A 222,296-nucleotide genomic window follows, 5' to 3' on the forward strand; every position below is an offset into this window, starting at 1 on the left:
CGAACGATGGCAGTCAGCCACTCGCGGGTCGACTGGCGTTGCCGCCATATTGTCCAGATAAATGCTCAAATTTTGCCCGCCCGACATCAGTTGGCCGACACGCTACACGACGGGGATTCGGAGGTCACCAGCCTTTTGGCTCACCTTGGCGCAAATCATAAGATTGTTGCCCTGTGTGACCTTTTTCCCCGACTAAATCAGCGTTTCGCACGGTCGCCTGCGGCTGGAGATATTGGAAAATGCGAAATGCCGACTGGTCTGGCGACAAATCGATATTGTTGATGGAGCAATATCTCCGCGCTCCCAGTGCTGGCAAGAATCACCCCGAGGTTCACGCCATGTCGGCTTTGCTTCGGTCCGCAGCGATGGATCCAGGCGAGGTTGGGACCAGCTACAGGAACGCAGCCGGCGTCGCGAGACAGTTCGGCAATTTCGGACGAAAATATCCGTCAGCTCCGCCGGATCGAGGCATTCACCTGACGCCGGGCGGCGCGGTCTATGCCGCGATCCGGCGCAGCTGGCGTTATGCGCGTTCGGCGGTGACAGTTCCCGCCGACGGTATTGACCGGGCGGTCCGTATATCCGTCTGAGATGATGATCCCGGCATAGTCGAGGGCGAGCGGTCACGGGTAATGACGACGGACGTCCGGCTGGAGGAGCGCGGTGAGGGTAGCGGGGTCGGGCTCGCGGAGCGTTACGGGGGCAGCGTGGAGCTCGACGAAGCCGAGGCTGGAGGGCCTGTGATCACGGTGTCGCTTCCCACAGCGCATTTGATCGATCGGCATTGCTGAGGATATAGAGCGCGGCATTTGAGGAGCGTGCTCTGGCCTCGCAGGCTCGGCCAGGGGTCGCACTGATGCTGGGCCGCGCGGCACACTTGGCTCGCTATCCTTGCGGGGCGGCGGCTAGGCACTGGCGCGCATCGCACGCCGCCCCGCCGCGGGCTCGCCAAGAGTGCGTTTGTTCGGCCCTCCGGGCCAGCATCTGCGATGTGAGGGTGGGGAATGAAGTAAGCCCCGCCACATCTCTGCGGCGGGGCTTCCCTAGATTGCATCCGAAGATGCGATCAAATTCTGCCATTCTTTCGTCTGGACAGGTTAGTGAAACGTCCGCGATCGACGATTGGTTGCGCGCCTTTCGCCACCCCTCGAAATTTTTCTTCTCATAGACCGTGCCGATCGTCTCGCCGTCCCAGACATAGCAGAGATGCCGCTCCTGCCGGCAATGCGCGAGCAGGCGGGGCCGGAAGGCGGCGGCGCATTCGCCGCCTTGCTGGCGGACGCTCCGGTAGCGGATGCCATCGGACCCGGCTTCGCGCAGCCCGGCTGCGAGCCCCTGCGAGCTGGCGTAGCTGTCGGGATAGTAGAGATGGGGGTGGCTGTCCGCATGGCCGCGGAGGTCGTGGAGGTTTGCGGTAAGGTCGACCGCATAGACCCGCATGTCGATCTCCTGCGCGGGCTCGTCGGTTGCGGCCAGGAATTGGATGCGGTGATGTTTGGTCTCGGCGATCGCAGTGTCGATCGTGAGACCGGCGTAAAAGACGCCGAAGCTGCCGTCCGAAAAGCGGCTGCCATGTGGGTTAAGATGGGTGAACGCCGCCATGATCGGCGTCGTGCCGGGGCCGGAGACACGGTCCTCGGGCGGCACGAGGGCAAGGTCGCCCGCCTCGTCGCGGAGGCGGTCGTTGGTCATCGCCTCGATCAGGAACACGGCCTCGAGGTCGGCCGGATCGGCGACCTTGTCGAAAAGGCCGACGGGCGGGAAGCGGCTCGGGATGATGCGATAGCAGGGCGACCAGCGCGTCGCGGTAACGGGAATGTCCAAGGGATCAGCCGCGCTGGCCGTCGATATATTGCCGCACCACATAAAGATCGGCGACATTTCCAGACGCCATGCGGTCGATCGCGGGCTTGCCGCCGAAGAGCGGCGCCTTGTTCGGCTTGCGGATCCACGCGTCCGCCGTCTTCGGTACGAGGATCTGAAGCCCCTTGTAGATGCCCATCACATAGGAAATACGCTCGAGCGCATCCTTGGCGAGCGCCGCGACTTCGCCGCGCTTCCAGTTATGAAAGGTCGAGCGGCTGTCGAGGCCGAGCAGCTTCATCTGTTCGGTCTCGCTGAGATCCCACGCCTCGGCGATATTGAAAAATGTGCGGAGCGCAGGGCCGGTCAGCTCCTTGCGGTCCATCGCCTTGATTGTCGCGGTCGCCATATGGGCCTCCTTGGATGCCTATATGTTCCTTAAATGGATTAGTTACAAGTTTTGTTCCGAAAAGAAACTTTGAGAAGTGATGTGGCGTTGGGATGAGGCCGATGGTGTTGCTGACATATGGCTACCGATCCCCATATAGGCGGCATGTCCTTTTTGAAGATTGTGAATGGCGCCAGCATCCAGCCGCGCTCGGGCGGCGCCCCCAGGAAGATCGTCTTGCTCCTGCACGGTTTCGGATCGAGCGGGACGGACATGATTTCGCTCGCGCCGCAGTGGCAGGAAGCCCTTCCGGACACGCTGTTCCTCGCGCCGCACGCGCCGCAGCGCTGCAACATGATGGGAGCCGGCTATCAATGGTGGGGTCTCTCAGGCTTCGCCCCGTCGGCGCTCGCGGCCGGCACCGCCTCAGCCGCTCCGGCGATCGACGCCTTTATCGACCGCAAGCTCGATCAATATGGCCTGACCGAGGCGGATCTCGCGCTCGTCGGGTTCAGCCAGGGCACGATGATGGCGCTCCACATTGGACTCCGCCGTCAGCGGCCCGTGGCGGCGGTGGTCGGCTATTCGGGAATGCTCACCGGAACGCTCGGGCTCGGGCATGACAAGGGCGCGAACTCTCCGCCGGTGCTGCTGGTGCACGGGACCGCGGACCCCGTCGTCCCGATCGCGGCGCTCCACATGTCGGAGAGTGAGCTCAAGCGGCTCGGTGTCGACGTCACGACGCATATATCCTACGGGGTCGGTCACAGCGTCGATCCCGTCGGACTTCGGCTTGGCCGCGATTTCGTGGCGGAGGCGTTCGGCCGCGCTGCGTGACAGATCGCAGGTTTCGAGGGGGCGATTTCGGGATACGCTCGGCCGGGCGCGTTCAGTCTTCGGGACCGAACCAGGTCCTGCTGTTCTGCAGATAGTCGCGGACCGCGTCATGGCGCGGACCGACCACCGCCACCGCGATCAGTATCCGCGGCTGATGCACGCCGAATAGGCGCGACCAGGCGCGCATGGCCGCCGGATCGCTCCGGTTGATGATGCCATCGTCGGGCAGTCCAGCCGCGGGGAGAGGCAGCAATATGGCGCTGCGTTCGCGGACGTCGAACGCTGTTCCAGGGAAAGGCGCGGTCATCGCGGCGACCGCACGCGGATCGGCGTATAGTCGCAGGTGAAGACAAGCTCCTTGCGCGCCGCGCTCGGCACCAGATGGACATGGAGCTGAAGCCGCGCAACGCTCTCGCCGAGCGCGATCGCCTGCTCGGCTTCATACATGTCGTCGCGATGGGGCTCGCGCCACCCGGCGGCGCATTTCAGCGCGCGCGCCTTCGCTTTCGGCACGCTGTCGGCGACCACGAAGACATTCTTGTGCTTCTCAAGAAACTCGCCCTCGGCATAGCCGCCGAGGTTCACATAATAGAGGCGCTCGGTGCCTGTGAATGGCTCGGGCTTCAGCAGGACATCATAGCCGTCGACCTGGTCGATTTCGGCCCAGCAGTCGATATGGAGGCTCTTCGGAATGCCCCACCACTGGCGGCGCAGTTCGTCATAGGTCTCGGCAATCGACGGGGCGACGACAAAGCGCATGTCGTGCAGCTCGATATTGGCACCCTCGATCTCGCCCCCGATGTAGATCGCGAACAGCTTCATGCGGCAATCTCTCCTTCGTCCGAATGGCGGGCGGCCGACCTGTCGCTTGCGAGCGCGGCGGCAAGTTGCTCGGCGACCACCAGGCCCATCTCGTGCGAGCTGGTGATGCCCTGGATGAAGGGGTGGCGGCCCAGCAGAAACGGCAGACTGAGACAGAAGAGCTGGTCTTCGGGGATATCGTCCGATACCGGGTGGAACAGATCGTCGATCGCGATCCCGCGCGAGATGCCCGGCGCAGCGCCGGGCGCCGCGTCGCGCACGATGCCTTGCTGGAGAAGCGAGGGGAAGGGAAAGCTCTTTGCCTGCAGGGGACGCTGGCCGGTCGCCTCGATGAAGACCGGAAAGGCATGGCGCTCGCCTTGGGCCATGACGAGAGCGCCGCCTTCGGGACGGTGGCTGTCGATCCGGTAATCGTCGCCGATGGCGAGGACATCGAGCTTGCCGGCCCGGTGAAGCGCAATCATCCGTTCGATCGATTCATGCGGGACGGTCGCATAATCGTCGACGAACACAGGTTTGAAATGCTTGGCGAAGCGCCGATACTCTTCGGTGTCGAGGTGCGGGACGATCAGCGCCAGGACCTCGTGCATACGCAGGATCGCATAGCGCCATGGCACCGTATGCTCGGTCTCATAATTGTGTCTGGCTTCCGCGAGGTTCGCTTCGGCCCAGGCGAAGGGGTCGGCTTCGGCGCGATCGGCGAAGTAGGTCTCGCAGAAATCCTCCAGTTCGAGGCGTGCGATCCCGGTCCTCGCGGCATAATCGGGATCGGCAGCGATCAGCTCCTGTTTGAAAAGCGCGAAAGCGGGATCGAGCAGCAGACCATCGGCGGTGATCAGCGCCTCCATGGCCTCGGGCGTGCAGATCGAGAGCGGCTCATAGGGAAGCGGCGCGAAGAAATCGGCTTCGGGGAGCAGCCCTTTTCGCGACATCATCGTCATATGGAACGCCTCGGTGCCCGCGGCGGGCTCGTAGCGGAGACCGGCGCCGCCGTCGTCGACGAACGCGCCGTGCGAAACCGCGAGCGCGACGGCCGCGTCGATCGCGCTCAGCGAGGTGCCGCGGATGCCGATCCTGGTGGGGACGATGTCGGCGAGAGCCGAGGCGGGCCACGGGCTGAGATAATAGCCGGGCCGGACCTCGGGATTCTCGGGCCATTGATGGCCCGTCGCGAGGACGACATGGTCGAAGCGCGCTTCGCTGATCGTGCCCGACCGGGAGCGAACGCTGAGGACCATCGCGTCCGGCTCGCTTACCGCATCGACCACGCGGCACCGGGTCCGCACATCGACCGATATGCCGCGCGCCTTCGCGCGTTCGAGCAAGGCCTGGAACTGGTCGGTGAAGAAATCGCCGAGCGCGAGACGAGGGTAGAAGGTTCGCTCGCCGATCTCTTCGGGATCGATGCCAAGCGCGACGAGGCGGCTTGCCGGCTGCGCGCGCAGCCAGTCGATCAATGTCGTCTCGAGCGCCGGGATCTCGATGCTGGCGATGTTCGAGAGCATCGCCGGATCATTCCACCCGGGTCGATAGGGCGTGCCGCGCCCCGCCGTCGGCTGCTCCTCGAATATGGTAAGCGCGAAGGGCGGAGGGCTTTGATCGAGAAGGGCGTGAAGCGTGTAGATGGTGGTCGGGCCGGCGCCGACGAACGCGATCGATCTGGTCATCGTTCTACAATGCGCCGCGTGTGGAAAGGGTGCGAGAATAGCCGGGGATGTGGGAATATTTATCGCGCATTTTCATGGCTGCAATGCTTCGAGGCTCCTGTACCATTCGGCATAGGGCGTGTTCGTCGCCATGCGCCGGTTATAGTCCGGCGCGCCATCGTCCCACCATACCGGCCCGCGCTCGCCGAGCGCACGCTTCGTCTCGTCGACATCGGCGCGGGCCTTTCGCAGGGCAAGCTTGGCGTCGGCCAATTTGGCTGCACCGACGGCACGCCGCGCCGTCATCAGGCGGTCGACGAGATGGGTGCGTTCGGCTTCGCCGAGGCGCGGGTCCGACAGGCGCCAGAGCCGGCCCCTCACGACGAAATAGCGTCCGTCGGGCGTTCTGGGATAATCCTTGCTCGTGTCGGCGTCGGCCAAAGCGGTCCTTCCCCGTCTGTGTCGCACCCCTGACGGAGGCGGCAGCAGGAGAGGGAAGAACCTCGGTCGGTCGGTCCTGGTTCCGCAGGCTGGTCCGCCCTGCGTGCGGCCCGGGCCGTCGCTTCGCCTCGCAGGGCGAGGCAACGTCTCGCCTCGCAGGGCATTGTCAGTTGGACAGCGAAAGGAATTTCCCATGGCCGACACCGCAGACCTCGCCGCGTGCCGCATCCTCATCATGGCGACGGACGGCTTCGAGCAGTCCGAACTCGAAGTGCCGCTCGAGCGTTTGCAGGACGCCGGCGCCGAGGTCGAACTCGCGTCGCTCGAAGCGGGAGAGATCACTGGCTGGGACGAGGATGACTGGGGCGACGAGATCGAGGTCGACTTGTTGATCGGCGAGGTCAACGTCGACAATTATGATGCGCTCGTGCTGCCCGGCGGTCAGATCAATCCCGACCTGCTGCGTGTCGAGGAAAGCGCACTGTCGGTCATCCGCGACTTTGCCGCCGCTGGAAAGCCTGTCGCGGCGATCTGCCATGCGCCGTGGCTCCTGATCGAAGCCGGACTCGCGAAGGGGAAGCGGATGACCAGCTACAAGTCGATCCTTACCGATGTCGCGAACGCCGGCGCCGAGGTGGTCGATGAGGCGGTCGTCGTCGACGGCAATTTCATCACGAGCCGTTGCCCCGACGATCTCGAGGCCTTTTGCGACGCGATCATCGCAGCGCTTGCCGAAAGCAAGGCGCCTGCCTGACGCCGCGCGCCGCTCTCGAGAGCCACCGCATGTCGGATGATTTTCGTAAAGGCCAACGCGACGGCCTGCGGCTCGCGCTGGCAGTCCTCGCCGCGGAAGAAGCAAAGTGGGAAGCCTTGCTAGGCGAAAGCTGCTCGTGGCGGACAAACAATATCCGCGAGGTGCGGCACAAGACGCTGCAGGTTGCTCAGACGCGCGTTCAAACGCTTCTCAACCGGATGACGCCGAAGGACGAACCGAGAGACGCCGAACTGGTCGCGGCGCTCGAAAAGGCCGGCCTCTAGCATCATTCGCTAGCGACTGCCCCCGACCGGTGCGTCGGCACCTGTGTTCGGTCCGGTGTCCGTGGCGACGGGCTTGTGGCCGCCGCCGCCCTGCGGATCATCGTCATAGTCTTCGGGGATGCCGCCGCCGCCGGCGCCAGCGCCGCTGCCGCTGACGGGTCCGCTTCCATGCTTGTCCGCGCGCTTTCCACGATTGGCCGCCGCGACATCTCCGTCGTCGCGATCTTCCTTCGGATAGTCCTCGGGCCTCGCGGTGCCGACATTGTCGCGGTCCTCGACCTTTTCCTGCGGCAACGATCCGGGCGTGGGCTGGCCTTTCGCGGCGCCGTCGCGATCATCCTTATGCGCATCGGTCATGATCTGTCCTGGCTCTTCAATAGGTCGCGGGCGGGTCGCTCGCGGGAAAGGATTCATCGGCTGCCTGATCGACACTGTCCCAGCTGCGGCGCGCGTCGCTGCGCATGCCGTCGGGGCCGGCGGAGCGGGTCTGGTCGAAATTCTCAGGGTCCGTTTCACTGTCGGCGAACGCGGCGGAATGATTGTCGTGCTTGGGGAATTTGGGCCCCGTCCTGCGCGTGAACCAGTAGAGCGCGCCTAGGACGGCAACGCCTGTGATCTTGCCGATGCCCGAAGACCTTGTCTGATGTGTCGCTGCCGATGCCATTGCTGTCTCCTTTTCCATGAAGGAAACGAGGGCCCGTTAGCAAAGTTGCCGTGCGGCACTCGGTTCACCCCAAATCGGGCGCACTATCTGCCGGCAACTTGCGGCGGGCGGCAGCGTTGATTGGAGAGAAGCTTGAGGAAGCCGACATGACCGATGCTCAAACCAGTATGCGTCCGCTCGCCAGCGACCGGATCGATCTGCGCGACCCCGTAGCGATCGAAAGCTGGATGGCTCATCTCGCCGTGGGCGAGGATGAGCTTCGCGAGGCGGTCGATGCTGTCGGCACCTGCCCGGGCCATGTTCGCGACTATCTTGGGATCCGGATATGACCGAAGCGTTCGACCGCGCCGCTACCGCGCCAGTCGAGCGGGTTGCCCGCGTTCTCGCGGGCCATGCGCTCAGCCGAAACGGGGAAGGCGATATGGCGTCTGCAGTCGAGGCGGTCGACGCACTCTGGCCCGATTACAGCGCGGCTGCGCTCGCGGTGCTGCGGACCTTGCGCGAACCGAGCGGGCGAATGCTCGCAGTGGGCGATGCCGACATCTGGGATCGCATGATTCACGCGGCGATCGAGGACGAAACGATCTCCGAAACCTGATAAGCCCCGCGCGCAGACGATCTAGCGCGGCGTCCGTGCCGCGATCGTCACCGACACTGGACAATGATCCGAATGATGGGCCTCGCCCGGCGCATAAAGCGTTTCGGTGAAAGCGAGCAGGTCTTCGCCCGCGCGCTTGTCCAGAACGATATGGTCGATGAAACTGTCGTAGCGGGGATCGCACTTCGGCGCTGCGCCTTCGTCGGCAAGCCGCAGGTCGGCATTCTTAGGGTCGCCGTCATCGATCTCGCGCCAGACGCTGTCGCCGGGAAGGCTGAGGCGGCGGTTCCAGTCCCCGAGCACGGCGAACCGGTCAGGTCCGCGTGCGGCAGCATCGATCCACGCTTCGAGTGCCGGTATCTGTTCGAGCAGGACGGGACAGGCTTTGGCGTCGCTGCCTGCGAAGCAGCCTGACTTCAGGTGGACGCCGAGAAGGCGGATTGGCTTTTGCCCTCGCGGGCGGAGCGTGATGTCAACGCCCGAGCGCAGCTGCGCATTGCCGAGCATGAGCGAGGTCACATCGGCGTGACGATCGAACGGGATGCCCTTGCGGATCGCGAAGCCGACGGCCTGGCGGATGACCCGCTGCTGGGGGTATTTCCCGCCGCAAGTGCCGCCCGGTGCGCCCGGCCGCTCTTCCATCACGATCGTGAAGCGAGCGGGATCGAAGACGCGCGCCGCTGCAACAGGGCTCTCGGCCTCCTGAAACGCGATGACATCGGCATCGAGTCCGTCGGCGATGCGGCGCATCGCGGCATAATCTTCCGGCGCGCGCGGCGCACAGCCGTCGCCGTCCTTCTCGGCGAGAAACTCGAGGTTCCAGCTCGCGAGGCGGAGCGGAGGCTCGGGCGCGGGCGCGACGCTAGCGGGCGCCGACGCACAGGAGGCGAGGGCCAAGAGGAGCGCGGGCAGACTGAACATACGAAACATGCGGGGCTTCTGCTCTTCTCGCGTCATGACTTCAATCGCTTAGCGCAAGCTTCGGAAGGTGATCGACCAGCGCGGCACTTGCATGGGGGCGATGCTATGCTCCCAATCGTCGCGGGCTTCCCCCTGCATATGATAGATGGAGCGCGGCTCGAGATAGGCTGTGGCGCGCTCGAAGCCTGTGAGGGTCCGGCGCCGGAACCGCATGGTCGCCGGCGCGCCGAGCGACAGGCCGATGACATGTTCGAAGACGGGGCGATCTTTGTGCCAGCCGATGCCGGCACCGATCCCGTAGTGAATGATCAAGGCTTGCTCGAGGGCGTCGGGATCGAGGCCGGCGAAGGCGGCGGCGCGCGCGCGGGCGGGCTCGAGCCACAGCGGCATCGGGTCGCCGGGGGTGAAGCGGCCCGTCTGGAAGTCATAGGTCCAGCCGAAGGATCGCGTCAGCCTCTTGCCTTCCCACTGCTGGAACTGGAACGGCGTGAGATCGGCGGCTTCGATCCGGGCGATCTATTGCCGCTCGTCGATGGCGTCGATGACATCGTCGGCGGCGGTAAGACCGGGAAGGAGCGAGGGGCCGAAAAGGTCGGGCTGGGATGCGGCCCGCGGTGCGCTGGCGCCGGCGTTTGCGGTCACAGCGGCAGCGAGGCTTGCGCGCGGAGCGGCTCGACGAACAGCGTGTGGCGGGGCGGCTCCTCGAACAGCTCTTCGTTGGGCAGCGTGCCGTCGAGCCAGTGCATGACATTTCGGCGTTCGACGATGACGCCATGGCGCGACTGATAGGGGATGACGTCGGCTCCCGCGGGGATCGTGAGGATGCGGTAAGACAGCGGCCAGTCGGCGAGCGGCGGATCCCAGACCGCCGCGAGATAGAAGAAATTGCCGCTGTCGAGCGTCACCCGGTAACGATGGTCGCCGGTGCCCATCCGGAACTCGGAGGCAGGGATCAGGCAGCGGCGCTTCGGGAAAGCCCGGCCTTCGGACCGGACGAAACGGTAATTGATGCCGTCGGAAAAGCGCGGATCGCTTCCCCAGACCGCATCGACCATTTCGATCTCGCTTTCATCCTCGGGATTGCGTCTTATGAGCGCACGGCGACCATCGGGAGACTCGGGGTCGAAAGGTGTTGGCGTTGTGGCCATGCGTGGAACATAATGGGAACGAAGATGAGTCGCAAGGGCCAGGGGACCGCCGCGCATGTGCAATGATTATCGGCTCGAGGTCGACATCGCGTCGATCGCCGAGGATTTCGACGATCTGAAAATCAAGATCGACACGCCGGAAGGCATGCCGAACGTCCCGGCTCGCGAGGACATCAAGATCACCGATGTTGCGCCGATCGTGAAGGGCGCGGACGGTGCCGCCGACGGCGAACTCGTCAACCGGCGCTGGAGCTGGCCGGGGCAGGGCGGACGGCCCGTCTATAACGTCCGTTCGGAAAAAAGGTCGCTCGACGAGAACAGATGCCTGGTCCTGTGCGACGGTTTCTACGAGTTCACAGACCCGACCGACAAGACGCAGAAACGTCTCGATAAATGGCTTCTGACGATGAAGGATCATCGCTGGTTCTGCATGGCCGGCATCTGGCGCGACAGCCATGTCGGCGAGGCCTTCAGCCTGCTCACCATGGACGCGGGACCCGACGTCGCGCCCTATCATCATCGCCAGATCATCCCGCTCGCCCGCGACCAGTGGGCGGCGTGGCTCGACCCGCGCGTGCCCGCTGCGGACATCCTGCAATGGCTGCCGGCGGGCAGCCTCGAGGTTCGTCAGGTTTTCGGCAAACCCCCCGCGCAGGGAGCCTTGGCGCTATGAACGACCCCGGAGACCTTGAGCGCTTCGTCGAAGCGCAACAAGAGAGTTATGCGCGCGCGCTCGCCGAAATCGGCCGAGGCCAGAAGCGCTCGCACTGGATGTGGTACATCTTTCCGCAGCTCGCCGGGCTCGGGCGCAGCGCGATGGCACAGCGCTATGCGATCGCCGATCTGGATGAGGCCCGCGCCTACCTAGCGCATCCGGTGCTCGGACCGCGATATGTCGCATGCGTCTCCGCGCTTCAGGACCTGGTCGGAAGCGATCCGGTCGCCGTGTTCGGCGGAGTCGACGCGGTGAAGCTTCGCTCGTCGCTCACCCTGTTCGAAGCGGCGAGCGCGCGCCCACTGTTCGCAGCAGCGCTGAATCGGTGGTTCGGCGGCGAGCGCGACGCGAAGAGCCTCAAGCGATTGGGCGCGGGCGGGACCGACTGAGGGGCAAAAAAGAACCCGCCGAAGCGGGTTCCAGGTTCCCATGGGAGGGAGGCGTCTCTTACTTTTCGGTGCCGGGAGTGCCCGGCTTCGGCGGCTTGCCATCTTCGATGCGGCCTTCATTGCGGAGGTCGCGGCCTCCCTGTGCGCGGCGCTTGGCCTCGGAGGAATCGCCCTTTTCGTTGAGCTCTTCCTTCACATAACCGGCGGCTTCTTTCGCTTTGCCTTCGATGCTCATGATAATCTCCATCTGCTGTGACGGAGAAACTGGCGAGCAGCGACGAAGTTGCCCCTTCGAGCACGACTATATTTTCGAAGAGCGAGGAAACTTTGGAGGTTTTCCGGGGTTACGCGGGCCGGTTACGACCTGCGGTCTGAAGAGCCGGTTTTCGGTTCGAGGATCAGGGTACGGCCCTCGACACGCCAGCTATTCAGCTGCGAGAGGAAGTTCATCCCCAATATGTCGGTATCGCCGAGCGTCGGCGAGATGACGACCTTGAAGCGCGTTACCGTGATATTGCCGATATCCAGCCGGTCGACGGTGGCGGCCTTGGCGCGGACCGTGCCGTTCGCCGTCTTCATGAGCAGCGGCACAAGCGTGTCGTCCGCCTCGACGCCCGTCGCCGTCGCCGTGGCCTGCGACAGGGCCGTGACCGTTGCCCCGCTGTCGATAAGCATGCGTCTTTTGTCGCCGTTGATCCTGACCTCGGCCCAGAAATGGCCGTCGCGGCTCATGGGAATACGGACTTCGTCGCCCGCGACCTCCTGCCGGTCGAGTCCGAGGCTCGCGGTGATTCGCGAAAGGTTCGGATCGAAGGGGGCCTGCTGGAGAACGAGATAGATGCCGAAGGCGAGGAGGGCGAACGAGAAAAGCCCGCGAATGACGCGCCCGACATAAGGGATTTTGAACAGGATGATCAGGATCAGCGCCGCGCCGACCGCATAGACGACGAGCTGGTTGCTGGAAAAATGGGGGGCAAGATCTGTGGGGTCGGGCATCGGTTTATTCGCCCGATTACAGCGCCCAAGGTGTCGCGTCACTGAATGATCCACAGCCTCTCGTCGCAGGCGCCTTGACGGATGTTTCTCGCGGGTGGAACATATAGAGAACATTTGAGTCGATATCACCATGAGCGCCACGCCCATTCCCTTGCTCCGGCCCAGCGCCGAAGAGCTTGCCGCGCTTCGCGAAGCGGTCGCGCGCGTCGCCGCGTCGCGCGGCCCGGTGCTGCCGTTCGGCGTTGGACCGCTCGATCACCTGCTAGCCGGCGGCGGGCTCGATAGCGCGGGCCTCCACGAGGTCGCGGCTGCGTCGGCAAGCTGGAGCGACGATGCCGCGGCCACCCTGTTCGCTGCCGGGATCGCCGCGCGCTTCGCGGCGGCGCCCGGCGTATCTGCGATCTGGGCGCTGACGCGCTTCGATCTTTACGCGCCGGGACTCGAGCAGGCGGGTCTCGGCCCGGATCGCGTGCTTTATGCGCAAGGCCGGAATGACAAGGAACTGCTCGCTATGTGCGAGGACGCGCTGCGCGACGGGTCGCTCGCCTGCGTTGTCGCCGAGGTGAAGGCAGCCGATCAGACCGCGACGCGGCGGTTGCAGCTGGCGGCATCGGAGGGAAACACCCCGATGCTGCTTTACCGCCGCTACCGGCGGTACGGGCAATGCCCGCTCGCCGATCCATCGCTCGCGATGACTCGCTGGCGCATCGGAACGCTGCCGTCCGGGCGGCTTGCATCGCCGGGCGTCGGGCGCGGGCGCTGGTCGGTCGAGCTGGTCCGGCAGCGCGGCGGCCCGCCTTTCTCCCTCGAACTGGAGGCGTGCGATGACCAGGGTCGCCTCGCTCTTCCTGCCGCAGCTGGCGATCGAACGGCTTCGCCGGGACGCGCGGATGCGGCAGGCGGAGCGGTCAAGCACGCCGCCTGAATCGGCGCGGCAGAGGCCGCCGATACCCGAGTTCGTCGACGACAATCCTGGCACCTGTTCGGTGCCGCGGGGCGGCGGCTGGCGTCCGGGCGCACGCTGGGCACAGGACGCAGCGCCGCCTGCGCGGGCCGATCGGTCGGCGATTGATGCCTTGCCGGCGCACCAGCGGCCGACGATGCGCGAGCTTGGACGGCGCAGCGAGGCGGCCGCGCCGGTGTTCCGGACGCTGCGGTCCGATGACGGGACTTCGGGGAGCGTCGCCGCTCCGCTGCCGCCTCTCTGGGGTGTGCGACCCACGATCGTCGTCGCGCGAACGGGGCAGCGGGAGATCCTCACCGCCGTCTGCCCGGCGGCGCTCGATCTCGGTCTCGCGCCCGGCATGGCCGCGGCGCATGCGCGCGCGCTCGTATCCGACCTCGATATACTCGATGCCGACCCCGCCGCCGATCGCGGCTGGCTCGACCGGCTCGCGCTTCACGCGGCTCGGTACTGGACGCCGACGGCGGCGGTCTCGGGAAGCGATGGCCTCTGGCTCGACCTCTCGGGGACGACGCACCTCTTTGGCGGCGAAGAGCGTTTCGCGGCGCGGCTGCTCGGTTTCCTGAAGCGCTTCGGCTTCACCGCGCGTGTCGCGATCGCCGGGACACCCGGCTCCGCTTACGCGCTCGCGCGTTATGGCGGCCGGGCGTCACTGGTCTTGCCGGAAGGAAAGGAGGGGGAGGCGCTCGCGCCTTTGCCGCTTGCGGCGCTCCGGCTGGCGCCGGAGGCGCTCGCCGCGGCGGCGCGGTTCGGGATCGAGAGGATCGCCGATCTCTATCCGATGCCGCGCGGGCCGCTGGGCCGGCGGCTCGGCCGCGCCGCGGTCGAGCGGCTCGACCAGGCGCGCGGGTTCGTGCCCGAGCCGATCATCCCCGTCATACCGTTCGAGATGCCCGAGGCGCGGCGCTCGCTTGTCGAGCCGATCGGGACGGCGGAGGCAATTGAACAGGTCATCGCCGACCTGCTCGCCGATCTCTTACCCGGAATGCGCGAGCGCGGCCTTGGCGCGAGGACGCTCGTCCTTCGGTGCGCCCGGCTCGACATGGGCGAGCAGTTCATCACGGTCGGGACGGCGCGCGCGACGCGCGATGCGAAGCATCTGCTACGTCTATTCAAACTGCGTATCGACCGCATCGAGCCGGGCCTCGGGATCGAGGCGATGGCGCTCGCCGCGCCGCAGGTCGAGAAGCTGGGGGCCGAGGCGATCGGCGGCGCGGCCTTCGACAGCGGGCCGCGAGCGCCCGACCTCGCTCCGCTTGTCGATGCGCTTGCCGGCCGCGCGGGCGAGACGGCGCTGTTCCGGCTCGGATCGATCGAGAGCGACGTGCCAGAACGTGCGATCGGGCGCGCCAAGCCCCTGGCCAAGCCTGCCGGCTGGCCGTCGTGGCCCCGGCCCATCCGCATGCTCGCGCGGCCCGAGGCGCTGTCGCGGGTCGTCGCCCTGCTTCCGGACCATCCGCCGCGCCGCTTCGCGTGGCGCGGGCGGAGTTATGCGGTGGTCGCAGGCGATGGCCCCGAGCGCATCCATGGCGAATGGTGGCGCCGGCCCGGTGAGATGTGGGCCGTGCGCGATTATTTTCGCGTCGAGGCGGAGAGCGGCGAGCGTTTCTGGCTGTTCCGCCGCGGCGACGCCACCACCGGCAATACGGGCGACCTCAGCTGGTATATGCACGGCATCTTCGGATGACAGCGCCGGCGACAATCCCCGCGACGACCTATGTCGAGCTCCAGACGACGAGCCATTTTTCCTTTCTGCGGGGGGCCTCTTCGCCCGAAGAACTGTTTGCGGCCGCCGCGCTGCTCGGCCATTCGGCCCTCGGACTTTGCGATCGCGGGAGCGTCGCCGGGATGGTGCGCGGCCTCTCGGGCCAGGAGGCAACCGGCGTCCGGCTGATCGCCGGGACGCGCGTCGATCTTCGCGACGGACGCTCGATCCTGCTTTATGCGACCGACAGGCCTGCCTGGTCGCGGCTGACCCGGCTGCTGAGCCAAGGCAAGGCACGCGGCGGAAAGGGCAATTGCTGGCTCGACTGGCCGGATATCGCGGCCAGTTCGCAAGGCCTCGTCGCGATCCTCCTGCCCGATGCCGCCGACGAACGAACACGGCTGGATCTTGCCGAACTGCGCGGCGCCTTCGGCTCACGCGCCTTTCTGGCGCTGTCGCTGCGGCGCCGGCCCGGCGACTTCGCGCGCCTCAGCGCGCTCGACGCAATGGCGCGGGATCTGGGGGTGAGGAGTGTCGCCTGCGGCGACATCCTCTATCATGCGCCCGAGCGCCGACCTCTCCAGGACGTGCTGACCGCGATCCGCGAAAAGACGACGATCGATGCGCTCGGCTTCAAGCGCGAGCGCTTCATGGACCGGGCGATGAAGTCGCCTTCCGAAATGGAAAGGCGCTTTGCGCTCTTTCCCGATGCGATCGCGGCCACCGCCGATATCGCGGCGATGTGCCGCTTCGATCTCGGCGAGATCCGCTACCAATATCCCTATGAGCAGGTGATGGAGGGGCGCTCGGCGCAGGAAGCGCTGGCGGCGCTGACCGAGGAAGGCGCCGCGCGCATGTTTCCGAGCGGCATTCCGCCCGCCTACCGGCAGCAGATCGATCATGAGCTGCGACTGATCGGAGAATTGAATTACGCTCCCTATTTCTTGACGGTAAATTCGATCGTCGCCGAGAGCCGGCGTCGCGGGATATTGTGCCAGGGGCGGGGGAGTGCAGCGAACAGCTGCGTCTGCTTCCTGCTCGGCGTGACCTCGATCGACCCGATCAAGCACGAGCTGCTCTTCGAGCGCTTCGTGTCCGGCGAACGCAAGGAGCCGCCCGATATCGACGTCGACTTCGAGCATGAGCGGCGCGAGGAGATCATCCAGTGGATCTACGAGACCTACGGCCGTCATCGCTCCGCGCTGACCGCCGTGGTCACGCGTTACCGCACCCGCGGCGCCGTCGCCGAGGTCGGGAAGGCGCTCGGCCTGCCGCGCGATCTCACCAAGATGCTCACCGGCCTCGTCTGGGGCTGGTCGATGGACGGTATCCCGGAGGAGCGGATTGCCGAGCTCAACTTGAATGCCGACGATTACCGGCTTCGACTATGTCTCGACCTTGCCCGGCAACTGATTGGAACACCCCGACATCTGTCGCAGCACCCGGGCGGCTTCGTGCTCACCGAGGAACGGCTCGACGATCTCGTGCCGATCGAGCCCGCGCGCATGGAAGATCGGCAGATCATCGAATGGGACAAGGACGATATCGACGTCCTCAAATTCATGAAGGTCGATGTGCTGGGATTGGGCATGCTCGGCTGCATGAACCGCGCCTTCAACCTGCTCCGCGAGCATAAGGGCGTCGATGTCGGCATGGCCGACCTGCAGGATGACGACCCGGCGGTCTTCGGCATGATCCAGAAGGCCGATACGCTCGGCGTCTTCCAGCTCGAGAGCCGGGCGCAGATGTCGATGCTGCCGCGGATCAAGCCGAAATGCTTCTACGACCTCGTTATCGAGGTCGCGATCGTTCGGCCCGGCCCGATCCAGGGCGACATGGTGCATCCCTATCTCCGCCGCCGCGAGGGCAAGGAAAAGCCCGAATATCCGAAGCCCGAGCTGCGCGCGGTGCTCGAGAAGACCTTGGGCGTGCCGCTGTTCCAGGAACAGGCGATGAAGGTCGCGATCGTCGGTGCCGGCTTTAGCGCGCAAGAGGCCGACCAGCTTCGCCGCGCGATGGCGACCTTCAAGCTCACGGGCGGCGTATCGCATTTCTACGACAAGCTCGTCGGCGGCATGGTCGAGCGCGGTTATCCCAAGGATTTCGCCGAGCGGACCTTCAAGCAGATCGAGGGGTTCGGAAGCTATGGCTTCCCGGAGAGCCACGCCGCCTCCTTCGCGAAAATTGCCTATGCGTCCTGCTGGATGAAGCATCATCATCCCGACGTCTTCTGCGCCGCTTTGCTGAACGCGCAGCCGATGGGCTTCTACGCGGCCGCCCACATTGTGCGCGATGCCCGGAATCATGGCGTCGAGGTGCGTCCGGTGTCGATCAACGACAGCCATTGGGACTGCACTCTCGAGAAGACGGACGGGCGATATTTCGCGGTGCGCCTCGGCTTTCGCCAGGTGCGCAGCCTCGCCAACATCCATGGCGCTGCGATCGTCGGCGCACGAGGCAATCTGCCCTATGACTGCGTCGAGGATGTGTGGCGGCGCGCCGGCGTGCCGCGCGCCGCGATCGAGCGGATCGCCGAGGCGGACGGTTTTGCCTGCCTGTCCGAGGACAGGCGGCAGGGGCTCTGGAAGGTGCGGGGGCTGGGGGAGGCGCCGTTGCCGCTGTTCGCGGCGGCCGACGCCCGCGAGGCGAGCTTTTCGCCCGAAGGGCTCGAGCCCGTGACCGCGCTGCGCCCGATGACCGAAGGGCGGGAAGTGGTGGAGGATTACCGCACGCTGCAGCTGTCGCTGCGTGCGCATCCCTTGAGCTTCTTGCGGGACGAGCTCGAGCGACAAGGCATCGTCCGCTGCGCGGATCTCGTGAATATCCGCGATGGCCGCAATATCGAGGTCGCCGGCGTGATCCTCGTGCGGCAGCGGCCCGGCTCGGCGAAGGGCGTGCTGTTCGTCACGATCGAGGACGAGACAGGCATCGCCAACGGCATTCTCTGGCCCGACCGGTTTGACATCTACCGGCGGCCTGTCATGTCGGCCTCGATGATCGCGATGCGAGGACGGCTCCAGAAGGAAGGCGAGATCATCCACATCATCTGCGACCGGATTATCGATCATGATGCGCTGCTGCGGCAGGTCGGGCGCAGCGACCTTTCCATTGCGCCGGGACGCGGGGATGGGGCGCGGAATGGGGGAGGTCCCGATAGCCGCGAGCCCGCGCTGCGCGTCCGCAGTCACGACTTCCACTGATGCCCATGGGCCTCCTCGCTCGGGTCTCTCTCCCTCATTGGCCGCCTGATTGCGGGCCTCGGCTCGCCTAATGCCGTCAACCCCCGTCGGGGGTTCGCCCTCGCGTTCCGCTCGGTGACGGCGGCTCACGGGCCCTCCTTCTGGCGCCATCGGGAATAGGTCCCGAGCAACCAAGGAGACTTGAAATGGGCACCACCATCGGAACTCTTACCCTCAAGGACGACGGCAGCTTCGAGGGCACGCTTGCGACCCTCACCGTCACCGTGCCGATCGCGATCGTCCCGAACGGCCGCAAGGTGAAGGAAAGCGAACCCGACTACCGCGTGGTCAGTCGCCGCAACGGATACGAACTCGGCGGCGGCTGGACGAAGACCGCGCGCTCGACGGGTGCCGAATATATCTCGGTATCGCTGTCGGCCCCCGAACTCGGCGAGATCTTCTGCAATGTCGCCAACGCGCCGGGCGGCGATCCGTCGCAGAAGGTGCTGATCTGGAACGCCCCCGGCACCTGATCGGACAACAGGGCGGCCCCGTCTTCGGACGGGGCCGACTTGGCGTCTCAGTTTTCCGGAAGAATCTCGACGATCGTCCGGCCTTGGCCGGTGTTTGCGAGGATATGCTCGAGGGCGAGACGAAAATCGGCGAACGCGAAGCTTGTGGGGGGCGAGGGGGTTAGCCGGCCGTCCGCAACCCATTGCAGGAGCGTCGACACATGCCTCGCAGCAGCTTCCGGCTCGCGGAACATGAACTGCCGCACGTCAACACCCACCAGCGCCGCGCCCTTCAGCAGGCTCAGGTGGATCGGAAGCGAGGGGATCGGTCCGCCGACGAAACCCACGACCAAATGTCGCCCGCCCCAACCCAGCGAGCGAAATGCCGGCTCGAACAGAGGACCGCTGACGGGGTCGAAAATGACGTCCGGACCTTCGCCTCCACAGATTTCGCGCAGTCGCTCCCGCCAGCCATCCGGCGCCGTGTCGATGACATGATCGGCTCCGAGATCCCGCGCAAAGTCGCGCTTCTCGGACGTGGAGGCAGCCGCGATGACTTCGGCGCCAAGCAATTTCCCAAGCTGTACGGCAGCCGAGCCTACGCCGCCTGCCGCGCCGAAGATGAGGAGACGTTGTCGGGGCCTGAGAGCTCCGCGGTCCTCAAGGCCGTGTAGCGCGGTCAAGAAATTCTGGCGAAAACCGGCGGCCTGCCCAAAGCTCATATTGTCGGGAAGGCGACTGGCTTTGTCCGCCCGCAGGACAATATATTCGGCCAGGCCGCCACCGCCGACCAGCCCTGCCACAACCCGGTCGCCGACGCGCAATCGCGTGACATTTCGGCCGACGTCCACAATTGTACCGGCGATCTCGCCACCTGGAGTGTGCGGGAGGCTGGGTTTAACCTGATAGCGCCCGAGGGCCACCAGTCCGTCGACATATCCCAAGCCGCAGACCCCGACCCGGACCAGAATGTCGTCAACCCCCGGCGTAGGCGGGGGAACGTCGAGCATTTCGTAGCGATCGATCGCGTCCAGAGCGTTTCCCAATACGGCCTTCATCTTCGTTCCCCGCCAACAACTCCCCACCGCGCGAACCGCCCGATGGCCGACGCTTCAAGTCGCACAGCTCTAATTCCTCCGCAAGCAACTGGCCGAGCGAACCATCGGTCCTTCGTGGCAGCGCGGGACCATCCACCCGGAAGACCGCTAATCCCTGGGCGCGAAGTCAGGCCTCCATCAATCAACCCGCAAGGGGTCCGCTACGCTGCGCGTGCGGCCGCGGCCTTGCCGCGGTGATTGCGGCCTGACCCCGGCCGGCGGGGCGGCTGCCGAGCGGGATGGCCCGCTCCCGCAGGAGTTAAAACGATGCCGCTTTCCACAGCACAGTCGCTCGGATGGAATCTCGCCCGCACGATGATGACTATCATCGTCCTGATCGAGGCCGGTCAAGGCTTCGCCGTGATGCCGCTCGACGAATTCGACGGCGATCCCGCCTGTATCGTTTGCGAATATGACCCGTTCAACCGCTGATATATCGCGCGAAATCGCCCCATCGTGGATCCAGTTCCGGTTCCACCTTTGGGGCGATTTTGATATGTCGGTGAAGCAGAATGCGCTGTGGTGGTGGTGGAGAGCGCGTCCGACAGGAGGACGCTTGTGACCTTTATGATCATCCTCGGCGCCGCAGCGGGCGTCTATCAGCTCTGGCTGATGTTCCGGCTCGCGACTCTTGCCTTGCCGGTCTATGTCGCGATCGCTGCGGCATTCCTGCTCCGAGACGCAGACTATGGCTATGTCTCGGCGATCGCCGCGGGCCTTCTCGCGGGTGCAGCGATATGGTTCGTCGCGAATGCCTTCCTCGCGATCGCCCGGTCGCCCTTGCTTCGTCTCGCCATCGCGGCACTGTTCGCTGTCCCGGCAGGCTTCGCAGGCTACCAGCTCGCCTATAGCGTCGCCGAACTGGCGAGCGCCGATGGCGCCATGTTGCTGGGCGTCTCGCTTGCTGGTGCCGTGGCAACCGCTGCGGCTTCCTGGTCCAGCCTGTCGGGGCCGAACGCGAAATTGCCTCCGCAGTTGGCCGAGACCCGGCCGCTCTAGCCTCAGGCCGGGCCGAGCATTCCCTGTCGGTCGCAGGGCGGGCGTATCGACGGACATTCGCCACATCTTCAGTGCCGACCTGATCGGTTCCATCCTGCCGCTGGACCATCCCGGCCTCGGTTCGATGCGCTACTGGCGTCAAGACGCTTCGCTGGTCCGGCTCGCCGCAACGGCCGTCCGGCTATTTTCTTCCCCACGGCGTGCCGCCGCTCCTCGCGAAACAAGAAAATCCCCCTCCGGCCGTCCTCCGCTGCGCTCCGGCCCTGACGGGTGCGGCGCCGGCCCCTTGCCGCCCTCCGGTCCGCATCGAGGCCGCGATGGTGCGGCCGCGACAAGGAAAGGAATCGGACAATGAAAATCGGCACTTTCAAGAAAGTCGGCGGCGAATATCACGGCGCGATCTCCACGCTGACGATCCAGGCCGAGCAGGTCTGCATCAGCCCGGTCGCCGGTGCGAGCGGCAATGCTCCCAGTCACCATGTCTTCGTCGGAGGCGTCGAGGTCGGTGCTGCGTGGACCAAGACGACGCAGGACAACCGTCCCTATCTGTCGGTCAAACTCGACGATCCGGGCTTCACCGCACCGCTGTTCGCCCAGCTCTTCGACAGCTCCGACGAGGATTATGATCTGGTCTGGAGCCGGCCGCAGCGCCGCCGCGACAGCTGACGACCATCGCCCGGCTTCGGCCGGGCGATGTTACAACCAAATTGAGGGCTTTAGCGTGCGGGATTGAAACAGGTTTGCGCTAAGCTCATCCCTTGCGTGCCGGTAACCATGTCGCTGCTTTCGATCATGAACCGGCTGGAAATCCGCGGTTTATTCTCCTCAAACGGGTCGGAGGCGCGAATGGATCAGGCAGTCGAATGGCAGTCGCCATATTTTCCGAACATTTTTGAACTATATGATCGTGCGGACTTCGCGCAGGAATTCCTGCGGCGAAGCCCCGCCTATCGGTGTGGCTATGCCGCCGCTGCGAAGGCTTCGGGCGCCGACCGGACGCGGCTCTTTCGGCGGCTCGCCAGCCGCTGGGGGTTGGTTTTTCGCCTTCGATCCTGACCTCCCGGCGTCGACCGCGCCCGCCCTATGGCGGCCGCAGGCCTGTGCCTACGTAACGATCGCGCGGCCAGCGCCAAAGGGCTTTGCCGCGCTCCGCCTCGCCGAGGTGATCGATGGTTCCGAGATCGCGGCCGAGCTCCTGTCTTATCGGGATTGGCATATCGTCCTGCTCGCTGGCGGCCGCCGGTATCGGCTGCTGATCCGGCGCTGCCGCTCGAACGAGCGTTTGGCCTTCCTCACGCCCGCCGATGCGCAGGCGTCGCTTCGCGCATCGATGATCATGGCGCTCCACCGCGAGCTTCTGGACCTTGGCGGAGGCCGCCCGCCGCCCGACGGCGTTCCGGGGCCCACCGAGCGCTATCGCCTGGTCCAGTGGTTGCGGCTCCTCGATGCGGTCGCCGAAGGCGCGTCCGCACGCGAGATCGCAGCTGCGCTGCTCCTCGCCGACGCCCGCGAATATTCCGCGGCCGAGTGGGACGCATCGAGCGAGCGCCGCCGCATCGCGCGCTGGCAGCGCGCCGCGATCGCTATGCGCGACGGCGGCTTCAGCGTGCTGCTCCGCGCCGCCTGATCGGGACAATCCGCACGCACCCGGTTTGTCCGTTCCGAATCGTTTCGGCGAATTTCAAAAGTCTCCGTTCTGTTCCCGGAGCCGCCCCGAGCCTCCGGCCACTGGCAGGAGACACCCTTGTCCGACCGATCCACGTCCGACGCGCAGCGCTATCTTCGAGCGCCGGAGGCAGCCGCCCATCTCGGCCTGTCGTGGCAGACTCTTGCCAAGCATCGCTGCTACGGGACCGGCCCGCGATACCATAAGCTCGGCGGCCGCATCGTCTACGCGCTGGCCGACCTCGACGCCTGGGCGGCCGTCGGGCTGAAGACGTCGACGTCCGATCCGGGCGCGGGACGGCTATCGCCTGCGCTTCGTCCGGAGCGCCGATGATGAGCGCGGAAAGGGCAGCGTCGGCGCAGCGGCCGAGCAACGCGTGCGGCTGGCAGGCCGCACCCAAAATGTCCACGGCCAGCGGGCACACCGAGGTTGAGCTGACCTGGCTCGAGGGCCGGATCGAGCAGTGGATACGCTTCGGCCGCGTTGCCGCCGATCGCGTCGTCAATCGGCGAACGCGCATTGCAACTTTCCGTCCCGGCGCCGTTTTTGGCCTTGTCCGCTGGACCTCGAACGACTTCGGAACCGTCCATTCGAGCATCGCGGTGTTGGCCGCCGTCGACCCGGGCGCACCATATTCGACCCACCCCTTCGTTCGTCCCGGCGGCGACCTTCTGCTTCGGATCGACGGCTGGCCAAAGGTTCAGCGAGCTCTCGAGGCGATTGACGCGATAGAAGGGACCGGCATCGACCCGTGCGATGTGGCGCCCGATCATTGGCGGCATGTCGGAAGCCAGCTTGCCGCCGGCCTTCCGTTTCGGCCCTACGGGCCTGACCGTCATGCGGCGTGGCTGCGCCGCCGGGCCTTGGAATCATGAGCCGCCGCTGGCTTCGCGCGACGGTCCTTTCCGGCGCGCTCTTCTCATCGCTATTCGGCGCGTTGGCGGTACTGGCGCCGCAGCCACGGCTGCTCTGGAACGCAAGCGCGAGCGTCCCGATCGGGCTCTACCGGATTGAGGTCGGCGCGCGCCCCGCGCTCGGCGACTTCGTCGCCATCGACCCGCCGGAGCGCATTGCCGCACTTCTCGACGCGCGCGGATATCTGCCGCGCGGCGTTCCGCTGCTCAAGAAGGTCGCAGCGGCGGAAGGCATGCTCGTATGCCGCAGCGGCACGTTCGTGACGATCGACGGCGCTCCCGCCGCTCGCGCGCTGTCGCACGACCGCGCTGGGCGGATGTTGCCGCTCTGGCTCGGCTGCCGCCGTCTCCAGCGTGGCGAAATGTTCCTGCTCGGCACCCGGCCCGACAGTCTCGACGGTCGCTATTTCGGTCCTCTCCCGGCCTCCGGCCTGATCGGGACCGCGCACCCGGTTGCGACACGCGATCGACCCGGCGCGCCGCTTCGCTGGCGCATCGGCTGCTGCACCTCATCCCCCACCGAAGATGAAAAGGAACCAGCGCAATGATTATCGGGAACTTCCAGTCCGCAGGCGATGGCTATGCGGGACAGATCCGCACGCTCCTCCTCGATGCGATGATCGCCATCGTTCCGGCGCTGCCGTCCGACGCCGAGAACGCACCCGCATGGCGCGTCCTGCTCGTCGAGGCCGACAACGGCATCGAGATCGGGGCGGGCTGGGAACGGCGCGGCGAGCGCGCCGGTTCCTACATCGCCCTCCAGATCGACGATCCGGTCCTGGGTCTGCCGATCCGCGCGAACCTGCTGCGCTCGACGCAGAATGACGACGAATATCATCTGCTCTGGTCGCGGCCTGCGCCGCGCGACAAGGCCTGAGCGGTGATGCGTCCGGCTCGCTCGGCGCGCTTCCGCGCCATGCGCATCGCCGCCGCGCTGGCCTTCCTCGCGCCGCATGGCGGTGCCGCCGGGGGTGCTGCCGCGGCTCCGGCTTCGCCGGGCGCGCCGCATCCCTACGCTGCCCATGTGGCGGAAGCCTCGCTTCGCTTCGGCATCCCGCAAGAGTGGATATGGCGCGTGATGCATGTCGAAAGCCGCGGCAACGCCCGCGCCGTGTCGCCAGCGGGGGCGATGGGCGTGATGCAGATCATGCCCGCAACCTGGGCGATGCTGACTGCGCGCCACCGTCTCGGGAGCGATCCGTTCGACGTGCGCGCGAACATCCTCGCGGGTGCAGCCTATCTGCGTGCGATGTGGGATCGCTATGGCGATATCCGGCTGATGCTCGCGGCCTATAACGCGGGGCCCGGCCGCGCCGACGCTTATGCGGCGGGACGGCGCGGATTGCCCGCTGAAACCATCGCCTATGTTGCCGCGATCGCGCCCGCGATCGACGCATCGAGCGTCGCTCCGCTCGCTCCCGCGCCGACCGTAAGCGCGCCCGCCTGGCGGAGCGCGTCGCTTTTCGCCGGGCAGGGCGGCGGCACCGCGGCGGGCAGCTCCACCGCACCGCCGCTGCAGGATGAGCGCACGCCGGCGGCCGCTTCGCAGCCGGCCGCGCGGCCGCTTTCGCCGCTCTTCGTCCCGCTTTCCGGAAACGAGCGATGAGCGTCTCGCATTCCCCTGTCGCACTTCGACTGGACATCGACTTCTGGGGGCTATTGTGCGGCATAGGTAGGTGGAGAGGAGGGCAAGATAAAAGACCTGCCAGCTTGCTGGCGGTATGTGGTTGGTTTGTTGTCGCTTTTCCGTATGGCAGCGGGTCGGGGCAGCCATATGGTCAGCCTTCTTCTCGTTGGTTTCCAACGGCTTGCTGTCTGGCAATGGCCCTATGAGCGGCGACGAGCAGGATTTTCGCGTTCGGCCCGGAAGGGGAAGGGATGCGGGAGCAGGCGCGGGGCAGCGAGGCAAGCGCCTCGCCGCGCAGGTCAAGCGCGCCGCCGCCCGGTCGGGCTTCACCCGCTCGCGTCCGGGCAGCGCGGGGCACGGCGGCGGCACCGGGCGGCACGGTCGCGGCAGGCATGCGCTCGCGGCGATGCGCCGCGGTCCTTCGCAGCGCCGGGTGACGGTGATGGCCCGTATCGTCCGGCACAAGGGCGCGCAGTTTCGCGCCGCGCCGCTCGGTCGGCACATCGCCTATCTCGAACGTGACGGCGTCACGCGCGATGGCCGCGGTGCGGCGATGTTCGATGCGTCCGGCGACGGTGCCGACCGGAGCGCCTTTGCCGAACGGTGCTCGGACGACCGGCACCATTTCCGGCTCATCGTGAGCCCCGAGGATGCGGCTGAGCTTGGCGACCTCCGCGGCTTTACGCGCGACCTGATGCGGCAGATGGAGCGTGATCTTGAGACGCGGCTCGAATGGGTCGCTGTCGATCATTGGAACACCGATAATCCGCACATCCATGTCCTCGTGCGCGGGACCACCGACGACGGCTCCGACCTGGTGATTGATCGAGACTATGTCGCCGAAGGCATTCGCGGGCGCGCGTCCGAGATCGCCACGCTGGAGCTCGGGCCGCGCACCGAACGCGAGATCGACAAGGCGCAGGCGCGCGAGGTCGATGCCGACCGATGGACCGGCCTTGATGCCGAGCTGGTCAAGCGTGGGTTGAATACGGGTGTCGTCGACCTGAGGCTCGATCGCGCCGCCGCCGATCGCGACATCCATCTGCGCGGCCGCGCCGCGCGGCTTGAAGCGATGGGCCTGGCAACGAAGCTCGGGCCGGGCCTCTTCGTCATCGACCCGGACGCCGAGACCGCTTTGCGCCAGGTCGGCGAGCGGGGCGACATCATCAAGACGATGCACCGCGAAATGACGGCGCGGGATTTGCGGTTCGATGCCGGCGCGGTCGCGATCCACGAGGGGCAGGGCGATGGTCCGATCCTCGGGCGGCTTGTTGCGCGCGGTCTCGATGACGAACTTGCAGGGTCAGCCTTCGCGATCGTCGATGGTGTTGATGGCCGTACCCATCATCTTCGCTTTGCCGATCTTGAATGGACCGGCGACGCCGCATCCGGTGCGATCGTCGAGCTTCGCACTTGGGAAGGGCGCGATGGAACTAAGCGGTCGTCGCTTGCACTTCGTTCGGACCTTCCCCTTGCCGACCAGATATCGGCGCACGGCCCGACCTGGCTCGACCGGCAGTTGCTTGCGCAGGAGCCCGTTGCGGGCGCGGGGTTCGGCCTTGAGGTCCAGAACGCGATGAAGGAGCGTGCCGCGTTCCTCGAAACCGAGGGGCTTGCGCGGCGGCAAGGTGGCCGCCTCAGCCTGGAACCCGCACTGATCGAGACGTTGCGTCGCCGCGAGATCGAGGGTGCGAGTGACGCGATAGCCGCGCGCAGCGGGCTGGCGCATCGTCCTTCGGCTCCCGGCGAGCGGATGAGCGGGATCTACCGCGAGCGCGTCACGCTCGCCTCGGGACGCTTTGCGATGATCGACGATGGCCTCGGCTTCCAGCTCGTGCCCTGGCGCCCCGCGCTCGATCGCCATCTCGGCAAGCAGGTCATAGGCACCGCGAACGGGTCAGGCGGCATCGACTGGGTACTCGGCCGCGGTCGCGGACTCGGTATCTGAAAAGGAGCAGGCTATGAACGACCGCATACTCTGGGGGCAGATACTTGTCGTCCTGACGATCGTAACCGCGGCGGTCTGGACCGCGACGCAATGGACGGCGAGTGCACTCGGGTTCCAGCTCGCGCTTGGTGCGCCATGGTTCCGCGTCGATGGCTATCCCGTCTATCCGCCGCCGGCCTTTTTCTGGTGGTGGTTCGCCTACGACGCCTATGCGCCGCCGATCTTCTACCGCGGCGCCGCGATCGCCGCGTCCGGCGGCTTCCTCTCGATCATCGTCGCCATTGCGATGTCGGTCTGGCGTGCCCGCGAGCGGCGGCGCGCCGAGACCTACGGTTCGGCCCGCTGGGCGAATGAGCGCGAGATACGCGGGGCAGCGATGCTCGGCCCCGACGGAGTGATCCTCGGTCGCGTCGGTAAACAGTATCTCCGCCATGACGGCGCCGAGCATGTCCTTTGTTTCGCGCCGACGCGGTCGGGCAAGGGTGTGGGCCTCGTCGTGCCGACGCTGCTTAGCTGGCCGGGGAGCTGTATCGTCCACGACATCAAGGGCGAGAACTGGCAGCTGACCGCCGGCTTCCGGGCGCGCCACGGACGCGCGCTGCTGTTCGATCCCACCAACCCCAAATCCGCCGCCTATAATCCGCTGCTCGAAGTCCGGCGCGGCGAGTGGGAAGTGCGCGACGTACAGAATGTGGCCGACGTGCTGGTCGATCCCGAGGGGAGCCTCGAGAAACGAAACCACTGGGAAAAGACAAGCCATGCTCTGCTGGTGGGCGCCATCCTTCATGTTCTCTACGCCGAGGAGGAAAAGACGCTGTCGGGCGTCGCGGCCTTCCTGTCCGACCCGCGCCGACCGATCGAGGCGACGCTCTATCGCATGAAGCAGGCGAAGCATCTCGGCGACCGGGTACATCCCGTCGTCGCGGCGGCAGCACAGGAGCTGTTGAACAAGAGCGAGAATGAACGCTCGGGCGTCCTGTCGACCGCCATGTCCTTCCTCGGCCTCTACCGCGATCCCGTGATCGCCAAGGTGACCGGCAGCTCCGAGTGGCGGATCGCCGACCTGATGGAAGCTGACACGCCAGTGTCGCTTTACCTCGTCGTGCCGCCCGGCGACATCAGCCGCACCAAGCCGCTCATGCGGTTGATCCTGAACCAGATCGGCCGTCGCTTGACCGAGGAGCTTAATCCTGCGGCCCGTCCGCGGCGCCTGCTCCTGATGCTCGACGAGTTCCCGGCGCTCGGGCGCCTCGACTTCTTCGAGAGCGCGCTCGCTTTCATGGCGGGCTATGGGATCAAGGCTTTCCTGATCGCGCAGTCGTTGAACCAGATCGAGAAGGCCTATGGGCTGAATAACGCCATCCTCGACAACTGCCACGTCCGGGTGAGCTTCGCGACGAACGACGAGCGGACCGCCAAGCGCATTTCCGACGCGCTCGGTACAGCCACCGAGCAACGCGCCATGAAGAATTACGCGGGGCATCGGCTCTCGCCATGGCTCGGTCACCTGATGGTATCTCGCACCGAAACCGCCCGGGCATTGCTCACACCCGGGGAGGTTATGCAGCTTCCGCCGACCGACGAGATCGTCATGGCGTCGGGGCTGCCGCCGATCCGCGGACAGAAGGCACGCTACTATGCCGATCCACGTTTTGTGCGACGAATTCTGCCTCCCCCGGACGTTGACCTTAGGGGCGATCGGCGGCCCGACGATTGGACTGGTCTCAAGCCAGCAGAGGTTCCGTCTGCTGCTGTGGAGGCCGGCGATGTTGGCGACGATGCCGCGAACGGCGGCATTCGGCAGGAACCTGAACTTCCCCTGCACGAGGATATCGCACCGCCGTCGCCGCTGGCGAATGGCGAGTTCGACTTCAGCGACGAGGATAGTCAGGCCGACGCAGCGAGGCTCAGGGCTGCTGCAGACCGGCGTATGGCACGCAATGCGCGGACCGCCTCCCTCGATCCTGATGACGGAATCGACCTGTGAGACGCGGGCATGTCAAACAGACCTTCCGGCTCGATGCCGAACTCGTGCGGCTCGTTGCCGAGCGGGCCGCGCAGCGGCGGCTGACCCGTACCGAGATCGTCGAGGCTGCCTTGGCCTCGCTCCTGACCCCCGACCATGACGAACGGATCGAGGCGATGGTGACGCGGCGGCTTGATCGCATGTCGCGCCAGCTTGACCGGGTCGAATGGCAAGGCGAGCTGGTGAGCGAGACTTTGGCTCTGCTTGTGCGGCATTGGCTGACAAACAATCCCCCGCTGCCAGACACGGCGCTCGCGGCCGCGCAGGCTGTCGGGAAGGCGAGATGGGAGGCCTTCGTGTCCGCACTTGCGCGCAGGATGGAAGCGGGGCCGAAGCTTGCCAGCGAGTTGTCGCGAGATATGGGCGGCGATCATCATTCTGACCCAGCCTCGAAGTAGGCGCGAAGCCGGTGCGAGATTTCGGGTTCGAGTTTGATGATACTTCGCCGTCCGTCGAACGGGTCCGGCACGCGGCGCACGATACCGGCATCACAAAGTTTCTGGACCAGCCGCAGGGCGCTGCTCATGGGAATATTGGGTGCGACGCAGAGCGAACTGATCGAGAGATCCTTGCCCTTGCATTCATGGATGAAGAGATCGACGAGCATTTCCCAAGCGGGATCGCCAAAGAGCTCGGGTGCGCCGATCAACTGTTGGCGCAGGATACGCCGGTGATTGGCGATCTCGGCGTTGGCTAGAGCCGCTCGCGCGTCGGCGCGGCGGTCCCTCGGGGGCGGAGCGCAGAAGGTCACGAAGGACGATGCGGGCACTTTGCCGCACATCGCATCTTTGTTCATGATGTGGTGCACATAGGCTGATGTGACGATGATATGGTCTACGACCTCGACATCGAGCGACCGGCCAATGCGATCGAGTTGGCGAGTTGCCTCGACGTCTTGTGGACTGGGGGATGGATCGCCGCTGGGATGGTTGTGCACCAATATGATCCCCGCCGCATTCAGTTCGAGCGCGCGTCGGAAGATCGTCCGCGGATAGACTGCCAGGTGACTGAGCGTTCCGTGTTGGAGTTGCTCGTCCGAGATCAGCTGCCGTCCCTTATCAAGGAACAGCACCCGGAGCATTTCATCGCTGAGTGATCCCATCGATGCGATGAGATAGCGCCGCAGTGCTGGATCGAACGGGTCGATCCTCATACCGCGAAGTTCGCCTGCAATGGTTTCGATCGAAGCGTCGCGCGAACTGATTATGAGTGAGACGACTGGCGACTGATTCCCAAGAACACGTCTCAGCGCCTCCGGAGCGGCGGACCAGATCCGGCCGATGCTGCGAAATTCGTCGATCAGAAGCTTGGCTAGGGTTTCGCAGTCCCCCGGTTCCACGATGGCGATGAGCCGCGCCAGGATGGATCGCTGCCGAATTGCCTGATCCGTCGTTGATGACCCCAGGTCGCAACGATGAGGATCGGTCCGACCGGCCAGGACGAGGCTACCTGCATCGTCAGATAGGCAGCGGGATGCAGCATGATGTCGAAGTAGCGGCTGAGATGGGCAAGGAGCGGGAGGATGTGCAGCGCCGCCGCTATCATCGGCCAGAAGCGATAGGCTACCAAGGCCAGAAACATCGTCGCGCTCGCTCCGAAGAGATCTATCGCAAGATGTCCGATGTCGAGGCTCGCAAATTCCGGCGGCACGAGCAGATGCAGCGCCTGGTCCGATGCGATCATTGTTGCCGCGATTATCGCCATCGCCCGCTCCGGGCCGCCGCCCTTCCGCGCGGCATAGCCGATTGCCACGAGCATGAGGATGAGGAAGACCGCTATGCGCATCCTCTTCTTTTTTCATGCTCATGGCTCTCGGTCAAACGGGCTCAGGCCGCCGAGCTCAGCGGTACGACATTCGTACCGGCGGTCTTCGGACATTCGTGAAGATCATAGCCTGCGGTTTCCCGGCCGATCTCTACAAGGTCGCCGTGGACGCGGTGGATGTCGCCGCTGAGGTCGACGAGGGCGAGCTGTGCCGTCGCGAGCCTGCGAATGGTGGCATGCCCTTTGACGACGGGGACGCCCGATATGTCCCGCCGGGCAGCAACGACGCTGCTCATGAGCGTGGAAATGGTGATGAGCGTGTCGTCGACGCTGGTTTCGGCTGCAGTTACGTCCTGTTGGAGACGTGCGGCAGTAGGCTGGATTTCATTGGACATGACTTCTCCTGTTCCGGAGGCGGCATTCTCTCCGGCTATGCTCTGCGACAAAGGAAGGGGTCAGCGAGTGAGCAACTCGGTAAGCGTTTGCCCGATCGATAGTCCGCCAAGACTGATCAGGACGATGACACCAATGAGCGCCAACGTGATCCCGATCCGCCCCGCCGAATTATGATCCGGCCTCAACAAATCCCCGAACGGCGAGCGCTTGCTCGATAGCCTGCCCGGCAGTTCGGAACTGTCCTGCAATTCCATCAGATTGGGCGGGCTTCCGTCTGGGAACTCGGATCGCACCAAGGTGGGGGTCGGAGGAATACCCACCGCATCGTATGTCATTCGGTCGTATGTTTGCTTCAATCGCCGATAGGTCACGGCGGTCTCGTTTCGGTCGCTCGCACCAAGTGCGTCGCGCGCCGTCGTCAGCCTCTGATCGACGGTATGCTTGGAGATATCGAGAAGGCGGGCAATCTCTTTCGAGGTCTTATGTTCGATCAGCAGATCGAGGCAGGCGCGCTGCTTGTCCGTCAGCCGCTTCCAGCGTTCTTCATCTTCAAGAGGGTGCGACCCCGAATCATCCATAGTCCCACTCTTGTCACAAAGTGGTCGAGCGCAAGTATGATCGGGGTGAAATGCGATTCGGGAGCCTCAGTCTGATCTGACGAACTATTGCGATCTGTTCTGTTACGTTTCGATTTGTTGACGCGCGCAAATCCTTGTTGAACCCCGGCATTTCCTGCGTCTCTTACTCATCCCCGTCGAGCCGGGCGCTTTTGCCCGGGCCATCAAACGGGGTCTTCCATGGGCGCAGAACCGATCCGGATCGAACCGCAGGCCCGGGGTGCGCGGATGCTGCGGACCGCGCTAGGCGGGGCGATCGCCGAGTGGCTTGCCGACCCCGCTGTCATCGAAATCATGCTCAACCCCGACGGCCGCCTCTGGGTGGACCGGCTCGGCACCGGGATCACCGATAGCGGTATTCTGCTCGCTGCCGCCGACGGCGAGCGCATCATCCGCCTCGTCGCGCATCATGTCGGCGCCGAGGCTCATGGGGGGGCTCCCCGTGTATCTGCCGAACTGCCGGAAGGGGGCGAGCGGTTCGAAGGGCTGCTGCCGCCGGTCGTTGCCGCACCCACCTTTGCGATCCGCAAACCCGCTGTCGCGGTGTTCACCCTCGGAGATTATGTCGCGTCGGGCATCATGGCGATGGGCGCAGCCGAGACGCTGCGGCGCGGCGTCGCCGACCGGCTGAATATCCTCGTCGCCGGGGGCACCGGGACGGGAAAGACCACACTCACCAACGCGTTGCTTGCCGAGGTTGCCAAGACTTCGGATCGGGTCGTGCTCATCGAGGATACCCGCGAACTTCAATGCGCGGCCCCGAATCTCGTCGCGATGCGGACCAAGGATGGCGTCGCGTCGCTCTCCGACCTTGTCCGTTCCTCTCTGCGCCTGCGGCCCGACCGCATTCCGATCGGCGAGGTCCGCGGCGCCGAGGCGCTCGATCTCCTGAAGGCCTGGGGAACCGGTCATCCGGGCGGCATCGGCACCATCCACGCGGGCAGCGCGCTCGGCGCGCTCCGCCGGATGGAGCAGCTCATCCAGGAAGCGGTGATCACAGTGCCCCGAGCGCTGCTCGCCGAAACCATCGACATCGTCGCCGTGCTGGTCCGCGACGGCGCGGGGCGTCGTCTTGCCGAGCTCGCCCGTGTCGACGGGCTCGATCCCGACACCGGCGATTACCGCCTCAATTCGCTCATCACCCCTGAAGGAGACCATCCATGATCCATGCCTGCCGGCATGGCGCGCGTCGCGCCATGCTCTGTTCGACCGCGCTGTTCGTCGCGCTCGCCGTCGCTGCCCCGGCGCACGCCGGCGGCTCGTCGATGCCGTGGGAAGCGCCGCTGCAATCGATCCTCGAGAGCATCGAAGGCCCGGTTGCCAAGATCGTCGCGGTGATCATCATTATCGTGACCGGGCTCAGCCTCGCCTTCGGCGACACGTCGGGTGGATTCCGCCGGCTGGTCCAGATCGTATTCGGCCTGTCGATCGCCTTCGCCGCGTCGAGCTTCTTTCTGTCCTTCTTTTCCTTCGGCGGCGGGGCGCTGATCTGATGGAATCGCAAGGCGAGGTCTCCGGCTTCTTCGCGCCGGTCCACCGGGCGCTCGCCGAGCCGATCCTGCTCGGCGGCGCGCCGCGGTCGCTCGCGATCGTGAACGGCACGCTCGCCGGAGCGATCGGGCTTGGCCTGCGGCTCTGGATCGCGGGCCTCGCCATCTGGGCGATCGGTCACGCGCTTTCGGTCTGGGCCGCGCGCCGCGATCCCCAATTCGTCGACGTCGCCCGGCGTCACCTCAAATATCCTGTCTGGATGCGGCCATGATGAACCTCGGCGAATATCGCTCGAAATCCGCCTGCCTTGCCGATTTTCTCCCGTGGGTCGCGCTGGTGGGCGAGGGCGTGGTGCTGAACAAGGATGGGTCGCTGCAGCGCACCGCGCGCTTCCGCGGTCCCGACCTCGACAGCGCCACGCCCGCCGAACTGGTCGCGGTGACCTCGCGGCTCAACAACGCGTTGCGCCGATTGGGGTCGGGCTGGGCGGTGTTCGTCGAGGCGCAGCGCCTTCCGGCGAGCAATTATCCGCAATCGGACTTTCCCGATCCGGCGTCGGCGCTTGTCGACATGGAGCGGCAGGAGCAGTTCCGGGAGGAGGGAGCGCATTACGAGAGCCGCTACTTCCTGACGCTGCTGTGGATGCCGCCGGCCGAGGATGCTTCGCGGGCGGAGGGGCTCCTCTACGAGGGCATGGCGCGCTCGGGCGTCGATCCGCGCGAGCATGTCGCAATCTTCGTCGATCGCGGCAATCGCGTGCTGCATCTCGTCGAAGGCTTCATGCCCGAGGCCGAATGGCTCGATGATTGCGAGACGCTGACCTATCTGCATTCGACCGTATCGACGAAGCGCCAGCGCGTCCGCGTGCCCGAAACGCCGGTCTATCTCGACGCGCTTCTTACAGATCAGCCGCTCGTCGGCGGGCTCGAACCGCGGCTTGGCACGTCGCATCTTCGGACGTTGACGATCACCGGCTTCCCGACCGCGACCTGGCCGGGGCTGCTCGACGAGCTCAACCGGCTCGCCTTTTCCTATCGCTGGTCGACGCGCGCGATCATGCTCGACAAGACCGATGCGACCAAGCTGCTGACGAAAATCCGCCGGCAATGGTTCGCGAAGCGCAAGTCGATCGCCGCGATCCTGAAAGAGGTGATGACCAACGAGCAGTCGGTCCTGATGGACAGCGACGCCTCGAACAAGGCGGCGGACGCCGACATGGCCCTGCAAGAGCTCGGTGCCGATCATGCGGGCATCGCCTATGTGACCGCGACCGTAACGGTCTGGGATGCCGATCCCGCGCTCGCTGCCGAGAAACTCCGGCTGGTCGAGAAGGTCATCCAGGGCCGCGATTTCACATGCACGATCGAGGGCATGAACGCGATCGAGGCCTGGCTCGGCAGCCTTCCCGGCCATGTCTATGCGAATGTCCGCCAGCCCCCCATTTCCACGCTCAATCTCGCCCACCTGATTCCTCTCTCAGCTGTATGGGCGGGGGCGGAACGGGACGAGCATTTCGGTGATGCCCCCTTGCTTTACGGCAAGACCGAAGGCTCGACCCCGTTCCGCCTTTCCTTGCATGTCGGCGATGTCGGGCACTGCCTCGTCGTCGGCCCGACCGGTGCCGGCAAGTCGGTGCTGCTTGCGACCATGGCGATGCAGTTCCGGCGCTATGCCGGCGCGCAGATATTCGCCTTCGACTTCGGCGGCTCGGCCCGCGCCGCGGCGCTCGCGATGGGCGGCGACTGGCAGGATCTCGGCGGCGCGCTCCACGACGGCGAGGGCGGGGTGGCGTTGCAGCCGCTCGCGCGGATCGACGAGGCAGCCGAACGCAGCTGGGCGGCCGAATGGCTGGCTGCGCTCCTCGCAGGCGAAGGGGTCGAGATCGACCCGGCGGCGAAGGAGCATCTCTGGTCGGCGCTGACCTCGCTCGCGACCGCGCCTCTGGGTGAGCGCACGCTGACCGGGCTAGCCGTTCTCCTTCAGTCGATCGAGCTCAAGCAGGCGCTTGCGCCCTATCTTGTCGGTGGACCTTGGGGCCGGTTGCTCGATGCCGACGAGGAAAGGCTCGGCGAGGAGAGGGTACAGGTCTTCGAGACCGAGGGGCTCGTCGGCGCAGCCTCGGCGGGCGCGGTGCTATCCTATCTCTTCCACCGCATCGCCGGGCGGCTCGACGGGTCACCGACGCTCATCATCATCGACGAGGGCTGGCTCGTCCTCGACAGCCCCGCCTTCGCGGCGCAACTGCGAGAATGGTTGAAAACGCTCCGGAAGAAGAACGCGAGCGTCGTGTTCGCTACCCAGAGCCTCGCCGACATAGAGACGTCGAGCATCGCGCCGGCGATCATCGAGAGTTGCCCGACGCGCATCTTCCTGCCGAACGAACGTGCGCTCGAGCCTCAGATCGCGCGCATCTATGAACGCTTCGGGCTGAACGACCGGCAGGTCGAGATACTGAGCCGGGCGACGCCGAAGCGCGACTATTATTGCCAATCGCGGCGCGGCAATCGCCTCTTCGACCTCGGGCTGGGGGACATCGCGCTCGCCTTCACGGCAGCCTCCTCGAAGACCGACCAGACGCGCATCGGCGAGCTCCTCGCCGCGCATGGCCGCGGCGGCTTTGCCGCCGCCTGGCTCTCCCACCGTAAGCTCGAATGGGCGGCCGAGCTGCTCCCCACAACTGCCGCCCCCAACCAGGAGTCCCCCAAATGAAGAAATATGTTGCCCGTGCCGCTGCTGCCGCTTTGCTCGCCTCGGCTTCCGCAGGTCCGATGATCGCGTCGCCGGTGAGCGCGCAGCTCGGCGGTATCGTCCATGATCCGCGCAACTATTCGCAGAATATCCTGACTGCGGCGCGCACGCTCGAGCAGATCAACAACCAGATCAAGCAGCTCCAGAACCAGGCGACGTCGCTGCTCAACGAAGCGCGCAATCTCCAGAGCCTGCCGGTCTCGACGCTCGGCGAGCTGCAGGCGCAGGTCGACCAGACCCGCCAGCTGCTCGGCGAAGCACAGGGCATCGCCTATGATGTGACCGACATCCGCAAGGGGTTCGAGCAGCGCTACAAGGGCACCGCCTTCTCGGGCCCCGCCGCCGAGATGGTGGCCAATGCCGAGGCGCGCTGGAAGGACAGCGTCGGGGCCTTCGAGGACGCGATGAAGGTCCAGGCCGGAATCGTCTCGAACATGGGCGGGACGCGCACCTCGATCGGGGCGATCGTCGGTGCCAGCCAGACGGCGACCGGCGCGCTGCAGGCCGCGCAGGCGGGCAATCAGCTGCTCGCTATCCAGTCGCAGCAGATCTCGGACCTTGCCGCGGTGATGAGCGCACAGGGCCGCGCCGAGATGCTCGATGCCGCGCGCGCGGCGGCCGCCGAGGCCGAAGGCCGCGAACGCTTCCGTCGCTTCCGCAAGGGCAATTGAGATGGGCCGGGCGGGCGGGCTGGTAATGGGAGCTATCGTTCTGGGCCTTGCGCTGGCCCTTGCCCTTATCGCTGCGCTCGATCCGCCCGCGCCCGGTGCGTCCGCCTCCCAGATCTCCCGGGCGGACGCACCCCCTGACTATGGTGACACGCTGCGCCGCTGCCGAACCGTCACCGAGGCCGACCCCGCGTGCGAAGCTGCGTGGGAAGCCAAGCGGCGGCACTTCTTCCGTTCTGGAAAGTCCGAGCAATGAACGACACTGGCGTCATCGACAATTTCCTGTCGGTCTTCTCGACCTATATCGACAGCGGCTTCGGTCTGCTCGGCGGCGAGGTCGGCTTCCTCTCCTCGACGCTCATCGTGATCGACGTGACGATCGCGGCGCTCTTCTGGGCGTGGGGCACCGACGAGGATGTGCTGCAGCGCCTGGTGAAGAAGACGCTTTATATCGGTGTCTTCGCTTTCATCATCGGCAATTTCCAGGCGCTCAGCGTTATCCTGCTCGAGAGCTTTGCCGGCCTCGGCCTCAAGGCAAGCGGCGGCGCGATGGCGATCGGCGACTTCATGCGCCCCGGCATGATAGCCGCCACCGGGCTCGATGCCGCCGAGCCGCTGCTCGACGCGACGGCCGATCTCGTCGGCCCCGTCGGGCTCTTCACCAACTTCGTCCAGATCCTGATCCTCCTGATAGCTTGGGTGATCGTGGTGCTCGCCTTCTTCATCCTCGCGGTGCAGGTCTTCGTCACGATCCTCGAATTCAAGCTCGTCACGCTCGCAGGTTTCGTCCTGCTGCCGTTCGCGTTCTTCAATCGCACCGCCTTCATGGCCGAGCGCGTGCTCGGGCATGTTATTTCCTCGGGCATCAAGCTGCTCGTGCTCGCAGTGATCACCGGGATCGGCGTCACCCTTTTCGAGCGCTTCATGGAGGCCGGGCTCGGCACCGAGCCCGATATTCGTGAGGTGATGGCGATCGCACTCGGTGCGCTCACCTTGCTCGGCCTCGGCATCTTCGGTCCAAGCGTCGCCAACGGCATTGTCGCCGGTGGTCCGCAGCTCGGGGCCGGCGCCGCTGCGGGAACGACCTTGGCCGCCGGTGCGACGATCGCCGCCGGCGCGGCGGGAGCGACGCTCGCGACCGGCGCCGCGGCGTCGATGGCCGGAAAGGGAGCGGCGGGAGCTTCGCGAGCCGCGGGGTCGGCCTCGGCATCCTATGCCCGCGGGGCATCCGACAAGTCTGGCGTGCGGGCCTTTGGAGCCGGGATGGCAAATGTTGCGCGCGACGCCGCGAGCAGCGCCGGGTCGCCGCTCCGGCAGGCCGCAGCCAAACTCCGCCAGAACTTCGCCGAGGGGCAGGCCGGCAAGGCCGCGCCTGCCGCTTCCGGGTCGGAAGCTTCCGGTCAGCCCGCTTGGGCAGCCGCGATGAAGCGGCGGCAGGCGATCAGCTCCGGCGCGGCCATCGGCGCGCAGACCCTGAAGCAAGGCGACAGCCATGGCGCAGGCTCATCTCCCGACATCAGCCAGAAGGATTGAGATCATGTTCAGACGACCGCACCAACATTATGGCAAGTCGCCCGAGCCGGTGACCCCCTATCAGCGCGCAGCGCAGATCTGGGACGACCGCATCGGCTCGGCGCGGGTCCAGGCAAAGAACTGGCGCCTTGCCTTCTTCGGCTGCCTCGCGCTCTCGGGTGGGCTGGCCTCGGCGCTCGTCTGGCAGTCGCTGCGCGGCACGATCACGCCCTGGGTGGTCGAGGTGGACAAGCTCGGCGAGGCGAGGGCGGTCGCGCCGGCGGACGCGGACTATTCGCCGACGGACCCGCAGGTCGCGTTCCACCTCGCCCGCTTCATCGAGCATATCCGCTCGATCCCCGCCGATCCCGTCGTGCTGCGCGCGAACTGGCTCAGCGCTTACGACTTTGCCGCGACTTCGGGCGCGCAGGCGCTCAATGACTATGCGCGCAACAACGATCCCTTCGCAGAGGTCGGCAAGCAGCAGGTCGCGGTCGATGTTTCGAGCGTGATCCGGGCGTCGAAGGACAGCTTCCGCATTGCTTGGACCGAGCGCCGTTATCAGGACGGCGGCCTCATCGAGACCTCTCGGTGGTCGGCGATCGTGACGGTCACAATCCAGCCGCCGCGCACGCCCGACGCTCTCCGCAAAAACCCGCTCGGCCTGTTCGTGACGGCCATCAATCTTTCGAAGGAGCTTAGCCAATGACCTTCCGCGTCTTGCTTTTCGCTGCCGCCGCCTGTGCGGTGCTGCCGGTTCACGCCGCGCCCGCCGACCCGCGAATGCAGGTGGGCCGCGCCAATGACGCGGCCCGCGTCCAGCCCGAGCCGACGACCTTTCGCAATGCCATCCAGCAATATGCCTGGGCTGAGGGCGCGCTGTTCCAGGTCTATGCGGCACCGGGGCAAGTGACCGACATCGTCCTTCAAGAGGGCGAGGAACTGGTCGGGTCCGGCCCGGTGGCCGCCGGCGATACGGTGCGGTGGATCATTGGCGACACGCTGAGCGGGGAAGGTGATCAGCGGCGCGTGCATATCCTCGTGAAGCCCACGCGGCCCGACATCATGACGAACCTGATTATCAACACGACGCGGCGAACCTATCACATCGAGCTGCGCGCGACCCCTTCGACCTATATGGCCGCGGTCAGCTGGACCTATCCGGTCGATGAACTGATCGCGCTGCGCAAGGCGGAGGCAGAGCGTGTACGATCTGCACCTGTCGCGGCAGGGATCGACCTTCCGTCGCTGAACTTCGCGTACCGGATCAGCGGCGACAAGGTGGCGTGGCGACCGGTCAGGGCATTCGACGATGGCCGCCAGCTGTTCGTCGAGTTCGCACCGTCGGTGGCCTCCGGCGAGATGCCGCCGCTCTTTGCCGTCGGCCCGACGGGCGCTGCAGCGCTGCTGAACTACCGGGTCGACGGTCGCTACATGATCGTCGATCGCCTGTTCGAAAAGGGTGAGCTCCGGCTCGGTGCGGGGAAGGCTGCGAAGACCGTCCGCATCGCGCGCGATGTTCCTGCCGGGCGGGTGCGCCCGTGAGCCGGCGCGAGGATATCGGTGGGGAGCTTCCCGTCGACGTCGACGCGGCGGCAATGCCCGGCGACGTCGCTCCCGCAAGTCCCGATGGTTTCCGGCTCGAGGGCGAGATGCCCCGCGTCATGCGTCTGTCGCGCAAGACGCTTGCCGTCCTCGGCGGCGGGGCGGGGATTGCGATTGGCGGCGCATTGCTCTGGGCATTGAGGCCCGTCGATCCGAAAGCCGCGCGTGAGCTTTACGAGGTGTCGGCGCCGAGCCGGTCCGAAAATGTGACCGGCGCACCCGCCGACTATGGCGCGGTTCCGAAGCTCGGCCCGCCGTTGCCGGGCGATCTCGGGCGACCGATCGTATCGGCCCAGCGCGCAGGCGAGGCGGTCCCAGTACCGGCGATGGGTCCGCCGCCGCCCGATCCGCGTCAAACCGCCAGGGAACAGGCGCAGCAACGCGCCGTGCAGGAGCGAGAAGCAGCAGAAGGCAGCCGCCTTTTCCTTGGCGGAGGTACGGGCGGAGCGCCGGGCGCCGCGATCGTCGACGCGCTGGCGGCGCCGGCCGACAGCGGTAAGGAGACCGGCGGCGCCACGGGCGCACGGAAGGCGTTTCTCGCCGGAGGCAGACGCAGCGCGATCGAAAGCGCCGAACGGGTCGTGGCACCGGGTTCTGCGCACATCGTCCAGGCAGGGACGATCATCCCGGCAGCACTCATCACCGGCATCCGCTCGGACCTTCCGGGACAGATCACCGCGCAAGTGACTCAGAATGTCTACGACAGCCCCACGGGGCGCATTCTCCTGATCCCGCAGGGCGCCAGACTGATCGGCGAGTATGACAGCGAGGTCGCGGCAGGCCAGCGTCGGGTTCTGCTTGCCTGGGACCGGCTCATCCTTCCCGGTGGAAGATCGATCCTCCTCGATCGTCAGCCGGGCGCCGACGCCGCCGGCATGGCAGGGCTGGAGGACGGCGTGAACAATCATTGGGGACGGATGCTGCGCGCGGCGTTGATATCTTCGCTGCTGGGCGTCGGGACCGAGCTCGCCGCAGGTGGAGAAGATGATCTTGTCCGCGCGCTGCGTTCTGGTCTGCAGGACAGCACGAACGAGGCTGGTCGGCGCGTGGTCGAGCGCGAGCTTTCGGTCCCGCCGACGCTGACCATTCGCCCGGGCTTTGCGTTTCGCATCATCGTCACCCGCGACCTCATCCTCGAAGACCAGAGCCGGGGAGGGGCGATATGACGAAGCTTCGCCTTGGCCCGATTGCCGAAGAAAAGCCGGTCAAGCTGACGCTCGAGCTTCCGGGAGCCTTGATGCGCGAACTGCAGGATTATGGCCGGGTCCATGCAAAGCTGACCGGTCTGGAATCGGCTCTGCCCCCGGAGCGTCTCATTCCGCCGATGATCGAGCGGTTCATCGCGAGCGATCGCGAGTTTGGCAAACAACGTCGAAGAGGCTGACGGTGCTGGCGGCCGCCGATATCGAGGTGCCGGGGCCTGGTTCACCCGCACTCGAAGAGGCGTGTCTTCCGCAGCGCGTTCTCGACGTCGACCAGGCGGCGGCGCTGCTCGATGTTCATCCCAATACCATTCGGACGTACGCGAAGGCCGGGCTGATCCCGGCTGCGAAAATTGGTCGGTTCTGGAGGTTTCTCGAAAGCGATCTTGTCGCGTGGATTCGGGAGCACTATCCTGCGCACGCACGAATGCAGCCAGGTGCCTCAACCAAGGAGGTAAGCCTATGGCACTCTGGAAACGTGCAGAAACATACTATGTCGACATCACAAGCCCGGACGGAAGCCGAATTAGACAATCGACTGGCACAACCGACCGGACGAAAGCGAAGGAATACCACGACAAGCTGAAGGCTCAGCTGTGGGACTTGAGCAGACTGAAGCAGAAGCCGAAGCGGACATGGGACGAAGCGGCGCTGCGGTGGCTGAAGGAGAAGGAGCACAAAAAGTCCTTGCGGGGCGATGTGCAGCGGATCCGTTGGTTCACCGGTTATTTGCGGGGGAAGACCCTCGATCAGATCGACCGCAGTCTCGTCGACGGACTGATTACGAAACATATCCACGCCACGGATCGCACCAGGGATCTTTATGTTGCGATCATTCGCGGCATTTTCCGGATCGCGATGCGGGAGTGGGAATGGATCGATCAGATCCCGGCGTTCAAGACCTATGAGAAGAACAAGACGGTCAGGGTTCGATGGATTACCCACGAGCAGGCTAGAACGCTTCTCCTCGAACTGCCCGAGCATCAGCGCGACGTGGTCCTGTTTGCCCTGTCCACTGGTCTGCGCCAGGGGAATGTTCTCGGCATGACCTGGGACCGCATCTTCCTGGAGCGGCGCTCGGCGATTGTCGATCATGGCGATACGAAGAACGCGGACGCCCTGGGCGTGGCGCTCAACGATATCGCGGTGGCTGTCCTCGAACGGCAGCAGGGCAAGCACAAGACGGCCGTGTTCACCTATCGGGGCGAGCCGCTCCGTTCGGCGAACACACGGGCATGGCGAAAGGCGCTCGTGCGCGCGGGGATCAGGAATTTCCGCTGGCATGATCTTCGCCATACCTGGGCAAGCTGGCTGCGGCAGGCGGGTGTTGCCACCTGGGTGCTTCAGGAACTCGGCGGCTGGAAATCGGAGGCGATGGTGCGGCGCTATGCGCACATGTCGACCGAACATTTGCAGCCCTATGCCGACCAGCTGGGATTCGAGCCCGATCTCGATCGGGAGCGGGTCCGCCGCGCCGAGGGAGGTTACGACACAAAATCACCTACAAAGCTCAGCGAAAACGAGCTTCGTCTGGTGGCCTAAGCGGCGTAACTATCTGAATATAAAGGAAGAAAATGGTGGACGCACTAGGGCTCGAACCTAGGACCCGCTGATTAAGAGTCAGCTGCTCTACCAACTGAGCTATGCGTCCACGTGCCATTTCGGCAGTCTTGGCGAAGCGGGCAAAAGCGCCTGTCTCGCGAAGAGAGCGGGCCGCTATCATGGTGTTTCGGCCTTGGCAATGATCAAATGAAAATTTTTACGAATGAAAGCGCCGGCTGCCCGTTTTGCTGTCGTTTTCGATCGCCAATATGATGCCGACGCACGTCATGATCGTCAGCATCGACGACCCGCCATAGGAGAAGAGCGGCAGCGGAATGCCGACGACGGGCGCCATGCCCATCACCATCGACAGGTTGATCGCGATGTAGAAAAAGATCGTCATGGTGAGGCCGGCGGCGGTCAGCTGGCCGAAGCGCGTCCGCGCTCTGATCGCGACGCGGGTGGACCAGCGGAGCAGCAGGAAGAAGGCGAAGAGCAGGCCGAGCCCACCGATCAGGCCCCATTCCTCGGCCATCGTCGCAAAGATGAAGTCGGTGTGGCCTTCGGGAAGATAGTCGAGGTGGCTCTGCGACCCGTTGAGGAAGCCTTTGCCACCGATTCCGCCCGATCCGATCGCGATCTTCGACTGGCTGATATGATAGCCGGCGCCGAGCGGATCACTTTCGGGGTCGAGGAAGATCAGCACGCGCTTTTGCTGATAATCATGGAGCATCGAGAACAGGACGGGAAGCGCGGCCGCGCCGGCGGCGGCGGCGCTGCCGAACCACCAGAAGGGCAGGCCTGCGACGAACATCACGACCACGCCGCCGACGCAGATCGCCAGCGCCGTGCCGAGGTCGGGCTGAAGCATGACGAGCGCGGCGGGGGTGCCGATCGCCGCGAGCGCGGGCCACAGCGCGGTGAAGGTGCGTGTGTTGCCGGGCGGAAGCTGGGTGTAAAAGCGTGCGAGCGCGATCACGATCGCGACCTTCATCAGCTCCGACGGCTGAAGATTCATGAAACCGAGGTTGAGCCAGCGCTGGCTGCCGCCGCCGACAAAGCCGAGCAGTTCGACCGCGATCAGCAGGAACAGGACGCCAAGATAGCCAAGATAGGCGAAATCCTCGAAAATCCGGAGCGGGAAGCGCCCGACGACGAGCGCGGCGCCCAGAAAGACGAGGAAGCGCACGCCCTGTTGCCAAGCCCAGGGCGACCAGCTGCCGCCCGCCGCCGAGTAGAGCACGAGCAGGCCAAAGCCGCAGATCGCGCTCAGCAGCGCCATGAGCTTCCACGGGAAGCGCTGGATGGCGGGTGGAACCGGGATCATTGCGCGAGCCCCGGATCCGGGGCCGCAATACCGGCCTTCCAGGCGGCGTAGCTGCGGTCCATGCGTTCCTTGATCGTGCCGCCCCAGCCAGCCTCGAAGGTTTCGAGCGCCTCCATGCCTTTCTCGCGGTCATAGATGAAGGTGAAGATGTCCTTGGCGACCGGTGCCGCGGCGCGCGACCCCCCCAGGCCGTGCTCGATGATGATCGAGGCGGCATAGCGCGGATTGTCGACCGGCGCGAAGCAGACGAACAGCCCGTGGTCGCGAAACTTCCATGTCCCGCCCTTGCCGTTGCCGGTGTTGAGCCCGCGCACCTGCGCAGTGCCGGTCTTCCCCGCCATCGCGATACCGTCGAGCGGCAGGCGGCTGCGCCCGGCGGTCCCGCCCGGCCCGTTGACGACGAGGTTCATGCCCTGACGGGCGGTCGCGAGCGCCTCGGCGGAAAAGGGAAGGGGATCGTTCTTGAAATGACGGTTGACGAGGCGCGGGTAGAGATTGCGCCCCGACGCGATGCGCGAAGCCATGACGGCGAGCTGGAGCGGATTCACGCTGACATAGCCCTGGCCGATGACGGCGTTCAGCGAGTCCGACGCCGACCATGGCTGGTCATATTTGCGCATCTTCCACGCGCTGTCGGGAATGGTGCCGAACCGCTGGTTGCTTCCCGCGAGCTGGAATTCCTCGCCCAGTCCCAGCAGCTTCGCCGTCGGGGCGATCGCGTCATAGCCCAGCCGGTGCGCGACCCAATAGAAATAGCTGTTGCAGCTTTTCATGATCGCGGTCGGCATGTCGACGCTGCCGTGGGTGCCGAGGCAGCGGAAGAAGCGGTTGCCGAGGCGATAGCCGCCGATGCAGGTATGGCGTTCGCTGGGGTCGATGCCATGTTCGATCGCGGCGATCGCTGCCATCGGCTTCAGCGTCGAACCCGGCGGATACAGCCCGCGCGTTGCCTTGTTGATCAACGGCTGATGGTCGTCGGCGCGCAGCCAGCTATATTCCGAATTGCTGATCCCGTCGGAAAAGCTGTTCGGGTCGAAACTCGGCATCGACACGAAGGAGAGAATATCGCCGTTGAGCGTGTCAATGATGACCGCCGCGCCGGATTCGGGGCCCATGCGCCGCGCGACATATTCCTGCAGGTCGGCATCGATCGTCAGGTGGACGGTCTTGCCCTGCGTATCGGCCTGGGTGCTGAGCTCGCGCACGACCTTGCCGCGCGCGGTGACTTCGACACGCTTCGCGCCGGGTTTGCCGCGCAACATTTCCTGGAAATATTTCTCGAGCCCGTCCTTGCCCGTCTTGTACCCCGGCGTGATGTACAGCGGGTCCTTGACCTTCTCATACTCCTCTGCGGTCGGCGCGCCGACATAGCCGATCAGATGGCCGACTGCGGCGCCCGTCGGATAATTGCGCGCAAAACCCCGCTGCGGCGCGATGCCGGGTAGTTCGGGCAGGTGGACGAGGATCGAACTATATTCCTGCTCGGTCATATCTTCGGCGACCGCGACCGGCTGAAAGCCCGAGGCCGCGTTGAGGTCGCGCCGAATGCGCTCCATCGCGTCGTTGTCGAGGCGGAGCAGGGTCCGGAGCTGCCCGAGCACCATATCCTTGTTGTGCAGCCGGTCGGGAATGATGTCGACGCGCAGCGACACGCGGTTGTTGGCGAGCGCCTTGCCGTGGCGGTCGACGATCCAGCCGCGGCGCGGCGGTACGAGCGTCAGATTGACGCGATTGCTTTCTGATTCAAGCACATAGCGTTCATTGTCGACCACCGAAATATAGGCCATGCGCACGCCGAGCGCGACGCCGAGCGCGGCCTGGGCACCGCCGACGACGAGCGCACGGCGGGTGAAAGTGAAGCCGCGCCAGGCTTCGGTGATCGGGGGACTCTTTTTGCCAAACATGAAGGGGGTTTTATCGGCGTTTCAGGCGGAAATTGTCAAACTTCCCGGTGAGGCGAAGAAAGAGCGGGACGAGAAGAAGCGAGACGATAATTTGCGGCGCCACGAGCCCCAGAACGCGACCGGTCGCGGCGTGCGGATGCGTCAGCAGCGCGGCGGCCGCCTGGACGATGGCAACGAGCAGCCCGCCGATCGCCCAGTCGTGGAAGAAACCGCGCCAGTAAATGCGCTGCGAGATATAGGCGATCGCGATGCTTGCGGCGGTCCAGAGGAAGATCGCGGTGCCGATCGGCGCGCCACTGAACAGATCGTCCCACAGGCCCAGCGGCAGGCCGATCCACACCGGCCACATTTCGGTCCGCAGCAATTGCCAGCTGAGGAAAAAGAGCAGCCCGAGCGGCGGCAGTACCGGCGAACTCGCCACCAGCGGCAGCATCAGCGGCAGCGCCGATGCGAACATGACGGTGACGATTGGCACGAGGCGCATCCGCCACAGCGATGCCGGTTCGCCGAGGCGCGGCCCTTTCTGGTTCATGGCGCTTTGGGAACTTCCGGAACCGCGTCGGGCGGCGGCGCGAGCTGCGCTTCGGCATTTTCGGGTGTGTAGGGTCGCAGCACCGACACCGCATCGACCTTCGCCGGATCGGCAAGCGGGCGGGCGAGCGCGCCGTCGTCCTGGCGGCGGATGACGATCGCGACCGGGATATTCGGCGGATAAAGGCCGCCGGTGCCCGAAGTGACGAGGATGTCGCCGGGCTTGAAAGGGTTGTTCGCAATGTTGAGCGTGCGGATGTCGAGATCGCCGTTGCCGCGGCCATAGGCAAGCGCGGGGAGGCCATCGCGCGCGCGTCTGACGGGCACGATATTGTCGATGTCGGTGATCAACAGCACCTGCGACACCGAAGGACCCGACCCGAGGATGCGCCCGATCAGACCGTCGGCGCCGCGAACCGGCTGCCCCGACGCGACGCCGAGGTTGCGCCCGATGCTGAGCAGCGCGATGCGCTTGCTGCTCGTCGAGGTCGAGGTCAGGAGATAGCCGTTTGCAATCGCGGTCTTGTCGGTTTCCTGCAGCTTGAGCAGCGTCTTGAGCTGACGATTTTCTTCCTGCAGCGAGCTGGTCGCGACGAGCTGGCGCCGCGTTTCCGCAAGTTCCTTGCGCAGCCGGCGGTTCTGCGACCCTGCGCCGACATAGGCCGACACCGCATCGTCGATGCCCGAGATCGAGCCGATCGCCGAGCGACTGACGCGCGCGATCGGCGCCGTCACCTCATGGCTGGCGAGGCGCAGCTGGGCGAACCCCACGGGGTCGACGACCGAAAGCACCGCCAGTAACAAGCCTGCCACGGCCCCAGTCACCGCGATGACATAGGCTACGAACAGGCTGTACTGAGCCTTTCGGGATTGCCCCGGACGTCTATGTGCCGGGCGAACCATTGGTCAGCTTTGCCGATCAGGCTTGCTGCAGCACGCCGCGGAAGGCCGGATCCTCCATCGCGCGGCCGGTGCCGATCGCGACGCAGGTCAGCGGATCCTCGGCGACGGTGACGGGCAGGCCGGTCGCGTCGCGCAGCAATTCGTCGAGTTCGGCGATCAGCGCGCCGCCACCGGTGAGCACGATCCCCTGGTCGACGATGTCGGCCGCGAGTTCAGGGGCGGTGTTTTCGAGCGCGATGCGCACGCCCTCGACGATCGTGCCGATCGGTTCGGACAGGGCTTCGGCGATCTGCGCCTGGTTGATCGAGATTTCCTTGGGCACGCCGTTCACCAGGTCGCGGCCCTTGATGTGGATTGTCAGGCCGACGCCATCGGCGGGAACGCGCGCGATGCCGAAATCCTTCTTGATCCGCTCGGCGGTCGATTCGCCGATCAGCAGATTGTGGTGGCGGCGGACATAGGAGACGATCGCTTCGTCCATCTTGTCCCCGCCGGCGCGAACCGACGTGGTGTAGGCGAGGCCGCGCAAGCTCAGCACGGCGACTTCGGTGGTGCCGCCGCCGATATCGACGACCATCGAACCGATCGGCTCGGTAACGGGCATATCGGCGCCGATCGCCGCGGCCATCGGCTCCTCGATCAGCCACACTTCGCTCGCGCCGGCGTTCGATGCGGCGTCGCGGATCGCGCGGCGTTCGACGCTGGTCGAGCCCGATGGGACGCAGATCACGATTTCGGGGCTGCGGAACGCGTTGGGCTTGCCGCCGTGCACCTTGGTGATGAAGTGCTTGATCATCTGTTCGGCGACGTCGATGTCGGCGATGACGCCGTCGCGCAGCGGACGGATGGCTTCGATGCTGTCGGGGGTCTTGCCCATCATCAGCTTCGCGTCGTCGCCGACGGCCTTCACCCGCTTGATGCCGTTGATCGTCTCGACCGCGACGACCGAGGGTTCGTTCAGGACGATGCCCTTGCCGCGCACATAGACCACCGTGTTCGCGGTGCCGAGGTCGATTGCCATGTCTTGGGAATTGAATTTAAACCAGCGGGAAAAGAAGGACATCGATACTGCTTCCTGTCATCGACAGCGCGGCCTTCGAACGGGCCGCACCACCGTCGTCAAAATTGTTCGTTCCCGTGCCGACAACAGGACCAAATCTGGGGGAGATTCCGGCTCTGCCGAGGTCGGCTGGCTGGACAGGAAGATCAGGCTGTGCGGGTGGGTCGCGATTTGGGTTCGACTGCGCTAGGAGAGGCCCCATGTCAATACGTCGCCTGCCCGAAAAGCTAGTAAATCGGATCGCAGCCGGTGAAGTGGTCGAAAGACCCGCCGCAGCGCTCAAGGAACTGGTTGAAAACGCCATCGACGCCGGTGCGACTCGCATTTCGGTGCGAATCGCCGAGGGCGGAATTTCGCGGCTCGAAGTCGAGGATGACGGCTGCGGAATGACGGCGTCCGACATGGCGCTCGCGCTCGAACGCCATGCGACCTCGAAACTGCCCGACGATGCGATCGAAGATGTCACGACTCTGGGATTTCGGGGCGAAGCCTTGCCCTCGATCGCCAGCGTCGCGCGGTTGACGCTGGAAAGCCGGGTGGCGGGCGGCGACGGATGGAAGCGTGTCGTCGACAACGGCGCCGTCGTGGCGGAAGGGCCCGCGGCGCTGGCGAAAGGTACCCGCGTCGTGGTCGAAGATCTGTTCGCGCGGGTGCCGGCGCGGCGCAAATTTCTGCGCAGCGGACGCAGCGAATATGCCGCTTGCCTCGATGTCGTGAAGCGCCTCGCGATGGCGCGGCCCGACGTCGGCTTCACGGTCGAGCATGACGGCCGCCGCGTGCTCGACGTCCAGGGCGGGCAGGACCAGATCGCGCGCGTCGCGGCGCTGACCCAGCGCGAACTCGTCGCCAACAGCATCGGTGTCGATGTCGATCGCGGCGACGTGCATCTCGGCGGCGTGATCAGCCTGCCGACTTACAATCGCGGTATCGCCGACCATCAATATCTGTTCGTCAATGGCCGTCCGGTGAAGGATCGGCTGCTCGTCGGCGCGCTGCGCGGCGCCTACGCCGACCTGCTCGCGCGCGATCGCCATCCGGTCGTCGCCTTGTTCCTCGACGTGCCGACGAGCGAGGTCGATGTGAACGTCCACCCGGCAAAGACCGAAGTGCGGTTCCGCGATCCGCAGCTGGTGCGCGGCATGATCGTCGGCGGTCTCCGCCGGGCGCTCGACGAGCATGGCTTTCGCAGCGTCCAGCGCCCGGCCGAAGCCGCGCTCGCGGCGTGGCAGCAGGAGCCGGTCGCGCCCGAGCCCGCGACCGGATTTCTGTTCGGCCGCCGCACCGAGCCTGCGGTGCATCTGTTCGGCACCGACATTGCGCCAGCGGCCGATGATGTTGCGCGCGTCTATGACCGGCTCGTGCCCTTTGCGTCGGCGGCGCCGCTTGCAGGGCGGGCCGAGGTTGCCGAAGCACTGCCGCCACAGGCCGAGGAACATCCGCTGGGCATCGCGCGCGGCCAGATCGCGAAGACCTATATCGTGGCGGAGGCCGAGGACGGGCTGGTCATCGTCGATCAGCACGCCGCGCACGAACGACTGGTGCTCGAACAATTGCGCCGCGGCATGGGCGGCCAGCGCGTGCCCTCACAAGGCCTGCTGCTTCCCGAGGTTGTCGAGCTCGACGAGCCAGCATGCGACCGGCTCGAAGCCGCGGCGGCACAGCTCGCAGCGCTGGGTGTCGAACTCGAACGCTTCGGCCCCGCCGCAGTGATGGTGCGCGCGACTCCTGCGATGCTCGGCGCGATCGACTGCCGCAAGCTCGTCACCGACATCGCCGACGATCTGGCAGGCTATGATGCGGCGCTCGGCCTGAACGAAAAGCTGGAGCTTGTCGCAGCGACGATGGCTTGCCATGGTTCGGTGCGTGCGGGGCGGACGTTGAGCGTTCCGGAAATGAACGCGCTGCTCCGCCAGATGGAAGTGACGCCGCATTCGGGGCAGTGCAACCATGGCCGCCCGACCTGGGTGAAGCTTGCGATGGACGATGTCGAGAAATTGTTCGGAAGGAAATAGGATGAGGTTTCACATTGCCGCCGCGCTGTCGATTGCGGCCTTGATGGCAGCGCCGACGATCGCTGCAGCGCCGGCCAAGACGGCCGAGGTCTGTCCGGCAAAGCCCGTTCTGCCGCCCGAACTTGCCGACTGGTCGCGCAATGTGTCCAGCAAGACCATCTATGGCTATGGCGAGCCGCGTGACATCGGCTGGCCAGCGCTCGGCGCGGCGCGGACCGAGTTGTCGCTGCACAAGACCGAGAGCCTTCGCTATTGGATCGCGCCCGAGCGCGAGCCCGACGTCTTCAAGTTCGGCGGCATGGTGCCGATCGATGTCAAGAAGGCGGGCCGCCTCGTCGTCGCGCTCGATGGCGGCGCGTGGATTGACCTTGTCCATGAGGGCGCGGTGGTGAAATCGGCGACGCACGGGCATGGCCCGGCCTGTTCGGGCATCCGCAAGATGGTCGAATTCGACGTGACGCCGGGCCGCTATCTGCTCCAGATCGTCAACGCGCCTTCGGACAAGATTCGCGCAATGGCCGTAATGCGCTGATCAGTCGGTGCCCGCTTCGTCGCGGACCCGAATGAGGCCGGTCGACCGCATCGTCATCACCGGCTCGTCATTTTGATTGAAGACGGTCAGCTTTGATTTGAATAGGCCCATTTCCCGGCGGCTTTGGGATCGACGTTTGTCGAGGACCTCGCTTTCGCAGCGAAGCGTGTCGCCCGGATGAACCGGTTTGAGCCAGCGCAGTTCATCGACGCCGGGTGAGCCGAGGCCGGCCTGTTCCGCACCCGCCATATTATCGACCATCATCCGCATCGCCATCGCGCCGGTATGCCAGCCGCTGGCCGATAGGCGGCCGAAATAGGTTGCGGCCGCCGCGTCGTCGTCGAGATGGAAGGGCTGGGGGTCGTATTTGCTGGCGAAGTCGAGCACTTCTTCGCGAACGACCTGTTTGTTGCCGAACCGGCGAACCACGCCGACTTCGATATCTTCATAATAGAGCATGGCTCGCCTATGGCGCGGGCAACGGGGGGAAGGCAAGTCGCCTAATGCGCGAGCCGCTTGACGAGAGACCCGCTGGCATCGCTCGGCAGCGGTGCGACACCGATCAGCCGCATCAGCAGCGGATAGACTTCGATATTGTCAACGATACCGATGTTGCCCGAAAGCCCGGTACCGTTCGCGACGAACAGCGCGAGCATCTGCGGGTCCTGATTGTCATAGCCGTGCGCGCCGCCCCTGACTGGCCAGTTTGGCTTGCCCGCGATGATCGACCAGCCAGGCTCGGCGATACAGATGATCGCGGCAACGCGCGGGTTGTGGCCATAATGCAGCCGTTCGGGCAGCGTCTCGCGCCGGTTGCACGCCATATGATCGTGCGGTTTCAACAGCGCCTCATAGACGCGATTGTCGGTGCCCGCCGCAGGCTCGATCGCGGCATAGGGGCCGGTCTCGACCGCGACGATGCTGGGCAGGTCAATGATGTCGGCGAGCTGGATGGTGCGGCTCTCGTCGATCGCGCGCATGCCATGGTCGGCAACGACGACCAGTTGCACGGGCTGGGCCATCGCCGCGAGCTGCGCGACCAGATCGCCGATGCGCGCATCGACATCCGAAATTGCAGCATTGACCTCGGCGCTGTCGGGGCCGAATCCATGGCCTGCATCATCGACCGCTTCGAAATAGAGGGTGACGAAGGCCGGCCGGATATCGGCGGGACGACGCATCCAGTCGAGCACCGTGTTGACGCGCTGCGCATAGCCGACATGCTCGTCATAGCGCAGCCAGTCGGGCGGGCGCACATCGTGGATCGCGACTTCGCTGCCCGGCCAGAACATCGTCGCGGTGCGGACACCCGCCTTGTTCGCGGTGACCCAGGCTGGTTCGGCCTCGTCCCACCAGAAGGAATCGAGCGATTGCTTTGCGTCCCCCAGGCTGAACTTCACGTCGGGGCGCCGCGGGTCGATCATGCTGTTGCCGGTGATGCCGTTCGTGTCGGGGCGCTTTCCGGTGACGATCGCATAATGGTTCGGGAAGGTCTTCGTCGGAAAAGACGGACGCAGCGCGCCATGGGCGCCGTCGGCCGCAAGTTTCGACAGATGGGGCGTGATCCCGCGATCCAGATAGTCCGCGCGAAAGCCGTCGATCGAAATCAGGATGGTGACGGGTTTGCGGGCGTCCTCCGCATGCGCGGCGGTTGTCGCAGCGAACAGCAGGAGCAACGGCGAAAGAAAGCGTTTCATCTGCGCTCCGCTATGGCCGATATGTGACGCGTCCACGACAGCGTCAGGCCATCTTGATCCCGGCCACGCCATTCTCGACCACGCCGGTCGCGCGCTTCGACAGCGTGTTGGTCGGCGTCGTCACCTTGTCGACGACCATGAAATGCGTCTGCCATGCCTCGCGATTGACCTCGCACACCAGATAGCCGCGCTGGTCGTTGGCGAACTTGAGTTCGGGGTTGAGCTTCAGGAACACGTCGGTGCCTTTGCGCAGGTCGCTGCCGTCGCCGCCGCTGGAGATCGATGTGCCGACGAACTCGGCGCCGACGATCTTGTCCCGGAGCACCAGGTCGCCGCAGAAATTCTGATGCTCGTCGCCGGTCAGCACGACCGAATTCTTGAGCCCGGCGAAGCGCGAGAGGATGCGTTCGCGTGGCGCTTCATAGCCTGGCCAGCTGTCGAGGTTCACGATCTTCTTCGGCTCGTCCTCGCGGCGGCGGCGGTCGAGCGACATCATCGTCACCTGCTGCGCGATCCCGTTCCACGTTGCGCCGCCTTCGCCGAGATTCTTCGCAAGCCAGTCCTCTTGCGCCTTGCCGAGGACCTGTGCATCCTTGGCGAACACCTCGGGACAAGTCGGCTTGAAACCGTCGCCGCATGCCTGGTTGCTGCGATATTGGCGGGTGTCGAGCACCTGCATCGCCATCAGATTGCCGTAGCGAAGCTCGCGGTTTGCGGCGATGAACCCGCCACGCGGGAGCAGCGCCTTGCGTACCGGCATATGCTCATACCAAGCCTGGAACGCCGCCTGCCGGCGCAGCATGAAGACCTCGGGCGGCGGCGCGTCCGGATCGTTGCCGTCGAGGTCCATCTTCCAGTCGTCATGGACAGAGACCCAGTCGTTGCGGATCTCGTGATCGTCGAAGCTGGAAACGAAGGCGTGCGACGAGCGCGCCGCCTGCATGTCGATGTCGAACAGCGTCTGCGAATAGGCGGTTCGGAAGTCGCCGAGGTCCTGCAATCCGCGCAGCGCATATTTGCGGACCGGCCGGACGGGCAGGCCGTCGGGGAAGAGATAGTCCTGCTGATATTCATAGATGAAGTCGCCATAGTGATAGACGAACGCAAGGTCTTCACGGGCGAGATGGCGATAGGCGCCGTAAAACCCCGACTCATAATGCTGGCAGCCGCAGACGCCGAACTTCAGCGCATCGACGTTGGCGCCCACTGCCGGCAACGTCTTTGCACGGCCGCGGAGGCTGCGTTCGCCGCCGGCGGTAAAGCGGTAATAATAGGGACGGGCGGATTGCAGCCCGGCAACCTCGACATGGACGCTATGGCCCAGCTCGGGCCGCGCGAGTTCGGTGCCCTTGGCGACGATTTCGCGAAAGCCGCTGTCGGGCGACACTTCCCATTCGACGGGCACATTGACCAGCGGCATGCCGCCGTGGGGCGCGAGCGGGTCGGGCGCGAGCCGCGTCCAGATGACGAAACCGTCGCTCGCAGGATCGCCGGCCGCGACGCCCAGGCTGAACGGAAAATCACGAAAGAAGCCGGCTTCCGCGCGCAGGATTGCGGGCGCCGAAAGCCCGGCGAGCGTTGCGGTGGCAAGGAAATGGCGGCGGTTCAGCATGGCGGCTCCGAAGGGCGAAAGGTACGACTCAGCGCGAGCGGCATAGCCCAGCCGCGCGCGCATGCCCATCCGCCGCTTCGGTCCTTTTGCCGCTTGTCAGGCTGCCCCAAGTTTGAGACAGATCGATGATCAACCGGGGGGACGATCGGGACTGAAGCTGGTCAATCCTGCTTCGTCATGCCGGATGCGATCCGGCATCCATCGTGCCGCCTGGCCTGATGGACCCCGGAGCAAGTCCGGGGTGACGAGAGAGGACTATGTCTTACTACCGGCCGATGCTGAGCCGCGCGAAGACCGTCGCGCCGATCGGGTTCCTGCCATAGGCTGCGTCGAGCTGCCGCGGCTTGTCGAACGCGGCGACGGTGCCGCCCAATGCCAGGTTCAGCGGGCCGACGAGTGGGACCCGATAGGCATAGCCCGCCTGGACCTTGGTCACGCGGAACGGCGTATCGTGCAGCGGATCGTCATGGTCGGTGAACAGTTCGTCATTCTTCACATTCTCTACCCGCCCGAAGATCGTGTGGTGGTCGTCGATATCCCAATTCACTTCGGCAAGCCACGCGGTCAGCGTGTCGCCGGGATCACGGTTCTTGGCGCTGAATGCCGCGGTCGCCGACAGGCCGCTGCCAGTGGCATATTGGACGCTGGCGGTCGTGCGATGCTCATTCTCGCCCGCATGCTGCGCCTCGGGTTCCTTGAGCCGTGCGTGGCTGACCTGCAAAGCCCAGGCGGGCGAGGGCGTCCAGGTTCCGCGCAGCGACCAGCTGTCGAAACGCGGCTTTTCGATGTTCCAGCGCTTCTCGTCGGGCTCGCGCCCGGTGAACAGCGAGCCTTCGAGCTGGACCTGGCGATTCTGGAAGCCGAGCGTCGCGACACCATAGGTGATGTGCGTCGAATCGAACCAGTGATGTGTGATCGGCGCCTCGGGATTATAGCGCGCACTGCCGCGGTGCATGAAGGCGCTCGGGCCGATCGCAGGCTCGCCGACCGGGCCGCCATAGACGAACAACCGTTCGCCATTGTCGCCAATATCGACGTCGATACGACCCGCCAGTTCCATGAACAGATCGTGCGGATGCTGGCGGTCGACGAGCGGCTCGCCGTTGGCCGTTTCGCCGGTCGCAAACAGGTTCGGATAGCCGCGGTTCGACATCAGCGGCTCGAGGCTCATCATCGACTTGAGCTGGATGCGGCCCCAGCCGGTGTCGGTCTCGCCCGAGAGCATCAGCATCGACTGGATATAGGTCTTGTCGTCGCCGCGCGGCCCCGACTGGTCCGAATAGACGCCCCAGGCAAAGCCGTGCGCCATCACCATCCAGTCATCGCCCGCATCGATATGAAGGCCGGTGTGGCCGCCTTCGTTCGCGGGCAGGCGTGCGGTGCCAGAGCCTTCTGCCGGGCTTCGTCCGCTTTGATCCTTGCGGATTTCGATGGGGGTCGCGTCGATCCGCATATCGTCCGGCACCTGCCGCCTGGGATCCTTGATAACGGTCATGTCGTCGCTGGGGCAGGTCGCGGGGGCGCAGGTCTCCCCATCGTGTTTCGGTTGATCGGGCGCGGGTGTTTCGGGCATCCGATGGCCGGCGTGAGGGTCGTGCTCGCCATGATCCTGCGCAATGGCGGACAGGGGAGTAAAGGCGAACGCCGCAGCGCCCGCCAAAAGAAATGGCTTCAACATCATGATATCCTGACAAAAGCTAGAACGGGGAATTCCGGCTTTTCAGGGTCGCGGTGGCGGAATGCTCGGCAGGATATCGGCGCCGGCGAGCGCGGTCATCGGGCGAATGTGCGGCGCGACCGCCGCGAGTGGCGGCGGCGATGTGAGCAGATTGACGGCAGGGCTGGCGACGCAGCCGATACAGAAATGGCCCGATGCCTTGCCTTGGTCGCCATCGGGTTGATGGTGCGGGGTGCCCACCGGTATCGCGTCGTGACAGCTGGCAGCGGGCGTCGTCGTGTCGGCCTGAACCGGTGCGGCCACCGCGGGCAGTGACAAGCCGATCAGAAACAGCATCAGGAGCAAATGGCGCAGCATCGAACCCAGCCTTAGCACAAACCTCAGCTGTGCAGGAAGTGCATCACGTCGCCGTCGTGCACGACATAGGCCTTGCCCTCGGCGCGCAGCTTGCCCGCTTCGCGCGCGCGCGCTTCGCCGCCCAGCGCGACATAATCGTCATAGGCGATCGTCTCGGCGCGGATGAAGCCTTTCTGGAAATCGCTGTGGATCTCGCCCGCGGCTTCGGGCGCGGTCGCGCCGGTGTAGACGGTCCAGGCGCGCGCTTCCTGCGGGCCGACGGTGAAGAAAGTGATGAGGTGGAGCAGCTCGTACCCCGCGCGGATGACACGCGCGAGGCCGGTTTCGCTCAGGCCCATTTCGGACAGGAATTCCATCCGGTCGGCCATGTCCATCGTCACCAGCTCGCTCTCGATCGCGGCCGACACGACGACGGCCTGCGCGCCTTCGGCAGCGGCCTTCGCGAAGACCTGTGCGGAGAAGGCGTTGCCGTTCGCGGCGCTGCCTTCATCGACGTTGCAGACATAGAGGACGGGCTTGGACGTCAGCAGTTGTGCGGTGCGCAGGACGCGGGCTTCCTCGTCGTCCTTGGGGTCGGTCAGCCGCGCTGGCTTGCCTTCGCGCAGCAGTTCGAGCGCCTGGCCGAGCACCGATGCGGCGATCTTGGCTTCCTTGTCGCCCTGAGCGGCCTTTTTGACGAAGGCGGGGACGCGCTTCTCGAGGCTTTCCAGGTCGGACAGCAGCAGTTCGGTTTCGACGGTCTCGGCGTCGGCGACGGGATCGACGCGATTTTCGACATGCTGGATGTCGTCATCCTCGAAACAGCGCAGTACATGGACGATCGCATCGACTTCGCGGATGTTGCCGAGGAACTGGTTGCCCAGCCCTTCGCCCTTCGACGCGCCGCGCACCAGGCCGGCGATGTCGACGAAGGCGAGCTGGGTCGCGATGATCTTTTTGCTGTTTGCGATTCCGGCGAGCTTTTCGAGCCGCGCGTCGGGCACCGCGACGTTGCCGATATTCGGCTCGATCGTGCAGAAAGGATAATTCGCCGCCTGTGCCGCCGCCGTTTCGGTCAGCGCGTTGAACAGGGTGGACTTGCCGACGTTGGGCAGGCCGACGATCCCGCATTTGAAACCCATAAAAACTCCGTGAGGCCCGGCGCAAGCATGAAGGAGGGCCGGTGGTGCAGCGCCCCTAGCGCCAAGTCGCGGCGGACGCCAGTATTGCTTCAGGCTCCCGCGCGATCGATCCACACGGCGAGCACTGCCCCACCGCGCCGCAACGGCGTGAATATGCGCCGAACCGAGCGAAAGGGAGCAGAAAATTCACCGATGTTCAGCTTGCGCCAGCTAGTGGCAGCGCATGAGACGCATCGTTCCGCAATCGAACCGCCGGGTCGCATCGGCTGTGATCCTTTTCGCGGCGTTGGCGACAACGCCATCCGTCGCCGAACCGTCGAGCTTCGAGGCCGGGGTCTTCGACGAACTCAATTATTTCCGCGAAGATCCGGCGGACTATGCCGACGAGCTGCGCGGCTATCGATCGCGCTTCGACGGCAAGCTGCTGATCGCCGCAGAGGGCGACGAGATCGATGTCATGACGCGCGAGGGCGTGGCTGCGGTCGACGAAGCGATCCGCGTCCTTCGCCGCGAGGCGCCGCTGACCACGCTGATCTGGAGCGACCGGCTTCAGCGCGCTGCCGCCGATCATGTCGCGGCGCAATCGCGGTCGGGCGCGGTCGGGCATTATGACAATCGCGGCGGGCCGGGGGATCGGATGACAGCACGCGGCGGCGGCCCCTATGTCAACGAAGCGATCACCTATGGCCATCAGACACCCGCGGGGGTGATCCACCAGCTGCTGATCGATGACGGCGTCCCGGGCCGCGGTCATCGTTTCGGGCTGTTGCGGACCGATCAACGCTATGTCGGCGTTGCCTGCGGCGCGCATCGCATCCACCGCACGATGTGCGTGATCCTGATGTCGGCGACCGTCGACGGATCACCGCCGCCGCCGCCCCGATCCGCTAACTGACGGTCGGGCGGAGGGCGCGCTTCACCCGTTCAGGCGGAGCGCAAGATCGCTTTGAAAGCGCACATCGTCACCGTCGGCGAGCCATTTCGCCTCGGCGGCGATCGCGCCTAGCAGGTCGGTCAGCGGTTCGACTTCGCTCTTGTGATAATTCCCCAGGACGTGGCCGGTGACGCGGTCCTTGTGGCCGGGATGGCCGATGCCGATGCGCACGCGGCGGAAATCGTCGCCGATATGCTGGATCATGCTGCGAATGCCGTTGTGACCCGCCGCGCCGCCGCCCTGTTTGACCTTCACCTTCATCGGTGCGATGTCGAGCTCGTCATAGAAAGCCGTGACATCCTGCGGCGTCAATTTGTAGAAATCGAGCGCAGCGCGCACGCTGCGGCCGCTTTCGTTCATGAAGGTGCCGGGTTTCAGCAACAGGATGCGCTGGTCGCCGATGCGACCTTCCTGAACCCAGCCCTGGAATTTCTTCGCCGGGGCAGGGAAATCATGCACGTCGGCGATGACGTCGGCGGCCATGAAGCCGACATTGTGACGGTGCATCGCATATTGGGGCCCGGGATTACCGAGGCCGACCCAGAGCTGCATCATGCTGCCTTTCTCGGGGCCTGTCGTGGGAGGCCCCCTCGCCGAAGAGAGGGGGCCGTCCGAACGAGATTAGGCGTCGTCGCCGCCTTCGGCTGCTTCGGAGCCATCGACGGTGGTGTCGCCGGCGTTCGACTTCATCGCCGACGGAGCAACGATCGTCGCGATGGTGAAGTCGCGGTCGGTGATCGCGCTTTCGCTACCCTTGGGCAGGGTCACGTTGCTGATGTGGATCGAATCGCCGACATCATAGCCGGTGACGTCGATCTGGATGTCATCGGGCATCTTGTCCGAATCGCAAATCAGCTCGAGTTCGTGGCGAACGATGTTGAGCACGCCGCCGCGCTTCAGGCCCGGCGAGGCTTCTTCGTTGATGAAGACCACGGGGACCGCGACGTTGACCTTGGCATCCTTGCTGATGCGCAGGAAGTCGGCGTGGATCGGACGATCCTTGACCGGGTGGAAAGCGACGTCCTTCGGCAGGGTACGCACCTGTTTGCCATCGACATCGATCATCACGATCGAGTTCATGAAGTGACCCGTCATCAACTGCTTCATCAGCAGCTTTTCTTCGACGTGGATCATCAGGGGTTCTTCTTTGCCGCCATACACAACGGCGGGGACGCGGCCATTACGACGCAGTTCACGCGAGGCTCCCTTGCCTCCGCGATCACGCGTCTCGGCCGACAGCACCAGCTGGTCGCTCATCATTTTTCTCCGAAACAGATTACACAGTTCCGCCACGCCTCCAGGGATGACCATGGCCGGAAGCGGGGGCGCATAGCGGGGAAGGCCTCGAAATGCAAGCGCGGGCGCGCTTATTGCACGCGCGTGACCCGATAGCCGTCGGCCGAAAGCATCGCAGGGACGCTGTCGGTGCCGACAAGATGTCCCGCGCCGACGGCCATCAGCACCGTGCCTGGCCGTTCCAGCCGCGTCTTGACCCAGCCGCTCCAGCGCCGGTTGCGATCGGTGATGATCGCCTTGCGCGCCGCGGGGGCCGCGTCGACATCCTCGTTTACGACCTTGGCGAGCGCCTGCGTGTCGCCGCGCGTCCAGGCGGCCGCCATCGCGCTGACATCCTTCAGGGCGTTGTCGGCATTTTCCGCCGCCTGCACGAGCAAGGTTCGCTGCGTCGCGGGATCGAGCGTCTCGAACAACGTCAGCTGCGCCTTCGCACTTTCTAGCCCCGCAATGGGTTTGCCGGCGGCCCGAAACGACGCCGTCAGGCCCGATTCGACACCCGCTGCGGAAGAGAGTTCGGCCTGTTCGGCGACGCGCTGGCCCATCAGCACGAGCACGGCCCAATCGTCGAGCTTGTCGCCGCCGAAATCGGTACCGGCTTCGAGCTTGCGGTAGTTGGCAAGCGCCTTCGCAGGCAATCGCGCATCCATCGCGAGCGGCTTGTCGCGCGGCGCGAGCGACTGGAACACCATGCCCGCCTGGGCAAGCTGCTGCGGCGACAGTTCGAGCATCAGTTCGTCGGCCGATTTGGCGACCTCGGCAATCTTGCCGCGGTTCCAGTCGGTGCCGGCGGGAAGCGCGTGCATCGTTCCCAGCATATAGATGTGCGTGTCGGCATCCTCGACCAGCCACATCGCGGGCCGCGCCTCCACCTCGGCCTTTGCGCCGCACGCGGCCAGCAGCAACGGCAAAAGGGCCGCCGCAAAGCGACGACCCCCGTGACCGCGGAGCAGGGCGCTGCCGCGCATCACTGGACGCGCTTCGCCTTGAGTCCGCGCGCCTTCAGATAATCCTGCACGCTATGCTTGCCGGCAAGATGGCCTGCGCCCACCGCGACGAAGACCGTTCCCGGCTTGTCCATCCGCGTCTTGATCTGGTCTGCCCAGCGGGCGTTGCGATCCCACAGCAGGGTCTTGGTGAGTTCGGGCGTCGCATCCATGCTTTCGTTCATCAACGCCGCCAGCTTCTTGGGATCGCCCTTGCCCCACAGCAGGACGAGGCTGTCGAGCGTCGGGCCAAGCTTGTCGATGTCCTTCACCGTCGAATTGAGGAAAGCGACCTGCTGATCTTCGGGCAGCTTGTCGAAAAAGCCGAGCTGTTCCTCGAGCGTTTCAAAGCCTGATATGGGCTTGGTCGTGGCTTTCGCCGCGGCGGTGAGCTGCTTTTCGACGCCTTCTTCGGGGTTGTAGCCCAGCTTGGTGAGCGGCAGCACCGACAGCGTGATGCCGGCAAACCAGGGTTTGAACGCGTCGAAAGCATTGGCGGGCAGGCCAAGCCCGGTGAGCGCCGCCTGAAAGGCCTTCAGTGCCTCGGGATCAAGCTTTTGCGGCAGCGTCTTGCCGCTCGCGTCTACGGCCAGCGAAAAGGTGGTCTTCGTCATTTCGGCCTGATCTTCGGGGAGTACGAGTTCGAGTACCAGCTCGTCCGACTTGTCGAACGCCTGACGAACCGCGCCATCGAACCAGCTGAGGCCGGGCTTCAGCACATGAACCGTGCCGAGCAGATAGATGGTCGTGTCGGCATCCTTCACGGCCCACATCGCAGGCTTGATCGCCTGCACCGTAGCAGTTGCCGCAGCGGGCTCCTTGGCAAAGGAAACATTGCCGGGAGTCAGCGCGCAGGCAGCGAAGGGAATAACCGCGCAGCTGGTCACCAGCGTCTTGAACCAGGTCTTCATCGAAAAACACCTTTCGTTGTGGGCCTTATGGCCGGGGTCGGAGGGGAAGGGGAGTAGGAAAGTCAGCGATATTTCAGCCAGAGCCAGACGACGGCGTTCACCGCCATCGAAAACAGGAACAGCAGCATCGCATCGGCGGGCGGCGCCAGGTCGGCGCGGTGCAGCACCCACCAGACCGGCGCCGGAACGATGAAAGCGTACCAGCCGGCGAGGCCCGCCCACAGCCATGCGCGCTCCTCATGGTCGTCGATCGCGCGGTGATAGATGGTCATCGAGATCGCGAGGCCGAGCACCCAGAAGAGCGACGCGCCGATCGCGAATCCGGTGCTGAGCGAACCGCTGAACGCCATGTCCAGGCCGTTGCGGCCGGCGGGCTGGTCGGCGACCATCCAGCCGCCGACGATTCCGCCAATGACGGCGGCAAAGCCGAGCGCGAAGCGGTAGCGGCGCTGGCGCGGAGAAAGGCGCCGGCGGGGGGGTGTAGTAGAGGCTTCAGGCATCGTCGCTTCCTTCATGGCCGTCGTCGAAGATTTCCTCGATCGGCATCTCGAACAGCCGCGCAAGCTTGAAGGCGAGCGGCAGCGACGGGTCATACTTTCCCGTTTCGATCGCGTTCACCGCCTGCCGCGAAACATCGAGCCGGTCGGCCAGTTCGGCCTGGCTCCAGTTCCGCATCGCGCGCAGCACTTTCAATTTATTGTTCATTGGCGCCTCGCCAGCATTTCCATCCGAAAGACCGTCGCTTCCCATAGAGCATCAAAATGTCGGGGAAGGGGAATATTTTGTCCGGATCGTTGCGGTTTATGAGTGGCGGGAGAGCGACCGGGGCCATTCGGCGGGCAAGAGACTGGAGCGCCATCGTGGGCGAGGGCGCTCCAGCCCAAGTCGTCGGCCGTCAACGGGAAGTATCGGCCGGGTCGAAAGCGTCGAACGGTCACGCCGCGCGTTACCGGCCCGTCTTGACCATCAGCAGCGCGAGCTGGGTGCCGCCCTGCGCCTGAACAATCGCGCGCTTTGCCTGCGGCTCGGCCTGCGCGAGGGCAGCGGACACGCAGACCGCAGTGCGGCCGGTTTCCGCCGTTCCGCGAAGGCCCGAATAGCAAACCGCGCGGGCCGCACTCTTCAGTCGGGCATCGAGCCGTTCGCGATCGGCCGGACGCGTCAGGTCGAGGTTGTCGATGCGGACGACAGCCGTCGCACTTTCGGTTTGGGCGGTCGCAGGCACGGCGGCGGCGGTGAGCGAGAGAGCGAGGATCAGGGTGCGGGTCATCATGTCTATTCTCCTTTGATCGGGTCGGGGATGGGTAGGGGGATCGGTTCGAGCAAGTCACGTTTACCTGTCTGTGTGTCAGGTATGCGTGACTATATGTCGCGATTCGCTGACTATGTCAATAACACCTTACAAAAAGTTTTGGAGACCTTACAAAGTCGTGCTCTTCCGCGATGCGTGCCGCCGCCCAGAGCCTTGACCCTGCGGCGTCGCTGCGCCAATGCGGCGACGATTTTTGCACCTGCGAAGGAATTGCGGCCGTGGCCGACGGGGCGGACAAGACACCACTCAGCTTTCAGGACATGATCCTGACGCTGCACGCCTATTGGAGCGCGCGCGGTTGCGCGATTCTGCAGCCTTATGACATGCGCGTGGGCGCCGGCACTTTCCACCCCGCAACGACGCTGCGCAGCCTTGGTCCCGAGCCGTGGAACGTCGCCTATGTCCAGCCGAGCCGCCGCCCGACTGACGGCCGCTATGGCGAGAACCCGAACCGGCTTCAGCATTACTACCAATATCAGGTGATCCTGAAGCCATCGCCCGCCGACTTGCAGGAACAATATCTGGGCTCCTTGGCCGCGATTGGCATCGACCCGCTGCTCCACGATATCCGTTTTGTCGAGGATGATTGGGAATCGCCGACGCTGGGCGCATGGGGGCTGGGCTGGGAAGTGTGGTGCGACGGGATGGAAGTCACCCAGTTCACCTATTTCCAGCAGATGGGCGGCTTCGACTGCAAACCCGTCGCGGGCGAGCTGACCTACGGCCTCGAACGCCTTGCCATGTATATCCAGAATGTCGACAATGTGTACGACCTGCGCTTTTCCGATCCCGTCGGCGACGTTCCGGGGATCAGTTACGGCGACGTCTTCCTCGAGAATGAAAAGCAGTTCTCGAAATGGAATTTCGAGGTCGCGGACACCGACAGCCTGTTTGCGGGCTTCAAGGCGGCCGAGGCCGAATGCCAGCGCGCGATCGCGGCGAATGTCCCGCTGGCTGCCTATGACCAGGCGATCGAAGCGAGCCACCTGTTCAACCTGCTCCAGGCGCGCGGTGTGATCAGCGTCCAGGAGCGCGCCAACTATATGGCGCGGGTCCGCGACCTCGCGAAAGGCAGCTGCAAGGCGTGGATCGACAGCCAGTCGGACCGCTGGACCCAAAACTATCCGGGGTGGACGCTGTGACCGATTTCCTTCTCGAACTGCGCAGCGAGGAAATTCCGGCGCGGATGCAGGCCGGCGCGCGCGCCGAACTCGACAAGCTGTTCCGCGCGCAGATGAGCGCTGCGGGCCTTGAAACCGGCGAGCTCACCATCTGGTCGACTCCGCGCCGCCTGGCGCTGATCGCCAAGGGCTTGCCCGAGGCGACGGCAGCAGTCAGCGAGGAACTGAAAGGTCCGCGCAGCAGCGCGCCGCCGCAGGCGCTCGAAGGCTTCCTCCGCAAGACCGGCCTGACGCAGGACCAGCTCGAAGACCGCGACGGCGTCTATTTCGCCGTGATCGACAAGCCCGGCCGTGCAACCGCCGATGTGCTCGCCGAAGCGATCCCCGCCATCATTCGCGGCTTTGCTTGGCCCAAGTCGATGCGCTGGGGCAAGGACAGCGCGAGCAGCGAAAGCTTGCGCTGGGTCCGCCCGCTGTCGGGCATCGTCGCGATCTTCGGCGAAGATCTCGTCCCATGTGAAGTTAGTGGAATTTCGGCGGGTTTCGCAACGCGCGGCCACCGCTTCCACTGCCCGGGCGAGATCACGATCGGATCGGCATCGGACTATGCCGAAAAGCTGCGTGCGTGCCACGTCATCGTCGACCATGAGGAACGGCAGGCGATCATCCGCGACGGTGCGGTCCAGGCAGCGGCCGACGCGGGGCTGACGCTCGTCGAGGACGAGGGGCTGGTGATCGAGAATGCCGGGCTCACCGAATGGCCGGTGCCGCTGCTCGGCCGCTTCGACGAAGCGTTTCTGGAAGTGCCGCCCGAGGTCATCCAGCTGACGGCGCGGGTAAACCAGAAGTATTTCGTCGTGAACGGCGCAGGCGGGACGCTCGCGAACGGCTTCGTCTGCACCGCGAACATCGACGCGGTCGACGGCGGCGCAGAGATCGTCGCGGGGAACCGCAAGGTGCTGGCGGCGCGGCTTTCGGATGCGCGCTTCTTTTGGGAGCAGGACCGCAAGACCAAGCTGGAAGATCATGCGAAGAAGCTCGATCGCATTACCTTCCACGAAAAGCTGGGCACCGTCGCCGACAAGGTCGAGCGCGTCGCCAAGCTGGCGCGCTGGCTGGTCGAGGAAGGCATCGTCACCGACCGCACCCCGGCGAAGGCCGGGGCCCAGAGCGGCATAGAGCAAACGTCGGCGCCGAACAGCCCTGGACCCCGGCCTTCGCCGGGGAGCACGGCGTTGGCAGACCAAGCCGAACTCGCTGCCCGCCTCGCCAAGGCCGACCTCGTCACCGAGATGGTCGGCGAATTCCCCGAATTGCAGGGCCTGATGGGCGGCTATTACGCCCGCGCCGAAGGCCTGCCCGACGCCGTCGCCGACGCGATCCGCGACCACTACAAGCCGGTCGGGCAGGGCGACGACGTGCCGACCGCTCCGGTGACGGTGGCTGTGGCGCTGGCGGATAAGCTGGACAGCCTAATTGGCTTCTTTACCTTCGGAATGGCTCCGACTGGGTCGAAAGATCCGTTTGCTTTGAGACGGGCGGCGTTGGGTGTGCTTTCGTTGATTCAAACGAAAGGCCTCCGGCTTCATGTGCTTTCCGCCTTTGACGCGCTGGTTCAGCAGTTGCCGATTAACGCGCAAGCGTTGAAGGACTATCCGCCGTTAGGTCGCGTCGATGTGAACTTCATCGCGCTCCTCGACTTCTTCGCCGACCGCCTAAAAGTCCAGCAACGCGAAGCCAGCGTTCGTCACGACCTGATCGACGCGGTGTTTGCGCTTGGCGGAGAGGATGATCTTGTCCGCCTGCTCGCCCGCGTGAAAGCGCTTCAGGCATTCATGACGACCGAGGACGGCACCAACCTGCTCGCGGGCTATAAGCGTGCGGCGAATATCCTGAAGCAGGCGGACATTGCCATCGCCCCCGCGAAGGCGGGGGCCGCTGGAGGTAGTGCTCCCACGACAACGGCCCCCGCCTTCGCGGGAGCGACGGATGTGGATCGTGCGCTGCTCGCCGCGCTCGACGCCGCCGAACCCGCGGCCGCCACCGCCGTTGCCGACGAGCGCTTCACCGACGCGATGGCCGCGCTCGCCAGCCTGCGCGCGCCGATCGATGCGTTTTTCGATGGCGTGATGGTCAACGATCCCGACGAAGCGGTCCGTGCCTATCGCCTCGGGCTGCTGTCGCGCTTTACCGGCGCGGTGCATGGCGTCGCCGATTTCTCGAAGATCGAGGGCTGACCCTACGGCCCCTTTGAACGAAGCAAGCAAAACTGAATCGACGGATTGCGATTGCATACCTACCCAGCGGCGACCTCCTCCCCGGGGCAGCAGGAGTTAGACATGACGAAGATGGTGCATTTGTTCGGCGGCGACGCGACGACAAGCGAGCGGTCGAAGGAATTGCTAGGCGGCAAGGGGTCGAACCTCGCCGAAATGGCTTCGATCGGCCTGCCGGTGCCTCCCGGCCTTACGATCACCACTGAAGTCTGCACCGCATATTACGATAATGGCGAGCAATTTCCGGCCGGACTTGCCGACGAAGTCGCAGCGGGCATCGCGCATATCGAAGGGCTGACGGGGCGGACATTCGGCGATGCCGCGGATCCGCTGCTCGTCTCGGTCCGTTCGGGCGCGCGCGTGTCGATGCCGGGGATGATGGACACGGTCCTCAACCTCGGCCTCAACGATCGCACCGTTGTCGGCCTCGCCGAAACGTCGGGCGACGCGCGTTTCGCATGGGACAGCTATCGCCGTTTCGTTCAGATGTATGCCGATGTGGTTATGGGCCTCGACCATGCAGAGTTCGAGGAAGCGCTCGAAATCGCCAAGGAAGACAGGGGCTTCTATCTCGATACCGAGATGTCGGCCGAAGACTGGCAAGCGCTGGTCAAGGATTATCAGGCGATCGTCGAACGCGAGACCGGCGCGCCGTTCCCGCAGGAACCGAACGACCAGCTGTGGGGCGCGATCGGCGCCGTCTTTGCGAGCTGGGAAAGCGATCGCGCGAAAGTCTATCGCCGCCTGAACTCGATCCCCGCCGATTGGGGCACCGCGGTCAATGTGCAGGCGATGGTGTTCGGCAATATGGGCGACACGTCGGCGACCGGCGTCGCGTTCACGCGCGACCCCGCGACGGGCGAGCGCGCCTGGTACGGCGAATGGCTCATCAATGCGCAGGGCGAGGATGTCGTCGCCGGCATCCGCACCCCGCAATATCTGACCAAGGTCGCACGCGAAAGGGCGGGCGCGAAGCCCGCGTCGATGGAAGAAGCGATGGCCGAGACGTTCGGCGAACTTGGCCGCGTCTTCGACACGCTCGAAACGCATTACCGCGACATGCAGGACATCGAGTTCACCGTCGAACGCGGCAAACTATGGATGCTCCAGACGCGCTCGGGCAAGCGCACGGCGAAGGCGGCGCTCAAGATCGCGGTCGAAATGGTGGCTGAGGGGCTGATTTCCGAAGAGGAAGCCGTGGGCCGCGTCGATCCGGGCGCGCTCGACCAGCTGCTCCACCCGACGCTCGATCCGAAGGCGCCGCGCGACGTGCTGACCAAGGGGCTCCCCGCGAGCCCCGGCGCGGCTTCGGGCAAGATCATGTTCGACGCCGACAGCGCCGAAAAGGCCGCGGGCATGGGCGAAGCGGTTATCCTCGTCCGCGTCGAGACCTCGCCTGAGGATATCCACGGCATGCACGCAGCGCGGGGCATTTTGACTGCGCGCGGCGGCATGACCAGCCACGCCGCGGTCGTTGCGCGCGGCATGGGGCGTCCGTGCGTCTCGGGCGCGGGCGGGCTGTCGATCGACGGCGCGGCGCGCGTGCTGCGCGTTGGCGGGCGCGAACTGCGCGAAGGCGATATCCTGACGCTTGACGGCTCGACCGGCGAAGTTATGGCGGGCGAAGTCCCGACCTTGCTGCCCGAACTGGTTGGCGATTTCGGCACGTTGATGGTCTGGGCCGACAAGGTCCGCCGCATGAAAGTGCGCGCCAACGCCGAAACGCCGCAGGATGCGCAGGTCGCGCGCGACTTCGGTGCAGAGGGCATCGGGCTTTGCCGCACCGAACATATGTTTTTCGACGCGGCGCGGATCACCGCGGTGCGCGAGATGATCCTCGCCGACAGCGAGGACGGCCGCCGCGCCGCACTCGCCAAACTGCTCCCCGAACAGCGGGGCGACTTTGCCGCAATCTTCGGGGTGATGGCGGGGCTTCCGGTGACGATCCGCCTGCTCGATCCGCCGCTCCACGAATTTCTGCCGACGCGCGAAGAGGATTTCGCCGACGTCGCTGCCGCCGCGGGGGTGGGCATCGAAAAGCTGAAGGCCCGCGCCAGCGAGCTGCATGAATTCAACCCGATGCTCGGCCATCGCGGCTGCCGCCTTGGCGTCACATATCCCGAAATCTATGAGATGCAGGCGCGCGCGATCTTCGAGGCGGCGTGCGACGTCGCCGCCGAAACCGGCGCCGCGCCGATTCCCGAAGTGATGATCCCGCTGGTCGCAACGCGCCGCGAGTTCGACCTCATGAAAGCGGTCGTCGACGCGCAGGCGAAGGCCGTGTTCGCCGAAAAGGGCCGCGAGATCGCCTATCTGGTCGGGACGATGATCGAACTGCCGCGCGCCGCGCTGATGGCGGGCGAGATTGCGGAGACCGCCGAGTTCTTCAGCTTTGGCACCAACGACCTGACCCAGACGACGATCGGCATCAGCCGCGACGATGCGGGCCGCTTTCTGACGCAATATGTCGACAAGGGCATCTTCCTGACCGACCCGTTCGTCAGCCTCGACGTCGAGGGCGTCGGCCAGCTGATCGAACTCGCCGCCGAGCGCGGGCGGGGGACGCGTCCCGACGTCAAGCTGGGCATCTGCGGCGAGCATGGCGGCGACGCGCCGAGCATCCATTTCTGCGAGAAAACGGGCCTCGACTATGTCAGTGCCTCGCCGTATCGTGTGCCCATCGCACGTCTGGCGGCAGCGCAGGCGGCCTTGAAACGGGGATAACGCCCCGCCTCGTCATCATGGCGAAGGCCGGGGTGACGAATGGGTGAGGGAAACGGGCGCATGAAGAGCTGGCACCGCTATGCGATCACGTTGGTGGGCGGAATAGCGGTGGGGCTCGGTGCACTATGGTCGCTTACCAGCGCAGGCTTCAGCGGCGGTGCGATCGTCAACGGCCCGTGGTCGACTTCGATGGGCTATGGCACCAAGGCGACCGATCCGCTGACCCGCGCCCGGGTCGCGCGCGGCGGCATGCTCGCGCTGCCAGCTGTCGAAACCGTTTATTGGGCGGCAAAGACCGACCCGACGGGCGCGCCGCTTGACGGCAATTGCCGCTACAGCCTGTCGGGCACGCCGCTCGATGCGCGATGGTGGAGCGTCACCATCTACGACACAAAGGGCTATATGGTCGCCAATGCTGCGAACAAATGGTCGGTCAACGGCGCCAATGTCGCGCTCGACGCGAAGGGCGAATGGCGCGTCACGATCTCGCCGGAAAAACCCGCGGAAGGCGCATGGCTGCCAGGGACAAAGGGCCAGCCGTTTCACCTGACCTTGCGCATGTACAACCCCGGCAAGGCTTTTCGCGGTGCCCCCGAGAAGGCGGCGCTGCCGCGTATCGTGAAGGAGGGCTGCTGACATGCGCAACTGGCTCGGCCCGCTCCTCTTTGGCCTGATTGTCGCTGCGGCGACCACTTGGGCCGCGATTTCCTATATGCCTTTTGCCTTGATGAACGTCGCGATGGACCGGCTGGGGCAGGGCGGTTTGAACAATATGTCCTATGGCGCGCTCGCGACCGCCGCGCGCCAGCCGATCGTGCGGCCCAGTCCCGACCTCGCCTATTCGAGCTGCCCCTACGACCTGTCGGCGGGCCCGCTTGCGATCGACGTCACGCCGGTACCGGGACGTTACAGTTCGCTCAGCATCTTCGACGCCGCGACCGACGTCATCTTCGTCCGCAACGATGCGCAGGCGGGCGGAAAATCCTATCGAATCATCGTCGCGCGCGACGGGCAGGCCGTGCCGGCGGGCGCCGAGGTCGTGCGCACGAACCATGACAAAGGCATCGCCCTGATCCGCCTGTTGTTAAGGGACCCCGCCGAAATAACGGGCCTCGATGCGGTGCGGCACCAGTCATCCTGCGCCACGGTCACAAAGCTGAAATAGGGGGTTGCGCCACTGCGCATCGCCCCGTAAAGGCACCGCTCCACGCACCCGTAGCTCAGCTGGATAGAGCATCAGACTACGAATCTGAGGGTCGGGCGTTCGAATCGCTCCGGGTGCACCATTTCCCAATTCGAGAGAATTTCGCCGCGGTGAGCCTGCCGCGCGCATAGCTATGCGCGGTTGCATCGATGCGGGGCATGCGACATTCCTGCGTGAAGCAATTTGCAAGGGAGAGGCATGAGCGAACCTATCGTCACGGTCGACATCGGCGGCACGCACGCGCGGTTCGCCCTCGCCGAGGTCGCGGGCGGCCGCGTGCAATCGCTGGGCGAGGCGACGACGCTCCATACCAAGGATCACGCGAGCTTTCAGACGGCGTGGGAGGATTTCGCACAGCGGCAGGGCGGCCTGCCGCGTAGCGTCGCAATCGCCATCGCCGGGCCGACGCGCGGCGATATCATCCGCTTCACCAACAATCCGTGGATCATCCGTCCGGCGCTGATCGGCGAGAAACTGAACGTCGATCGCCATGTGCTCGTCAATGATTTCGAGGCGGTGGGCCATGCGGTGGCACAGGCCGATGCAAGCTATTTCGAACGATTGACCGGCCCCGACGAGCCGCTTCCGGCGACCGGCACGATCACGATCATCGGTCCCGGAACGGGCCTGGGCGTCGCGCATATCTGGCGGGACGGTGCCGATTACCGCGTCCAGGCGACCGAGGGCGGGCATATCGATTTCGCACCGCTCGACAGCATCGAGGACGCGATTCTGGCGCGGCTGCGCAAGCGGCATCGGCGCGTGTCGATCGAACGCATCGTGTCGGGACCTGGCATCGTCGACATCTATGAGACGCTGGCGGCGCTCGAAGGGCGCGCGGTGGCGCCGCTCGACGACAAGGCGATCTGGACCAATGCGCTGGGCGGCGAGGACAGCCTCGCGGCGGCAGCGGTCGACCGTTTCTGCCTGTCGCTGGGCAGTGTCGCGGGCGACCTCGCGCTGGCGCAGGGCGCGAGCGGCGTTGTCGTGGCGGGCGGGCTGGGGTTGCGTATCCGCGACAGCCTCGTGGCATCGGGATTTCCCGAACGCTTCGTCGAAAAGGGCCGTTTCGAAGGTTTCATGACAGCGCTTCCGGTCAAGCTGATCACGCATCCGCAGCCGGGCCTGTTCGGTGCGGCGGCGGCCTTCGCGCGCCAATATACCTAAGGGCCTGACCGCAAGATTCCGCTGGCGCCGCGCCGCTAAAATCGGCAGCAAGGGCGCATGTCCTCGCGCCCCGTCCTCGGCATCATCGCCTGCAATCGCACCGTCGGGACCGAGATCGCGCAGACGGTGATCAATCGTTATGCCACCGCGGCGATGCGCCACGCCGATTGTGCGGCGCTGATCATTCCATCGCTGCCCGATCATATGCGCGCGAGCGAGATTGTCGGGCGGCTCGATGGCGTGTTGCTGACGGGAACGCCGTCGAACGTCGCGCCCGCGCTTTACGATGACCCGGCCGCCGGCGAGGGGCCGTTCGATCCCGATCGCGACAGCATGATGCTCGAACTGGTCGAGGCGGTGATTGCCGCGCAGCGGCCGCTCTTCGGCATTTGCCGTGGCTTTCAGGAAATCAACGTGGCGCTGGGCGGGACGCTGCGCCGCGATACGTCGGCGAACGACGAATTGCTCCACCATCACGCACCCGATGGCGTGCCGTTCGACGCGATGTTCGACCATCGTCACAAGGTCGATCTCGTCGAGGGCGGCTTGCTCTCCTCGGCCTATGGAACGCCGTCGCTCGACGTGAATTCGGTCCATTATCAGGGGATAGGCGAGCTCGCCGGAGGCCTGCGGGTTGAAGCCCGCGCGCCCGACGGGCTTGTCGAGGCCTATAGTGCGCGGCCCAATGGCGCGCCGCTGCTGGCGGTGCAATGGCATCCCGAATGGGCGACCGACGCCAGCGACCAGAGCCAGACCTATTTTCAGCTGCTCGGCCGCGCGTTAAGAGGGGCGTTATGAACCGCCGCGTCACCCGGTACGATCGCTATCTCGCGCGGCTGTGCTTTTCGCCCTGATCGTCCAAGGCCGGTCTCTTCTCCGTTCGTAACGAGCGAAGTCGAGACGCCCATCGTCGTGGCGCAAGGCCGAGAGATATCTCGACTGCGCTCGATGCGAACGGACTTCTGGATTAGGACAATATCATGCCCCGCAATCACGACATCGCCGAACTGCGCCGCCTCGACGTCGCGCACCATTTGCCCGCCCAGGCCGACTGGGCCGAAATCGAAAAGCTCGGCGGCAGCCGCATCATCACCCATGCCGAGGGTTGCTATATCCACGACGGCGACGGCCACCGCATTCTCGACGGCATGGCGGGCCTGTGGTGCGTCAACGTCGGCTATGGCCGCGAGGAACTGGTCGAGGCCGCGGCGGCGCAGATGCGCGAGCTGCCCTTCTACAACACCTTCTTCAAGACCGCGACGCCGCCGACGGTAACGCTCGCGGCAAAGATCGCATCGCTGACCGGCAATCGCTTGCCGCATATCTTTTTCAACGCCTCGGGCAGCGAAGCCAATGACACGGTGTTCCGCATGGTGCGCCACTATTGGAAGCTGAAGGGCGAGCCGAAGCGGACGGTCTTCATCAGCCGCTGGAACGCCTATCATGGCTCGACGGTCGCGGGGGTCTCGCTTGGGGGCATGAAGGCGATGCACGCGCAGGGCGATTTGCCGATCGCCGGGGTCGAGCATGTCCGCCAGCCCTATGCCTTCAACGAAGCGCAGGGGATGAGCGAGGACGAGTTTTGCGACGCGTGCGTGCAGGCGATCGAGGACAGGATCCTGGATGTCGGCCCCGAAAATTGCGCCGCCTTCATCGGCGAGCCGGTGCAGGGCGCGGGTGGGGTCATCATCCCGCCGAAGGGATATTGGCCCAAGGTCGAGGCGGTCGCGCGCAAATATGGCCTGCTTGTCGTCGCCGACGAAGTGATCTGTGGTTTCGGGCGCACCGGCAAGATGTGGGGGCACGAAACGATGGGCTTTACCCCCGACCTGATGGCGATGGCGAAGGGGCTGTCGTCGGGTTATCTGCCGATCTCGGCCACTGCGGTCGCGGCGCATGTCGTCGAAGTGTTGAAGACCGGCGGCGATTTCGTCCATGGCTTCACCTATTCGGGGCACCCGGTCGCGGCGGCGGTCGCGCTCAAGAATATCGAGATCATCGAGCGCGAAGGACTCGTCGAGCGCACTGGCAGCGTCACGGGCCCCCACCTCGCAAAGGCGCTCGCGGGCCTCAACGATCATCCGCTTGTCGGCGAAGCGCGGTCGATCGGCCTGCTCGGTGCGGTCGAGATCGTTGCTGACAAGGCGACGCGCGCGCGCTTTGGCGGCGCCGAAGGAACGGCAGGGCCGATGGCGCGCGATGCGTGCATTGCGAACGGATTGATGGTCCGCGGCATCCGCGACAGCCTGGTCATGTGTCCGCCGCTGGTCATTTCGACCGAGCAGATCGACGACATGGTTGCCATCATCCGCAAATCGCTCGATGAGGTGTTGCCGCGCCTCCGCGCGCTCTAAACAGGAAAGCCCGACACCCTATGCCCTCCGGCCTTTTTGCCCTGCTCGACGACATTGCGACCATCGCCAAGGTGGCCGCCGCGAGCATCGACGATATCGGCGCCGCGGCGTCGAAGGCCGGGGTCAAGGCGGCGGGGGTCGTCGTCGATGATACCGCGGTCACCCCGCGCTATGTCACCGGCTTTACCCCCGACCGCGAGCTGCCGATCATCTGGCGGATCACGAAGGGGTCGCTGTTCAACAAGCTGGTGCTGATCCTGCCGGCGCTGTTGCTGCTGTCGACCTTCCTGCCCTGGGCGATCACGCCGCTGTTGATGGTCGGCGGCGCTTATCTGTGCTTCGAGGGTGCCGAGAAGGTGATCCACTCGTTGCAGGAGGACAAGACGAGCCTCGCCGAGGATGCCGAGATCGTCGCCGACAAGGATCATGAAGAGGATATGGTCAAGGGTGCGGTGCGTACCGACTTCATCCTGTCGGCCGAGATCATGGTGATCGCGCTCAACGAAGTGCTCGATGAGCATTTCGCGATGCGGGCCGCGACGCTCGCGCTCGTCGCGGTGCTGATCACCGTGGCGGTCTATGGCGTCGTCGGCCTGATCGTGAAGATGGACGACATCGGCCTCCACATGGCGAAGGAAGGCAATAAGGCGCGCCGCGCGATCGGGCGTGGACTGGTCGATTTCATGCCGAAATTGCTGGCCGCGCTGGCGATCATCGGCACGGCGGCGATGCTGTGGGTCGGCGGTCAGATCGTGCTTCACGGGCTCGACGAATATCATATCGGCGGGCTCGGCCACTGGCTCCACGATTTCGCGCACGCGATCGGCGGCGGGCTACCGCTCGCGGGCTTTTGGGAATGGCTGATCAATGCGGGCGGCGCGGGCATATTCGGCCTGCTGCTGGGCGGGCTGATCGTCGGCGCGCTGCACCTGCTGCCGGGCAGGAAGGCCGCGCACTGACGCGGCACGCCGTTATTGCGCGGCGCGGCGCGCGTTGTTGATCGCGATAATATCCTTGCAGCCCGGCTCCGCGGCATTCGCGCACAGCCTTACATTGCCGAATGTCGCGGTCAGTTTCGCCGTGGCGCTGGCCAGCGTGAACGGCGCGACCTTGGTCGCCAGCGGCGAGCGTTCGGCATAGTTCAGGGTATAGAGCGTATCGGCGTCGCGGAAGAACAGGATGGCGTCGCGCTCACTCGCCCCCTTCATCGCCTTGGGATAGGCACCGGCAGGCAGCGAGCCGCAGCCGCTCACGATCAGCGACCGTTTGAGCGCCCCCTGAACCGTCTGCTCGCCGCCGAACAGATAGACGCGGCCGATGACGCACGCTTGCGGATCGAACGCGGCTTTCGCGATATCGGCGCTGGCCGTCGGCTGCCGTCCGGCGCCGCGAAAGGCCTGAACCGTCACCAGCCGCGTCCAGTTTTCGACCGTTTCGCCCTTGGGCACAAACTCCATCAGAAAGTTGGTGCCGTTCGATTTCGGAGGCTGCGCAACGAAGCCCGGGGGCAGGTTGAAACCGAGCACGCGGCCATAGAGCGGAATGACGGTATTCGGCGTCGGCTGCGCGGACGCCGGGGCCGCCTGCAAGAGCGCCAAAAGGAGGACTGCGCTGCTGCGGGTCAGCATCGCTTCAGCTCAGCAACACGACGGGGCTGTCGGCCCGCCAGTGCATGCTTACCTTGTCGCCCCAGGTGAAATCCTCCTGGTCGTGGCGCGACAGATTGGGGCGCGAGACGCGGATGAGGGCGCCCGACTCCAGCGCGATCTCGAACAGGGTGATGTCGCCGAGATAGCTCATGCCCTTGATCGTGCCGCGTGCGAAATTATAGCCGTCGGGCGCGTCTTGCGCCGCGGCCTTGACGGCTTTGCCTTCGCCGGGAACATGGAGATAGAGTTTCTCCGGCCGCAGCGCGATCCAGACGTCGGCGCCATGCGGGCCGGTAACGCCATGGTTCAGATAGACTTTGCCAAGCCCCGGACAGTCGACTGCCGCCTTGTCGGGCTCGTCGAGCGTCAGCTTGCCCTCGAAGATGTTCACCGACCCGACGAAATCGGCGACGAAGCGGTTGGCGGGATATTCATAAAGGTCCGACGGCGCCGCGAGCTGCGCGACTTCGCCCTTGTTGATCACGCCGATACGGCACGCCATCGACAGCGCTTCGTCCTGATCGTGGGTGACGGTGACGAAGGTGATGCCGACCTTTTCCTGCAACTCCGACAGCTCGAACTGCATCTGCGCGCGCAATTTCGCGTCGAGCGCCGACAGCGGTTCGTCGAGCAGCAGAACCTTGGGCCGCATGACAAGGCTGCGCGCGAGCGCGACGCGCTGGCGCTGGCCGCCCGACATCTGGTCGGGCATGCGCGTTTCGAACCCGCCAAGCTTGACGAGATCGAGCGCTTCGGCAACGCGGCCCTTCACCTCGCCGCCCTTCACGCCGGCGATCTTCAGGCCATAGGCGACATTGTCGGCGACGCTCATGTGCGGGAACACCGCATAGCTCTGGAACACCATGTTCACCGGCCGCTTGTTCGGGGGGATGCCGGCCATGTCCTGCCCATCGATCAGGATCTTGCCCTCGGTCGGCAGCTCGAAGCCCGCGATCATCCGCAGCAGGGTCGTCTTGCCGCAGCCGGAGGGGCCGAGCAGGACGAAGAATTCGCCGGCGAGGATGTCGAGACTGACATTGTCGACCGCCGCCACCTTGCCGAAGCGTTTGGTGACATTCTGGATCTGGATGATCGGTTTGGCGGGTTCGGTCATGGTCAGTGGGTTTCCGCGATAGCCTTCACGCCCTGAAGCTTCAGCGCGACGGCGGTCAGTACGATGGTCAGGATGATCAGCAGGGTCGAGGCGGCGTTGACTTCGGGCGTTACCGAGAAGCGGAGCATCGAATAGACCTTGACGGGGAAGGTGATCGTGTCGGGCCCGCTGGTGAAATAGGTGATGACGAAATCGTCGAGGCTGAGCGTGAAAGACAGCAAGGCGCCGGCAACCAGCGCGGGCTTCATATGCGGGATCAGCACGTCGCGGAACATCTGCCACTCGCCCGCGCCAAGGTCTTTCGCCGCTTCCTCCTGCTCGCGGTTGAAGCTCGCGAGCCGCGAGCGCACGACCATCGTGACGAACGGAAAGCAGAAGGTGATGTGCGCGATGGTGATCGCGCCCAGGTTGAGCGGCCAGACAAGGTCGGTCGGCCACTGAAGCTTCGCGAAGAACATCAGGAAAGCGACGCCCATGCAGATTTCGGGAACGATGATCGGCAGAGAGATCGTCCCGTCCACCGCACCCTTGAAGGGAAAGCGGAACCGCCACAGCATCACCGCCGAGATGGCGCCGAGGACCAGGCTGATGATCGTTGCGAGCGCGGCGATGGTCAGCGAATTGACCAGCGCCTCGACCAGCACATCATTGTTCAGCGCCTTGTCGTAATATTTGAGCGTGAAGCCGCGCCAGACGACGTTGCGCTTGCTGTCGTTGAAGCTGAAGATCATCAGCACAATCAGCGGCGCATAAAGAAAGACCATCACCGCACCGACCCACAGCCGCATCCAGAGCGTGCGGCTATATTCGAGCGGTGCGCGCAGCGTGCGTTTGAACAGCGCCATCAGTGCAGGTCCGGCACTTTGCGTCGCATCGATTGCAGCGCGATCAGGATGAACATCGCATAGATCAGGACGAAGGACAGCGCAGCGCCGAACGGCCAGTCATTGGCTTTCTTGAACTGCCGTTCGATGACGTTTGCGATCATCTGGCTGTCGGTGCCGCCCATCAGGTCGGGGGTCAGATAGGCGCCGAGCGCGGGGATCAGCGTGATCATCACACCGGCCACGATGCCGGGCGCCGCAAGCGGCACGACGATCCGCATGATCGTGCGGAAATGTCCGGCGCCCAGGTCGAGGCTCGCCTCGATCAGGCTGCGGTCGAGCCGGTCGAGCGCCGCGTAGAGCGGCAGGACCATGAAGGGCAGATGGACATAGACGAGCCCGAAGACGACGGCGAAATTGTTGAAAAGCAGCTGCGCCGGCTCCCACGTCGGGAGCGGCTGCAGCCCGATCAGCGTCTTGACCCAGCTGGTACCGCCCCACAGCGCCTCGAGCCCCTTGTTCGCATAGCCCTGCTGCCCCAGGATGATCATCAGCGCATAGGTGCGGACCAGCAAGTTGGTCCAGAAGGGCAGCATGATGCCGAGCAGCAGCCACGGCCGCCATTTCTCGCTCGCGAACGTGATCGCCATCGCGACGGGAAAGCCGACGATCAGGCAGATCAGCGTGACGAGCGCCGCGACGGCGAAGCTTTTGCCAAAGATGCTGAGATAGAGATATTCGGTCGCACGTTTGTAATTGTCGAGCGTGCCCGAAAAATCGATGCCCATGTCACCGACTTTTGTGCTGAAGCTATATTGCCAGACGATGAGCATCGGGACGACGAAAAACAAAATCGTCCACAGCAGGGTCGGCAGCGATACCGCTGCGAAGACCCGCTTGTTGGTTTTCCAGTCCTGTTCGGCCACCCCCCGAAGCCCCTTTCAGGCCGCTACGACGCTTTCACCTTGGTGAAGGCTTCCTCGTAAAGCGGCTGCAATTTCTCGTTGAACTTCGCATATTCGCATTTCGCGAGGATATCCGCGGGCGGGAAGATGACCTGATTATTCTTGTAGGTGTCGGGCATCAGCGCCTTGGCGGCGAGGTTCGGGGTCGGATAGAGGATCGTTTCGGTGATCTTCTTCCCCACTTCGCCATCGAGCATATAGTTGATGAAGGCATGCGCATTCTTCGGATGCGGTGCGCCCTTCGGGATGCAAAGCGTATCCGAGTTGAGCTGGCTGCCTTCCTTGGGCACGACGAAGTCGATATCGTCGTCCTCGGTCATCGCCTGCGCGATGTCGCCATTATATTCGAGCACGACATCGACGTCGCCCTTGAGCAGCAGGTCCTGTCCGTCGTCTTCGTGGAATTTTTTCACGTTCGGCTTTTGCTTGATCATCATCGCCGAGATCGTCTCGATATCGGCGGGCGTCAGCGAATTGACCGATTTGCCGAGATATTTGCCATACAGGCGGAACATGTCGCCGGCCTCCGACAGCCACGCCATGCGGCCGGCATATTCGGGGCTGTCGAAAAGCACTTTCCAGCTGTCGGGCTTCGCTTTCACTTTCGACTTGCGATAGCCGATGCCGAGCACGAGCCATGTATAGGGCATCGAGAATTTTCGGCCTGGATCATAGTCGACGTTGATGAAGGCCGGATCGACATTCTTGAGGTTCGGGATCTGTGCATGGTCGAGTTGTTGCAGCATGTCGGCGCGGATCATGCGCTCGACAAAGTCGTTCGACGGGACGATCACGTCATAGCCGGGGTTCCCGGCCTTGAACTTGGCGAACAGCGTGTCGTTGCTGTCGAACAGGTCCATCGTGACGTCGACGCCGGTCGATTTCTTGAAATCGTCGAGCGTCGTCTCGCCGATATAGGTATCCCAGTTGTAGAAGTTGAGCTTGGCTTCCTCGCCGTTCGCGAGCTTCTTGCCTTCGCCTTTGCTGCAGGCGGCCATGCCGCCGAAGCTGATCCCGACTGCTGCCACCCCCAGGGCCTGCAAGAGCGAACGGCGACCCCGAGATTGTTTAAGCAGTTCGTTCAGATCCATGGCTGGCCTCCCTGTATGTGACGTCAAGCTGACTCAATAATGTCATGTTGGGAAGAGGTTATTTTGCACCGCAGCACGAATTTTTGAAACATTCGTGCAGGAGGAGCGCCAACCGGCCCTCCCACTTCGTCCTGCTGAACCTGTTTCAGCATCCAAGGCCGGACCGGACAGGCCCGCGCGGCGTTCACCGGAAGGCCGGACCATCGCCCCGAAACAGGTTGGCGTTCGTCCCGATAAGCAAGTCGCTGTGCCCCGGCGAAGGCCGGGGCCCAGAGCGTTTGCAGGCGGCCATCGCGTTATCGCGCTCTGGACCCCGGCCTTCGCCCGGGAACAACCAGATGTTTGCCTCAAGGGCTTGATCTCGAAACAAGTTCAGGCTGACAACAGGCGCCGTCAGGCGTTGCGGAGATACCAGTCGTAATCGAGCGTCGGGACGACGCCGAAATAGCGATCCTGCTCGACGCGCTTCACGATGCTGAACATATCGACGAAGCGGGTGCCCAGATAGTCGCGCATGATCTTTGAGCCGTGGAACCGGTCGACCGCGCTGAACCAGTTCGACGGCGGCTTGTCGTCGCCCGAAGCGTCGCGGTCATAGCCATTGCCGACGACCGCGGCGCCGGGATCGGTCTGGTTCGTCATGCCGTGATGCATGCCCGCCAGGACCGCGGCGACCGCCAGATAGGGATTGGCATCGGCGCCGCACGCGCGATGCTCGACGTGACGGCTCGGCGGCGGTCCCGCGGGGATGCGGAAAGAGACGGTGCGGTTGTTGACGCCCCACGTCGGCGCGACGGGGGCGTAGCTGTTCGCCTTGAAGCGGCGGTAGCTGTTCGCGTGCGGGGCAAAGAGCGCGAAGGCGTCGCCGACGCTGCCGATCATGCCGCCGATGGCATGGCGTAGCGCGGGGGTCCCCTCGGGATCGTCGCTCGCGAAGATGTTCGCTTCGCTGCCGTCGTTGACCGAAACGTGGATGTGCATGCCGCTGCCCGCCTGCTCGGCGAAGGGCTTGGCCATGAAGGTCGCCTCCAGGCCCTGCGCCTGCGCGATCGCCTTGACCAGGCGCTTGTACATGATCGCATCGTCGCAGGCGCGCAGCGCGTCGGGCTTGTGGCGCAGCGTCAATTCGAACTGGCCGGGTGCAAACTCCGATATGGCGCTTTCGAGCGGCAGGTCCTGCACGTCGGTCGCCGCGTAAAGCGCGTCGAAGAACGCACGGAAGTCGTCGAGTTCGCGCAGTCCATAGACCTCGACATTGCGCGGCGTGTCGCGGCTGTAGTCGGGGCGGGCAGGGCGGACGCGGCCATCGCGGGCGCGGCGCGGATCGACGAGATAGAATTCCAGCTCAACCGCGAGCACCGGGGTCAGCCCGTCGGCAACGAAGCGGTCGATCACGCCGCCCAGGACATGGCGCGGGTCGAGGTCGTGCGGCGTGCCGTCGAGCTCGTAAAAATCGACCAGGAATTGCGCGGCATTGTCGCCGCCCCACGGCGTGCGGACGAGGGTGCCGGGGATCGGCTTCATCGATCGGTCGGCGTCACCATCCTCCCAGACGAGGCCGGTTTCGACCGTGTCCTGCCCGGTGATATCGACGACGGTGATCGATCCGGGGAACATGCGCCCGCTTTCGTAAACCGCCATCACCTCGTGCTGGCGCAGCCGCTTGCCGCGCGGGACGCCGCCGAAGTCGGTATAGATCATCTCGATCGAATCCACGTCGGGGTTGGCCTTGAAAAAGGCCTCGGCCTCCGAACGCGGCGCAATCACGCCCGATGACTTCGACATCGCCCCTCTACTCCTTCAACACGCTCGCGCAGTCGGCGAAGGCGCCGACCAGCCGGTCGATCTGATCGTCGCCGGTAACCGGGCTCACCAACATCATATTGTGAAACGGCGCCAGCAAAATTCCGCGATTGGCGAGGAACAGGTGGATCGCCGCCTCCAGCTCGGGATGCATGGCCGACTTAGCCTCGCCGCCGTTCCGGGGCGGGGTGGGGCAGGTCAGAAACTCGACGCGCGCACCGACTTGGGTGACGTGCCAGTCGAGACCGGCGGCCGCAATTTCCTGCTCCAACCCGGCCACCAGCCGCGCGGCGCCGCATAGCATGAGGTCGTAGGCTGCGGGGGTGATGACGTCCGACAGCATCGCATCCATCGCGGTGATGGCGAGCGCGTTGGCTGACAGCGTCGTGCCGATGCCGCTGTGCCCGTCGGGACGCAAGGCGTTGAGCGCTGCCATGCGCTCGGCGACAGCTGCCGAAAAGCCGTAAACCGCGCAGGGGACACCGCCGCCGATCGATTTGCCGACGACCATCAGGTCGGGTTTCGGCCCGTGCGTGACGCCATGACCGCCATAGCCCGACGAGATCGTATGGGTTTCGTCGAAGACGAGCAGCGTCCCGGTTTCGTCGCACAGCGCCCGCAGTTTGTGCAGGAAGCCCGGCGCGTCGCGCACCATGCCGACGTTGGTCATCACCGGCTCGGCGAGGACGCACGCGATATCGCCGCCGTTCAGCGCGGCTGCCAGCGCGTCGCCGTCGTTGAACTCGATCACCGTGGTCGTGCCGTGAAGATCATGGACTTGCCCGACCAGGCTTGCCCGCATCGTCGGCACGCCGCCCTTCAGATCGACGAAGGCGTCGTCGACCGCGCCGTGATAGGCGCCGTTGAAGGTGAGGATTTTCGTCCGGCCGCTGATCCCGCGGCACCAGCGGATGACAGCGCGATTGGCTTCGCTCGCGGTGGTCGTGACCTGCCACTGCGGCAGGCCGAACATCGCGGCAAGCTTTTCGGACAACGCCGCGCCGCGCTCGGTCGGCAGCATATAGCTCAGCCCTTCGTGCGCCTGCTGCGCCAGCGCGGCGGCAAGCGCGGCGGGCGAATGGCCGAACAGGCTCGCCGTGTCGCCGAGGCAGAAATCGTCATAGCGCTGCCCGTCGATGCTGGTCAGCGCCGCATCCTTTGCCGTTGCCGCCACGATCGGCACCGGGCTGGGCCAGTCGCGCATCCAGTGGAAGGGCACCGACTGGAACCAGCCGGTTGCTGCGGCATGATGCGCGAAGGCGCGCGGATTGGCGGCGCGAAAGCGCTCGGCCTCGCGCTCGGCAACTCGGGCAATGGCTCCGGCCGCCATCACCCCAGCTTGTCCTTCAGCGCATAATAGAGCAGCCCAAGCGTCGCGAGCGGACCGCGCAGCCATTTGCCGCCGGGGAACGGGCGCGAGGGCAGGTCGGCGAGCACGTCGAACCGCTCGGCGGTCTCCGCCATGGCTTCGGCGATCAATTCGCCCGCCAGCGTCGTCACCATCGCGCCGTGGCCCGAAAAGCCATGCGCGAAAAAGACGTTCCCGCGCCGTCCGATATGCGGCAGCCGGTTCATCGTCACCGCCACCGTTCCGCCCCACCCATAGGCGATCGGCGCATCGGCGATCTGCGGGAAGACCTCGGCCATGAAGGGGCGGACGAACGCCGCTATGTCGTGCGGCGGCGTCTGCGAATAGCGTTCGCCCCCGCCAAAGATCAGGCGCTTGTCGGCCGACAGGCGGAAATAATTGAGCACGAACCGGCTGTCGGCGACCGCGGCGTCGGTCGGCAGCAGCGCGTCGGCGTTGGCGAGCGGCGCAGTCGCGATATTATAATTCATGATCGGCACGGTATAGCGGCCAAGGTCAGCCTCGACCTGGCCGATCCAGCTGTCGGTCGCGTCGATGACATGGCGCGCGCCGATATGCGCGCGGTCCGTGATCACGCCAAGGCCCTCGGCGGTGTCGGTGATCTCATGGGCCCGCTCGCCTTCCCAGATCCGGACGCCCGCGGCTTCGGCCGCCTTCGCCAGCCCGATCGCATAATCGAGCGGATGGAAATGCCCGCCCTGCGGATCGTGGATGCCGCCGTGATACAGCGGGCTGGCGATATGGTTCGCCATATCCTGCTTCGCGACGACAGCGCTCTGGTAGCCAAAGCGTGTCGCCAGAAACTCGGCCTCGCGTTGCATCGCGCCGAAATCTTTGGCCGTCCACGCCGCTTCCAGATGTCCGGTCTTCAGGTCGCAATCGATCGCATGGTTCGCGATCCGCGCTTGCACCCGGTTCTGCCGCCAGCACAGGTCGAACAGCGCATCGGTGCGTTCGCGGCCGAATTCGGCCTCCAGTTCGGACGCCGACCAGCGCAGGCCGGGGATGAGCTGCCCGCCGTTGCGTCCCGACGCACCGAAACCGACATGCTCGCGCTCGATCAGGATCACCGAAAAGCCGCGCTCGGCACAGGCGAGAGCGGCACTGAGGCCCGTATAGCCGCCGCCGATCACCGCGACGTCGCAGCTGCAATCCTGTCCGTCAAAGGCGCGCGGCCGCCACGCCTGCGCGGTCGCGGCATAGTAACTGTTGGCGAGCGGATCGGTCATGGGGGGTGCCGCTGGGTCAGACCCGCATCAACAGATGTTCGCGCTCCCAGCTCGACACCACCGACTGGTAATTGAACAGCTCATAATCCTTCACGGCAAAGAAGATTTCGAAGAAATCGTCGCCCAGCAGATTGCGGACCTTCTTGCACGAACTGAACCGATCGAGCGCGGCTTCCAGGGTGCGCGGCAAGGTGCGAGCGCGGTTATATGCGCTGCCTGTGATCGCCTTCGCCGGCACCATGCGGTCGACGACGCCGATATAGCCGCAGATCAGCGACGCCGCGATCGCCAGATAGGGATTGCTGTCGGCGCCGGGCAGCCGGTTTTCGACCCGGCGGTTCGCCTTGTCGGAGATCGGCACGCGAAAGCCGCACGACCGGTTGTCCTCGCCCCACTGGACGTTGATCGGCGCTGCGCTGTCGGGCCGCATGCGGCGGAAGCTGTTCACATTGGGCGCCCATAAAGGCGAGATTTGCGGCATATAGCGCACCAGCCCGGCGATATAGCTGCGGAACATCGCACTATCGCGGCCATTGGCGGTCGAAAACAGATTCCGGCCGTTCGCGGCATCGACCACCGATTGATGGATGTGCATCGCGCTGCCCGGCTGACCCGCCATCGGGTTCGCCATGAAGGTCGCATAGACGTCGTGCTGCTTGGCAACGTTGCGCACGACGCGTTTGAACAGGAACACTTCGTCGGCGAGCCGCAGCGGGTCGCCATGCTCGAAATTCACCTCGAGCTGCGCAGCACCCATTTCGTGGATCATCGTGTCGATATCGAGGCCCATCAGCTCGCAGTCGTCATAGATATGGTCGATGATCTCTTCATATTCGTTCATCGCCTCCAGCCCATAGGGCTGGCTCGCGGTCTCGCTGCGTCCCGACTGGCCGGTCGGCGGAACGAGCGGGAAATCGGGGTCGACATTCTGCGACACAAGATAGAATTCGACTTCGGGCGCGATGATCGGGCGCCAGCCCTTTTCGGCATAAAGCGCCAGCACCTTTTTCAGGATCGTCCGCGGCGCGATGTCGACCTCGCTGCCGTCGCCGTTGAACGCGTCGGCGATCACGAAGGCCGTCGGCGATTTGAACCCGGGCGCGACGCAGATCGTGCTCGGGTCGGCGATCAGGATCTTGTCGGGGTCCTTGTCCCAGATATCGTCGATATCCTCGGGGTAATGGCCGTCGATCGTGCAGATGAAGACGCTGCCCGGAATGCGCAGCGACTTGTCCTTGACCGACGAGAGGAACTTCTTGGCCGGCAGCACCTTGCCGCGCTGAACCCCGTTGATGTCGGGGACGATGCATTCGACTTCGTCGATTTTATGGTCGCTGATCCATTGTTCCAGATTGACTGACATGAGCCCCCGATTGGGCCGAGGAGCCGGCCCGTTTGTGCGAGGGCAGCCTATCCTGAAGTTGAGCGGAGCGCCAGAGGGGGCATGTTTCGGCCATTTTCGGCATTGCCAGCATGAAGCGTGCCCGTCAGATTGCGACAAGGTTCAAGCGGTGGAGTGCTATGGTGATGCAGGGTGACAACGATGTTCTGGCGTCCTTCTGGATGCCTTTCACCGCCAACCGGTCGTACAAGGCGAACCCGCGCCAGCTCGTCTCGGCGAACGGGATGCATTACCGGTCGAGCGACGGGCGACAAATTCTCGACGGCACATCGGGCCTGTGGTGCAGCAACGCCGGCCATTGCCGCGCCGAGATTACCGAGGCGATCGCAAAGGCGGCCGCAACGCTCGATTTTGCACCGACATTTCAGCTCGGCCACCCGCTGCCGTTCGAACTGGCGCAGCGCATCGCCGATCTGATGCCCGAGGGGCTCGACCGGATATTCTTCACCAACAGCGGTTCCGAATCGGTTGATACTGCACTGAAAATCGCGCTCAATATCCAGCGCGCGAAGGGACAGGGGACGCGCACGCGGTTGATCGGGCGCGAGCGCGGCTATCATGGCACCGGCTTTGGCGGGATCAGCGTCGGCGGGCTCGTCAACAACCGCCGCGCCTTTGGCGGCGGGCTTCCCGGCGTCGATCATATCCGCCACACGCACGATATCGAGCGCAACGCCTTCACCCGCGGCTTCCCGCAGCATGGCGCCGAACTCGCCGACGATCTCCAGCGCCTCGTCGACCTTCACGGCGCCGACACGATCGCGGCGGTGATCGTCGAGCCGATGGCGGGATCGACCGGCGTCCTGGTGCCGCCGGTCGGCTATCTCCAGCGCCTGCGCGAGATCTGCGACAAGCACGGCATCCTGCTGATCTTCGACGAGGTGATCACCGCCTTTGGCCGCGTCGGCGGCGCGACCGCGGCGGGGCAGTGGGGCGTGACGCCCGACATCATCACGATGGCGAAAGGCCTCACCAACGCCGCGGTCCCGATGGGCGCGGTCGCGGTGAAGCGCGACCTGCACGATGCGGTGATCGACAGCGTGCCCGGCGGCATCGAGCTGTTCCACGGCTACACCTATTCGGGGCATCCGCTCGCGAGCGCCGCCGGCCTCGCAACGCTCGACCTCTATGCCCGCGACGGCCTGTTCGATCGCGCGATCGAGCTTGGAGGATATTGGGAGGATGCCGCGCACAGCCTGATGGGGCGGCGCCATGTGATCGATATCCGCACCATCGGCCTCGTCGCCGGCATCGAACTCGAACCGCGCTCCGGCGCCCCGACCGGGCGCGCGATGGAATTGTTCCACGCCGCCTTCGACTCCGGCCTGCTCGTCCGCGCGACCGGCGACATCATCGCGCTGTCGCCGCCACTGATCGTCGACAAGGCGCAGATCGACGAGATGTTCGGGCGGCTCGCCGAACTTCTCGAGCGGATCGATTAGGCTGAAGCCTCGTAAAATCGACCGGCGGCCGGCGACCGAATGAGGCCATTCCTTTTGTGGTCATCCTGAAACAAGTTCAGCATGACGGAGGGCTAACGGCCCATTGCGGACGATCTTGACGTGCTCCCCGGCGAAAGCCGGGGTCCACAGCGTGCTTGCGCAACGCCGGCCCTCGAACGCTCTGGACCCCGGCCTTCGCCGGGGAACATGGTGGGTCAGGTGCCCCGGCCTTCGCCAGGGAACATGGTGGCTCGGGTGCCCGTCCGCCAACCACTCCCTTCCGGCCATATCAAAAATGGCAGCCGATGACGGCAAACGACCGAAAACGGCTTTCGCCATCATCGTCATCCGCTCCATCATCGTCATCCCCCTCCATCATCGTCATCCCGGACTTGATCCGGGATCCATGACGACGTCGGTTGCTCGTCCCCCGAATCAGGTCGCGGGCGACGAAGCCAGAATGGCCGCTCCGCGTCGCAAAGCCGCCGCAATCGTCGATCCATAAAATCGCTTTCCTACATTATCCCGCCATGCTTCAAACTGGTGGATGGAAACCCACGCTCCCCAGCCGCCCGCCCGGCTGCTCGCCGAAACCTGCCTCGCCTTCACGCCCGTCGAGCAGCAGCGATGCCGCGCCGATGGCTGGACATCGGAAACGCAGGCCAACTTTATCCGCGCGCTGGAAGCGATGGGTTCGGTCGGACAGGCGGCGCGCGCCGTCGGCATGGGTCGCCGCTCGGCTTATCGGCTGCGCGAACGCCCCGGTGCCGACAGCTTTGCCTCGGCATGGGACCGTGCGATCGCGACGGGGCGGATGCGGCAGTTCGACTATGCGATGGATCGTGCGATCAACGGCATCACGACGGTGCGCATCCTGCGCGGCGGCGCGATCGATGTCACCGGCGGCCCCGATATGGACATCGTGAACGCGGTGCTGCGCGAGGATGCGGCGCCGCTTAAAGCGGCGCGAGGATGCGGCGCCGCTTAAAGCCACAAAGGACACATTTTGAATACGCACGTGCGGGGCTTTTGTGGCTTTAAGCCATGCGGGACGCCTATCGGGTCTCCGCCAGCGGGAACGCCACCGACACGCGCGTTCCCTTGCCAAGCTCGCTTTCGATGTCGAGCTGGCCCTGATGCCGCTCGCTGATGTGCTTGACGATCGCGAGGCCCAGGCCGGTGCCGCCGACCGAGCGGCTCCGCGCTTCGTCGACGCGATAGAAACGCTCGGTCAGGCGGGGAAGGTGGTCGGGCGCGATACCTTCGCCTTCGTCGCGGACCGACAGGCGGATGCGCTGGCCTTCGCGCGCCAGCTCGACGGTTACCGGCGTCCCCGGCCGACCATATTTCATCGCGTTGGAAATGACATTGTGCGCAAGCTGGGCGAGCTGCGCTTCATCGCCCAGCACCGGCTGTATTTCCTCGCCCAGCCTCGCGACGATGTCCTTCGGCCGCGCTGCTTCGCTGTCCTGCAACTGCGCGATCGTACCGCGAACGATCGCGGCCAGATCGACCGGCGTCGTCGGGCGCCGGAATCGGTCGGCCTCGACGCGCGAGATCGACAACAGATCGATGACAAGCTGCTGCATCCGCCCGGCTTCGCGGTCGATGATCGACAGGAAGCGGTGGCGGGTGGGTCCGTCGGCTTCGCCGTTCATTTCCTGCAGCGTCTCGACATAGCCCAGGATGGCGGCAAGCGGTGTGCGCAGTTCGTGGCTCGCATTGGCCACGAAGTCCGACCGCATGCGGTCGGCGGCGTCGATCGCCGAACGGTCGGACAGGAAAATGATTCGCTCGCTGCCCGACAGAGCGGCGATCCGCATCGTCCAGCGTTGTCCCGGCCGCGGGAAATCGACGAGGTTGAGCGTTTCGAGCGGATCGTCGTCGCCGATCCGTGCCAGCCATTCGGTCGCGGCAGGATGGCGGATCGCGGTGCGAATATCGGCGCCGACGATATGGCGCCCAAGCAGGCGGACTGCCGCATCGTTGACGATCGTCACCACATTGTCGGCGACGCCGATCAGCGGCTCTTTCTCCTGATCGACCCACAGCGCGAAATCGGGATGCCGGAGCAGTGAAACGGGAGGCGGCTCGACCGCCACTTGCCCCTGCGGATCGGGCAGCGCGGACGGCAGCGCGGCATAGACAATCGCCGCTCCGGCGACGCCGGCCACGACCAGAATCGCGATCGTCAGCGCATCGCCGCCGGCCAGCGCGGCAAAGATCGCCGCAATGGCGACCAGCGTCAGCGCGGCGACAAGGCTCGAAAGACGGTCGAACATCGCCTGCGCGCCTCGCATGAAGCGCGAACGCGTGCAAGAACGTTCGCGGCGATTAGGGTCCGTGTGGCAAATGTCCCAATGCGGGAAGCGTGCGGGCGCGTGCGGACTTTCGCTTTTCCCGGCCGCTTCATTGGGTTATGCGCGACGCGATGGAAAATCGTGATATCCCGACCGAAAATCAGGCCGAAAGCGAAGAGGCGGTGCCTTCGCGGCGCAAGATGCTGGCGCTTGGCGCGATCGGCGTGTCGGCCGCCCTGACGATCCGCCCCGCCTTTGCCCAGACCGCCGTGTCGGTAATGAACTGCCAGATTCCGGTGCCGGGTCCGACGGGCGCCGGCAAATATATCGACACGAACGGCAAGCTGGTGGCGCCGGGAACGAAAGGCGCTTTTCCGGGGTCGGCGCGTGCCTTTACCGGTGAGGAAGTGAAGCGTGCCTTTCGCGGCCAGACGTTGCCTGGCGCGACCTATGACCAGTCGCAGGCCTATCTGCAGTATATCCGGCGCTTGCAGGCGGGGCAGAGCGGCTTTACCTGTTTCGCATCGATCCAGATGCCACGCTGATCATCCCTGCCTCGGGCGATGACCGGCATCGTCAGACAAAGGGACCTATGTGAAACTAGCTTCGCTCAAAGCCGGCCGCGACGGACGGATGGTCGTCGTCTCCGACGACCTCGCCTGGTACGCCGACGCCAGCCAGATTGTCCCGACGATGCAGGCCGCGCTCGACAATTGGGCCTATGCCGCTCCCCGCCTCGCGGCGCTCGCCGAAGATCTCAACCATGATGCGATCCCGAAGGAACGCTTTCACGAGCGTGACGCCGCGTCGCCACTGCCGCGCGCCTATCAATGGGCCGACGGCAGCGCCTATGTGAACCATGTCGCGCTTGTCCGGCAGGCGCGCGGCGCCGAAATGCCGGAGAGTTTCTGGCATGACCCGCTGATGTATCAGGGGGGCAGCGATGCGTTCCTCGCACCGCGCGACCCGATCCCGCTTGGCGACCCGGCGTGGGGTTGCGACATGGAGGCCGAAGTCGTCGTCGTGACGGGTGACGTACCCGCGGGCATCGACGCTGTTGCGGCCCGCGACCATATCCTGCTCATCGGTCTGACCAACGACGTATCGCTACGCGGCTTGATTCCGGGTGAACTCGCCAAGGGATTCGGCTTTTTCCAGTCGAAGCCGTCGAGTGCGATGTCGCCGGTGTTCGTGACGCCCGAGGCGCTGGGGGGCCGCTGGAAGGACGGCAAGCTGCACGGCACGCTCTGCGTCGACCTCAACGGCCAGCCGCTGGGCCGCGCCGATGCCGGTGTCGATATGACCTTCGATTTCGGGCAGCTGGTCGCGCACGCCGCGAAAACGCGGAGCTTGGGCGCAGGCACGATCATCGGGTCGGGCACCGTCTCGAACCGCGGCGCCGATGGCGGTCCGGGCAAGTCGATCGGCGAGGGCGGGCTTGGCTATAGCTGCCTTGCCGAAGTGCGGACGGTCGAGACGATCGTGCAAGGCGAAGCGAAGACGCCTTTCATGCAGCAGGGCGATAGCGTCCGCATCTGGATGGATGACGAACGCCACCACAGCATTTTCGGCGCGATCGAGCAGATGGTTTCCTGAAACAAAAAGGGGCGGGATCGCTCCCGCCCCTTTCGTAAATGCGTTGGTCGCTGCCGTCAGGACGGCTTGCCACCGAAGCTGCCGCCCGACATCGCGTCGCTCAGCGAACAGGCCGCCGGGCCAAGAATAACGATGAACAGGCACGGCAGAATGAACAGGATCAGCGGCACGGTCATGATCGCGGGAAGGCGCGCGGCCTTTTCTTCGGCGCGCATCATGCGTTCGTTGCGGAATTCGGCCGACAGGACGCGCAGCGCGCTGGCGAGCGGCGTGCCGTATTTTTCGGTCTGGATCATCGTCGTGACAACGCCCTTCACCGATTCCAGATTGACGCGATAGGCCAGGTTTTCAAAGGCCTGCCGACGTTCGGTCAAAAAGCCGAGTTCGATCGAGGTCAGGGCGAATTCTTCGCCCAGCTCGGGATAGGCGCGGCCCAATTCTTTCGAGACACGCGAAAAGGCGGTGTCGACGGTCAGGCCGGCTTCGGCGCAGATGACGAGAAGGTCGAGCGCGTCGGGAAGGCCCTTGCGGATCTTGTCCGTGCGCTTTTGCCGCTTGTTCGAGACGAACAGATCGGGCGCCTTGTAGCCAAGGATCAGCGCCGCCATCGTCGCGCCCGAGCGCTTCATGGTCGAAAGGTCGGGCCACATGTCGACCCAATAGATCAGGAACGCAGCCAGGCCGCCGAGAACGATCGGCAGGACCAGGCGGCCGAAAATGACCGCAACGGCAAGATCCTTCGAGCGGATACCGGCCTGTGCGAGCTTTTGCTGCACATCCTTGATCTGGCTTTCCTGGAGAACCTGCAGCTTGCCCAGAACCGACCGCATCTTGTCGGCGTGCTGGTTCTTGCGGATCAGTTTTGCGCGGCGCTTCGTGGTCGATGCGGTGATGCCCGCCTTGAGCTGCTCGCGCCGCTCGTTGAGTGCCTTGACGCGCTTCGTCATCGGATTGCGGACGGTCATCGCGCCATAAATGGCGACGAGCACCGCGCCGACGCCGACGGCGGCCATCATCGTCGCGACCCAGATGACATCGACACCGAGCAGCGTCGGCCCGGTAGCGGCTCCGGTGAAGGCAGCGAGGAGGAAATTGCTGTTCATCTGCGCGCGTCCCTCAGATCTCGAAACTGATCATTTTTTTCATGATGAAAACGCCGATGCTCATCCAGCCCAGCCCGCCGAGCCCGGTCACGATAAGCCGCTGCTCGACGAAGAAGCCCTGAAGATACTGAGGATTCATCATCCAGACGATGCCGAACACGAAGAAGGGCAGGGCGCCAACGATATAGGCCGAGGCCTTCGCTTCGGACGACATCGCCTTGATCTTCAGCTTCATCTGGGCGCGCTTGCGCAGCACGTCCGACAGATTGGCCAGCGTTTCGGCCAGATTGCCGCCGGTTTCGCGCTGAATCTGGATGGTGATGCAGAAAAACTGAAATTCCGGCGTGCCGAGCATTTCAGCCGATTCTTGCAGCGCGGCCTCCATGGTGTTGCCGATGCGAATGCGCTCGACGACGCCCTTGAATTCCTCGCCCACCGGGCCGGGCAGTTCGTGGCTCACCACCTGGAAAGTTTCGGTGACCGGCAAGCCGGACCGCAGACCGCGGACGAGCAGATCGATCGCATCCGGAAAGCGTGCTGTGAACGCGTTGACGCGTTTCTTGATCAGCCGTCCGACATAGGCGTGCGGGAACCAGATACCGGCCAGCAGGCCCACGAGCACGGCGAGCGGGAACGGGGTGCGCAACACCAGCAGCGAGCCCGTCATCACCACAAACAGCCCCATGCAAATGAACACATATTTGCTGAGGTTCCAGTTCTTGCCCGTCCGGCGCAGGCGCTTTTCCATCAGCTCCCGCCGGGGGACCAGGCTGGAAATGCCATTGCCGCCAGCGCTGCCGCCGGTCGCAGCGATTGTCCTGCGCATTTGGGCAGCGACAACGGCTTCCGTCGAATTGGCGTGACGATCGCGAACCATTGCCAGGCGCCGGCTCTTGGCCTTGCCGACCGAAGGACCCGCGAAAGCAAGCGCAAGCATGCCGAGGGCAACGATGGCGGCGGCGATGATAAGGATCATTTGCAGGTTCATGCTCGACCTTCTGTCCGCTTCAATCGACGGTGCGACAGTGACCGGCGAGGCCGGTCACTGCGCGCCTTATTTCGCGCCCTTTTTGGACACCAGCGAACCGAGACCGCCGAGCTTTCCGAGCAGCGAGCTGCCCGCCTTGCCCTTGGCCGACGGGGCCTGGCTTTCCTCGGCGCTTTCGTCGGCGCCATCGAGCACCAGCCGCATCAGGCTGGTCCAGACTTGCGCCGCCTTCGTGCCCTTGCAGATTTCGGCATAGGATTTGCCCAGTTTGGCAGCCTGGCTGATCAGCTTGGGATCGAAAGGAATGGTGATGTCGACCGATCGTTCGATCGACGATTCAAACTCCTTGCGCGACAGCTCGCCAACGGCAGTCTGGAACTTGTTTGCGACGAGGATCACCCGCGCGCCCGGTACGTTCTGCTTGAACCACGAAAGCAAACGGATCGTGTCGCGGGCCGAAGCGAGCGTCACGTCGCTGATCAGCAGGATCGTTCCGACTTCCGACACAAGATGCGGGAAGGGGATCAGGACCTGGCGCGGGATGTCGACGATCGTCATCTCGAACGCGTTGCGCAGTTCTTCTTCGAGCTGGAAGAAGGCGGATCCGTCGGTCATGACCGGCTGATGGATCGGCGCTTCGGCCGACAGCAGGCTGAGCTTGTCCGAGGCGCGCACCATCGCACGTTCGATGAACAGGCCATCGATACGGCTCGGGTTGTCGATCGCGTCGATCAAGCCGCGGCCGGGCTCGAGGTCGAGCGTCAGCGCGCCGGTACCGAAATGTACGTCGAGGTCGAGCAGCGCGGTCTGGCGTTCGGCCTGCTCGCTGATCGCCCAGGCAAGCGAGGTCGACACCATCGAGGCGCCGACGCCGCCGCGCACACCGACGACGGCCATCATGTGATGCGGCTTGTCGTCATGCATGTCAGCGTGCTTGGGCGCCGAAAGCATCGTCTGTGCCATGGTCAGCGACTCGCGGACCTGGTCGAGCGACAGCGGCTTGAGCAGATAGTCCTGGATGCCGCTGGACAGAAGGTCGCGGTACAGCCGGACATCGTTGACCTGGCCGGCCGCGATCACGACCGTGCCGGGTTCGCAAACTTCGGCCAGGGCGTTGATGTCGTTGATCGGGTCACCCGATTCCGACATATCGACAAACAGGATGTTCGGGCTTGCCGATACCGAAAGCGACTGGACGGCGTTACGAAGCCCGCCCTTGTTGCACTTCTCGATCGGCCAGCCCATGTCGGCCGCCGCGGCGCGGATCAACTCCAGCGTGTCGTCGTCGCAGACGAACGCGTTGAAGGGGTCACGAAGCCCTGCTGCTTTAAAAGGAGCGTTCACTGGCTGCCTCCGCTGTTGCTCGTTGCCTGGCCCTTGAGTTCGCCGGCACCCGTAGGCGGCTTCTCACGATAGGTTTTGATCGCTCGCGTCGCCGCGCTCGGGTCGTTTTCCTTGGCGGTCGCGCCCTTGATCAGATCATTGGGGTCGGCGACCATGGCAGCAAGATTGCTGTTCGTGGCGCAGCCATAGTTGGACGACGTGGCGTTGTTGATGTTGATCGACGATTTGCTCGACCAGTCGGGGCAGTTCGGCACATGAGCCGTGGCGCGCGTCACGACGACGCGCAAATAGCCCGGAGCGATCGTGCCGGTGGTAACCGGAACGTCATTCGTCAGCATCAACCCGCGACGCTCGACCATTGTACGTATCGTCGCGTGCGCTTCGCCGGCGCCATAGGTCGAGGGGTCCTCGACTGCGATACGGTCGCCATAACGAACGCCCATCGCGTCGAGCCACCCTTGAAGGCGACCCTGCTCGCTGGGGGCGAGTTCGCCGCTGCCAGCGGCAACGTCAAACTGATAGATGGTGTTGCGCACCAGTGGTTGATGGACCGAATCCAGGCCACGGTTGCTGTGCGCGGTACTTCCGCATCCGGCCAGCGACGTTGCCAGTGCCAGGGCGGTCAAAGTTGCGATTTTTTTCATCACTATGCTCCTGATTACCAGCGCGTCACTTTTTCAGGCTGAACCCGGGGGCAGCATCGCTGTTGCCACCGCGCGGGCGATCGGCATCGCCGACCGTCGTGTCGAGCCGCGGCTTGGGCCGCTCGCCACCGCTCACACCGTCTGTCGTTTGATTGAGCAACAGGCGCTTCAGGTCGTTCGAGTCCTGGTACGCGTCGGTCGGCAGCTTGATGTCGTTCGCCGAGACGGGGGTCACCAGATACGGCGTTACCACGATAACAAGCTCGGTTTCGCCGCGGCGGAAGCTGTCCGATTTGAACAGCATGCCCAGAAGCGGGACGTCGCCGATGCCGGGCATCTTGTCGATCGCCCCGATCGAACGATTGTTCATCAGGCCGGCGATCATGAAGCTTTCGCCCGAGCCGAGCTCGACCGTCGTTTCGGCGCGGCGGATCGTCAGAGCCGGAATCTGGAAGCCGTCCATCTCGATCGCGCCTTCGGTCGACAGTTCCGACACTTCGGGGCGGACGCGCAGGCTGATGCGGCCATTCGAAAGCACCGTGGGCGTGTAAGCCAGGCTGACGCCATATTTGCGATATTCGATCGTGGTGCCGGCGAAATTTCCGGGGATCGGGATCGGGAATTCGCCGCCCGCCAGGAAGTCGGCGGTTTCGCCCGAAATCGCAGTCAGGTTAGGTTGCGCAAGCGTGACGACCATGCCCGACCGCTCGCCAAGATCGAGCGAAGCGATCAGGTCGAGGCCGAACAGGCGGCCCGCGCCGGCAAGGCTTCGCGTCCCGCTGGGGGTCGTGAAGCCATAGCTGGTGCTACCGGCCGGGACCGGCGGCGTGCCTTCGCCCGGATAGAGGATCTGTCCGGCGGTACGGCCGCCGAATACGCCGCCCAGGAAGCCGTTGCCCAGCGGGCCATCGCTGTCACGCGTCAGCAGGTTTCCGCTGATTTCCTTGACGAGCGAACGGTTCACTTCTGCGATGCGAACCTGCAGATTGACCTGCAGGGGAGTCGCCGTGCGGAGGCGCGAAAGCACTTTCGTCTGGTCGCCGACAAAGGCTTGGACGAGGCGCTCGGCCTCGGCCGCATCGTCGGGCGACTGGACGGTGCCGGTCAACAGGACGAAGCCGTTCATCGTGTTCGACGAAATCTTGGCATCCGGCATGGCCAGCGACAGCATCTGGTCGATCGTTTCGATATTGTTGCCGACGCGGGCGACGGTCGAATAGACCACCCGGCCGCTGGCATCGGTCGCGTAAATGCTCGTTTCGCCCGGCTTTTTGCCAAAGACGTAGAGCTGACGGCCCGAACGTACCTGGACGTCGGCGACTTCGTCGTTGGCGACGAACACGTCGGTCATTGGCGCAGAGAGGCTGATCAGGCGGCCGCGGCCTACCGACAGGTCGATGCTGCTGTTGGCGTTCTGCGTGGCCTGGGCCAGAGCCTGCTGTGCAGGGGCGGACACCAGGGTCGCGGCGACCAAGCCAATGGCCAGGGTGCGCGCGAGCGTCGCAGCCATGAAATTGCTCTTGCTGTTCATCTTACTTACCCCCAACCGAGACTTCGGTCGTCTTGTCGCCACGCGTGACGCGGACCACTGGACCTCGCGGTGCTGCAGGAGCACCCATGGAGACGGGAGCCCCGCCACCGTAATTCTGCTGCTGCGGCGCGCGAGCGGTCGAAACACGGCCGCTGACCGGGATCCAGAAGCGCGAGACGTCGCCGCCCGTGGTGGCGGTCTTCGACGTCGTCGGCCGTCCGGCCGCTTCGGCCAGCATGCGGCGTTCGGCCGCAGTGCCGCCCTTCGTGGGAACATTGACGTCACCCGATGCGATGGCCGCTTCAAGTTCGCCGCTGTTTTCGGCGAGCGGGCGCAGCGAGAGTGAAAGCTTGCCCATGCTCTGTGCGACCGCGATGCGTTCGGCGATTTCAGGCGTGGCTTCGAGCGTCACCGAGCCGAAAGTGCGGACCGGCGTCTTGCCGGTTTCGTCTTCGGCGTCATAGCGCTGGTCGGTCGCAAGGACGCGGACGTTGCGCACAATGGTTTCGGCCGTGAACAGCTGCTTGTCGGGATAGCTGCTCTTTTCATTGTCGATTTCGATCGTCTGGGCGAGCACGACATCGACGCGGTCACCCGGGAACACAAAGCCAGCGACGCCCTGTTCCTGCGAAACCTTCACCGTCACGGCGCGCATGCCGGGGCCGAGCGCCGCAGCAAGGAAGCCGCGATCGTCGGGATGGACGAGCGCGCCTTGCGTCAGCGGCTGACCGGCGGTGATCGGATAGCGTACGACCGTGCCGACCAGAGTCTGGACGTCGGTCTTTTCTTTCATGAAATACGCCTTCTCGACCAGTTCTTTTGGCCAGGGCTGGAAACGGAAGCTGTCCGGCCCGATGATCGTTCCGGACGGCAATTGCCGGGTCGCAACAAGGATCATGGGTCCGTTGATGTCCGGTGCAGCTGCAGCGCGCGCTTGCGGCGCCGATGCGCCGCGCATCATTTGGTTGACCCCGAATGCCGCGCCGATGGCAATCACCAGCGCGCCGACGATCAGCATAATCTTTCGCGTATCCATGACGATCTTTCGCCTCCTAACACCAACCAGACGCGGCGGTGTTTGCCCTCAACTTCAACCGATAGACTGAAAGTGGTTAAGATATTGTTGGTGAAGCGCCCAAAGGCCTGCGGCAGCGATGGCGACCCCATAGGGAACCTCTATCACCTTGTCCGAAGGGCGAATTTTGGAATGAATGAGCATGATTGCGGACAAGATTCCGCCGCCAATGGCCATCACGGTCAGTGTCTCGAGAAACAAATTCAACGGAATCCACAGCATCACGCCGCCAATCATCTTCACATCGCCGCCGCCCATCGCGCCGATCGCAAACAACCCGGCAAAGACGACGAAGACCGCGAAGGCAGCGCCAAGCTGCCACGCCATGTCGGGCCAAAAGGCCATTCCGCTGGCGATCCAGAAGGGGATGGCGGCAAGCGCGATCGTTGCATTGAGCCCGTTGGAGATCGACCGCGAGCGCAGATCGCTGATCGCGGCAATGATCATCAGGACTGCGAGCAGCGCCATCAGGCCAAGCGTGATCGGAGCGTTTTCCATCGCTCTTCCCCTACGCATCATGGCTTACCAAAAAGTAACCATGATCACGGGCTTCGCGGCTTGCATTCCCCGAACCAGCCGATATGCGCCGCCTATGACCGACGCGATGCCTTCCTCGACCGATGTGCTGATTGTCGGTGCCGGCATCGCCGGGACCAGCCTGGCTGCAACGCTGGCCCCCCATCGCTCCGTGCTGATGATCGAAGCCGAGGACATGCCGGGCTATCATTCCACGGGGCGTTCAGCCGCTTTCTGGCATGAAACCTATGGCGGACCGGCGGTGCAGCCGCTTTCGACCGCGTCGTTCGGCATGCTGCTCGATCCGCCCGCCGATTTTTCAGAGCGTAGTTTCCTGTCGCCGCGCGCCGCGCTCAACCTTGGTCGGCGTGACGAGGCTGCCGCCGTCGACGCTTTCACCGCCGAATTTGCAGCGAAGGGTCTTGGCATTCAGCGCGTTTCGGGGGCAGAGGTCGAGCGGATTGTTCCGCGCATTCGGCCCGAATGGAGCGAAGCCGCTTATGAGGGGGCCTGTAGCGATATCGACGTTGGCGCCTTGCACGCGGCCTATCTACGCGCCGCCAGGCGTGCCGGGGCGCAGCTTGCGACCCGTGCGGCCCTCGTTGGTGCCCACAGGACCGCGCAGGGGTGGAAGGTGGAGATCGGTGTCGACACGGTCCATGCGAATGTCATCGTCAATGCCGCGGGCGCCTGGGCTGATACGGTGGCCACACGGTGCGGTGCTGTGCCGCTCGGAATTCAGCCCTATCGGCGCACCGTCGTTCAGCTTCGGCTGGGCTTTCCGGTGCCCGCGTCGCTGCCGCTGGTGATCCACGTCGGCGGAACCTTTTATTTCAAAGGCGAGAGCGAGGGGCGTATCTGGCTGAGCCCGCACGACGAAACACCGTCCGATCCGTGCGACGCTGCGCCCGAGGAACTTGATGTCGCGATGGCGATCGACCGGCTGCAACAGGTGGTCGACTGGCCGATCGCCGCGGTCGAGCGGAAATGGGCCGGCCTGCGCAGCTTTGCACCCGATCGAATCCCGGTTTTCGGCGCCGATCCGCATGTGCCGGGCTTTTTCTGGTGCGCGGGACAGGGCGGTTTCGGAATACAGACGTCGCCCGCGATTGGCGCGCTACTCGCCGCGCAACTCGGCGCCCCTGCGCCCGAGGGCTCGATCGGTGCGGTCGACGCCGCGCCGTTCGCTCCCGCGCGCTTCGCTTGAATTTCAACATAGCGGCTTGCGCGTCGAAACGGCCAGATTACCATAGGCTTGGTCACGCCGGCCTGGCGTGATCGACCTGTGGAGGACGGCATGGCCCATTATTTCGAGATCAAGAAGAACAAGGCTGGCGAGTTTGTCGCCTATTTCAAATATAATAGCGAAGCGATCTTTTGGACCGAAGGCTACAGCAGCAAAGCCTCTGCCAAGAATGCCATCGCATCGATCTTGAAGAACGGACCTGGCGCGGAAGTGCGCGAGGCCGAATAAACTTCGAGAGCGCGGGCGTTCAGCGCGCCCGCGCCACTTCCAGTGCCGCGTCGCTGGCCAGTTTGTCCGCCAGTTCGTTGTCGCCGTGTCCCGCGTGACCCTTGACCCACAGCCATTCGATTGTGTGGGGTTTCGCCTCGACGACCAGCCGCTGCCACAGATCTGCGTTCGCGACGGGCTTCTTTGCAGCTGTCTTCCAGCCGTTCCGCTGCCAACCATGGACCCATTTGGTGATGCCGTCGCGGACATAGACGCTATCGGTCGACAGTTCGACATTGCAGGGCCGCTTCAGCGTCGCGAGCGCTTCGATCGCCGCCATCAGTTCCATGCGGTTGTTCGTCGTATCGGGTTCGCCGCCCGAGACCGTCTTCACGACATCGCCCCAGCGAAGAACCGCACCCCAGCCGCCGGGGCCGGGGTTGCCTTTGCAGGCGCCATCGGTGGCCACGATCACCGTTCTGCCTTCACTCATGCGGCGACGAACAGGCTGGCGGCGTCGTCCGCCTGGTAACGGCGCAGGCGGTTCAGAAAGGGCGCAGGGTCCTTGCGCGTGACGAGCGCGTCTGCGGGTGTATGCACCCAGTCGTGCGCACGCGTCAGCAGAAAGCGCAGCGCGGCGCCGCGCGCGAGCAGCGGGAGCGCAGAAACCTCGGCGTCGGTAAGGGTGATCTCGTGCGCATAGCCCCGCATCAGCGCTTTCGCGCGTGCGGCATCGCAGCGGTTGCCGTCAGCCGAGAAGGCCCACGATGCATGCGTAACGGCAACATCATAAGCGCGAAAATCTGTCGCGGCAAAATAGAAGTCGATGAGCCCCGTCACCTCATCGCCGAGCATCAACACATTGTCGGGAAACAGATCGGCATGAATGACATGGGCGGGAAGGGTCGTCGGCCAGCGCGCGTCGAGAAAAGCGAGTTCGGCGTCGACGATCGCCTGCAAGCCCGGAATAACAACGTCGAGGTCGCCGGTTGCTTGTGCGACTTCGCGCCAGTGGCGATGGCCCATGCTGTTCTCGCGCTCGCCTGCGAAATCGGCGACGGCTCTGTGCATGGCGCCAAGCGCGGCGCCGGCCGCTTCGCATTGGCTCCCGGTCGGCTTGGTGAGCGAAATGCCCGGCAGAAACTGGATAATGCACGCCGCACGGCCCGAAATCTGCTGAATTGCAGCGCCTTTGCGGTCGCGGATCATCGCTGGTACCGGGCAGCCCCGGCCTGCCAGATGGTCGAGCAGGTCGACGAAGAAGGGCAAGTCGCTTTCGCGGACCCGCTTTTCATAGAGCGTCAGAATAAAGCGCCCGCCAGTCGTCTCGAGCAGGAAGTTGCTGTTTTCAACGCCCTCGGCAATCCCCTTGCACGAGAGGACGGTCCCGATGTCGTAACGGGCGACGAGCGCCGCGAGGTCGTCGGGATCGACGTGGGTATAAACTGCCATCAGGCGGCTTCGAGCCCGCGCGGCAGCTTGAACACCATATTTTCCTCGGCTGTAACGACGACCTCTTCGACGATCCTTCGATGGACAGCGACGGCGTCGATGACTTCGCGTACCAGCGTCTCGGGCGCGCTCGCGCCTGCGGTGATGCCAAGCGTCACGATCCCCTGCAGCCAAGCGGGGTCCACGTCGGTGCCGCGCTGGACGAGGTGGGCAGGGGTGCCGAGCCGCTCGGCCACTTCGACGAGGCGCAGGCTGTTGGAGCTGTTGGGCGCGCCGATCACGATCATCCGGTCGCATTGGCCGGCGATGGCTTTCACGGCTTCCTGTCGATTCGACGTCGCATAGCAGATGTCCTCGCCGCGCGGCCCGCTGATCGCCGGAAAGCGGTGCTCCAGCGCTGCAATGATATCGCGCGTGTCGTCGACCGACAGCGTCGTTTGCGTGAGGTAAGACAGCATCTGCGGGTCGGGCGGCGACAGTCCGGCGACGTCGTCGACCGATTCGACCAGCGTCATCGCGCCTTCGGGAAGTTGCCCGAGCGTGCCGATGACCTCCGGATGTCCTGCATGTCCGACGAAGACGATATGCCGTCCCGCTTCGTGCGCGCGCTCGGCCTGGCGATGCACTTTTGACACCAGCGGACAGGTTGCGTCGATATAGTCCAGCCCGCGCGCTTCGGCTTTGGCCGGAACTGCCTTTGGCACGCCATGCGCGCTGAAAACCACCGGAACGCCGTCGGGAACCTGATCGAGCGATTCGACGAAAATCGCCCCCTTGGCCTTCAGCGTTTCAACAACATAGCGGTTGTGGACGATTTCGTGACGCACATAGACGGGCGCGCCGAAGCGTTCGAGCGCCAGTTCGACTATGCGGATCGCGCGATCGACGCCGGCGCAGAAACCGCGCGGTGCGGCCACCAAAACCTTGAGTTCGGCGGTTTCGCTGCCCTCGGGGCGCGCCATCGGGTGGGGAGCATTCATGATGCGCGCGCTCTAGCGCAGCAAGGCGTATCGGGTAAAGGCGCTTCGTCCTGTTGCGCCCCGTTCATCGCACCGATAAGAAGCGGCGCGCATGGGAGCTTTGGAACCTTCGTTTCGTCGTTTCTGCGCCAGGTTTTTGGAAAGTTCTGCTCCTATGATGTCTTTTTCGCCTTCGTCCCGCAAAATGATCGCCGTGCTGTGCGGAACCGCAGCGATGGCGACGATCGCCGGTTGCGCGAAGGATAATGATATCGACGTTTCGTCGGGGGTGGGTATCACCGCAACGCGCAACGTCTGCCCCGCGGTCGCCGTGCCGATGCATACGGGCGACATCACGCTTTTCGATCCGGCGACCAGCCGCGACGCAAGCGCGATCGATGTCGTCGCGACGATCACCAATGTCGTCCCGACGTGCAATGACACTGGAGAAAAAGTCTATCAGCTCGCCGACTTCGATGTCATGGCCACGCGCCGCGACGCCGGCGCAGCGCGCACCGTGACGTTGCCCTATTTCTCGACGGTTGTGCAGGGCGGTACCGCGGTTGTGGCCAAGCGGGTCGGCCAGGTGACGATCAGCTTCGCCGAGGGCCAGGTGCGCGGGTCCGGCCACGGCCAGGCTTCGGCCTATGTCGATCGCGCTGCGGCGACGCTTCCCGCCGACATTCAGGAACGCATCACGCGGAAGCGCAAGGCAGGCGAGGAAGACGCCGCGGTCGACCCGTTGAGCATCCCCGAAGTCCGCGCCGCCGTGCAGCGTTCGAGCTTTGAACTGCTTGTGGGGTTCCAGCTGTCGCAGGAACAGCTCGAATATAACGTCCGACGATAATCACTGGGCGGCCGCTTGTGCCGTTCGCTTCTCTCGTCCCTGCGACGCTTTTCCGGCGGCGCAGGGCTTTTCGCGTTGCCTCGACTAGGCTAAGCGCGCCCACGACATTTGACCCAAGTTAGGATCCGCCGTGACCCTGTTCCGCCGCTTTTCCGACCATATCGACGCTGCGCTCGATGCCCTCGCGTCGCGGGGCGCGCTTCCTTCAGGGCTTGATCGCAGCGCGATCAGCGTCGAGCCGCCGCGCGACCCCTCGCACGGCGACGTCGCGACCAATGCCGCGATGGTCCTTGCCAAGGCCGCGGGCACCAATCCACGCGCTCTCGCCGAGCTGCTGGTCACCGAACTCGGCGCGCTCGACGAAGTCACCGAGGCGAGCATCGCCGGCCCGGGCTTCATCAACTTGCGGCTTGTCGACGGCAGCTGGCGCGACGAACTCGCGCTGATCCACGCCGAGACGGGTGACTATGGCCGATCGAATATGGGTGAAGGGCGCTGTGTAAACGTGGAATATGTTTCCGCGAACCCAACCGGTCCGATGCATGTCGGCCACTGCCGCGGCGCGGTCGTGGGCGATGCGCTCGCGACATTGCTCGAATACACCGGCTACAAGGTCGTTCGCGAATATTATGTCAACGACGCGGGCGCGCAGGTCGATGTTCTCTCGCGGTCGGTGCATTTGCGGTACCGCGAGGCGCTCGGCGAGGATATCGGTTCCATTCCCGAGGGCCTGTATCCCGGCGACTATCTGATGCCGGTGGCCGGCAAGTTGGCGGCCGAATATGGCGACCGCTTTGTCGGCGCGCCCGAAAGCGCCTGGCTCGGCCTGTTCCGGGCCGAGGCGGTCAGCGCGATGATGGACATGATCCGTGCCGATCTGGCCAAGCTTGGCATCCACCACGATCTATTCTCGTCGGAGGCGGAGCTTCAGGCCGAAGGCAAGCCCGCCGACGCCGAAAAATGGCTGCGTGATCACGATCTTGTCTATGACGGCCAGCTCGAGGCGCCCAAGGGCGAAACGCACGAGGATTGGGAGCCGGTCGAGTTGCCGCTGTTCCGTTCCACGCGCTTCGGTGACGATCAGGACCGGCCGATAAAGAAATCGGACGGTAGCTGGACCTATTTCGGCGCCGATCTCGCCTATCATTTCCAGAAGGCGCAAACTTCCGACGAACTGATCGACATCTGGGGCGCCGACCATGCGGGCACGGTCAAGCGGATCAAGGCCGCGGTAGCGGCGCTGACCGGCGGCAAGACGCGCTTCGACATCAAGCTTGTCCAGATGGTGCGGCTGCTCAAGAATGGCGAGCCGTTCAAAATGTCGAAGCGCGCGGGAAATTTCATCACGCTCGCCGACATTGTCGACGAAGTCGGCAAGGACGCGGTGCGCTTCACCATGCTGACGCGAAAAGCCGACGCGCAGATGGACTTCGATTTCGCCAAGGTGATCGAGGCGTCGCGCGACAATCCGGTTTTCTATGTTCAATATGCGCACGCCCGGATTGCGTCGCTGAAACGCAAGCTCGCGGAAGCGGGTGTCGCCTCTGCAACACCGGACCCGGCGCGGCTCGACGACTATGAGCTCGGTCTCGTCAAACTGCTCGCGCAATTCCCGCGGATCGTCGAATCCTCGGCCTCGGCGCGCGAACCGCACCGTATCGCCTTTTTCCTGGGAGACGTCGCGGCGGCCTTCCACGCTTGGTGGAACGTCGGCAATGACCGGCCCGACGCGCGTGTCATTTTGCCGAATGATCCCGAACTGACCGCGACGCGCCTTTATTTGGCCGATGGAATCGGGCAGGTTATCCGCAACGGGCTGCACCTGATGGGGGTCGAGGCGCTCGAGGAGATGAATTGATGCCGGAGGACAAAGAGGCCGGGCTGGGGTTCGAAGGCGAAGAACGCCTGCCATGGCTGGAAGCCGCCGACGATTATGAGGATGACGGCGAGGTTTCGCCCGCGCGCCTTTTGACGATGGTCCTTGGCGGATTGCTCTTGATCGGCGCGGTTCTTGGCGGCCTGTGGTGGATGCAGAATGGCGGCGCGCGCGGGCAGGGCGAGCTGATCGCGGCCGACAAGGGTGACTATAAGGTTGCGCCCACGACCGACGGCGCGAAGACGTTCGAGGGCGAGGGGGACGCAAGTTTCGCCGCTACCGAAGGCGCTGAACCGACTGGCAAGGTCGACGCAAGCCGGATGCCCGAAGAACCGGCCGTGACGCCGGCCGAGCGCGAAGCCGCCGCCAAGGCGGTCGTTGCGAAGGCGAAAGCCGCGAAGGAAGCAGCTGCGAAAGCCGAAGCTGCGCGTATCGCTGCTGCCGATCAGGGCAAGCCAAAGCCAGCCGCCATGTCGGTAAAGACGACCGATGGTGCAGCGAAGGAAACGATAGTGGCCGGTGGATCGGCAACGATCCAGCTTGGCGCCTTCAGCAGCGAAGCCGCTGCGACCAAGGCCTGGACCAACCTGTCCAAGCGCTTCCCTTATCTTGCCGATCTCGGCAAGTCGGTGTCACCAACCGAGGCAGGCGGAAAGACCGTTTATCGTCTGCGCGCATCGGCGGGATCGGCGGCCAATGCGGGGTCGCTTTGCGGAAAATTGCGCGTCGCGGGTGAAAATTGCGTCGTCGTCCGCTGATTCGGCCCGTTTGGCCGCACCGGACATTGGTTCGCTTACTCTACCGTGCAATGTTGGGGTATGAGGGGGCGCCGGCCGATGGAGGTTGACGCAAAATGATTCCCGCGATTTTTGGTCTTTCGGGCCTGACCCTGACCGACGACGAGCGCGCTTTCTTTCGCGATTGCGCGCCCGCAGGCTATATCCTGTTCGGCCGAAATATAGAGAATCGGGAGCAGCTACGGCGGCTCACCGATGCACTGCGCGCGCTCGACGGTCGTGCAGACCTGCCGATCCTGATCGATCAGGAAGGCGGGCGCGTTGCGCGAATGAAGTCGCCCGTATGGCCCGATTTCCCTAGCGGCGCGGCGTTCGACGCGCTGTACGAGCGGGCGCCCGCGAGCGCGATCGAAGCGGCAAGGCTCAATGCGATGGCGCTTGCGTCGATGCTCGCCGAGGTCGGGATTACCGTCGACTGCCTGCCACTACTCGACGTGCGCCAGCCCGGCGCAAGCGATGTGATCGGCGACCGTGCGCTTGGCAGCGAGCCGATGCGCGTCGCCGCGCTCGGCCGCGCCATCCTCAGCGGCCTGCAAGATGGTGGCGTCGTCGGGATCGTGAAGCATATCCCCGGGCACGGCCGCGCCTTGTTCGATTCGCACGAGACATTGTCGAGAGTGACCGCGTCGGATCATGATCTGCTGACCGACCTGGCGCCTTTTGCCGCGCTGCGCGACGCGGCGATGGCGATGACCTGCCATGTCGTTTTCGAGGCGTGGGATGCCGAACGTCCCGCGACGCTGTCACCGACCATCATCGACACGATCATTCGCCAGCGCGTCGGGTTCCACGGCCTGTTGATGACCGACGACCTTGATATGAAGGCGCTGTCGGGCGACGTGCCCTCGCGCGCTGCCGACGCGATTGCGGCGGGCTGCGACATCGCGCTCAACTGCTGGGCGAAGATGGACGACATGATCGGCATCGCCAACGCGCTCGATCCCATCAGCACCGTATCGCGCGCGCGGCTTGAAGGCGCGATGGACCGCATTGCCGGGGCAACCGATCCCCGAGAGTTTGACGTGCTCGTCGATCAGCGCGACGCGCTGCTGGCCATAGCCTGAGGCCAGGATGAACGAACTGCCGCTAGAGTTTGAAATGGCGCCGGCGGTGGCTGAACGAGAGGATGCGCTGCAGCTCAGCCTTGATAGCTGGGAAGGGCCGCTCGACCTGCTGTTGACGCTCGCGCGCAGCCAAAAGGTCGACCTCCGGCAGATTTCGATCCTCGCGCTGGTCGAGCAATATCTCGCCTACATCAACGAAATGCGAGCGAAGCTGGAGGTTGCGGCCGACTATCTGGTGATGGCGGCATGGCTCGCCTATCTCAAATCGGCGCTTCTGCTGCCCAAGGATCCGACCGAGGATCCCTCGCCCGACGAATTGGCGCTGCGCCTGCAACTTCGCCTTCAACGACTTGCGGCGATGCGCGAGGCGGCGGCGCGGTTGCTGGCACGCGACCGCGTTGGCCGCGATGTCTTCCTGCGCGCGAAGCCCGAGGGGCTGCGCGACGTCAAGCTGCGCCGCTGGGACGCCAGTCTCTTTGACCTGCTGTCGGCTTATGGCCAGGTAAAGCTGCGTACCGAACCCGTCGTGCATATGGTCGCGCGGCGTCCGATCATCACGCTCGATGCGGCGCTCCACCATCTTGAACGAATGATTGGCATCAAGCTCGAATGGGCCGAGCTCGCGGATTTTCTGCCACCTGACTATGACGGTCCGCTGCGTCGTTCGGCGATCGCGTCAGGCTTTGTCGCGGCGCTCGAGCTCGCGCGGCAGGGGCGCGTCGATTTGAAGCAGGATGGCGCGTTCGAACCTCTTTATTTGAAAGCCGCACAAGGATGATCGACGATCTGGAACGCGCGATAGAGGCGATGCTGTTTGCAAGCGACGAACCGCTTGATGCGCGGCAGGTCGCGGCGCGTCTCGCCGACGAAATGACGCCGGGCGACGTGCGCGCTATCATCATGCGGATCGCCCAGCGCCACGACGGCAGCGGTATAGAGATCGTCGAGCGCGGCGGACACTGGCATTTCCAGACGCCAGCCGATCTGGCGCACCTGCTGCGCCGCGAACGCGACGACCCGCGCAAACTGTCGCGCGCTGCGGCGGAAGTCCTTGCGATCGTCGCCTATCATGAGCCGGTCAGCCGCGCCGAGATCGAGGCCATCCGCGGCGTCCAGACGTCGAAGGGGACGCTCGACGTCCTGATGGAGGCCGAATGGATCGCGCCTGCGGGACGGCGCGAAGTTCCCGGACGGCCGCTGATCTACAAGACCACCGATGCCTTCTTGCAACATTTCGGCCTGACCAGCCGGAAGGATCTGCCGGGAATCGAGGATTTGCGCGCGGCGGGCCTGCTCGACCCGGTCGATCTTGCTTTCGAGGACGCGATGGGCGAGCTGGACCTAGTAAAAGACGGCGAAGAGGCTTAGATGACGGCTTCAAGGAGAATTTGAGATGGGTAGCTTCAGCATCTGGCACTGGCTCGTGGTCGGCATCCTCGTCCTCTTGCTTTTCGGCAAGGGCCGCTTTTCCGATATGATGGGCGATGTTGCCAAGGGCATCAAAAGCTTCAAGAAGGGCATGGCCGAAGACGATGCGGCGTCCGCGCCAAAGCATATCGAAGGGCAGCGCGCGCCCGATGCCACTCCCACGCCGACCGCGGAAACCGAAATCCGCTGATCGCGCAGCATCGCCTGCGGGGGAAGTCCTAGTTCATGTTCGACGTCGCGCCGACCGAGTTGCTGCTCGTCATCGTGGTGGCCCTGGTCGTCATCGGCCCCAAGGACCTCCCGAAGGCGATGCGTTTTGTCGGCAAATGGGTCGGCAAGGCGCGCGGCATGGCGCGCCATTTTCGGGCCGGTCTCGACACGATGATGCGCGAGGCCGAGCTCGAAGAACTGGAAAAGCAGTGGCGCGACCAGAATGATGCGATCATGCGCGAATTTCCGCGCATTGATGACATGAGCGCCGGGACGCCACCGATCGTTTCCGCGGCGCCGCAGGACGATACACCGTCCGAAAACCCCGACCATGCCGCAGCGGCTACCAAGCCCGAGACGCACGACGTGCCGCCGCGCGACGGTCCGCTACCATGACGACGGAAGCGCCAGCCCCGGCCGAGGATGAAGGCGCCGGCGGCAAGATGCCGCTGCTCGACCATTTGATCGAACTGCGCTCCCGGCTTCTGAAGTCGATGCTGGCCATAGGTTTGGCATTCGGCGTGTGCCTGTATTTCGCGCGCCCGATCTTCGGCCTCCTGGTGCATCCGCTCGTCGTCGCGGGGCAGGGCAAGCTTATCTACACCCAATTGTTCGAAGCGTTTTTCGTCGAGATCAAGGTCGCGCTGTTTGCGGCAACAATGATCGCTTTCCCCGTGATCGCGAACCAGTTGTGGAAGTTTGTCGCGCCCGGTCTCTATCGCAAGGAGAGGCGCGCGCTATTGCCATTCCTGTTCGCGACACCGGTGCTGTTCGCGATCGGCGCAAGTTTCGCCTATTTCATCACCATCCCGATCGCGTTGAAATTCCTGCTCGGTTATCAGGGAGAAGTGGGCGGAATAACCCAGGAGGCGCTGCCTTCGGTCGGCAATTATCTCAGCTTCGTGATGCAGTTCATCATGGCGTTCGGCATTGCCTTCCTGCTTCCGATCTTGCTGATGCTGATCGAGCGCGCGGGGCTGGTTACCCGTCAGCAGCTCATCGCGGCTCGGCGGTATATGATTGTTGCAGCGTTCGCGATCGCCGCCGTCTTCACGCCGCCCGATATCCTGAGCCAGTTGCTGCTCGCGATCCCGCTGGTGTTTTTGTACGAGATTTCGATCTTTGCGATCTGGTTCACGGGCCGCAAACGCAAAACAGGCGCCGAAGCGGCGCCTGTCGAGCCTCTCGAAGAGGCCTAAGGGTAAGCAAATTGCCCGATCAGTGAATGGCGTCGCTACCGGCCTGACCGACCGACTCGATGTCGCGGCCAGCACCCTTCACCGTATTGCAGCCAGCGACCAGAAAGCTTGCCATCACGGCGAGAAGGATTGCACGGTAACTCGTCATAATTCACCTCACTTGGATTGGGTGCAAAATGGCCCGGCACGCTTCGAGGGGGGGGAGGGAATGCGGGCCGGGCCAATGTTGCTGAGCAGCGCTGCGGGGGGGCGATGATCGCTGCTCGAAAAGGAAACGACCGATACGGTGGATAAGTTCCCGAAAAAAACGCCTTGTGTAAAAAATTTTTGCGATTCTTTTTAATCGCTTGAATTCCAGATGCTTGCTTAGCTCATTGTCGTCAGGCCGCTGAGCACGGCAAGACCCAGAAACGAGAAAAACCCCATAATATCGGTCAGCGTCGTGACGAACACCGCCGACGAGACTGCGGGGTCCACGTCAAACCGGTCGAGCGTCACCGGCACCAATATACCCGCGAGGCCCGCGACCAGATTGTTGATCAGCATCGCCGCGGCGATGACGCCGCCGAGCAGCGCATTGTCGAACAGCAATGCCGTTCCCGTTCCGATCAATACGCCCAGCGACAGACCGTTGACCGCTGCAATGCGGAATTCGCGAAGGATCATGCGAAAGGTATTCGACGCGGTCAGCTGATTGGTCGCAATCGCGCGCACCGTCACCGCCAGCGTCTGGGTTCCGGCATTTCCGCCCATTCCCGATACGATCGGCATCAACACTGCAAGGAGAGCGAATTTCGCGATCGCGCCCTGGAATATTCCCACAACCGACGCGGCCAGCATCGCTGTGCCGAGGTTGACGACCAGCCAGCTGAGCCGTGTCCGGATTGTCAGCACGATCGGCTCGTTGATGTCGCCATCGCCCGCGCCCGACAGGCGCAAGATATCTTCGCCGGCTTCTTCCTGGATGATGTGGACGACGTCATCGACCGTGATCATCCCGACGAGACGGCCCGCCTTGTCGACGACCGCGGCCGAGATCAGGGCGTATTTCTGGAAGCGCAGCGCCACCTCTTCCTGGTCCATGTCGACCGGGATCAGCGTCTGTTCGCGCTTCATGACATCGGCGATCGGGATTTCGCGCGGCGTCCGCAGGATCCAGCTGAGCTGGCAGGTGCCTATCGGTCGAACCAATGGATCGACGACGAAAATTTCCCAGAAATCGGTCGCAAGATCGACATCCTCGCGCAGCCGGTCGATGACGTCGCCGACGGTCACATGCTCGGGCACCGCGACATATTCGCGCTGCATCAGGCGTCCGGCGGATTCCTCGGGGAACGAGAGAGCGTCCTCGATCGCGGCCCGATCCTCGGGCTCCATCGCGTCGAGAACCGCCTGCTGATCGTCCTCCTCCATATCCTCGATGATCGCGACGGCGTCGTCGGTATCGAGTTCGGCGGCGAGTTCGGCCACTTGCTCCGGCGCAAGGAGGTCGATGAGCTCCTCGCGCACATAGTCGTTCATTTCGGCAAGCACGTCGGCCGACAACAGGTCGCCGAGCACCGCCGCCAGCATCGGGCGCTCGTCGGAGCGCGCGAGTTCGAACAGATCGGCGATGTCGGCGGGATGCAGGCGGCCGATGCGTTCGCGCGCTGCCTCGCCTTCGCCCGCCTCGGCAAGGTCGATCACATCGCGGACGAACGCGGGCTTCAGCCGGTCGTCTTCGTCGAGTTCGGTTTCAACCTCGCGCGGCGGTGGTTCGCGGCCCAGTTCGCGGTCGTCGGTGATGACACCATCTTCGCGGGGCAGGGGTTCTTCGCGTTTGTCCATCGCGGTCCTCCCTGGATCGTGCGGCGTCCGTGCATCCCCTAATCCGGCCACAACGCGATGGCAACGTCGCCACGTGCTTTTCGACAATTAGTGCGTGGCTTTGCTGCGCTGCGCGGCTATGGAACCGCCAAATTCCACCCTCGGATTCCATCAAGGAGCTTATCATGTCCGACCAGACGCTCACCCTTTCGCTGTCGACCGGCGATGTCGTCATCCGCCTGCGCCCCGACCTTGCGCCGCTGCACGTCGAGCGCATCACGCAGCTTGCCGGCGAAGGTTTTTACGATGACGTCGTCTTTCACCGCGTGATCCCGGGCTTCATGGCGCAGGGCGGCGATCCGACGGGTACCGGCATGGGTGGCAGCAAGCTTCCCGACCTGCCGCAGGAATTCAACGCCGAGCCGCACGTCCGCGGCGTATGCTCGATGGCGCGTTCGCAGAATCCGAACAGTGCGAACAGCCAGTTCTTCATCTGCTTTGACGACGCGCGCTTCCTCGACAAGCAGTACACCGTCTGGGGCGAAGTGATCTCGGGCATGGAAAATGTCGACGCGCTGCCCAAGGGCGAGCCGCCGCGCGAGCCCGGCAAGATCGTCAAGGCGACTGTCGCCTGAACCCTGTCGTCGCTCCCGCGAAGCCGGGAGCGACACTTACTATTCGCCGATGAAGCCGTTGAGCCTGTCGCAGGCGGCGATCCAGTCCTGCTTGAATTCCTGCACGACCTGTCCGGCGCCCATCGCCTCGTTCATCAGCCCGACGCCCTGGCCGACCCAATAGGTTGCGAGCGCCTTGGCGCCTTCGTGGCCGCCTTCGGACAATTTATCGACCTTCCGCAGCGCGGGTTCGCTGACGAGCGACTGGAGCGGCATGGGCAGCGGCTTCGGCGCGCCTTCGGCTTCCCATGCGTCGGTCCACGGCGAGCGAAGCTGGCGCGACGGCTTGCCGGTGCGGCTCTTCGACCGCACGGTGTCGCGCGAACTGGCCGCGAGCATCTTTTCCTTCACGATCGGATTGGTCTCGGCTTCGGCGGTGGTGAGCCACACCGATCCGGTCCACGCGCCATGCGCGCCCATCGCCATGGCGGCGGCCATCTGGCGTCCGGTGACGATGCCGCCCGCAGCGAGGATCGGCGTGTTCGCGCCAACCGCCTCGACCGCCGCCGCAACCTCGGGCACCAGCACCATCGTCGCGACCTCGCCGCAGTGGCCGCCGGCTTCGCCGCCCGCGACGACGAGGATATCGACGCCGGCGCGGACCTGCGCGAGCGCATGATCGCGTGTGCCGACCAGCGCAGCGACCGGTACGTTGAAGCGCTTGCCGAGGTCGAGCATCAGCGGCGGCGGGACCCCGAGCGCGTTGGCGATCAGCTTGATCGGGTGACGAAAGGCGACTTCGAGCAGCTTGGCGGCGCCATCGTCGCTCATGTTGTCGCCGAGACTGCTCCGCATCGCGCCCGGAAGAGCGAGGTCGCTGTCGTCGACGCCATGTTTTTGCAAGAGATCCGAGATGAAGGCCTTATGCTCGGACGGAATCGAGGGCGCTTCCGAACGCGCTTCGCCCTTGCCCGCGAAACTGTTCGGGACGATCAGGTCGACGCCATAGGGGAGGCCGCCGATATGGTCGTCGATCCACGCGAGCTCTTCTTCAAGCCGTTCGGGCGGCAACGAGGCGGCACCAAAGACGCCCATGCCGCCGGCTTTCGACACGGCGACGACGACATCGCGGCAGTGCGAGAAGGCGAGCAGGGGGAATTCGATGCCGAGCATCGCGCAGATGGGGGATTGCATGGGGCCTCTCCGATGTTGGCTATGTTGCCACGTGGCGTGCATGTCAGCGCTAGTTGACGTAAACGTCAAGTTGATTTGCGCGGGCCGCCGTTTATCGCTGGCGGCATGAGTAATTTTTCCCTGTCGGGTTTCGACCTCGATGTCTTTGTCCGCAGCACGTTGGCGGAGGATCTGGGGTCGGGGGGCGACATCACCTCAATGGCGACGATCCCCGCCGACGCGCGCTTTGCGGGGGTGATGGACAGCCGCGATGCGATCACCGTCGCCGGGCTGCCGATCGCCGAAGCGTTCTTCCGTGCGCTCGATCCGGCGATGGAGATCGCGATCCTGGCGAGCGAAGGCGAACAGGTCGCGGCGGGAAGCGACCTGATGCGATTGTCCGGCCACGCGCGCGCGATGCTGACCGCCGAGCGGTCGGCGCTGAATACGGTGCAGCATCTGTCGGGAATCGCGACGATGACGCGCGCCTATGTCGACGCGCTGGCGGGCACGGGCGCGACCTTGCTCGATACGCGCAAGACGATCCCCGGGCTGCGGGTGCTGGAGAAATATGCGACGCGGATGGGCGGCGCGACGAACCATCGCATGGGATTATGGGACGCCGCGATGATCAAGGACAATCATGTCGCAGTCGCAGGATCGGTCGAGGAGGCGGTGCGGCGCGCGGTTGCGGCCGGGATCGCGAACATCATCGTAGAGGTCGACCGGGTGGCGCAGGTCGAACCCGCACTCAGCGCCGGTGCGACGCACCTGTTGCTCGACAATATGAGCCTCGACGAACTGCGCGCGTGCGTCGGCCTGGTGGGAGGCCGGGTGCCGACCGAAGCGTCGGGGGGCGTGCGGCTCGACACGATTCGCGCGATCGGCGGGACGGGTGTGACCTATGTGTCGGTCGGGCGGCTCACGCAATCGGCGCCCGCAGCGGATGTCGGCCTCGACTTTGCGCTGGCTTAGCGGGGCCGCGCTGGCGCTGATGCCGGTCGCGGCGCAGGCGCAGGCGCTTTCCTGTGCGATACCCGATCGCATCGCCGTGCCGCGGCTCGATCAGCGGCCGCGCGACGAACCGGTGCGCAAGCCGCCGACGACCAGCTATCTGCTGAGCATGAGCTGGTCGCCGCAGCATTGCGCGAACGTCCGCAATCCCAGGGACGCGCGCGACCGCTTTCAATGTTCGGGCGAAAGCGGGCGTTTCGCATGGGTGCTTCACGGGCTTTGGCCCGAGACCGATAATCCGGCCTATCCGCAATGGTGCCGACCGGCGAAGATCGTGCCGCAGCCGGTGCTGAAGAAGCATCTGTGCATGACGCCGTCGCCGCAGCTGTTGCAGCATGAGTGGGCGAAGCACGGCACGTGCATGAGCCCGCACCCCGCCGCCTATTTCCAGGCGGCGGCGATGCTGTTCCGGGCCGTGCGCTTTCCCGATATGGACGCGCTGGCGGCGCGCCCGCAGACGGCGGGCGGTGTCAGGCGCGCCTTTACCGCAATCAATCCGGGGGTGAGGGACAGCATGATCGCAGTGGCCGCGCGCGATGGTTGGCTGAGCGAAGTCCGTCTTTGCCTGGGCCCGCGGATGCGGCCACAGGCGTGCAAGCCGTTCCAGAAAGGCCTGCCGGATCGCGTCGTAGTGCGCATTCGCACGATGCCGCGCGATTAGGAAAGCGGCGCCACTCTGTGCCGCAGTGACACGTCGCCCCGTTAACTCTTTTTTTACCTTATCGACTCGTTAACGCAGGCGTAGCGTCCGGATATGGACTCGGACGATCAGATCGACATTCGCGGCCGCCTTCGTGCACATGCCACGCGCGAGCTTACCATCGCCCGCCTGACCATGCCCGACGATTGGCAAGCCGAACTGCGCGCGATGCTTCAGGCCGAGCGCGTGCCTTCGGCGCTGTGGGCGCGCGGCAGCGACACGCGGCTGTTTATGGAGAGCTTCGCGATCTTCTTTGTCGCGACGATGATGTTCCTGATCTGACGTCGGGTTTCGACTGGAGGCGGTCTTCATTCTACCCTGTCTTCGCGGGAATGGCGAAGTTAGAGATGACCGCTTTCCATTCCAGCACCGCTAATCGCAGGCGCGGTGGAGTTTTAGCGCGAGCCAGGCGGAGATGATGCACATCACCGCGCTCATCAAAAGCTGGTCGACGACGCCGACGCCCGCGAATCCCAAACCGATCGCCAGAAGCGAACCGGCAACCATCGCGCCCGAGTTGACGATGTTGTTTGCCGCGACCGTGCGCGCGGTCTGATCCTTTGGCACCGTCGTCGTCAGAAACGCATAGAGCGGCACAACGAACATGCCGCCGCTGATTGCGATACCGAGCAGGCTGGCGAGGAGCGGGATGACGTCGGCGTGACCCAGGAATCCGTCGATCCCGTACATCACGCCCGACGGGTCATGTTCCCAGTTCCGGCACACCCAATAGAAGGCGAGGACGAACAGGCCCATGACGATGACGCTTGCCGGGCTGTAGCGGGCCGACACCCGGCCCTTGAGCAGCCGGTTGACCGCCACCGATCCGATGGCGATGCCGATCGAGAATACCGCGAGGAACAGGCTGGCGACGCTCTTGTCGGCGTGCAGGATATTCTTCACCAGCGGCGGAAACTGGATGAACAGCACCGCGCCGATCGTCCAGAAAAAGCTGATCGACAGGATCGCCAGATACAGGCGCGGGATGTGCATCGTGCCGCGCACGAGCGCGACCGACGAGCGGATGATGTGCCAGTCGATGCCGGTCTCCTCGTGCTGTGGAGGAGCAGGGGGGACTTCGCGACTGGTCCAATAGCCGAGGCCGGCGACCAGAACGACGCCGAGCGCCGCCCATTCGACCTCGATCACACCCGCCAGGATCGTTCCCGCGAGGATCGCGATATAGGTTCCGGCCTCGACAAGCCCGGTGCCCGCAAGCACTTCGTCATTTTCCAGATGCTGCGGCAGGATCGCATATTTGATGGGCCCGAAGAAGGTCGAGTGAATGCCCATTGCAAACAGCGCCAGCATCATCAGCGGAATCGCGAGGAAATGGACCGCGAAGCCCAGCCACGCGAACACGAGGCCCGCGCCGCCGACGAACATGATGATGATTTCGCAGAATTTGACGATGCGGATGATCCGCGCCTTGTCGCGCGTGTCGGCAAGTTGGCCGGCGAGCGCCGAAAGCAGGAAAAACGGCAGGATGAACAGGGCGGTCGCGACCGCGCTGAACAATGTTTCCGATGCTTCGTCGTTGAACACGCCGTAAACGACGAACAGCACCATCGCATTTTTGAACAGATTGTCGTTGAAGGCGCCGAGCAATTGCGTGACGAAAAGCGGAAGGAACCTGCGTTGATTCAGCAGCGCAAAGGAACCGGTCATTGAATATCCACTTTTGCAGCCCGCGATAACGACACCGGCCACCCCCTCAGGCAATTCGGTTGTCGCACGGGGGGCTTATCGGTTAGGACATGCGGGGTCAAAGCCGATTTTGGGGCCCATTTTGGAACGGACGTAGCGACAGGGACCATGCTCAGCCTTCCCAACATCCTGACGCTGTCGCGCATATTGGCGGTTCCCATTCTGCTGTTCCTGCTATGGCCGGGGGTGCGCGAAGGGTCGCATCAGCCGCTTCCGCTCGATTATGCGCTGGCTTTCATCCTGTACTGCCTGATGGGCATTACCGATTATTTTGACGGCTATGTTGCACGGTCGCGCGGCATCGTGTCGCGGCTGGGCGCCTTTCTGGATCCGATCGCCGACAAGATCATGATCGCCGCGGTGATCCTGCTGCTCGTTTTCACGCGCGACATCACCGGATATCATGTGATCGCTGCGTTGATGATCCTGCTGCGCGAAATCATCGTGTCGGGGCTCCGCGAATTTCTGGCGACGTTACAGGTGTCTATGCCGGTGACGCAGCTGGCGAAGTGGAAGACGACTTTTCAGCTCGTTTCCTTCGGCGCGCTGATCCTGGCGGGTGCGTTGCCAGACATGGCGTGGATCAAGATCGTCGGGCTGGCGTCGCTGTGGGGCGCGGCCGTGCTGACCTTGATCACCGGCTGGGACTATCTGCGTGTCGGCCTGAAGCATATGGATTGAGCGATGACGCTGACGATCAGCTATTTCGCCTGGGTTCGCGAGCGGATGGGGATTGCCGACGAAGCGATCGATTTGCCCGTCGATGTCGCGACGGTGGCCGACCTGGTTGCGTGGCTTGCCGCGCGCGATGAGCGCGGCGCCCTCGCGTTCGCCGAAGCGGGACGGATCCGCGCCGCGATCGGCGGCACGATGGTCGGTCCAGACGCGGCACTCGGCGACGAGATTGCCCTGTTCCCGCCGGTGACCGGCGGATGATCCGCGTTGCGGTCCAGAGCGAGGCGATCGACGTCGCCGCTGAGCTCGATATTCACGACGCCGGTTTTCACGGCGCCAGCGCGAGCTTCATCGGGCGCGTGCGCGGCGAAGGCGATCTGACCGAGCTTTTCCTCGAGCATCATCCGGTGCTGACCGAGGCGGGGCTGGCCGAACTGGCGCATGCCGCGGTCGATCGCTGGAGCTTGTCGGCGCTGACGCTGATCCACCGCGTGGGGGCGATGGTGCCGGGCGAGACGATCGTGCTGGTGCTGGCGAGCAGCCCGCACCGTGCCGAGGCGCTGTCGGCGACCGAGTTTCTGATCGACCGGCTCAAGACCGACGTCATGCTGTGGAAGCGCGAGACATTTGCCGACGGACGCATCGCCTGGGTCGAGCCGCGCGACGGCGACCATGGCCGCGCCGAGCGGTGGGATGGATCGCCGTCGTCACCGCGGCCCTGATCGGCGATTGACCCCTTGTGGGATTGTTCCCCGGCGGAAGCCGGGGCCCAGATCGTTTCCAGGCCAACATGGCAGCATCGCTTCTGGACCCCGGCATTCGCGGGGGAACGGTTGCTCGCATGAAATATATCCGGATCAAGCCCGTCCTGAGCCTGTCGAAGGGTCCGGGGTGGCGATGATTCGAAGGGCTAATTTGCCTGATGCTTGCGGAAGATGTCGGCGAGCATCTTGAATTCGTCGGCGCGCGGGCTGCCCTTGCGCCAGACGAGCGCGATCGTGCGCCAGTCGTGATCCGAATCGAGCGGGCGCGTGTCGATGTCGGTATGATCGAGGATGCCCGCCTCGATCGCCATCTGCGGCAGCATCGTGATGCCAAGGCCGTTGTCGACCATCTGGACAAGCGTATGGAGCGAGGTGCCCATCATCCGCGCGCCGGCGCGCAGTTCGGGGCGGTTGCACGCGGCGAGCGCATGATCCTTCAGGCAATGGCCGTCCTCGAGCATCAGCATCTGCGACGGGTCGAGCTGATCGGCGCTGACCATCGCGGGCAAATTCTCGGCCTGGTCGCCAGGAAAGGCGACGAACAGCGCGTCGTCGAACAGCGCCTCGCTCTCGACGTCGCCGCAACCATAGGGAAGGGCGAGGAGGACGCAGTCGACGGTGCCATGGTGGAGCGACTCGCACGCCTGGGCGCTCGGCTCTTCGCGAAGAAAGAGCTTGAGCGCCGGACGTTCCTTGCGCAGGCGCGGGAGCAGGCCGGGAAGGAGGAAGGGCGCGATCGTCGGGATCACGCTCATCCGCAATTCACCGACCAGCGGTGCGGCGGCGGCGGCGGCCATGTCGGCCAGTTCCTCGGCTTCGCGGAGGACGCGGTGCGCCTTTTCGACGATCGCATTGCCCAGCCCGGTGAAGCGCATGACGCGGCGGGTGCGCTCGACGAGCGTCTGGCCGAGCAGCGTCTCAAGCTCGCGGATCCCTGCCGAGAGCGTCGACTGGGTGACGTTGCACGCATCGGCGGCGCGGCCGAAATGGCCATGCTCGTGGAGCGCGACGAGATATTGCATCTGTTTGAGCGAGGGCAGGTAGTTTTGCATTGATCGTATATAGCAATGAATTCGCGGATTTTGAACAATCACGTCGATTTATATTCGCGGCCAATATGGCGGCGTTTCGTTTCGGCTGGTGCGCAGACGTGCTAGCTAAACCGCTGGTTTGATGGAGGGGTTATGGCGGTTTCGCGGTTTCTGATCGGCGGTGTGGCGAGCGCGCTGTTGCTGACGGGCGGGCTCTTCATGTGGAAGGGCTATACGCAGATCGCCGACGACGAGGCTTTGCCCGAGCCGCCGCCCGCGCTCGCCGCGATTCCGGTGGCCGGCGCCAATGCGCCGAAGCGCGGTCCCGCGCCGCCCGCGCTGCCGACCGCAAAAGAAGGGTCGCGCGAGGAGCGACGTTTCAACCGCTTCGATCGCGACCGCAACGACCGGATCAGCCGGGTCGAACTGATGTCGGCGCGCACCGCGGCGTTCCGCAAGCTCGACAAGGACGGCAACAATTTGCTGACCTTCGAGGAATGGGCGGCGGCAACAGGTCAGCGCTTTGCGGGGGCCGATGGCGACAGGTCGGGCGATCTGACGCGGGCGGAATTCGCCACGACGGCACCGAAGCCGGCGGTGAAGCCTAAGTGCAGCTGTTGAAATCGTCGCCTCCGCGAAGGCGGGGGCCGCTAGAGGCCTGAATCAGACTCGCCGCGTAAAGCGGATGGCGGCCCCCGCCTGCGCGGGGGCGACGGTCAGGCCGCGACGCCCTCGGCGCATGCCATCCACGCGGCCAGCGCCGCGCCCGCTCGCTGCGTATAGCCGAGCTTACGGTCCTTCTTGCGGACATCGTCGGCGAGCGGCGGGAAGAGGCCGAAATTGACGTTCATCGGCTGGTAGCTCGCAGCATCGGCGCCGCCGGTGATATGGCCGAGCAGCGCGCCGAGCGCGGTTTCGGGCGGCGGCGGGGCCAGGGCGCGACCTGCGAGTTCGGCGATGGCGAAGCGCGCGGCGACGAGGCCGATCGCGGCGCTTTCGACATAGCCTTCGCAGCCGGTGATCTGTCCCGCGAAGCGGATATGCGGCGCCGATTTGAGGCGGAGCTCTGCGTCGAGCAGCTCGGGCGAGCGGATGAAACTGTTGCGGTGGAGCCCGCCGAGGCGGGCGAATTCGGCCTTCTCCAGGCCGGGAATCGTGCGGAACAGCTCGACCTGCGCGGCGTGTTTCAGCTTGGTCTGAAAGCCGACCATGTTCCACAAGGTGCCGAGCGCATTGTCCTGGCGCAGCTGGACGACGGCATAGGGCCAGCGCCCGGTGCGCGGATTGTCGAGGCCGACGCCCTTCATCGGTCCGAAGCGCAAGGTTTCGGGGCCGCGTTCGGCCATCACTTCGATCGGCATGCAGCCCTCGAAATAGGGCGTGTCCTTTTCCCAATCCTTGAAGTCGGTCTTGTCGCCGTCGACGAGCCCCTGGACGAAGGCGTGATACTGATCCTTGTCCATCGGGCAGTTGATATAATCCTTGCCGTCGCCGATCGGCCCGACCTTGTCCCAGCGGCTCGCCATCCATGCGACGTCCATGTCGATGCTGTCGTGATAGACGATCGGGGCGATGGCGTCGAAGAAGGCGAGCGCGTCCTTGCCGGTCGCGGCGCCGATGCTCGACGCGAGACCCGCGGCGGTGAGCGGGCCGGTGGCGACGATGGTCAGGCCTTCGCTCGGCAGCGTGTCGATGCGCTCGCGCACTATCGTGATGTTCGGATGGTTTGCGAGCGCGTGGGTCACGCTGCCCGAGAACAGGTCGCGGTCGACCGCAAGCGCCGAACCTGCGGGCACCTTGTGGACATCGGCCTCGCGCATGATGATCGAGCCGAGCGTCCGCATCTCGCGGTGGAGCAGGCCGACCGCGTTGCTGTCGCCGTCGTCGCTGCGAAAGCTGTTCGAGCACACCATCTCGGCCAGCGCGTCGCCCTGATGCGCGGGGGTCATGTCGCCGCCCCCGGGCAAATTGGCGCCGCGCATTTCGGACAGGCGCACGCGGAAACCCGCTTCGGCGAGCTGCCAGGCGGCTTCGGAGCCCGCGAGGCCGCCGCCGATGATGTGAATGTCGTGAGCCATTTACCGTATCCGTTGACTTGAACCGATGGAGCCGCGCACTAGGCCGGTTGTGAGCAAGATGCAAAGGGGCGGATGATGAGCGAAGCGGGTTGGGATCGGGCGCGGTGGCTGTGGTGGCTGGCGCTGCTGGGTGGGATCAGCTTTTTCGCCGCGGTGTTCCAGCGGCTCGACGGTCCCGCGATCTGGGCGTGGAAGACGAGCGGAGTCGGCTTGCTGGCGCTGTGGGCCGCGGCGAATGCGCGCGAGAAGAACGGCTTGCTGATCGCCGCAGTGCTGGGCTTCGGGGCGCTCGGCGACTGGCTGCTCGACGCGAAGGGGCTGATCGCGGGCGCGTCGGCGTTTGCGGTGGGGCATCTGATCGCGATCACCCTGTACCTGTTGAACCGTCGGGCGCAGATGACGCCGTCGCAGCGCCTGCTCGGCTGGCTGACCATGCCCGCGACGCTTGCGATCGTCTGGGGCATGCTGAGCCCGCAGCCCGGATGGTGGCACGCGGCGGTGTATTCACTGTTCGTCGCGGCGATGGCGGCGGCGGCATGGACCAGCCGCTTTCCGCGCTATCGCACCGGCATCGGCGCGATGATGTTCCTCGCGAGCGATCTTTTCATTTTCGCCGGCGAGGGCGGGGTGTTGTCGAAAGATGTCACCCTGTGGCTCGTCTGGCCGCTCTATTTCGGCGGACAGGCGTTGATCGCCTGGGGCGTGGTCAGCACAGTCGCGAAGGAAGCCAGAACCTAGGCGCCGTCCCACGCCGCGATGGTCGTGCGGTGGAGCAGGCGGTCGTGGCCGTCGTATCCTCCGGTCGCGCGGTGGAGCAGCGAGCGATTGTCCCACATGACGAGCATGTCGGGCTCCCATTCATGGCTGTAGCGAAACTCCTCGCGCCCCTGCCACTGGATCAGGTCGTAGAGCAAAGGCAGGCCTTCGGCATCGTCGAGGCCGTCGAAGCCGATGATATAGCCCGCGCAGCCGAACAGGCCCTTGCGACCGGTTTCGGGGTGCGCGCGAACGAAGGGATGGCGCTGCGTTTCGAGCGCTTCTACGCTCGACAGGATGTCCATGCTGCGGTTCTTGTCGTTCGCACCGTACATGCCCGACGGTGCGTAGCCGGCGCGTGCGCTGTGGATCGCCTGGAGCCCTTCGACGCGCGCGCGAAGGTCGGCGGGCATCGCGTCGAGCGCGGCGTGCTGGTTAGAAAATTCGGTGTTGCCGCCGACCGGCGGGATCGTGATGCCGAAAAGGCAGGTGCCGGCGGGCGGACGCTCCTGAAAACTCCAGTCGCTGTGCCAATTCTCCGCAAACAGCGGCGCGGTCTCGTCCGCCTTGCGCTTCACCGCGATGATATGATCGTGGCCGGGGATCGGGCGGATGAAGGGATCGTCGCCGAAGCCGCCGAAAGAACCGGTGAAGCGTTCGAGATCATCCTCGCTCATCCGCTGATCGGGGAAGGCGAGGACGTGATGATCGAGCCATGCGGCGCGGATTTCGGCGATGGTGTCGGTATCGAGCGGCTGCGTCAGGTCGGCGCCGGTGACGCGCGCGCCGCAGGACTGGCCGCTGGGGGTGATGGTGAGGGTCATCGCACGATGCTGCGCCGATTGCCGCGAGCGGTCAATCGGCAGCGGCAATCCAGCGATCGACCTGCGCTTCGAGCACCGGCAGCGGCACCGAGCCGCGCCCCAGCACGATCTCGTGGAATATCTTCTGATCATAGCGGTCGCCGAGGGCCCGCTTTGCCTTTTCGCGCAGCGCGAGGATGCGCTGCATGCCGACCTTGTACGACGTCGCCTGTCCCGGCGTGACGAAATATCGGCGGATTTCGGAGCGGATTTTGCCGATCGGCTGCGGCGAGTTGGCGGTGTAGAAAGCGAGCGCCTGTTCCTCGCTCCAACCCTTGGCATGGATGCCGGTGTCGACGACGAGCCGGATCGCGCGCCAGATCTCGCGGCCCAGCCGCCCGAAGTCGCTGTAGGGATCGGTGTAGAAACCCATCTCCTTGGCCAACCGCTCGACGTACAGCGCCCAGCCCTCGCCATAGGCGCCATAGAAATAATTCTTCCGGAACTCGGGCGTGCCCGTCATTTCCTGCGCGAGGGCGATCTGCATGTGATGGCCGGGCAGGCCTTCGTGATAGACGGTGCCTTCGATTTCATAGGTCGGGGTCGCGCGCGTGTCGGCGAGGTGGACATAGAAGATGCCCGGCCGCGATCCGTCGAGCGCCGCGGCCGAATAATGCGCTGCGCCGCCCGGCTCTTCGCGAAACGCCTCGACGCGCTTCACGATCAGGTCGGCCTTGGGCAGTCGCCCGAATTGTTCGGGCAACCGCGCGCGCATGCCCACGAGATAATCCTCGGCCTTTTTGAGATAGATCGCCCGGCCCGCATCGTCGTTCGCGACATAGAAACGGTCGTCGCTGCGCAGGAAGACGAAGAAATCCTCGAGTTTGCCTTCGTATCCGATTTTGGCCTTCAGCACTTCCATCTCGGCGCGGATGCGCGCGACTTCGGACAGGCCGAGGTCGTGGATTTCACCAGCGGTCATCCCGGTCGTCGTCTGCAACCGCAGCATCGCGTTGTAATAGGCCGCGCCATCGGGAAGCGCTCCGGCGCCGCGCGGTTCGCTGCCCGCGGCAGCGCGATCGACCTCCAGCCAAGCCTTGATCCGGTCGTAGGCGGGCTTGAGCGACTCGTTCATCGCCATGGCAACGCGCGCAACAAATGCATCGGCCGCCGCAGCGTCGATCTTCTTCGCAGTGACAAGGCCCGCAGCCTTTTCCTTCGCATCGGCGTAGAGCGCATTGTCCGCGCCTTCGTCAAACGGGGCGCCGCTCGTCAGCCTTCCGATCAGGTCGATCGACTGGTCGTAGGCGAAGCCGGGCATGCGGATGCCCTTCTTCGCAGAAGCCTTGGCGCGATCGAGGTAGACGTCGAGCGTCGGCCCGAGCGCCGCGACCCGCTCGGCATAGGCGTCCATGTCGGCGCGCGTGTCGATGCGATGCTGGTTGATCAGCAAATTGGGAAGGCCGGTGTGCGGCCCGTTGCGGTCGAAGATATAATTATGTCCGCGCCATTTCGTCGACGCCTCGGCGCGTTCGAGTTCGAGCGCCCACATGTCATAGGACACGCGTGCATCGTCGCCGAGTTTATTACGGTCGAACGTCTTTTTCATGTCGGCGACATTGGCGCGGCGCCACTTGAGCCGCGCTGTGGCGGCGGCATCGCTGGGGTCGGTAAACAGGTCCTGCTGTTCCTTGCGGCCGAGGCTGGTGAGCGCTTCGGGATCGAGCGCGAGTTCAGCCTCGAACGCCTTGTCGAGAAAGGCGGTGAGCGCGGCATCGCTCGTGCCGCTCTTCGTCGCGGCGCGCGCCGCCGGTGCAACGAAGGCGCTGGTCGCCAGCGCCAGTGAGAATTCCCGTCGTGATAGCCGCACCGGACCCCTTTCTCTTTTTCCTGTGCCCAGCGGTACCGCGATTGACGCGCCGGGGCCAAGGCTAATCTTACGGCGCCGGACGGGGTAGCCGGCGGGAGGGCGGACGATCGATGTGGACGCGATCCTGTTTTTTCCCCATCGTGATGGCGCGGGCTTGCCCTCGAGTTTCGCCACGGAGGATTGTAGATGAAAACCCCGATGAAAATCGCGATGTCGCTCGGCCTGGGCCTGGCGCTCTCCGTCCTTCCGGTGCAGGGCATCGCGGCGCTTCAGCAGGGCGCGAAAGCGCCCGACTTTACGCTGAACGCGGCGCAGGGCGGCAAGGAATTCAGCCTGTCGCTGAAGCAGACCCTGCGCGGCGGGCCGGTGGTGCTCTATTTCTTCCCGGCCGCTTTCACATCGGGGTGCACGGTGGAGGCGCATCTGTTCGCCGAGGCGAATGGCCAGTTCAACCAACTCGGCGCGCGCGTGATCGGAGTGACCGCCGGCAATATCGAGCGTGTCGCGGAGTTTTCGCGGTCGGAATGCCGCGACAAATTCGCCGTCGCCGCCGATCCGGGCGCCAAGATCGCGGCGAAATATGATGCGACGATGCAGACCGCCGACGGCAAGACGCTGTCGAACCGCACATCCTATGTCATCGCGCCGAACGGAACGATCTTGCTGAGCTACACCGACAGCAAGCCGCAAGCGCATGTCGAAAAGACGATGGCGGCGGTACGGGCGTGGAATGCGAAGCGGCACTAGCGTCGGCGCGAAAGCCGGTTTCGACCAAAAGACGACGTCCCTTTTGTCGTCATCCCGGACTTGTTTCAGGATCCATGGCTGCCGTTTCTTTCGACACGGCGCGAAAGGAGAGGTCCGGCCATGGATGCTGAAACAAGTTCAGCATGAAGGGGGGCAAACGACCAATCGCAAACGATGTTGACGTGCTCCCCGGCGAAAGCCGGGGTCCAGAGCGCGCGCATGCAACGCCGGCTCTCGAACGCCCTGGACCCCGGCCTTCGCCGGGGAACACGCTGGGCCGCCAGCTTCCCGCTCTCACGGGAATGACGAAGAGCGCGATGACCGCACCCCAACCCTAACCGGACGCCCAATCGATCGTCACCCCGGACTTGATCCGAGGTCCATGACGACGGTGCTGCCATGGATCCCGGATGACGAAGGCGCGAGCGTCCGCTTCTCACCCCAAAGCCCACGCCAAAAAAAGCCTTTCCTACAATATGCGGCTATGCCAGCGTCGATCTCGGCTCTTTCCCTGGGTGCATAAAAAGCGGTTGCCGCCCGGTTTGCCAGAGCGGCCACGACCTCGTGCGTCCGGCCCGCGGCAGAACCGGATCAGGAATATGGCGTAGGGCTGAACTTTCCTGAACTTTGGAGCAGGAAACGGCGGCTCCCCACCCCATATCCGTCGTTCGCTCCCGATCTTGATGCAATGGCGGCTGACGACCGAAAGACGACGTCCCTTTTGTCGTCATCCTGAACTTGTTTCAGGATCCATGAGTTCAGCATGACGGAGAGCAAAGGACCCATTGCGGACGATCTTGACGTGCTCCCCGGCGAAGGCCGGGGTCCAGAGCGTGCGCACGCAACGCCGGCTCTGCAACGCCCTGGACCCCGGCCTTCGCCGGGGCACACGCTGGGCCGCCAGCTTCACGCTCTCGCGGGATGACGAAGGGCGTGAGCGGCCGCTCCCCACCCCGAACCGGACATTCGCACCGTGGAGCTGTCGACGGGGTCCGGGTCAGGCCCGTTCGACGAGAATGACTACTTCGGTCGCCCGCTATATCCCGCGGCCTTTCGCAGTTCGTCGGCATCCATGACATAGCCGTCGCTGACGACGGTCACGACGCGGCGTAGCGCGCCGAGTTCGGTCGAGGGGTCGCCGTCGACGAGGACCATGTCGGCTTCCTTGCCCACTGCGATCGAGCCGGTGCGCTTGTCGGCGCCGACGACGCGTGCGGGGACGATGGTGGCGCTCTGGATCGCCTCGGCGGGAGTGAACCCGGCTTGCTGATAGATTTCGAGTTCGCGGATCAGCTCGATCCCCCAGCCGTCGGTGCCGGCGACGATCGTCACGCCGGCCTTGTGCAGGCGGCCGAGCAGTTCGACCATCTTCGCATAGCTTTTGCGGTAATCGTCGCGTGTCAGCCCTTCGACCAGCGGATAGCCGGCGGCAGTGAAGACCGAGCGTTCGAGGACGGGCGAGATGATGCCCATATAGGGGGCGTAAGCGGGCTGCGGCTTTCCGCCGTCCTGCGTGTACATCCCTTCGAAAATGACGATGGTCGGATCGACGATGATCTTCTTGCGCGCCAGATCGGCGACGAAGCCCGACATCACGGGGCCGTCGAGATCGACGTCCTTGAAATAGCGGGCGGGTCCCTCGACGCGTTGGCGCGTATTCGCCTTGTCGATCACGTCGCGCGGCATCGATTCCATCACCACGAAATTGAGGTGGGTCAGCTCGTCATAGCCGGCAGTGACGGCTTCGCTGGGTTTCATGCCGGCGGGCACATGGCCGTGGACGTGGAGCCCCAGCTTGCGCGCCTCTGCTGCGGCGGGGGCGATCCACGCCGGATTCATCGAGGTATAGAATTTGACGCCCCACAGGCCCGCGGCCTTGATCCGCCGCACAGCGGCGATAGCTTCTTCGGCGTTGCTGACGACTTCGGCGCCCTGCGCCGCGAGGGGATCCTTCTTGTCGACGATCGCCGAGATGAACGGTTCGCCCATCAGCAGCGTGTGATCGGCGCGGCGCCGGGTCGCCTCGACTGCGCGGTCGATGTTCGTGCCGGGGCTGCGGAAGCTGGTTATCCCGTTCGCCATGTTCGAGAGCACGTCCCAATCGTCGCCGATGTGGAGGTGGCTGTCCCAGATGCCGGGCACCAGCGTCTTGCCACGACCGTCGATCAGCTGCGCTCCGGACGGGGCCTTAAGCGAGCCGGCGGCGCCGATGGCAGCGATCTTGCCGTCTGCGGCCAGGACGGCGCGGTTCGCCAGGAACACGCCCTTGTCGGCGTCGAACAGCCGCACATTGTCGATCAGCACGGGGGCGTGAGCGGCGGGCGCGAGGAAGCGCTTGGCGATGCCGGCGACCGCGTCGGCCGTCGCCTTTTCTTGGATGTTACGCAGCTGTTTCAGCGCGCCCTCATAGCCTTCGGGGATGACCGAGATGAAGCTGATGTCGGCGAAATAGCGCTTGTTCGCGTCGAGCCAGACCGGATAGGCCGAGGGCAGGATGCCGCTGACGAAGGCAAGCTGGACGGTCTTGGGACCGCCCGGTCCCTGAATGACCGCGGTCGGGCCGAACGTCATCCGGCCCTTGCCGCTCGGCAGGAAATTCAGCCCGGCGTCGCCCGCTGCCGCGAGCGCGTCGATCATCGGCGCGTTGGCGATGCCGATGCCGCCGGCGGGAATGTACCAGCCGCCCGCCGCGGCCTCGCCCGCATCGGTCGAGGTCCTCCACGTCGCGCGGCCGTTCGCGGCGCGATAATCCTCCGCAGCGTCGCCCGACGGGGTGATGCCGCGCATGATGGTCGCCGCGATCGTGCCGTCGGGCGCGAACGCGGTGACCTGATCCATCTCGGTGATCCAGCCGCGCAGTTCCTGCGACCAGCGATAGGCGGTGCGGCCGTCGGCGAGCTGCCAGCGCCACTGGTCGCCATGCTTGCCCGATTCGGACACGACGATATAATGGACCGCATCGGCAGGCGGTTTCAGCAGCTCCTCCTTGGGGACCGGCTTCGACTGGACGACCGGCGCGGTTTCCTCATGCGCGAAGACGGCGGCGGGCGCGGCCGAGGCCAGCAGGGCGGCGATCAAAACGAGGCGCATCTTCTTTTCCCCCAAGGACGGACAAGGTCCGATAGTGGTAGGGGCATACAGGCGGGCGAAGCAAGATGCGACCAACGGCCGACGGCGTTCGTTCAGTGCCTGCGGATCGAGGGAAGCGTCAGTCGCGTTTCTGAAGGCTGACGACAGCATGGATCGGCAGCTCGGCATAGATATGCGGGAACAGATCGCCGCCGCGCGCAGGTTCCCAGCGGATCGCCTCGCCGAGGCAGACGAGGTCGACCTCGGCGATCATCAGATCGCTCTGCCCGGCGAAATATTTGGCGATCGTCGCCTCGAGCTGCTCGGCGGTCGACAGGTGGATATAGCCGTCGGCAATATCGACCGGAGCGCCGCGGAACACGCGTTCGCGTTCGAAATCGACCCATTGCTGATGGGTCAGGACTTTGAAGGCGGTCGCGGCGCTCATTCGGTCGGCGTTTCGTCGACAGGCGTTTCGGCGTCGGGCGTTTCGGCCTCGTTGGGTGCTTCGCCTTCCACCTCTTCGTCGTCGCTTTCCTCGATCAGCGCCGCCGACACGACATGCTCGTTATTCGCGACGTCGAACAGGCGCACGCCCGCCGAACCGCGACCGATGACGCGCATCGAATCGAGCCCCATGCGGATCAGCTTCGCCTGATCGGTTACCAGCATCAGCTGATGCGCCTTGGTCGCGGGAAAGCTGGCGACGACAAGGCCGTTGCGCGCGATGTTGTCGATGTTCGTGATCCCCTGGCCACCACGGCCGGTGCGGCGATATTCATAGGCCGACGACAGCTTGCCATAGCCGTTGGCGCAGACGGTCAGGATGAACTGTTCGCGCGCGGCGAGTTCGTCCATGCGTTCGGGCGCCAGCGTGGCCTCGTTCTCATTGTCCTTCCACGGCGCGGCGCGCAGATAGGCTTCGCGTTCCTCGCTGTCGGTGCCGACGCGGTGGAGGATCGAGAGCGATATGACTTCGTCGCCGTCGGCGAGGCGCATGCCGCGCACACCGGTCGAATTGCGGCTCTGGAACTCGCGAACGTCGTCGCCGGCAAAGCGGATCGCCTTGCCCTGGCGCGTCGCGAGCAGCACATCGTCGCTTTCGTCGAGCAGCGCGACGCCGATCAGCCGGTCGTCCTCGTCCTCGCCCTCGAACTTCATGGCGATCTTGCCGTTCGAGGGCACGTTGGTGAAGGCGTCCATGCTGTTACGACGCACACTGCCCTTTGCGGTTGCAAACATGACGTGCAGCTTGCCCCATTCGGCCTCGTCCTCGGGCAACGGAAGCACGGTCGAGATCGTCTCGTCCTTTGCGAGCGGCAACAGGTTGATCATCGGCCGGCCGCGCGTAGCGGGCCCACCTTCAGGCAGGCGCCACACTTTCATGCGGTACACTTTCCCGGCGGTCGAGAAGAAGAGCACGGGCGTGTGCGTCGAGGTGACGAACAGCTCGGTGACGACATCCTCTTCCTTCGTCGCCATTCCGGCGCGGCCCTTGCCGCCGCGGCGCTGGGCGCGGAAGGTGTCGAGCGGGGTGCGCTTGATATAGCCGTCGAGCGTCACCGTCACGACCATCTCTTCACGCTCGATCAGGTCTTCGTCGTCGATGCCGTCGGCGGCGGGGGCGAGCTGCGTGCGGCGCGGTTTGGCGAATTCGTCGCGCACCGCGATCAGCTCTTCGCGCATCACGGCATAGAGCTTGTCACGATTGGCGAGGATACTCAAAAGCTCCTCAATTTCATCCGCCAGCTCTTTAAGTTCTCTACCGATTTCGTCGCGGCCAAGCGCCGTCAGGCGATGCAGGCGAAGGTCGAGGATCGCCTTGACCTGAACCTCCGACAGGCGATAGCTCGCGCTGTCGTCCATCTCGCCGTCAATGGCTTCGACGAGGCGGATATAGGGGGCGATGTCGCCGATCGGCCATTCGCGCGCGAGCAGCGCGTCGCGCGCCGCGGCGGGGCTGGGCGAACCGCGGATGATGCGGACGACTTCGTCGAGATTGCTGACCGCCACGACGAGACCGAGCAAGATATGCGCGCGGTCGCGCGCCTTGTTGAGCTCGAACTTGCAGCGGCGGGTGATCACTTCCTCGCGGAAGTCGATGAACGCCGACAGGATCGTCTTCAGACCCATCATTTCCGGGCGTCCGCCGCGGATCGCAAGCATGTTCGCGGGGAAGCTCGACTGCGCGGGCGTGTGACGCCAAAGCTGATTGAGCACGACCTCGGCCGTCGCGTCGCGCTTCAGCTCGATGACGACGCGCACGCCTTCGCGGTTCGATTCATCGCGGATGTCGGAGACGCCCTCGATGCGCTTGTCGCGCGCTGCTTCTGCGATTTTCTCGACCAGGCCCGATTTGCCGACCTGAAAGGGGATGGCGGTCAGGACGATCGACTGGCGGTCGCCGCGGCCTTCCTCGATCACATAGGTCGAGCGCATCATGATCGAGCCGCGACCGGTGGCATAGGCGAGGCGCGCGCCGCCCTGACCCAGCATCATCGCGCCGGTCGGAAAGTCGGGGCCGGGAACGATCGTCATCAATTCGTCGAGCGTGATGTCGGGGTTGTCGATCGTCGCGAGCGTCGCATTGATCACTTCGCCGAGGTTATGCGGCGGGATGTTCGTCGCCATGCCGACCGCGATGCCGCCGGCGCCATTGACCAGCAGGTTGGGATAGCGCGCAGGCAGCACGGTCGGTTCGGATTCCGAGCCGTCATAGTTGGGCTGGAAGTCGACGGTGTCCTTGTCGAGGTCGCCGAGCAGCGTGTTCGCAACCTTGGCAAGGCGCGATTCGGTGTAACGCATCGCCGCCGGCGGATCGGGGTCCATCGACCCGAAATTGCCCTGGCCATCGACGAGCGGAACGCTCATCGACCAGTCCTGCGTCATGCGGGCAAGCGCGTCGTAGATCGAACTGTCGCCGTGCGGGTGATATTTACCCATCACGTCGCCGACGATGCGCGCCGATTTGCGATAGGGACGGCCCGCGACATAGCCGCTTTCGAACGCCGAATAGAGGATGCGGCGGTGCACCGGCTTCAGCCCGTCGCGCACATCAGGCAGCGCTCGGCTGACGATCACGCTCATCGCGTAATCGAGGTACGAGGTCTTCATTTCGTCGACGATACTGATCGGCGAAATGCCGTCATCCGACGGCGGCAAATGCGGATTTTCTTCGGTCAAAGCCCGGCCTTTTTCTGCTCTTTCGGGAGATGGATTTTGCCTAGCCCATGGGGGCAGGCAATGCCAGCGATTCGGACGGTTTTCGGGATATTTTTTATCCCCGCCGAACGACTGAAATATCCGCGATTAAAGCGGCTTTGACGGGCGTCATCGCGCGTGACAAGCCGCTTGCCAATCGCGGTCCTGCGCCTAAAGCTGCGCGGCGATGATCGATTGCCTGCCTGGGGGGCGCCGGTGGCCCTGATCGCGCTGGTCGGTACCAGCGAAACGCTGCCCGACGGCGGCTTGCGCGCGCTCGTCACGGTGGCGGGCGAGACGCTGATCGAACGGCAGGCGGCGCGGCTCGCCGACGTCGGCGTGACGCATATGGCGGTCGCCGTTGCGGCGGTTCCTGCCGAGCTCATCGCGACATGCGATCGCATCCGGCGCCGCGGCATGAAAGTAACCCCGGTACGCACGGCAGCCGACCTGGTGCCGCTGGTCGAGGCAGACGACCGGATCATTCTGGTGGCCGATGGCCTGCGCGCCGGCGGCATGCACTATGCGGCGATCGCCAAGCCGGGATCGCCCGCGATCCTGGTCACCGGCGATACGATGCTCACCCAAGGGTTCGAGCGGATCGACGCGACGCGGCGCTGGGGCGGGCTGGCCTCGATCTCGCAGCCAATGGCGGTCGAACTGGCGGCGATGCCGGGCGAATGGGACATGATGCTCACTCTGCTGCGGCTTGCGGTGCAGTCGGGGGCGCGCCGGCTCTATTGCGAGCCCGCGCTGTTCGAGCAGGGCGAGATCGCGATCGTCGTCGATCGCCCGACGGCAGCGCTGATCGAACAATCGAGCCTGCAGCAGGTTGAATATGGCGGGATGGGGCTCGGGCGGTCGGCCGTGATGATGCCGCTGGTGCGGCTTGCGGGGCCGTTGCTCGTAAAGTCACCCAGGACTGCGCGCTATCTGCCTTTTATCACTGCGATTTTGTGGATAGCCGTCGCACTTCTCGCCGCGAGCGGACTAGCGGCTGCGGGCGCGCTGGTTGCGATCGTCGGCGGGCTCTGTCTGGCCGCGATGCGATTCCTGTCGGCTTTTCGTGCCGAAAGCGCGGTGCAGGACCGCGCGCGCGATCTGATCCGTACCTTCGGTTGGGTATTGCTGGGCGCCTACCCTTGGCTGGTCTCGCTTGGCGGCCCTGACCATCTGATGCCCCGTTTCGCCGAAGCTGCCCTCGCGCCGTGCCTTGCGGCGGCAATCCTGCTGGCGCGCTGGCTTTACGAAGATTCGGGGGAGCGGCGCCGCTTTCACTGGCTGCTTCCCGACGCCGATCAGGCGTGGATGATGCTGGCACCGGCGCTGGTCTTCGGAATTTCAACGCTGATGTTTGCGGTTCTGCCGCTGCTCGCGCTGTTGCAGATCCTGCTGTGGCTGAAACTCGCGCGGCGCCCGGAGTCGCGCTAAAACGAAACACTTCAAGGTTTAACGCCTATTAACGACATGCTGCTATCGCGGGCGTGCATGGCTGACGCTCTCTCCTCGTCCGGTATCGACTTGCCGTCGCCGACGCTGTCGGTGCGCCTTCGCGAGTTGGCGGGGTTTCTGGCCGCGCCGACGGCCGGCAGGCTGACCGAAGAGCAACGCGCGCTGGCGCTCGGCATCGCGCGGCGCCTGGTCGCCGACGTCGTGGCAGAACTGGGCTGCAACATCGATACGGCGGCGCTGTGGCGCGAATGGCTGGTTGCGGGCGTGCCCGCCGCCGGACGGCTCACCACTGCCTGTTTTGCCCGCGCCGAAGAGCATCGCTGGCGCGAATTGTCGGCGCAGCGGTTCGGCGCTCCTGCACCGGCGGCCGGAACGCCGGGCGATACCGGTGACGCCGTGCCGTCGTCCGGACGGCCGTCCGACCTTGATCGCGCCTATCTGGCCTTGCAGATCGCCGACCGGCGCCGTTTCGACGGCTATGGCAGCCCGTGCCTTGCGCTTTCCGATATCGATGCGGACCTGCTGCGCGTCCTTCTTCTCGATGTGTCGGCCTGGGGGCTGATGCAGGTCGGCAAGGACAGCGCGCTCGCAGCCAGTCTGGGCGATGCCGTCCGCCAGGCGCTGGAACGGCACGCGGAAAAGCCCGGTATCGACCGTACCGCCACGCTTTATCATGATCAGCTCGCTGAACAGGGGCAGGTGGCCGAAGCGGCCGCCACCGCGATCGCGCGGCACGACTGGGTGGCGCTGACAGCGCTCGCGGCGGCGGCAGGCCGATGCGCCTATGCCGATATGACGCTATCGCTGCTTAGTGCCGAAACAGCCGCATTGCCGCAATTGCTGGCTCCGCTGAGGCTCGACCGCGCAGCATTCGCGCCGCTCGAGGCGTCGCTCGCTTCGCTTCCGGGGCGCGCTGTCGCAGGAGGCGGCGGCGATGAGTGACCGCATCGTTCGCGGCCGGATCGACCGTGCCGGAGCGCTGGTCAGCGCCGATGCGCCGTTGCTGCGGCTGCAACAGCGTGCCGGTTCGGGGATAGGCAAGCCGCTGGCGTTGCCGCACCTTGCGCGCCTCGTCGCACTCGCGCAGCGGCTCCAGCGCGACGTTTCGCGCCCGCTCTACGCCGCGGACGATCATAGCGACATTCATGCGCTGGTCCGCGTCGCCCCCGACGACGAAGGCGCGAACCTCGAAATCAGCGACTGGCGGACGGGCGCGACGGTAGCGTCGCAAATGCCGGGGATCGCTGACCTGACAGCCGGGCCACGCAGTTGGAGCTGGGAATGCGACCAGCATTTGCGCGTGGTGGCGCTGCGCGAAGGCGCCGGCGCGCCGGCGGTGCCGGACGACTGGGAAGGGCGGTCGCTGTCCGAATTGTTCGAGCTTCAGCCTGACGGCGAAGGCCGGTTCCCGGTGCTTCGCGCTCTGGCAGGGCAATCCGTCTTCGACGGGCAAAAGGTTCGCGCCGACAGCGACGGCGCGCGTATCGCAATGGTGCTGACCGGCGAGCCCCTGTTCGACGCGACAGGGCGGTTCACCGGCTTTCGCGGCGCCGCAGCCATCGACGCCGATCCCGAAGCGATCGCCGCTCCGGATGAAGTCGCGCCCGTTGATCCGGCGTTCGGTTCGCTGCCGCTGTCCGATCCGCAGTTCGGGCGCCGTATCGACGGCGCGCTGCGCGGGCCGCTCAGCCGGATCATCGCGACGGCCGAGACGATCTCGGGCCAGTTCGACGGCCCGATCCGCGCCGATTATGCGCGCTATGCCGGCGACATTGCGCACGCAGGGCGGCATTTGCTCGGGCTGGTCGACGATCTCGCCGATTTGCAGAATATCGAGCGGCCCGGGTTCAAGGCGGCCGCCGACGAGATCGACCTTGGCGACCTGGCGCGCCGTGCGGTGGGCCTGCTCGGGATGAAGGCCGAGGAAAAGGGCATTCGCATCGACGCGCCGAAGACCGATGACAAGATGCCTGCAACCGGCGAATTTCGCCGCGTGCTGCAGGTGCTTTTGAATCTCCTCGGCAATGCGATCCGCTATTCGCCCGATAATTCGCAAATCTGGATCCGCGTCGATCGTGACGGCGATCGCGCGATGGTCACCGTGGCTGATCAGGGGCAGGGGATCGATGCCGAGCAACAGGCCGTGGTGTTCGAGAAATTCGAGCGCCTCGGCCGCACCGACAGCGGCGGTTCGGGCCTGGGCCTCTATATCGCGCGCCGACTGGCGCGCGCGATGGACGGCGAGCTGGCCGTTGAAAGCGCGCCCGGGCAGGGCGCGCGGTTTACTCTGAGCCTGCCCGCGCGGGACGTGAGTTAGGCGACGGTGCCGGGTTTGGGGCGGGGAGCGGCAGATCCTCAATTCTCGTCATGCTGAACCGGTTTCAGCATCCATCGCATGAGCTCGAATTTGGCGCGGTGCCAAAGGCAGCAGCGGGCCATGGATCCTGAAACAAGTTCAGGATGACGGTTGAATAGATGTCGTGTTGCGGTCGAACCCCACCAACAAAAAAGGGGCTGTTAAGAGCCCCTTTTTCGTTTCTTGATGGCGGCTCCGATCAGCGCTTGTCGACCGGAACGAACGGACGATGCGTCGGGCCGGTGTAGAGCTGGCGCGGACGCCCGATCTTCTGCGCGGGGTCCGAAATCATCTCGTTCCACTGCGCTACCCACCCGACGGTGCGGGCGAGCGCGAAGAGCGCGGTGAACATCGTCGTCGGGAAGCCGATCGCCGACAAGATCACGCCCGAATAGAAATCGACATTCGGGAACAGCTTCTTCTCGATGAAATAGGGATCACTGAGCGCCATTTCCTCGAGCTGGATCGCGACCTCGAAAACGGGATCGCTGACCTTGAGCGCGGCGAACACTTCGCGCACCGTCTTTTGCATCACGGTCGCGCGAGGATCATAATTCTTATAGACGCGGTGACCGAAGCCCATCAGGCGGAACGGGTCGTCCTTGTCCTTCGCGCGTGCGATATATTCGGGAATGCGCTCCGGGCGGCCGATTTCGCGCAGCATGTTCAGCGCAGCTTCGTTCGCGCCGCCATGCGCGGGACCCCAGAGACAGGCGATGCCCGCTGCGATGCACGCAAAGGGATTCGCCCCCGACGAACCGGCGAGGCGAACGGTCGAGGTCGACGCATTCTGCTCGTGATCGGCGTGGAGGATGAAGATGCGGTCGAGCGCGCGTTCGACGACGGGGTTCACGACATATTCCTCGGCGGGAACGCCGAAGGTCATGCGCAGGAAGTTGCCCGTATAGCTGAGGTCGTTGCGCGGATAGACGAACGGCTGGCCGACCGAATATTTATACGCCATCGCCGCGATCGTCGGCATTTTCGCGATCAGACGGTGGCTGGCGATCATCCGCTGGTGCGGATCGTGGATCTCGGTCGAATCGTGATAGAAAGCGCTGAGCGCTCCGACGACGCCGCACATCACGGCCATCGGGTGCGCGTCGCGGCGGAAACCGCGATAAAAGGTCGCGAGCTGTTCGTGCAGCATCGTGTGGCGCGTGATCGTATTGTCGAAATCGGCCAGTTCGGCCGCGTTCGGCAACTCGCCGTTGAGCAGCAGGTAGCAGGTTTCCATGAAGCTGGAATGTTCGGCGAGATCGCCGATCGCATAGCCACGGTGGAGCAGCACGCCCTCGTCGCCGTCGATATAGGTGATCTCCGATTCACAGCTCGCGGTCGAGGTGAAGCCGGGATCATAGGTGAAAGCGCCGGTCTGGGCATAGAATTTGCGGATATCGACGACATCGGGGCCGACCGTGCCCTTGAGCACGGGATTTTCGACGGTGGTGTCGCCCAGGGTGATCTTTGCAGTATCGGTCATATTCTTCCCCTGTAGTGGCGGCGGGAGACGTTGCGGTTACGCCCCTGCCGGATAATTGTGCGCTGCGTCAAGTCGTGCCAGGCTCGCGTCGCGGCCAAGCAGCAGCAACACGTCGAAAATCCCCGGAGACACCGTCCGTCCGGTCAATGCAGCGCGCAACGGTTGCGCTAGTTTGCCCAGCCCGATTCCGGCCGACTCGCTCGTTTCGCGAACCGCAGCCTCGATATCGTCGGCGTTCCAGTCGTTCAGGCCGCGCAGCGTGTCGGTGATGCTGGCAAGCACTCCCTCCGGCGCGTCCTTTAGCACCTGCGCCGCCTTTTCGTCCACTGCCAGCGGCAGCGTCTCGAACAGGAAGAGCGCGCCCTCGGCAATCTCGTCGAGCGTCTTGGCGCGCGGCTTCAGCGATTCCATCGCGCGGGCGAGAAGATCGCGGTCGCCGCCGTCGAGCGCGCGGCCGATGTGCGTTTCGACGCGCGGTGCGACCAGGCCGGCGAGACGTGCGTCGTCGGCCTCGCGGATGTAATGGCCGTTCAGATTTTCGAGCTTCTTGAAGTCGAAGCGCGACGGCGAGCGGCCGACATGGTCGAGGTCGAACCATTCGACCGCCTGCTGCCGGCTGATGATTTCATCGTCGCCATGCCCCCAGCCGAGGCGGAGGAGATAATTGTTCACCGCTTCGGTCAAATAGCCCATCTCGTCGCGATAGGCGTCGACGCCCAGCGCTCCGTGCCGTTTCGACAATTTCGCGCCGTCGGCACCGTGGATCAGCGGCACATGCGCGTAAACGGGCTCGCGCCAGTTCATCGCCCGGATGAGCGCAAGCTGGCGAAAGGCGTTGTTGAGATGATCGTCGCCGCGGATCACATGGGTGATCCCCATGTCGTTGTCGTCGACGACGACGCTGAGCATATAGGTCGGCGTGCCGTCGCTGCGAAGCAGGATGAAATCGTCGAGCTCGGCATTCTGGACCGTGACATCGCCCTGGACGCGATCGGAAATGGTGACTTCGCCCTCCTGCGGCGCGCGCAGGCGGATGACGTGCGCGATCGCCGGATCGCCGTCGTTGCGGTCGCGCCACGGGCTGCGGACGCGAAAAGGAATGCGCTTTTCCTGCGCATCGGCGCGCATCGCGGCCAACTCGTCCTGCGTCAGGTAGCAGCGGTAGGCCTCGCCTTTGGTGAGCAGTTCGTGGGCGACTTCGGCATGGCGCGGCGCCCGTGCAAACTGGAACACCGTCTCGCCGTCCCAGTCGAGGTCGAGCCACTGCATGCCGTCGATGATCGCGTCGATCGCGGCGTCGGTAGAGCGCGCGCGGTCGGTGTCTTCGATCCGCAGCAGGAATTGGCCGCCGTGGTGGCGCGCGAACAGCCAGTTGAACAGCGCGGTGCGCGCGCCGCCGATGTGCAGATATCCTGTCGGCGAGGGCGCAAAGCGCGTGATCACCGCCGCGCCCGTCGCCTCGGGAGCCGCTTCTGCCAAATTGGTCGGAGTTTCGGTTGCCACCATGGCCTCTTTCAATGATTTTACCGCCCTACAGGGTCGGAGGTCGGGGCAGCCCCTAGCATGGCGACAAAGCCGCTTCAAACGCCCATTGGGCTGCGCGGGACAAGTTGGTTGCAACGCGTTTTCGAGGATACCGAAGCGCGGCTCGATGCCGAGCGCGAGCGGATCGGATTGTGGCTGCCGGTGGCGCTCGGTGCCGGGATTGCGGCCTGGTTCGCGCTGCCGGCGCGCCCGCACTGGATCGGGCTGCTGTTTTTGCTTGGCGGTGGCTCGCTCGGGGGCTTGCTGATCGGGTGGCAGAGCCGGTTCGGGCGGATGGTGGCGGTCGGCAGCGGCGTCATGGCGGTCGGCGTGATGCTGATCTGGGGGCGGGCGCTGTGGGTTGCCGCGCCGGTGCTCGCACAGCCGGCGGTGACGGCCTTCTCGGCCGTCGTCGAACAAGTCGAGCCGTTGCCGGCGAGGTCAGAAACGCGGCTTATCCTGCGCCCGCAGGGCCGCGACGACCTGCCGCCGCGTGTCCGGGTGACGCTGCGCAGCGAGCAAAGCGTCGATATCGTGCCGGGCGAGCGGATCGGGCTGCGCGCGCGGTTGATGCCGCCGCCGGTGGCGAGCCTGCCCGGCAGCTATGACTTTGCACAGCGCGCGTGGTTCGACCGGATCGGCGCGGTCGGGACGGTGCTGGGCGACGCTACGCGCACGCAGAGCGCCGGACAGAGTGATCCACCGCTGCGGGCCAGGCTCAGCGCGCATATCCACCAGCAGATCGCGGGCTCGCCGGGCGGGATGGCCGCGGCCTTCGTCACGGGCGACCGCGGGGCGATCTCGGCCGAAGACGAGGAGGCGATGCGGCGGAGCGGCCTTGCGCATCTGCTGTCGATCAGCGGGCTGCATGTGACCGCGGTGATCGGCTTTACGATGTTCCTGGCGATGCGGCTCTTCGCGCTCAGTCGCCGGGTCGCGCTGGCGGGCTATGTGCTGCCGATTGCGGCAGCGGCGGGCGCACTCGCGGGGGCGGGCTATACCTGGCTTGCGGGCGCCGAAGTGCCGACGCTGCGGTCGCTGATTGCGGCCTTGCTGGTGCTGGCGGCCTTTCTGCTGGGGCGCGAGGCGCTGACGCTGCGGCTTGTGGCGGCGGGCGCGCTGATCGTGATGATCTGGCGGCCAGAATCGCTGGTGGGGCCGAGCTTTCAGCTAAGCTTTGCAGCGGTCACCGCGATCGTCGTCCTCCACGAAAGCCGCAGGATGCAGCGCTTTCTGGCGCGGCGTGAAGAGCCGCTGGTTCTGCGATGGGGTCGCGGATTGGCGGGTTTGCTGATCACGGGGATCGTGGTTGAGGTGGCGCTCGCGCCGATCGCGCTGTTCCATTTTCACAAAGCGGGGCTGTATGGCGCGCTTGCCAACGTCGTTGCCATCCCGCTGACGACCTTTGTCGTGATGCCCGCCGAGGCGCTCGCGCTGATGTTCGACAGCGTCGGGCTTGGCGCGCCCTTCTGGTGGGTCACCGAGAAAGCGCTCGCGGCATTGATCGCGCTGGCGCATCGGGTCGCTGATGCACCCGGCGCGGTCGCGACCTTGCCGCGTTTTCCGCCCTGGGGTTTTGCGCTCGCCGCCGTCGGCGGGCTGTGGGTCCTCATCTGGCAGACGGGCTGGCGCTGGTGGGGCGCGGCGCCGCTGGCGATCGGTATGATGGCGCTGATCGTCCAGCCGCGCCCCGACCTGCTGATCACCGGTGACGGACGGAATATAGCCGCCGCTGCGCCCGGCGGCGGTTATGCGCTGCTGCGCGACCGCGCCGGCGATTTCGTGCGCGATACGATGAGCGAGGCGGCGGGGATCGACGCGCCGCTGGCAGCGCTGGCCGACCTCGATCATGTAGAATGCAATCCCGATTTCTGCCGATGGCGCCAGAGCGAGCGCGCGATCCTGGCATCGCGCGGCCGCGACCGGATCGCGGAGGGCGAGATGGTCGCCGCCTGCGCGGCCGCCGATGTCGTGATCAGCGACCGCTGGCTACCGCATGAATGCGTCGGGCGCTGGCTGACCATCGACCGCGACAGCCTGGCGGCGAGCGGCGGGCTCGCGATCTACCTAGGCGCAAAGCCGACGGCCGTCGCCACGCTGGAAGCGGGCGACGGCCATCCGTGGCGCAATGCCGAAATGCTCAGTGGTAACGACGAAGCAGTCCCGAAAGCCGCCCTTGCACAATGACGCGTTCGGATTCGTACCGCTGGGGCTCATAAGCGCTGTTCGCAGGGTCGAGCCGGATCATCTTGCCTTCGCGGCGGAAATATTTGAGCGTCGCGTCCTGTCCGTCGACCAGCGCGACGACGATGTCGCCCTCGCGAGCGGTGCTGACTTTCTGGATCAGCGCATAGTCCCCGTCGAAGATGCCGGCCTCGACCATCGAATCGCCCGAGACTTCGAGCGCATAATGTTCGCCCGAACCGAGCAGCGCCGCGGGAACCGCGAGATTATTATGATCCTCGAACGCCTCGATCGGAACGCCTGCGGCGATCTTGCCGTGCAGCGGCACTTCGATGATGTCGTTCGCGGCGATCGGGCGCATCGCGGGGGCAGGCTTGCGCAGCGGCACGATATTGTCGCGATCGTTGCGCGCGGCGGCCTTGGCGGCTTCCGGAACCTTCAGCACCTCCAGCGCGCGGGCGCGATTGGGGAGTCGGCGGAGGAAGCCCCTTTCTTCCAAAGCGCTTATCAGGCGATGTATGCCCGACTTCGACTTGAGGCCGAGCGCTTCCTTCATTTCCTCGAACGAGGGCGAAATGCCGCTCGCATCGAGGCGTTGCTGGATGAAATGGAGCAGTTCATGCTGCTTCGCGGTCAACATCTGTTGTTCTCCATGATGCCAGTTCCGGACATAGGGAGAACGATAGTGGAACAAAGCGGAACTTGTCAAGCGATAGCGATATAGTCCGCCGCTTCGCCCGCGGCGCGCGGCGCAGCGCCGATGTCGCGGATGACGAGCGCGTTCGCTTCGGCGAGCGGATAGGTGCGGCCGCTGTCCTGGCCGTCGAACACCGCAAGGGCGCCTTTTTCTAACCTTGCGCGCAGATAGTCGCGGCGCTTGGTCCCGGCGGCAAGCGCACTCGTCAGCGGGGCTTGGCGGACTTCGGGCAGCGGATCGCGCGCCCCTGCGAGGTGGCGGACGAGGGGAATGAGGAAGAGCGTCGCGGTGACAAAGGCCGACGACGGGTTTCCGGGGAGGCCGAGGAGCAGCGCGTCGCCGATCGTGCCGGCGATCAGCGGCTTGCCGGGACGCATCGCGATCTTCCAGAAATCGATGTTGCCGCCGGCGTCTTCGAGGGCGCCGCGGACATGGTCATGATCGCCGACCGAGGCGCCCCCGACGGTCACGATGACGTCGTGACGTCGCTCCAAGTCCTTGAGGACGTGGGACAAGCTGGAGCGGTCGTCGCGGAGATGAAGCGGCAGGCTGACTTCGGCAGGCTCGGCAGCGAGCATCGCGGCGAGCATCGTGCCGTTGCTGTCGGGGATCTGGCCGGGGGCGAGCGGGTGACCAGGGTGGACGAGCTCGTCGCCAGTGGTCAGGATCGCAACGCGCGGGCGCTTACCGACCGCAAGCTGTTCGCTTCCGCTCATGATCGCGGCGGCGATCGCTCCCGGGGTAAGGCGGGCGCCAGCGGCAACGAGCGTCGCGCCGGTCGCAAAATCGCTCGCAAGGGCGCGGATATGCTGGCCAGACCTGATATCATCGTGTGTCGTCAGGTGAAGCGCCGTGCCTTCGGCAGAGAGATCCTCCTGCATGATGACCGTATCGGCGCCGTCGGGGAGCCACGCACCCGTGAAGATTCGCAGCGCCTCGCCCTGGCCGACCGTGGCCGACGGGGTGCTGCCGGCGGCGCTTTCGCCGGTAATCGTCCACGGGCCGGGCATGTCGGCGAAGCGGACGGCGTAGCCGTCCATAGCGGAGAGCGGCGCGGCGGGTTGATCGCGCTGCGCCACGACCGGCTCGGAAAGATAACGGCCAAGCGATTCGGAAAAGGCGATATTCTCCGGCGCGAGCGGCGCACGGAGCGCAAGTAGCCGCGCCTGCGCATCCTCGACCGGCAGCAGGCCGCTCATTCGGCGCGCCAGTCGCCCGAGCGGCCGCCGCTCTTTTCGAGCAGGCGGATGTCGCCGAGGATCATCGCGCGGTCGAGCGCCTTGGCCATGTCGTAGAGGGTGAGGAGCGCGACCGAGGCGGCGGTCAGCGCTTCCATCTCGACCCCGGTCGGGCCGGTGGTCGCCGCGGTGGCGCGGACCGACAGGCCGCCCGCTTCCCATTCGAAGTCGACCGACACGCTGGTGAGCGCGAGCGGGTGGCAGAGCGGGATGAGGTCGGCGGTGCGCTTGGCCGCCATGACCCCCGCGATGCGCGCGGTCGAAAGGACGTCGCCTTTCGGCGCGTTGCCGCTGCGGATCGCTTCGAGGGCTTGCTGAGACATGGTGATGCGCCCGCCCGCGATGGCGCGGCGCTCGGTCGCGGGCTTTGCGCCGACATCGACCATATGCGCCGCGCCGGTGTCGTCGAGGTGAGTCGGGCGGGTCATGCGGCGGAGCCCTCCAGCAACGCCGTCGTGGCCGCGGCCACATCCTCGTGCCGCATCAGGCTTTCGCCTACGAGGAACGCGTTCACGCCGCTTTTCGCGAGCCTTTGGCAATCGGCGTGGGCCGCGATGCCGCTTTCGCCGACGAGCAAGGTTCCCGCCGGAACGAGTTTGGCCAGGCGTTCGGTAACGCCGAGATCGGTCTCGAAGGTGCGCAGGTCGCGGTTATTGACGCCGATCAGGCGCGAACGGAGCTGCGTGAGGGCGCGATCGAGCTCGGCCTCGTCATGCACTTCGACAAGGACGTCCATGCCGCGCTCGAACGAAGCAACCTCGATTTCGCGCATCGCGCCGTCATCGAGCGCGGCGACGATGATCAGGATCGCATCGGCGCCGATCGAGCGCGCTTCAGCGACCTGCCAGGGGTCGATCATGAAATCCTTGCGCAGGACGGGCAGGTCGCACGCGGTGCGCGCGGCGATGAGGAATTCCTCATGCCCCTGAAAGTAGGGCGCATCGGTGAGGACCGACAGGCAAGCGGCGCCGCCCGCTGCATAGGCGCGCGCATGATCGGCGGGATTGAAGTCTTCGCGTATCAATCCCTTGGAGGGCGAGGCTTTCTTGATCTCTGCGATCAGGCCATAGCCGCCAGCGTCGATTTTCGCCTGTAACGCGGCCTGAAAGCCGCGCGGCGCGCCCGCGTCTATGCGGTCGAGGTCGGCGACCGAATAGGCCTGGCGCCGCTCGGCGACTTCTTCGGCCTTGGTCGCGAGGATTTCGGTTAGCTTGTTCATCGGTACGCGATCCAGCAATTGAGGAGCGCGTTGGCAAGCCCCTTGTCGATCGCTTCGGCGGCTTCTTCGACACCGTCGACCAGATTTTCGGCCGCCCCCGCGACGACGAGCGCTTCGGCGGCGTTGTAAAGCACGGCGTCGCGATAGGCGCTTTTGTCGCCCAAAAGCAGGCTTCGCAGCGCTTTGGCGTTCTCGGCTGCGTCGCCGCCGCGGATAGCCGAGATCGGGTGCGTCGGCAGGCCGGCGTCGGCGGCGACGCTACGCTGCATGCGGACGCCTTCGCGCGTGACGACCGCAACCTCGTTGCCGCCCGCGAGCGAGAGTTCGTCGAGGCCCTCGTCGCCGGAAATCACGCGCGAATGCTCAGTTCCGAGGCGGTGGAGCGCTTCGGCATAGACGGGGACATAGGCGGGGCGCGCGATGCCGACGAGCTGGCGCGTGACGCGCGCTGGATTGGCGAGCGGCCCCATCAGGTTGAAGATCGTCCGGCGGCCGACCGCCTTGCGGATCGGCATGATGCGCTTCATCGCGGGATGATGGTGCGCGGCAAACAGAAAGCAGATGCCCAGATCGGCAAGCTGCGCTTCGGCCATCTGCGCGGCACGCTCCATATCGAGGCCGAGTGCCTCGAGCGTGTCGGCTGCGCCCGACTTGGAGGAAGCGGCACGATTTCCGTGCTTTGCGACGGGAACCTCGCACGCCGCGACGACGATGGCGACCGCGGTCGAAACGTTGAGCGTGTGATGGCCGTCGCCGCCCGTGCCGCAGACGTCGATCGCGCCCGCCGGCGCATCGATGGGGATCATGCGGTCGCGCATCGCCTGCGCGGCGGCGGCGATTTCGACCATCGTTTCGCCGCGATCCGACAGCGCGACCAGAAATTCAGTGATATTCGCGTCGGTCGCGACGCCGTCGAGCATCGTCGCAAACGCGTCCGCCGCCTCGTCATGGCCCAGCAGCGCGGCGGGATCGGGGAGCGGCCCGAAGGCGCTCATGCCGCCTGTCGCGCCGCGACCGGAAGTCCTGCCGCAGCGAGGAAGTTGGCAAGCATCGCATGGCCATGCTCGGTCGCGATGCTTTCGGGATGGAATTGCACGCCGTGGATCGGCAGTTCGGCATGGCGGAAGCCCATGACGGCGCCGTCGTCGCTCGTCGCGTTGATCAGCAATTCGGCGGGAATGTCGACGACTTCCAGGCTGTGATAGCGCGTCGCGGTGAGCGGCGAGGGCAGGTCGACGAACAGGCCGGTGCCGTCGTGACAGACGGGCGAGGTCTTGCCGTGCATCAGATGGCCGCGCTGGACGATGCCGCCGAAATGCTGGCCGATCGCCTGATGCCCCAGGCAGACGCCGAGCAGCGGACGCCGGGCCTCGGCGCAGGCCGCGACGAGGTCGAGGCTGACGCCGGCTTCGTTGGGCGTGCAGGGACCGGGCGAAATGAGGAAGGCCGCGGCACCGGTCGCGAGCGCGTCGGCGGCGGTCAGCGCATCGTTACGCTCGACGCGCACCTCGGCGCCCAACTCGATCAGATAATGAACGAGGTTGAAGGTGAAGCTGTCGTAATTGTCGATGACGAGGATCATGAGGGCGCACTAACGGTTTTGCGGGGGCGGGGAAAGGGATAGAAGCTTTTCGGCCTGCAACGCGGGCTTGTCTCACATCCCGTCATTCCGGCGAAGGCCGGACTCTCCAACGTCGCATCCTGGCTGGTCGGCGAGATCCCGGCCTTTGCCGGGATGACGAAAATGGTGCGGTGCTCCTATTCCGCCATCAGCTTCGCGAGATCGTCCTTCCAGAATTTCGCCCATGTATGCGTTCCATGCCCCTTGGTCTCGGCGCTTGCCGGGATCAGGATATAGCGCGCGCGGGGCATGCGCTTCACGCCGTCCTGCGGATAGGAATAGCCGGGCGGATTGATGAAATCGTCGCCGGAGTTGATCCACAGTAGCGGCACGGTGATCTTTTCAAGATTGGGCCAGGGGTTGTAGTTTCGCGACGAATCAAGCTGATAGATGGTGTCATTCGCATCATTGCGTCCGAAGGTGCGGGCGAAAGCCTCGTCCTTATATTTCTCGGCAGCGACGCGGGTCGGATATTGCGCCTGCAGCGCATAGGGGTTCGCCCCCGCGATCATCGTGAGCGCGGCGGCGGTGCGCAGGCCGCCGAGCGGCGGGTCGGTGTAATGGCCATCCTTCCAAAGCGGATCGGCCTTGATCGCGTCGATCGAGAGCGTGCGCCACATCCGGTTTTCGCCCGCGATCTCGACCGGCTGGCACGCAAAAGGCGCGAGGCGTTCAGCGAAACCCGGGTGCGTTTCGCCCCAGACGAAAGCGTGCATGCAGCCCATCGACGTGCCGAGGATCAGCTTCAGCTTTTGCACCCCCAGCTTTTCGGTGAGCATCCGGTATTGCGCGGTGACCATGTCGTCATAGTCATATTTGGGGAAGGCCATGCGCAGCCCGTCGCTGGGCTTCGACGAGCCGCCATGGCCGAGATTGTCGGGCAGGATGACATAATATCTGTTCGTGTCGAGCGGCTGGCCGGGGCCGTAAAGTTCGCCCGCGAATTGCGGCTGGAAGAATTGCTTGCCCGTGCCGCCGGTGCCGTGGAGGACCATCACGGCGTTGGTCACATGCCCCTTTTTGTCGCGCTGCGGCGTACCGAGCGTCGTGTAGTGCATCTTGATTTCGGGCAGCTTTTCGCCGGTTCCGAAAGTGAAATCCTTGAGGATCGCATCGCCTTCGACGGCACCCGCGACCGTCTGGGCGTGGGCGGGAACGACGCTGGCGAGCAGCAGGGCGAGGGGGGCGAGGAATGTGCGCATGGCCGCGACGTTAGCGCAGTTGCGAACCGGTGATAAGCCTTCGGCAGCGCGTGACCAAAGAGCATTCGGGCGATCGCGGCTTTGGGGTGGGAGCCGCCGCCGCCTGGTGCCAAAGTTCAGTAAAGTTCAGCCCTATGGCGTACCCCCGATCAGCTTGTGCCGCGCGCCGGACGCGCCAGGCCAGGGCCGCTCGCGCAAACCGGGCGGCAACCGTTTTTATCCACCGGGAGAAAGAGCCGAGATCGACGCTGGCATAGCCGGATATTGTAGGAAAGGCCTTTTTTGGCGCAGGCTTTGCGGTGGCAAGCGGTGAGCCTCCTTCGTCACTCCGGACCCGATCCGGATATATCGCATTGGAGCAAATATGCGTTCCCCCGCGAAGGCGGGGGGACCAGCTTCGACGCGAAACGTCGAAGGGCGCGCCGCCGCGCGCGCGTCGTTCCTTGTTGCTGGCCCCCCGCCTTCGCGGGGGAGCGCCTCTTCCTTGTCCCAGTGGGATGATTGCCGATCAAGTCCGGGGTCGATCGCGGCGTTGACGTCGAGGACCCCGGATCAAGTTGGGGGTGACGAATCGATATCGTCGCCCCCGCGAAGGCGACGGCTCGTTCCGCTCGATTCCGGACGACACTCCAAGCCTTATTGCCCGTACCGCGGCGTTCCTGCCAGCCGCACCGCCTCGCGCGCCGCAGCGAAGAGCGCGCCGGCCTTGGCTTCGCACTCGCGCTGTTCATAGGCGGGGTCGCTGTCGGCGACGATGCCGGCGCCCGCCTGCACATGCATTTCGCCATCCTTCACGATCGCGGTGCGCAGCACGATGCAGCTGTCCATATTGCCGTCGGGAGCGAAATAGCCGACGCCGCCCGCATAAGGCCCGCGCGCATCGGCCTCGAGCTCGGCGATGATCTGGCAGGCGCGGACTTTGGGCGCGCCGCTGACCGTACCGGCGGGGAAGCCCGCGAACAGCGCGTCGATCGCGTCCTTGTCGGGCGCGATGCGGCCGATGACGTTCGAGACGATGTGCATGACATGGCTATAGAACTCGACCGTATAGCTGTCGGTCACCACGACGCTGCCGCCAATCGCGGCGCGGCCGACATCGTTGCGGCCGAGGTCGAGCAGCATCAGATGTTCGGCGCGCTCCTTGGGGTCAGCGAGCAGGCTCTCGCGATTCTCGACATCCTCGGCGCTGGTGCGGCCGCGCGGGCGGGTGCCGGCGATGGGCCTGATCGTGATCTCGCCATCGCGGACGCGGACGAGAATCTCGGGTGACGAGCCGATGATCGCGAAGCCCGGCAGGTCGAGGAAATAGAGGAAAGGCGAAGGATTGATACGCCGCAGCGCGCGGTAGAGGTCGAACGGCGGCAAGTCGAAGGGGGTCGAGAAGCGCTGCGACAGCACGACCTGAAAAATATCGCCCGCGGCGATATATTCCTTCGCCGCAGCGACCATCGACGCGAAATGCGCGGGGCTGGTCGCCGGGTTTGCCGCAATGTCGGCGGGCAGCGCTTCGGTCGCCGCGCGGTCGGTGTGGGCGCTGGCGCTCGACAGGCGCGCAGCGATCTCGTCGAGCCGGTCCTGCGCTGCTTCGATCATGCGGTCGATGGCACCCTGCGCGTCGGGCCAGATCGGCGCGATCAGGAACAGTTCGTCGGCGAGGCGATCGAACACGAGGATCGTCGTCGGGCGCACGAACACCATGTCGGGCAAGCCGAGCCCGGCGCCCGGCGCGCGCGGGATGCGCTCGACGAGGCCGATGGTTTCATAGGCGAAGAAGCCGACGAGCGTTGCGAGCGCCTTCGGCAGCCCGTCGGGGACATCGAAACGGCATTCGGCGACGAGGTCGCGCAGCGCCTGAAGCGCGGGGGTGTCGAGCGGCGCGAAGGCATCGCGGTCGCGGCGCCAGTCGCGGTTGATGCGCGCGGCGTCGCCGGTAACCTCGAACATCAGGTCGGGATCGAGACCGATCAGGCTGTAGCGGCCCCGCGTCTCGCCGCTCTCGACCGATTCGAGCACCCAGTCGCCGCGGCCCGGCTCGATCAGCTTGAGCGCAGCGGAAACCGGCGTTTCGATATCGGCGATCAGCCGCTGCCAGACGACCGCGCCGCGCCCCTGCGCCAGCGCCTCGAGCGCTGCTGCTCTGCCCTCGAGGGCCACGCCCTATTCGTTGACCGGCGCGGTGCCGGTCAGCTCTTTGCGGAGCTGCTCGACCAGATCCTTGTTGATCGTCACCCCGACGCGGCGCTTCGCTTCGGCAGCGAATTGCTCGACGAGTTCGTTGCCGAACGCGGGCGCGAGCGGCTGGGCGATCGCAGCGACGCGGGCCGGCTCGATATCCTTTGGATTCGGGCGGTCGACGTCGCCGAGAGCGAGCACCATCCAGCCGCGGTTGCCGGGGACTTCGAGCGTCTTCACGCTGCCCTTTGCCATCGAGAAGAGCAGGGCGAGTTCGGGCGGAACGGGCTTGCCGTCGCGGCCGAGGTCAGCGCGGCGGCCGCCGATCGTCTGGACGCCAGCCATCGCCGCACCGGCAGCGCTGGCGGCCTCGGGAAGCGCCTTGCCGCCTTCGACGGCCTTCACGATCGCGCGCGCCTTGTCGCGAGCGACCTTCTGGCCCTGGGCCAGGCGCCAGTCGTTGACGAGCTCGGCGCGGATCTGGGCGAACGGCGGCGGCGCTGCGGCGACGATGGACTTCACCGCGTAAACGGCAAATTTCTCGTTCTCGACCAGCGTGGCGATGTGGCCTTCGCCCTCTTCGCTGCCCTGGAAGGCGCCGCTGACCATCGGCGCAAGTTCGGGCGAGGGCACGAAACCGGGCAGGCCGGGCGCGCGGCCGCTGGGGAGCAGGGCGGGTGTCGTCTCGATCTTCAGCTTGCGGTCATTGGCGATCTCTTCGATCGATGCGCCGCTGTTCACCGCGTCCTGGACCGCATTATAATAGTCGACGATCGCTTCGTTCGCCTTGTTCTTCTGAAGCTCGGTGCGGATGTCGGGGGTCGCGTCGGCAAGGGTGCGCGCGGGTTTCGCGGTGACGCTTTCGACGCGTGCGACGGTCCAGCCCAGGCCTTCCTGCACCGGGCCGATCACCTCGCCGCGCTTGGCGGCAAAGGCGAGCTTTGCGGTCGCCGCGCTGCTCTGCGCAGCATAGGCCGACTGGGTGAGTTCGGTGGTGGTCGAGGCCGAAAGGCCCACGGTCTGCGCCGCGGCAGCCAGCGTCGCGCCGCCGCGAACCTTCGCCGCAATGCCGTTCGCGGTCGCCTGATCGGGGGCGATCACCTGCGCGAAACGGCGCGTCTCGGTCGCGGCATATTGCGCGGCGTTGGCTTTGTAGGCCTTCGCGATTTCGGCGTCGCTGACGACGGGAACGGGCACCGCGCTGCGGTCGAAGAGCGCATATTGCAGCACGCGGCGCTCGGGCACCGTGAATTTCGACTTATTCTGTGCGAGGTAGGTCTGGAGCGCGGCATCGCCGGGGTCGCTGGCGGGAGCGAATACGCTCGACGGGATATAGAGCGCCTGGCCGCGACGCTGTTCGAGCAGCAGCGCGGCATAGGGCTGCGCCAGGCCAAGCGCGACGCGCGGCAGCGAACCGATCGGCATGCCGATCTGTTCAAGCAGCAACTGCTGCTTGAGCTCGCGGCGGATCTGCGCCTCGGTCAGGCTGTTCTGGCGCATGAAATTTTCGAACGTCTTCTGGTCGAATTTGCCCGACACGCCTGCGAAAGCAGGGATGTCGGCGATACGGCCGTCGATCTGGCGCTTGCTGACGGCAAAGCCGAGCTGTCCGGCGAACTGTTCGAAGGCCAGGCCGTCGATCGTCTGGTTCAGCGCCTGGTCGAGCCCGCCCGATTCGACGAAAGCCGCCATCGTCAGCCCCGGCTGCTGCTGCCGCGCCTGGTTATAGGATTGGCGCACCCGGTCGCGCAGTTCGCCGATGCCAAGGTCGGTATCGCCGACTTTCGCGACATTGGCGCCGCCGAGCCCGCCGAACGACGAATTGCCGGTGACGTCGCTCAGCGCGAACAGCACGCCGATCAGCGCGATGAAGCCCAGCGCGACGATCTTGCCGATGGTGGATCCGAAAAGGCGGCGAAGGTTCGTGATCATGTAACAGACTGTCTTTCGGCGAGGCGCCGCGAGGCGCGATTGCGCGCTGCTTTAGGCGGGAGGCGAGGATGCTTCAAGGCGGGAAAGCGTATGGCGGCGACCGGCTTGCCTTTGCCTCCCGCACGCCGCTAGGTGCTGGCAGTGGAGTGTTGGAGAGAAGGGGCGGGGAATGGCGCGGCGCAAATATGTGGTCGGCAACTGGAAGATGAACGGGACGAAGGCCGCGCTGGACGAAGCGCAGGCGATTTTCGCGGCAACGAAAGACCATGACGCGGTCGACGTCGCGCTTTGCCCGCCGTTCACGCTGATCGGCCCGATGATCGCCGCGGCGCCGGGCGCCGCGGTCGGCGGGCAGGATTGCCACAGCGCGGCGTCGGGGGCGTTCACGGGATCGGTCGCCGCGCCGATGCTTGCCGACATCGGCGCGAGCCTGGTCATCGTCGGGCATAGCGAACGACGCGAGGGCTGCGGCGAAAGCGATGCCGAAGTGAAAGCGAAAGCCGAAGCCGCGCTGACGGCGGGCCTGTCGGTGATCCTGTGCGTCGGCGAGCCGCGCGGTGTGCGCGAATCGGGCGGCGCGATCGACTATGTCCTCGCGCAGATCGCCGGCTCGTTGCCGGCCGAATTCGATCCTTCGCGGCTGGCCATCGCCTATGAGCCGATCTGGGCGATCGGCACCGGACTGGTGCCGACCGTCGACGATGTCGCGGCGATGCACGGTGCGATCCGGGAAAAGCTGGGCCAGCAGGCGGGCGCCGGGGCAGCGGAGGGCATGCGTATTCTGTATGGCGGGTCGGTGAATGCCGAGAATGCGGCCGAACTGCTCGACGCCGGTGATGTCGACGGTGCGCTGGTGGGCGGTGCCAGTCTGACCGCCGCAAAGTTCGTGCCGATCGTTGCGGCGGCGGCCGCTCTGTAACGCTGTGGGTTGAAGCCAACGCACTTCGTCTCTATGTGCGCCGCGGGCGTGGTCTGTGTGGGACCGCGCAAGTCCGGGAAAATATGATGTCCAGCCTCTTCACCTTCCTGCTCGTTGTCCAGGCGCTCGTCGCCGCGACGATGATCGGCGTCATTCTGATGCAGAAGTCCGAAGGTGGCGGCCTGGGCGTCGGCGGCAGCCCTGCGGGCCTGCTTTCGGCGCGCGGTGCAGCGGATTTCCTGACCCGCGCGACGACGATCCTCGCCAGCCTGTTCGTCGGGCTGTCGATCGTGCTCGCAGCGCTCGCTTCGGTGGGCGGCGCGGGCGGTTCGGCGATCGACACGTCGCTGTCGAAGACGGCGCAGACGAGCGGCGCGGCTCCCGCTTCGGCGCTGACCGGTCCGGCGCAGCAGGCTCCCGCGCAGAACGCGCCGGCGCAGACGGCACCCGCAGGCGACGATCCGCTTGCCGCCGCAGCCGCAGCGGCCGCCGCTCCGGCCCCTGCCGAGGCCCCCGCCAAGAAATAATCGGGCGGCTTTGGCCTCCAGCATCGCTCCCGCGGCGGCGGAAATATTTTCCGCCGTTTGCGATTCGACGGCTTGCGCCGTCACCCTCCTGTTGAGTAAGTCTTTCCTCCCATGGCGCGGTTCATTTTTATCACCGGCGGCGTGGTCTCCTCCCTTGGCAAAGGTTTGATGGCGGCTAGCCTTGCGGCACTGTTGCAGGCGCGGGGCTTTCGCGTCCGCATCCGAAAGTTCGATCCCTATCTGAACGTCGATCCCGGCACGATGTCGCCGTATCAGCATGGCGAGGTCTATGTGACCGACGACGGGGCCGAAACCGACCTCGATCTTGGCCATTATGAACGCTTTACCGGCGTTGCGGCGCGGCAGAGCGACAATGTCACCTCTGGCCGCATCTATCAGCAGATCATCACCAAGGAACGCCGCGGCGACTATCTGGGCGCGACGGTGCAGGTGGTTCCGCACGTCACCGACGCGATCAAGGCCTTTGCGCGCGCCGAACTCGACGACCTCGATTTCGTGCTGTGCGAAATCGGCGGGACGGTCGGCGATATCGAATCCCTGCCGTTCATCGAGGCGATCCGCCAGCTTCGCAACGAAGAGGGTCGCGACAACACGCTTTCGGTTCACGTCACTCTGGTGCCCTATATTGCCGCGGCGGGCGAGCTGAAGACCAAGCCGACGCAGCACAGCGTGCGCGAACTCGCCTCGCTGGGCGTCCAGCCCGACATATTGCTCTGTCGCTGCGAACGGCCGCTGCCCGAGAGCGAGCGCGCGAAGATCGCGCAATTCTGCAACGTGCGGAAAGAAGCGGTGATCCCCGCGCTCGATGCAGACTCGATCTATTCGGTGCCGGTCCAATATCATGGCGAAGGGCTCGACAGCGAAGTGCTGCGCGCCTTTGGCATCCATGATGCGCCCGATCCCGATCTGACGGCCTGGTACGACATCATGGACCGCAAGCAGCACCCCGAAGGCGAAGTCACGATCGGCGTCGTGGGAAAATATGTGTCGCTGCCCGACGCCTATAAGTCGCTCAACGAAGCGCTCGCGCATGGCGGCATGGCGAACCGGGTCAAGGTCAACATCCGCTGGCTCGACGCCGAAATGTTCGAGCAGGACGGCGACCTCGCCGCAAACCTCGAGCCGATGCATGGCATCCTTGTCCCCGGCGGCTTTGGCGAGCGCGGGTCCGAGGGCAAGATCGCAAGCGTCCAGTTCGCGCGCGAACGCAATGTCCCGTTCCTCGGCATCTGCCTGGGCATGCAGATGGCGTGCATCGAAGCGGCGCGCAATACGAGCGGCATCGCCGGCGCGTCGAGCACCGAGTTCGGCAAGACCGACGAGCCTGTCGTCGGCCTGATCACCGAATGGATGAGTGCCGAAGGATTGCAGAAGCGCGGCGCGAACACCGATCTCGGCGGCACGATGCGGCTCGGCGCCTATGAAGCGAAGCTGTCGCCGAACAGCCATGTCGCGACCGTCTATGGCGCGAACGACATCAGCGAGCGCCACCGCCACCGCTATGAAGTCAACGGTGCGTACCGCGACAGCCTTGAAAAGGGCGGGCTTGTCTTTTCTGGCATGTCGCCCGATGGCATGTTACCCGAAATCGTCGAGCGGCCGGACCATCCGTGGTTCATCGGGGTGCAATTCCATCCCGAGCTGAAATCCAAACCCTTCGATCCGCATCCCTTGTTCAAGGGATTCATCGAAGCCGCGGTGAAACAGAGCCGGCTCGTCTGACGACCCAGGGGTGGGGCAACAGGGAAGGGCATTTGGGGCATGGATCACGCGAGACTCGCCGAACTTCAGGGCCCTGACAGCATTTTTTCCGGCCTTTCGATCGAGGATTGGGCCGAAATCGCCAGCCGCGCGGTGCAGATCAATTTCGTGAAGGGCAAGGAATTGCTCGTCCAGGGCGATCCGGGCGACATGATGCTGATCCTGACCGAAGGCACCGCGCGCGTGTCGATGCTGACCGCTGGCGGCCGCGAGATCGTGCTGGCTTATGCCGAGCCCGGCGCAGTCCTGGGCGAGATCGCCTTGCTCGACGGCGGCGAACGGACGGCATCGGTGACCGCGACGAGCGCGGGCAGCGCGCTCCAGCTCGGCCGCAACGCGCTCAAGGATTTCGCGGCGAGCCATCCCGAATTCGCCTGGTCGCTTATGCAACAGCTCGCGCGGCGTCTGCGCACCGCTGACCAGACGATCGAAAGCGACCGCGCCTATGCCTCGGGTCCGCGGCTTGCGCGCTATCTGAAGCGCTTGATCCGCAAGGACAGCATCGAAAAGACACACCGCGTCGAGCTGAGCCAGACCGAGCTCGGCAATTTCGCGGGGATGAGCCGCGAGCACATCAACCGCCAGCTGCGCAGCTGGGAGGAATCGGGCGTGATCTCGCTCGAGCAGGGGCGTGTGCGCGTGCTCGATGCGGCGCTGCTGGAGGATATCAGCGAAAGCGAGGGGTAGGGCTTTAGTCTGCGCCTTTTTCCATCGTCACCCCGGACTTGATCCGGGGTCCACGACTCCAACGTTGCAGTGGATCCCGGATCAAGTCCGGGATGACGACAAGTCCGGGATGACGATGAGGATGAAGTAGGCGGAGCGATGCCTTGCCCCTGATCGCGTTGCCGCTGACTCTCGCCGCCCCCGGAATCACAACGCCCGGGCCTCGTTTCCGAAACCCGGGCGCCTGTGACGAACACTCGCCATCCCCCTTTGTTGCAGACCCGGCGAAAGGTCTGCACTCCCTGGAGCCGGGCCTTGGGGCCGCGTTGAACCAGAGCGTCAGGGCTAGGCGCGGGGGCGGGCTTTGTCACCATCCGACAGGCGGATGCGACTCGTTTTGCACAGGGCCTGTGGCCGATAGGCAACATATTTTGCGAATCGCTCGCAGCAGAAAGCCTCGCCGGCGGCCATTGCCAGCGCCGCTGCCGCTCCCTAAAGCGAGGCCATGACCGCACCGCGCATCGCGCTCCAAAGGCCGCTCGCCCCATGATCCTGCGTCCCTATGAGCGCACCATCTTCAAACGCTATCTGCTTCCCCAGCGCGGCGAAGGCTTCATCTTCGTCGCGGCGATGTTCAGTTTTATCGCGGTGACATTGGGCGTCGCGGCGCTGGTGATCGTGATGAGCGTGATGAACGGCGTGCGCGCCGACCTGTTCGACAAGATCGTCGGGCTGAACGGCCATGCGGTGGTGCAGGGCTTTGGCGGCCGGCTCGACGACTGGCGCGACGTGCTGAAGCAGGCGAAGGCGACGCCGGGAGTAGTGTCCGCAACGCCGCTGATCGAACAGCCGCTGCTCGCGAGTTTCAGCGGGCGGGTCGAAGGCGTGCTGGTGCGCGGCATGACGGTGCCCGACATCCGCAAGAACGACGTGCTGGGCGGGAAGGTGCTGCAAGGCAGCCTCAATTCGCTGACGCCCAATGCGGGCAATGTGGCGCTTGGCAGCGAGTTGGCGCGCAACCTCGGCGCGACGGTCGGTTCGACCGTGACGATCATCAATCCGCAGGGACGCGCGACGCCGTTCGGCACCGTCCCGCGCGAGATCGCGTACCGGGTCACGGCGATCTTCGAGATCGGCGTCTATGATTTCGACAAGGCCTATGTCGTGATGCCGATGGAAGACGCGCAATTGTTGCTCCTCACCGGCGACCAGGTCGGAATGATCGAGGTCAAGACGACCGACCCCGACAATGTCGGCGAAATATTGCAGCCGCTGGCCGAAAAGCTGGCGGCGAAGGCGGTGATTTCCGACTGGCGATCGATGAACGCAAGCCTGTTCGAGGCGCTGTCGATCGAACGCGTCGCGATGTTCATCATCCTGTCGCTGATCATTCTTGTCGCAGCGTTCAACATCATCTCTTCGCTGATCATGCTGGTACGCGCCAAGACGCGCGACATGGCGATCCTGCGGACGATGGGCGCGCCGCGCGATTCGGTGATGCGCATCTTCATCGCGATCGGCCTGTCGATCGGGGTCGCGGGAACGCTGATGGGCATGGCGATCGGGTTCGGCCTGCTGTTCTTTCGACAGGGCGTGCTGCGCGGGTTCGAGGTCATTACCGGCCAGTCGCTGTGGGATCCGTCGATCCGCTTTCTGACCGAATTGCCATCGAAGCCGGATCCGTTCGAAATCACCGGAATTGCGGTGATGACGATCGTCTTCAGCTTCCTTGCCACGCTCTATCCCGCGTACAAGGCGGCGAATACCGACCCCGTCCAGGTGCTGCGCTATGAGTGATATCGTCCTCGAACTCACCGACCTCAAACGCAGCTTTACGCAAGGCGACGTGACGATCGACGTGCTGCGCGGCGTTAGTGCGAACCTGCGCCGCGGAGAGATCGTCGCGCTGCTCGGGCCGTCGGGGTCGGGCAAATCGACGATGCTGCAAGCCGTCGGCCTGCTCGAAGGCGGTTTCGACGGGACGATCCGCATCGATGGCCATGACGTCACGCAATATGATCAGGGCGAGCGGACGAAGACGCGGCGCGAGAAGATCGGCTTCGTCTATCAGTTCCATCACCTGCTCCCCGATTTCACGGCGATCGAGAATGTCGTGCTGCCGCAGCTGATCCGCGGCGCGGCGCAGGCCGACGCGGAGGAGCGCGCGTCCGATCTGCTCGGCCGGCTGGGGCTGGGCGAGCGGTTGCATCACAAGCCGAGCAAATTGTCGGGCGGCGAGCAGCAGCGCGTCGCGGTGGCGCGCGCGCTGGCAAACCGGCCACTGCTCGTGCTCGCCGACGAGCCCACGGGAAATCTCGACGAGGCGACCGCCGACCGCGTGTTCGACCAGTTCGTCGAGCTGGTACGCGACCATGGATCGGCGGCGCTGGTGGCAACGCATAACGAGCGGCTGGCGGCACGGATGGACCGTGTGCTGCGCTTGCACGAAGGGCATATCGAGGCGTAGGATGTCCGTCTTGGGGGGCAGGATGATCCGATCGATATCCGTTTTGGCGCTGGCGTTGGTCGCGGTCCCCGCGCACGCCGGCTTTCAGTCCGCTCCGCCTCCTCCTCCGCCGATCCTGCTGCCGCCGCAGCCGCTCGCCATCCCGTCGCCGCCCGCGCCGCTGGTGCAGTCGGCGTGCACGACGCCCGACTATCGCGCGTTCGATTTCTGGGTCGGCGAATGGGATGTGTATCCGAACGGCAGCACGACGCAGGTCGCGACAAGCAGCATCGAGGCGATGTTCGCGGGCTGCGCGATCCGCGAGACGTGGAAGCCACTGAAAGGCGGCGGGGGCGGATCGTTCAGCCATTATGACGGCGAGCGGCGCTATTGGCGGCAGGCGTGGGTCGACAGCAGCGGCGCGCGGGTCGATTTCGACGGCGGGCCGGTCGCAGGCAAGATGGTGCTGACGGGCCATTGGGCGAATGTCGTTGCCAAGGGGCAGGACGGACTGATCCGCATGACGTACAGCAAACAGCCCGACGGGTCGGTGCGCCAGTTCGGCGAACAGTCGGTCGATCAGGGGCTGAGCTGGACCACGAGTTTCGATTTCATCTACAGACCGCGCAAGGCGGGGGAGAGATAATATGGACCTTTATGATCTTTCGGCGCCGCTGCCCGGCGGCAGCACGCAGCCGATGGCCGACTATCGCGGCAAGGTGCTGCTGATCGTCAACACCGCGTCGAAATGCGGCTTTACCCCGCAATATGAAGGACTGGAGGAGCTGTACCGCGACTATAAGGACCGCGGACTGGAGATCCTGGCTTTCCCTTGCAACCAGTTCGGCGCGCAGGAGCCGGGCGATGCCGCCGAGATCGCGAATTTCTGTTCGCTGACCTATGATGTCAGCTTTCCGTTGATGGCGAAGATCGAAGTCAACGGCGACGGCGCCGATCCGATCTTCAAATATCTGAAGAAGGAAAAGACCGGCCTGCTCGGCAGCGGGATCAAATGGAATTTCACGAAATTCCTCGTCGGCCGCGACGGGAAGATCGTGTCGCGCCACGCCCCTACGACGAAGCCCGAGCAATTGCGCAAAGAGATTGAGGAATTGCTGGGCTAGGAAACGTAGCCCCCGCCTTCGCGGGGGCGACGTGTTTCAAAATTGCGTCACTCTTTGCTTTCCAGAATCAGCGCGCCCGCATAGCGTCGTCCCATGGCCTACAGCCCCTTTGTCCCCCTGCGCGTCTTTTCCAGTTACACGATGCTGGAAGGGGCTATCGAGCCCAAGGCGATTGCCAAAGCCGCACGCGACCGTGGTTTTCCGGCGATCGCGGTCGCCGATCGCAACGGGCTGTACGGCGTGATGGCCTTTGGCGAGGCGTGCACGGCGGCGGGGGTGCAGCCGATCGTCGGAACCTTGCTCAGCGTGGCGCGGCCAGGGCAGCGGCTCGCGAACGGCGCGCCGATGATCGACTGGCTGGCGCTCTACGCGCAGGATGATGTCGGCTACAACAATCTCTGTGCGCTCGTCTCGGCGGCGCACCTCGGGCGACCGGTCGAGCAGGATCCGCATGTCACGCTTTCCGACATGGCGGGCCGAACCGGCGGGCTGATCTGTCTGACCGGCGCCGGCGAAGGCGCGCTCGCGCGGTTGCTGGCGGGCGAGCAGAAGACTGCGGCCGATGACTATGTCGAGCAGCTCGAGGCCTTGTTCGCGGGTCGGCTCTATATCGAGCTGGCGCGGCGCGGCGATGCGACCGAGGTCGCGGCGGAAAATGCGCTGATCGACATGGCCTATACGCGGGCATTGCCGATCGTGGCGACCAACCCCGCCAATTTCGTCGAGCCGCAATTCCACCCCGCGCACGACGCCATGCTGTGCATTGCGCAGTCGGCCTATGTCGAGAGCGAGGACCGCCGCGTTTCAAGCCCCGAAGCCTGGTTGAAGCCCGCCGAAGCGATGGAGGACGCGTTCTCCGATCTGCCCGAGGCGATGCGCAACACGCTCGTCATCGCACAGCGCTGTGCGTTCATGGCGCCGAAGCGCGCGCCGATCCTGCCCAGCCTTGCGGGCGATCGCGAAGGCGAGGCGGCGCAGCTCAAGCGCGATGCGCACGCCGGCCTTGACAGCCGGCTTGCGCTCTATCCCGACCTGCCTGAGGGCGAGCGGCAGGCCTATGTCGAGCGGCTCGACTTCGAAGTCGATGTCATCACCCAGATGGGCTTTCCCGGATATTTCCTGATCGTCGCCGACTTCATCAAATGGGCAAAGTCGCATGACATTCCGGTGGGGCCGGGGCGCGGTTCGGGGGCGGGCAGCGTCGTTGCCTGGGCGCTGACGATCACCGATCTCGATCCGCTCAAGCTCGGGCTGCTGTTCGAACGCTTCCTCAACCCCGAACGCGTGTCGATGCCCGACTTCGACATCGACTTCTGCGAAACGCGGCGCGGCGAAGTGATCCGTTATGTCCAGGAAAAATACGGCCGCGACACGGTCGCGCAGATCATCACCTTCGGTAAGCTGAAGGCGCGCGCGGTGCTCAAGGACACCGGGCGCGTGCTCCAGATGAGCTATGGCCAGGTCGACCGGCTCGCGAAGCTGGTACCCAACCATCCGACCGACCCCTGGACGCTCGAGCGCGCGCTGAACGGCGTGTCGGAGCTGATGACCGAATATAAGCAGGACGACGGGGTGCGGCGGCTGTTCGACATGGCGCGCCAGCTGGAAGGCCTGCCGCGGCACAGCTCGACCCACGCGGCGGGCGTCGTGATCGGCGACCGGCCGCTCGACCAGCTCGTCCCGCTCTATCGCGATCCGCGATCGGACATGCCGGTGACACAGTTCGACATGAAATATGTCGAGAGCGCGGGGCTGGTGAAGTTCGACTTTCTCGGGCTCAAGACGCTTTCGGTGTTGAAGGAGGCGAAGCGCCTGCTTGCGCTGCGCGGGATCGACGTCGATCTCGACACGCTCGCGTGGGAGGACGGGGCGGTTTACGAACTGCTTCAGCGTGGCGAGACGGTCGGGGTGTTCCAGCTGGAATCCGAAGGCATGCGCCGCACGCTGTCGGCCGTGAAGCCGACCAATTTCGGCGACATCATCGCGCTCGTCGCACTCTATCGCCCCGGCCCGATGGACAATATCCCGCTGTTCGGTGCGCGCAAGAACGGGCGCGAGCCGATCGCCTATCCGCATCCGCTGCTCGAAGGCATATTGGCCGAAACCTATGGCATCTTCGTCTATCAGGAACAGGTGATGCAGGCGGCGCAGATCCTGGCCGGCTACAGCCTTGGCGGCGCCGATCTGCTGCGCCGCGCGATGGGCAAGAAGGTCCAGGCCGAAATGGACGCGCAGCGCGACACGTTCGTCAAAGGCTGCGGCGAGCATAATGGGATCGACGCCAAGGCGGCGAACGAGCTGTTCGACTTGATCGACAAATTCGCCGGCTATGGCTTCAACAAGAGCCATGCCGCCGCCTATGCGCTGCTGTCGTATCAGACCGCGTGGCTGAAGGCGCATTATCCGCACGAATTCTTCGCGGCGTCGATGTCGTTCGACAGCCATCAGACCGACAAGCTGTCGATCTTCATCGACGACATGCGGCGGCTGGGCGTCGAGGTCGCGCCGCCGTCGGTCAACGACAGCGAGGCCGATTTCTCGGTGGGGCGCAACGAGGAAGGGCTCACGGTGCGCTACGCGCTCGGCGCGCTCAAGGGGGTCGGCGAAAAGGCGATGGAAGTGCTCGTCGCCGAACGCCATGCAAAGGGCGATTTTACAAGCCTCGACGATTTTGCCGCGCGCATCGACCCCAAACAGCTCAATCGCCGCCAGATCGAAGCGCTGGCGGGCGGCGGCGCGTTCGACCCGGTCGAGCCCGACCGGCCGCGTGCCTTTGCCGGCGCCGAGGCGCTGCTCGCCTGCGCGAACAACTCGGCGCACGAGCGGTCGACGGGGCAGGGCGGACTGTTTGGGGGCGACGTCGCGATCATGCCGGTGCTCCAGCTTCCGGCCGCCGAGCCCTGGACGCTGGCCGAGCGGATGACGCGCGAAAAGGAAGCGTTCGGCTTTTATTTCTCGGCGCATCCGGTCGAACAATATGAAGCGATCGTCGCGGCACGCGGCGCGCGGAGCTATGGCGACATCTGCGAAAATGTCGAAATGACGCCGGGGACGCGCATTCCGATGGTGATGGCGGCAATGGTCGAGAGCGCGCGGGCGCGGGTGTCGCAGCGCGGCAACCGATTCCTCAACCTGACGCTGTCGGATCGCAGCGGGCAATTCCAGTCGAGCTGTTTCGACGAGCAGGCGGGCAAGACGCTCGAAGCGCTGGCAGCCGATGGCGGCTGCGCGATTCTGTCGGTCGAACTCGACCTGCTCGAAGGCGAGGAGACGCCGCGGGTCACGGTGCGCGGTGCGCAGCCGCTGGCCGATATTGCCGCGACCGCGGCGTTGCAGCTGACGTGCCGCGTCGATCGGGCGGACGCAGTGGGCGAAATGGCGCGGCTGCTCGAAAAGCGCGACGATGCGCGCGGCAAAGTGGTGATCGTGACGCGCGATCCGCTGACCGACGACGAGATCAGGATCGAGCTGGGCCGCGGCTTCGCGCTGGGTCCCGATGCCGTGTCGCGGCTCGAACTGGTTGCGGGCGTAACCGAACCCGCGCTGTCGCTTGTCGCACCGCGCGATTTCAGGGTTCGTTAGCCCGCTTCACCCTTGCGCCGTTCGTATTTCCGGCTCTATTCCTGGGCGGCAACGATAATCGAGGATGCTATTATGGGAATGCAGGGTCAGCCGCTGCTCGTCACGAGCCTGATCGACCATGCCGCGCGCGAACATGGCGGGCGCGAGATCGTCTCGCGCTGGGCCGACGGCAGCATCACGCGGTCGACCTGGGGCGAGGTTGGCGCGGATGCACGGCGCTTTGCCACCGCGATGACCAGGCTGGGCGTCGCGAAGGGCGACCGCATCGCGACGCTCGCGATGAACCACGGCCACCATCTGGTCAGCTGGTACGGCAGCGCGGGCATGGGCGGTGTGCTGCATACCGTGAACCCGCGGCTGTTCGACGAGCAACTGGTCTATATCATCAACCATGCCGAAGACCGTGTGCTTTTGTTGGACGCGATGTTCCTGCCGATCGTGGAGCGGCTGCGAAGCAAGCTTTCGACCGTCGAGCATTTCGTGCTGTTCGACGCACCCGCGCGCGAGGGCTATCTCTCCTATCGCGACCTGATCGGCGCCGAGGACGGCAGCTTCGCATGGGTCGAGCTCGACGAGCGCGATCCGGTCGGGCTTTGCTATACCAGCGGCACGACGGGCAATCCGAAAGGCGTGCTGTACGAACATCGCTCGAACGTCATCCATGCGATTACCGAAATTCAGCCCGACGTGTTCGACATGTCGAACCGCAGCGTGATCCTGCCGATCGTGCCGATGTTCCATGCCAACAGCTGGGGCATCCCGTTCGCGGCGGCAACCGTGGGGGCAAAGCTGGTCTTTTCGGCGACCAACGATGCGCAGGTGCTGTGCGACCTGATGCGCGACGAAGGCGTGACCCACAGCGCCGGCGTGCCGACGGTCTGGCTTGCCATGTTCGCGCATATGGACGCGACGGGCATCGGGTACGGCAAGCTGGGCCGCGTGATCATCGGCGGATCGGCTTGCCCGCGCGCGATGATCGAGCGCTTCATGAAAGCCGGGATCGACGTCGCGCACGCCTGGGGGATGACCGAAACCTCGCCGATCGGGACGATGGGCAAACGGCCGTGGAACTGGGACGAGATGAGCTTTGAAGAGCGCGTCGATATCGTCGCGCGTCAGGGTTGTCCGCCCTTCGGTGTCGAATTGCGTATCGTCGATGATCAGGACGACGAGCTGCCGCGCGACGGCGAGACGAGCGGGCGGCTGCAATGCCGGGGGCCGTGGATCATCCAGCGCTATTTCAGGGCCGACGCCGATGCCGCAGATGCCGAAGGCTGGTTCGATACCGGCGACGTCGCCGTCATCCACCCCGATGGCGTCATGCAGATCACCGACCGCGCGAAGGATGTGATCAAGTCGGGCGGCGAGTGGATCAGCTCGATCGAACTGGAAAACGCCGCGGTCGGCGCGCCCGGCGTCCAGGAAGCGGCCGCCGTCGGTGTCTATCACCCCAAATGGGACGAGCGGCCGGTCCTGCTGATCGTCAAAAAGCCCGATGCCGACGTCAGCGAGGCGAGCATCCTCGACTATCTGGGCGACAAGATCGCCAAATGGTGGATGCCCGACGAAATCATCTTCGTCGACGAATTGCCGCACACCGCGACGGGCAAGCTGCTCAAGCGTCAGCTTCGCGACGATTATAAGGATTATAAGCTGAAGTCGCTGGCGGCGGCATAGAAACGGTTTCGTTCAAAACATCTCCATCTGCCCATCTCGCTCTGGCGGCTTGAACAAATCCGAGCGAAGCGGCGGAAAGCTGTTGTCCATGCCATGCTCGCGGGCGGCGCGTTTGACGCGCTGGCGGATGAGCTGCGGCCAGATGCCGTGGCCTTTCATCCGCGTGAAGAAATTCGGATCATTGTCTTTTCCGCCGCGGATGTCCTGCACCATGTGCATCACCTTTTCCGCCCGGTCGGGATAGTGCGCGGCGAGCCAGGCCCGGAAGAGCGGCGCGACCTCGTGCGGCAGGCGCATCAGGATGTACGAAGCCCGGAGCGCGCCGGCTTCGGCGGCGGCGGCCATGATCGCCTCGATCTCGTGATCGGTGATCGCGGGGATGATCGGCGAGATATTGACCTGCGTCGGCACCCCCGCATCGACCAATTGCCGGATCGCGGCGAGGCGGCGGCGCGGGTGCGGTGCGCGCGGTTCGAGCGTGCGGGCGACTTTCGGATCGAGCGTCGTCACTGAAATTGCGACGCCGACAAGATTGTCGCGCGCCATGGCGGCGAGAAGGTCTATGTCGCGCAGCAGGCGGTCGGATTTTGTGGTGATCAGCAGCGGGTGTTTCGTCTCGGCGAGCACCTCGACGATCGACCGCGTGATCCCCCATTCGCGTTCGATCGGTTGGTACCCGTCAGTGTTGGTGCCGATCGCCAGCGGCGCGACCTTGTAGCCGCGCTTCGCCAGTTCGTGCCGCAACAGCCTGGCCGCGTCGGGCTTGGCAAACAGCTTGCTCTCGAAATCGAGCCCCGGCGACAGGTCGTGGAAGGCGTGGGTCGGCCGCGCGAAGCAATAGATGCAGCCATGCTCGCAGCCGCGATAGGGGTTGATCGAGCGATCGAAACCGATGTCGGGAGAACTGTTGCGCGAAATGATCGTCCTGGGATGTTCGACCGTCACCGTTGTGCGGAGCGGCGCCGACGCGCCGTCGATGTCACCCGCTGCATCGAGCCAGTCGCCGTCATCCTCTCGGGCAAGCGAGCCGGTGCGGGTCGGACGCAAGTTGGTGGGGGCGCCGCGACCCGAAATCGGGGGCAGGGGCTTCGACGATTCCATCGGAGGAGAATAGCGCTCCGATGAGAACAAATAAAGAACAAATCGGCTATTCGGTTAGCCGCGGCATCAACTCGACGAAGTTGCAGGGCTTGTGGCGGCTGTCGAGCTGGGTCGACAATATGCCTTCCCAGGCATCGGTCACCGCGCCGGTCGATCCGGGCAGCGCAAAGATATAGGTGCCGCGCGCAACGACCGCGCAGGCGCGCGACTGGATCGTCGAGGTGCCGATCGTCTGATAGCTGAGCCAGCGGAACAGCTCGCCAAAACCGGGGATGTCCTTGCCGTCGAGGCGGTGAAGCGCTTCGGGCGTCACGTCGCGGCCGGTGACGCCGGTGCCGCCGGTGGTGATTACGACATCGACCTCCGGATCGTCGATCCAGTTGTGAAGGCGCGAGACGATAAGAGCGCCTTCGTCGGGAATGATGGCACGGGCGGCAAGGATGTGGCCCGCTTCCGTCAGCAATTCTTCCAGCTTGTCGCCCGACCGGTCGTCTGCGGCGCCGCGGCTGTCCGATACGGTCAGGACGGCGATGCGGACGGGCTTGAAGGGAAGGCTGTCGTCAATCGGCATTGGCGAGACCCGCGGGACCGGCCCAGGTCAGTCGCACGCGATCCTTGCCATCCGGAAAACGCGGCCATTTGCCCTGCGCGAGCGCAGCGCGACTAATCGAGGGTTTGCCCTGCTGCGCTTCGTACATCCAGTAATTGCGGAGCACGGTGCCGACATAGCCGCGCGTCTCCCAATAAGGAATCGATTCGATATAGAGCAGAGGATCGCCGCCATCGCGAATCTCGGTCTGCCAGCGCGCGATCGGGGCGGGGCCGGCGTTGTAGGCGGCGATGACCTTGGGCAATTGGCCGCCGGTCGAGCTGTCCTTGCTGAGATATTGCAGATAGCGTTGGCCGAAATCCATGTTCACGGCAGGAACCTTGAGATCGCCGGGCGCGCGGCCGTCGCCACCCCAGCGGGCGAGGTCGGACGCGGTGCCCGGACGCACCTGCATCAGGCCCGTCGCGCCTGCGGGACTGATCGCCTTGCGCTGGAAACGCGATTCCTGGAGCGTGTGGGCAAAGACAAGCGCGGGGTCGACGCGCCAGCCGCCGTTGGGTTGCCATTTGGGCTGCGGATAGCGCGTCGCGGCGGCGAGCTTGCGGCCCTGCGGCGTGTTGTGCGCGAGATAAAGTTGCGTTTCGGGCAGGCTGAGCGCCTGCGCCATGCCGATCAACTGTTCGTGCTGGCGCGGCTCGCCGATCCGCGCCTGATGGCGCAGCAGCTCGTCGGCATAGCCGTCTTCGCCGATCTCGGTGAACGCCATTGCCGCGCGGACGTTGGGCAGATCCTCGAGCGCGCGCCAGGCGCTGCGGTCGGGGCGGATGGTTTCGCGCTGCGATCCGGCCTCGACGCCCAGCGTTTCAGCGGCAAGCATCCCGTAGAAGGTTTCTTCGTTGGCGGCGGCGGCGCGAAGGCGCGGCTGGACCGACGCGGGTTCGCCGACGGCGATGGCGGCGCGGGCGGCCCAATAATAGGCTGCGGCGCGCAGCTCGCTATCGGGCGCTTCGCGCGCGACGCGATCGAAAGCGGTCAGCGCGGTGCGATAATCGCGAAGGCGCCAGGACGCGAGCCCCTGCACCCACGCACCCTGCGTCGGCCAGGCGCCACGACCCGCAGCGCATTCGCTCGACAGGCGCAGCGCGCTCGCATCGTCATTTTCGATATAATAGGACCAGGCGATCTTCTGCCGCCATTCGTTGCGCGCCTCGGGCGTCAGCTTGTCGGCAGCGGCAAGATAAAGCGTTTCGGCGCCCGCGGGATCGTCATTCTTGATGCGGTCGGGGATCGAGCGGGCGAGGCCGGCGGCGAAAGGGTCGCCGACGGTGTCGGCGCCGACACGGCGCGGCGCCGTACCAGCCCAGCTGAGCCGCGACTGCAGCGGGAGCATCGGCAGGTCGGTTGCGCCGCGCTTCGTGGCCAGCCGGCCGAGCTGGTCGGCCTGCGGCAGTTGCGGCGAGCGCGACAAGAGCGGCACGATATCCGCCATTTCGGCGCGGGGGCTGTTCGCGGCGGTCAGCAATTCGGCGCGCAGGAAATCGCCGAGCGGGCCATTGTCATCGGCAAGCAAGCTTCTGGCGTCGGCCCAGCGCTGGCTGCGGATTGCAGCGAGCACCTGCGTATAAAGCTGCTTCTGCTTTGACGAGAGCGTGTCCGGCACCGTCTGCGGTGCAGCGATAAGATCATTGGACGCCGCATCGGCCGCGATCGCGGGCACAGCACCGATTGCCAGAGCGGCAAAAGCGCATGAAAGGAAAGTCTTGGTCATTTTCTGCATCTGTCAACGTCCCCGGTTGAACAGTTTCAGGCTGTCCCAGGCGGCGGCTTTTTGCGCCGGCCGGGCGAGCAGCATCGCCGGATGCGCGACTGCCACGGCATCCACTTTGCCGCCATCTTGGTTAATATCGAGTAACTTCCCGCGCGCATCGGCGAGCGGAAGATTGGCGGCCATTCGCACGATGTCGCTCCCGACCAGCAGCAGGCGCCCCGGCTTCGCGAGGCGCAGATGGTGCCAGAGCAAACGGTCGAGGTCGGCGGCTTCCTTTTCGTCGCAGCGACCGCCGGGCGGGCGGGTCACGGCAAGGCTGGCGAGATAGCAGTCGGTACGCGTCGTCCCGATCGCGCGCAGCATCGCGTCGAGCAATTGCCCGGCGGGCCCGGAAAAGAGTGCGCCGTCGCGTTGATCGTCGATTTCCGGCCAGGCGGTGAGCAGCATCAACGGCGCTTCGGGCTTGCCCAAGGGCAGCACGCGGCGCGCGTCCCACTGGCTGCCGGGAACGTCGGGACTTTCGGCGAGCCAGGACTGGAAGGCATCCCACGTATCGGGGACGACGACCGGACCCTTTGCCTCGATTTCGACGGGCGCTTCCTGACGCTGAAGCACCGAAGGCAAAGGCGCCGGCTCGGTGTCGGCAATCGGCGCGATTTTCGGCTTCGTCGGGGCGTCATTTGCCGCCGGCACCGCCAGCCAGCCCGCCGGCGCTTCGCCCACAAGCGCATCGACGCCGGCAAGCGACCACCAGTCGTGATAGCTTTCCGCCAGCAAAGCTGAATTTTGCCCACCCATGTGATTTGTTGAAACAGGCTGTTGACGGACACGTCAATTGGCGGGCATCGCATTTCGTGACAGAATGAGCGCGGGACACGATGAATGATCCCGCGCAGGGACGGCAGAAAGGTACTTGCGGTGAGCGAACGGGAATCGATGCCCTATGACGTCGTGATCGTCGGGGCGGGACCGGCAGGTCTCTCGGCGGCGATCCGGCTGAAACAGCTGGCGAATGAAGCGGGCGGCGAGCTGTCGGTATGTATCCTCGAAAAGGGATCCGAAGTCGGCGCGCATATTCTTTCCGGCGCGGTGATCGACCCGAAGTCGCTCGACGAATTGCTCCCCGACTGGCGGACTCAGGGCTGTCCGCTGGCGGAAGTGCCGGTGAACGACAACCAGCATTGGGTACTGACAAAGGCGAAGAAATTCAGCCTGCCCGAATTCATCTCGCCCGGCTTCATGCACAACAAGGGCACTTATACCGGCAGCCTCGGCAATTTGTGCCGCTGGCTTGCCGAACAGGCCGAAGGGCTGGGCGTCGAAATCTTCCCGGGCTTTGCCGCCGCCGAGATCCTTTATAACGAAGACGGCTCGGTCAAGGGCGTCGCCACCGGCGACATGGGCATCGCGCGCGATGGCAGCCACAAGCCCGATTACGCTCCTGGCCTCGAGCTCCACGCGAAATACACCTTTTTCGCCGAAGGCGTGCGCGGGCATCTGACCAAGATGCTGAAGCCGCAATTCGCGCTCGACGCCGATAGCGAGCCGCAGGTGTACGGCATCGGCGTCAAGGAGCTGTGGGACATCGCGGGCGACAATCATGCGCCGGGCCGCGTGATCCATACACAGGGATGGCCGCTCGACGAGAACGCCAATGGCGGCGGCTTCCTTTATCATCAGGCGAACGGACAGGTAGCGCTCGGTTTCGTGACCTGGCTCAACTATCGCAATCCGCACATCTCCCCGTTCCAGGAGATGCAGAAGTGGAAGACGCATCCCGAAATCGCGAAGATCCTCAAGGGCGGCAAGCGGGTTTCCTATGGCGCCCGCGCGATCAGCGACGGCGGCCTGCAGTCGGTGCCCAAGCTGGCGTTTCCCGGCGGCGCGTTGATTGGCGACACGGCGGGCTTTCTCAACGTGCCGCGCATCAAGGGTACGCATACCGCGATGAAGTCGGGGATGATGGCGGCCGAAGCCGCTTTTGCGGCGGTGACGGCCGGACGGACGAACGACGCGCTCGACGCGTATCAGGCAGCGTTCGACGAGAGCTGGGTCAAAAAGGAATTGAGCGTCGTCCGCAACGTCCTGCCGCTGGTTGAAAAATTTGGCGACCTGGCCGGGACGATCTTCTCCGGCATGACGATGTGGCTTGAAACGCTGGGCATTCGCGTGCCCTTCACGATGAAGCATCATCCCGACAATACGACGCTCTATCGCGCCGACATGATGCCGAAGCCTGACTATCCGAAGCCTGACGGCGTGCTGACCTTTGATCGCCTTTCTTCGGTGTTCATTTCGAACACCAACCATGAAGAGGACCAGCCGGTCCATCTTCAGCTGAAAGACCCGTCGATCCCGGTCGAATATAATCTGCCGATGTACGACGAACCCGCGCAGCGCTATTGTCCGGCGGGCGTCTACGAGATCGTCGGACAGGATGTGGGCGACCCGAAATTCGTGATCAACGCGCAGAATTGCGTCCATTGCAAAACGTGCGATATCAAGGACCCGACCCAGAACATCAACTGGGTCACTCCCGAAGGCGGCGGAGGCCCCAATTACCCGAACATGTAAGTCCGTTCGCTTTGCCTTGATCGCCGCAGCGCTCGCGGCGGCCGCTCCCGCGCAGGCGACCGGCACTGACGGCGGGTCGGCTCTCGACGCGCTGGCGCGGGCACGATTGGCGGAGGAAGCGGGCGATCCGGCTGCGGCGCTGTCGGCATTGACGACGGTTGCGAGCGAGGCGCCGGGCCTTCCCGGCTTGCGCGGGCGGATGCTGGAGCAGGCAATCCAGGCAGGCGATCTGCCCGCTGCCCGCAACGCGGCGGTTCAGCTGTGGATGGCGGGCGACTATCGTTTCGATGCGCAACTCGTGCTGGTCGTCGACGCGATGCGCCGATCGGACTGGAAGGGCGCGCGCGATTATCTGGGCGGCCGGTCGGACAAGGCGGGCCGTGATGCGATCGCGCAACTGATCCAGCCAGCGTTCAACAGCTGGATCGACGTCGGCGCGCGCGAAGCGGCGCCCGAGCGGCATATCGTGGCCGCGGCGGGCAGGGGGCGGCCCGAGCCGGCGCTCGCGCTCGAAGCGGCGATCGTTCAAACTGTGGCGAAGCGCCCTGCCGAGGCAGCGACGCTGGCGACCAGTACCGTCCTGACCGACCGCACGAGCCAGCTTGTAGCGCTTCGCCTTGCCGCCACGCTCGACGCGGCCGGGCAGGCCGATGCCGCAAAAGCGTTGCGCGGGCGCATAGCGCTGGCAGCCGGAGGGCGCGAGGACCCGGTGTTGTTGCTGTCGGATCAGCCGATATCGACGCCGCGCGGCGGGATGGCGCATTGGCTCGGGATATTGGCCGACGGACTGGCAAGGACGCCGAACGGCAGCGCCAAATTGCCGCTGTTGTTTGCGCGCGCCGCCTGGTGGCTCGACGACAAGGATTGGACGGTGCGCTCGGCGCTGATCGAATCGCTCGATCGCAACGGCCAGCGCGGCGACGCGATGGCGCTGCTTGCCGGTAAAGAGCCGATGCCGCCGGTGTTGCAGATGCGGCGCGCGGAGTTTCTGGCCGATGCAGGCGACCTCGCCGGAGCGGCGAAGGACGCCGAGGTCGCGGCAGGCAGCGGCGCGCCGGCGCGAAGCCTGCTGGTCCGGTTCGCCGATATCGCCCGCCGTGGGGGCGACCGCGCTGCGGCAGCGCGCGCCTATGCGGGAATCGAGGCGACGCTGGGCGACGATGCGACCGACAAGGCGCTGCGCGGCAGCCTGTTGATCGCGCGTGCCGAACTGCTGCTGCAATCGAATGACTGGGAAGCCGCAAAGCCGTTGATGGACCAGGCGTTGACGATCCTGCCCGACGACCCGACGGTCCTGAACTTCGCGGGCTATTCGGCGATCGAGCGTCGCAAGGATGTGAAACAATCGCTCGGGCGGATCGAGGCGGCGTGGAACGCCGAGCCGCAGAGCGCGAGCATCACCGACTCGCTCGGCTGGGCCTATTTCCTCACTGGACGCACCGACGAGGCGGTCTCGCTGCTCGAAAAGGCGCAGCGCGGCGATCCGAACAATGCGGTGATCGTCGAACATCTGGGCGACGCCTATTGGCAGGCGGGGCATAAATTCCAGGCGCGCTACACCTGGCGCGCGGCGGCGCTGCTCGCCGAGGCCGACATGGCGACGCGGATCGAAGCCAAGCTGCGCGACGGGATGACACAGGCGACGATGGCGCCCTGATGGCGGCGATGCAGGAAACCGGCTGGGCAAAGATCAACCTCGCGCTCCATATCCGCGCGCGGCGGAGCGACGGCTATCACGCGATCGAGACCTTGTTCGCATTCGTCGATGACGGCGATGCGATCGACGCCGAGGAAGCGGGCGCCGACGCGCTGACGATCGACGGCGAGTTTGCCGCGGGCCTGAGCGCCGGCGGCGACAATCTGGTTCTTCGTGTGCTGGCGCTGCTGCGCGAGCGTTATGGCGCGGCGCGGGTGCCGCCGCTTACGATCCGGTTGACCAAGCGCCTGCCGGTGGCGGCAGGAATCGGGGGTGGGTCGGCCGATGCGGCGGCGATGGCGCGGCTCGTGCGGCGGCATTTCCTTCCCGAACTCGGCGACGCCACCCTCGCGCGGTTGGCCGGGTCGCTGGGCGCCGATATTGCAGCCTGCGTTGCAAGCGCGACCTGTCTGGGCGTCGGGGTCGGCGAGGAGTTGAGCCCTGTTCCCGAATTGCCGCTGGGCGGAACACCGGTGCTGCTCGTGAATCCGGGGCAGCCCGTTGCGACGGGGCCGGTCTTTGCGGCGTGGGACGGTGTCGACCGCGGCCCGCTGTTCACCGGACCCGATCTGCGCGCGCAGCTTTTCGCTTCGTGCAATGACTTGCAGCGGCCCGCGACCGCGCAGTGCCCCGCGATCGTCGATGTCCTCACCGAACTCGGCGCGCTGAAGCCATGGCTCGCACGGATGTCGGGGTCGGGCGCGACCTGCTTTGCGCTGTTCGACGCACCCGCCGAGCGCGATGCCGCGGCGCTTGCTTTGGCAAAGCGCCATCCAGCCTGGTGGCAAATGGCGGGGACGCTCCGGTGAGCGAGGCTTGGCGGCAGCTCGGGGCTCCGCGGGCCGGCGGCGTCTTGCTGATCGGCGACCATGCATCGGCCGTTGTCCCGCGCGACATCGATCTCGGGATCGATCGCGCCCTGCTTCGCGAGCATATCGCCATCGATCTCGGCGTGACCGAAGTGGCCGAACTGTTGGTCGAAAACGGCTCGGTCGACGCAGCGATCCTTGGCGGCGTGTCGCGGCTGGTGGTCGACTGCAACCGCGACGAGGATGCGCCGGGGGCGGTGCCGATTGCGAGCGACGGGCATGCGATCCCCGGCAATGCGCTGGGTCATGAAGGCCGCGAGGCGCGGATGGCGCGCTTTTTCCGGCCCTATCATGCGCATATCGCCGCGACGATTGCGGCGCGGCGTCCGGCGATGATCGTGTCGCTGCACAGTTTCACGCCTTCGCTCGCGAGCGACCCCGCCCAGGCGCGGCCGTGGCATGTCGGGGTGCTCTATAATGCGGACGACCGGCTGGCGGCGCCCGCGATTGCGGCGCTGGCCGACGAAGGCATGACCGTCGGCGACCAGCTTCCCTATTCGGGCACGCTGCTCAACGCGACGATGAACCGCCATGCCGAAGCGAACAATATCCCCTATGTCGGGATCGAGATGCGGCAGGATCTGGTCCGCGATCGCGCCGGGCAGGCGCTGTTTGCCGAGCGGCTGGCGCGCATGTGCCGGAAAGTGGCATTGAATCTGATCGGCTAGGCGTGTAGAGGCGCGTGTTGTCGCATGTTTTTGAAATAATATTATCAGGAATTTATAAAATGCCTTCTTATCGTTCACGCACCACCACGCATGGCCGCAACATGGCCGGTGCTCGCGGTCTCTGGCGCGCGACGGGGATGAAGGACAGCGACTTTGGCAAGCCGATCATCGCGGTGGTCAACAGCTTCACGCAATTCGTGCCGGGGCACGTCCACCTGAAGGACCTCGGCCAGATGGTCGCACGCGAGATCGAGGCTTCGGGCGGAGTTGCCAAGGAATTCAACACGATCGCGGTCGATGATGGCATTGCGATGGGGCATGACGGCATGCTCTACAGCTTGCCGAGCCGCGACCTGATCGCCGACAGCGTCGAATATATGGTCAACGCGCATTGCGCCGACGCGATGGTGTGCATCTCGAACTGCGACAAGATCACCCCGGGCATGCTGATGGCGGCGCTGCGGATCAACATCCCGGTGGTGTTCGTGTCGGGCGGGCCGATGGAGGCGGGCAAGGTCGTCCTGAAGGGCAAGGAAGTCGCGCTCGACCTGGTCGATGCGATGGTGGCCGCCGCCGACGAGACATACACCGACGAGGAAGTCACCGAGATCGAGCGCGCGGCCTGTCCGACCTGCGGCAGTTGTTCGGGGATGTTCACCGCCAACTCGATGAACTGCCTGACCGAAGCCCTGGGGCTCTCGCTGCCCGGCAACGGCTCGACGCTCGCGACCCATGCCGACCGGAAAGAGCTGTTCCTGCGCGCCGGGCGGATCGTCGTCGAAATGTGCCGCCGCCATTATGAGGACGACGACGACAGCGTGCTGCCGCGCAATATTGCGACCTTCGAGGCGTTTGAAAATGCGATGAGCCTCGACATCGCGATGGGCGGGTCGACGAACACGGTGCTGCATCTGCTCGCCGCGGCGTTCGAGGCGGGGGTCGATTTCACGATGACCGATATCGACCGCCTGTCGCGCCGCGTGCCGTGCCTGTCGAAGGTCGCGCCCGCCAAGAGCGACGTCCATATGGAGGATGTCCACCGCGCGGGCGGCATCATGGCGATCCTCGGGCAGCTCGAGCGCGCGGGATTGCTCCATGCGCATCTGCCGACGGTGCACAGTGCGACGCTGGGCGATGCGCTGAACAAATGGGACATTTCGCGGACCAACGACCCCGACGTGCAGAAATTCTTCATGGCAGCGCCGGGCGGTGTGCCGACGCAGGTCGCGTTCAGCCAGGATCGGCGTTGGGATTCGCTCGACCTCGACCGCGAGGGCGGCGTGATCCGGTCGGCAGACCATGCGTTCAGCCAGGATGGCGGGCTCGCGGTGCTGTCGGGCAATATCGCGCTCGACGGCTGTATCGTGAAGACCGCGGGTGTCGATGAAAGCATCCTGAAATTTGCCGGCCCGGCAAAGGTGTTCGAAAGCCAGGACGCGTCGGTCGCGGCGATCCTCACCGGACAGGTCGAGGCGGGCGACGTCGTCGTTATCCGTTACGAAGGACCGAAGGGCGGACCGGGCATGCAGGAAATGCTCTATCCGACCAGTTATCTGAAATCGAAGGGGCTGGGCGCCGCGTGCGCGCTGATCACCGACGGGCGTTTTTCGGGCGGCACCTCGGGGCTCTCGATCGGCCATGTTTCGCCCGAAGCCGCCGAGGGCGGGACGATCGGGCTCGTCGAAAACGGCGATCTGATCGAGATCGATATCCCCGCGCGGACGATCAAGCTGATCGTGGCCGACAGCGAGCTGGCCAGCCGCCGCGCGGCGATGGAGGCAAAGGCCGACGCTGCCTGGCAGCCCGCCAAGCCGCGCCCGCGCAAGGTTTCGGTAGCGCTTCAGGCCTATGCCGCGATGACGACCAGCGCCGCGCGCGGCGCTGTGCGCGACCTGTCGCAACTGAAGGGCAAATGATGAAGACGCTGGGGGGCGTGATCGGCGTCCTGATGCTCGTTTCGGGTTGCGGCGGGCCAGACAATGGCAAGCTGGCCGAGGCCGAAGCGCGCGGATCGAAGAATGCCGCCGAAAACGGTCGCATCGAATGTGCGCTGGAGGGAGCGAAGCTGTTCGACCGGACCTGCACGATCGCCGAAATGACCAGCGCCGACGGCGATGTGCTGATCGTCGGCAAGCGGGATGTCGGCTATCGCCGCCTGCAAATCGCCACCGACGGGCGCGGCGTGATTTCGGCCGACGGCTCGGAGCCGGCGAAAGTGACGATCATCGGCGACGGGGTGATCGAGGTCGCGATCGGCCGCGATCGTTATCGGTTGCCCGCGAACACTGGCGGCGGCAGTTGATTCCAGGCGACGGCTTTTCGTTAGAGTTCTCACCCGCCCCAAAACTCGCTACCACATCCTCATGCCGGTCCCCGCTAACGCCCCGATCCTGACCAGCGATGCGATGCGCGCGGCCGAGGCGGCGTGTGCCGCGTCGGGGACGTCGCTTACCGATCTGATGGACCGCGCAGGCGCAGCGGTGGCCGATACGGCGTGGCGAATGGCGGCCGGCGCGCCAATCCTGATTCTCTGCGGGCCGGGCAACAATGGCGGCGACGGCTATGTCGCGGCGCGGATCCTTGCCGGGCGCGGGGCTGATGTGCGCGTGGCAGCGCTGGCGCCGCCGACGACCGATCTGGCAAAGGCGGCGCGCGAAAAATGGAGCGGCGCCGTCGAGGTTATCGATCATCATCTGGTTTCGGCGCCGGTCGTTGTCGATGCGCTCTTCGGTGTGGGGCTGACGCGCCCGCTGAGCGAGGATCTGGTGCAGCGCTTGCGCGGGCTCGCCGGCAAACGGGTTATCGCTGTCGATGTGCCCAGCGGGGTCGACGCCGACGGGCGCGAGCCATGGGAGCCGCCGTTGCCGGCTGATGTCACGGTTGCGTTCGGCGCGCTGAAACCCGCGCATGTGCTTCTGCCGGCGGCGCGGCATTGCGGGGACGTGCTGCTCGCGACGATCGGGATCGAAGCCGGGCGGGCGATGTCCAGCCTTCCCGGTCCGGCCTCGGCGGTACCCGATGCGACGTCGCACAAATTCAATCGCGGCATGATGCTGGTCAAGGCGGGCCCCATGTCCGGTGCCGCCGCGTTGACCGCCGCCGCGGGCCTGCGCGCGGGGGCCGGCTATGTCGTGCTGAGCGGCGCCAGCGAGCCGCCATTTTCGGCCATCATAGCGGAGGGTGCGGCGAACTATGCCGCGCGGCTCGGCGACAAAAGGTTGGGCGCTGTTGTGATCGGGGCGGGCTATCCAGCGAGCGATACGCTCGACCGCGATGTTGCCGCCGCGCTCGATGCAGGCAAGCCGCTGGTCCTCGACGCGGCGGCGATCGACGCCGCGCTGCCGCGCCTGCGTGTGCAGCGTGGGGAGGTTGCGGCGATCCTGACTCCGCACGAAGGCGAGTTCGCGCGGGCCTTTCCCGACCTTCGCGGCAGCAAGGTTGACCGCGCGAAGGCCGCGGCTGCCGCTGCCCGTGCCGTCGTGATCTACAAGGGCGCCGATACCATCATTGCGGCACCCGACGGCCGCGTCGTTGCCGCCTGGCCCGGTTCGCCCTGGCTCGCGACCGCCGGGACGGGCGATGTGCTGGCCGGGGCGTGCGGCGCAATGCTGGCGCGCGGCGGCGATGCGTTCGACGCGGCGGTTGCAGCCGTGGGCTGGCATATTGCGCGCGCGGCGCATATAGGCCCCGGCCTTGTCGCCGACGATCTGGTCGCCGACGATCGGGTTAGGGAATGAAATGTCTGATGCTGCGCTGATCGAGCGCATTGCCGCGCGCGGCGATGGCGTGACGGGCGACGGCCGCCATGTGGCGGGCGGCGTGCCGGGCGACCGCGTTCGCGACGACGGGATCATCATTCCCGGGCCGAACCGGATCGAGCCCGTGTGTCGCCATTTCGGCAAATGCGGCGGTTGCCAGTTGCAGCACGTCGCCGAGCCGGCGCTGGCCGATTTCGTCCGCGACCGCGTGGTCGGCGCGCTCGAAGGGCAGGATGTCGCATGCGCCGATGTGCTGCCCGCGCTGCTCTCGCCGCCGCAAAGCCGCCGCCGTGCCACCTTGACCGCGCTCAGAACGGGCAAGCAGGTCGCGCTCGGTTTCAATGCGGCGCAGAGCAATCAGATCGTCGACATGCGGATGTGCCCGCTGCTGCTCCCCGAACTGTTTGCGCTGATCGCGCCGATCCGCGAACTGCTGACGATGATCGCGCAGCAGCGGCGCCCGGTGAAGGTGAAGCTGCAGATGCTCGACCAAGGCGTCGAGGTGATATTGGAAGGCGTGAAGGCCGAGGGTCTCGACGCCGCGATGGCGCTTCAGGATTTTGCCGGAGCGCATGCGCTCGCACGCTTTGCGATCGATCAGGGTGACGGTCTGGAGACCTTGTGGCAGCCCGAGCCCCCGACGATGCGCTTTGGCGATGTCACGGTGGAAGTGCCGGCCTTCGCCTTTCTCCAGGCGACCGACACCGGCCAGGCCGCGCTGGTCGATGCGGTAACCCGCGCCATCGGCGATGCCCCGGCCGTCGCCGACCTGTTCGCGGGCGTCGGTACGTTTGCGCTATCGGTGCAGGCGGGGCGCAAGGTCTATGCCGCGGAAGCCGCGCGCGATGCGGTTGCGGCCCTCACCGCCGCGGCCAATCGCGCGCGAGCGCTGGTCGCGACCGAGCATCGCGATCTGTTTCGGCGGCCTTTGATACCCGCTGAACTCAACCGCTTCGGTGCGGTGATCCTCGACCCGCCGCGGGCAGGGGCAGAAGAGCAGGTGAAGCAGCTTGCGGACTCATCCGTGCCCGCAATCGCCTATGTAAGCTGCAACCCCGCAAGCTTCGCGCGCGACGCGAAAATGCTCGTCCACGGCGGCTATACGCTCGACTGGATACAGCCCGTCGGCCAGTTTCGCTGGTCGACGCATGTCGAACTGGCCGCGCGCTTCTCGAAATGAGCGGTCGCCCCCGCATGCGCGGGGGCGACGCTGGACGTCAATGCACGAACATCGATGAGTGCAGCACGAAGCCCGCGAAAGCGTGGACGCACAGCGCGATGAGCGCGAGGCTGGCGAGCGCGAAGATGCCAAAGCGCCACATCACGCGATTCACGGTCGCCTGGATCAGGCTGTGCAGGATACGCAAGCCCACATAGACCCATGCGATATGGGCGTTGAGTCCGCCGCCCATCCCGCCGATGGCGAGCGCCAGCGCGACCGCGTAAAAGACCGTCGGCTGTTCCATCAGATGGTTATAGTTGTGCGCTTTCCACTGCACTTCGGCAGGCAGCACTTCATCGAGGCCGCGCCCGGTCGTGCCGACAAGATTCTTGGCGTCGATCTTTGCCCGGTTCATCGCGGGGATGCGCGTTGCATACATCCAGATCCACATGATCATCGACCAGAGCGCCAGCGTCGCCACCGGCCCCAATATTGCGTTGGTTTCCATTGTCTTCTCTCCCCCTCAACCCAAAGTTGCGATTACCGCCAGTACGGCCAGCACGAGCAGGCACAGCGTCGCCAGAAAAAAGATCGCGAAGCGCACCGGAATGCGATTGACCGTCGACTGCCACAGGCTGTGGACGATGCGCAGCACGACATAGGCCCATGCCAGACCGCGCGTCAGGTCGGTGTTGCCGCCCGACAGCTGCAGAAAGACGATAACGGCATAAAAGATCGTCGGTTGCTCGCACAAATGCGTATAATTATGGGATTTCCAGTTGGTTTCGGGAGGCAGCACGCCTTCCAGATCGACGCCGCGTCCACCCGGTGGCGCGGCTTTCAGGTCGATGCCGACTTTGGAAAAGGCCTGAAAGCGCGTGACGCCGGCCCAGCTCAGCATGACGAGCGTCCATAGTGCGAGTATCGCGCCCGGCGCGAGCAGACTTCCAGACATATGGCTCCCCCTTATTATTTGCCTATGAGCCTAAGGCGCCCGGCCGACAATGCAACGGTGGAAGTTCAGCCGTTTGCGGCGCACTCGGCGCGGATCGCTTCGCCATCGCCATCGATCTTTGGCGCAAAGCCCAGGTCGCGGCGCGGCGCGGCGCCGTATTTCACCGGCGGTTGCATCTCGAAATAGCCGCCGACGTCGGGATGCTCGCGGCGGCGGAAAAAGCCCGTCGCCACCAGATGCGGGTCCTCCTTGATGTCCTGCAGGTCGCGCGCCGCCATCGCCGGTATGTCATTGTCGGCAAAGAGCGCCAGCCATTCGGCCGTCGTCTTCGCGGGCGTCTTGCGCGCGATCTCGCTGTATATCAGCGGCATATGCTGCCCCTTCGCCTTGGCGGCTTCATAGTCGGCCGAGGTCATCAGCGCTTCGCTGCCGAGCAGCGCCATCAGACGAGCGGTCGAGTCGGGCGTATAGGGGACGATCGCGATATAGCCGTCGGCGCTGGGGAAGGGCTGGCGCGTCGGGTCGAGCTGGCGCGGATATCCGGCCGCGCCGATCGCGGGGTCGAGCGTGGCGTCACGCAGATGCTCGGTGAGCATGAAGGCCGCGAAACATTCGAACATCGGAACTTCGACGGCCTGCCCCTCGCCGGTCCGCAGCTTGTGGACGAGCGCCGCGAGGATCGCCTGCGCGCCGAACTGGCCGGCGATCTTGTCGGCAATTAGCGAGGGAAGGTAGCGCGGACGCGGGTCGCCATCGACGCGCGGCAGCAGGCTGGTGGTGCCCGTCGCGGCCTGGATGACGTCGTCATAAGCCTGAAGGTCGGCATAGGGGCCGTCCTGCCCGAAGCCGGTCCCGTGGACATAGATGATGTCGGGCTTCAGCGCCTTGCAGCCGTCGTAATCGAAGCCGAGCCGCGCGATCGCCTTGCCGCGGACATTATGGAAAAAGACATCGGCGGTCGCGATCAGGTCGCGCAGGACCGCTGCATCCTCCGGCTTCTTGAGGTCGAGCGCGATCGAGCGTTTGCCCCGATTGACCGTCAGATGGACCGAACCCATCGTCGGATCGGGAATGCCGTTGCCCAGATAACGCGAGATGTCGCCCAGACCGGGCGCCTCGACCTTGATCACCTCCGCCCCCAGATCGGCGAGCATCTGTGTCGCATAGGGGCCGAAGATGACCGTGGTGAGGTCGACGATGCGGATACCGGACAGCATCGTCATTCGGCGGCGGCATTCGATGCGGGCGGGGTCCAGCCTTTTCGGTATTTTTCGAACCAGGCGAGGATCGCGGCGGCCTTGGCGGCGCTTTGCGACGCGCGCGCGGCAATGCCGCCGTGGCTTGCCCCGGGGACCTTGATCAGCGCCGTCGGCACGCCGCGCAGGCGTAGCGCGGTATAATATTGCTCGGCTTCGCTGACCGGCGTGCGGTAATCCTCGCTGCCGACGACGACGAGCGTCGGCGTCTTGACGTTGCCGACGAGCGACAGCGGCGACAGCTTCCAAAAGGCTTCGGGCTTTTCCCAGGGCATCGCGCCGATCCAGTAACGACCGAAGAAAGCCGGCCCGTCGGCGGTCAGCGCCTGGGTCGTCCAGTTGATGACGGGCTTTTGCGCGACGGCAGCCTTGAAGCGGTCGGTCTTGCCGACGATCCAGCTGGTCAGCACGCCGCCGCCCGAACCGCCGGTCACGAACAGCGCATCGGGATCGGCGATGCCGAGCGCGATCGCGCGGTCGACGATGCTGATGAGATCGAAATAGTCATTGCCCGGATAGGCCTTGTCGATCTCGTTCGCGAACGCCGCGCCATAGCTCGTCGATCCGCGCGGATTGGCCGACAGCACCGCGTAACCCGCCGCTGCATAGAGCTGGTCGTCGGTCGAGAAATGCGGGCCATAGGCCGCAAAGGGCCCGCCGTGAATTTCGAGGATCAGCGGGACGCGCCTGCCTTCGGTATAGCCCGGCGGGAGCGTGAGCCAGCCGTCGATCGTCTTGCCGTCATGGCTCGATGCAACGGTGATCTTGCGGACCTCGCCCAGCGCCTTCACTTCGCGCAAGCTGCGGTTGAGGTCGGTCAGCATGCGCGTGCTGCCTCCGCGCGCGAGCTGCACTTCGGCGGGCCGCGTCGCGGTGCCGCCGGTGAAGGCGATCGCGTCGTTGGCGGAAACCGAAAAGCTGCCGCCGGTATAGGGCCGGTCGAGGCCGCCACCCGACAGCCCCTTGGCGACGTCGCGGATCGATCCGTCGAGGCCGACCCGCGCGACTTTCGTTTCGCCATGGTCGTCATACTGGACATAGATGCCGCCATTGTCGGCATCCCACAGGATCGCGTCGGCGCTGAAGTCCCAGTTGCCCGTCAGGTTGCGCCGCCCCGAGCCGTCGCGGTTCATCACATAGACGTTGGCGTTCTCGTAGGCGCGGCGCTTGTCGTCGAAGCCGACATAAGCGATCAGCTGTCCGTTCGGCGACACGAGGGGGCTGCCGTCGGGGCCGTCGCGGTCGGTGAGCTGCGTGACCTTGCCGCGCGCGATGTCGATCGCGTAAATCTCGCCGTCCACCGGATCGGTTTCCCAGTCGGGCTTGCGGTTGGCGCCGAAATACAGCGTGCTGCCGTCGCGCGACCAGCTGACGGGACCATTGTCGTGATAGGGTCCGAAGCTGATCTGTCGCGGTGCGCCGCCGGTGGCCGGGACGATGAAGATCTTCTCGAAGCCGGGTTCGATATAGCCCTCGCCATCGGCGCGATAGGTCAGCAGGTCATGGACCTCGAGCGGTTCGGCCCATTTCGCGCCTTCGGGCTTGTTGGCCGGCGCCTTGCCGAAGGTCGGGCCGTCGTCCTTGACGAGCATCGTATAGGCGATCGAGCGGCCGTCGGGCGACCAGGCCAGGCTCGACGGGCTGGTCGGCAGCCCGGTCAGCCGCACCGCTTCGCCGCCGGTCATCCATCGCACCCACAGCTGGGCGCTGCCGCCCGCAGTCGACGCGAACGCCAGGCGCTTGCCGTCGGGCGACCAGCGCGGCGAGAAAGCGGAGCCGTCCTGCGCCGCGATCGGCACTTCGTCGCCGGTCTGGGTGTCGATCAGCCAGATCGAACCCACCGCGCGGTCCGACATGATGTCGTTCGACCGGCGAACATAGGCGATGTGCCGGCCATCGGGGCTGATCTGCGGGTCGGCGGCGATCGAAAGGTCGAACAGGTCTTCGCCGGTAAAGCGGTGCTGCGGCCCGGTGCGGGCGCTGCCAGCGGCCGAGGCCGGCATTGCGGCCTCTGGTGCTACGGCGGCGGGGGGCGACGTTTCCTGGCTGGCCGCCCATTGCGGAGTGAAGGCCAGAAGGCTCACACCCAATATTGCCATTTTGCGCATCAAGACCGGCTCCCTTTGTTGACGGCGCCGGTCTGTAACTTTCATCTGCCGCCGTCAATCGCACAGGCGTCGTTCGCGGGTCGCCAAAAGAATAGGCCGGCGCATCGCTGCGCCGGCCTATTGATTGCGATCGGATCGTATGGTCAGAACAGCTTGGTCACCGTCGCGGTGCGTCGCTCGGGTTCGGCGGCGCCGGTATAGAGGCTCGCCATCGGTTCGTCGCTGACAACGTGAATTTCCTCGGCGCCGAAGCCGTTGAACTTGGTCCGCATCGCGCAGCCATAAGCGCCGAGCAGGCCGATCTCGATGAAATCGCCTGCCTTCACGTCCGCCGGCAGGAAGAAGGGGCCGGCCATATGGTCGAGGTCGTCGCAGGTCGGGCCATAAAAGCTGAACGGCACCATCTCGGCATCGCTCTCGGGCTCGCGCAGCAGCGCGACCGGAAAGCGCCAGCCGACATGCGCCGCGTCGAACAACGCGCCGTACGCGCCGTCGTTGATATACAGCTCGTCGCCGCGACGCTTTTCGACGCGGACGATCAGCGAGCTATATTCGGCCGACAGCGCGCGGCCCGGCTCGCACCAAAGCTCGGCCGAATAGCTGATCGGCAGGCTTTCGAAGCTGCGGTGGATCGTCTCGAAATAGGCGCCGAGCGGCGGCGGTTCCATGCCGGGATAGGTCGAGGGAAAGCCGCCGCCGACATCGACGATGTCGACGGTCACCGCGGCGCCGACGATGGCGGCGCGAACGCGCTCCATCGCCTGGGCATAGGCATGCGGCGTCATCGCCTGGCTGCCGACGTGGAAACAGATGCCCAGCGCGTCGGCGGCCTGACGGGTCGCCATCAGCAGTTCCGCGACTTCGTCGGGCTCGGCGCCGAATTTCGCGGCAAGGCTGAGCTTCGAATGGTCCGACGACACGCGAAGGCGAACGAGCAGGTTGAGGTCGGCTGCGCCTTCGGTCGCGCGGACGATCTTCTCGAGCTCTTCCATCGTGTCGAGCGAGAAGGTGCGCACGCCATGCTTCCAATAGGCTTCGGAAATCGCTTCCTCGGCTTTCACCGGATGCATGAAACAGAGCACCGCCTTGGGCAGCGTGCGCGCAACGAGCCGGACCTCGGCGATCGAGGCGACGTCATAATGCGTAACGCCCGAATCCCACAGCACGCGCAGCAGGTCGGGCGACGGATTCGCCTTGACCGCATACATGGTCGTGCCGGGAAATCGCTCGATGAAGAAACGCGCTGCGCGAGCCGCGGCGTGAGGGCGGACAAGCGTAACAGGTTCGACCGGCGAAAGTGCCTGAATCAGCCCGTGGGCGCTATGATGCTGGTGCAACTCAAGGGACCCCCAAAAAAGTAGTTTAACGACAAGAGCTGCCTTGCGGTTATTGGAAGTCCCCCTGGGGCAGCGGAGAGCGCATATATGGAGGGGGGTCCCCCCTGTAAAGACCCTAGTGTGAGAATCTGTAACGCTGCGGTAACAGTCGCGTCGAAGTGGGGCTGGGCTGCGCCGAAGGGCCGAAAACGAGACAAAGCGCCGCAGTCGCGCTAGACGATTGCCAACGAAACCCGAAAGGACAATCCTCCCATGGCCGCTCCCGTCGACGTCAATTACAACTTCACCGACGCCGAGCTGGACGAGCTGCGCGCCTTTGGCGTGGTCGAATCGCACAAGGCCGGCGACCTGATCGTCGAAGAAGGCGCGATGGCGCCCGATTGCATCATCACGCTGTCCGGCCACACCGACATTTTCGCCTCGACCGACGAGGGACGGATACGCGTTGGGTGGATGGAGCATGGCCAGTTTGCCGGGGATCTGTCGGTGCTGACCGGGCAGCGGCATTTGTCGCGGGTCGAGATGGGAGCCGACGGTGACATATTGCGCATCGTCCATGCCGATTTCCAGCGGCTGATCGCAGGCAATTCGCATTATTCGGACATCTTCATCCGCGTTCTTTCGGCACGGCGCGAGTTCAGCAACACGCGCGGATTTGCCGTGACGATCGTGCTCGGTGCCGCGATGGATCGCAGCGTCTATGCGCTGCGCGACCTCCTGATGAAGCACGGCGTCGCGCATCGCTGGTTCGACCCTGCCGACGGCCCGGTCGCCGGGCATCTCATGGCCGAGCGCGGGATCACCGATGAACAACTGCCCGCGGTCATCCTGGGCGCCGCCGACGTGTTGATCCAGCCGACGCCGGAGCAGCTTGCCGCCAGCCTCGGGCTCGACCTGCTTCCCGACGGCGCAACCGCCGACGTGCTGGTGGTGGGCAGCGGACCCGGCGGACTGGCGGCGGCGGTCTATGCCGCGTCGGAAGGGCTCACGGTCATCGCGCTCGATGCACTGGCGCCGGGCGGGCAGGCCGGTACGTCGTCGAAGATCGAAAATTATCTGGGTTTCCCGACCGGGATCTCGGGCAACGAGCTCGCGCGCCGCGCGACGGTACAGGCCCAGAAATTCGGCGCGCGGCTGGTGTCGCCGGTACGCGCGGCTTCGATCGGCCGCGATGGCGACGATGCGTATTGCGTGCATCTGGTCGACGGGCGCAAGCTTCGCAGCCGCGCGATCGTCGTTGCCAGCGGCGCGCAATATCAGCGCCTGCCGATCGACGGCATCGAATCCTATGAGGGGCGCGGCATCTATTATGGCGCGACGCCGATGGAGGCGCAGCTGTGCGGCAACGCCGAAGTCACGGTCGTCGGATCGGGCAATTCGGCGGGGCAGGGCGCGATCTACCTCGCGAGCGTCGCGAAGAAGGTCTATGTCATTTTCCGCCGCAAGGGCCTGCGCGAGACCATGTCCGAATATCTGGTCAAACGGCTCGAGGAGCATCCGAATATCGAGATCATCGGTTCGACCGACGTCGTTGCGCTGCGCGGCGAGGACAAGCTCGAGGGGCTGACCTATCGCTGCCGCGACACCGGGGCCGAGGATTTTTGTGACTGCAAATTCCTGTTCCTGTTCCTCGGCGCCAGTCCGAACACGGGCTGGCTGCCCAAGGAAATGGTCTGCGATGCCAAAGGTTTCGTGAAAACGGGCGCCGACATTGCGCCGCTGGAACTGGTGCGCGCCGGCTGGTCGCTCGACCGCATGCCGAGCCGCTTCGAAACCAGCTGGCCGCGCATCTATGCAATCGGTGACGTGCGCAAGGGATCGGTGAAGCGCGTCGCTTCGTCGGTCGGCGAGGGGTCGGTCGTCGTCAGCGATATTCACCAGGCGCTGGCGGAGGTTGCCGGCACCCCCTAATGATCGTCATTCCGGGGAAGGCCGGTATCGCGACGACCGAATAAAGCGCGAACATGAGATCCCGGCCTTCGCCGGCATGACGAACTGGGCTCTAGCTGAGGCGCGTCTTGAAATCCTCGTACCCGAATTCACGGACCAGCGTCAGCGCGTCGCTCTCGCTGTCCCACAGCCAGATCGACGGCAGCGGCACGCCGTTGAAGCTGTTCGTCTTCACCATCGAATAATGCGCCTGATCGAGGAACGCGAAACGCTGGCCGATGCGCGCGCCGCCGGGCAGGCGATAATCGCCGATCACGTCGCCCGCGAGGCACGACGGGCCGCCGAGCCGCGCGACCATCCCCTCGCTGCTCTCGTGAAGCATCGCGGGCCTGTAAGGCGCCTCGATCACATCGGGCATGTGGCACGTCGCCGAAATGTCGGTGATGCCGATCGGCATGCCATTGTCGAACAGGTCGAGCACTTCGCCGACGAGGATGCCGGCGTCGAGCGCGATCGCTTCGCCCGGTTCGATCATCACATCGCAGTTGGTCGATGCGCGAACCTGTTTCAGGAAAGCGATCAGATCGTCGACCTGATAGTCGGCGCGAGTCACATGGTGGCCGCCGCCGAAATTGATCCATTTGAGCTGGCCGAAAAAGGGACGCAGCATCGGCTGGATCGCGTTCCAGGTGCGTTCCAGCGGCGGGAAATCCTGTTCGCACAGGCTGTGCATGTGGATGCCGTCGACACCCTCCATATGCTCGGGGAGCAATTGGGTGATCGGAAAGCCAAGACGGCTGCACGGCGCCGCGGGATCATATTTCGGAACGTCGCCCTCGCTGTGCATCGGGTTGATGCGCAGACCGACATCGAAGCTTTCTCCTTGCGCGCGCAGTTCGTCGAGCAGCGAGCGGAAACGTGCGATCTGGCCGGGCGAATTGAAGATCAGGTGGTCGGACAGGCGCGCGATTTCGGGGAGGTCAGCTTCCTTATAGCCGGCGCAATAGGTCGCAACCTCGCCGCCATATTCTTCGCGGCCCAGCTTGGCCTCATGGAGGCCCGACGCGCAGACGCCGTCGAGATAGCTGGTGACGGTCGACCCCAGCGACCACATCGAAAAGGCCTTGAGCGCCGCTAAAACGCGCGCGCCCGACGCGTCGCCGATATGGCGGAGCAGCGACAGATTGGCGCGTATCTTCGCGGCATCGACCACAAAGGCGGGCGAGGGGACGCGGGTCAGGTCGAAACGGGCAAAGGCTCCGGGATCGCCGGCACGGGTTTCCATGTCGATGCTATTCCTATGAGACCGCAATCGGGCCCTTGAAAATGAAGAACGCACCCGCCGCAATCAGACCAAAGCCGACGAGATGGTTCACGGTGAGCTTCTCGCCGAGCCAGAAGACCGCGAACCCGGCGAATATGATCAGAGTGATGACCTCTTGCAAGGTCTTGAGTTCGGCGGCGCTGTAAGCACCATATCCGATGCGGTTCGCCGGGATGACAAGGCAATATTCGAAGAAGGCGATGCCCCACGCGATCAGCACCGCGAGCCAGAGTGGCCGCGACATCTCGCCAAGCTGACCATACCAGGCGAAGGTCATGAAGATGTTCGAGATGAACAGCAAGCCGATCGGCGCGAGATAGGCGGTCATCGAGTGTCCCTCCATGTCGGAAGCGCAGGCTGGTGCGGAATTCATGAGCTCGTCATTCCCGCGAAAGCGGGAACCCGGTTCCAACGTGGCGAACGGATTCCCGCTTTCGTGGGAATGACGAGGGATGGTTTGCGGTTGCCTAGAAGTCTAGAGGTTTCGCGAGTTCCTTCACCTGCCAGGGCAGGCCGTGCTTGTTCAGCATGTCCATGAAGGGATCGGGGTCCATCTGCTCCATGTTGAACACGCCGGTACCGTTCCAGGTGTTCGTGACCATCATCGCGGCGCCGATCATCGCGGGAACACCGGTCGTATAGCTGACCGCCTGGTTGCCGGTTTCGGCATAAGCGTCTTCATGGTCGCAGATGTTGTAGAGATACAGCGTCTTTTCCTTGCCATCCTTGCCAAGGCCGGTCGCGATGACGCCGATGTTGGTCTTGCCCTTGGTCGTTTCGCCCAGGCTCGACGGTTCGGGAAGGACGGCTTTCAGGAACTGCAGCGGGACGATCTCGCGGCCCTCATAGACCACGGGATCGATCCGCGTCATGCCGACATTCTGCAGCACGGTGAGGTGGGTGATATAGGCTTCGCCAAAGGTCATCCAGAAACGGATGCGCTGAATTTCGGGCAAGTGCGTCTTCAGGCTTTCGATTTCCTCATGATACATGAGGTACATCGTCTTCGGACCGACGGCCTCGAAATCGAACTGCTGCTTCACTGACATCGGCGGGGTTTCGACCCAGCTGCCATTTTCCCAGTGGCGCGCGACTGCGGTCACTTCGCGGATGTTGATTTCGGGATTGAAGTTGGTCGCGAAATGCTGGCCGTGGTCGCCGCCATTGCAGTCGAGGATGTCGAGCGTGTCGATCCGCTCGAAATGATGCTTCTTGAGCCAGGTCGTGAACACGCTCGTCACGCCGGGGTCAAAGCCCGATCCGAGCAGCGCCATCAGTCCTGCGTCCTTGAAGCGGTCCTGATACGCCCACTGCCAGTGATATTCGAATTTCGCTTCGTCGCGCGGTTCATAATTCGCAGTGTCGAGATAATGCGCGCCGGTCGACAGGCACGCCTCCATGATCGTCAGATCCTGATACGGGAGCGCCAGATTGACGACATGCGTCGCGCCGATCGAGCGGATCAGCGCCGCGGTTGCGTCGATATGGTCGGCATCGACTTCTGCCGTCTGGATCGTGACGCCGGTGCGTTCCTTCACCGATTCGGCGATCGCGTCGCATTTGAACTTGCGGCGGCTGGCCAGCGTGATGTCGGGAAAGATGTCGGCGTTCATCGCCATCTTGTGCACCGCGACCGAGCCGACGCCGCCTGCGCCGATCACCAGAACCTTGCTCATGAAAATCTCCTGCGCCTATCTATGTGGCTTGCCTTGTATGCCGCGCCCTATAGGACGAAGCCATGACACAGCAAAGCCCCGATACCCTGCTGAACCCCGACCGAGCGCCCACGCTCGCGGGTGTCGAACGCGCCGCAGCGAAAGTGGCTGCACTGCTGCCGCAAACTCCGCTCCTACCGCTGGAAATCGACGGCAAGACGATCTGGTGCAAGGCCGAATGCCTGCAACCCGTGGGCGCGTTCAAGATCCGCGGCGCGTGGCACCGGCTGACCGACTTGACGCCCGAACAGGCGAATGACGGCGTCGTCGGCGTGTCCAGCGGCAACCATGCGCAGGGCGTTGCCTGGGCGGCAAAGCGGCTGGGGATCAAGGCGACGATCGTCATGCCAAGCAACGCGCCGGCGATGAAGCTGGCCGCGACGCGCAAGCTCGGCGCCGAGGTGGTGCTGTATGACCGCGTCACCGAATCGCGCGATGCGGTGGCGGCGAAGCTGCTCGCCGAGCGTGGCGGGACGCTGGTTCATGCCTATGGCGATCCATGGATCATCGAGGGGCAGGGGACCGTCGGCATCGAAGCGGCCGCGCAGATGAAAGCGCGCGGGATCGACGGCCCCGATCAGGTCGTCGCCTGCTGCGGCGGCGGCGGGTTGTCGGCGGGATTGGCGCTCGCCTGTCCCGACGCCGCGATCGTCGCGGTCGAACCCGAGGGCTGGGACGATGTGACGCGCAGCCTGGCGGCGGGCCAGATCCTGTCGGTCGCCGACCTGGCCTATCCCACCGAGTGCGACGCGCTCCAGACGCCCGAGACCTGGCCGATCAATTTCGCGGTGCTGCAGGCGCGCGGCGTGCGCGGCGTCGTCGTGACGCGGCGCGAAGTGCGCGACGCGATGCGCCTGATCTTCGAAAGGCTGCACCTGGTCGTCGAACCCGGCGGCGCAGCGGCGCTGGCGGCAGTGCTGGCGGGGAAGGTCGCGCCGACCGCTGCGACGCTCGTCACGCTGTCGGGCGGCAACGTCGATCCGCTGAAGTTCGCGGAGATCATTACGGAATAGCCGCGGAAACATATCCGCAGCCACGCGTTTGAACGGCGAAGGAGAAGCATGATGCACAAGAGCATGATTATGGCGAGCGCCACGGCGCTGGTTCTGCTGGCAGGCTGCCAGAAGGCCGAGGCGCCCGCACCCGCGGAAACGACGACCGAGGAAGTGCCCGTCGAGACTGTTCCCGCCGAGGGTGCCGAGGCAACCGATCCCGCGACCGCGCCGCACCGCTTCGCAAGCTGGGCCGGCAAATGGACGGGCGTCGAGGGCATGTATGCCACGATCACGACCGCTGAGCCCGGCAAGTACAAGCTCGAGATGCAATCGGATCTCGACACCAAGGGCACCTATGACGGCGAAGACAGCGAGCATGGGATCAAGTTCAAGCGCGGCAGCGAGGAACTGAGCCTGCGCAGCGGCAGCGGCGACGAAACCGGCCTCAAATATCTCGCGGGCAAGAAGGAATGCCTGATCGTGAAGTCCGGCGAGGGGTATTGCAGGGACTGACTTTTACGCCCCATCCTTGCGTGAACTCGGCCTTGATCCGGGGGAAGCCGCAATCCAGGGCTTGCTTATGCCGCTCCGGATTGCTTCGCTTCGCTCGCAAGAACGGGGCGTGAAAATATATGACGATAATTTTATCGGCGAACAGTGACGATCGTCCGGCTATCGTCGAGACATTGGCGCAGGCGTTTCAGATCGACCCGGCGCTTTCGTGGATCATCCCCGATCCCGCTCGTCGAGCGAGCGCGCTTCGCGGATTGTTCCGCGCCCTCGTTCCTGCCGACATGCGCGCCGGCGTTGCTCTTCGTTCAGATGGCGACGAAGCGGCGGCGCTGTGGCGTACGCCGGGTCGGGCGCATAGCGGCATGCTTGAGTTTCTGCGCACGGTTATCCCGCTTGTGGCGACTTTCGGCACAGCCTTGCCGCGCGGGTTGACGGTACAGAACAGCATCGATGCGCACCGGCCGAGAGGGCGATTCTGGTACCTCCACTATGTCGGCGTTCGCCCCGAACATCAGGGAAAAGGCCATGGCGGGCGGATCATTCGCGCCCAAACCGCTGTCGCTGACGGCGAGGGACTGCCGTGCTGGCTGGAGACTGCGACGGCTGCAAATGTGCCGCTCTACGAAAGGCTGGGGTTCGCCACGCAGGTCGAATGGGACGTGCCGAACGGCGGCCCGCATTTCTGGGGAATGATGCGCGCGCCTGACGAGCGCTAGTCGTCGAAGCCGACAAACCGAACGGCGTCGGCGACGCTTTTGCGGTTCGACACGACCGCGTTCGCAGGAAAATCCGCCTCGGGCCAGCCCATTGCGACGCAGATCATGATGACCTGATCGTCGGGGATGCCGGCATGTTCGCGCACCACGGGGCTTTGCATGATGCCCTGGCTGTTGATCACGCAGCCGAGCCCGCGCGACCACGCGGCATTGACGAGGGCGTTGGTAACCGCGCCGCAGTCGAACGGCGCGATGTCGCTGCCCAGCAGCACGCGGTCATAGGTGACGACGACACTGACCGGCGCGTCGAACTGGCGGAAGCCGCGCAGCACCCAATCCTGCCGCGCGTCCTTGTCGTCGCGCGCGATGCCCATCGCGCCGAACAATTGCTTCGCGATCTCGATCTGCCGGGCGCGATGGTCGTCGGCGATGCCGTCGAAACGGCGAAACTCGCGGCTGTCGGGGATGCCGGCGAGGATACCGTCAGTATTGCCCTTGCGGATCGCGTCGAGCGCGGAACCGGTGACGACCGAGAAGTTCCAGCACTGGTTGTTGAATGATGAGGGCGCGCGCATCGCCACCTCGATCACCTCAGCAAGCAGAGCTTTCGGAACGGGCTTGTCGAGGAAGCCGCGGATCGAGCGGCGCCCCAGTACGACCTCGTCATACCCCGGTGCGTTCGTCACGCGGCCTTGCGCAGTTCCAGTTCGAGCCGACCCCAAATCTCGGTCAGCGCGATCGTCAGTTCGCGCATCATCGCCTCGTCATGTGCCGGACCCGGCGTGAAGCGCAGGCGTTCGGTGCCGCGCGGGACGGTGGGATAATTGATCGGCTGAACATAGACGCCATATTCGGCGAGCAAAATGTCGCTGATCTTCTTCGCGCGCACCGGGTCGCCGACCATCAGCGGGACGATGTGCGTCGTCGAATCCATCACCGGCAGGCCGGCGTCGCGGAAGCTTTGCTTGAGGTAAGCGGCGGCGCTTTGCTGCGCCTCGCGCTCGACGCTCGACGATTTCAGGTGGCGCACGCTGGCGAGCACGCCCGCGACGAGCACGGGCGACAGGCTGGTCGTGAAAATGAAGCCGGGTGCATAGCTGCGGATTACGTCGATGATATTCTTGTCGGCCGCGATATAGCCGCCCATCACGCCGAACGCTTTGCCGAGCGTGCCTTCGATGATCGTCACGCGGTGCGCCGCTTCGTCGCGATCGGTGATGCCGCCGCCGCGCGGGCCGTACATGCCGACCGCATGGACCTCGTCGCAATAGGTGAGCGCGTTATACTTCTCGGCGAGGTCGCAGATCGCGTGGATCGGGGCGACGTCGCCGTCCATCGAATAGACGCTTTCGAACGCGATCAGCTTGGCTGCTTCGGGATCGTCTTCGGCCATCAGCTCTTCGAGATGGGCGAGGTCGTTGTGGCGCCATACGCGCTTTTCGCAGCCCGAATTACGGATGCCCGCAATCATCGAGGCATGGTTGAGCTCGTCCGAATAGATGATGCAGTTCGGCAGCAGCTTGCCCAGCGTGCCCAGCGTCGCTTCATTAGAGATGTAGCCCGAGGTGAACAGCAGCGCGCCGTCCTTGCCATGCAGGTCGGCAAGCTCGTGCTCGAGGTCGATATGATAATGCGTGTTGCCGCCGATGTTGCGCGTGCCGCCCGAACCGGCGCCGACATCGTGCAGCGCCTCTTCCATCGCTTCGATGACTTTGGGGTGCTGGCCCATCGCGAGATAGTCGTTCGAGCACCAGACCGTGATCGGCTTCGGCCCATTGTGACCGGCGAAGCAGCGCGCGTTGGGAAAAGCACCGCGATTGCGCAAGATGTCGATGAAGACGCGATAGCGCCCTTCTTCGTGCAGCCGGTCGATCGCCCGAGCGAAAATATCGTTATAGTTCACGTTCCAGCCCCGCATTCAGGTGGCAACGCCGCTCCCTCCGGCGACGGTATTCGGCGCGGCAATAACGTTGATATCGCCCGAAATCCAGTGCGAACGATTCGCAGGAGCTAGGTCAAATTGTCTCGATGCTGCCGATGCCATACGCGGCCAGAGCGGCGAGCGGGGGTGGCGGGCGATCGTCGCTGCGCGTGAAGACCGCGATCCCGGGCGATGCTTCGGCGGGCCACGACTGGCCTTGGGTGAGGTAGGCGACGCGGCGTGCGATCCCTGCCGCGCCATCGATCAGCCGGACTTGGGCGCCTGCGGCCGCCTGCAATTCCGGCTGGAGGAGCGGGAAATGGGTGCAGGCGAGAACGATGACGTCGAGCGCGTCGCCGCCCGGCTGGTCGCGCAGGCCCGCTATGGCACGCGCAATGACGGCGGGGTCGACGGGCTCGCCGCGCAGCTTTGCTTCGGCACCGGTGACCAGGCCCGGGCTGCCGTGGCGCAGGATGGTCTTGTCGCCGGCAAATTTTGCGCTGAGATCGTCGACATAGGGCTGGCGGACCGTCGCCTCGGTGCCAAGCACCCCGATGACGCCGGTCTTGGTCAGTTCGGCGGCGGGTTTGATCGCCGGGACGGTGCCGACGATCGGCAGGTCAAGCGCGGCACGGACATGCGACAGCGCGATCGTCGAGGCGGTGTTGCAAGCGATGACGGCAAGCCGCGGTTGGTATCGCTCGACAAGCCGCCCGAGCAGCGCAGGGACGCGCGCAGCGAGCTCGGCTTCGCTCTTCTGGCCATAGGGCAGGCCGGCGTAATCGGCAGCATAAACGAAGCGCGCCGTCGGCAGCAGCGCGCGCGTCGGGCCGAGCACGGTGAGGCCGCCAAGGCCGCTGTCGAGAAAGAGGATGGGCGCGTCTGCGGCGGGGTCGGGCATGGCGAGGGGGTTAGCAGGCATGTGGAAAGCTCTCAATCACCCACATCGCCGGGTTGATGCGCTGCATTCGCCGAAGGATAAGGGTCCGTTCTGGCAGCTTCCCTGTTCGTATGCATTGATTGCTTTCCGCAATATCGCCACACTGCGCGCGAACGGAGCAGGGGTTTTCATGACGATATTTTTGTTGGTCGCCGTCGGTTACCTGCTCGGCTCGATCCCCTTCGGCATCATCCTGACGCGCCTGTTCGGCGCGGGCGACCTGCGGCAGATCGGTTCGGGCAATATCGGTGCGACCAATGTGTTGCGCACCGGGCGCAAGGGGCTGGCGGCGGGGACGCTGATCCTCGACGGCGCCAAGGGTGCGGCAGCGGTGCTGCTCGCGCGGCATTTCATGCCGGAGCTTGGGCAGGACGGCGCGATGATTGCGGGCGCTGCCGCGATGGTCGGCCATTGCTATCCGGTGTGGCTGAAGTTTCGCGGCGGCAAGGGGGTGGCGACGCTGCTCGGCCTGTCCTTCGCACTTGCTTGGCCGATCGGGCTGGTTTTCGCGGTGGCGTGGCTCGCGACGGTCCTGCTCGCGCGCATCTCGTCGCTTGGCGGAATGGTGGGAGCCTTGTCCGCGCCCATTGCAGCGCTTGGCTTCGGCTATCCGGTCTATGCGGTCGGTCTCGCCGGGCTCGCGGTGATCATACTCTGGCGTCACCGCGAAAATATTGCGCGGCTACGCGCCGGGACCGAGCCGCGTATCGGATCGAAAAAGGATGTCGCTGAATGACGCCAGCCGAGCGGTTGGCGCGTTTGCGCCTGATCCGCACGCCGCACGTCGGCCCTGTCAGCTGGCATCAATTGATGCAGCGCTTTGGGTCGGGCGAAGCGGCGCTCCAAGCATTGCCCGATCTCGCGCTTCGTGGCGGATCGGGGAAGCCGCGCATCGCTTCGGTCGAGGTCGCAACGCGTGAAATCGATCGCGTCGCCGCACTCGGCGCGCGGCACATATTCAGCGACGAAGAGGAGTATTCGCCGTTGCTGCGCGAGGTCGAGGGCGCGCCTCCCGCTGTCATCATTCGCGGCGACATGGCGATGCTGCAACGACCATGCATCGCGATTGTCGGTGCGCGCAATGCTTCCGCGATCGCGTGCCGTTTCGCGCGGCAGATGGCCGTCGATCTGACGGCGCGTGGTATCACGGTGGTGAGCGGACTGGCGCGCGGAGTTGATACGGCCGCGCACGTCGGCGCGCTCGGCGGATCGACTGCGGCGGTGATCGCGAGCGGGATCGACGTGGCCTTTCCGCCCGAAAATGCAGCGCTGCAGGAAAAGATCGCGAGCGACCAGTTGATGATCGCCGAACAGCCCCCGGGCACCGAGCCGCTCGCGCGCCATTTTCCGGCGCGCAACCGCATCATTGCGGGGCTTGCGCAAGGAACGCTGGTGATCGAGGCGGCGCCGAAATCGGGATCGTTGATTACTGCGCGTCGGGCGGGCGATTTCGGGCGCGAAGTGATGGCGGTCCCCGGTTCTCCGCTCGATCCGCGCGCGCAGGGCTGTAACCAGTTGATCCGCGAGGGCGCGATATTGATCCAGAGCGTCGACGATGTGCTGGAAGCTCTGGGTCCAATCGACGCGCGAATGGCGCGCGAGCCGCGACGGGCTTTCATCGAGACCCTTGCGATTGTGGATACTGGCGACGGCGATCGCGATGCCGTCGCCGGATTGCTCGGCCCCACCCCGGTCGCAGTCGACGAGATTGTGCGGCAATCGGGCAGGCCCGCCGCCGCGGTGCAGCTTGTCCTGCTCGAACTCGAGCTTACGGGCCGCGTCACCCGTCACGCCGGCGCACGCGTTTCGCTCATGTGACGCGCTGCACAGCGCGTCATCACCCCCGCCACTAGTCATTTATCGCGGTTCAGCCACGGTTCAGCGGCCGAGCGACAGGTTTATGATATTGTATCACATGCGGGGAGTTGGATGATGCGAAGCCGGTTTTTGACGGGTGTCACGATGTTTGCGGTGCTAAGTTCGGGACCCGGGCCGCTACCAGTCGCGATGGCCTATGCGATGGCGCCGTCCGCGCAGCAAGGGTTCTGCCGCAATGCCGATCCGCTGCCACGCCTCGATCCCGAAGTGCAGCCACGGCCGCAGCAAAGCCCTGACGCCGCAAAGACGAGCGGGGGGATCGCGCGCGACAGCGACGCTGCGATGGAGGCGCCCTATCCACCGCCTCCTCCTCCTCCGCCGCCACCTCCGCCTCCGCCTCCGCCAGTGATGGCGGAACCGACCTATAGTCTTTCCGACGAAGAAGCGTCGGTAGCGGTCGTCGGATCGCGTGTTTCGTCGCCAGCGATGGAATCGGTGAGTCCGGTGACGACGATCGGCGATGCTGCCGCGGGTACTGTCGCTCCGCCGGCGCCGGGTTCGTCGGCGGATTATGACGAGCGCAGCGCGTCATCGGTGATGCCGCCGCGGCCATATCCTCGCCCGCAGCCGCAGCCGCAGCCACAGTCGGGCCTGTTGACGGCAGGCGAGCATGACGATCTGCTCAACCCCGAACTTTATGCCGCCTATGTGAACCGCAGCGGCAATCTGGGCCAGGACGTGCGCGACCTGCCGCGCGTCGACACGATGCGTGTCGTCACGGTGAAGGTGAACGATCGCAGCGGCCAGCCGATCCCGTTCGCCGATGTCGTCGTAACCTGCAGCGACGGCAACAGCATCACGATGGCGACGCATGCGGACGGTAGCGCAGTCTTCTTCCCCGGCCTCGACCGGCTGAGCGAGCGGATCACGGTGTCGGCGAAGAAGAGCGGGCGGACGATTGCCGACGCGCGCCCGGTCCTCGTCAGCAGCGCGCCCGGCGCTCAGACCGTCGGACTCACGGCGAACCAGGCGGCGGTGAAAGCGACGAAGCTCGACCTTATGCTCGTCGTCGATACGACGGGGAGCATGGGTGACGAGATCCGTTACCTCCAGTCCGAGGTACGATCGATCATCGCATCGATCACGGCGAAGCATCGCGATCTCGACATCCGCATCGGCTTTGTCTTCTATCGCGACCTCGGCGACGATTATGTGACGCGCACGGTTGCGTTCGACCGCGACATCGGACGTGTGCAAGGCGCGCTGGCGCGACAGGATGCGAACGGCGGCGGCGACTATCCCGAAGCGATGGATCAGGCATTGATCCGCGCGGTCGAGCAGGACTGGCGCCCCGATGCGGTGAAATCGCTGCTGCTCGTGGCCGACGCGCCGCCGCATGACGAACAGTTCGGGCGGACGTGGAAAGCGGCGGAAGCGGCGCGCGCCAAACGGATCCACATTACCCCGGTCGCCGCGTCGGGGGTCGCCGACAAGGCCGAATATGCGATGCGCGCGATGGCGGCGGCGACCCAGTCGCGGTATCTGTTCCTGACCGACGACAGCGGAGTCGGCAATCCGCACGCGGCGCCAGCGGTCGATTGCTACCTTGTCACAAAGCTCGACGCGCTCGTCCGCCGTGTGATCGACAGCCAGATCAGCGGCCGTCGGATCGAACCCGATGATCAGGAAGTCATTCGCAGCGTCGGCCAATATGACGCGGGCAAATGCATCCTGCCCACCGACTTCCAATGGCAGAACCAGTGAGGCGTTGATCCCCGGGCAGGCGTCCGATTTCCCCCTTGACGGGAGGACCGGACGCCCGCCACCCTCGCGCGTACGTACGTAGAGAGTTTCCGGGGATAAGATTTTCAATGCAATTGGTGATTGTGGAGTCGCCCGCAAAGGCGAAGACGATCGAGAAATACCTCGGTCGCGATTTCAAGGTTCTGGCGTCCTACGGCCATGTCCGCGACTTGCCGCCGAAGGACGGCTCGGTCGATCCGGACGACAGCTTTGCCATGCAGTGGCAGCTGTACCCCGACAAGGCGAAACGGATGAAGGACATCCAGGACGCCGCGAAGACCGCCGATCGTCTGATCCTCGCGACTGACCCTGACCGCGAAGGCGAAGCGATCAGCTGGCATGTGCAGGAATTGCTGCGCAGCAAGAAAGCGCTGCCTTCTGTCGTCGACCGCGTGACGTTCAATGCCATCACCAAGCAAGCGGTGACCGACGCGATGGCGCACCCGCGCGCGCTCGACGACGATCTGATCGACGCATATCGCGCGCGCCGAGCGCTCGACTATCTGGTCGGCTTTACCCTGTCGCCGGTGTTGTGGCGCAAGCTGCCCGGCGCGAAGTCCGCGGGCCGTGTCCAGTCGGTGACGCTGCGCATGATCGTCGAGCGCGAACGCGAGATCGAAGCTTTTGTCGCGCAGCAATATTGGTCGGTAACAGGGCTGTTCGAAATGGCGGGCACGCCGTTCCGGGCGCGGCTGTCGCGTTGGCGCGGCGACAAGATCGAACGGCTGTCGATCGGCACCGAAGCCGATGCTCGCGCTGCCGAAGCTGATGTGAAGGCCGGTCATTTCTCCGTTGATCTAGTCGAAACCAAGCCGCTCACCCGCAACCCGCCGCCGCCCTTCACGACCTCGACGTTGCAGCAGGAGGCCGCTCGCAAGCTCGGTTTTTCGGCCAGCCACACGATGCGCGTCGCGCAGGACCTGTATGAGGACGGCGCGATCACCTATATGCGTACCGATGGCGTTCAGATGGATCACAGCGCGATCAGCGCCGCGCGCAAGGCGATCGCGACCCGCTATGACGGCGGCTATGTCCCCGACCAGCCGCGCCAGTACCAGACGAAGGCGAAGAATGCGCAGGAAGCGCACGAAGCGATCCGTCCGACCGATTTCGGCAAGGACAAGGTCGGCGGCGGCGATCACGCGCGGCTGTACGATCTGGTCTGGAAACGGGCACTTGCAAGCCAGATGGCCTCGGCGCGACTTGAACGCACGAGCGTCGATCTGAGCGACGGCACCGGCAAGACGGTGCTGCGCGCGACCGGGCAGGTGGTCAAGTTCCCCGGCTTCCTAGCCCTTTATGATGAAGGCCGCGACGACGCCGAAGACGAGGACGCGCGCCTGCTGCCGGCGATGGAAAAGGGTGATGCGCCCGCCAAGACCGGCATCGAGGTCGAGAAACACGAGACGCAGCCGCCGCCGCGCTATTCGGAAGCGAGCCTGGTCAAGCGGATGGAGGAGCTGGGCATCGGGCGCCCGTCGACCTATGCCTCGATCCTGCAAGTGCTGAAGGACCGCGCCTATGTGCGCGTCGAGAAGAACCGTTTCATTCCCGAGGAAAGCGGGCGGTTGTTGACCGCGTTCCTCGAACGTTTCTTTGGCCGCTATGTCGAATATGATTTCACCGCCGGGCTTGAGGAAGAGCTTGACGATGTGTCGGGTGGCCGCGCGCAGTGGCAGGCGGTACTCGAACGCTTCTGGCGCGATTTCAAGCCGCGCACCGGTGAAGTGATGGAGCAGAAGCCGTCGGAGATTACCGCGGCGCTCGACGAATTCCTCGGCCCTTATCTTTTCCCCGACAAGGGCGACGGCAGCGATCCGCGCCTGTGCCCCAACTGCGGCACCGGGCGGCTCGCGCTGCGCGGCGGCAAATTCGGACCCTTTATCGCGTGCAGCAATTACCCGGATTGCAAATTCACGCGGAAGTTCGCGCAGCCGGGCGGCAGCGATGGAGCCGACACTGGCCCCGAAACGATGGGCTCCGATCCGGAAAGCGGGCTGGAAGTATCGAAGCGCAGCGGACGTTTCGGTCCGTACATCCAGCTGGGAGACGGCAAGGAGGCAAAACGCTCGTCGATCCCGAAGGATATTCCGGCGGAAGATTTCGACCTCGACTATGCGCTGCGGCTGCTGAGCCTGCCGCGCGAGGTCGGCGATCATCCCGAAAGCGGCAAGCCGATCATGGCGGGTCTCGGCCGCTATGGCCCCTATCTGCTTCACGACGGCAAATATGCGAAGCTGACGGGTACCACCGAAATCTTTGACATCGGCATGAACGCCGCGGTCGTCCGCATCGCCGAGGCAGCCGCCGGGGGTGGCCGCGGGCGCGGAAAGACCGAACCGCTCAAGACCTTTGGCCCGCATCCGGTCAGTGGCGGTGAAATGAAACTGATGGCCGGGCGTTTCGGCCCCTATGTCACCGACGGCACGACCAACGCTACGCTTCCGAAGACGGTCGAAGCCGACGCGCTGACGGAGGAAGAAGCCATCGCGCTGATCGACGCACGCGCTGCGAAGGGGCCGGCAAAGGGCAAGAAGAAAGCTGCACCGAAGAAAGCGGCCGCCAAGAAGCCCGCCGCAAAGAAGGCGCCGGCAAAGAAAGCTGCGAAAAAGGACTAACCCCGAATATCACGTCATCCCCGCGAAGGCCGGGATCTTGCCAATGCGTCAGAAATCGACGTTGAGATCCCGGCCTTCGCCGGGATGACGACCGTGTTCGAGCGTGTTAGGGTAGTTCATCGGGAGGTATTTCGATGCGCCGCTTGCTTGCCACAATGCTCACGCTCCTCGCCATGGTTGCCACGCCCGCCGCGGCGCAGCAGCCCGGCACGTTGATATCCGCCGTGCCGATGCAGGACACGCCGCCCGGCGTGCAGGCCTGGCAGGTGCGATACTGGACGGCGAACCAGAATGGCGCGCTGTTTCAGGTGACGGGGATTGTCGCTGCGCCAATGGAGGCCATTCCGGCGCGACCGCGCCGGGTGATTGCCTGGACGCATGGCGCGTGGGGTGTCGCCGAGAAATGCGCGCCATCGATCAGTCCCAATTTCTTCGCCGCGACCGCCGGAATCGACGCGGTCCGACAGGGCTATGTGGTTGTTGCTCCCGATTATATCGGCCTTGGCAACCCGACGATGCACCCGATCCTCGTCGGCCCCGATACCGCCAATTCCGTCCTCGACGCCGTCCGCGCGACGCGTCAGATTCCGGGCGCCGCAGCGGGCAGCAGCTTTGCCGTATGGGGCGAATCGCAGGGCGGCCACGCCGCGCTGTGGACCGCGATCGCCGCGCGAAGCTATGCCCCCGATCTGACGCTCGTTGCCACCGCCGCCGCCGCGCCGCCGACCGATCTGGCCGCCAACCTGCGCGATGGCAGCGACAAGAACGCCCGTGCGCTGCTGTTGTCCTTCACACTGCACAGCTGGTCGACGCTCTATGGTTTCTCGATGGACAAGATTGCCAGCCGCACCAATCAGGGGATCATCCGCCGGTTGGCCGAAAACAACTGCATCAGTCTGGAAAAGAAGCCGAAGTTCGGCATGATATTGGGCGTGCTGACGATCGTGCGCGCGACGAAGAACAAGGATATCGCGAAGATCGAGCCGTGGGGAAGCTTCGCCCGCGCCAACAGCGTCGACGCTGCGCGCGTGTCCGGTCCGTTGCTGATCGCGCAGAGCAGCAACGACACGATCATTGCCCCCGCCGTCACGCGTAAATTCGCCAAAGCCGTCTGTCGGCGTGGCGCAAAATTGCGCTGGATCGATATGACGGGCGGGCATGTCGATGCCGCGCGCGAGAGTGCGCAGGAAACGATCAGCTGGATCGGCGCGCGCTTCGACGGATTGCCCGAGCCGAATGATTGTCGGCGGGTCTGATGCTCAGCGAAACGTGTCGGGATCGACGCGTTTGCGGTCGAACCATTCGACGGAGTCCGGACGGAACAGCAGATATGTGGCATAGCCATAAGCCGCGAAGATCAAAAGCGTCACTCCCAGCGCCAAGCCCTTTGGCGACACGGGGTTGGCGTAATTTACGACAAGCGAAATAGCGCCGATCACATAGGATATCGCCTGTATCCATTTGGCGACTTTGCTCGCGCGCTGCGAGATGAAGTACCAGATCGCAAGGTTTACGAGCATTCCACCGACGAAGATGAAGAGCATGTAACCCGCGCCCCAACCGAGCTTCGCCACTTCGGGTTGTCGCGTAAATGCATCGAGCGTGTCGTTCCAGCGGAAGGCGTAATTCAGCGTTCCGACCACCATCGCGCCCAAAAAAAGTCGATCAAAGAGTTGGATTGATTTCGGCTTCGACATAGTGCCCCCTGATATCCTCAATCGACCCAATCGAGCCCCATGTCGCGATAGACGCCGCGGTCTTCGTCCCAGTTCGCCTTGACCTTCACATGCAGGAACAGGTGAACGTTGCGCCCCAGCAGCTCGGTCAGTTCGGCGCGGGCCTTGCTGCCGATTTCCTTGATGCGTTCGCCCTTGTGGCCAAGGATGATCGCGCGCTGATTGTCGCGCGCGACAAGGATCTGCTGGTGGATTTCGGCGCTGCCGTCCTTGCGCGTCGTGAACTTCTCGGTCTCGACGGTCGACTGATAGGGCAGTTCCTCGTGGAGCTGGCGATAGAGCTGCTCGCGCGTGATCTCGGCCGCGAGCATCCGTTCGGGGGCGTCGCTGACTTCGTCCTCCGGGAAATGCCACGGCCCCTCGGGCATCAGCGCCGAGAGGGTCGATTTCAATTCGGGAACCCCGTCGCCGGTGCTCGCCGAGACGAAGAAGGTTTCGTCGAAGGCGACGCGCTCGTTGAGCTGCGTCGCGGTCGTCAGCAGCTTGTCCTTCCTGGTCAGGTCGACCTTGTTGAGGACGAGAAACTTCTTCTCGGGCCGCCCCTCGATCCCTTGCAACACCCGCTCGGCACGCTCTCCAAGCTTCGCAGCGGCGTCGATCATCACCAGGATCGCTTCGGCCTGATCGAGGCTGTTCCACGCCGCCGCGACCATCGCGCGGTCGAGCCGGCGGGTAGGGGCGAAGATGCCCGGCGTGTCGATCAGGACGATCTGGGTTTCGCCGTCCATCGCGACCCCCATCAGGCGCGTGCGCGTCGTCTGTGCCTTTGGGCTGACGATCGCGACCTTCTGTCCGACGAGCGCGTTGACGATGGTCGATTTGCCCGCATTGGGCGCGCCGACGACGGCGACAAATCCGCAGCGGTGGGTCATTTTATATCTTCCTGTGCCAGTCGTTCGAGCAACGCCGCGGCTGCGGCCTTTTCGGCGGCCTGTTTCGACGCGCCTTCGCCCTCTGCCTCCGCGAGCTTGCCGACCACGACCGCGACCAGAAAGCGCGGCGCGTGGTCGGGGCCGTCGCGGCGGACGAGGCGGTATTCGGGTGGTTTGCGTTTGCGAGCGAGCGCCCATTCCTGGAGCGCTGCCTTGGGATGTTTGGGCGCTGCGACCTGACCGGCGATCATCTCGCCCCATTTGGCGACGATGAAGTCACGCGCTGCGTCGTCGCCGCGATCGAGCCAGAGCGCGCCGATCAGGGCTTCGAGCACGTCGGCGGCGATGTTGTCGCTATAGCGACCGCCGTCGCCGAGCGCCTGGCTGCCGAAATGGACATGCGCATTGAGGTCGAGACCCTGTGCGATGCGCGCGCAGGTCTCGCCCGAGGCGAGCGCATGAAGGCGCGACGAGAGTTCGCCCTCGGCGGCTTTCGGGAAGCGGCGGAAGAGTTCGGACGCGATCACGAGACCGAGCACGCGGTCACCAAGAAATTCGAGCCGCTGATAATCGCCCGCGCCGCTGCTGCCGTGGGTCAGCGCCTCATGATAGAGGCCCATGTCGCGAGGCTCGGCGCCGGTGATGGCTGCGATCGTCTCCGCGGAAACGCGGTCGTTCAAAAGCCTTCCCCGATGCGGCTCCAGCGCGCAGCCGTGACCCAGCTGATCGGATTGATCCAGCTTGCCGAGCCGTCGGTCGAGAACATGCCGACCATCGCGTGACCGACCAGATTTTCCTCGGGAACAAGGCCGATGCCCTGATTCTCCTCGGCGGGGAAGCGGCTGTCGGCGCTGCGGTCGCGGTTGTCGCCCATCAGGAACAAATGCCCCGCGGGCACCGTGACCGGGTCTGTATTGTCCTGGGCGATCGGCGTGATGTCGAGGATCGCATAGCTTTTGCCGCTGGGAAGCGTTTCGCGGAATTGTTTGTAGCGGCATTGGCGCTGGCCGTTGGTGCCGACTTCCTCGAACTGCGGCGCATAACAGGGCAGGGTTCCGGTCGTGCGCGAGGCGTCGATCATGTTCTGCGTCACCGGAATGACGAAATCGGCCATCGGCTCGCGCTTGAGCGGCTGGCCATTCAGCCAGACAATGCCCTCTTTCACCTGGATGGTATCGCCTGGCAGGCCGATGACGCGCTTGATATAGTCATTGTCGTTGACCGGCGGCGCCTTGAACACGACGACGTCGCCGCGGTTGGGCGTGCGCGCGAAAATGCGCCCCGGGATCAGCGGCACGCTGAACGGCAGGCTGTATTTCGAATAGCCATAGGCCATCTTGTTCACGAGCAGATAGTCGCCGATGAGCAGCCGCGGCTGCATCGATTCCGACGGAATGTTGAATGGCGACAGGAAAAAGCTGCGGAAAATCAACACCGCGATCGCGAGCAAGACGAGGAAGCGGGCGGTATCGACCGCTTCTTCCTTTGCGGAGATGGGGGCCGGCTCGGGCTTGCTCGGGCTGGGCGAATTATCGGCGGCTACGCTGGCGTCGGTCATGCCGCGCATTGGCGACGAATAGGTCTGCACGTCAAGCAAATATCGGCGGATGGCGCTGGCGCGTCGATCGCTCCGGCCCTAGAGAAGAGCCAACATCTGAACCCGTTCGCATCGCGCGAAGTCAAGATGCCCATCGGTGCGGCGCCGCACCGCGCGGCGCCGCGACGTCGCTCGATGCGAATGGAAAACCAAGGGAATTACGATGACGAAGGCATCCGAGGCCTGGCAGGCGCTTTCCGGCTGGCAACCGCAAAATCTGGCCGATCTGGTGGTAACGGCCCCCGAGGCGCGCCTTCAGGCTCTGGTTCGCAGCGTTGCCGACATCCGTTTCGATTTCGCCAAGACGCACCTTGATGACGCCGCGACAGCGATTCTGGGCGATCTGGCCGCCGCGCAGGATTTCACCGGCCGTCGCAAGACTCTGTTTGCGGGCGGGATCGCCAACCCCACCGAAAATCGCGCCGCGGAACATAGCGCGGAGCGCGGCGAGGGCGCGCCCGAGTCCGTGCACGTTGCGCAGGCGCTGCATCAGCGGATGCGGATGATGGTCGATGCGATCGAGGCCGGCGCGTTCGGCGAGATCCGCCATTTGCTCCACATTGGGATCGGAGGCTCGGCACTCGGCCCCGACCTGCTGATCGATGCGCTCGGGCGGCAAAGCGAGCGCTATGATGTCGCGGTCGTATCGAATGTCGACGGTGCTGCGCTTGCCGAGGCTTTCGCCCAATTCGACCCCGCCTATACGCTCGTCGCGGTTGCCTCGAAGACGTTCACCACGACCGAGACATTGCTCAACGCAGCATCTGCGCTGCAATGGCTGGAAGAAGGCGGGGTCGACGATGCGCTGGGCCGCTTCATCGCGCTCACCGCCAGCCCCGAACGCGCGATGGAGTGGGGGATCGACGAGACGCGCATCCTGCCGTTCAACGAGGCCGTCGGCGGCCGCTATTCGCTCTGGTCGTCGATCGGCTTTCCCGCGGCGCTGGCGCTCGGCTGGGATGCCTTTGCCGACATGCTGGAAGGTGCGGCCGAGATGGACCGCCATTTCCGTTTGGCCGATGGCGCCGACAATGTCTGTCTCCTCGCGGCCTTTGTCGACCAGATCTATACCAACCGCCTCGGCTGTCAGACGCGCGCGGTCTTTGCCTATGACGAGCGCCTGCGGCTGTTGCCCTCCTATCTCCAGCAGCTCGAAATGGAATCGAACGGCAAATCGGTGACGCTCGACGGCGCTCCGCTGGCGCAGCAGACCGCGCCGATCACCTGGGGCGGCGTCGGCACCGATGCGCAGCATGCGGTGTTCCAGCTGCTGCATCAGGGCACGCACCTGACACCGGTCGAATTCGTCGTAGCGCGCGAGCCCGACCATCTGCTCGACGATGCGCATCACGAGACGCTTGTGGCCAACTGCATCGCGCAGGGTGCCGCGCTGATGACCGGCAAGGCTAGTGACGATGGTGCGCGCGCTTATCCGGGAAATCGTCCTTCGACGACGATCCTGCTCGATCAGGTCACGCCGCGCACCCTGGGCGCGTTGATCGCTTTCTATGAGCACCGGGTCTTTGCCAATGCGGTGCTGCTCGGCATCAATCCGTTCGACCAGTTCGGCGTCGAGCTGGGCAAGGAGATGGCAAAGGGCCTTGCCGACGGGACGATCATTTTCGATCCTGCGACGCAGGCGCTGATGCAGGCGGCGCTCGGCGAGTAAGGCCGCATCACTGTCTCTCAGCGCAAAATTCGATTGGCAAGCGGCCGCCCGGTAACCACATAGGCGCGAGCGGCGAATAGCGGCTGTTCCTTTCAGGGGTCTTTCATGAGCGAGTTTGATTACGACCTGTTTGTCATCGGCGCCGGGTCGGGTGGCGTCCGCGCGTCGCGCGTGGCGGCCTCGCACGGCGCGCGCGTTGCGGTGGCCGAGGAGTATCGGGTCGGCGGCACCTGCGTCATCCGCGGCTGCGTCCCCAAGAAGCTGCTCGTTTATGGCGCCCATTTCGCCGAAGACATCCACGACGCGCGCAAATTCGGCTGGGACGTGCCCGAGTGCCGTTTCGACTGGAACGTGCTGCGCGACAATGTCCTCGCCGAGGTCGATCGGCTGGAAGGCCTGTATGGCCAGACGCTCGACAACCACAAGGTCACGGTGTTCAAGACGCGCGCGACGATCATTGGCCCGCAAAAGGTGCGCCTCGCCGACGGGACCGAGCTCGGCGCCGAGCGGATATTGATCGCGACCGGCGGCTGGCCGCACGTCCCCGAATTTCCGGGCAGCGAACATGCGATCACCTCGAACGAGGTCTTTCATCTCGATGCGCTGCCGAAGCGCGTGGTGATTGCGGGCGGCGGGTATATCGCCAATGAATTCGCCGGCATCTTCAACGAATTCGGCAGCAAGGTCACGATCGTCAATCGCGGCGATACGATCCTGCGCGGCTATGACGAACAGATCCGTGACCGGCTGCTCCAGATTTCGATGACGAAGGGCATCGACTTCAAGTTCAACGCGCCGTTCCAGTCGATCGAGAAGAACGCGAACGGGTCGCTGACCGTTCATCTGGAGAATAACGAGCCGATCGAGGCCGACGCGGTGCTCGTGGCTGCGGGCCGGGTGCCGAACACCAAGGGTATCGGGCTGGAGGACGTCGGGGTCGAAATCGACAAGGCCGGCGCTATCAAGGTCGACGAGACGAACCAGTCTTCGGTGCCGAGCATCTATGCCGTCGGTGACGTCACCAACCGCATCCAGCTGACCCCCGTCGCGATCCGCGAGGGGCAGGCGTTCGCCGACAGCGTGTTCGGCGGAAAGCCGACCGTCGTCGACTATCAGAATGTCCCGAGCGCGGTGTTCAGCCACCCGCCGATCGGCGCGGTCGGGATGACCGAGGCGGAGGCGCGCAACCAACTCGGGTCGGTGCGCATCTACACCAGCGATTTTCGCGCGATGAAGAATGTCCTGGCGGGGCGCAACGAGCGCGCGCTGTACAAGATGATCGTCAATGCCGCGACCGATCAGGTCGTCGGGCTGCACATGATCGGCCCCGACGCGCCCGAGATATTGCAGGCAGCGGCGATCGCGGTGAAGGCCGGACTGACGAAGGCCGATTTCGACAACACGGTCGCGCTGCACCCGAGCATGGCCGAGGAACTGGTGCTGCTCAAATGATCCCCGGCGAAAGCCGGGGGCGGTAGCGGGCGGCCTGTGGTCCCGGCTTTCGCCAGGGACCGCGGAATGCTAAACTTGCCTCCATAACATGGAGGGATGGGCGCATGACGGGCACGGCACTGGTCACCGGAGGCAGCGGATATATCGCTGGCTTCCTTATTCGCCAGCTGATCGAAAATGGCTGGACCGTCCATACGACGGTCCGCAGCCTGAAGCGCGAGCCGGAGGTGCGCGGCTGGCTGAACGTCGACAACGACCGGCTGAAATTCTTTGCCGCCGATCTGGAACATGACGCCGGCTGGGCCGAAAGCATCGCAGGATGCACGCATGTCGCGCATGTCGCGTCACCCTTTCCGCTGGGCGTCCCGAAGCATGCCGACGAGTTGATCGTTCCCGCACGCGAAGGCGCCCTGCGCGCGCTGCGCTTTGCGCGGGCTGCCGGGATCAGGCGCTTTGTCCTGACCTCTTCGATGGCGGCGATCGCCTATGGCCATGGCAAGGACCGCGACCTTTATAGCGAAGCCGACTGGACGAACCTCGATAACCCCGAGGTCATGCCCTATCCGCGCTCGAAGACCGTTGCCGAACGCGCCGCGCGCGACTGGATGGCGGCCGAGGGCGGCGACATGGAGTTTGCATCGGTCAATCCCGCGGCGGTGTTTGGACCATTGCTGTCCGACGATTTGTCGACCTCGATCGAGTTGGTGAAGCAATTGCTGGAGGGCAAGGTGCCAATGTGCCCCGACATCGGATTCGGGATCATCGACGTGCGCGACGTCGCCGACCTCCACTATCGCGCGCTGACAGCGCCGGGTATCCGCGACGAGCGCTATGTCTGCTCGGGACCGTTCTTCAAGATGATCGACATTGCGGACCTGCTCCGCGCCGATCTGGGCGAACAGGCGCGCAAGGTGCCGATACGGAAAATGCCCGATTGGCTGCTCAAAATCTTTGCGCTGGTGCGCCCCGAGCTCAAGCAGCTCGTTGTCGAGCTGGGCAATGTTCGCGGCGGCGACAGCAGCCATGCGATTCAGACGCTGGGCTGGACGATGCACACGCCCGAGGAAGCGATCCTCGCGACGGCGCATAGCCTGATCGAGCGGGGGATTGTGAAGGTGTGACACATGCGAGCCCCGGCTTTCGCCGGGGCTCGTCTTTTAGGCGATCGTCGGAACGATCCCGCCCTCGGCGCGGATTGCGGCGCCGTTGGTCGCCGCGGCGAGCGGGCTTGCGAGAAAGGTCACCATCGCCCCGATCTCGTCGGCTTCGATCAGGCGGCGGATCAGCGACAGCGGCCGCAGTTCGTCGAAGAAGCGCTGCTCGCGTTCGGCTTCGGGGGCGTCGGGGTTCGACACGACCGAGCGAATGAATTCGACGATTCCTTCCGAGCGTGTCGGTCCCGGCAGCACGCTGTTGACCGTCACGCCAGTGCCCTTGGTCTGTTCGGCCAAGCCGCGCGCGATGGTGAGCTGTGCGGTCTTGGTCATGCCGTAATGGATCATCTCGGCGGGCGGCAGCAGGCCGCTTTCGCTCGCGATGAAGATGACACGGCCCCAGTTGTTTTCGAGCATCTTGGGGAAATAATGCCGCGACAGGCGCGCGCCGCTGACGACATTGGTTTCGAAGATATTGTGCCAGTCGGCGTCGCTGATCTCGGCGAACGGCTTGGCTTCATAGATGCCGAGATTGTTCACCAGGATGTCGGTGGCGGGGACCGCTGCGATCAGCGCGTCGGCGCCCTCCGCAGTAGCAGGATCCGCCAGGACGGCCCGGATCGCGCCCGACTGCGCCAGGTCGGCGGCGGCTTCGTCCAGCTTTTTCTGGTTGCGTCCGGTGATGACGACCTCGACGCCTTCTTCGGCGAGGCGCTTCGCGATCGCGAAGCCGATGCCGGCGGTCGATCCGGTGACGATGGCAGTCTTGCCTTTGAGTTTCAGGTCCATGGCTAATCTCCTTGGTTGGATGCGATGTTCTGAAAGCGAAGATAGCGGTCCGGGCCATTATTGATTAGAATGTCGCTCATCACTTCAGAAGTGATTCAGAATCAGGAATGGCGATGGATAACCGGTTCGGCGATATCGAGACTTTTCTGGCGGTGGCGAACGGGGGCAGCTTCGCCGCGGCGGCCAAGGCTTTGCGGCTCACGCCATCGGCGGTCAGCCGGAGTATCGCGCGGCTCGAACGAAGGCTCGGCACGATCCTGTTCCGCCGCACGACGCGCGCGCTGGCGCTGACCGCCGAAGGCAGCGCCTATCGCGATCGGATGAGCGTGCTGCTTGCCGAGATCGAAATGGTCGAGGATGGCCTCGGGCGCGAGAAGCAGGGGCCGCGCGGGTTGCTCCGCGTCAATGCATCGCCGTCGATCGGCGTGCCGCTGTTGCCCATCCTGCCACGTTTTACCGCGCAATATCCCGAGATCGTCCTTGATCTGGCGCTGTCCGACGCGATCGTCGACCTGGTCGAGGAACGCGCCGACATCGCGATCCGCATCGGCCCGCTTCGCGATACCAGTCTGCGCGCCAAGAAGCTGGGCCACAGCCGGATGGTCCTCGTCGCCAGCCCAGCCTATCTCGCACGACGCGGTACGCCGCAGACACCCGACGACCTCGACGCGCACGATTGCCTGCGTTTCAGCTTTCGCCGTTCGATCGACAGCTGGCCGTTCCGCGTCGGCGGCAAGACGGTCCACCGTCCGGTGCATGGCAGCTTCTTCGGCAATTCGGGCGACATCGTGCGGCAAATGGCCGTTGCGGGCGGCGGCGTATCGCGGCACGGACATTTCCATGTCGCCCAAGATCTGGCAGCGGGGCGGCTTGTCGAGGTGCTGCCGGACTATCATCCCGGCGACGGCGAGGACATCCACGCGCTGTATGCGCCCGAGGACCGCGCGGCCGCCCGCATCCGGGCGTTTCTCGATTTCCTCGACGAGGAACTGGTGATCGCAGGCTAGCCGATCCGGTACGGCACCACGTCGCGCCGGTCGGGATCGACCAGGATCGGGCGGTCGCTTGGCGGGAAAGCGCGCTGGTCGCAATCGTCGCGCGGGCAGATGCGGCACGACAGGCCGATCCGCGTCGCCGATTGCGGCGCCGCCACATCGACGCCGTCGGCATAGACGAACTCGCCCGCATATTGCGCCTCGCATCCCAAGGCGACGGCATAGCGGCGCGGACTGCGCGCATAGCTGCCCGATGGCTTTACCAATCCCTTTGCCATCGACACATAGCGCAGGCCATCGGGGGTCTCGGCAAGCTGGAACAGGATCCGGTCGGGGATCGCCGCCGCTTCATGGACGATCCACAGCGGGCAGGCGCCGCCGAAGCGCGCGAATTGCAGGCGCGTCGCGCTGTGGCGCTTGGTGATGTTGCCCGCCATGTCGACACGGCAGAAGAACATCGGAATGCCGCGGGCGCCGGGGCGCTGAAGCGTCGAGAGGCGATGGCAGGCCTGCTCGAAACTGACGCCATATTCGAGGCGGAGCCGGTCGATGTCGTGTCGCACCGCGCGGGCGCTGGCGCGGAACGGCGCGTAGGGCATCAACACCGCGCCCGCCGCGTAATTCGCAAGGCCGACATGGAGCAGTTGGCGCGCCGCCGCCGTGCGCAGTGGCGACGCCTCGACGACCGCCGCGATCTCGCCCGCCAGCGCCAGCGCGGCGAGTTGGTGTGCGAGCTGGAAACGGCGAGTTTCGGCGGGCTGCGACGGGTCGATCACCAGATGCCGCATCGTCGCGTCGAAATCGCGCAGCGTCTGCGTCTGTCGATAGACGATCGAGATGCCGAGGGCATCGCGGAGCCGCCGTTCGATGGTCTCGATCGCGGGGGAAGGGGCTTTGCCGCGGAGCTGTTCGGCGAGCGCCTCGGCCGCGCGGTCAATGCTGTCGACATAGTTTCCGGCGTCGTGAAACCAGTCGCGCACCTCTTCCCAGGGCAGGCGGCTGCCCTCGGCAGTGCCGCCGGTCAACGCTTCGTCGATGATCTGAAGCCGTTGTCCGGCGCGGCGATAGGCCGCATGCAGCGCGACGAACTGGTCGGCGAGTTGCGGCTGTTGCAACGCCGCGCGCTCGAGCTGTTCGGGGGGCAGGGGCGCAGCGGCGAACAGCGGATCGGCGGCGGCTTCGCGCAACGCTCCGGCGCGGCGATCGCCCGCGTCGGCGGCGACTTCCTCCCATTCAAGCGGGAACAGCTTTTGCAGCCGGTCGAGGAGCGCCGGGGTCAGCGGGCGGTCGTCATGCTCGATCTGGCTGAGGTAGGATGCCGAAATGCCGAGCCGCGCGGCGAAGTCCGACTGGCGAAGGCTGCGCGCTTCCCGAAGTTGGCGAAGTTGCCGCCCAGCGTAGAGTCGATTCAAGGTCACGGTACTCCTTTCCTCTCCCCTTGCGGGAGAGGATATGAAGGCTTGGCGGCTTTGCCGCCTAGCCGCAATTGGAGAGGGGACGGGGCGTCAGCCCCCTCTCAAGACTTGCTAGGCGGCAAGCCGCCAAGCCAAGTCTTTCTCTCCCGCAAGGGGAGAGAGGTTTGTACTTTGCAAACTATCACTTTGCAACTTTGCAAATTCGCATTTGCTTGCGCGGCTCTAAGCGGGCAGATGACGCTTTGAAGTGCGTTGGGAGAGCCGAATGTCCGCCAATATCGCCGAAATGGAACGCCGCCGCGCCGCCGCCGCTCTGGGGGGCGGGCAGAAACGGATCGATGCGCAGCACGCCAAGGGCAAGCTGACCGCGCGCGAGCGGGTGAATGTGCTGCTCGACGAAGGCTCGTTCGAAGAGCTCGACACCTATGTCGAGCATAATTGCGTCGATTTCGGCATGCAGGACCAGAAGATCCCGGGCGACGGCGTCGTCACCGGGTCGGGCACGATCAACGGCCGCCTCGTCTATGTCTTCAGCCAGGACTTCACCGTCTTTGGCGGGGCGCTTTCCGAGCGGCACGCCGAAAAAATCATGAAGGTCATGGACAATGCGATGAAGGTCGGCGCGCCGATCATCGGGATGAACGACAGCGGCGGTGCGCGCATCCAGGAGGGCGTCGCGTCACTCGGCGGCTATGCCGAGGTGTTCCAGCGCAACGTGCTGGCATCGGGCGTGGTGCCGCAGATCAGCCTGATCATGGGCCCGTGCGCGGGCGGCGCGGTGTACAGTCCCGCGATGACCGACTTCATCTTCATGGTGAAGGATTCGAGCTATATGTTCGTTACCGGTCCAGACGTCGTGAAGACGGTGACCAACGAGGTCGTGACGCAGGAGGAGCTCGGCGGCGCGATCACCCACACCACCAAAAGTTCGGTCGCCGACATCGCATTCGAAAATGATATCGAAGCGCTGCTCGCGACGCGCGATTTCTTCGATTACCTGCCCGAGAACAACCGCAGCGGCGTGCCCGTGCGCCCGACCAGCGATCCCCATGATCGCGCCGAGCCGAGCCTCGACACGCTGATCCCGCCCAATGCGAACCAGCCGTACGACATGCACGAGCTGATCCGGAAGACCGTCGACGAAGGCGACTTCTTCGAGGTGCAGCCTGCCCATGCGGGCAACATCATCTGCGGCTTCGGGCGGATCGAGGGGCGGACGATCGGCATCGTCGCGAACCAGCCGCTGGTGCTCGCGGGGGTGCTCGACATCAATTCGTCGAAAAAGGCGGCGCGTTTCGTTCGCTTTTGCGACGCGTTCGAAATCCCGATCATCACCTTCGTCGACGTCCCCGGCTTCCTGCCCGGTACCGCGCAGGAATATAACGGCATCATCAAGCATGGCGCGAAGCTGCTCTTCGCTTATGCCGAAGCGACGGTACCGAAAATCACGGTGATCACGCGCAAGGCCTATGGCGGCGCCTATGACGTGATGGCGTCGAAACATCTGCGCGGCGACCTCAACTATGCCTGGCCGACCGCCGAGATTGCGGTGATGGGGGCAAAGGGCGCGGTCGAGATCATCTTCCGCAGCGACATCGGCGATCCGGAAAAGATCGCGCAGCGCACGAAGGAATATGAGGACCGCTTTGCGAACCCGTTCGTCGCGGCATCGCGGGGGTATATCGACGAGGTGATCCACCCGCATAATACGCGCAAGCGGATCGCGCTGGGGCTGCGCAAGCTGCGGAACAAGCAGCTCGAAAATCCGTGGAAGAAGCACGATAATATTCCGCTGTAACCTGTCGTCACCCCGCGCCTGATGGGGGGCCATGCAACGGCCGCGTCGATGGACGCCGGATCAAGTCCGGCATGACGAAGTTGGAGAGAGTTTGATATGAAGCTGGGCCGCCTCAACCATATCGGCATCGCGACGCCGTCGATCGCCGACAGCATCGTCTTTTACCGCGACGTGATGGGTGCGACGCAGATTCAAGCGCCCTTCGACCTGCCCGAGCAGGGGGTGAAGGTGTGCTTCGTCGATACGCCCGGCGCCGACGGCGCGCTGAACGGCACACAAATCGAGCTGATCGAGCCATTGCCGGGCAATGCATCGATCGCGGCTTTCCTGCAAAAGAACCCCGCGGGCGGGCAGCATCATCTGTGCTACGAAGTCCCCGACATCCACGCGGCCAAGGCCGAATTCGAGGCGATGGGCAAGCGCGTGCTCGGCGAGCCACGGATCGGGGCGCATGGGACGTTGATCTTCTTCCTCCACCCCAAGGATATGGGCGGGGTGCTGACCGAGATTATGGAGACGCCGAAGGGGCATTAAATCCCTTCTCCCCCTGAGGGAGAAGGATACGAAGGCTTGTAAGCGAAGCGAACTAGCCGCAGTTGGATGAGGGGTTGCGAGCGAAGCTCGCGCGGTTGTCTTGCAATCGCCACCCCTCACCCAGCTTCAACTAGGCAGCAAGCTGCCAAGTTTTCGCAACCTTCTCCCTCAAGGGGAGAGGGAAGTAGGGATTGATCATGACCGACAAGCCGACCATCGACCAATGGGCCGCCGCCGCCGACAAGGAAGTCAAGGGCAAGGACCTGACCTGGCGCACCGCCGAGGGGATTGACGTTAAGCCGCTCTATACGGCCGAGGATGTCGCGACCGATCCCGGCCTGCCGGGTTTCGCGCCCTTCACGCGCGGCGTGCGCGCGTCGATGTATGCGGGGCGGCCGTGGACGATCCGGCAATATGCGGGCTTCTCGACCGCCGAGGAATCGAACGCCTTCTATCGCCGCAACCTTGCCGCCGGGCAGAAGGGGCTCAGCGTCGCGTTCGACCTCGCCACGCATCGTGGGTATGACAGCGACCACCCGCGTGTCACGGGCGACGTCGGCAAGGCGGGGGTCGCGATCGACAGCGTCGAGGACATGAAGATCCTGTTCGACGGCATCCCGCTCGACCAGATGTCGGTGTCGATGACGATGAACGGTGCGGTGATCCCGATCCTGGCGTTCTTCATCGTTGCGGGCGAGGAGCAGGGGGTCGACCGCAAATTGCTCGACGGGACCATCCAGAACGACATCCTCAAGGAGTTCATGGTCCGCAACACGTACATCTATCCGCCCGAGCCGAGCATGCGGATCATCTCGGACATCTTCGGCTACACCAGCCGCGAGATGCCGAAGTTCAACAGCATCTCGATTTCGGGCTATCATATGCAGGAAGCCGGCGCGACGCAGGTGCAGGAGCTGGCCTTCACCATCGCCGACGGCATGGAATATGTGAAATATGGCGTCGCGTCGGGGCTCGACATCGACAAGTTCGCCGGGCGGCTGAGCTTCTTTTTCGCGATCGGCATGAACTTCTTCATGGAAATCGCCAAGCTGCGCGCGGCGCGGGTGCTGTGGCATCGGGCGATGACGACGCTCGGCGCACAGGACGAGCGGTCGAAGATGCTGCGCACGCATTGCCAGACGTCGGGTGTCTCGCTGACCGAGCAGGATCCGTACAACAACGTCATGCGCACGACGATCGAGGCGATGGCGGCGATGCTCGGCGGGACGCAGAGCCTGCACACCAATGCGCTCGACGAGGCGATTGCGCTGCCGACCGATTTCTCGGCGCGTATCGCGCGCAACACGCAGATCGTGATCCAGGAAGAAACGGGGATGACCAAGGTCGTCGATCCCCTCGGCGGCAGTTACTATGTCGAAGCGCTGACCCAGCAGCTCGTCGATGCGGCGCAGGATATCATCGACCGCGTCCAGTCCGAAGGCGGCATGGCCAAGGCGGTCGCGGCAGGCTGGCCCAAGGCGATGATCGAAACCGCGGCGGCGGCGCGTCAGGCGCGTGTCGACCGCGGCGAGGATGTGATCGTCGGCGTCAACAAATACCGTCTGAAGGACGAGGATCTGCTCGAAACGCTCGACATCGACAACGCCAAGGTGCGCGAGGGCCAGATCGCGCGCATCAACAAGACCAAGGCGAACCGCGACGAAGCGGCGTGCCAGGCCGCGCTGAAGGCGCTGCGCGACGGCGCCGCGGGCCGGTCGAGTATCGAGAACAACCTGCTCGCGCTGGCGGTCGAGGCCGCCCGCGCCCGCGCGACGCTGGGCGAAATCTCTTCGGCGATGGAGGAGAGTTTTGAGCGCTACGGCACACAGCCGACCCCGGTGAAGGGCGTCTATGCCGCGCCGTATGAGGGCGATGCGCGCTGGCAGCAGGTGCTCGACGGGGTTGCTGCGGTCGAGCGCCGCATGGGGCGCAAGCCGAAGCTGCTCGTCGCGAAGATGGGGCAGGACGGTCACGATCGCGGCGCGAATGTCATTGCATCGGCGTTCGGCGACATGGGCTTTGACGTCGTATCGGGTCCGCTGTTCCAGACTCCCGAGGAGACCGTCGTGCTGGCGCTCGATGCCGGCGTCGACGTTGTTGGCGCGTCGAGCCTGGCGGCGGGGCACAAGACGCTGATCCCCGAACTCATCAACAAGCTGCGCGAAGCCGGACGCACCGACATCAAGGTGATCGCAGGCGGGGTCATCCCGCCGCAGGACTATGACTATCTCCGCGATGTGGGAGTGCAGGGCATTTACGGCCCGGGCTCCAACGTCGTCGAATGCGCGGCGGACGTGCTGCGCCTGCTCGGCCACAATATGCCCCCATTGGAAGACGCCGCATAATGCAACACGCCCAGCCCCTCTTTGGTCATCACCCTGAACCTGTTTCAGGGTCCATGGCCGATGGGGTCGTTTGGCGCCGCGCGAGATTAGAGATCAGACCATGGATGCTGAAACAAGTTCAGCATGACGAAGGAATTGACCGATGAGCGAAGACATCATCCGCACCGACTGGACCCGCGAGGAAATCGCCGATCTGTTCGACCTGCCGTTCGACGAGCTGATGTGGGAGGCGCAGGGCGTCCACCGGCGCCATCATGCGCGCGGCGAGGTGCAGCTTTGCACATTGCTCAGCATCAAGACCGGCGGCTGCGTCGAGGATTGCGGCTATTGTTCGCAAAGCAAGTCCGCCGACACGGGCCTGAAAGCCACCAAGTTGATGGACGTGCGCGCGGTGCTCCAGGCAGCGGCGCAGGCGAAGGATTCGGGATCGAAGCGCTTCTGCATGGGCGCCGCCTGGCGCAATCCCAAGGACCGCGACATGCCCGCGATCGTCGAGATGGTCGAGGGCGTGCGCCAGATGGGCATGGAAACCTGCATGACGCTGGGGATGCTCAGCAAGGATCAGGCGCAGACGCTGGCGGTCGCGGGGCTCGATTATTATAACCACAACATCGACACGAGCCCGGAGAATTACGAGAATATCATCTCGACGCGGACGTTCCAGGACCGTCTCGATACGCTCGAGGAAGTCCGCAACGCCGGGATCAACGTCTGCTCGGGCGGCATCGTCGGGCTGGGCGAGACGCGGAGCGATCGCGTCGGCTTCATCCACGCGCTCGCGACGCTCGAACGTCATCCCGAAAGCGTGCCGGTCAACGCGCTGGTGCCGGTGAAGGGCACCGTGCTCGGCGACATGCTCGCCGACACGCCGCTCGCGAAGATCGACGATATCGAATTCGTCCGCACCATCGCGGCGGCGCGCATCACGATGCCGAAGTCGATGGTCCGCCTCTCGGCAGGGCGCGAGAGCATGTCGGAAGCGACGCAGGCGCTCTGCTTCATGGCAGGCGCGAACAGCATCTTCACCGGCGACAAGCTGCTCACCACCGGCAACCGCGGCGACAATGCCGACGCGGCGCTGTTCGCGAAACTGGGGCTGCGGCCGATGGAGAGCGAAGAGCCGATGCGGATGGAAGCGGCGGAATAATGTTCCCCTCCCGCTTGCGGGAGGGGTTAGGGGAGGGCCTGTTCCCTCCGAGCAAGTTTCGATCTTCGTTTGCGGACAGGCCCTGCCCCGGGCCCCTCCCGCAAGCGGGAGGGGAGTGAAGAGTGTTCAAGAAAATCCTGATCGCCAACCGCGGCGAAATCGCCTGCCGCGTCATCAAGACCGCGCGCCGCATGGGCATCGCGACCGTCGCCGTCTATTCGGACGCCGATGCGCGCGCGCCCTTCGTCCAGATGGCCGACGAGGCGGTGCATATCGGGCCGTCGCCCGCGTCCGAATCCTATCTGATCGCCGACAAGATCATCGCCGCGTGCAAGCAGACGGGCGCCGAGGCGGTGCATCCGGGCTATGGCTTCCTGTCCGAGCGCACCAGTTTTGCCGAGGCGCTCGCGAAGGAAAATATCGCCTTCATCGGCCCGCCGGTGAACGCGATCGCCGCAATGGGCGACAAGATCGAGTCGAAGAAGCTCGCGAAGGAAGCCGGCGTCAATGTCGTCCCCGGCTTCGTCGGCGAGATCGACGATACCGAGCATGCGGTGCGCATCTCTGACGAGATCGGCTATCCGGTGATGATGAAGGCGTCCGCGGGCGGCGGCGGCAAGGGCATGCGCCTCGCCTATGACGAAAAGGACGTCCGCGAGGGTTTCGAGGCGACCAAGCGCGAGGGGCTCAACAGCTTTGGCGACGACCGCGTCTTCATCGAGAAATTCATCCTCAACCCGCGCCACATCGAGATCCAGATCCTCGGCGACCAGCACGGCAATGTCCTCTACCTCAACGAGCGCGAATGCAGCATCCAGCGGCGCCACCAGAAGGTGGTCGAGGAAGCGCCGTCGCCGTTCGTGACCGAGAAGATGCGCAAGGCGATGGGCGAGCAGTGCGTCGCGCTGTCGAAGGCCGTCGGTTATTATAGCGCGGGCACGGTCGAGCTGATTGTCTCGGGCGCCGACCCGACGGGCGAGAGCTTTTACTTCCTCGAAATGAACACGCGTTTGCAGGTCGAGCATCCGGTGACCGAGGCGATCACCGGCATCGACCTGGTCGAGCAGATGATCCGCGTCGCGGCGGGCGAGAAACTCGCGATGACGCAGGACGATATCGGGATCGACGGCTGGGCGATCGAGAACCGCGTCTATGCCGAGGATCCCTATCGCGGCTTCCTGCCCTCGACCGGGCGGCTCGTGCGCTATCGCACGCCGGTTCCGGCGTGGGAAGGCGACGAACGCGGCATCGACGGCGTGCGTGTCGATGCGGGAGTCGAAGAGGGCGGCGAAGTGTCGATCTTCTACGACCCGATGATCGCCAAGCTGGTGACGTGGGGCGCAACGCGCGACGAGGCCGCCGATTTGCAGATCGCGGCGCTCGACCGCTTCGAGATCGAAGGGCTCGGCCATAATATCGATTTCGTGTCGGCGATCATGCAGCATCCGCGCTTTCGCTCGGGCGAACTGACCACGGGCTTTATCGCGGAGGAATATCCCGAGGGTTTCCACGGCGCGCCGACCGATGCCGACGTGACGCGCGCGCTCGCGGCGATTGCGGGCTTCATGGCCAGCGCCGAGGCCGATCGCGCGCGGCGCACCGACGGCCAGTTGGGCGACCGGCTCGAACCGCCCGCGAAGTGGCAGGTGTCGATCGATGGCACCGCGCACAAGGTCAAGATCGGCGAGAAGCATATCAAGGTCGATGGCGAGTCGATCGACATCGCCCTTGAATATACGCCGGGCGACCGGCTCGTCGTCGCCGAGATCGACGAGACCGAGCTGGCGGTAAAGGTCGCGAAAACGCGCACCGGCTGGCGCATGACGGCGCGTGGACATATTCACAATGTGCGCGTCCTGCCCTGGCACGTCGCCCCGCTGACCCAGCATATGATCGAGAAGATTCCCCCCGATCTGTCGAAATTCCTGATCTGTCCGATGCCGGGCCTGCTCGTCACGCTGCACGTCGGCGAAGGCGACAAGGTCGAGGCGGGCCAGCCGCTCGCCACGGTCGAGGCGATGAAGATGGAGAATATCCTTCGCGCCGAAAAATCGGGCACGGTGAAGAGCGTCAATGCGGCGCAGGGTGACAGCCTGGCCGTCGACGCGGTGATTCTGGAAATGGAATAAGCCGAACGGAGTTCGGGACATGCATGTGAATCACGAAACCGACGCTGCGGCGGGCGACATCATCGCCTTCGACGACTTCCTGAAGGTCGACATCCGCATCGGCACGATCGTCGAGGCGGAGCCCTTTCCGGAGGCGCGCAAACCCGCGTTCAAGCTGAAGATCTACTTCGGGCCCGCGATCGGGGTGAAGAAAAGCAGTGCGCAGATCGTCGACCGCTATGCGATCGACGATCTGCCGGGCCGTCAGGTCGCTGCGGTCGTCAACTTCCCGCCGCGCCAGATCGGCAAGTTCATGTCCGAAGTGCTGACGCTCGGTTTCGCCGACGCCGACGGGGCGGTGATCCTGTTCGCCCCCGACCATGCTGTGCCCAACGGATCGCGTCTCTTCTGAGCTTTCTTGCGGTCGGCTTACCCGCTAAGCTCGGCACGGGAACAGGGGGAGCGAGACATGACTTTACCGGTAACGGCCTTCGTTGCGGCAGTGTGCGCATTGCTGCTGCTCGTCACGGCGATCGATACGGTGCGCCAGCGGCTGCGGCTGAGCGCCGCGTTCGGCGATCATGGCGATGCCAAGCTGATCAGCGCGAGCCGCGCTCACGGCAATCTTGCCGAATATGCGCCGATCACCATCATCCTGCTCGGGCTGCTCGAAACCACGCGCGCCAATCATTTGGCGCTGATGGTCATCGGCGCGATCTTTCTGATCGGCCGCGTCGCGCACGTGATCGGGCTTTATACTCCGGCGCAAGCGGGCAAGGCGCCGCTTGGGCGGCAGGTCGGCGTCGTGGCGACCTTCGGCACTTTGCTGGCGCTCGCCGGTTGGACGCTGTGGATATTGTTCACCAACAATCTTTGAATCATCGTCATGCCGGACTTGATCCGGCATCCATTCTGACCGCCGCCTTGCGCGCCCCGGATCAAGCCGGCGATGAACCCCTTGAGGCAGATATCTGATTGGTCTCCGGCGAAGGCCGGGGTGACGAAAAAGATCAGCCGATCAGTGCGACCGCGCGGATCCATCCCGCGCTCGCGCGCTCGATCTTCACTGGGAAGCAGCTCAGCGTCCAGCCGGTCGGGGGGAGGGCCGCGAGGTTGGTGAGCTTCTCGATCTGGTAATAGGGCTTGATCCGCCCCGCCTTGTGCCCCTCCCAGATGATCGACGGGTCGCGCGTCTCGGCCCAGCGCCTTGCGGTGTGGCTGAACGGCGCGTCCCAGCTCCACGCATCGGTGCCGACGACCTTCACGCCGCGCGTCGTCAGATAGAGCGTCGCCTCGGCCCCCATGCCGCAGCCCTGGTCGGTGAAATTGTCGGTGCCATAGACCGCGCCGGACTGGACGAGCACGATGTCGAGCGGTTGGAGCTCATGGCCGATGCGCGCCAGCTCGGCCTCGACCTCGGCGCCGCTGATCACATGCCCCGCCGGCTTGCCGGAGAAATCGAGCTTTACGCCAGGGCGAAAGAACAGGTCGAGCGGCGCCTCGTCGATGCTCGGCGCCGCGCTGGCGCCGGCGTCGGTCGTCGAATGGAAGTGCCAGGGCGCGTCCATGTGCGTGCCATTGTGCGTCGACAGCGTCAGGCTCTCGACCGCCCAGCCTTCGCCGTCCGGAAGATCGTCCTTCGTCAGTCCGGGAAAGAACATCGCGATCTGTTCCCACGTATTTTCGTGGGTCATATAGGTGATCTGCGGGCGCATCACCGGCGGGTCGGACACGACGTCGTTGGTGATCGGGATCGAAAGGTCGATGAACTGGGTCATGCCGCATTGCTGCGCCGACACAGCCGCTTGTGCAAGACCGAACAGCAGCTATGACGGATGCCAATAAACAGAGCATATTGGGGGATCGTCGAAACGATGAGCGAAGCTGCAATCTATCAGCCGACGCCGAAGGACATTCGCATGGTCATCGCCGCCTCGTCGGCGGGGACGATCTTCGAATGGTATGATTTCTTCATCTACGGCACGCTCGCGGCGATCATCGGCAAGGCCTTCTTTCCCAGCGACAATGCGACGCTCGAAATTCTGCTCGTCTGGGCCGGGTTCGCGGTCGGGTTCGGGTTCCGGCCCCTGGGCGCGGTGCTGTTCGGCTTCCTTGGCGACCGGCTCGGGCGCAAATATACCTTTCTGGTCACCGTCACCTTGATGGGCATCGCGACCGCGGGTGTCGGCATGATCCCGTCGGCGGCGGCGATCGGCATCGCGGCGCCGATCATCGTGCTGCTGCTGCGTATCCTGCAGGGCCTGGCGCTCGGCGGCGAATATGGCGGCGCGGCGGTGTATGTCTCCGAACATTCGCCGCCCGAAAAGCGCGGTTTCTATACCAGCTTCATCCAGGCGAGCGTTGTCGGCGGCTTCGTGCTCAGCCTGATCGTCGTGCTCGGCTGCAAGGCGGTCATGTCCGACGCGGTCTGGGAAAGCTGGGGATGGCGCGTACCCTTTCTGCTCTCGTTGCTTTTGCTCGCGATCTCGCTGTGGATGCGGCTCAAGCTGTCCGAAAGTCCGGTCTTCCAGGCGATGAAGGCGCAGGGCGAGATCGTGAAGAATCCGATCAAGGAAAGCTTCACCTATCCCGGCAACAAAAAGCGCATCTTCATCGCGCTGTTCGGGATCGCAGCGGGCCTCACGGTGATCTGGTACACCGCGATGTTCTCTGGCCTGGCGTTTCTCAAGGGACCGATGAAGGTCGACGATACGGCGGCTGAAATCATCGTCGGCGTTGCCGCTGCGCTCGGCATGGGCTTCTTCCTGCTGGCCGGGCATCTGTCCGACCGCATCGGGCGCAAGAAGCCGATCGTCTGGGGCTATGCCGCGACGCTCGTCCTGCTGTTCCCGTTGTTCTGGCTGATGGGTAGCGTCGGCAATCCGGCGCTGACGGCGGCCGCCGAAAAGGCGCCCGTCGTCGTCAGCGGGTCGAAATGCGACTATGATCCCTTTGCGCAGAAACAGGAAACCGCGTGCGGCAAGACGCTCGGCGAACTCACCAAACTCGGCGTCCCGTATCGCGTCGTGTCGGGCGGTGGCGGCTTCGACAGCGTCAAGGTCATAATCGGCGGGCGGGAAGTGGCGGGTGAAGATCCGGCGGTGCTGAAACCCGCGCTCGAGGCGATGGGTTACAGCTTCGAAAAGCAGATACCCACGCCGCTCGGCATCGCGGTGATCCTTCTTGCGCTGCTCGGGCTCAGCGCACTGTCGGGTTTTACCTATGGTCCCGTTGCCGCGTTGCTGTCGGAAATGTTTCCGCCGCACGTCCGCTATTCGTCGCTGTCGATCCCCTATCATCTGGGAACCGGCTATTTCGGCGGCTTCCTGCCGCTGATCGCGAGCTATATCATCGCCAAGACCGGCGATGCCTATGCCGGGCTGTGGTACACTTGGGTGGTCGTGCTCGTCGCCTTTCTGGTTGCGGCCTTCATGCTGAAGGAGCCGGAGGAAGGGCAGTGGGACCGGCCGGCGCCTTCGCGGGATACGGCGGCCTGACCCCATTGGCGCTGTCGCGAAAGCCGTCTAGGGGCGAAGGATGATCGACATCGCCTTGCCGCTCCGCCTCCGCATCGATTCCGCCGCGCTCGTCTCCAACTGGCGCTGGCTGGCGGCGCGGAGCGGTGCCGCGTGCGGCGCGGCGATCAAGGCCGACGGCTATGGCCTTGGCGCGCGCAAGGTGATGGGGCATCTGGCGGCTGCGGGTTGCCGCGACTTCTTCGTCGCGACCTGGACCGAAGCAGCGTCGCTGATGCCGCTTGCCGGCGACGTGTCACTCTCGGTCCTGCACGGCGTCGGCGACAGCGACATGGTCGCGGCGCGAACGCTTCCGGCGCGGCCAGTGCTCAACAGCCTCGAACAGGTCGCGCGTTGGCGCGCCGGCGGCGAGGGGCGTCCGTGCGACGTGATGATCGATACCGGCATGAACCGCCTCGGCCTTCGGATC

The 222,296-nt window shown here is 64.9% G+C and carries 220 protein-coding genes, 2 tRNA genes and 2 pseudogenes (2 of these 224 cut by a window edge); 121 read left to right on the forward strand and 103 right to left on the reverse strand.

Annotated features, from left to right (window positions below; translation table 11 throughout):
* Positions 1 to 69, reverse strand: the beginning of a protein-coding gene (locus ACO055_RS01305) for a cysteine desulfurase family protein (RefSeq protein ID WP_422060811.1). Its footprint begins 1,062 nt before the window's first position; only the first 69 of its 1,131 coding nucleotides appear in the window; it begins with the start codon at positions 67 to 69; its stop codon lies off the left edge, out of view.
* Between the two features lie 170 nt (positions 70 to 239).
* Here ACO055_RS01305 and ACO055_RS01310 point away from each other — a divergent pair, with 170 nt between their 5' ends.
* Positions 240 to 590, forward strand: a complete 351-nt coding sequence (locus ACO055_RS01310) for a hypothetical protein (RefSeq protein WP_422060812.1) — start codon at positions 240 to 242, stop codon at positions 588 to 590.
* A 559-nt stretch (positions 591 to 1,149) separates the two neighbouring features.
* Here ACO055_RS01310 and ACO055_RS01315 read toward each other — a convergent pair.
* A pseudogene (locus ACO055_RS01315) lies at positions 1,150 to 1,866 on the reverse strand (RES family NAD+ phosphorylase); the annotation flags it as partial.
* Positions 1,829 to 2,212: an antitoxin Xre-like helix-turn-helix domain-containing protein gene (locus tag ACO055_RS01320; RefSeq protein ID WP_422060813.1), complete on the reverse strand. Its 384-nt coding sequence runs from the start codon at positions 2,210 to 2,212 to the stop codon at positions 1,829 to 1,831. The gene ACO055_RS01320 and the pseudogene ACO055_RS01315, both read right to left, overlap by 38 nt.
* 144 nt (positions 2,213 to 2,356) lie before the next feature.
* Between ACO055_RS01320 and ACO055_RS01325 the strand changes: the two genes are divergently transcribed.
* The gene (locus ACO055_RS01325) at positions 2,357 to 3,028 is read left to right on the forward strand and encodes an alpha/beta hydrolase (RefSeq protein WP_422060814.1); all 672 of its coding nucleotides are present in this window, start codon (positions 2,357 to 2,359) and stop codon (positions 3,026 to 3,028) included.
* A 52-nt stretch (positions 3,029 to 3,080) separates the two neighbouring features.
* On the opposite strand, the gene ACO055_RS01330 is transcribed toward ACO055_RS01325, so the two are convergent.
* The 4 genes from ACO055_RS01330 to ACO055_RS01345 form a co-directional block, all read right to left on the reverse strand.
* Positions 3,081 to 3,335: a DUF3606 domain-containing protein gene (locus tag ACO055_RS01330; RefSeq protein ID WP_422060815.1), complete on the reverse strand. Its 255-nt coding sequence runs from the start codon at positions 3,333 to 3,335 to the stop codon at positions 3,081 to 3,083.
* Positions 3,332 to 3,850 (reverse strand): DUF1543 domain-containing protein, encoded by a 519-nt coding sequence (locus ACO055_RS01335; protein ID WP_422060816.1) that lies wholly within the window; start codon positions 3,848 to 3,850, stop codon positions 3,332 to 3,334. The genes ACO055_RS01330 and ACO055_RS01335 overlap by 4 nt, the downstream gene beginning before the upstream one ends.
* A complete protein-coding gene (locus tag ACO055_RS01340; protein ID WP_422060818.1) occupies positions 3,847 to 5,517 on the reverse strand; it encodes an FAD/NAD(P)-binding protein in 1,671 nt (556 codons plus the stop codon). The genes ACO055_RS01335 and ACO055_RS01340 overlap by 4 nt, the downstream gene beginning before the upstream one ends.
* A gap of 72 nt (positions 5,518 to 5,589) precedes the next feature.
* Positions 5,590 to 5,937 carry a hypothetical protein gene (locus ACO055_RS01345; protein ID WP_422060819.1) on the reverse strand — a complete coding sequence of 116 codons (348 nt, stop codon included), beginning with the start codon at positions 5,935 to 5,937 and terminating at the stop codon, positions 5,590 to 5,592.
* Between the two features lie 193 nt (positions 5,938 to 6,130).
* Here ACO055_RS01345 and ACO055_RS01350 point away from each other — a divergent pair, with 193 nt between their 5' ends.
* On the forward strand, positions 6,131 to 6,691 hold the full coding sequence (locus ACO055_RS01350) for a type 1 glutamine amidotransferase domain-containing protein (RefSeq protein WP_422060820.1): 561 nt from the start codon (positions 6,131 to 6,133) through the stop codon (positions 6,689 to 6,691).
* 29 nt (positions 6,692 to 6,720) lie between these two features.
* Positions 6,721 to 6,975 carry a hypothetical protein gene (locus tag ACO055_RS01355; protein WP_422060822.1) on the forward strand — a complete coding sequence of 85 codons (255 nt, stop codon included), beginning with the start codon at positions 6,721 to 6,723 and terminating at the stop codon, positions 6,973 to 6,975.
* Positions 6,976 to 6,984: 9 nt separating this feature from the next.
* Here ACO055_RS01355 and ACO055_RS01360 read toward each other — a convergent pair whose 3' ends face one another.
* Positions 6,985 to 7,332 carry a hypothetical protein gene (locus ACO055_RS01360; protein ID WP_422060823.1) on the reverse strand — a complete coding sequence of 116 codons (348 nt, stop codon included), beginning with the start codon at positions 7,330 to 7,332 and terminating at the stop codon, positions 6,985 to 6,987.
* A gap of 16 nt (positions 7,333 to 7,348) precedes the next feature.
* Positions 7,349 to 7,639, reverse strand: a complete 291-nt coding sequence (locus ACO055_RS01365; protein ID WP_422060824.1) for a hypothetical protein — start codon at positions 7,637 to 7,639, stop codon at positions 7,349 to 7,351.
* 146 nt (positions 7,640 to 7,785) lie between these two features.
* Between ACO055_RS01365 and ACO055_RS01370 the strand changes: the two genes are divergently transcribed.
* Together ACO055_RS01370 and ACO055_RS01375 are read left to right on the forward strand one after the other, a co-directional pair.
* Positions 7,786 to 7,968 (forward strand): DUF3606 domain-containing protein, encoded by a 183-nt coding sequence (locus tag ACO055_RS01370; RefSeq protein WP_422060825.1) that lies wholly within the window; start codon positions 7,786 to 7,788, stop codon positions 7,966 to 7,968.
* On the forward strand, positions 7,965 to 8,237 hold the full coding sequence (locus tag ACO055_RS01375; protein WP_422060826.1) for a hypothetical protein: 273 nt from the start codon (positions 7,965 to 7,967) through the stop codon (positions 8,235 to 8,237). The genes ACO055_RS01370 and ACO055_RS01375 overlap by 4 nt, the downstream gene beginning before the upstream one ends.
* Before the next feature lie 21 nt (positions 8,238 to 8,258).
* Here ACO055_RS01375 and ACO055_RS01380 read toward each other — a convergent pair whose 3' ends face one another.
* The 4 genes from ACO055_RS01380 to ACO055_RS01395 all read right to left on the reverse strand — a co-directional run bounded on the left by ACO055_RS01380 (position 8,259) and on the right by ACO055_RS01395 (position 10,306).
* Complete coding sequence (locus ACO055_RS01380; RefSeq protein WP_422060827.1) at positions 8,259 to 9,167, reverse strand: endonuclease; 909 nt, start codon at positions 9,165 to 9,167, stop codon at positions 8,259 to 8,261.
* 39 nt (positions 9,168 to 9,206) lie between these two features.
* Complete coding sequence (locus ACO055_RS01385; protein WP_422060828.1) at positions 9,207 to 9,548, reverse strand: alpha-ketoglutarate-dependent dioxygenase AlkB; 342 nt, start codon at positions 9,546 to 9,548, stop codon at positions 9,207 to 9,209.
* Positions 9,549 to 9,674: 126 nt separating this feature from the next.
* The gene (locus tag ACO055_RS01390; protein ID WP_422060829.1) at positions 9,675 to 9,800 is read right to left on the reverse strand and encodes a hypothetical protein; all 126 of its coding nucleotides are present in this window, start codon (positions 9,798 to 9,800) and stop codon (positions 9,675 to 9,677) included.
* Complete coding sequence (locus tag ACO055_RS01395; protein ID WP_422060830.1) at positions 9,797 to 10,306, reverse strand: SOS response-associated peptidase family protein; 510 nt, start codon at positions 10,304 to 10,306, stop codon at positions 9,797 to 9,799. Before ACO055_RS01395 ends, ACO055_RS01390 begins: the two co-directional genes overlap by 4 nt.
* A gap of 55 nt (positions 10,307 to 10,361) precedes the next feature.
* On the opposite strand from ACO055_RS01395, the gene ACO055_RS01400 reads away from it, so the two are divergent.
* Positions 10,362 to 10,979: an SOS response-associated peptidase gene (locus ACO055_RS01400; RefSeq protein ID WP_422060831.1), complete on the forward strand. Its 618-nt coding sequence runs from the start codon at positions 10,362 to 10,364 to the stop codon at positions 10,977 to 10,979.
* Complete coding sequence (locus ACO055_RS01405; protein WP_422060832.1) at positions 10,976 to 11,410, forward strand: DUF1810 domain-containing protein; 435 nt, start codon at positions 10,976 to 10,978, stop codon at positions 11,408 to 11,410. The genes ACO055_RS01400 and ACO055_RS01405 overlap by 4 nt, the downstream gene beginning before the upstream one ends.
* Positions 11,411 to 11,468: 58 nt before the next feature.
* Here ACO055_RS01405 and ACO055_RS01410 read toward each other — a convergent pair whose 3' ends face one another.
* The gene (locus ACO055_RS01410) at positions 11,469 to 11,645 is read right to left on the reverse strand and encodes a hypothetical protein (RefSeq protein ID WP_422060833.1); all 177 of its coding nucleotides are present in this window, start codon (positions 11,643 to 11,645) and stop codon (positions 11,469 to 11,471) included.
* Positions 11,646 to 11,767: 122 nt separating this feature from the next.
* Complete coding sequence (locus tag ACO055_RS01415) at positions 11,768 to 12,406, reverse strand: retropepsin-like aspartic protease family protein (RefSeq protein WP_422060834.1); 639 nt, start codon at positions 12,404 to 12,406, stop codon at positions 11,768 to 11,770.
* Positions 12,407 to 12,536: 130 nt separating this feature from the next.
* Between ACO055_RS01415 and ACO055_RS01420 the strand changes: the two genes are divergently transcribed.
* The 4 genes from ACO055_RS01420 to ACO055_RS01435 all read left to right on the forward strand — a co-directional run bounded on the left by ACO055_RS01420 (position 12,537) and on the right by ACO055_RS01435 (position 18,787).
* Positions 12,537 to 13,331 (forward strand): ImuA family protein, encoded by a 795-nt coding sequence (locus ACO055_RS01420; protein WP_422060835.1) that lies wholly within the window; start codon positions 12,537 to 12,539, stop codon positions 13,329 to 13,331.
* Positions 13,231 to 15,057 carry a DUF6504 family protein gene (locus ACO055_RS01425; RefSeq protein ID WP_422060836.1) on the forward strand — a complete coding sequence of 609 codons (1,827 nt, stop codon included), beginning with the start codon at positions 13,231 to 13,233 and terminating at the stop codon, positions 15,055 to 15,057. The genes ACO055_RS01420 and ACO055_RS01425 overlap by 101 nt, the downstream gene beginning before the upstream one ends.
* Complete coding sequence (locus tag ACO055_RS01430) at positions 15,054 to 18,275, forward strand: error-prone DNA polymerase (RefSeq protein ID WP_422060837.1); 3,222 nt, start codon at positions 15,054 to 15,056, stop codon at positions 18,273 to 18,275. The genes ACO055_RS01425 and ACO055_RS01430 overlap by 4 nt, the downstream gene beginning before the upstream one ends.
* A gap of 185 nt (positions 18,276 to 18,460) precedes the next feature.
* On the forward strand, positions 18,461 to 18,787 hold the full coding sequence (locus tag ACO055_RS01435; protein WP_422060838.1) for a DUF736 domain-containing protein: 327 nt from the start codon (positions 18,461 to 18,463) through the stop codon (positions 18,785 to 18,787).
* 47 nt (positions 18,788 to 18,834) lie between these two features.
* On the opposite strand, the gene ACO055_RS01440 is transcribed toward ACO055_RS01435, so the two are convergent.
* Positions 18,835 to 19,824 (reverse strand): NADPH:quinone oxidoreductase family protein, encoded by a 990-nt coding sequence (locus tag ACO055_RS01440; RefSeq protein ID WP_422060839.1) that lies wholly within the window; start codon positions 19,822 to 19,824, stop codon positions 18,835 to 18,837.
* Positions 19,825 to 20,130: 306 nt separating this feature from the next.
* Between ACO055_RS01440 and ACO055_RS01445 the strand changes: the two genes are divergently transcribed.
* The 13 genes from ACO055_RS01445 to ACO055_RS01505 all read left to right on the forward strand — a co-directional run bounded on the left by ACO055_RS01445 (position 20,131) and on the right by ACO055_RS01505 (position 29,441).
* Positions 20,131 to 20,295, forward strand: coding sequence for a hypothetical protein (locus tag ACO055_RS01445; protein ID WP_422060840.1), 165 nt, complete (start codon positions 20,131 to 20,133; stop codon positions 20,293 to 20,295).
* Positions 20,296 to 20,421: 126 nt separating this feature from the next.
* Positions 20,422 to 20,862: a hypothetical protein gene (locus tag ACO055_RS01450; RefSeq protein WP_422060841.1), complete on the forward strand. Its 441-nt coding sequence runs from the start codon at positions 20,422 to 20,424 to the stop codon at positions 20,860 to 20,862.
* A 351-nt stretch (positions 20,863 to 21,213) separates the two neighbouring features.
* Entirely contained in the window at positions 21,214 to 21,528 is a 315-nt protein-coding gene (locus ACO055_RS01455) for a DUF736 domain-containing protein (protein WP_422060842.1), read from the forward strand.
* Between the two features lie 180 nt (positions 21,529 to 21,708).
* On the forward strand, positions 21,709 to 21,918 hold the full coding sequence (locus tag ACO055_RS01460) for a transcriptional regulator domain-containing protein (RefSeq protein WP_422062388.1): 210 nt from the start codon (positions 21,709 to 21,711) through the stop codon (positions 21,916 to 21,918).
* Between the two features lie 106 nt (positions 21,919 to 22,024).
* Positions 22,025 to 22,489, forward strand: coding sequence for a DNA -binding domain-containing protein (locus ACO055_RS01465; RefSeq protein WP_422060843.1), 465 nt, complete (start codon positions 22,025 to 22,027; stop codon positions 22,487 to 22,489).
* Positions 22,490 to 22,606: 117 nt separating this feature from the next.
* Complete coding sequence (locus tag ACO055_RS01470) at positions 22,607 to 22,861, forward strand: helix-turn-helix transcriptional regulator (protein ID WP_422060844.1); 255 nt, start codon at positions 22,607 to 22,609, stop codon at positions 22,859 to 22,861.
* A gap of 68 nt (positions 22,862 to 22,929) precedes the next feature.
* On the forward strand, positions 22,930 to 23,403 hold the full coding sequence (locus ACO055_RS01475; protein WP_422062389.1) for a DUF2840 domain-containing protein: 474 nt from the start codon (positions 22,930 to 22,932) through the stop codon (positions 23,401 to 23,403).
* The gene (locus ACO055_RS01480) at positions 23,400 to 23,990 is read left to right on the forward strand and encodes a S26 family signal peptidase (protein WP_422060845.1); all 591 of its coding nucleotides are present in this window, start codon (positions 23,400 to 23,402) and stop codon (positions 23,988 to 23,990) included. Before ACO055_RS01475 ends, ACO055_RS01480 begins: the two co-directional genes overlap by 4 nt.
* Positions 23,987 to 24,319: a DUF736 domain-containing protein gene (locus ACO055_RS01485; protein ID WP_422060846.1), complete on the forward strand. Its 333-nt coding sequence runs from the start codon at positions 23,987 to 23,989 to the stop codon at positions 24,317 to 24,319. Before ACO055_RS01480 ends, ACO055_RS01485 begins: the two co-directional genes overlap by 4 nt.
* Before the next feature lie 6 nt (positions 24,320 to 24,325).
* Positions 24,326 to 25,048, forward strand: a complete 723-nt coding sequence (locus ACO055_RS01490; RefSeq protein WP_422062390.1) for a lytic transglycosylase domain-containing protein — start codon at positions 24,326 to 24,328, stop codon at positions 25,046 to 25,048.
* 223 nt (positions 25,049 to 25,271) lie between these two features.
* Entirely contained in the window at positions 25,272 to 27,017 is a 1,746-nt protein-coding gene (locus ACO055_RS01495) for a relaxase/mobilization nuclease domain-containing protein (protein ID WP_422060847.1), read from the forward strand.
* A gap of 13 nt (positions 27,018 to 27,030) precedes the next feature.
* Positions 27,031 to 29,004: a conjugal transfer protein TraG gene (locus ACO055_RS01500; RefSeq protein ID WP_422060848.1), complete on the forward strand. Its 1,974-nt coding sequence runs from the start codon at positions 27,031 to 27,033 to the stop codon at positions 29,002 to 29,004.
* Positions 29,001 to 29,441 (forward strand): ribbon-helix-helix protein, CopG family, encoded by a 441-nt coding sequence (locus ACO055_RS01505; protein ID WP_422060849.1) that lies wholly within the window; start codon positions 29,001 to 29,003, stop codon positions 29,439 to 29,441. Before ACO055_RS01500 ends, ACO055_RS01505 begins: the two co-directional genes overlap by 4 nt.
* Here the strand turns inward: ACO055_RS01505 and ACO055_RS01510 are convergent.
* Genes ACO055_RS01510 through ACO055_RS01525 form a run of 4 tightly spaced genes read right to left on the reverse strand, consistent with a single transcriptional unit; the run spans position 29,417 to position 31,781 of the window.
* Entirely contained in the window at positions 29,417 to 30,382 is a 966-nt protein-coding gene (locus tag ACO055_RS01510) for a JAB domain-containing protein (protein ID WP_422060850.1), read from the reverse strand. The genes ACO055_RS01505 and ACO055_RS01510 overlap by 25 nt on opposite strands.
* Complete coding sequence (locus ACO055_RS01515; RefSeq protein ID WP_422060851.1) at positions 30,355 to 30,828, reverse strand: hypothetical protein; 474 nt, start codon at positions 30,826 to 30,828, stop codon at positions 30,355 to 30,357. Before ACO055_RS01515 ends, ACO055_RS01510 begins: the two co-directional genes overlap by 28 nt.
* Before the next feature lie 41 nt (positions 30,829 to 30,869).
* The gene (locus ACO055_RS01520) at positions 30,870 to 31,202 is read right to left on the reverse strand and encodes a hypothetical protein (RefSeq protein ID WP_422060852.1); all 333 of its coding nucleotides are present in this window, start codon (positions 31,200 to 31,202) and stop codon (positions 30,870 to 30,872) included.
* A 60-nt stretch (positions 31,203 to 31,262) separates the two neighbouring features.
* Positions 31,263 to 31,781 carry a helix-turn-helix transcriptional regulator gene (locus ACO055_RS01525; RefSeq protein ID WP_422060853.1) on the reverse strand — a complete coding sequence of 173 codons (519 nt, stop codon included), beginning with the start codon at positions 31,779 to 31,781 and terminating at the stop codon, positions 31,263 to 31,265.
* A gap of 219 nt (positions 31,782 to 32,000) precedes the next feature.
* On the opposite strand from ACO055_RS01525, the gene trbB reads away from it, so the two are divergent.
* The 13 genes and pseudogenes from trbB (at position 32,001) to ACO055_RS01590 (ending at position 42,588) form a co-directional block, all read left to right on the forward strand.
* A complete protein-coding gene (trbB, locus tag ACO055_RS01530) occupies positions 32,001 to 32,984 on the forward strand; it encodes a P-type conjugative transfer ATPase TrbB (RefSeq protein WP_422060854.1) in 984 nt (327 codons plus the stop codon).
* Positions 32,981 to 33,313 (forward strand): TrbC/VirB2 family protein, encoded by a 333-nt coding sequence (locus ACO055_RS01535; RefSeq protein WP_422060855.1) that lies wholly within the window; start codon positions 32,981 to 32,983, stop codon positions 33,311 to 33,313. Before trbB ends, ACO055_RS01535 begins: the two co-directional genes overlap by 4 nt.
* Positions 33,313 to 33,582 carry a VirB3 family type IV secretion system protein gene (locus ACO055_RS01540; protein WP_058807801.1) on the forward strand — a complete coding sequence of 90 codons (270 nt, stop codon included), beginning with the start codon at positions 33,313 to 33,315 and terminating at the stop codon, positions 33,580 to 33,582. The genes ACO055_RS01535 and ACO055_RS01540 overlap by 1 nt, the downstream gene beginning before the upstream one ends.
* Entirely contained in the window at positions 33,579 to 36,020 is a 2,442-nt protein-coding gene (gene trbE, locus ACO055_RS01545; RefSeq protein ID WP_422060856.1) for a conjugal transfer protein TrbE, read from the forward strand. Before ACO055_RS01540 ends, trbE begins: the two co-directional genes overlap by 4 nt.
* Positions 36,017 to 36,730 carry a P-type conjugative transfer protein TrbJ gene (gene trbJ, locus ACO055_RS01550; protein ID WP_422060857.1) on the forward strand — a complete coding sequence of 238 codons (714 nt, stop codon included), beginning with the start codon at positions 36,017 to 36,019 and terminating at the stop codon, positions 36,728 to 36,730. Before trbE ends, trbJ begins: the two co-directional genes overlap by 4 nt.
* A 25-nt stretch (positions 36,731 to 36,755) precedes the next feature.
* Complete coding sequence (trbK-alt, locus tag ACO055_RS01555; protein WP_422060858.1) at positions 36,756 to 36,983, forward strand: putative entry exclusion protein TrbK-alt; 228 nt, start codon at positions 36,756 to 36,758, stop codon at positions 36,981 to 36,983.
* Positions 36,980 to 38,260 (forward strand): P-type conjugative transfer protein TrbL, encoded by a 1,281-nt coding sequence (gene trbL / locus ACO055_RS01560; RefSeq protein WP_422060859.1) that lies wholly within the window; start codon positions 36,980 to 36,982, stop codon positions 38,258 to 38,260. Before trbK-alt ends, trbL begins: the two co-directional genes overlap by 4 nt.
* Before the next feature lie 4 nt (positions 38,261 to 38,264).
* Complete coding sequence (gene trbF / locus ACO055_RS01565) at positions 38,265 to 38,948, forward strand: conjugal transfer protein TrbF (protein ID WP_422060860.1); 684 nt, start codon at positions 38,265 to 38,267, stop codon at positions 38,946 to 38,948.
* Entirely contained in the window at positions 38,945 to 39,784 is an 840-nt protein-coding gene (gene trbG / locus ACO055_RS01570; RefSeq protein WP_422060861.1) for a P-type conjugative transfer protein TrbG, read from the forward strand. The genes trbF and trbG overlap by 4 nt, the downstream gene beginning before the upstream one ends.
* Before the next feature lie 53 nt (positions 39,785 to 39,837).
* Positions 39,838 to 41,010 (forward strand): TrbI/VirB10 family protein, encoded by a 1,173-nt coding sequence (locus ACO055_RS01575; RefSeq protein ID WP_422062391.1) that lies wholly within the window; start codon positions 39,838 to 39,840, stop codon positions 41,008 to 41,010.
* Positions 41,007 to 41,228, forward strand: coding sequence for a DUF2274 domain-containing protein (locus tag ACO055_RS01580; RefSeq protein ID WP_422060862.1), 222 nt, complete (start codon positions 41,007 to 41,009; stop codon positions 41,226 to 41,228). The genes ACO055_RS01575 and ACO055_RS01580 overlap by 4 nt, the downstream gene beginning before the upstream one ends.
* 26 nt (positions 41,229 to 41,254) lie before the next feature.
* Positions 41,255 to 41,395, forward strand: a pseudogene (locus ACO055_RS01585) (helix-turn-helix domain-containing protein); the annotation flags it as partial.
* Positions 41,396 to 41,508: 113 nt separating this feature from the next.
* Entirely contained in the window at positions 41,509 to 42,588 is a 1,080-nt protein-coding gene (locus ACO055_RS01590; protein ID WP_422060863.1) for a tyrosine-type recombinase/integrase, read from the forward strand.
* Positions 42,589 to 42,621: 33 nt separating this feature from the next.
* Here the strand turns inward: ACO055_RS01590 and ACO055_RS01595 are convergent.
* The 6 genes from ACO055_RS01595 to ACO055_RS01620 form a co-directional block, all read right to left on the reverse strand.
* A tRNA-Lys gene (locus ACO055_RS01595) sits at positions 42,622 to 42,697 on the reverse strand.
* A gap of 108 nt (positions 42,698 to 42,805) precedes the next feature.
* Entirely contained in the window at positions 42,806 to 43,915 is a 1,110-nt protein-coding gene (rodA, locus tag ACO055_RS01600) for a rod shape-determining protein RodA (RefSeq protein ID WP_422060864.1), read from the reverse strand.
* The gene (gene mrdA, locus ACO055_RS01605; protein WP_422060865.1) at positions 43,912 to 45,819 is read right to left on the reverse strand and encodes a penicillin-binding protein 2; all 1,908 of its coding nucleotides are present in this window, start codon (positions 45,817 to 45,819) and stop codon (positions 43,912 to 43,914) included. The genes rodA and mrdA overlap by 4 nt, the downstream gene beginning before the upstream one ends.
* A gap of 10 nt (positions 45,820 to 45,829) precedes the next feature.
* Positions 45,830 to 46,351 carry a rod shape-determining protein MreD gene (gene mreD, locus ACO055_RS01610; RefSeq protein WP_422060866.1) on the reverse strand — a complete coding sequence of 174 codons (522 nt, stop codon included), beginning with the start codon at positions 46,349 to 46,351 and terminating at the stop codon, positions 45,830 to 45,832.
* The gene (gene mreC, locus ACO055_RS01615; protein ID WP_422060867.1) at positions 46,348 to 47,253 is read right to left on the reverse strand and encodes a rod shape-determining protein MreC; all 906 of its coding nucleotides are present in this window, start codon (positions 47,251 to 47,253) and stop codon (positions 46,348 to 46,350) included. Before mreC ends, mreD begins: the two co-directional genes overlap by 4 nt.
* Positions 47,254 to 47,269: 16 nt before the next feature.
* A complete protein-coding gene (locus ACO055_RS01620) occupies positions 47,270 to 48,316 on the reverse strand; it encodes a rod shape-determining protein (RefSeq protein WP_422060868.1) in 1,047 nt (348 codons plus the stop codon).
* A gap of 197 nt (positions 48,317 to 48,513) precedes the next feature.
* On the opposite strand from ACO055_RS01620, the gene mutL reads away from it, so the two are divergent.
* On the forward strand, positions 48,514 to 50,325 hold the full coding sequence (gene mutL / locus ACO055_RS01625) for a DNA mismatch repair endonuclease MutL (protein WP_422060869.1): 1,812 nt from the start codon (positions 48,514 to 48,516) through the stop codon (positions 50,323 to 50,325).
* A 1-nt stretch (position 50,326) separates the two neighbouring features.
* The gene (locus ACO055_RS01630) at positions 50,327 to 50,857 is read left to right on the forward strand and encodes a homogentisate 1,2-dioxygenase (protein WP_422060870.1); all 531 of its coding nucleotides are present in this window, start codon (positions 50,327 to 50,329) and stop codon (positions 50,855 to 50,857) included.
* On the opposite strand, the gene ACO055_RS01635 is transcribed toward ACO055_RS01630, so the two are convergent.
* The 6 genes from ACO055_RS01635 to ychF all read right to left on the reverse strand — a co-directional run bounded on the left by ACO055_RS01635 (position 50,858) and on the right by ychF (position 57,322).
* Positions 50,858 to 51,316 carry a MaoC family dehydratase gene (locus ACO055_RS01635; RefSeq protein ID WP_422060871.1) on the reverse strand — a complete coding sequence of 153 codons (459 nt, stop codon included), beginning with the start codon at positions 51,314 to 51,316 and terminating at the stop codon, positions 50,858 to 50,860. It lies immediately after the preceding gene.
* Positions 51,317 to 51,357: 41 nt separating this feature from the next.
* The gene (locus tag ACO055_RS01640; RefSeq protein WP_422060872.1) at positions 51,358 to 52,554 is read right to left on the reverse strand and encodes an alkaline phosphatase family protein; all 1,197 of its coding nucleotides are present in this window, start codon (positions 52,552 to 52,554) and stop codon (positions 51,358 to 51,360) included.
* Between the two features lie 43 nt (positions 52,555 to 52,597).
* Complete coding sequence (locus ACO055_RS01645; protein WP_422060873.1) at positions 52,598 to 54,166, reverse strand: alkaline phosphatase D family protein; 1,569 nt, start codon at positions 54,164 to 54,166, stop codon at positions 52,598 to 52,600.
* 265 nt (positions 54,167 to 54,431) lie between these two features.
* Entirely contained in the window at positions 54,432 to 55,844 is a 1,413-nt protein-coding gene (locus tag ACO055_RS01650) for a hypothetical protein (RefSeq protein WP_422060874.1), read from the reverse strand.
* A gap of 42 nt (positions 55,845 to 55,886) precedes the next feature.
* Entirely contained in the window at positions 55,887 to 56,201 is a 315-nt protein-coding gene (locus ACO055_RS01655; RefSeq protein WP_422060875.1) for a hypothetical protein, read from the reverse strand.
* 23 nt (positions 56,202 to 56,224) lie between these two features.
* A complete protein-coding gene (gene ychF, locus ACO055_RS01660) occupies positions 56,225 to 57,322 on the reverse strand; it encodes a redox-regulated ATPase YchF (RefSeq protein ID WP_422060876.1) in 1,098 nt (365 codons plus the stop codon).
* A gap of 223 nt (positions 57,323 to 57,545) precedes the next feature.
* Here ychF and ACO055_RS01665 point away from each other — a divergent pair, with 223 nt between their 5' ends.
* On the forward strand, positions 57,546 to 58,217 hold the full coding sequence (locus tag ACO055_RS01665) for a CAP domain-containing protein (protein WP_422060877.1): 672 nt from the start codon (positions 57,546 to 57,548) through the stop codon (positions 58,215 to 58,217).
* Positions 58,218 to 58,238: 21 nt separating this feature from the next.
* Here the strand turns inward: ACO055_RS01665 and pth are convergent, their stop codons facing one another.
* From pth to ACO055_RS01700, 7 genes are all read right to left on the reverse strand, one after another.
* The gene (pth, locus tag ACO055_RS01670; protein WP_422062393.1) at positions 58,239 to 58,808 is read right to left on the reverse strand and encodes an aminoacyl-tRNA hydrolase; all 570 of its coding nucleotides are present in this window, start codon (positions 58,806 to 58,808) and stop codon (positions 58,239 to 58,241) included.
* 69 nt (positions 58,809 to 58,877) lie between these two features.
* Positions 58,878 to 59,513 carry a 50S ribosomal protein L25/general stress protein Ctc gene (locus tag ACO055_RS01675; RefSeq protein ID WP_422060878.1) on the reverse strand — a complete coding sequence of 212 codons (636 nt, stop codon included), beginning with the start codon at positions 59,511 to 59,513 and terminating at the stop codon, positions 58,878 to 58,880.
* A gap of 110 nt (positions 59,514 to 59,623) precedes the next feature.
* Positions 59,624 to 60,460, reverse strand: coding sequence for a TraB/GumN family protein (locus ACO055_RS01680; protein ID WP_422060879.1), 837 nt, complete (start codon positions 60,458 to 60,460; stop codon positions 59,624 to 59,626).
* A 56-nt stretch (positions 60,461 to 60,516) separates the two neighbouring features.
* The gene (locus ACO055_RS01685) at positions 60,517 to 61,446 is read right to left on the reverse strand and encodes a TraB/GumN family protein (RefSeq protein WP_422060880.1); all 930 of its coding nucleotides are present in this window, start codon (positions 61,444 to 61,446) and stop codon (positions 60,517 to 60,519) included.
* A 62-nt stretch (positions 61,447 to 61,508) separates the two neighbouring features.
* Complete coding sequence (locus ACO055_RS01690; protein ID WP_422060881.1) at positions 61,509 to 61,946, reverse strand: hypothetical protein; 438 nt, start codon at positions 61,944 to 61,946, stop codon at positions 61,509 to 61,511.
* The gene (locus ACO055_RS01695; protein ID WP_422060882.1) at positions 61,939 to 62,151 is read right to left on the reverse strand and encodes a helix-turn-helix transcriptional regulator; all 213 of its coding nucleotides are present in this window, start codon (positions 62,149 to 62,151) and stop codon (positions 61,939 to 61,941) included. The genes ACO055_RS01690 and ACO055_RS01695 overlap by 8 nt, the downstream gene beginning before the upstream one ends.
* 241 nt (positions 62,152 to 62,392) lie before the next feature.
* Complete coding sequence (locus ACO055_RS01700) at positions 62,393 to 62,719, reverse strand: UrcA family protein (RefSeq protein WP_422060883.1); 327 nt, start codon at positions 62,717 to 62,719, stop codon at positions 62,393 to 62,395.
* 299 nt (positions 62,720 to 63,018) lie between these two features.
* Between ACO055_RS01700 and ACO055_RS01705 the strand changes: the two genes are divergently transcribed.
* From ACO055_RS01705 to ACO055_RS01750, 10 genes are all read left to right on the forward strand, one after another.
* Complete coding sequence (locus tag ACO055_RS01705; protein WP_422062394.1) at positions 63,019 to 63,900, forward strand: glycine--tRNA ligase subunit alpha; 882 nt, start codon at positions 63,019 to 63,021, stop codon at positions 63,898 to 63,900.
* Positions 63,897 to 66,116: a glycine--tRNA ligase subunit beta gene (gene glyS, locus ACO055_RS01710; protein ID WP_422060884.1), complete on the forward strand. Its 2,220-nt coding sequence runs from the start codon at positions 63,897 to 63,899 to the stop codon at positions 66,114 to 66,116. The genes ACO055_RS01705 and glyS overlap by 4 nt, the downstream gene beginning before the upstream one ends.
* A 102-nt stretch (positions 66,117 to 66,218) precedes the next feature.
* Positions 66,219 to 68,879 (forward strand): pyruvate, phosphate dikinase, encoded by a 2,661-nt coding sequence (gene ppdK, locus ACO055_RS01715; protein ID WP_422060885.1) that lies wholly within the window; start codon positions 66,219 to 66,221, stop codon positions 68,877 to 68,879.
* A gap of 60 nt (positions 68,880 to 68,939) precedes the next feature.
* Positions 68,940 to 69,515, forward strand: a complete 576-nt coding sequence (locus ACO055_RS01720) for a DUF1214 domain-containing protein (protein WP_422060886.1) — start codon at positions 68,940 to 68,942, stop codon at positions 69,513 to 69,515.
* Between the two features lies 1 nt (position 69,516).
* Positions 69,517 to 70,044 (forward strand): DUF1254 domain-containing protein, encoded by a 528-nt coding sequence (locus ACO055_RS01725; protein WP_422060887.1) that lies wholly within the window; start codon positions 69,517 to 69,519, stop codon positions 70,042 to 70,044.
* A gap of 44 nt (positions 70,045 to 70,088) precedes the next feature.
* A tRNA-Arg gene (locus ACO055_RS01730) sits at positions 70,089 to 70,165 on the forward strand.
* 116 nt (positions 70,166 to 70,281) lie between these two features.
* Positions 70,282 to 71,250 (forward strand): glucokinase, encoded by a 969-nt coding sequence (locus tag ACO055_RS01735; protein WP_422060888.1) that lies wholly within the window; start codon positions 70,282 to 70,284, stop codon positions 71,248 to 71,250.
* Between the two features lie 57 nt (positions 71,251 to 71,307).
* Positions 71,308 to 72,048: a gamma-glutamyl-gamma-aminobutyrate hydrolase family protein gene (locus tag ACO055_RS01740; RefSeq protein WP_422060889.1), complete on the forward strand. Its 741-nt coding sequence runs from the start codon at positions 71,308 to 71,310 to the stop codon at positions 72,046 to 72,048.
* A 182-nt stretch (positions 72,049 to 72,230) separates the two neighbouring features.
* Positions 72,231 to 73,604 (forward strand): aspartate aminotransferase family protein, encoded by a 1,374-nt coding sequence (locus ACO055_RS01745; RefSeq protein ID WP_422060890.1) that lies wholly within the window; start codon positions 72,231 to 72,233, stop codon positions 73,602 to 73,604.
* A gap of 20 nt (positions 73,605 to 73,624) precedes the next feature.
* Complete coding sequence (locus tag ACO055_RS01750) at positions 73,625 to 74,563, forward strand: DUF808 domain-containing protein (protein ID WP_422060891.1); 939 nt, start codon at positions 73,625 to 73,627, stop codon at positions 74,561 to 74,563.
* Positions 74,564 to 74,575: 12 nt separating this feature from the next.
* Here the strand turns inward: ACO055_RS01750 and ACO055_RS01755 are convergent, their stop codons facing one another.
* From ACO055_RS01755 to ACO055_RS01795, 9 genes are all read right to left on the reverse strand, one after another.
* Positions 74,576 to 75,232, reverse strand: a complete 657-nt coding sequence (locus tag ACO055_RS01755) for a hypothetical protein (protein ID WP_422060892.1) — start codon at positions 75,230 to 75,232, stop codon at positions 74,576 to 74,578.
* Between the two features lie 4 nt (positions 75,233 to 75,236).
* Entirely contained in the window at positions 75,237 to 76,367 is a 1,131-nt protein-coding gene (locus ACO055_RS01760) for an ABC transporter ATP-binding protein (protein ID WP_422060893.1), read from the reverse strand.
* Positions 76,368 to 76,369: 2 nt separating this feature from the next.
* Complete coding sequence (locus ACO055_RS01765; RefSeq protein WP_422060894.1) at positions 76,370 to 77,212, reverse strand: ABC transporter permease; 843 nt, start codon at positions 77,210 to 77,212, stop codon at positions 76,370 to 76,372.
* On the reverse strand, positions 77,212 to 78,117 hold the full coding sequence (locus tag ACO055_RS01770) for an ABC transporter permease (protein WP_422060895.1): 906 nt from the start codon (positions 78,115 to 78,117) through the stop codon (positions 77,212 to 77,214). Before ACO055_RS01770 ends, ACO055_RS01765 begins: the two co-directional genes overlap by 1 nt.
* Before the next feature lie 23 nt (positions 78,118 to 78,140).
* Positions 78,141 to 79,247 (reverse strand): ABC transporter substrate-binding protein, encoded by a 1,107-nt coding sequence (locus ACO055_RS01775; RefSeq protein WP_422060896.1) that lies wholly within the window; start codon positions 79,245 to 79,247, stop codon positions 78,141 to 78,143.
* A 393-nt stretch (positions 79,248 to 79,640) separates the two neighbouring features.
* On the reverse strand, positions 79,641 to 81,032 hold the full coding sequence (locus ACO055_RS01780; RefSeq protein ID WP_422060897.1) for a glutamine synthetase family protein: 1,392 nt from the start codon (positions 81,030 to 81,032) through the stop codon (positions 79,641 to 79,643).
* 7 nt (positions 81,033 to 81,039) lie between these two features.
* Positions 81,040 to 82,380, reverse strand: coding sequence for an aspartate aminotransferase family protein (locus tag ACO055_RS01785; RefSeq protein WP_422060898.1), 1,341 nt, complete (start codon positions 82,378 to 82,380; stop codon positions 81,040 to 81,042).
* Positions 82,380 to 83,648 carry an NAD(P)/FAD-dependent oxidoreductase gene (locus tag ACO055_RS01790; protein WP_422060899.1) on the reverse strand — a complete coding sequence of 423 codons (1,269 nt, stop codon included), beginning with the start codon at positions 83,646 to 83,648 and terminating at the stop codon, positions 82,380 to 82,382. Before ACO055_RS01790 ends, ACO055_RS01785 begins: the two co-directional genes overlap by 1 nt.
* A gap of 16 nt (positions 83,649 to 83,664) precedes the next feature.
* A complete protein-coding gene (locus ACO055_RS01795; RefSeq protein ID WP_422060900.1) occupies positions 83,665 to 85,011 on the reverse strand; it encodes a glutamine synthetase family protein in 1,347 nt (448 codons plus the stop codon).
* Between the two features lie 158 nt (positions 85,012 to 85,169).
* On the opposite strand from ACO055_RS01795, the gene ACO055_RS01800 reads away from it, so the two are divergent.
* The 3 genes from ACO055_RS01800 (at position 85,170) to ACO055_RS01810 (ending at position 87,480) form a co-directional block, all read left to right on the forward strand.
* Entirely contained in the window at positions 85,170 to 86,492 is a 1,323-nt protein-coding gene (locus tag ACO055_RS01800) for an aspartate aminotransferase family protein (RefSeq protein WP_422060901.1), read from the forward strand.
* 295 nt (positions 86,493 to 86,787) lie between these two features.
* Positions 86,788 to 86,997, forward strand: a complete 210-nt coding sequence (locus tag ACO055_RS01805) for a hypothetical protein (RefSeq protein WP_422060902.1) — start codon at positions 86,788 to 86,790, stop codon at positions 86,995 to 86,997.
* A 42-nt stretch (positions 86,998 to 87,039) separates the two neighbouring features.
* Entirely contained in the window at positions 87,040 to 87,480 is a 441-nt protein-coding gene (locus tag ACO055_RS01810) for a hypothetical protein (protein ID WP_422060903.1), read from the forward strand.
* A gap of 67 nt (positions 87,481 to 87,547) precedes the next feature.
* On the opposite strand, the gene ACO055_RS01815 is transcribed toward ACO055_RS01810, so the two are convergent.
* Complete coding sequence (locus tag ACO055_RS01815; protein WP_422060904.1) at positions 87,548 to 88,774, reverse strand: ATP-binding protein; 1,227 nt, start codon at positions 88,772 to 88,774, stop codon at positions 87,548 to 87,550.
* Positions 88,775 to 88,923: 149 nt separating this feature from the next.
* Here ACO055_RS01815 and ACO055_RS01820 point away from each other — a divergent pair, with 149 nt between their 5' ends.
* Both ACO055_RS01820 and ACO055_RS01825 read left to right on the forward strand, forming a co-directional pair.
* Entirely contained in the window at positions 88,924 to 89,337 is a 414-nt protein-coding gene (locus ACO055_RS01820) for a hypothetical protein (RefSeq protein WP_422060905.1), read from the forward strand.
* Between the two features lie 49 nt (positions 89,338 to 89,386).
* On the forward strand, positions 89,387 to 90,388 hold the full coding sequence (locus ACO055_RS01825) for a fumarylacetoacetate hydrolase family protein (RefSeq protein ID WP_422060906.1): 1,002 nt from the start codon (positions 89,387 to 89,389) through the stop codon (positions 90,386 to 90,388).
* A 56-nt stretch (positions 90,389 to 90,444) separates the two neighbouring features.
* Here the strand turns inward: ACO055_RS01825 and ACO055_RS01830 are convergent, their stop codons facing one another.
* The 7 genes from ACO055_RS01830 to ACO055_RS01860 all read right to left on the reverse strand — a co-directional run bounded on the left by ACO055_RS01830 (position 90,445) and on the right by ACO055_RS01860 (position 97,520).
* On the reverse strand, positions 90,445 to 91,491 hold the full coding sequence (locus tag ACO055_RS01830) for a type II secretion system F family protein (protein WP_422060907.1): 1,047 nt from the start codon (positions 91,489 to 91,491) through the stop codon (positions 90,445 to 90,447).
* Positions 91,492 to 91,504: 13 nt separating this feature from the next.
* Positions 91,505 to 92,479 (reverse strand): type II secretion system F family protein, encoded by a 975-nt coding sequence (locus tag ACO055_RS01835; RefSeq protein ID WP_422060908.1) that lies wholly within the window; start codon positions 92,477 to 92,479, stop codon positions 91,505 to 91,507.
* Positions 92,480 to 92,545: 66 nt separating this feature from the next.
* On the reverse strand, positions 92,546 to 93,823 hold the full coding sequence (locus ACO055_RS01840; protein WP_422060909.1) for a pilus assembly protein CpaE: 1,278 nt from the start codon (positions 93,821 to 93,823) through the stop codon (positions 92,546 to 92,548).
* Entirely contained in the window at positions 93,820 to 94,467 is a 648-nt protein-coding gene (locus ACO055_RS01845) for a CpaD family pilus assembly protein (protein ID WP_422060910.1), read from the reverse strand. Before ACO055_RS01845 ends, ACO055_RS01840 begins: the two co-directional genes overlap by 4 nt.
* Before the next feature lie 25 nt (positions 94,468 to 94,492).
* The gene (locus ACO055_RS01850) at positions 94,493 to 95,998 is read right to left on the reverse strand and encodes a type II and III secretion system protein family protein (protein ID WP_422060911.1); all 1,506 of its coding nucleotides are present in this window, start codon (positions 95,996 to 95,998) and stop codon (positions 94,493 to 94,495) included.
* A gap of 1 nt (position 95,999) precedes the next feature.
* The gene (gene cpaB / locus ACO055_RS01855) at positions 96,000 to 97,034 is read right to left on the reverse strand and encodes a Flp pilus assembly protein CpaB (protein WP_422060912.1); all 1,035 of its coding nucleotides are present in this window, start codon (positions 97,032 to 97,034) and stop codon (positions 96,000 to 96,002) included.
* A gap of 54 nt (positions 97,035 to 97,088) precedes the next feature.
* On the reverse strand, positions 97,089 to 97,520 hold the full coding sequence (locus ACO055_RS01860) for an A24 family peptidase (RefSeq protein WP_422060913.1): 432 nt from the start codon (positions 97,518 to 97,520) through the stop codon (positions 97,089 to 97,091).
* A gap of 145 nt (positions 97,521 to 97,665) precedes the next feature.
* On the opposite strand from ACO055_RS01860, the gene ACO055_RS01865 reads away from it, so the two are divergent.
* The gene (locus ACO055_RS01865) at positions 97,666 to 98,796 is read left to right on the forward strand and encodes an NAD(P)/FAD-dependent oxidoreductase (RefSeq protein ID WP_422060914.1); all 1,131 of its coding nucleotides are present in this window, start codon (positions 97,666 to 97,668) and stop codon (positions 98,794 to 98,796) included.
* A gap of 90 nt (positions 98,797 to 98,886) precedes the next feature.
* Positions 98,887 to 99,063: a YegP family protein gene (locus ACO055_RS01870; RefSeq protein ID WP_422060915.1), complete on the forward strand. Its 177-nt coding sequence runs from the start codon at positions 98,887 to 98,889 to the stop codon at positions 99,061 to 99,063.
* 19 nt (positions 99,064 to 99,082) lie between these two features.
* On the opposite strand, the gene rnhA is transcribed toward ACO055_RS01870, so the two are convergent.
* From rnhA to ispH, 3 genes are read right to left on the reverse strand one after another with little or no spacing between them, the layout of a single operon-like run.
* Positions 99,083 to 99,535, reverse strand: coding sequence for a ribonuclease HI (gene rnhA / locus ACO055_RS01875; protein ID WP_422060916.1), 453 nt, complete (start codon positions 99,533 to 99,535; stop codon positions 99,083 to 99,085).
* On the reverse strand, positions 99,532 to 100,494 hold the full coding sequence (thrB, locus tag ACO055_RS01880; protein WP_422060917.1) for a homoserine kinase: 963 nt from the start codon (positions 100,492 to 100,494) through the stop codon (positions 99,532 to 99,534). The genes rnhA and thrB overlap by 4 nt, the downstream gene beginning before the upstream one ends.
* Positions 100,494 to 101,474 (reverse strand): 4-hydroxy-3-methylbut-2-enyl diphosphate reductase, encoded by a 981-nt coding sequence (ispH, locus tag ACO055_RS01885; RefSeq protein ID WP_422060918.1) that lies wholly within the window; start codon positions 101,472 to 101,474, stop codon positions 100,494 to 100,496. Before ispH ends, thrB begins: the two co-directional genes overlap by 1 nt.
* 184 nt (positions 101,475 to 101,658) lie before the next feature.
* Between ispH and ACO055_RS01890 the strand changes: the two genes are divergently transcribed.
* The 9 genes from ACO055_RS01890 (at position 101,659) to tatC (ending at position 108,874) form a co-directional block, all read left to right on the forward strand.
* Positions 101,659 to 102,300 carry a hypothetical protein gene (locus tag ACO055_RS01890; protein WP_422060919.1) on the forward strand — a complete coding sequence of 214 codons (642 nt, stop codon included), beginning with the start codon at positions 101,659 to 101,661 and terminating at the stop codon, positions 102,298 to 102,300.
* Between the two features lie 130 nt (positions 102,301 to 102,430).
* Positions 102,431 to 104,158 (forward strand): arginine--tRNA ligase, encoded by a 1,728-nt coding sequence (gene argS / locus ACO055_RS01895; protein ID WP_422060920.1) that lies wholly within the window; start codon positions 102,431 to 102,433, stop codon positions 104,156 to 104,158.
* Entirely contained in the window at positions 104,158 to 104,934 is a 777-nt protein-coding gene (locus ACO055_RS01900) for an SPOR domain-containing protein (RefSeq protein WP_422060921.1), read from the forward strand. Before argS ends, ACO055_RS01900 begins: the two co-directional genes overlap by 1 nt.
* 95 nt (positions 104,935 to 105,029) lie before the next feature.
* The gene (gene nagZ, locus ACO055_RS01905; RefSeq protein ID WP_422060922.1) at positions 105,030 to 106,037 is read left to right on the forward strand and encodes a beta-N-acetylhexosaminidase; all 1,008 of its coding nucleotides are present in this window, start codon (positions 105,030 to 105,032) and stop codon (positions 106,035 to 106,037) included.
* A gap of 7 nt (positions 106,038 to 106,044) precedes the next feature.
* Positions 106,045 to 106,815: a segregation and condensation protein A gene (locus tag ACO055_RS01910; RefSeq protein ID WP_422060923.1), complete on the forward strand. Its 771-nt coding sequence runs from the start codon at positions 106,045 to 106,047 to the stop codon at positions 106,813 to 106,815.
* Positions 106,812 to 107,405 (forward strand): SMC-Scp complex subunit ScpB, encoded by a 594-nt coding sequence (gene scpB, locus ACO055_RS01915; protein WP_422060924.1) that lies wholly within the window; start codon positions 106,812 to 106,814, stop codon positions 107,403 to 107,405. Before ACO055_RS01910 ends, scpB begins: the two co-directional genes overlap by 4 nt.
* A gap of 25 nt (positions 107,406 to 107,430) precedes the next feature.
* A complete protein-coding gene (locus ACO055_RS01920; protein ID WP_422060925.1) occupies positions 107,431 to 107,655 on the forward strand; it encodes a twin-arginine translocase TatA/TatE family subunit in 225 nt (74 codons plus the stop codon).
* 35 nt (positions 107,656 to 107,690) lie between these two features.
* Complete coding sequence (tatB, locus tag ACO055_RS01925; protein ID WP_422060926.1) at positions 107,691 to 108,071, forward strand: Sec-independent protein translocase protein TatB; 381 nt, start codon at positions 107,691 to 107,693, stop codon at positions 108,069 to 108,071.
* Positions 108,068 to 108,874 carry a twin-arginine translocase subunit TatC gene (tatC, locus tag ACO055_RS01930; protein ID WP_422060927.1) on the forward strand — a complete coding sequence of 269 codons (807 nt, stop codon included), beginning with the start codon at positions 108,068 to 108,070 and terminating at the stop codon, positions 108,872 to 108,874. The genes tatB and tatC overlap by 4 nt, the downstream gene beginning before the upstream one ends.
* Before the next feature lie 19 nt (positions 108,875 to 108,893).
* Here tatC and ACO055_RS01935 read toward each other — a convergent pair whose 3' ends face one another.
* Together ACO055_RS01935 and mgtE are read right to left on the reverse strand one after the other, a co-directional pair.
* A complete protein-coding gene (locus ACO055_RS01935) occupies positions 108,894 to 108,989 on the reverse strand; it encodes an entericidin A/B family lipoprotein (protein ID WP_407696738.1) in 96 nt (31 codons plus the stop codon).
* Positions 108,990 to 109,240: 251 nt separating this feature from the next.
* Positions 109,241 to 110,701, reverse strand: a complete 1,461-nt coding sequence (gene mgtE, locus ACO055_RS01940; RefSeq protein ID WP_422060928.1) for a magnesium transporter — start codon at positions 110,699 to 110,701, stop codon at positions 109,241 to 109,243.
* A 164-nt stretch (positions 110,702 to 110,865) separates the two neighbouring features.
* Between mgtE and ACO055_RS01945 the strand changes: the two genes are divergently transcribed.
* Positions 110,866 to 111,315 (forward strand): peptidylprolyl isomerase, encoded by a 450-nt coding sequence (locus ACO055_RS01945; protein ID WP_422060929.1) that lies wholly within the window; start codon positions 110,866 to 110,868, stop codon positions 111,313 to 111,315.
* Between the two features lie 39 nt (positions 111,316 to 111,354).
* Here ACO055_RS01945 and ACO055_RS01950 read toward each other — a convergent pair whose 3' ends face one another.
* Positions 111,355 to 112,488: an NAD(P)H-dependent flavin oxidoreductase gene (locus ACO055_RS01950; protein ID WP_422060930.1), complete on the reverse strand. Its 1,134-nt coding sequence runs from the start codon at positions 112,486 to 112,488 to the stop codon at positions 111,355 to 111,357.
* 105 nt (positions 112,489 to 112,593) lie between these two features.
* Here ACO055_RS01950 and nadC point away from each other — a divergent pair, with 105 nt between their 5' ends.
* The 3 genes from nadC (at position 112,594) to ACO055_RS01965 (ending at position 114,463) form a co-directional block, all read left to right on the forward strand.
* On the forward strand, positions 112,594 to 113,442 hold the full coding sequence (nadC, locus tag ACO055_RS01955) for a carboxylating nicotinate-nucleotide diphosphorylase (protein ID WP_422060931.1): 849 nt from the start codon (positions 112,594 to 112,596) through the stop codon (positions 113,440 to 113,442).
* Positions 113,414 to 114,142 carry a ribonuclease T2 family protein gene (locus ACO055_RS01960; RefSeq protein WP_422060932.1) on the forward strand — a complete coding sequence of 243 codons (729 nt, stop codon included), beginning with the start codon at positions 113,414 to 113,416 and terminating at the stop codon, positions 114,140 to 114,142. The genes nadC and ACO055_RS01960 overlap by 29 nt, the downstream gene beginning before the upstream one ends.
* A 93-nt stretch (positions 114,143 to 114,235) precedes the next feature.
* On the forward strand, positions 114,236 to 114,463 hold the full coding sequence (locus ACO055_RS01965) for a hypothetical protein (protein ID WP_422060933.1): 228 nt from the start codon (positions 114,236 to 114,238) through the stop codon (positions 114,461 to 114,463).
* Positions 114,464 to 114,553: 90 nt separating this feature from the next.
* Here ACO055_RS01965 and ACO055_RS01970 read toward each other — a convergent pair whose 3' ends face one another.
* A complete protein-coding gene (locus ACO055_RS01970; RefSeq protein WP_422060934.1) occupies positions 114,554 to 115,849 on the reverse strand; it encodes an MFS transporter in 1,296 nt (431 codons plus the stop codon).
* 147 nt (positions 115,850 to 115,996) lie between these two features.
* Between ACO055_RS01970 and pgsA the strand changes: the two genes are divergently transcribed.
* Genes pgsA through ACO055_RS01985 form a run of 3 tightly spaced genes read left to right on the forward strand, consistent with a single transcriptional unit; the run spans position 115,997 to position 117,285 of the window.
* Entirely contained in the window at positions 115,997 to 116,569 is a 573-nt protein-coding gene (pgsA, locus tag ACO055_RS01975; protein WP_422060935.1) for a CDP-diacylglycerol--glycerol-3-phosphate 3-phosphatidyltransferase, read from the forward strand.
* A gap of 3 nt (positions 116,570 to 116,572) precedes the next feature.
* The gene (locus ACO055_RS01980; protein WP_422060937.1) at positions 116,573 to 116,824 is read left to right on the forward strand and encodes a MoaD/ThiS family protein; all 252 of its coding nucleotides are present in this window, start codon (positions 116,573 to 116,575) and stop codon (positions 116,822 to 116,824) included.
* Positions 116,821 to 117,285: a molybdenum cofactor biosynthesis protein MoaE gene (locus tag ACO055_RS01985; protein WP_422060938.1), complete on the forward strand. Its 465-nt coding sequence runs from the start codon at positions 116,821 to 116,823 to the stop codon at positions 117,283 to 117,285. Before ACO055_RS01980 ends, ACO055_RS01985 begins: the two co-directional genes overlap by 4 nt.
* Before the next feature lie 188 nt (positions 117,286 to 117,473).
* Here the strand turns inward: ACO055_RS01985 and ACO055_RS01990 are convergent, their stop codons facing one another.
* Complete coding sequence (locus ACO055_RS01990) at positions 117,474 to 118,379, reverse strand: hydrogen peroxide-inducible genes activator (RefSeq protein ID WP_422060940.1); 906 nt, start codon at positions 118,377 to 118,379, stop codon at positions 117,474 to 117,476.
* A gap of 132 nt (positions 118,380 to 118,511) precedes the next feature.
* Between ACO055_RS01990 and ACO055_RS01995 the strand changes: the two genes are divergently transcribed.
* A complete protein-coding gene (locus tag ACO055_RS01995) occupies positions 118,512 to 118,979 on the forward strand; it encodes an EF-hand domain-containing protein (RefSeq protein ID WP_422060941.1) in 468 nt (155 codons plus the stop codon).
* Between the two features lie 95 nt (positions 118,980 to 119,074).
* Here the strand turns inward: ACO055_RS01995 and trmFO are convergent, their stop codons facing one another.
* A complete protein-coding gene (trmFO, locus tag ACO055_RS02000; RefSeq protein ID WP_422060942.1) occupies positions 119,075 to 120,436 on the reverse strand; it encodes a methylenetetrahydrofolate--tRNA-(uracil(54)-C(5))-methyltransferase (FADH(2)-oxidizing) TrmFO in 1,362 nt (453 codons plus the stop codon).
* A 75-nt stretch (positions 120,437 to 120,511) separates the two neighbouring features.
* Between trmFO and ACO055_RS02005 the strand changes: the two genes are divergently transcribed.
* Entirely contained in the window at positions 120,512 to 121,174 is a 663-nt protein-coding gene (locus ACO055_RS02005) for a lysoplasmalogenase family protein (RefSeq protein ID WP_422060943.1), read from the forward strand.
* Here the strand turns inward: ACO055_RS02005 and ACO055_RS02010 are convergent.
* Complete coding sequence (locus ACO055_RS02010) at positions 121,171 to 122,016, reverse strand: TauD/TfdA dioxygenase family protein (RefSeq protein WP_422060944.1); 846 nt, start codon at positions 122,014 to 122,016, stop codon at positions 121,171 to 121,173. The two genes, ACO055_RS02005 and ACO055_RS02010, sit on opposite strands and share 4 nt — an antisense overlap.
* Before the next feature lie 31 nt (positions 122,017 to 122,047).
* Entirely contained in the window at positions 122,048 to 123,865 is a 1,818-nt protein-coding gene (locus ACO055_RS02015) for a DUF885 domain-containing protein (RefSeq protein WP_422060945.1), read from the reverse strand.
* Positions 123,866 to 124,051: 186 nt separating this feature from the next.
* Between ACO055_RS02015 and ACO055_RS02020 the strand changes: the two genes are divergently transcribed.
* Complete coding sequence (locus tag ACO055_RS02020; protein WP_422060946.1) at positions 124,052 to 124,612, forward strand: peroxiredoxin; 561 nt, start codon at positions 124,052 to 124,054, stop codon at positions 124,610 to 124,612.
* Positions 124,613 to 125,632: 1,020 nt separating this feature from the next.
* On the opposite strand, the gene ACO055_RS02025 is transcribed toward ACO055_RS02020, so the two are convergent.
* From ACO055_RS02025 to gyrA, 3 genes are all read right to left on the reverse strand, one after another.
* Positions 125,633 to 127,702, reverse strand: a complete 2,070-nt coding sequence (locus ACO055_RS02025) for an amidohydrolase family protein (RefSeq protein ID WP_422060947.1) — start codon at positions 127,700 to 127,702, stop codon at positions 125,633 to 125,635.
* 118 nt (positions 127,703 to 127,820) lie between these two features.
* Positions 127,821 to 128,129, reverse strand: coding sequence for a DUF952 domain-containing protein (locus tag ACO055_RS02030; protein ID WP_422060948.1), 309 nt, complete (start codon positions 128,127 to 128,129; stop codon positions 127,821 to 127,823).
* Positions 128,126 to 130,795, reverse strand: coding sequence for a DNA gyrase subunit A (gyrA, locus tag ACO055_RS02035; protein WP_422062395.1), 2,670 nt, complete (start codon positions 130,793 to 130,795; stop codon positions 128,126 to 128,128). The genes ACO055_RS02030 and gyrA overlap by 4 nt, the downstream gene beginning before the upstream one ends.
* 225 nt (positions 130,796 to 131,020) lie before the next feature.
* Between gyrA and ACO055_RS02040 the strand changes: the two genes are divergently transcribed.
* The 3 genes from ACO055_RS02040 to ACO055_RS02050 are packed head-to-tail and all read left to right on the forward strand — an operon-like array spanning position 131,021 to position 134,651.
* Entirely contained in the window at positions 131,021 to 132,313 is a 1,293-nt protein-coding gene (locus tag ACO055_RS02040; RefSeq protein WP_422060949.1) for a hypothetical protein, read from the forward strand.
* A 57-nt stretch (positions 132,314 to 132,370) separates the two neighbouring features.
* Positions 132,371 to 133,276: a hypothetical protein gene (locus ACO055_RS02045; RefSeq protein WP_422060950.1), complete on the forward strand. Its 906-nt coding sequence runs from the start codon at positions 132,371 to 132,373 to the stop codon at positions 133,274 to 133,276.
* Entirely contained in the window at positions 133,269 to 134,651 is a 1,383-nt protein-coding gene (locus tag ACO055_RS02050; RefSeq protein WP_422060951.1) for a sensor histidine kinase, read from the forward strand. The genes ACO055_RS02045 and ACO055_RS02050 overlap by 8 nt, the downstream gene beginning before the upstream one ends.
* A 238-nt stretch (positions 134,652 to 134,889) precedes the next feature.
* Here ACO055_RS02050 and ACO055_RS02055 read toward each other — a convergent pair whose 3' ends face one another.
* Entirely contained in the window at positions 134,890 to 136,173 is a 1,284-nt protein-coding gene (locus ACO055_RS02055; protein ID WP_422060952.1) for a citrate synthase, read from the reverse strand.
* Positions 136,174 to 136,209: 36 nt separating this feature from the next.
* Positions 136,210 to 137,676, reverse strand: a complete 1,467-nt coding sequence (gltX, locus tag ACO055_RS02060) for a glutamate--tRNA ligase (protein WP_422060953.1) — start codon at positions 137,674 to 137,676, stop codon at positions 136,210 to 136,212.
* Between the two features lie 111 nt (positions 137,677 to 137,787).
* On the opposite strand from gltX, the gene ACO055_RS02065 reads away from it, so the two are divergent.
* The gene (locus ACO055_RS02065; RefSeq protein ID WP_422060954.1) at positions 137,788 to 139,884 is read left to right on the forward strand and encodes a ComEC/Rec2 family competence protein; all 2,097 of its coding nucleotides are present in this window, start codon (positions 137,788 to 137,790) and stop codon (positions 139,882 to 139,884) included.
* Here the strand turns inward: ACO055_RS02065 and lexA are convergent.
* The 9 genes from lexA to ACO055_RS02110 form a co-directional block, all read right to left on the reverse strand.
* A complete protein-coding gene (gene lexA, locus ACO055_RS02070) occupies positions 139,838 to 140,521 on the reverse strand; it encodes a transcriptional repressor LexA (protein WP_422060955.1) in 684 nt (227 codons plus the stop codon). The two genes, ACO055_RS02065 and lexA, sit on opposite strands and share 47 nt — an antisense overlap.
* Before the next feature lie 65 nt (positions 140,522 to 140,586).
* Positions 140,587 to 141,777, reverse strand: a complete 1,191-nt coding sequence (gene glp, locus ACO055_RS02075; RefSeq protein ID WP_422060956.1) for a gephyrin-like molybdotransferase Glp — start codon at positions 141,775 to 141,777, stop codon at positions 140,587 to 140,589.
* Positions 141,774 to 142,244: a cyclic pyranopterin monophosphate synthase MoaC gene (moaC, locus tag ACO055_RS02080; protein WP_422060957.1), complete on the reverse strand. Its 471-nt coding sequence runs from the start codon at positions 142,242 to 142,244 to the stop codon at positions 141,774 to 141,776. The genes glp and moaC overlap by 4 nt, the downstream gene beginning before the upstream one ends.
* Entirely contained in the window at positions 142,241 to 143,035 is a 795-nt protein-coding gene (gene trpC / locus ACO055_RS02085) for an indole-3-glycerol phosphate synthase TrpC (RefSeq protein WP_422060958.1), read from the reverse strand. Before trpC ends, moaC begins: the two co-directional genes overlap by 4 nt.
* A complete protein-coding gene (gene trpD / locus ACO055_RS02090; protein WP_422060959.1) occupies positions 143,032 to 144,030 on the reverse strand; it encodes an anthranilate phosphoribosyltransferase in 999 nt (332 codons plus the stop codon). Before trpD ends, trpC begins: the two co-directional genes overlap by 4 nt.
* A complete protein-coding gene (locus ACO055_RS02095) occupies positions 144,027 to 144,617 on the reverse strand; it encodes an anthranilate synthase component II (protein ID WP_422060960.1) in 591 nt (196 codons plus the stop codon). The genes trpD and ACO055_RS02095 overlap by 4 nt, the downstream gene beginning before the upstream one ends.
* 176 nt (positions 144,618 to 144,793) lie before the next feature.
* Positions 144,794 to 145,858 carry an alpha/beta fold hydrolase gene (locus tag ACO055_RS02100; RefSeq protein ID WP_422060961.1) on the reverse strand — a complete coding sequence of 355 codons (1,065 nt, stop codon included), beginning with the start codon at positions 145,856 to 145,858 and terminating at the stop codon, positions 144,794 to 144,796.
* Positions 145,859 to 146,494: 636 nt separating this feature from the next.
* Positions 146,495 to 148,012: an anthranilate synthase component I gene (trpE, locus tag ACO055_RS02105; RefSeq protein WP_422060962.1), complete on the reverse strand. Its 1,518-nt coding sequence runs from the start codon at positions 148,010 to 148,012 to the stop codon at positions 146,495 to 146,497.
* A gap of 3 nt (positions 148,013 to 148,015) precedes the next feature.
* Entirely contained in the window at positions 148,016 to 149,962 is a 1,947-nt protein-coding gene (locus tag ACO055_RS02110; RefSeq protein WP_422060963.1) for a SurA N-terminal domain-containing protein, read from the reverse strand.
* Between the two features lie 169 nt (positions 149,963 to 150,131).
* Between ACO055_RS02110 and tpiA the strand changes: the two genes are divergently transcribed.
* The 10 genes from tpiA to ACO055_RS02160 all read left to right on the forward strand — a co-directional run bounded on the left by tpiA (position 150,132) and on the right by ACO055_RS02160 (position 162,685).
* Positions 150,132 to 150,881 (forward strand): triose-phosphate isomerase, encoded by a 750-nt coding sequence (tpiA, locus tag ACO055_RS02115; RefSeq protein WP_422060964.1) that lies wholly within the window; start codon positions 150,132 to 150,134, stop codon positions 150,879 to 150,881.
* 83 nt (positions 150,882 to 150,964) lie between these two features.
* Positions 150,965 to 151,408, forward strand: coding sequence for a preprotein translocase subunit SecG (gene secG, locus ACO055_RS02120; RefSeq protein ID WP_422060965.1), 444 nt, complete (start codon positions 150,965 to 150,967; stop codon positions 151,406 to 151,408).
* A 111-nt stretch (positions 151,409 to 151,519) separates the two neighbouring features.
* Positions 151,520 to 153,151, forward strand: coding sequence for a CTP synthase (locus ACO055_RS02125; protein ID WP_422060966.1), 1,632 nt, complete (start codon positions 151,520 to 151,522; stop codon positions 153,149 to 153,151).
* A gap of 39 nt (positions 153,152 to 153,190) precedes the next feature.
* A complete protein-coding gene (locus tag ACO055_RS02130; RefSeq protein WP_422060967.1) occupies positions 153,191 to 153,877 on the forward strand; it encodes a Crp/Fnr family transcriptional regulator in 687 nt (228 codons plus the stop codon).
* Positions 153,878 to 154,402: 525 nt separating this feature from the next.
* Complete coding sequence (locus tag ACO055_RS02135) at positions 154,403 to 155,653, forward strand: lipoprotein-releasing ABC transporter permease subunit (protein ID WP_422060968.1); 1,251 nt, start codon at positions 154,403 to 154,405, stop codon at positions 155,651 to 155,653.
* Positions 155,646 to 156,323 (forward strand): ABC transporter ATP-binding protein, encoded by a 678-nt coding sequence (locus tag ACO055_RS02140; RefSeq protein WP_422060969.1) that lies wholly within the window; start codon positions 155,646 to 155,648, stop codon positions 156,321 to 156,323. The genes ACO055_RS02135 and ACO055_RS02140 overlap by 8 nt, the downstream gene beginning before the upstream one ends.
* Positions 156,324 to 156,345: 22 nt before the next feature.
* Entirely contained in the window at positions 156,346 to 156,948 is a 603-nt protein-coding gene (locus ACO055_RS02145; protein ID WP_422060970.1) for a hypothetical protein, read from the forward strand.
* Between the two features lies 1 nt (position 156,949).
* The gene (locus ACO055_RS02150; protein WP_422060971.1) at positions 156,950 to 157,426 is read left to right on the forward strand and encodes a glutathione peroxidase; all 477 of its coding nucleotides are present in this window, start codon (positions 156,950 to 156,952) and stop codon (positions 157,424 to 157,426) included.
* Positions 157,427 to 157,519: 93 nt separating this feature from the next.
* On the forward strand, positions 157,520 to 161,008 hold the full coding sequence (dnaE, locus tag ACO055_RS02155; RefSeq protein ID WP_422060972.1) for a DNA polymerase III subunit alpha: 3,489 nt from the start codon (positions 157,520 to 157,522) through the stop codon (positions 161,006 to 161,008).
* A gap of 72 nt (positions 161,009 to 161,080) precedes the next feature.
* Complete coding sequence (locus ACO055_RS02160) at positions 161,081 to 162,685, forward strand: long-chain fatty acid--CoA ligase (protein ID WP_422060973.1); 1,605 nt, start codon at positions 161,081 to 161,083, stop codon at positions 162,683 to 162,685.
* A gap of 12 nt (positions 162,686 to 162,697) precedes the next feature.
* Here ACO055_RS02160 and ACO055_RS02165 read toward each other — a convergent pair whose 3' ends face one another.
* The 4 genes from ACO055_RS02165 to ACO055_RS02180 are packed head-to-tail and all read right to left on the reverse strand — an operon-like array spanning position 162,698 to position 166,902.
* Positions 162,698 to 163,786, reverse strand: a complete 1,089-nt coding sequence (locus ACO055_RS02165; protein ID WP_422060974.1) for a PA0069 family radical SAM protein — start codon at positions 163,784 to 163,786, stop codon at positions 162,698 to 162,700.
* A 46-nt stretch (positions 163,787 to 163,832) separates the two neighbouring features.
* The gene (gene moaB, locus ACO055_RS02170) at positions 163,833 to 164,357 is read right to left on the reverse strand and encodes a molybdenum cofactor biosynthesis protein B (protein WP_422060975.1); all 525 of its coding nucleotides are present in this window, start codon (positions 164,355 to 164,357) and stop codon (positions 163,833 to 163,835) included.
* Positions 164,347 to 166,104, reverse strand: coding sequence for a lytic transglycosylase domain-containing protein (locus ACO055_RS02175; RefSeq protein ID WP_422060976.1), 1,758 nt, complete (start codon positions 166,102 to 166,104; stop codon positions 164,347 to 164,349). Before ACO055_RS02175 ends, moaB begins: the two co-directional genes overlap by 11 nt.
* A gap of 12 nt (positions 166,105 to 166,116) precedes the next feature.
* On the reverse strand, positions 166,117 to 166,902 hold the full coding sequence (locus ACO055_RS02180) for a uracil-DNA glycosylase family protein (protein WP_422060977.1): 786 nt from the start codon (positions 166,900 to 166,902) through the stop codon (positions 166,117 to 166,119).
* A gap of 120 nt (positions 166,903 to 167,022) precedes the next feature.
* Here ACO055_RS02180 and ACO055_RS02185 point away from each other — a divergent pair, with 120 nt between their 5' ends.
* From ACO055_RS02185 to ACO055_RS02220, 8 genes are all read left to right on the forward strand, one after another.
* On the forward strand, positions 167,023 to 168,678 hold the full coding sequence (locus ACO055_RS02185; RefSeq protein WP_422060978.1) for an electron transfer flavoprotein-ubiquinone oxidoreductase: 1,656 nt from the start codon (positions 167,023 to 167,025) through the stop codon (positions 168,676 to 168,678).
* 16 nt (positions 168,679 to 168,694) lie between these two features.
* Positions 168,695 to 170,335: a tetratricopeptide repeat protein gene (locus ACO055_RS02190; RefSeq protein ID WP_422060979.1), complete on the forward strand. Its 1,641-nt coding sequence runs from the start codon at positions 168,695 to 168,697 to the stop codon at positions 170,333 to 170,335.
* Complete coding sequence (locus ACO055_RS02195; protein ID WP_422060980.1) at positions 170,335 to 171,183, forward strand: 4-(cytidine 5'-diphospho)-2-C-methyl-D-erythritol kinase; 849 nt, start codon at positions 170,335 to 170,337, stop codon at positions 171,181 to 171,183. The genes ACO055_RS02190 and ACO055_RS02195 overlap by 1 nt, the downstream gene beginning before the upstream one ends.
* Positions 171,180 to 171,911, forward strand: a complete 732-nt coding sequence (locus ACO055_RS02200; protein WP_422060981.1) for an N-formylglutamate amidohydrolase — start codon at positions 171,180 to 171,182, stop codon at positions 171,909 to 171,911. The genes ACO055_RS02195 and ACO055_RS02200 overlap by 4 nt, the downstream gene beginning before the upstream one ends.
* 59 nt (positions 171,912 to 171,970) lie before the next feature.
* Entirely contained in the window at positions 171,971 to 173,827 is a 1,857-nt protein-coding gene (ilvD, locus tag ACO055_RS02205; protein ID WP_422060982.1) for a dihydroxy-acid dehydratase, read from the forward strand.
* Positions 173,827 to 174,213: a hypothetical protein gene (locus tag ACO055_RS02210; protein WP_422060983.1), complete on the forward strand. Its 387-nt coding sequence runs from the start codon at positions 173,827 to 173,829 to the stop codon at positions 174,211 to 174,213. Before ilvD ends, ACO055_RS02210 begins: the two co-directional genes overlap by 1 nt.
* A gap of 61 nt (positions 174,214 to 174,274) precedes the next feature.
* Positions 174,275 to 175,648: an NAD(P)H-hydrate epimerase gene (locus ACO055_RS02215; protein ID WP_422060984.1), complete on the forward strand. Its 1,374-nt coding sequence runs from the start codon at positions 174,275 to 174,277 to the stop codon at positions 175,646 to 175,648.
* Position 175,649: 1 nt separating this feature from the next.
* Positions 175,650 to 176,849, forward strand: coding sequence for a class I SAM-dependent RNA methyltransferase (locus ACO055_RS02220; RefSeq protein WP_422060985.1), 1,200 nt, complete (start codon positions 175,650 to 175,652; stop codon positions 176,847 to 176,849).
* A gap of 37 nt (positions 176,850 to 176,886) precedes the next feature.
* On the opposite strand, the gene ACO055_RS02225 is transcribed toward ACO055_RS02220, so the two are convergent.
* The 5 genes from ACO055_RS02225 to ACO055_RS02245 all read right to left on the reverse strand — a co-directional run bounded on the left by ACO055_RS02225 (position 176,887) and on the right by ACO055_RS02245 (position 182,487).
* Positions 176,887 to 177,339: an MAPEG family protein gene (locus ACO055_RS02225; RefSeq protein ID WP_422060986.1), complete on the reverse strand. Its 453-nt coding sequence runs from the start codon at positions 177,337 to 177,339 to the stop codon at positions 176,887 to 176,889.
* Between the two features lie 15 nt (positions 177,340 to 177,354).
* Entirely contained in the window at positions 177,355 to 177,786 is a 432-nt protein-coding gene (locus ACO055_RS02230; RefSeq protein ID WP_422060987.1) for an MAPEG family protein, read from the reverse strand.
* Positions 177,787 to 177,851: 65 nt separating this feature from the next.
* Positions 177,852 to 179,009 (reverse strand): CaiB/BaiF CoA transferase family protein, encoded by a 1,158-nt coding sequence (locus tag ACO055_RS02235; protein ID WP_422060988.1) that lies wholly within the window; start codon positions 179,007 to 179,009, stop codon positions 177,852 to 177,854.
* Positions 179,006 to 181,150 carry a prolyl oligopeptidase family serine peptidase gene (locus ACO055_RS02240; RefSeq protein ID WP_422060989.1) on the reverse strand — a complete coding sequence of 715 codons (2,145 nt, stop codon included), beginning with the start codon at positions 181,148 to 181,150 and terminating at the stop codon, positions 179,006 to 179,008. The genes ACO055_RS02235 and ACO055_RS02240 overlap by 4 nt, the downstream gene beginning before the upstream one ends.
* 143 nt (positions 181,151 to 181,293) lie before the next feature.
* A complete protein-coding gene (locus ACO055_RS02245; RefSeq protein ID WP_422060990.1) occupies positions 181,294 to 182,487 on the reverse strand; it encodes a type III PLP-dependent enzyme in 1,194 nt (397 codons plus the stop codon).
* 252 nt (positions 182,488 to 182,739) lie between these two features.
* Here ACO055_RS02245 and ACO055_RS02250 point away from each other — a divergent pair, with 252 nt between their 5' ends.
* A complete protein-coding gene (locus tag ACO055_RS02250; RefSeq protein ID WP_422060991.1) occupies positions 182,740 to 184,398 on the forward strand; it encodes an FAD-dependent oxidoreductase in 1,659 nt (552 codons plus the stop codon).
* Between the two features lie 91 nt (positions 184,399 to 184,489).
* On the opposite strand, the gene ACO055_RS02255 is transcribed toward ACO055_RS02250, so the two are convergent.
* The 3 genes from ACO055_RS02255 to ACO055_RS02265 all read right to left on the reverse strand — a co-directional run bounded on the left by ACO055_RS02255 (position 184,490) and on the right by ACO055_RS02265 (position 187,377).
* Entirely contained in the window at positions 184,490 to 185,662 is a 1,173-nt protein-coding gene (locus ACO055_RS02255; protein WP_422060992.1) for a carboxynorspermidine decarboxylase, read from the reverse strand.
* A gap of 13 nt (positions 185,663 to 185,675) precedes the next feature.
* Entirely contained in the window at positions 185,676 to 186,029 is a 354-nt protein-coding gene (locus tag ACO055_RS02260; RefSeq protein WP_422060993.1) for a DMT family protein, read from the reverse strand.
* 139 nt (positions 186,030 to 186,168) lie between these two features.
* On the reverse strand, positions 186,169 to 187,377 hold the full coding sequence (locus ACO055_RS02265) for a saccharopine dehydrogenase family protein (RefSeq protein WP_422060994.1): 1,209 nt from the start codon (positions 187,375 to 187,377) through the stop codon (positions 186,169 to 186,171).
* A gap of 62 nt (positions 187,378 to 187,439) precedes the next feature.
* On the opposite strand from ACO055_RS02265, the gene ACO055_RS02270 reads away from it, so the two are divergent.
* The 3 genes from ACO055_RS02270 to ACO055_RS02280 all read left to right on the forward strand — a co-directional run bounded on the left by ACO055_RS02270 (position 187,440) and on the right by ACO055_RS02280 (position 189,640).
* Positions 187,440 to 188,429 (forward strand): threonine ammonia-lyase, encoded by a 990-nt coding sequence (locus ACO055_RS02270; protein WP_422060995.1) that lies wholly within the window; start codon positions 187,440 to 187,442, stop codon positions 188,427 to 188,429.
* 51 nt (positions 188,430 to 188,480) lie between these two features.
* Complete coding sequence (locus tag ACO055_RS02275; protein WP_422060996.1) at positions 188,481 to 188,924, forward strand: hypothetical protein; 444 nt, start codon at positions 188,481 to 188,483, stop codon at positions 188,922 to 188,924.
* Positions 188,925 to 189,043: 119 nt separating this feature from the next.
* Positions 189,044 to 189,640 (forward strand): GNAT family N-acetyltransferase, encoded by a 597-nt coding sequence (locus ACO055_RS02280; protein WP_422060997.1) that lies wholly within the window; start codon positions 189,044 to 189,046, stop codon positions 189,638 to 189,640.
* On the opposite strand, the gene ACO055_RS02285 is transcribed toward ACO055_RS02280, so the two are convergent.
* The 3 genes from ACO055_RS02285 to murI all read right to left on the reverse strand — a co-directional run bounded on the left by ACO055_RS02285 (position 189,637) and on the right by murI (position 192,462).
* Positions 189,637 to 190,326, reverse strand: a complete 690-nt coding sequence (locus tag ACO055_RS02285; RefSeq protein WP_422060998.1) for a nitroreductase — start codon at positions 190,324 to 190,326, stop codon at positions 189,637 to 189,639. The genes ACO055_RS02280 and ACO055_RS02285 overlap by 4 nt on opposite strands.
* Positions 190,323 to 191,558 carry a 5-aminolevulinate synthase gene (gene hemA, locus ACO055_RS02290; RefSeq protein WP_422060999.1) on the reverse strand — a complete coding sequence of 412 codons (1,236 nt, stop codon included), beginning with the start codon at positions 191,556 to 191,558 and terminating at the stop codon, positions 190,323 to 190,325. The genes ACO055_RS02285 and hemA overlap by 4 nt, the downstream gene beginning before the upstream one ends.
* A gap of 97 nt (positions 191,559 to 191,655) precedes the next feature.
* A complete protein-coding gene (gene murI / locus ACO055_RS02295) occupies positions 191,656 to 192,462 on the reverse strand; it encodes a glutamate racemase (RefSeq protein ID WP_422061000.1) in 807 nt (268 codons plus the stop codon).
* Positions 192,463 to 192,631: 169 nt separating this feature from the next.
* Here murI and plsY point away from each other — a divergent pair, with 169 nt between their 5' ends.
* The 5 genes from plsY (at position 192,632) to ACO055_RS02320 (ending at position 199,996) form a co-directional block, all read left to right on the forward strand.
* Positions 192,632 to 193,237, forward strand: coding sequence for a glycerol-3-phosphate 1-O-acyltransferase PlsY (gene plsY / locus ACO055_RS02300; protein WP_422061001.1), 606 nt, complete (start codon positions 192,632 to 192,634; stop codon positions 193,235 to 193,237).
* Positions 193,234 to 194,319 (forward strand): DNA-processing protein DprA, encoded by a 1,086-nt coding sequence (dprA, locus tag ACO055_RS02305; protein WP_422061002.1) that lies wholly within the window; start codon positions 193,234 to 193,236, stop codon positions 194,317 to 194,319. Before plsY ends, dprA begins: the two co-directional genes overlap by 4 nt.
* Positions 194,320 to 194,433: 114 nt before the next feature.
* The gene (locus ACO055_RS02310) at positions 194,434 to 196,083 is read left to right on the forward strand and encodes a vWA domain-containing protein (RefSeq protein WP_422061003.1); all 1,650 of its coding nucleotides are present in this window, start codon (positions 194,434 to 194,436) and stop codon (positions 196,081 to 196,083) included.
* A gap of 107 nt (positions 196,084 to 196,190) precedes the next feature.
* On the forward strand, positions 196,191 to 198,740 hold the full coding sequence (gene topA, locus ACO055_RS02315; RefSeq protein WP_422062396.1) for a type I DNA topoisomerase: 2,550 nt from the start codon (positions 196,191 to 196,193) through the stop codon (positions 198,738 to 198,740).
* A gap of 134 nt (positions 198,741 to 198,874) precedes the next feature.
* Positions 198,875 to 199,996, forward strand: coding sequence for a lipase family protein (locus tag ACO055_RS02320; RefSeq protein WP_422061004.1), 1,122 nt, complete (start codon positions 198,875 to 198,877; stop codon positions 199,994 to 199,996).
* A 3-nt stretch (positions 199,997 to 199,999) separates the two neighbouring features.
* Here ACO055_RS02320 and ACO055_RS02325 read toward each other — a convergent pair whose 3' ends face one another.
* Genes ACO055_RS02325 through lepB form a run of 4 tightly spaced genes read right to left on the reverse strand, consistent with a single transcriptional unit; the run spans position 200,000 to position 202,843 of the window.
* Positions 200,000 to 200,437: a hypothetical protein gene (locus ACO055_RS02325; protein WP_422061005.1), complete on the reverse strand. Its 438-nt coding sequence runs from the start codon at positions 200,435 to 200,437 to the stop codon at positions 200,000 to 200,002.
* Between the two features lie 17 nt (positions 200,438 to 200,454).
* A complete protein-coding gene (gene era / locus ACO055_RS02330; RefSeq protein WP_422061006.1) occupies positions 200,455 to 201,348 on the reverse strand; it encodes a GTPase Era in 894 nt (297 codons plus the stop codon).
* Positions 201,345 to 202,028, reverse strand: coding sequence for a ribonuclease III (gene rnc / locus ACO055_RS02335; RefSeq protein WP_422061007.1), 684 nt, complete (start codon positions 202,026 to 202,028; stop codon positions 201,345 to 201,347). Before rnc ends, era begins: the two co-directional genes overlap by 4 nt.
* On the reverse strand, positions 202,025 to 202,843 hold the full coding sequence (gene lepB / locus ACO055_RS02340; protein WP_422062397.1) for a signal peptidase I: 819 nt from the start codon (positions 202,841 to 202,843) through the stop codon (positions 202,025 to 202,027). Before lepB ends, rnc begins: the two co-directional genes overlap by 4 nt.
* A 265-nt stretch (positions 202,844 to 203,108) precedes the next feature.
* On the opposite strand from lepB, the gene pgi reads away from it, so the two are divergent.
* The 3 genes from pgi to ACO055_RS02355 all read left to right on the forward strand — a co-directional run bounded on the left by pgi (position 203,109) and on the right by ACO055_RS02355 (position 207,187).
* Positions 203,109 to 204,614 carry a glucose-6-phosphate isomerase gene (gene pgi / locus ACO055_RS02345; RefSeq protein WP_422061008.1) on the forward strand — a complete coding sequence of 502 codons (1,506 nt, stop codon included), beginning with the start codon at positions 203,109 to 203,111 and terminating at the stop codon, positions 204,612 to 204,614.
* A gap of 105 nt (positions 204,615 to 204,719) precedes the next feature.
* On the forward strand, positions 204,720 to 206,066 hold the full coding sequence (gene gor / locus ACO055_RS02350) for a glutathione-disulfide reductase (RefSeq protein ID WP_422061009.1): 1,347 nt from the start codon (positions 204,720 to 204,722) through the stop codon (positions 206,064 to 206,066).
* A 104-nt stretch (positions 206,067 to 206,170) separates the two neighbouring features.
* On the forward strand, positions 206,171 to 207,187 hold the full coding sequence (locus tag ACO055_RS02355) for an SDR family oxidoreductase (protein WP_422061010.1): 1,017 nt from the start codon (positions 206,171 to 206,173) through the stop codon (positions 207,185 to 207,187).
* Positions 207,188 to 207,223: 36 nt separating this feature from the next.
* On the opposite strand, the gene ACO055_RS02360 is transcribed toward ACO055_RS02355, so the two are convergent.
* Entirely contained in the window at positions 207,224 to 208,009 is a 786-nt protein-coding gene (locus ACO055_RS02360) for an SDR family NAD(P)-dependent oxidoreductase (protein WP_422061011.1), read from the reverse strand.
* Between the two features lie 113 nt (positions 208,010 to 208,122).
* On the opposite strand from ACO055_RS02360, the gene ACO055_RS02365 reads away from it, so the two are divergent.
* Entirely contained in the window at positions 208,123 to 209,016 is an 894-nt protein-coding gene (locus ACO055_RS02365; RefSeq protein ID WP_422061012.1) for a LysR family transcriptional regulator, read from the forward strand.
* On the opposite strand, the gene ACO055_RS02370 is transcribed toward ACO055_RS02365, so the two are convergent.
* A complete protein-coding gene (locus ACO055_RS02370) occupies positions 209,013 to 210,422 on the reverse strand; it encodes a helix-turn-helix domain-containing protein (protein WP_422061013.1) in 1,410 nt (469 codons plus the stop codon). The two genes, ACO055_RS02365 and ACO055_RS02370, sit on opposite strands and share 4 nt — an antisense overlap.
* Positions 210,423 to 210,684: 262 nt before the next feature.
* Between ACO055_RS02370 and ACO055_RS02375 the strand changes: the two genes are divergently transcribed.
* The 7 genes from ACO055_RS02375 (at position 210,685) to ACO055_RS02405 (ending at position 219,228) form a co-directional block, all read left to right on the forward strand.
* Complete coding sequence (locus ACO055_RS02375; protein ID WP_422061014.1) at positions 210,685 to 212,217, forward strand: acyl-CoA carboxylase subunit beta; 1,533 nt, start codon at positions 210,685 to 210,687, stop codon at positions 212,215 to 212,217.
* Between the two features lie 96 nt (positions 212,218 to 212,313).
* Complete coding sequence (gene mce / locus ACO055_RS02380; RefSeq protein WP_422061015.1) at positions 212,314 to 212,751, forward strand: methylmalonyl-CoA epimerase; 438 nt, start codon at positions 212,314 to 212,316, stop codon at positions 212,749 to 212,751.
* A 197-nt stretch (positions 212,752 to 212,948) separates the two neighbouring features.
* Positions 212,949 to 215,096, forward strand: coding sequence for a methylmalonyl-CoA mutase (scpA, locus tag ACO055_RS02385; RefSeq protein ID WP_422061016.1), 2,148 nt, complete (start codon positions 212,949 to 212,951; stop codon positions 215,094 to 215,096).
* A gap of 142 nt (positions 215,097 to 215,238) precedes the next feature.
* The gene (gene bioB / locus ACO055_RS02390) at positions 215,239 to 216,243 is read left to right on the forward strand and encodes a biotin synthase BioB (protein WP_422061017.1); all 1,005 of its coding nucleotides are present in this window, start codon (positions 215,239 to 215,241) and stop codon (positions 216,241 to 216,243) included.
* Between the two features lie 122 nt (positions 216,244 to 216,365).
* Complete coding sequence (locus ACO055_RS02395) at positions 216,366 to 218,372, forward strand: biotin carboxylase N-terminal domain-containing protein (protein ID WP_422061018.1); 2,007 nt, start codon at positions 216,366 to 216,368, stop codon at positions 218,370 to 218,372.
* 19 nt (positions 218,373 to 218,391) lie between these two features.
* Positions 218,392 to 218,763 carry a tRNA-binding protein gene (locus tag ACO055_RS02400; RefSeq protein ID WP_422061019.1) on the forward strand — a complete coding sequence of 124 codons (372 nt, stop codon included), beginning with the start codon at positions 218,392 to 218,394 and terminating at the stop codon, positions 218,761 to 218,763.
* A 57-nt stretch (positions 218,764 to 218,820) separates the two neighbouring features.
* The gene (locus ACO055_RS02405) at positions 218,821 to 219,228 is read left to right on the forward strand and encodes an MAPEG family protein (protein WP_422061020.1); all 408 of its coding nucleotides are present in this window, start codon (positions 218,821 to 218,823) and stop codon (positions 219,226 to 219,228) included.
* Positions 219,229 to 219,361: 133 nt separating this feature from the next.
* On the opposite strand, the gene ACO055_RS02410 is transcribed toward ACO055_RS02405, so the two are convergent.
* Positions 219,362 to 220,129 (reverse strand): cyclase family protein, encoded by a 768-nt coding sequence (locus ACO055_RS02410; protein WP_422061021.1) that lies wholly within the window; start codon positions 220,127 to 220,129, stop codon positions 219,362 to 219,364.
* A 96-nt stretch (positions 220,130 to 220,225) separates the two neighbouring features.
* Here ACO055_RS02410 and ACO055_RS02415 point away from each other — a divergent pair, with 96 nt between their 5' ends.
* Positions 220,226 to 221,848, forward strand: a complete 1,623-nt coding sequence (locus ACO055_RS02415; RefSeq protein WP_422061022.1) for an MFS transporter — start codon at positions 220,226 to 220,228, stop codon at positions 221,846 to 221,848.
* Between the two features lie 40 nt (positions 221,849 to 221,888).
* Positions 221,889 to 222,296: the 5' end (the start) of an alanine racemase gene (gene alr / locus ACO055_RS02420; protein WP_422061023.1), read on the forward strand. It continues 636 nt past the right edge of the window; only the first 408 of its 1,044 coding nucleotides appear in the window; its start codon is at positions 221,889 to 221,891; its stop codon lies off the right edge, out of view.

The organism is Sphingopyxis sp. (assembly GCF_965227415.1).
GTDB lineage: Bacteria > Pseudomonadota > Alphaproteobacteria > Sphingomonadales > Sphingomonadaceae > Sphingopyxis.

What these genes read in the sequence shown, in the direction of transcription:
- mce (WP_422061015.1), top strand. Translation starts at nt 212,314, where the DNA reads ATGAAGCTGGGCCGCCTCAACCATATCGGCATCGCGACGCCGTCGATC.
- ACO055_RS01495 (WP_422060847.1), top strand. Translation starts at nt 25,272, where the DNA reads ATGAGCGGCGACGAGCAGGATTTTCGCGTTCGGCCCGGAAGGGGAAGG.
- ACO055_RS02025 (WP_422060947.1), bottom strand. Translation starts at nt 127,702, where the DNA reads ATGCGCCTCGTTTTGATCGCCGCCCTGCTGGCCTCGGCCGCGCCCGCC.
- ACO055_RS01425 (WP_422060836.1), top strand. Translation starts at nt 13,231, where the DNA reads ATGACCAGGGTCGCCTCGCTCTTCCTGCCGCAGCTGGCGATCGAACGG.
- ACO055_RS01745 (WP_422060890.1), top strand. Translation starts at nt 72,231, where the DNA reads ATGCCCCGCAATCACGACATCGCCGAACTGCGCCGCCTCGACGTCGCG.
- ispH (WP_422060918.1), bottom strand. Translation starts at nt 101,474, where the DNA reads ATGAATGCTCCCCACCCGATGGCGCGCCCCGAGGGCAGCGAAACCGCC.
- ACO055_RS01320 (WP_422060813.1), bottom strand. Translation starts at nt 2,212, where the DNA reads ATGGCGACCGCGACAATCAAGGCGATGGACCGCAAGGAGCTGACCGGC.
- ACO055_RS01785 (WP_422060898.1), bottom strand. Translation starts at nt 82,380, where the DNA reads ATGGCGGCCGGAGCCATTGCCCGAGTTGCCGAGCGCGAGGCCGAGCGC.
- ACO055_RS02020 (WP_422060946.1), top strand. Translation starts at nt 124,052, where the DNA reads ATGAAAACCCCGATGAAAATCGCGATGTCGCTCGGCCTGGGCCTGGCG.
- ACO055_RS01970 (WP_422060934.1), bottom strand. Translation starts at nt 115,849, where the DNA reads ATGACCGGTTCCTTTGCGCTGCTGAATCAACGCAGGTTCCTTCCGCTT.
- trbB (WP_422060854.1), top strand. Translation starts at nt 32,001, where the DNA reads ATGGGCGCAGAACCGATCCGGATCGAACCGCAGGCCCGGGGTGCGCGG.
- pgi (WP_422061008.1), top strand. Translation starts at nt 203,109, where the DNA reads ATGACGAAGGCATCCGAGGCCTGGCAGGCGCTTTCCGGCTGGCAACCG.
- ACO055_RS02255 (WP_422060992.1), bottom strand. Translation starts at nt 185,662, where the DNA reads ATGGAAACCCGTGCCGGCGATCCCGGAGCCTTTGCCCGTTTCGACCTG.
- ychF (WP_422060876.1), bottom strand. Translation starts at nt 57,322, where the DNA reads ATGGGTTTCAAATGCGGGATCGTCGGCCTGCCCAACGTCGGCAAGTCC.
- ACO055_RS02125 (WP_422060966.1), top strand. Translation starts at nt 151,520, where the DNA reads ATGGCGCGGTTCATTTTTATCACCGGCGGCGTGGTCTCCTCCCTTGGC.
- ACO055_RS02210 (WP_422060983.1), top strand. Translation starts at nt 173,827, where the DNA reads ATGAAGACGCTGGGGGGCGTGATCGGCGTCCTGATGCTCGTTTCGGGT.
- ACO055_RS01850 (WP_422060911.1), bottom strand. Translation starts at nt 95,998, where the DNA reads ATGAACAGCAAGAGCAATTTCATGGCTGCGACGCTCGCGCGCACCCTG.
- ACO055_RS01900 (WP_422060921.1), top strand. Translation starts at nt 104,158, where the DNA reads ATGCCGGAGGACAAAGAGGCCGGGCTGGGGTTCGAAGGCGAAGAACGC.
- ACO055_RS01385 (WP_422060828.1), bottom strand. Translation starts at nt 9,548, where the DNA reads ATGCCGCTGTGGCTCGAGCCCGCCCGCGCGCGCGCCGCCGCCTTCGCC.
- ppdK (WP_422060885.1), top strand. Translation starts at nt 66,219, where the DNA reads ATGACGAAGATGGTGCATTTGTTCGGCGGCGACGCGACGACAAGCGAG.
- ACO055_RS02230 (WP_422060987.1), bottom strand. Translation starts at nt 177,786, where the DNA reads ATGTCTGGAAGTCTGCTCGCGCCGGGCGCGATACTCGCACTATGGACG.
- ACO055_RS01755 (WP_422060892.1), bottom strand. Translation starts at nt 75,232, where the DNA reads ATGCTGACCCGCAGCAGCGCAGTCCTCCTTTTGGCGCTCTTGCAGGCG.
- ACO055_RS01990 (WP_422060940.1), bottom strand. Translation starts at nt 118,379, where the DNA reads ATGCAAAACTACCTGCCCTCGCTCAAACAGATGCAATATCTCGTCGCG.
- ACO055_RS01635 (WP_422060871.1), bottom strand. Translation starts at nt 51,316, where the DNA reads ATGCTCTATTATGAAGATATCGAAGTCGGCGTGGTTCGCCGGTTCGGC.
- rnhA (WP_422060916.1), bottom strand. Translation starts at nt 99,535, where the DNA reads ATGAGTGAAGGCAGAACGGTGATCGTGGCCACCGATGGCGCCTGCAAA.
- ACO055_RS01460 (WP_422062388.1), top strand. Translation starts at nt 21,709, where the DNA reads ATGGATCAGGCAGTCGAATGGCAGTCGCCATATTTTCCGAACATTTTT.
- gor (WP_422061009.1), top strand. Translation starts at nt 204,720, where the DNA reads ATGAGCGAGTTTGATTACGACCTGTTTGTCATCGGCGCCGGGTCGGGT.
- ACO055_RS01870 (WP_422060915.1), top strand. Translation starts at nt 98,887, where the DNA reads ATGGCCCATTATTTCGAGATCAAGAAGAACAAGGCTGGCGAGTTTGTC.
- mreD (WP_422060866.1), bottom strand. Translation starts at nt 46,351, where the DNA reads ATGAACCAGAAAGGGCCGCGCCTCGGCGAACCGGCATCGCTGTGGCGG.
- ACO055_RS01700 (WP_422060883.1), bottom strand. Translation starts at nt 62,719, where the DNA reads ATGATGACCCGCACCCTGATCCTCGCTCTCTCGCTCACCGCCGCCGCC.
- ACO055_RS01515 (WP_422060851.1), bottom strand. Translation starts at nt 30,828, where the DNA reads ATGCGCATAGCGGTCTTCCTCATCCTCATGCTCGTGGCAATCGGCTAT.
- ACO055_RS01735 (WP_422060888.1), top strand. Translation starts at nt 70,282, where the DNA reads ATGAGCGAACCTATCGTCACGGTCGACATCGGCGGCACGCACGCGCGG.
- topA (WP_422062396.1), top strand. Translation starts at nt 196,191, where the DNA reads ATGCAATTGGTGATTGTGGAGTCGCCCGCAAAGGCGAAGACGATCGAG.
- ACO055_RS01350 (WP_422060820.1), top strand. Translation starts at nt 6,131, where the DNA reads ATGGCCGACACCGCAGACCTCGCCGCGTGCCGCATCCTCATCATGGCG.
- ACO055_RS01820 (WP_422060905.1), top strand. Translation starts at nt 88,924, where the DNA reads ATGGAAAATCGTGATATCCCGACCGAAAATCAGGCCGAAAGCGAAGAG.
- ACO055_RS01455 (WP_422060842.1), top strand. Translation starts at nt 21,214, where the DNA reads ATGAAAATCGGCACTTTCAAGAAAGTCGGCGGCGAATATCACGGCGCG.
- nadC (WP_422060931.1), top strand. Translation starts at nt 112,594, where the DNA reads ATGAGTAATTTTTCCCTGTCGGGTTTCGACCTCGATGTCTTTGTCCGC.
- ACO055_RS01640 (WP_422060872.1), bottom strand. Translation starts at nt 52,554, where the DNA reads ATGAAACGCTTTCTTTCGCCGTTGCTCCTGCTGTTCGCTGCGACAACC.
- ACO055_RS01520 (WP_422060852.1), bottom strand. Translation starts at nt 31,202, where the DNA reads ATGTCCAATGAAATCCAGCCTACTGCCGCACGTCTCCAACAGGACGTA.
- rodA (WP_422060864.1), bottom strand. Translation starts at nt 43,915, where the DNA reads ATGATCCCGGTTCCACCCGCCATCCAGCGCTTCCCGTGGAAGCTCATG.
- ACO055_RS01690 (WP_422060881.1), bottom strand. Translation starts at nt 61,946, where the DNA reads ATGCCTGAAGCCTCTACTACACCCCCCCGCCGGCGCCTTTCTCCGCGC.
- ACO055_RS01705 (WP_422062394.1), top strand. Translation starts at nt 63,019, where the DNA reads ATGATCCTGACGCTGCACGCCTATTGGAGCGCGCGCGGTTGCGCGATT.
- ACO055_RS01750 (WP_422060891.1), top strand. Translation starts at nt 73,625, where the DNA reads ATGCCCTCCGGCCTTTTTGCCCTGCTCGACGACATTGCGACCATCGCC.
- ACO055_RS01330 (WP_422060815.1), bottom strand. Translation starts at nt 3,335, where the DNA reads ATGACCGCGCCTTTCCCTGGAACAGCGTTCGACGTCCGCGAACGCAGC.
- ACO055_RS01655 (WP_422060875.1), bottom strand. Translation starts at nt 56,201, where the DNA reads ATGCTGCGCCATTTGCTCCTGATGCTGTTTCTGATCGGCTTGTCACTG.
- ACO055_RS01420 (WP_422060835.1), top strand. Translation starts at nt 12,537, where the DNA reads ATGAGCGCCACGCCCATTCCCTTGCTCCGGCCCAGCGCCGAAGAGCTT.
- trbE (WP_422060856.1), top strand. Translation starts at nt 33,579, where the DNA reads ATGATGAACCTCGGCGAATATCGCTCGAAATCCGCCTGCCTTGCCGAT.
- ACO055_RS01965 (WP_422060933.1), top strand. Translation starts at nt 114,236, where the DNA reads ATGGACTCGGACGATCAGATCGACATTCGCGGCCGCCTTCGTGCACAT.
- ACO055_RS01440 (WP_422060839.1), bottom strand. Translation starts at nt 19,824, where the DNA reads ATGAAGGCCGTATTGGGAAACGCTCTGGACGCGATCGATCGCTACGAA.
- ACO055_RS01325 (WP_422060814.1), top strand. Translation starts at nt 2,357, where the DNA reads ATGTCCTTTTTGAAGATTGTGAATGGCGCCAGCATCCAGCCGCGCTCG.
- ACO055_RS01685 (WP_422060880.1), bottom strand. Translation starts at nt 61,446, where the DNA reads ATGAAGACCTGGTTCAAGACGCTGGTGACCAGCTGCGCGGTTATTCCC.
- ACO055_RS02405 (WP_422061020.1), top strand. Translation starts at nt 218,821, where the DNA reads ATGACTTTACCGGTAACGGCCTTCGTTGCGGCAGTGTGCGCATTGCTG.
- trmFO (WP_422060942.1), bottom strand. Translation starts at nt 120,436, where the DNA reads ATGGCTCACGACATTCACATCATCGGCGGCGGCCTCGCGGGCTCCGAA.
- ACO055_RS01805 (WP_422060902.1), top strand. Translation starts at nt 86,788, where the DNA reads ATGGCAGCCGATGACGGCAAACGACCGAAAACGGCTTTCGCCATCATC.
- tatB (WP_422060926.1), top strand. Translation starts at nt 107,691, where the DNA reads ATGTTCGACGTCGCGCCGACCGAGTTGCTGCTCGTCATCGTGGTGGCC.
- ACO055_RS02360 (WP_422061011.1), bottom strand. Translation starts at nt 208,009, where the DNA reads ATGGACCTGAAACTCAAAGGCAAGACTGCCATCGTCACCGGATCGACC.
- ACO055_RS02220 (WP_422060985.1), top strand. Translation starts at nt 175,650, where the DNA reads ATGTCTGATGCTGCGCTGATCGAGCGCATTGCCGCGCGCGGCGATGGC.
- trbK-alt (WP_422060858.1), top strand. Translation starts at nt 36,756, where the DNA reads ATGGGAGCTATCGTTCTGGGCCTTGCGCTGGCCCTTGCCCTTATCGCT.
- ACO055_RS01525 (WP_422060853.1), bottom strand. Translation starts at nt 31,781, where the DNA reads ATGGATGATTCGGGGTCGCACCCTCTTGAAGATGAAGAACGCTGGAAG.
- ACO055_RS02145 (WP_422060970.1), top strand. Translation starts at nt 156,346, where the DNA reads ATGATCCGATCGATATCCGTTTTGGCGCTGGCGTTGGTCGCGGTCCCC.
- ACO055_RS02400 (WP_422061019.1), top strand. Translation starts at nt 218,392, where the DNA reads ATGCATGTGAATCACGAAACCGACGCTGCGGCGGGCGACATCATCGCC.
- ACO055_RS01950 (WP_422060930.1), bottom strand. Translation starts at nt 112,488, where the DNA reads ATGCAATCCCCCATCTGCGCGATGCTCGGCATCGAATTCCCCCTGCTC.
- ACO055_RS01485 (WP_422060846.1), top strand. Translation starts at nt 23,987, where the DNA reads ATGATTATCGGGAACTTCCAGTCCGCAGGCGATGGCTATGCGGGACAG.
- ACO055_RS01340 (WP_422060818.1), bottom strand. Translation starts at nt 5,517, where the DNA reads ATGACCAGATCGATCGCGTTCGTCGGCGCCGGCCCGACCACCATCTAC.
- ACO055_RS01790 (WP_422060899.1), bottom strand. Translation starts at nt 83,648, where the DNA reads ATGACCGATCCGCTCGCCAACAGTTACTATGCCGCGACCGCGCAGGCG.
- ACO055_RS01775 (WP_422060896.1), bottom strand. Translation starts at nt 79,247, where the DNA reads ATGGATCTGAACGAACTGCTTAAACAATCTCGGGGTCGCCGTTCGCTC.
- ACO055_RS01945 (WP_422060929.1), top strand. Translation starts at nt 110,866, where the DNA reads ATGTCCGACCAGACGCTCACCCTTTCGCTGTCGACCGGCGATGTCGTC.
- ACO055_RS02045 (WP_422060950.1), top strand. Translation starts at nt 132,371, where the DNA reads ATGGCTGACGCTCTCTCCTCGTCCGGTATCGACTTGCCGTCGCCGACG.
- ACO055_RS01920 (WP_422060925.1), top strand. Translation starts at nt 107,431, where the DNA reads ATGGGTAGCTTCAGCATCTGGCACTGGCTCGTGGTCGGCATCCTCGTC.
- trpD (WP_422060959.1), bottom strand. Translation starts at nt 144,030, where the DNA reads ATGAGCGCCTTCGGGCCGCTCCCCGATCCCGCCGCGCTGCTGGGCCAT.
- ACO055_RS01740 (WP_422060889.1), top strand. Translation starts at nt 71,308, where the DNA reads ATGTCCTCGCGCCCCGTCCTCGGCATCATCGCCTGCAATCGCACCGTC.
- murI (WP_422061000.1), bottom strand. Translation starts at nt 192,462, where the DNA reads ATGCCCGACCCCGCCGCAGACGCGCCCATCCTCTTTCTCGACAGCGGC.
- mgtE (WP_422060928.1), bottom strand. Translation starts at nt 110,701, where the DNA reads ATGGACAAACGCGAAGAACCCCTGCCCCGCGAAGATGGTGTCATCACC.
- ACO055_RS01675 (WP_422060878.1), bottom strand. Translation starts at nt 59,513, where the DNA reads ATGAGCGACCAGCTGGTGCTGTCGGCCGAGACGCGTGATCGCGGAGGC.
- ACO055_RS01405 (WP_422060832.1), top strand. Translation starts at nt 10,976, where the DNA reads ATGAACGACCCCGGAGACCTTGAGCGCTTCGTCGAAGCGCAACAAGAG.
- ACO055_RS02375 (WP_422061014.1), top strand. Translation starts at nt 210,685, where the DNA reads ATGTCCGCCAATATCGCCGAAATGGAACGCCGCCGCGCCGCCGCCGCT.
- ACO055_RS01650 (WP_422060874.1), bottom strand. Translation starts at nt 55,844, where the DNA reads ATGTTGAAGCCATTTCTTTTGGCGGGCGCTGCGGCGTTCGCCTTTACT.
- ACO055_RS02150 (WP_422060971.1), top strand. Translation starts at nt 156,950, where the DNA reads ATGGACCTTTATGATCTTTCGGCGCCGCTGCCCGGCGGCAGCACGCAG.
- dprA (WP_422061002.1), top strand. Translation starts at nt 193,234, where the DNA reads ATGACGCCAGCCGAGCGGTTGGCGCGTTTGCGCCTGATCCGCACGCCG.
- ACO055_RS01415 (WP_422060834.1), bottom strand. Translation starts at nt 12,406, where the DNA reads ATGCCCGACCCCACAGATCTTGCCCCCCATTTTTCCAGCAACCAGCTC.
- ACO055_RS01580 (WP_422060862.1), top strand. Translation starts at nt 41,007, where the DNA reads ATGACGAAGCTTCGCCTTGGCCCGATTGCCGAAGAAAAGCCGGTCAAG.
- ACO055_RS01360 (WP_422060823.1), bottom strand. Translation starts at nt 7,332, where the DNA reads ATGACCGATGCGCATAAGGATGATCGCGACGGCGCCGCGAAAGGCCAG.
- plsY (WP_422061001.1), top strand. Translation starts at nt 192,632, where the DNA reads ATGACGATATTTTTGTTGGTCGCCGTCGGTTACCTGCTCGGCTCGATC.
- gyrA (WP_422062395.1), bottom strand. Translation starts at nt 130,795, where the DNA reads ATGAAGACCTCGTACCTCGATTACGCGATGAGCGTGATCGTCAGCCGA.
- ACO055_RS01910 (WP_422060923.1), top strand. Translation starts at nt 106,045, where the DNA reads ATGAACGAACTGCCGCTAGAGTTTGAAATGGCGCCGGCGGTGGCTGAA.
- ACO055_RS02005 (WP_422060943.1), top strand. Translation starts at nt 120,512, where the DNA reads ATGAGCGAAGCGGGTTGGGATCGGGCGCGGTGGCTGTGGTGGCTGGCG.
- scpA (WP_422061016.1), top strand. Translation starts at nt 212,949, where the DNA reads ATGACCGACAAGCCGACCATCGACCAATGGGCCGCCGCCGCCGACAAG.
- ACO055_RS01815 (WP_422060904.1), bottom strand. Translation starts at nt 88,774, where the DNA reads ATGTTCGACCGTCTTTCGAGCCTTGTCGCCGCGCTGACGCTGGTCGCC.
- ACO055_RS02310 (WP_422061003.1), top strand. Translation starts at nt 194,434, where the DNA reads ATGCGAAGCCGGTTTTTGACGGGTGTCACGATGTTTGCGGTGCTAAGT.
- ACO055_RS02415 (WP_422061022.1), top strand. Translation starts at nt 220,226, where the DNA reads ATGAGCGAAGCTGCAATCTATCAGCCGACGCCGAAGGACATTCGCATG.
- secG (WP_422060965.1), top strand. Translation starts at nt 150,965, where the DNA reads ATGATGTCCAGCCTCTTCACCTTCCTGCTCGTTGTCCAGGCGCTCGTC.
- ACO055_RS02195 (WP_422060980.1), top strand. Translation starts at nt 170,335, where the DNA reads ATGGCGGCGATGCAGGAAACCGGCTGGGCAAAGATCAACCTCGCGCTC.
- ACO055_RS01355 (WP_422060822.1), top strand. Translation starts at nt 6,721, where the DNA reads ATGTCGGATGATTTTCGTAAAGGCCAACGCGACGGCCTGCGGCTCGCG.
- mutL (WP_422060869.1), top strand. Translation starts at nt 48,514, where the DNA reads ATGTCAATACGTCGCCTGCCCGAAAAGCTAGTAAATCGGATCGCAGCC.
- ACO055_RS02260 (WP_422060993.1), bottom strand. Translation starts at nt 186,029, where the DNA reads ATGACCGCCTATCTCGCGCCGATCGGCTTGCTGTTCATCTCGAACATC.
- pgsA (WP_422060935.1), top strand. Translation starts at nt 115,997, where the DNA reads ATGCTCAGCCTTCCCAACATCCTGACGCTGTCGCGCATATTGGCGGTT.
- mreC (WP_422060867.1), bottom strand. Translation starts at nt 47,253, where the DNA reads ATGGTTCGCCCGGCACATAGACGTCCGGGGCAATCCCGAAAGGCTCAG.
- ACO055_RS02280 (WP_422060997.1), top strand. Translation starts at nt 189,044, where the DNA reads ATGACGATAATTTTATCGGCGAACAGTGACGATCGTCCGGCTATCGTC.
- trbJ (WP_422060857.1), top strand. Translation starts at nt 36,017, where the DNA reads ATGAAGAAATATGTTGCCCGTGCCGCTGCTGCCGCTTTGCTCGCCTCG.
- ACO055_RS02010 (WP_422060944.1), bottom strand. Translation starts at nt 122,016, where the DNA reads ATGACCCTCACCATCACCCCCAGCGGCCAGTCCTGCGGCGCGCGCGTC.
- trbL (WP_422060859.1), top strand. Translation starts at nt 36,980, where the DNA reads ATGAACGACACTGGCGTCATCGACAATTTCCTGTCGGTCTTCTCGACC.
- ACO055_RS01430 (WP_422060837.1), top strand. Translation starts at nt 15,054, where the DNA reads ATGACAGCGCCGGCGACAATCCCCGCGACGACCTATGTCGAGCTCCAG.
- ACO055_RS01810 (WP_422060903.1), top strand. Translation starts at nt 87,040, where the DNA reads ATGGAAACCCACGCTCCCCAGCCGCCCGCCCGGCTGCTCGCCGAAACC.
- trbF (WP_422060860.1), top strand. Translation starts at nt 38,265, where the DNA reads ATGTTCAGACGACCGCACCAACATTATGGCAAGTCGCCCGAGCCGGTG.
- ACO055_RS02100 (WP_422060961.1), bottom strand. Translation starts at nt 145,858, where the DNA reads ATGCGCACATTCCTCGCCCCCCTCGCCCTGCTGCTCGCCAGCGTCGTT.
- dnaE (WP_422060972.1), top strand. Translation starts at nt 157,520, where the DNA reads ATGGCCTACAGCCCCTTTGTCCCCCTGCGCGTCTTTTCCAGTTACACG.
- ACO055_RS02215 (WP_422060984.1), top strand. Translation starts at nt 174,275, where the DNA reads ATGCCGGTCCCCGCTAACGCCCCGATCCTGACCAGCGATGCGATGCGC.
- ACO055_RS02355 (WP_422061010.1), top strand. Translation starts at nt 206,171, where the DNA reads ATGACGGGCACGGCACTGGTCACCGGAGGCAGCGGATATATCGCTGGC.
- ACO055_RS02320 (WP_422061004.1), top strand. Translation starts at nt 198,875, where the DNA reads ATGCGCCGCTTGCTTGCCACAATGCTCACGCTCCTCGCCATGGTTGCC.
- ACO055_RS01630 (WP_422060870.1), top strand. Translation starts at nt 50,327, where the DNA reads ATGAGGTTTCACATTGCCGCCGCGCTGTCGATTGCGGCCTTGATGGCA.
- ACO055_RS02030 (WP_422060948.1), bottom strand. Translation starts at nt 128,129, where the DNA reads ATGAGCGCCGCGACCGCCTTCAAAGTCCTGACCCATCAGCAATGGGTC.
- ACO055_RS01535 (WP_422060855.1), top strand. Translation starts at nt 32,981, where the DNA reads ATGATCCATGCCTGCCGGCATGGCGCGCGTCGCGCCATGCTCTGTTCG.
- ACO055_RS02325 (WP_422061005.1), bottom strand. Translation starts at nt 200,437, where the DNA reads ATGTCGAAGCCGAAATCAATCCAACTCTTTGATCGACTTTTTTTGGGC.
- scpB (WP_422060924.1), top strand. Translation starts at nt 106,812, where the DNA reads ATGATCGACGATCTGGAACGCGCGATAGAGGCGATGCTGTTTGCAAGC.
- ACO055_RS02365 (WP_422061012.1), top strand. Translation starts at nt 208,123, where the DNA reads ATGGATAACCGGTTCGGCGATATCGAGACTTTTCTGGCGGTGGCGAAC.
- ACO055_RS02250 (WP_422060991.1), top strand. Translation starts at nt 182,740, where the DNA reads ATGGCCGCTCCCGTCGACGTCAATTACAACTTCACCGACGCCGAGCTG.
- pth (WP_422062393.1), bottom strand. Translation starts at nt 58,808, where the DNA reads ATGCAGCTCTGGGTCGGCCTCGGTAATCCCGGGCCCCAATATGCGATG.
- ACO055_RS01645 (WP_422060873.1), bottom strand. Translation starts at nt 54,166, where the DNA reads ATGCTGAACCGCCGCCATTTCCTTGCCACCGCAACGCTCGCCGGGCTT.
- ACO055_RS02095 (WP_422060960.1), bottom strand. Translation starts at nt 144,617, where the DNA reads ATGATCCTCGTCATCGACAATTACGACAGCTTCACCTTCAACCTCGTT.
- ACO055_RS01720 (WP_422060886.1), top strand. Translation starts at nt 68,940, where the DNA reads ATGAAGAGCTGGCACCGCTATGCGATCACGTTGGTGGGCGGAATAGCG.
- ACO055_RS01860 (WP_422060913.1), bottom strand. Translation starts at nt 97,520, where the DNA reads ATGATCATTGCCGCGATCAGCGATCTGCGCTCGCGGTCGATCTCCAAC.
- ACO055_RS02225 (WP_422060986.1), bottom strand. Translation starts at nt 177,339, where the DNA reads ATGGAAACCAACGCAATATTGGGGCCGGTGGCGACGCTGGCGCTCTGG.
- ACO055_RS01865 (WP_422060914.1), top strand. Translation starts at nt 97,666, where the DNA reads ATGACCGACGCGATGCCTTCCTCGACCGATGTGCTGATTGTCGGTGCC.
- bioB (WP_422061017.1), top strand. Translation starts at nt 215,239, where the DNA reads ATGAGCGAAGACATCATCCGCACCGACTGGACCCGCGAGGAAATCGCC.
- ACO055_RS01500 (WP_422060848.1), top strand. Translation starts at nt 27,031, where the DNA reads ATGAACGACCGCATACTCTGGGGGCAGATACTTGTCGTCCTGACGATC.
- ACO055_RS01590 (WP_422060863.1), top strand. Translation starts at nt 41,509, where the DNA reads ATGGCACTCTGGAAACGTGCAGAAACATACTATGTCGACATCACAAGC.
- ACO055_RS01365 (WP_422060824.1), bottom strand. Translation starts at nt 7,639, where the DNA reads ATGGCATCGGCAGCGACACATCAGACAAGGTCTTCGGGCATCGGCAAG.
- ACO055_RS01845 (WP_422060910.1), bottom strand. Translation starts at nt 94,467, where the DNA reads ATGAAAAAAATCGCAACTTTGACCGCCCTGGCACTGGCAACGTCGCTG.
- trpC (WP_422060958.1), bottom strand. Translation starts at nt 143,035, where the DNA reads ATGAACAAGCTAACCGAAATCCTCGCGACCAAGGCCGAAGAAGTCGCC.
- ACO055_RS01835 (WP_422060908.1), bottom strand. Translation starts at nt 92,479, where the DNA reads ATGAACCTGCAAATGATCCTTATCATCGCCGCCGCCATCGTTGCCCTC.
- cpaB (WP_422060912.1), bottom strand. Translation starts at nt 97,034, where the DNA reads ATGGATACGCGAAAGATTATGCTGATCGTCGGCGCGCTGGTGATTGCC.
- ACO055_RS02265 (WP_422060994.1), bottom strand. Translation starts at nt 187,377, where the DNA reads ATGAGCAAGGTTCTGGTGATCGGCGCAGGCGGCGTCGGCTCGGTCGCG.
- ACO055_RS02160 (WP_422060973.1), top strand. Translation starts at nt 161,081, where the DNA reads ATGGGAATGCAGGGTCAGCCGCTGCTCGTCACGAGCCTGATCGACCAT.
- ACO055_RS01725 (WP_422060887.1), top strand. Translation starts at nt 69,517, where the DNA reads ATGCGCAACTGGCTCGGCCCGCTCCTCTTTGGCCTGATTGTCGCTGCG.
- ACO055_RS01795 (WP_422060900.1), bottom strand. Translation starts at nt 85,011, where the DNA reads ATGTCAGTCAATCTGGAACAATGGATCAGCGACCATAAAATCGACGAA.
- ACO055_RS01960 (WP_422060932.1), top strand. Translation starts at nt 113,414, where the DNA reads ATGTCGGCCTCGACTTTGCGCTGGCTTAGCGGGGCCGCGCTGGCGCTG.
- ACO055_RS02175 (WP_422060976.1), bottom strand. Translation starts at nt 166,104, where the DNA reads ATGACCAAGACTTTCCTTTCATGCGCTTTTGCCGCTCTGGCAATCGGT.
- ACO055_RS01480 (WP_422060845.1), top strand. Translation starts at nt 23,400, where the DNA reads ATGAGCCGCCGCTGGCTTCGCGCGACGGTCCTTTCCGGCGCGCTCTTC.
- ACO055_RS01980 (WP_422060937.1), top strand. Translation starts at nt 116,573, where the DNA reads ATGACGCTGACGATCAGCTATTTCGCCTGGGTTCGCGAGCGGATGGGG.
- ACO055_RS01985 (WP_422060938.1), top strand. Translation starts at nt 116,821, where the DNA reads ATGATCCGCGTTGCGGTCCAGAGCGAGGCGATCGACGTCGCCGCTGAG.
- thrB (WP_422060917.1), bottom strand. Translation starts at nt 100,494, where the DNA reads ATGGCAGTTTATACCCACGTCGATCCCGACGACCTCGCGGCGCTCGTC.
- ACO055_RS01375 (WP_422060826.1), top strand. Translation starts at nt 7,965, where the DNA reads ATGACCGAAGCGTTCGACCGCGCCGCTACCGCGCCAGTCGAGCGGGTT.
- ACO055_RS02410 (WP_422061021.1), bottom strand. Translation starts at nt 220,129, where the DNA reads ATGACCCAGTTCATCGACCTTTCGATCCCGATCACCAACGACGTCGTG.
- lexA (WP_422060955.1), bottom strand. Translation starts at nt 140,521, where the DNA reads ATGTTGACCGCGAAGCAGCATGAACTGCTCCATTTCATCCAGCAACGC.
- ACO055_RS02110 (WP_422060963.1), bottom strand. Translation starts at nt 149,962, where the DNA reads ATGATCACGAACCTTCGCCGCCTTTTCGGATCCACCATCGGCAAGATC.
- ACO055_RS01380 (WP_422060827.1), bottom strand. Translation starts at nt 9,167, where the DNA reads ATGTTTCGTATGTTCAGTCTGCCCGCGCTCCTCTTGGCCCTCGCCTCC.
- mrdA (WP_422060865.1), bottom strand. Translation starts at nt 45,819, where the DNA reads ATGTTTGGCAAAAAGAGTCCCCCGATCACCGAAGCCTGGCGCGGCTTC.
- ACO055_RS01780 (WP_422060897.1), bottom strand. Translation starts at nt 81,032, where the DNA reads ATGTCGAAGTCATCGGGCGTGATTGCGCCGCGTTCGGAGGCCGAGGCC.
- ACO055_RS02240 (WP_422060989.1), bottom strand. Translation starts at nt 181,150, where the DNA reads ATGCGCAAAATGGCAATATTGGGTGTGAGCCTTCTGGCCTTCACTCCG.
- ACO055_RS02270 (WP_422060995.1), top strand. Translation starts at nt 187,440, where the DNA reads ATGACACAGCAAAGCCCCGATACCCTGCTGAACCCCGACCGAGCGCCC.
- hemA (WP_422060999.1), bottom strand. Translation starts at nt 191,558, where the DNA reads ATGCGGGGCTGGAACGTGAACTATAACGATATTTTCGCTCGGGCGATC.
- ACO055_RS02235 (WP_422060988.1), bottom strand. Translation starts at nt 179,009, where the DNA reads ATGACGATGCTGTCCGGTATCCGCATCGTCGACCTCACCACGGTCATC.
- ACO055_RS01995 (WP_422060941.1), top strand. Translation starts at nt 118,512, where the DNA reads ATGGCGGTTTCGCGGTTTCTGATCGGCGGTGTGGCGAGCGCGCTGTTG.
- ACO055_RS01760 (WP_422060893.1), bottom strand. Translation starts at nt 76,367, where the DNA reads ATGACCGAACCCGCCAAACCGATCATCCAGATCCAGAATGTCACCAAA.
- ACO055_RS01475 (WP_422062389.1), top strand. Translation starts at nt 22,930, where the DNA reads ATGTCCACGGCCAGCGGGCACACCGAGGTTGAGCTGACCTGGCTCGAG.
- tatC (WP_422060927.1), top strand. Translation starts at nt 108,068, where the DNA reads ATGACGACGGAAGCGCCAGCCCCGGCCGAGGATGAAGGCGCCGGCGGC.
- ACO055_RS01370 (WP_422060825.1), top strand. Translation starts at nt 7,786, where the DNA reads ATGACCGATGCTCAAACCAGTATGCGTCCGCTCGCCAGCGACCGGATC.
- tpiA (WP_422060964.1), top strand. Translation starts at nt 150,132, where the DNA reads ATGGCGCGGCGCAAATATGTGGTCGGCAACTGGAAGATGAACGGGACG.
- ACO055_RS02135 (WP_422060968.1), top strand. Translation starts at nt 154,403, where the DNA reads ATGATCCTGCGTCCCTATGAGCGCACCATCTTCAAACGCTATCTGCTT.
- ACO055_RS01765 (WP_422060894.1), bottom strand. Translation starts at nt 77,212, where the DNA reads ATGGCGCTGTTCAAACGCACGCTGCGCGCACCGCTCGAATATAGCCGC.
- ACO055_RS02050 (WP_422060951.1), top strand. Translation starts at nt 133,269, where the DNA reads ATGAGTGACCGCATCGTTCGCGGCCGGATCGACCGTGCCGGAGCGCTG.
- ACO055_RS02180 (WP_422060977.1), bottom strand. Translation starts at nt 166,902, where the DNA reads ATGGGTGGGCAAAATTCAGCTTTGCTGGCGGAAAGCTATCACGACTGG.
- ACO055_RS02055 (WP_422060952.1), bottom strand. Translation starts at nt 136,173, where the DNA reads ATGACCGATACTGCAAAGATCACCCTGGGCGACACCACCGTCGAAAAT.
- ACO055_RS02275 (WP_422060996.1), top strand. Translation starts at nt 188,481, where the DNA reads ATGCACAAGAGCATGATTATGGCGAGCGCCACGGCGCTGGTTCTGCTG.
- ACO055_RS01935 (WP_407696738.1), bottom strand. Translation starts at nt 108,989, where the DNA reads ATGGCAAGCTTTCTGGTCGCTGGCTGCAATACGGTGAAGGGTGCTGGC.
- ACO055_RS01540 (WP_058807801.1), top strand. Translation starts at nt 33,313, where the DNA reads ATGGAATCGCAAGGCGAGGTCTCCGGCTTCTTCGCGCCGGTCCACCGG.
- ACO055_RS01335 (WP_422060816.1), bottom strand. Translation starts at nt 3,850, where the DNA reads ATGAAGCTGTTCGCGATCTACATCGGGGGCGAGATCGAGGGTGCCAAT.
- ACO055_RS01490 (WP_422062390.1), top strand. Translation starts at nt 24,326, where the DNA reads ATGCGTCCGGCTCGCTCGGCGCGCTTCCGCGCCATGCGCATCGCCGCC.
- ACO055_RS01800 (WP_422060901.1), top strand. Translation starts at nt 85,170, where the DNA reads ATGGTGATGCAGGGTGACAACGATGTTCTGGCGTCCTTCTGGATGCCT.
- ACO055_RS01575 (WP_422062391.1), top strand. Translation starts at nt 39,838, where the DNA reads ATGCCCGGCGACGTCGCTCCCGCAAGTCCCGATGGTTTCCGGCTCGAG.
- ilvD (WP_422060982.1), top strand. Translation starts at nt 171,971, where the DNA reads ATGCCTTCTTATCGTTCACGCACCACCACGCATGGCCGCAACATGGCC.
- moaB (WP_422060975.1), bottom strand. Translation starts at nt 164,357, where the DNA reads ATGCCGATTGACGACAGCCTTCCCTTCAAGCCCGTCCGCATCGCCGTC.
- ACO055_RS02140 (WP_422060969.1), top strand. Translation starts at nt 155,646, where the DNA reads ATGAGTGATATCGTCCTCGAACTCACCGACCTCAAACGCAGCTTTACG.
- ACO055_RS01620 (WP_422060868.1), bottom strand. Translation starts at nt 48,316, where the DNA reads ATGTCCTTCTTTTCCCGCTGGTTTAAATTCAATTCCCAAGACATGGCA.
- ACO055_RS01890 (WP_422060919.1), top strand. Translation starts at nt 101,659, where the DNA reads ATGATCGCCGTGCTGTGCGGAACCGCAGCGATGGCGACGATCGCCGGT.
- ACO055_RS01310 (WP_422060812.1), top strand. Translation starts at nt 240, where the DNA reads ATGCGAAATGCCGACTGGTCTGGCGACAAATCGATATTGTTGATGGAG.
- ACO055_RS02130 (WP_422060967.1), top strand. Translation starts at nt 153,191, where the DNA reads ATGGATCACGCGAGACTCGCCGAACTTCAGGGCCCTGACAGCATTTTT.
- trbG (WP_422060861.1), top strand. Translation starts at nt 38,945, where the DNA reads ATGACCTTCCGCGTCTTGCTTTTCGCTGCCGCCGCCTGTGCGGTGCTG.
- ACO055_RS01400 (WP_422060831.1), top strand. Translation starts at nt 10,362, where the DNA reads ATGTGCAATGATTATCGGCTCGAGGTCGACATCGCGTCGATCGCCGAG.
- ACO055_RS01445 (WP_422060840.1), top strand. Translation starts at nt 20,131, where the DNA reads ATGCCGCTTTCCACAGCACAGTCGCTCGGATGGAATCTCGCCCGCACG.
- nagZ (WP_422060922.1), top strand. Translation starts at nt 105,030, where the DNA reads ATGATTCCCGCGATTTTTGGTCTTTCGGGCCTGACCCTGACCGACGAC.
- ACO055_RS02165 (WP_422060974.1), bottom strand. Translation starts at nt 163,786, where the DNA reads ATGGAATCGTCGAAGCCCCTGCCCCCGATTTCGGGTCGCGGCGCCCCC.
- ACO055_RS01410 (WP_422060833.1), bottom strand. Translation starts at nt 11,645, where the DNA reads ATGAGCATCGAAGGCAAAGCGAAAGAAGCCGCCGGTTATGTGAAGGAA.
- moaC (WP_422060957.1), bottom strand. Translation starts at nt 142,244, where the DNA reads ATGACCCGCCCGACTCACCTCGACGACACCGGCGCGGCGCATATGGTC.
- ACO055_RS01395 (WP_422060830.1), bottom strand. Translation starts at nt 10,306, where the DNA reads ATGGCCACAACGCCAACACCTTTCGACCCCGAGTCTCCCGATGGTCGC.
- ACO055_RS01665 (WP_422060877.1), top strand. Translation starts at nt 57,546, where the DNA reads ATGAGACGCATCGTTCCGCAATCGAACCGCCGGGTCGCATCGGCTGTG.
- ACO055_RS01830 (WP_422060907.1), bottom strand. Translation starts at nt 91,491, where the DNA reads ATGAACAGCAATTTCCTCCTCGCTGCCTTCACCGGAGCCGCTACCGGG.
- glp (WP_422060956.1), bottom strand. Translation starts at nt 141,777, where the DNA reads ATGAGCGGCCTGCTGCCGGTCGAGGATGCGCAGGCGCGGCTACTTGCG.
- era (WP_422061006.1), bottom strand. Translation starts at nt 201,348, where the DNA reads ATGACCCACCGCTGCGGATTTGTCGCCGTCGTCGGCGCGCCCAATGCG.
- ACO055_RS01435 (WP_422060838.1), top strand. Translation starts at nt 18,461, where the DNA reads ATGGGCACCACCATCGGAACTCTTACCCTCAAGGACGACGGCAGCTTC.
- ACO055_RS01695 (WP_422060882.1), bottom strand. Translation starts at nt 62,151, where the DNA reads ATGAACAATAAATTGAAAGTGCTGCGCGCGATGCGGAACTGGAGCCAG.